The following is a 205,978-nucleotide window of genomic DNA, read 5'->3' on the forward strand; positions in this document are numbered from 1 at the left end:
GAAAAAGTAGCCAACAAGACCTTTGATCGCATTGGCACCGATCGGCAGTTGATCAGCGCTGATCTAGACCATCTGCGGGTGATTATTCGTGAAGAAATGATGCCCTATGTGGATTGGGTTTATGCCTCTAAGCGGGTGCTTGGTCGTGCTTTACAAGACACCACGCCAGAGCAGCGGCAAGAATTTTACAGTGTATTCCGCGACTATCTAATCGCTACTTACGGGCGTGCTTTCACCGCTTATGACGAGAGCAAGCATACCGTTGAATTCGGCGATCCAAACCGTTTTGATGGCAGCAGCCGCATGGTTGAAGTGAATACTCGTGTGGTTGAAGCTGGCACCGGTCGGCCGCCAATTCGCATGGATTTTAAAATGCGGTACGACAAAGATGACAATATCTGGAAGGCCTACGACCTAGTGGTTGAGGGTGTGAGCTTACTCAACAGCAAACAAGCCGAGGTCGCTCAGGTAATTCGGCAGCGTGGTATTGATGGCACGATTGAATTACTGCGTGAAAAAGCCGCAGAGCCAATTCGTCAATATCAAGAAGGTGATGATAAGCTATGAGCCTCGACTACAGCCAACAGGGTGATCGGCTGGTGCTGCAAGGTGAGTTAAGCCGCAGCACTATCCCTGCTTTGTGGCAGCAGCGTCAGCAATGGCTGCAAACAGCCATCAGCGATGCTAAGCTAAATATCGACCTGGCTGGCGTAGAACGGGTTGATTCAGCCGGTGTCGCTATGTTGTTGCGGTTAAAAGGCGAGTTGCAGCAACGCCAGTGTGAGTTAGCTATTGTCGCCGCAAACCCCCAGCTGCGGGCTATCGCAGAAGTAAGCGGTGCTACGGAAATTTTGCAGCTCCCGGCAGAGTGAGAGTAGCCACTAAATCGCCCTAATTGTTAAAGCGAGTAAAATCCCATTGATTAGCACCGAACAAATCCGCACACTGCTTGATAGCGCCCTAAGCCCCGATGATTTAGTCATTAAAGTGGATGGCAGCCATGCCAATATCACCGTGGTTAGCGCCGTTTTTGATGCCCTAAGTCGGGTTAAAAAACAACAATTAGTCTATGCGCCGCTCAAGGACTTGATCGCCAGCGGTGAGTTGCACGCGGTATCCATTAAAACCTATACACCGAGCGAGTGGCAGCGGCAGAAAAAACTTGCCAATTTGAGCTAACAGAGTAGCTATATCCTATGCAAAAACTTATCATTCAAGGGGGTCAACCGCTACACGGCGAGGTGACTATTTCCGGCGCCAAAAATGCCGCTCTGCCGATCTTGTTAGCGGCCTTGTTAGCCAGTGATGATGTCATTATTGACAATGTCCCAGCCCTGCAAGACGTGCGCACCACGCTGAAACTGTTAGCTGAACTCGGGGTCAGTAATGAGCAGTTGGCAGCCAACCAATACAAAATTTCACCGCAAGGTTTGAACCATCATGTTGCCAGTTATGATCTGGTGAAAACCATGCGCGCTTCAATTCTAGTACTTGGCCCGCTGTTAGCACGCTACGGTAAAGCCCAAGTGAGTTTACCTGGTGGTTGTGCCATCGGTGCGCGGCCAGTCAATCTGCACATTGAAGGTCTGCGGCAAATGGGTGCCACCATTACCGTTGAAAATGGCTACATCAACGCCACTAGCCCTGGTCGTTTACGCGGCGCCGATATTTTCATGGACATGGTGTCAGTCACCGGTACTGAAAACCTTATGGCTGCGGCAACCTTAGCCGAGGGTATTACCCGCATTGAAAACGCTGCCCGTGAGCCAGAGGTCGTCGATCTCGCTAACTTCTTGAACGCTCTGGGTGCGGATATTCGTGGGGCTGGTTCCGATACCATTGAAATTCATGGTGTTGCAGCACTGCATGGCGGCCACTATCGGGTCCAACCTGACCGTATTGAAACCGGTACTTTTTTAGTTGCTGCGTTAGCCACCGGTGGTGACGTAACCTGTCGTAACACCGACCCAAGTATGCTTGACGCGGTGCTGAAAAAACTGACTGAAGCCGGCGCTCGGATCACCAAAGGCAGCGATTGGATTCGCCTTGAAGCTACCGCACGGCCGAAAGCCGTCAACATTATTACCGCGCCACATCCGGCATTTCCAACAGACATGCAGGCGCAATTTTGTGCGCTCAATGCGATTGCTGATGGGGCCGGCTGGATCCGCGAAACGATCTTCGAAAACCGCTTTATGCATGTACCTGAATTGCAACGTATGGGCGCTATGATTGAATTAGAAGGCAATACCGCTATTTGCAAAGGCGTGCCAGAGTTAACCGGCGCACAGGTGATGTGCACCGACTTACGGGCTTCAGCGTCGTTGGTCATTGCCGGCTTAGTAGCGCGTGGAACCACGGTGGTAGAGCGTATCTACCATATTGACCGCGGTTATGAGGGCATTGAACGTAAGCTGGTTGGCTTAGGCGCGAAAATTGAGCGCCAAGCCTAACTTGCGGAGAGCTTCAGCGTAACTTACGGAGAGCTTCAGCGTAACTTGCGAAGAGCTTCAGCGTAACTTGCGAATAGTAACCACCGTGGTCATCAATTCCTGGCCACGGTAAAACTTCACTTCGAGCTCGGTGCCTGGCTTGGTATCAGCCACTAAGCTGAGCCCTTGTGCCGCTGAACTAATCGGCGTACCCGCTATCTCAATCACGTAATCTTCTGGTTGCAAGCCGGCTTCTTCAGCAGGGCTGGCACGGTCCACACCGCTTATAAAAATACCTGGCTGGCGATAGATCTCAAAGGTATTGGGGGTCTCGCCGACATTAACGCCTAGATAGCCACGTACCACTTCACCTTCTTCAATCAGCGCTGTCATGACCGATTTGGCCAACGGGTACGGAATGGCAAAGTAGATGCCGTCTACGCCTTGACCAGTGGGGCCGCGGAACTGAGCGTTATTGATGCCAACCAAGTAACCTTGGCTGTTGACCAAAGCACCGCCTGAGGTACCCTCGCTGATCGCCGCATCCATTTGAATCAGGTCAGCGTGCGAGTGAATCACCCCCATGCGGCCACCGGTCGCACTGATAATGCCTTGGGTGATGGTTTGGCCTAAATTCAATGGGTTGCCTATCGCCAGCACCACATCACCGACGCGTGGGCGTAAGTTGTCGTCGGTTAACATTACCGGCAGATTGTCAGCCTCAATGCGTACAACGGCTAAATCGGTGACGCGATCAAAGCCAATCACTTGGCCGGAATATTGGCGACCATCTTGCAACGCCACTTGAATTTGGTTGACGTCTGCAACCACATGATAAGCGGTGAGAATATGCCCGCGGTCATCCATGATGACCCCAGAGCCAAGGCGAAAAACACTGCCAGGCCGCCGCGAATAATATGATTCTGGTAGTTCACCAATACTATAAATATTCACCACCGCCGGTGCCGCGCGGTTTACTGCGGTGGCATAACTCGCGGGTTGGTCGCTGAGTAACGGCTGCTGTCCACCGTTGAGCCAGCGTTGTACGCCAATAACGACCGCTGCCACCACCAGGCCAAGAAATGCAAAGCGAACGATGTACCAAAGCCAGTCGCGCAGGGTCATGAGATTTCCGTAAATGATTGATGTAGCGCTAGTCTAGTGCATCAAGGCGCAGAAAAAAAGCAGACAGCCTGAGAGCTGTCTGCTTTTAAGGTGTATTTATCGCGAGGTGTTAGCCGCGCAAGACCAAATACAGCGAGGTATTGCCACGGCGAATATTCAAGGCAATCACATTACCAGCTTGATCCATAGCTTGGCGCAGTTCCGCCACACTAGTCACTGGGCGGCGGTTAACCGCCACGATCACGTCATCTTTGCGTAGGCCATAACGTGCCGCCATAGAGTTTTGCTCCAGTTCGGTTAAGGTCACACCACCATCACCGTTGGCCGCCAAGGTGGCGCCTTCAAGCGCCGGATGCAGCTCGGCCGCGCGCACTTCACGCTCTTCTGAACGTAAGGTGACATCCAGCTTGCGCTCTTTGCCCTCACGCAAGACTGTCACTTCAATCTCGTTGCCAGCACCAACCGTGCCAACCCGCGCAATCAAGTCAGCGAAGGTACGAATACGGTCGTTGTTCACGGCAATAATCACGTCGCCCGACTGAATGCCGGCTTCAGCAGCGGCACTACCTTCAACCACCTCAGATACAAACGCACCTTGGCTTACTTTCAAGTCCAGCGCTTTAGCGATCTCATGGTTCAAATCACGCCCGCGCACACCCAGCACGCCGCGGCGCACTTCGCCAAACTCAACCAACTGCGCCACCAAAGCCTGCATCATGTCAGAAGGAATAGCGAAACCAATACCGATATTGCCACCGTTAGGGCCTAAAATGGCGGTGTTAATACCGACCAATTTGCCATCTAAAGTGACCAAGGCACCACCGGAGTTACCACTGTTGATGGCGGCATCGGTTTGAATGAAGTTTTCAACTTCTTCAATGCCTAAGCCGCTGCGGTCTAACGCACTGACAATACCAGAGGTGACGGTTTGACCCAGGCCAAACGGGTTGCCAATAGCGACTACGAAATCGCCGACGCGTAATTCTCCTGATTTGCCGATAGGAATTTCAGTTAAATCATCGCCGTCTTTAATCTTTAGCAAGGCGACATCTGAGCGTTTGTCGGTACCGACCACAGTGGCATCAAATTGCCGACCATCTTTCAGTGTGACCAAAATTTCCGTTGCGCTATCAATAACGTGGTTGTTAGTCACCACGTAGCCATTGTCGGCATCAATGATCACACCAGAGCCTAAGCCTTGAAACGGCTGCTCTTGAACCTGTTCACGTGGGCCGTTGGGGCCAAAAAAGTACTGAAAAATTTCTGGTACCCGCTGACGAATTTCGCGGGTGCCTTTCACTGAAATATTCACCACTGCTGGGGTCACATCTTCCAGCATTGGCGCCAGGGTAGGGATCTCGTCTTTATTAGTATTAAAGAACGGAATGTTGGCGCTGACCGGCGTTGACATGGCAATGATGCTGGACAACGCAACAGCAGCAACTAGCTTTGCTCTCATGGGGTCGTGCTCCTCTATCGATAACTTGATTCAATTGTGTCTATCAAAGACCAATATCACCGATATAAGTTCATGACCCCTTTGTTTCAAGATGTTACCTGCTCATTCAACCAGCAGATTAATCTTTGGTTGACGAAAACAGGCCTGATTTTTGATCAGAGTAGTCGCGCGGGGCGGCGTCGGCTTCTTCTTTTTTGGCGTCTTTGCGGTCGCGGCTGACGGTGTTGGCCATACGTAGTTGGCGCATGGTGTCTTCGGCAAAGAACGGCAGGGTGGGTTGAGTTTGTTGCCGTTGTAGAATGTCGGCACTGTTGTTCAAGTAGCTTTTCAGCTTGTCTTGAGTTTCTTCCAGTTGCTCAACCAAAGCCGTAGCCGTAGCAAAGTGCTCGGCAACTTCACGTTGATAATCAGCTAATTGCTGCTTGCTTTGATTGACTTCTTCACTGAGGCGCGCCTGTTCTGAGTGCTCGTGGAACCAATAACGGGCCACGAAGAAACCGACAACGGCACCCACTGCAACTAACAAAATGCCAATGATCCAGCTCATAAATACTCCTTAAAAAAGCGCCGTAGCGTGGTAAACTCCTGTGTCATAGCATAATCCAGATTAAGGTCAAAGTGGTAGTGACGACGCACAACTTCACCCCGCTGCAAAAATATCAGCATGATCTGGCCCACCATGGGTTCAGTCATGATGCCGCGCAACAACAGGCCGTTGACGCACTGCAACGGCTGTACGATGAGCTGCTAGCGCACCGCAATAGGCGCCAACGCCGAGGCTTTTTAGGGCGCCTGCGCAAAACACCCAAGGCACCGCAAGGGCTGTATTTTTGGGGTGGCGTAGGGCGCGGCAAAACCTACCTGATGGATACTTTTTTCGATGCGCTGCCGTTTGAGCAGAAACTACGGTTGCACTTTCACCGTTTTATGCACCGCGTTCATGCCGAACTAAAATTGCTCAAGGGCCGCAGCGACCCATTGCCGGTGATTGCTGAAAAGCTGGCGCGTGAAGCGCAAGTGCTCTGTTTTGATGAGTTTTTCGTGCAAGACATCACCGATGCCATGCTGCTCGGTACACTGATGCAAGAGCTGTTTAAGCGTGGCGTGGTGCTGGTTGCTACCTCAAATATTGCCCCCGACGAGCTCTATCGTAACGGCCTGCAGCGCGCACGCTTCTTGCCCGCCATTGAGCTGATTAAGCAAAACTGTCAGGTAATTAACGTTGATAGCGGTATTGATTATCGCCTACGTACCTTGACTAAAGCGGAGATTTACCACGCCCCGCTCGATGCCGCTGCCGATCAAAATTTACAGCGTTATTTTGCCGAGCTGTCACCTGATCATTGCAGTCGTAATACCGACGGCACTATTCGTATCAATAATCGCGATATTCCGGTGCGCCTGGAGTGTGATGACGTAGTGCTATTCAGTTTTGAGGCGATTTGCGGTGGCCCGCGTTCGCAGAACGATTACATTGAGCTGGCGCAGCTCTACCATGCGGTGCTGATTAGCGATGTGCCAGCCCTTGGTGCGCACAATGACGATGTCGCGCGGCGTTTTATTGCCTTAGTCGATGAGTTCTATGAGCGCAAAGTGAAGCTCATTTTGTCCGCGGCGCTGCCGCTCGAACAGCTCTATGCCGATGGCAAACTGAATTTTGAGTTCCGCCGTTGTATCAGCCGCCTGCAAGAAATGCAGAGCCACGAATATCTGGCTTTAGCGCACAAAGCCTAAGGAGCATCGCCCATGACCCTTCTCGACGGCTTTATGGCATTGGGTGGTTTGGGTCTGTTGTTACTCGGTATGTCGTTGCTGACCGATGGCCTCAAAGCAGCTGCCGGCGATCGGCTGCAAGGGTTTCTGCAGAATGGCACCGCCACTCGCCGCCGTGCGGCGTTTTCCGGCTTTGCCATCACCGCGTTGGTGCAATCGTCGTCGGCCGTGGTCGTTGCACTGTTAGGCTTTACTAACGCCGGCATGCTGACCTTGCGCCAAGCCGCGTGGGTGGTATTTGGTAGTAACGTGGGTACCACCATGACCGCCTGGCTTGTGGCTTTCGTTGGCTTAAAATTCAATATTGGCATTGTCGCCTGGCCGATGATTGGGGTCGGCATGTTGCTGCGCATTGTGCGTCAGGGTAAGCATTTAGGTGACGTTGGCCTAGCTATTGCCGGTTTTGGCGTGCTGTTTGTGGGTATTGATACCTTATCCACCAGTTTTTCCCATTTAGTCACTGTGATCCCGGTTGAGCGCTTCACGCTTACCGGGCCCTTCGGCATTGTGCTGGCGCTGTTGATTGGTTTGCTGCTAACCGCCTTGGTGCAGTCGTCATCAGCCGCGCTGGCGATTGTGTTAACCGCCTCGGCAAGCGGTATGTTCAGCCCGTTAGCGGGCGCAGCGGTGGTGATTGGGGCCAACTTGGGTACCACGGTGACGGCGCTGTTAGCCAGTGTTGCCGCCACCGCGAATGCTAAGCGGCTAGCCGCCGTGCATGTGATGATGAACGCTGCCACTGGGTTGGTAGCGTTAGTGCTACTGGCGCCGTTGTGGTGGCTGGCCAACTGGCTGTCGGCGGTCGACGGTCTGCCTGATTTAGCTACCGGCCTAGCGGCCTTTCACACCATGTTTAATCTGTTAGGGCTGGTGCTCATGGTGTTTTTGGCGGAGCGCATTATTCAGCGTGCCAAGCGCCTATTTCCGGTGCCAGCGGTACGTTCGGGTCAACCGCGCTATCTGGACCGTACCGTCATGCAAGTTCCGGCAATGGCCATTAGCGCTATCCAGAACGAACAGCAGCGAGTGTTCGAGCAGCACTTAATGCGCTTCCGCCAGTTGTTACCGGTAGCAGGCGCGAGCGCACAACCGCAGCCTGACGTCGCAACCGGCAAGCTGCTTGAGGTAATCGCCCACTTTGCCGATCAGTTAAATCGACAAACTTTGAGTAGCGACCAAGCGTTGCTGCTAACGCGCTTACATGGCATTCGTTATCGCCTTAACGACCTGCGCAGCTTACTAGAACAACTTGAGCAGTATGCCGCCACCGACCACCTGCAGTGTTTGGGTGTGCCGATGCATGACGCCTTGCAGGCGGTGTTAACCGGCGTCAGTCAAAGCGCCACCGATCGCCAGCAACGCAATGCCCAGCTACAGCAGCTGCAACTGCAGCGTGAGCAGTTACACGATGAGATCATGCAAGGCCTCGCCAGCGGTCGCTTAACCGCGCCGCAAGCGAGTGCGCAACTGCAGCTCGCGAGTCAATGGTGGCGGGCGAGTGAACTGCTTGTAGCCTGTGCAAATCAACTCTATCCAGTGGTTGATTAAGCAACAACCTTACCGTATAATTCGCGCCCAGCCCACGTTACAGGTACAACAAACCGCTATGTGGCTGCAACCACAGCGGATGTTGTGGTTCGCGGGGAAGCCCGGAACTACTGTCGTGAACTTAAAATAAGAGTATTTTCAATGAGTACATTTGTTGCAAAACCAGAAACTGTCACACGTGACTGGTACGTTGTAGACGCCGAAGGTAAAACTTTAGGTCGTTTGGCTACTGAAATTGCTACCCGTTTACGCGGCAAGCATAAGCCAGAGTACACTCCTCACGTTGATACCGGTGATTACATCATCGTGGTAAACGCTGAGAAAGTAACCGTTACTGGCCGTAAGGCACAGGACAAGATTTACTACTCGCACACTGGGTATCCAGGTGGTATCAAGGAAATCAACTTCGAGAAGTTGATCGCCAAGGCACCAGAAATGGTCATTCAGAAAGCGGTGAAAGGTATGTTGCCTCGTGGTCCACTAGGTCGTGCCATGTTCCGTAAACTGAAAGTATATGCCGGCGCTGAGCATCAACATGCTGCTCAACAGCCGAAACAACTTGAAATTTAAGACGGAGCAATAAAACCATGGCACAGAATCAATACTACGGTACTGGTCGTCGCAAAAGCTCAACGGCACGCGTTTTCTTGCGTCCAGGTAGCGGCGCCATCGTCATCAACCAACGCAGCTTAGAAGAATACTTCGGCCGTGAAACTGCTCGCATGGTGGTTCGTCAACCACTTGAGTTAGTTGATATGCTGAACAAATTCGACCTGTACATCACCGTTGCTGGTGGTGGTTCAAGCGGTCAAGCTGGTGCGGTCCGTCACGGTATCACCCGTGCACTGATGCAGTACGACGAAACTCTACGTGGCGACTTACGTCGCGCCGGTTACGTTACCCGTGACGCACGTGAAGTTGAGCGTAAGAAAGTTGGCTTGAAGAAAGCACGTAAACGTCCACAGTTCTCGAAGCGTTAATCGCTTCGCCCTTGGGCGCTGCAATACCTACAAAAAACCCGGCCTTTGCGCCGGGTTTTTTATTACCTGCCAGCAATTGCTACTAAGTTGCGACTAAATTGTAATAAAAAAGTACTTGAGTGACATCAGTTTGTTGGTTATGGTCGCAAAAGCTGCTTAAATTCTGACCATAAGGACTATCGCATGCAACGGATCTGCCACGTCATCATGGTGCTATTGGGTTTGTCGGTATTGCCTGTGCTGGCCGACGATGCGGTGGCGCCAATGGCACTCGATTTTCGGGTCGATGAAAATGGTGCGGCCACGTTTGCGCTACCTATTAACGTGCCGACGGGGCGCGGTGAGATGCGTCCGCAGGTTGGGCTGGGTTATTCCAGCCAAAATAGCAGCGATGGCCCGCTGGGTATTGGTTGGTATTTACAAGCGGCGAGCGCCATTACCCGCTGTCGTAAAACCCCCTTTGATGATGGTGAGGTAAGCACGGTCACCTTAACCAGTAGTGACCGCTTCTGTTTAGATGGGCAGCGCTTGCATCTCGTCAGCGGCAGCTATGGCGCTGCAGGGTCAACCTATCGGTTAAACGGACAGCCGGGTACCCTTATCACCGCGCATGGCGGTAGTTTAGCCAACGGTCCTGACTATTTTGAGCGCGTCACTAAGGCCAAAGAGGTGAGTTATTTTGGCAATGCGTTCTATGCCACGGGGCTGAGCTCCGATGCTGCTGCAGTCACCAAGCCTGGCAACAATAGCGTGGTCAGTGCCTGGATGATGTCGTCGGTGGAAGATGTCGCGCGTAACTATATTCAGTATCTCTATACCACCAACAACCTTAGCGGTGAGTCGTATTTGAGCGAAATTCGCTACAGCGGCAACCACACCACCGGCGAGTTACCCTACATTCGCATTATCTTTGACCATGTTGCTAAAGCGCAGCCGCGCAATGGCTATCAAGCGGGCTATCCTATTACGCAGTCACAGCAATTACAGGCTATTCGGGTGTTGGTGGATGAGCAGTTATGGCGCAGCTATCAGCTGAGCTATCTCGAACCGCTTTATGCAAATGATAAGTTGATGTTACAGGCTATTGAGGAATGTGCACTGGACGTTCATGGTTTCACCCAATGTAAACCGGAACTGTCGTTCAGTTGGCATACGGGGTCGCCAGCCAATGGGTTGTATTTCAATCCGTACAATAATACGCAGTTATCTTTTGCAGCGAATGATTTTGCCGGTCTCAGCAAGGTATTTGATATCACCGGTGATGGTATCGATGACTTAATTTATTTATCTGATGGTGCTTGGCGCTATCGTGTGGGTCCTTATTTTGCGAGTGAGTTTTGGCTTAGTGACTTGTCGGTCGATCATCCACAAGAAGCCATGGTCATGGATGTGAATGGTGATGGCACGCGCGAGCTATTAGTGGTCAATCTTGCCGATCAATGGCTTGCTATTGGTGCAGGCAACGTCAATTTTGCCATCAATCGAGCGGCCATCGGTGCGGATGGATTGGCGCGCATCATGGATATCGACGGCGATGCCGCCGAAGATATCGTATTTATGCAGCAGAACAAAATTTATGTGTACTTTAATCAAGGCTCCAATGGTTTTTCCGCAGCGGTTGAGTTGTATGCATTCAATGACGTCCATACACAAGCAGAATTGCAGGCACAAACTCGCCATAGTGCTGGGTGGTTAAATGACAGTAGTGCGCTCGATATCGATGGTGACGGGCGAAGTGACATGGTCATTCCTACCACGACCGCAGTCACCCAATGTATTCGCAACGGCCAAATCTTGGCAGAGATTTTATCTGGTATTGAATGCAGCGATGTCGGTGGCAGTTGGCAAACGTACGACTATAAAACACTTGATGTATTTCGTTCGGAGTTGACAGCGCAAGGGCCACAACTCGCTCGGGTCCAAAGCTGGCCGATGCCCAATAAAGGTTTGCGTGTTGCTGATTTTAATGGCGATGGCTTATCTGATATCGCCTATGTCATCAATAATGAGTGGCGTTATCGTATTTCTAATGGCACGACCTTCGGCGATGAACTATCGACTGGTCTTGCAGCGAGTGATGTTGAATTAACTGCCGCCACACTATTTTTGGATGTGGATAACGATGGTCGAACCGATATTTTGCATGCCAATACCGCTACAACATGGCGAGTTTATCTAGTGCAACTTGATAGTGCGACGGGGATAGTTGGTTTTGTCGAGCGCGGCCTTCGTGGTCGTGTCGATAGCGAAATCATGATTGGCGGACTACTCACGGCGGATATGCGAGCTGATTTGCTGATTGCGAAAGACGGTACATGGCATTTGTATGCTAAAGATGCCGGTCAAATCACCGATGTCATCGACAGCTATACCACCAGCTTTGGTGTGCAAACCAACATTGAGTATGCGCCGTTAAGTGATAGCAGTGTCTATGTTGCCAGTAACCCGCTGGTGACAGCGTCCGCCGATGTGGTGGCCCTGCAAGGGCATGTGCCGGTGGTGGCTCGAGTCAGTAATGCGGTGTCGACGCTAGATAGTGTGGCGGTATCCTATCGCTATGGTGGCTTGGCGGTGCACAAACAAGGGCTGGGCGCTTTAGGCTTTGCTTGGTTAGAAACCACCGATGAGCAAACTGGGGTGGTGACCACCAGCTCGTATTATCAGAGCATTGATAGTCAGGACCATGTCCTCAATGGCATGCCGTTAGTGACTGAACAGCGTCTTGGCACTGCGCTACTGAGCCGCTCTGAAAACCAATTGGCCACGGCGGCAGCGCATCATGGTGGGCGCTTTGGGTTTATCAGTCGCAGCATTGAAGCCAATTATCAATACACCAGTGCTGGGCAAGCGGTCTTGCGGGCCACCCAAACCACCGACACCAGCTACGACAGCTATGGCAACGTGCTAAGTCTTGCCACCGTCACCGACGATGCCTACAGCGGCGCCAGCAAGCAGATGAGCACCGTCAATACCTACAGCGATGCGCGGTTTGGTCGCTTAGCGACCACCACCGTCACCCGCAGTCGAAGTGATGATGCGACCTTGTTTGTGCGGGAATCGAATTTTTCCTATCGGGCCGATGGCCTGCTGGTGGAAACGGTGGTGGCTCCCAATGACCCCAGCTATCGCTTACAAAGCAACTACGAGTACGATGCCTATGGGCAGAAAATCGCGACCCATGTCAGCGGTATCGCAGAGCCTAATAGCCCGGTGCAGACGCGCTCGAGCTGGGTCGGCTATGCCCAGCAGGGGCGTTATGTGGCCTACCAAGAAAACCACCTAGGCCATCGGGTCAGTTATCAATACAACGGCGTGTCAGCGGCGCAAGCCAGCGGCGTGGTGTATCAGCTAAGCGAAACCAATGCCAATGGTGAGTCGGGCCAGCAATGGTTTGATGCCTTTGGGCAGGTGACAAGCCAGCAAGGCAGTGATGGCGTGCTCACCACCACCTCGCGGAGCTGGTGCACAGGCTGTGAGCCTGGGTCGCTGTTCGTTGAGCAACAAAGCACCGCCGGTCAGCCCGAGCGCAAAACCTACTTTGATGCATGGGGCCGCGCGGTCGCACAAGCGCAGCAAGGGTTTGATGGCGCGTGGGTGGTTGTCTACACCCGCTATGACGCGCAGGGGCGAGCCTATGAAGTCACCGAGCCCAATAGCACCTTGACCACCACCACTGTGTACGATGCACTTGGCCGTGTGGCACAGGTCACCAATCCGCTGGGGCACACCAGTAGCATAGAGATTGGAGCGGATTATACCCGCTCCATCAACCCCAAAGGCCAAGACAGCGTTGAATACAGCAACGGCTTTGGTGAGACCGTACGCACGGTGGATCATTTAGGCGGTGAGGTTCTGTTTCACTATGATGCCGCTGGGCAACTGGTGCAAACCACTGTAGTGGCTAGTGGCGGTCAGCTGGATAGCCTCTATGTGCTGTACGACACCTGGGGCCATAAGATAGCCATGAACGACCCGGTCAAGGGTAATTGGTCGTATACCTACAATGCCTTTGGTGAGCTAATTGCACAACAATCCGCCCATGGCGCGACCCAGGTGCTGCAGTACGATGCGCTCGGTCGTAAGGTGCGCAGCTATCAGCCGGGGGTAGGGACGCGGTGCTGGTACTATGGCACCAGCTCAAGTAACCATAATCTGGGGCGCTTGCAGCGAGTCAGCATGCATCATGATGTGGCGGTAGATTGCAGTACCAGTCGCCAAAGTGAGCATGAGCAACAGCTGAGCTACGACAGTGCCGGACGCATTGCGGCGCAGTTGACCCGTATTGATGGGGTGGCCTATGTCGAGAGCTACACCTACGATGCGCATGGGCGCCTTGCCACGACCAGCTACCCAACGGGCACAGCAGCGGTGAGTGTACGCCATGAGTACAACAGCTTTGGTTATGCGGACAAGTTGGTGCGGGTCGAGACCAACGCGATTCTAAAAACTATCGAAGCGACCAATAACCAAGGCCAAGTCACCAGTATCAGCTACCAGGGCGGGCAACAGGCCTCGCGCAGCTACAACGTGCTGGGCTGGCTCACCTACACCAGTATGCGTAATAGTTATGCCGAGTGGAACGCGGTCAGCCTAAGCCATGATGTACTGGGTAATGTCACCTCGCGGTTAAGCGCGTTTGAGCGCCCCAATGGCGCCTCGAGTGAGGTGGATGAAAGCTTTAGCTACGATGGCCTCAACCGTCTGCGCAGCACCCAGCAGAGCTTCACCGACACCCACATGGGCGTGACCCATAGCACCTCGAGTACTGTGGAGCAGCGCTACGACGGCTATGGGAATATCACCTATCGCACGGGAGTGGGTGATTACAACTACGCCACCGACGGCTCCATGCGCTTACTGTCTATCAGTGCCCCGGTAGAAGATGACCCAATTATCATTGACCCACCACCGGGGCCTTGTTGCGTCAGTGGCTTTAGTTTCGAGCCGACGCCGATTGATGGGCCAATTGAAGCGCCAAGCCCGCTTTATTTGTTCAAATACGATGCCAGTGGTAATGTGAAAAGCGATGGCACCCGCAGCTTCACCTACGATGGTGCTGACCGTGCTATTGCTATGAGCATGGCTGGCAATAGCTCCACCATGCGCTATGATGCACAAGGTGGCTTGTATTATCAGCACGATGTATTCACCGAGGACAATCAAAGCGTCAGCTACACCAAGCACATGGCCGGCGGCTTTGAAAAGAAAATCCGCAGCGGTGGTGCCGGCGCACTGACCGAGTACCGGTACACGGTGGCTGATGATGTGGTCATCGTACAGCGCGATAGCGCCACCACCAGCAGCGAAGCAACGTACTTTTTGTTCAAAGACCATTTGGGCTCGATGTTTACCACGCTTGCTAGCACCGGTGCGATAGTCAGTCAGCAGGTGTTTAGCGCCTTTGGCCAAACGCGCAGCATTCACACCAGCTCGGCACTGTCACTGGGGCTGATGATGGCGCCCACCGAGCAGGGCTTTACCGGCCATCGGCAAATGGATGCGCTGGGTGTGGTGCACATGAAGGGGCGTATCTACGACCCCACCATCGGCCGCTTTTTGCAAGCCGACCCATTTATCCAGGCACCGAAGAACAGCCAGAACTATAATCGGTATAGCTATGTGCTGAACAACCCGATGAGTTATACCGACCCCAGTGGGTATTTCTTTAAGTCGGTGTTTAACTTTGTGAAGAAGTATTGGCGGCAGATTGTCTCGATAGCGATTAGTGTTTATTTCCCCGGCGCTTTTTTAGAGGGATTAGGTGTCACTAACGCCATTGCACAAGGCGCGGTCACTGGTTTTTTTGCCGGCGGGGTGGCTACTGGCTCGTTACGAGGGGCGGTGATAGGTGCTTTTACTGGGGCAATTTTTAAGTCGATAGCTGATTCGAGTTGGGACTTATCGCAACAGGCGGTTGCGAGCGGCGTGGTGGGTGGCGTGATGTCGGATCTACAAGGAGGTAACTTTGGCCATGGCTTCTGGAGCGCTGGTATCGGCACTGCGGTGGGTAGTGATTTTAGTCCCGATGCAACCACCAATGTTGTGGTATCAGCACTCGTTGGCGGTACTATCTCCGAGCTGACGGGTGGTAAGTTTGCTAATGGAGCGGCTAGCTCCGCGTTTGCTGCGGCTTTAACGGTTAAAGTCAATTCTGCCCGTACTAAAAAAACAAGCACTAACGAAAATGTGTATGAAGACAAAGATGCGAATAATGTCAACCGAACCAATATAATTCTTGACGATGGGCAAGGACGGAGGGTTTCATTGATGATAGCTGATGAGCTTAGCCTTTTAATCGATTCGCTACAATCAGATTCATCAACTTTAGCTAAATCTATTCTTGAAGGATTTGATGTAGGCGTAAAATCTATCTTTGTCGATGCAGATTACCGCATGTTGGATGCGGGTATTTTTCTCAATGGGAAAATAACTTTAAATCCTAATTCATTCAGTGGCCTTGGTAGTTATGCTCAATTAATTTTGGGTCATGAATTAATACACTTTAGGGATTCTATTTCGGGTAGTGCCGTTTGGGAACAGATGTCCAATCAAACAGAAATAAACGCTTATCAATGGGAAATTAATAATGCTGGAAAGTTTATTTCTGACCAAAAAACATTAGAATTGTATATCCGATCAGCTCGAACCCAGTGTGCAAATTATGGAGGGTGTGAATGAAACTATGGATCAGGTGCGTTGCGGTAATATTGGCGATTTTATCGTTAGATAACGCCGCGGCGAGTCGCAGGTTGGGAGTTGATGATTACTCTGTTGTCGAATATGAAAATGGCAAAATAAAGTTAATTATTACTCATGTGCTACTTGGTGCAGGTACGAGGGATGTTGTTTTCAAGTTTCAAGGGTGCGGAGTCGATTTGATTGAGATTGCTGTTCCGTACAATCCCGGAGAACCGAGAGCTTCAACAGAGTTAGAACTTACTTCTTGCACAAGAACAGAACCTGTTATTTTATATGTTTATTTTAGAGAGCCTGACGGTTCAGAGATATTATTTCAAACTAGCTCATATGACGCGAATGATGCAAAGATAAATCAACCAATAATAAACATGATTAGTTGTATGGATGATTTGTTTATAAGTGCAAATACCTCTAATAATTTTCGAGATCGGTTTATAGATATTAGCTATGAGGTTGATGGAGCGAAGTTACCTTTAGGGAGAGCAAAGATAATAATCGGACATGGTGTGGTATTACGATATCCCTTGACAGAAGGAACTTGCGATAGTCTTAGCGGCATTTATTTTGATGATGTTTATTATCCACGGAGTAAAGGTGGTGTTTGGTACCCATGATTAGGCTCTTTGGTGACATTGCCTACTTATAAATTTCATTTTCGTGAGTCTTGGACAAATATGCTACCTGCAGAAAAATATGCAGATAGTTTTGTTCTAGATAACGCGTATTTGCGAGCTTGTAGTATCGAGGTCACACGATAAGCAAATGGCCGGTGGCTTTGAGAGGAAAACTCGTAGCGGTGGTGCCGAAGCTGTCAGGTCATGGCAGCGCGATTATGAACTCTGTGATGATAGCTGTGATTAGACGTCGTCATGTCAGATCGACAAAACCGAGGCACTGACTGAATGGCAAGCCATGAAGGCGGTTCTGAACGCCCACAGATGAGCAGCTAGCCCTAAAATTCCTCACATCAAACGTGCGTTTATCCTTGTAAAAATTAGGCCATTTCTTTATCATCGGGGGGCAAATTTTTCCCTACACTGATTTCACGACCAAGACTCGTGAAACATCCAAACTGGAGAGTAAGTGGATGAGCAATGCGCCTGTAGATCAAGGCCGCCGTCGTTTCCTGACTGCCGCGACAACCGTCGTGGGAGCCGCGGGCGCGGCAGCTGTTGCTGTTCCTTTCATAACATCGTGGAACCCGAGCGAAAAAGCGAAAAACGCCGGTGCCCCTGTGGAAGTGAACATTGGAAAGGCCGAGCCAGGTCAACTGGTTCGGGTAGAGTGGCGCGGACAGCCGGTCTGGGTCGTACGTCGTACCCCAGAAATGCTGAAATCGTTAGAAGGTCTGGCAGACAAGCTGCGCGACCCTAATTCTGATGAGCCGCAACAGCCAGAGTACGCCAAGAATATTTACCGCTCACGCAAAGAAGAGTTCTTTGTCGCGGTAGGTATTTGTACCCACTTAGGCTGTTCGCCGCAGTTCTTAGATAAAACCTTTGGTGAGTATGTAGAAGGTGCTGAAACCGGCTTCTTCTGCCCATGTCACGGGTCTACCTTTGATATCGCCGGCCGTGTATTCCAAGGCGTACCAGCACCCTATAACCTGGTGGTGCCACCGCATTATTTTATCAATGATAACGTTATTCTCATTGGTGAAGATGGGGAGCAAGCATAATGAAAAAGCTGATTGCTTGGTTTGATGAGCGCATTCCACTCACGAAAACCTGGAACATTCACTTAGCGCAGTATCCAGCGCCAAAAAACTTTAACTTCTGGTACATCTTCGGCGTACTGGCAACCTTGGTTCTAGTGAACCAAATTGTCACCGGCATCTGGTTGACCATGAACTATGTTCCGACTGCGGAAGGCGCATTTGCCTCGGTCGAATATATCATGCGTGACATCGATGGCGGCTGGATCCTCCGTTATATGCACTCCACCGGCGCTTCAGCGTTCTTCGTGGTGGTGTACCTGCATATGTTCCGCGGCATGATGTATGGCTCCTATCAGAAGCCACGCGAGTTGCTGTGGACCTTCGGTATGTTGATCTTCTTGGTGCTGATGGCTGAAGCCTTTATGGGCTACTTGCTGCCATGGGGCCAGATGTCGTACTGGGGTGCACAGGTAATCATCTCGTTGTTCGGTGCGATTCCGTACATTGGTGACGATTTAACGCTGTGGATTCGTGGTGACTACGTGATCTCCGGTGCTACCTTGAACCGCTTCTTCGCCTTGCACGTGATTGCGCTGCCATTGGTGCTAGTAATTTTGGTGTTCTTACACATCATCGCGCTGCACGAAGTCGGCTCAAACAACCCAGAAGGTATTTCTATTAAGAAGCCGAAGGGTTCAGTACCAGACTCAGAAAAACCGAAATTTGAGTTCCATGAGCGCTTCACCAAGAAATACGACATTGTTGATGCGATTCCGTTCTACCCGTACTACATCGTTAAAGATTTGGTCGGTATCGGTATCTTCTTGGCGTTCTTCTGTTACGTGTTGTTTTTTGCTCCGGCTATGGGCGGCTTCTTCTTAGAGCCACCAAACTTTGAAGCAGCGAACCCGTTGAAAACTCCTGCGCACATTGCGCCAGTGTGGTATTTCACGCCGTTTTACGCGATTTTACGTGCGGTACCAGACAAGCTGATGGGCGTTATCTTGATGTTCGCCGCCATTGTGTTCTTGTTCCTGTTACCGTGGCTTGACCGCTGCAAAGTGCGTTCAATTCGCTACCGCAGCAACATCCACAAAATTAACTTAGCGGTATTTACCGTGAGCTTTGTGGTGTTGGGTTACTTGGGTGTGAAACCAGCGACTGAAGTGTATACCTTCTTCGCGCGGGTATTCACCTTCCTGTACTTTGCGTTCTTTATCTTGCTGTGGTTCTACAGTAAGCATGAGAAGACTAAGCCAGTTCCAGAGAGGATCACCAAGTGATGAACAAATTACTGAAAACCTGTCTGTTGGCGGCCGTATCTGCTTGGTCAGTAGCAACCCTTGCTGCTGGCCCAACCGTGCCGTTGGACAAAGCCAATGTGAACTTGCACGACAAAGAGTCATTGCAGCGTGGTGCCCAGTTGTTCATGAACTACTGCTTGGGCTGTCACCAAATGCAGTACCAGCGTTATAACCGTACCTTCCGTGACCTTGAGATCCCAGAAGATATTGGCGCTGCTAACTTGCAATTTACTGGTGAGAAAGTAGGTGATTTGATCACCAACACCATGTCAACCCAGCAAGCCAATGCCTGGTTTGGTACTGCAGCGCCAGATTTAACTCTGGTTGCCCGGGTACGTGGTGCTGACTGGTTGTACACCTACTTCCGTTCATTTTACGTGGATGAAACCCGTCCATTTGGCGTGAACAATACGGTGTTCGAAAATGTCGGTATGCCGCATGTATTGCAAGAGCTGCAAGGCGTGCCGCGCAAAACCTACGAATCGCGAATGATTGATGGTGAAATGCAAGACGTGTACGTGGGTATTAAAACCGACGGTAGCGGCATGCTGACCACCGAAGAGTTCGATACAGCAATGAATGACCTGACCAATTTCTTAGTCTACACCGGTGAGCCGATGCTGCTTGAGCAACGTCGTATTGGCTGGTATAGCTTTGGTTTCCTGTTGGTCTTTACGATTTTAGCGTGGTTGTTGAAGCGCGAATTCTTTAAAGACGTGAAGTAAGTATGATGGAGAAAGACATGTCGGTTGCGGCAAACAAACGTTCGGTGATGACCCTGTATGCAGGCAAGGATGACCTGCGTAGTCATCAAACACGCATTGTATTGGCGGAGAAAGGTGTAGGTGTTGAGATCTGCTTTGTTGATCCGAATGATCGACCCGAAGATCTGATGCAGCTGAATCCGTATGAAGATGCGCTCCCTACGTTAGTAGACCGTGACTTGGTACTGTATAACGCCCATATCATCATGGAATATTTGGATGAGCGTTTTCCGCACCCGCCACTGATGCCTGTGTATCCAGTGGCACGCGGTACCAGCCGACTGATGATGTACCGCATTGACCGTGATTGGTATGCCTTGGCCAACACCATCATGAAAGGTGGTAAAGCGGCCGAAGCGGCGCGCCAAGAACTGCGCGAAGGTATCTTGTCGTTAGCACCAATCTTTGCTGATTCGCCATTCTTTATGAGTGAAGAGTTTAGCTTAGTGGATTGCTACCTAGCGCCACTGTTATGGCGTTTGCCGCTATACGGCATCAGCATTGATGGTGCTGGCTCAAAAGCGGTAAAAGCCTACATGGTACGCGTATTTGAGCGTGAAGCGTTCCAACAGTCACTGACTGAAATTGAGCGCGACCTAGCTCGCTCATGAGTGAACTAGCAATGACACCGCGTCGGCCCTACATGGTCCGCGCGGTGTATGATTGGATCCTCGATAACCAACTCACCCCGTTTTTAGTGGTCGATGCTGAGATCCCCGGCTGCCAGTTGCCGTGGGAATTTGTGCAGGATGGCCAAATCGTGTTGAACATTACTCCGACTGCAGTAGCCAATTTAGTCATTGGCAACGATCAGCTGACCTTTAATGCGCGTTTCTCTGGTAAGCCCCATCAGGTGTTTGTGCCTATGGCTGCGGTGTTGGCGTTGTATGCGCGGGAAAATGGTGCCGGTAGTCTGTTTGAACACGAGCCAGGCTATGACACGGTTGAGCCGATGAGTGAGCCAGAGCCAGAAACAGAAACGGCGCCCAAACCTGCAGCGCCGCATCTTAAAGTAGTGAAGTAGTTAGTCACTACTGAATTTCGAAAGCGTCGATCACGCGGCTGACACCGTTGGTATTGCGTGCTAAATCAACCGCAACCGCGGCTTGTTGCGCGTCAATCAAGCCCATTAAAAATACTTCGCCGTTTTCGGTGACTACTTTTACTTTGCCACCTTCTACATTGTCATCGGCCAGTAGCTTGGTTTTGATGCGACTGGTCAGCCAGGTGTCGTTGGAGATCGTAGTCAGGGAAATGACTTCTTGCACGCGTATTTCGTTGTGCACGCGCACCACACCACGGCTATCACGGGCTAATTTACCGGCAAAGTCTTTCAACCCTGCTGATGGCACCTGACCAATCAACAAAATAGCACCGTTGAAACCAACCACTTTGATGCGGCTGTTATCGAGTCGTTCTTCGCCTTTTAGAGCAGCAATCACGCGTATTTCAATGGCGCTGTCATCGACTTGAGTACCGACGGTGCGAGAGTCGGTGGCCGCTGAAATGCCAATAGCGGTTGCCCCGACCATAGCGGTCACACAACCTGACAAGATAATTACTAAGGCGCTAATGAGCGCGAGTTGACTCAACCTTTTCATGTGTCTAACTCCTGTGGAAAAATTTGCTGTTCGCTCAAGCTACAGAGCATATTGACCAGCTGTAACAACAACTCACTGACACGTGCGCTGTTGCGTGAGGGAATACGGATCTCAACGTCCTCTGGGCCCATTAAGCCCGCTACTTGCTGATCGGCTTCACTGGTTAACGCCACAATCAACATACCGCGTGATACCGCGGCTTCCATAGCCCGACACACACGTGGCGCAGTGGCACTGGCGTTGAGTACAATCAATAAGTCACCGGCTTGGCCGCTGGGTAAAATCTGCTGCGCAAAGGTGTATTCATGCTCACGGGCACCGAAATCAGCATGCAGCGCAGTAACGGCAAAGGGCGGCCGTTCAAAGTCCAGCCCAGTCAGCATAATATGGGCAAAATGCCGTGCCGAAGCGTGCGCCATACGTTCACCACAGCAAAACACCTTACCGCCACTCAACAAGGTATTGACCAGCAGCTCGGCGGCCTGCATCAATGAATCTTGCAGTAAATCAGCGGCAGCGATTTGCGTTTGAATGCACTCGGTAAAAATGCTCTTAACCTGTTGCTGCATGATAACTATCCTTTACTATCTCGATTAAAAAGCGTCTTCCAGCCAGTACAATTGTTCCAAGGCGTCAACCACCGCCACCACATCAAAGCGCATGGGGGTGAGGTGTTCGTTCAGGCGCTTTTGTATCACGTACAATTGCGCCACTTGCCGAATGCGTTGACATTGCGCGGGGCGAATTTGTTCCAAAATATTGGCAAAATCATCTAAGGTGCGATACTTCACTTCTACGAACACCCAGCATCTGCGGTCTCGCATCACCAGGTCAATCTCACCGATATCGCATTTAAAGTTGGCTTCAACGAAGGTCAGCCCTTGGCGTTCTAAAAATTGCCGGGCTAAGTCTTCGCCTTCGCGGCCTTGTTGGTGTCGTAACATCCGTGTTACCTCTGTTTCAGTGAATGCCTAGCGTACCGGGACTACCGTATGGCCAGCGAATCGTGCCCACTTTAATTGCCGTTGCACTTTACCACTGGCTTGGCTGGATAACTGCCCGGTTAAGCCGCTGAGCTTGAACCCCGGTACTGCGGCTAACCAAGGACTGCGCGCACTCAGCAACATAGCATCATGACCAAAAGCGGCTAAGCGCGCCAAATTATAGCCCCAGTTACGACGCAGCTCTAACAGCTGCTGTAATTCGGTATAGCGCGGGTGATCAGGCAATAGCCACGGCGCTTCACTGAAATGCACTTGGTCTAAATCGTTCTCGCTGATGGCATCACGAGCCGAATGGCTAGCCGAGTTGGCGTACACCGGAATGGGTTGCATAAAGGGCGAAATATTAACGTCAATAAATGGCTTTAGTAAGCGCGTATGTTCAATACTGCCGGCCAGATAGATAACATCAATATCGGCGCGGCTGCGTGCTTGCGCATCGACAATAACTCGACCAGCGGCAATTTTGACTTGGTTGATTCGGGCTTCACTGGCACTGACGCCAAGTTGCTCCTGCACAATCTCTTTCATGTCATCGGCGTTGCGATACACGTCACTTGCGACCGGTCGATTGGGTTGAAAACGTTGCCATTGTTCGGTGAACAACTCAATATGGCTATGCCCACGATTGCTATCGGGGGCCAAAATCAGTGGCCGTTGATAGCCTTTGCTGGCCAAAAACTCAGCGGCTTGCTGCACTTCGGTCTCTGGGTCTAGGGCAAAAAACAAAAAGCCCGGTGGTGTGCTACTCAACAGTTGCTGTGGTTCGTTCAAACTGAGCCAGGTTAACTCCTCCGGTAGCAGGCTGGCATCCACTCGTGCAACCTCGTCACGCAGCAGCGGGCCGACTAAAACCTCCGCTTGATAACGTTGCAATACTTCTGGCAGGGTAGCGAAATCAAACTGATTACTATCTATGACTTGCAGCGTCAGACTGGTATCTGCGGCTAGGCGCATCACCATGCCGTCTAGTACCGCTTGGCCTTGTTCACGAAACTGCCCCGTCAGCGGCAACAACACCAACGCGAGCCGTTGTTCTGCATGCACTTCCACTTGGGTTAACTGGGCGACCACAGCGCTACCGGGATGGCGCGGATGCGCCTGTTGCCATTGCTGTAACAACGCGGGCATTAATGCGGGCGTTTCAAGACCCTGGTGAATACTCAGTAGTAGTTCACGCCAAGCAGCCACCTGTGGTTGATTAGACGGCGCGAGCTGTTGCGGCTGTGGCACCATGCGTAAGGTCTGCCATAGTTCCTCGCTACTCAACTCACGGCGCTCAGCTAGCTGCAAGATAGTTTGCCCGGCAACTTGCCATTGTTGCTGTGCCGTAGCGCTGCGCAGCGCTAAGCGCAGGGTGGCCTCGCTGTTATAGGGGGTAAGTTGTGGTTGTAGCAGCGGTTTTAGGAGTTCATCGACGCGTTGCCAGTAATCTTGTTGCGCGGCAAATTGGGCATTTAACAGGGCCAGCTGGTGCTGCTGTTCTTGGCTCACCAGTGTCAGTTGTTGCAGTTGGCTGAGAACGCTGGCGCTTTGTTGCCATTGTTGCTGGTACTGTAGCGCCGTGGCCGCTTGCAATAACAGTGCGGTGCGCTCATGACTATCGCTGCTGTAAGCGCGTTGCAGCAAGGCCTCAACATCCACTCGCGCTTGCTGATCGGTGAGCGCCAATTCATCGCTGGCCCGTGGTAATGGCTGACCGTTGTCCGCATTGGTGCGATCGGGATCACGCGGGCCGGCACTTTGGCAGCCCACTAAGCCACCGGTTAAGCCAATAATCAGCATGCATAGCAGCAACTTCTTTGGCACAATACCACCTATTCTGGGTCGGGTCGTTATGACCTCTACTATAAACTGTGCGCCACCCTGACACAACGCGCATGGGGCATTCTTACAAGGGGTTTACATGGCTGATGCCAGTTGCGGAACGCTCTATATTGTACCAACACCGATTGGTAATTTAGCCGATATTAGTGAGCGCGCCATTGCGGTGCTGCGCGAAGTACAAGCCATTGCCGCCGAAGATACCCGCCATAGCGGACAATTGTTGCAGCATTTAGGCGTGCGCAACGAATTGTTTGCCCTGCACGAGCATAACGAGCGGCAACGGGTTGAAGCGGTGATGGCGCGCCTGCGCAGCGGCGACAGCATTGCCTTAATCAGTGATGCTGGCACGCCGTTGATTAGCGATCCCGGTTACGTACTGGTGCAACAGTGCCGTGCCGCTGGGCTGAAAGTGGTGGCGTTACCCGGCCCGTGCGCCATTACCACGGCGCTATCTGGTGCGGGCTTACCGACTGACCGTTTTAGCTTTGAGGGTTTTTTGCCGGCCAAAGGACAGCAACGCCGCAAAGTATTGCAGGCTTTGATCAGCGAACCACGGACCATGGTGTTCTACGAATCTCCTCACCGTATTGTCGATAGCTTGGCTGACTTACTGACGGTATTTGGCGCAGAGCGTCAGCTGGTGTTAGCGCGCGAACTGACCAAACAATTTGAGACCTACCTGAGTGGCTCTATTGCCGAGGTGCAACAGCTGGTGCTGGCCGATAGCAACCAGCAGCGTGGTGAGATGGTATTGATGCTGGCGGGGGCGGTGCCAAGCAGTGACGATGACGATCCAACTGCTGCTATGGCTACCCTAAATTTACTGCGCAAAGAGCTGCCATTAAAGAAGGCGGCGGCGTTAGCGGCTGAAATCCACGGACTGCGTAAAAATACCTTATATCAACTGGCTCTAGACGCCGATAACGCGTAGAATGCGCGGCGGAAGTCAACCGAGGCAATCGCTGCTTTGCGCAAGCAAAGGGGAGGAAAGTCCGGGCTCCATAGGGCAGGGTGCCAGGTAACACCTGGGCGGCGTGAGCCGACGACTAGTGCAACAGAGAGCAAACCGCCGATGGCCTGCGCAAGCAGGATCAGGTAAGGGTGAAAGGGTGCGGTAAGAGCGCACCGCGCGACTGGCAACAGTTCGTGGCACGGTAAACTCCACCCGGAGCAAGGTCAAATAGGGGTTCATTGGCGCGGCCCGCGTTGAACCCGGGTAGACTGCTTGAACGTGCAGGTGACTGCACGGCTAGATGAATGATTGTCCACGACAGAACCCGGCTTAGCGGTTGACTTCCCTCTTTTCTGTTGTTTTTCCTTTGTTATCAATTACCCACAAACATATTGCCCAGCGCGCTCGGAGCCAAACTCCAAGCGCCGTCGGTTATTCGCTGAATTCCACTTGACAGTAGGACAAAACGCCACCTAGACTGTCACATTGTGGGGATAAGTGGATAATTGTGGATCAATCTATGTTTCGTGGCGCAGCTGCACTCAGTCTTGATGACAAAGGTCGTCTGGCGATACCGTCAAAGTATCGGCAGAGCCTGTTGCTTGACTGTGAGGGCCACATGGTGTGCACCATTGACATCAAACAGCCGTGTTTGTTGCTGTATCCGTTACCGGAATGGCAAATCATTGAGCAAAAACTCACCACACTATCCAGTATGAACCCCGCTGAGCGTCGTCTCCAGCGGTTATTGCTGGGTCATGCCGAAGACTGCCAAATGGACAAGAACGGCCGTATTTTGATTGCACCAACCCTGCGTCAACATGCGGATTTGAGCAAAAAGATCATGATTATTGGTCAGCTCAATAAGTTTGAAGTGTGGTCAGAAGAAGCATGGCAAGCGCAAATTGCGGTCGATATGGCTGCTGAGCAACAAGACGATTTGGCCCTAAGTGATCGACTACAAGACTTCTCATTATAATGGCGACTGCACCGCAACATGTCTCGGTGCTGCTGCAAGAGTCAGTTGACGCTCTTGCTATCAGTGCCGACGGAATCTACCTTGACGCTACCTTCGGTCGGGGCGGGCACACGCGCGCTATTCTTGCTCAACTCTCTGATAAAGGCCGTGTGATAGCGCTTGATCGCGACCCCACCGCGATTGCTGCAGCACAACCCTTACTCGCTGATCCGCGTTTTCAGATTATCCACACGCCGTTCTCACAACTTGGTGAGGTATTGGCTGAGCAGCAATTGCTTGGGCAACTAGACGGTATTTTGTTTGACCTTGGTGTGTCTTCCCCACAATTAGACGACGCCGAGCGTGGCTTTAGCTTTATGCGCGAAGGGCCACTGGATATGCGCATGGATACCAGTCGCGGCCCCACCGCGGCAGATTTCCTCAACAGTGCTAGTGCCGATGAAATTGCTTTTGTACTGCGCGAATACGGCGAAGAGCGCTTTGCCTGGCGCATTGCCCAAGCGGTAGTAGCGCAACGGGCTGAGCAACCGCTGCAAACCACCCGTGAACTGGCCGAGCTAATTAGTAAAGCGGTGCCGTTCAAAGACAAGCACAAGCACCCAGCCACCCGCAGTTTCCAGGGTATTCGCATTCACATCAATGGTGAGCTGGACGAAATTGAACAGGCCCTAGAAGCCGCGGTCACCGGGTTAAAGCCGGGTGGGCGCTTGGCGGTGATTAGTTTCCATAGCCTAGAAGACCGTTTGGTGAAGCGCTTTATGCGCGGCAAGAGCCAAGCCAAAGCGCTACCGAAAGGTATGCCGCTGCGCAATGACCAGATTGAGCGCAGCGAAACCCTCAAGCTGATTGGCAAGGCAATTATGCCGTCCGCTGCCGAAATTCAGGCCAATCCGCGTTGCCGCAGCTCGGTGTTGCGCATTGCTGCGAGGTTAGCTTATGAAACCTAGCCGCGTACCCGGATTGCTCAGTGTCATGTTCACTGATTTACGCCAGCACTGGATGCTGGTTTTGTTGTGTATGGCGATCGTGATTTCTGCGCTTGGGGTGATTTACATTTCGCACAGTCACCGCTTGCTGACTATGGAGCGCGATCAACTGTTATCACAGCGTGACGACCTCGACATTGAATACCGTCATTTGCAAATTGAGCAGAACACCCTGACTGAACACAACCGGGTAGAACGCATTGCTGAGCAACAACTCGATATGGTGCGTCCGGAAGGCAAGCAGGAGGTGCTAGTACCATGGCAATAACTCGCGCCAAACGCAATGGCAAGAAGCTGCAGCCGCACTTAGGTAGCGGGCGCTTCTATTTTGCCTTGGGCGTTTTGGCCTTGGTATTTAGCTCATTGGTGGCACGCGCCGCTTATATTCAGGTGATTGAGCCAGAACGGCTGATTGTTGAGGGCGACCGTCGTTCATTACGGGCCGATTCAACTATGGTGCAGCGCGGTTCAATTATGGATCGCAACGGCCGTGAGTTAGCCATCAGCGTGCCGGTGGAAACCGTATGGGCCGACCCCCAGCGGGTGCACGAAGGCAACGGCTTGCTCAATCGCGAGCGTTGGTTGGCGCTAGCCGAAGTGTTCCGCGTTGACGTGAATAGCTTACTGAGCAAAGTGGACGACCCGCAGCGGCGCTTTGTTTATTTGGAGCGCAAGGTGACACCAGCGGTGGCGGAGTTTGTGCGCCAGCTGAATATCCCCGGAGTAAATTTGAAAACTGAATCACGGCGTTTTTATCCGGCCGGTGAAATCAGTGCCCACGTGGTTGGCTTTACCGATATTGATGGGCGTGGCATTGAAGGCCTTGAGGCCATCTACGATGCCATGCTCACTGGCACACCAGGCGAGAGGGTGTATCGCAAGGATGCTAAAGGACGGGTTGTTGAAGAAATTAGCGTGACGGAAGCGCAACAACCAAAACAACTGACGCTGAGTATCGACCAGCGCCTGCAATCACTAGCTTATGCTGAACTGAAGAAAGCCGTGCGCTATCACCAAGCAACTTCGGGCTCAGCGGTGATTCTGGACATAAAAACTGGCGAAATTTTAGCGATGGTCAACAGCCCGTCCTATAACCCGAACAACCGCACCGACTTGCAAGCCCATCGGCTGCGCAACCGTGCCATTACCGACGCCTACGAGCCAGGCTCGACTATGAAGCCGTTAGCGGTGGTAGCCGGGTTAGAAGCTGGGGTGATTAAGCCTGGCGACATGATTGATACCAGCCCGGGCTGGATGCGCCTTGGTGGTCGTCGGGTCAGCGACCCGCAAAACCGTGGGCTGCTGAGTATCAGTGAAGTGTTAGAAACCTCCAGCAACATGGGTTCGGCCAAAATAGCTTTGGCTGCGGGCGTGGATAACGTGATGAAAACCTATGCAGCGCTGGGCTTAGGTAATGACACCGGCAGCGCCTTGTTAGGTGAAAGCTTCGGCGTTTTACAGGACCGCCGGCGCTGGTCTGATTTTGAAATTGCCACCTTGTCGTTCGGCTATGGCTTGTCGGTGACCACGCTGCAGTTGGCCCAAGCCTACGCCATTATTGGTAACAACGGTGTACGGGTGCCACTGACCATTCAGCGCCGAGAAGGCGAACCGGCAGGGCAACAGGTGATCAGTGCCGAAACTGCGCAAGCGGTATTGGGTATGCTGGAAAACACCGTGTTAGAAGGCGGGGCTAAGCGTGCTCGAGTACGCGGCTACCGTGTAGCTGGTAAAACCGGCACCTCGCGCAAAGCTATTGCCGGTGGGTACGGTGATGAATATGTAACCTTGTTTGCCGGCGTGGCACCGGTCAGCGACCCTCGGTTATCCATTGTGATCACCATTAACGAGCCTAGCGGCGATGATTATTACGGTGGTGACGTATCGGCACCGGTGTTTGCCGAAGTGATGGGCGACGCGCTGCGATTATTGAACGTGACTCCCGATAACCTAGAAGACACCCAGCTGCGTGTAGCTGGTTTTGGAGGCCCAAGTGATTAGTCTACGCCAGCTACTCCCTGACTATCCGCTCGAGCTACCGGCCCAACAAGTAGCGGGCTTAAAGCTCGATAGCCGGCAAGTCGCGCCAGGTGATGCCTTTGTGGCAGTGCCGGGCTATCAGACCGATGGCCGCGATTATATCGATGCCGCTATTGCTGCTGGCGCTCAGGTGGTGCTGGCCGAATCAGAAAGCGTTGGGGTATCGATGCGCGGTACCGCAACGTTAGTTGAACTGCCACAACTAAAAAATCAACTATCGTTTATTGCTGCTCGATTTTTTGGTGAGCCAGCGCGCCGCCTAGCAGTGATTGGGGTAACGGGCACCAACGGCAAAACCTCAGTGACCTATTTAATTGCCCAATTGCTAACCCAGTTGGGTTGCAAAGCCGGAGTAATTGGCACCACCGGCAGTGGTTTCCCTGGTCGGCTGTTAGCCGAGAGCCATACCACTCCCGATGCCATTGCGGTGCAACAGCGCTTGGCCCAGCTGGTGGCCGAAGGCGCGCAGGCGGTGGCCATGGAAGTGTCGTCGCACGCCTTGGTGCAGCGCCGGGTTGAAGCCATTGCCTTCAAAGTGGGCATTGCCACCAACATTAGTCGAGACCATTTGGATTATCACGGCACCATGAGCAATTACGCTGGTGCCAAACGCCGGCTGTTTACCGAGCTAGACACCGAAATCAGTATTTTGAACGTTGATGATGGCGCGTTAACCGCATGGCTGCCAGATCGCAGCGATAGCTGGCGCATTAGCTGTCAGCCGCAGCAACATAGCCAAGCAGTGTGGGCCAGCGCCATTGAATTTGCTGACCACGGTACCGCCATGCAAGTGCATGTTGGCAGCCACGCCTATGCCGTGCAGTCGCCGTTACTGGGTGGCTTCAACGTGTATAACCTGCTAGCCGCAGTGACTGCCGTGCATGCCTTGGGCTACCCGGTGGCGGATATCGTTGCCGCGGTACCACAATTACATGCCGTGCCTGGGCGCATGGAAACGTTCCATGCAGGTGCGCAACAACCGTTAGTGATTGTTGATTATGCCCACACTCCAGATGCCCTGCAGCAGGTGTTGATTGCCTTGCGCCGCCATTGTCGCGGCACCTTGTGGTGCGTGTTTGGTTGTGGCGGTGATCGTGACCGCGGCAAGCGCCCGCAAATGGGTGCCGTTGCGGCTAAATATGCCGACCGCGTGGTGGTCACCGATGATAACCCACGCGGTGAACCGGCCGAGCAAATCGTTGCCGACATTATGGCTGGCATGTTGCAACGCGAGCAGGTGATTGTGCAGCATGGCCGCGAGCAGGCGGTGATGGCGACTATTTCGCATGCCAAAGCCGGCGATATTGTGCTACTGGCCGGCAAGGGCCACGAAGATTATCAAATTATTGGTCAGCAGCGGCTGCCGTATAACGAACGCGCTGTGGTTGCCGCTTGGGTTGCAGCGGTGGCCGATGGCCAGTCATCGATTACGGAGGCACAGTCATGATCAAAACCGATCTGAACTGGGTGTGTCGCGCGGTAGATGGCCAACTGTTTGGTGATGCCATCAGCATTGATAGTGTCTGTACCGACACTCGCCAGCTCACTCCTGGCTGCCTGTTTGTGGCGCTGAAGGGGGCTAACTTTGATGCCCATACGCTATTAGATCAAGCCGTTACAGCCGGTGCTGCGGCGCTATTGGTGGAGCAACGGCAAACCAGCGCCAGTTTGGCGCAGGTGCCGCAAATTGTCGTTGAGGACAGCCGCCATGCACTAGGACAGCTCGGTGCTGCGGTTAAAGCGGCGGTACAACCGCTCACTATTGCCATTACCGGTAGCAGCGGTAAAACCACGGTGAAAGAAATGATGGCCGCGATGTTGGCCACCCAAGGTAACGTATTGGCGACCGCCGGTAATTTTAACAACGATATTGGCTGCCCACTGACCTTGCTGCGGCTCACCCCAGAACACCGTTATGCGGTGATTGAATTAGGTGCCAATCATATTGGCGAAATAGCCTATACCACGGGGTTAACCCGCCCTGATGTGGCCATTATCAATAACGTTGCTCCTGCGCACGTGGAAGGTTTTGGCAGTGTGCATGGGGTGTTTCGCGCTAAAACTGAAATTTTCCGCGGCCTCAGCGCTGATGGTTGGTGTTTCACCCCCGCAGCTTCGGAGTTTGCGCCGGCCTGGCAGCAGCAACTGGCTGGCCGCAAGCACATGATGTTTGGCCGCGACAGCAGCGACCCAGAACACCTGCGCGCTAGCGCCGTTGAGTTTGATGCGCAAGGCTGCGCGCGGTTTGTTGCCCACATTCCCGCAGCATTGGCTGATGGCCAGCCGCAAACCTTGCCGGTACAACTGAATTTGCCGGGTTTACACAACGTTGACAATGCCTTAGTGGCACTGGGCGCGGTGCTTGCGTTAGGCTGTGATGGCATTGCTGCAGCGCAGGCTTTAGCGCAGTTAAAACCGGTGCCTGGACGGATGAATGTGATCACTTTGAACGCTAATTTGCGAGTCATTGATGATAGCTACAACGCCAATGTCGGCTCGGTGAAAGCCGCTATTGATGTGCTTGCGCAAGCAGCTGGTTTACGCATTTTGGTGTTGGGCGATATGGGCGAGCTCGGTAGCGACGCGCGCCAGTATCATCAGCAGGTCGGCGAGCACGCCAAGCACTGCGGTATTGACTACCTGTATAGCTTTGGGGTGCTGAGTCAAAGTGCCAGTGATGTGCTTGGCGCACCGGCCGGACAGCATTTTTCGCAATTTGAACCCCTGCTTGAGCAGCTCATCACTACGGTGCAGCAAGCCACTGGGGCCGTGACCGTGGTTGTGAAAGGTTCGCGCAGCGCTCGTATGGAGCGGGTGGTAGTAGCTTTACAACAGCGGCAGGCCGATCTCATTCACCTTGATCGCTCACAAGGAACGCACCCATGTTAGTCTGGCTTGCTGAGTATTTGACGCAATACGCGACGTTCTTCAACGTCTTCTCCTATTTGACCATGCGCGCCATTTTGGGCGTGCTCACCGCATTGATGATTTCGTTGTTGATGGGCCCAGCGCTGATCCGCTATTTACAACACTTACAAGTTGGCCAAGCGGTACGTGACGATGGTCCACAATCGCATTTAAGTAAAGCCGGAACACCAACTATGGGCGGCTTGTTAATCATTGCTTCTATTAGTATTTCTACCTTGTTGTGGGCTGATTTGAGCAACCGTTATGTGCTGGTAGCGCTGGCGGTATTGCTGGGTTTTGGCATAGTCGGCTTTGTCGATGATTATCGCAAAGTGGTGCAAAAGAATTCGCGCGGCTTGCCGGGTAAGTGGAAGTATTTCTGGTCATCACTGGTAGCTGGTAGTGCCGCCGTGACCTTGTACGGTTTCGCCACGGTGGGCGCCGAAACACAGCTGCTGGTGCCGTTTTTCAAAGACGTGATGCCGCAGCTCGGCATGTTCTATGTGGTGCTGGCCTATTTTGTCATCGTCGGTACCAGTAACGCGGTCAATCTCACCGATGGCTTAGATGGCCTAGCTATCGTACCGACCATTATGGTGGCCGGCGCGCTGGGTATCTTTGCCTATGCTTCGGGTAACGTGAACTTCTCGGCCTATCTCAATATTCCGTATTTACCGCTATCGGGTGAACTGTTGGTGTTCTGTACCGCTATTTGCGGCGCCGGCTTGGGCTTTTTGTGGTTCAACACCTACCCAGCCCAAGTCTTTATGGGCGATGTTGGTGCCTTAGCCTTGGGCGCGGCGCTCGGCGTGGTGGCGGTGATGGTGCGGCAAGAGCTGGTGTTGTTCATCATGGGCGGGGTGTTTGTGATGGAAACGCTGTCGGTGATGTTACAGGTCGGTAGCTACAAACTACGCGGTAAGCGCATTTTCCGCATGGCACCCATTCATCATCACTATGAATTAAAAGGCTGGCCTGAACCCCGCGTGATTGTGCGGTTCTGGATTTTATCATTGGTGTTTGTGCTGATTGGTTTGGCGACACTGAAACTACGTTAACAGAGAGTGATTAAGCGCATGCGTGAGCTAGCAGATATCACACAATATGACAGCATTGCCGTAGTCGGGCTCGGCCAGACCGGTTTGTCGTGTGTGCGTTATTTGTTGGCGCAAGGGGTACGCCCCTGTGTGTTTGATAGTCGCGTTGAACCACCGGGTTTAGCTGAATTACACCAATTAGATGAGCAACTCGAGCAGCATTTTGGTGCTTTTGAGGCGGTAACGCTGCTGGGTATGGACCTGATTATTCTCAGCCCTGGTATTGATCCGCGAACCCCCGCCATTCAGCTAGCCAAGGATGCGGATATTCCAGTCATTGGTGATATCGACTTATTCGCTTACCAGGTGCAGCAACCGATCATTGGTATTACCGGTTCGAACGGTAAATCAACAGTAACCCGCTTGACCGGTGAGCTGTTAGCCGAAGCCGGCCTTAAGGTTGCTGTGGGTGGTAATATTGGTGTGCCGGTGTTGGATCTATTGGCGCAGCCTCATGATATCTACGTGCTCGAACTGTCCAGCTTTCAACTCGACTTATGCCACCAAGTGACATTACAAGCGGCGACTATCCTAAATATCAGCGACGATCACCTTGACCGTTATGGCAGCCTGTACTCGTACACTGAATCCAAGCATCAAATTTATCGCCATGCGCGCATGGCGATCTGGAATCGTGACCAGCGTAGCACTGCACCGCATGCAATAGGTATCGAGCAGCAATTAACCTTCGGCAGCGATTACAGTGATGAAACCGCGCCGGCCTTATTTGGCATTGAGCGCCATCATCAGCAGGCCTTTATTAGTTATGCCGGTAAGCCATTGCTGGCCGCTAACGAGTTACAAATTACTGGTATTCACAACCTACTCAATGTGCAAGCGGCGCTGGCCTTAGTGCATGCGGTTGGCGTGGATATCGATCGCTGCTTACCAGCGGCACGGCGTTTTCAAGCCTTACCGCACCGTTGTCAGTTAGTGGGTGAATGGCATGGCGTGCGCTGGGTGAATGACTCTAAGGCGACCAATATTGGTGCTGCCGAGGCGGCTATTCAGGGCGTGCGCGAGTTGGTGCCGGGGCAACTCATTCTGATTGCCGGTGGCGACGGCAAGGGGCAGGATTTCAGTCAGTTCCGTAGCGCGTTGCTGCAGGTGAATACGCTGATTCTGTTTGGCAAAGATGCTGATCGTATCGCGCCATTCCACCATCATGTGGTACGTGTTGCTGATTTAGCCGAAGCCGTGCAGCAAGCGCAAAAACTAGCGACTGCGGGCAGCATGGTACTGTTATCACCGGCCTGTTCAAGTTTGGATATGTTCCGTAACTATGAGCATCGTGGAGCGCAATTTGTCGCCGCTGTGGAGGCCCTTTATGGCGCGTGAACAGCAACTTGAACTGGGCATTCAAGCGCCAGAGGCGGCACAATCACCATGGCTGCGTGTGCGCGACTATTGGTGGCCACAACAAACCTTAATGTACGACCGCGTGATGCTGTGGTTAAGCTTAGGCTTACTGGCGATCAGTTTGATTATGGTGACCTCGGCGAGCTTCCCAGTGGGTGAACGGCTCACCGCGAATCCGTTTTATTTTATGATCCGCCACGGCATGTATCTGCTGCTGGGGCTGGGGCTTTTGGCGATTACCGTGCAATTACCCATGCAATGGTGGTATCGCTTGAGCGGCCCAATGTTGCTGGCGGCGCTGGCTGGGTTGGTGGTGGTGTTGTTAATTGGCCACGAAGTCAATGGTGCCAAACGCTGGATCAAACTTGGCCCACTAACCTTACAAACCGCTGAAGTCGCCAAACTGTGTTTTGTGGTGTATATCGCCAGCTACCTGACCCGGCGCTTTGACCAAGTGCAAGAAAACTTGCGTGGTTTTATCAAGCCGCTGTTTGTGTTGATGGTGTTTGCTGGGCTGCTGCTGTTACAGCCTGACTTTGGCTCCATGGTGGTGATGATTTGTATTGTCACCGGCATGCTGTTTTTGGCCGGTGCGCGGCTGTGGCAGTTCTTCGCCATTATGATTGGATTGGCCTTTTTGCTGACCTTTTTGATTATCAAAGAGCCTTATCGTATGCGCCGTGTGGTGTCATTCCTCGACCCATGGCAAGACCCCTTTGGCAGCGGTTATCAGCTCACCCAAAGCTTAATGGCGTTTGGCCGTGGTGATTGGTTTGGCGAAGGCTTAGGCAACAGCATTCAGAAGCTGCAGTACCTGCCCGAAGCGCACACCGACTTTATTATGGCGGTGGTGGGTGAAGAACTTGGCTTTACTGGCATTTTATTGGTGCTGGTGATGGTGTTCGCATTGGTATTCCGTGCCATGCAATTAGGTCGCAAAGCTCTGCACCAAGGTCAGCAATTTAGTGGTTTCATTGCGTATGGCATTGCCATTTGGTTTGCCTTCCAAGCGATGGTTAACATTGGTGCCGCAGCCGGGTTGTTACCCACCAAAGGCTTAACCTTACCGCTGGTCAGTTACGGCGGCACTAGTCTACTGATTAGCTGTATCACTATTGGCCTCTTGTTGCGGGTTGATTACGAAGTGCGGGTGGCAACCATGCGAGTGGCACCGCTGGGTCGAGGAGGGCGCGCATGAATCGTATTTTGATCGCAGCCGCCGGCACCGGTGGCCATGTTTTCCCCGCCTTGGCGGTGGCTGAGCAATTGCGCAGTTACGGCTGGCAGGTGGAGTGGTTGGGCACCGATGAAGGGCGACTCGAGTCACGGGTAGTTCCGGCTGCTGGGTTCAGCTTACATAGCATCACCATGCAGGGCGTACGTGGCCATGGCCTGCTGCGCAAGTTACTGCTGCCGTTGACCTTGTTCAAGGCGTTTTGGCAATGCCGTAAATTGTTGCGCGCTGAACGTATTCAATTGGTATTGACCTTTGGCGGCTATGTCTGCGCTCCAGCCGGGCTCGCGGCTAAATGGTGTGGCATTCCGCTGTTGGTGCATGAACAAAATGCGGTGGTCGGGCTGACCAATAAATTACTGGCGCGGCTTGCGAGCCACGTGATGCTGGGCTTTGCTGCTGCTCAACAACAATTACCGCAGGCCGAAGTCACCGGTAATCCACTGCGTGCCGACTGGTTGCAGGCCTTACCGGCGCCGGTCAATGCAGTACCAAAATTATTAATAGTGGGTGGTAGTTTGGGTGCGCAAGCACTGAACCAAGCCGTACCGCAGGCGCTGGCGCAAGTTGCCGGTAACGCCGCGGTGAAAAAACTACCGTTACAGATTCTGCATCAGTGCGGTCGTGACCGAGTGGCGGAAGTGCGCGCTGCCTATCAACAAGCTGGCATTACTGCGGTTGAGGTGGTGGAGTTTATCGATGCTATGCACCAAGCCTACAGCGAGGCCGATGTGGTGATTTGTCGGGCTGGCGCATTAACTGTGGCGGAGCTGGCACTGGTCGGCACGCCGGCGATTTTTGTGCCACTACCACACGCTGTCGACGACCATCAAACAGCCAATGCACAAGCCTTAGTGACGGTCGGGGCCGCTTATGTACTACCGCAAGCGCAATTACTACAACTGCAGCCGTTGCTGCAACTGCTGCAACCGTTGTTAGCCGATGCCGATAAACGTGCGCATATGCGCAGCAATGCCGCGCAGGTTGCGCGAGCCGATGCCACCGCTGCGGTGGTCAACCAATGTGAACGCTGGGCTAATCCAGAACTGAGTAAAACAGGCGCCAATGTATGATGAATAAGACCACCCCATTCACCGTTGTAAGCATACCGGAGATGCGTCGGGTTCGACGTATTCACTTCGTCGGTATCGGTGGTGCGGGTATGGGCGGTATTGCCGAAGTATTATTGAACCAAGGTTATCAAATTGCCGGCTCAGATATTGCTGAAAACACCAATACCCAGCGCCTGCGCGAGTTTGGTGCCGAGATTTTTATCGGCCACCAAGCCAGTAATGTGAAAGGTGCCGATGTGATTGTCGTGTCATCGGCGATTAAAGCTGACAACCCAGAACTGGTGGCAGCGGCAGAGCAATTTATTCCATTGGTGCGGCGCGCTGAAATGTTGGCCGAATTGATGCGTTTCCGACACGGTGTCGCTATTGCCGGAACCCATGGCAAAACCACCACGACTTCATTAATCGCCAGTATCTTTGCTGAGGCCGATCTTGATCCAACCTTTGTGATTGGCGGCTTGCTCAATAGCGCCGGAACCAATGCAAGGCTCGGCACCAGCAAGTATTTAATCGCTGAAGCTGATGAATCGGATGCCTCATTCTTGCATCTGCAACCCATGGTATCGGTAGTGACCAATATTGAAGCCGACCATATGGACACCTATGGTGGCGATTTTAATAAATTATTAGATACCTACATCGATTTTCTACACAACTTACCGTTCTATGGTTTGGCGGTGATGTGCGTGGATGATCCGGTCATTCGCGGCTTATTACCGCGCGTTGGCCGTCAGCTGATTAGCTACGGTTTCAGTGACGATGCCGATGTACGTGCCAGTGACTATCAGCAAAACGGTGGGCAAAGCCACTTTTTAGTGCACCGTAATGATCGGCAGCCGCTGGCCGTCACGGTCAATCTGCCGGGCCGCCACAATGTACTTAACGCATTGGCAGCCATTGCTGTAGCCAGTGATGAAGGAATTAATGATGGCGCTATTGTGCGCGCCTTGGCGAAATTTGGTGGCATTGGCCGGCGCTTCTCAGTGCTCGGGCAGTTTGCCTTGAATGCGCAAGATAGCGCTGCCGAGCAACAGGTGATGTTGATCGACGATTATGGTCATCACCCATCCGAAGTTGCCGCCACCATTGCTGCTGCTCGCGCGGGTTGGCCTGAGCGCCGCTTAGTGATGGCCTTTCAGCCGCACCGCTATTCGCGTACCCGGGATTTGTACGATGATTTTGTACAGGTACTCAGCCAAGTCGATGTGCTGTTGTTACTCGATGTCTACAGTGCCGGTGAGGCCCCCATCAGCGGTGCCGATAGCCGCGCCTTGGCCCGCTCCTTGCGCCTCAGAGGGCAGATGGAGCCGATTTATGTCGGCAGTAACGATGACTTATTCGCGGTATTGGCCGATGTCTTACAGCCCGGCGATATGCTATTTGCCCAAGGAGCCGGCAATATCGGGGCGTTAGCGAAAGAGCTGGCGCAAACCCAATTACAAGCCGACAGCTTGCGCGCGCTCGGCACTCAGCGTCAAGGAGGTCACTAATGCAGCAGTTCGGTAAAGTCGCAGTATTACTGGGTGGCCATTCCGCTGAGCGCGAGGTCTCATTGCGCTCCGGCACGGCGGTATTACAGGCGTTACAGGCCCAAGGCGTAGATGCCCATGGTTTTGATCCGGCTGAGCGTGATTTACATCAGTTGCGCGACCATGGTTTTGACCGTGCTTTTATTGTCTTACATGGCCGTGGCGGCGAGGACGGTAGCATTCAGGGCGCCCTGGAATATCTCGGTATTCCGTACACCGGTAGTGGTGTTTTGGCCTGCGCTTTGGCCATGGATAAAGTCAAAACCAAACAAATTTGGCAGGCTTGCGGTTTGCCGATTGCTGATAGCCGAGTAATCCGTCGGGGTGATGTCATCGATAGTGCTGAGCTGTTAGCCGCGCTAGGTGGCAAGGTGATGGTGAAGCCGGCGCAAGAGGGTTCCAGCATTGGCATGGGTTCAGCCAGTAGTGCTGAACAGTTGAGCGCGGCCATTGCACTGGCGCACCAATACGATGACGAAGCATTGGTGGAAGCCTGGTTAGCTGGGCCAGAATATACCGTGGCGGTGTTTGGCGATCGTGCTCTACCGTCTATTCGACTGCAAACCAGCCATGAATTTTATGATTACGCCGCCAAGTATCAGGCTAATGACACCCAATACCATTGCCCAGCAGGACTCTCACCATTGGCTGAGCAAGCCCTGCAGAAGTTGGCATTCAGTGCCTTCAAGGCGCTTGGCGCCAAAGGCTGGGGGCGTATTGACGTGATGTGTGACAGCGCCGGTCACTATCGCTTGTTAGAGGCGAATTTAGTGCCGGGTATGACGGCGAAAAGTTTAGTGCCGATGGCTGCGCGCGCAACAGGTATGGATTTTGAGCAATTGGTGCTCGGAATTTTGGCATTGAGCGACGCGTAGTATGGCAACGGTACGTTGGCAATTTTGGCTGGGCTTTGGCTTTTTTGTCAGCGTGGTGATTGGTACGGGGCTGGGTTTGTACAGTTTGTACCGAGTGGCAATGGATGCCAATCAGGTGCCGCTACGCCGCTTGCAAGTGCAAGGTGAGCTGCAATATGTCAGCAGCGACGATGTTCGCGCGGTATTGGTACAACAGCCGTTGGGCAGCTTTTTCTCAGCGGATGTGGATACCATTCGTACGCAAGTTGAGAGTTTAGCGTGGGTCAATCGCGCCTCAATTCGCAAAGAATGGCCGGATTTATTACGGGTATTTGTGGTCGAGCAACAACCGCTGGCGCATTGGAACTCCAATCGCCGTAAGCAGGCGCTGGTGAATACCGCTGCTGAGGTGTTTGAAGCTGATACCAGCGTGCTGACGCAGCCACTGCCAAGCCTCTACGGACCAGAAACCGCAGTGGCTGAAACGGTGGCGCAGTATCGCAGCGTGCAAGAACTGTTGCAGCTGAACGGGCATCAGGTCAGTGAATTGCGCTTGAGTGAGCGCTTTGCGGTGGAAGTGGTGTTGCAGTCAGGATTGCAGTTGCGGTTGGGGCGCGAAGCATTGTTAGAGCGGGTTCAGCGGTTTATCGATATGTACCCGCAGCTGAGCAGCCACCGGCAGCAGCCGATAGAGTATGTGGATTTACGTTATGACACCGGGGTAGCGGTGAGCTGGCGTGAACCGAATAAACCTAAGTAGAGAGTGAGCGCATGTCAAAAGCAGCAGAACGGAACATGGTAGTCGGCCTCGACATTGGCACCAACAAAGTGGTGGCACTGATTGGCGAAGTGATCGCCGGCGGTGAGATCAGTGTGATTGGCGTCGGCGCTGCAACCGCGCGAGGCATGGACAAAGGCGGGGTGAATGACCTCAACCTGGTGGTGCAATCGATTCAACGGGCCGTGGAAGAAGCCGAGTTGATGGCTGATTGTCGGGTGGCTTCGGTGTATTTGAACATTTCTGGCCGCCATATCGCCTGCCAGAATGAAAGCGGCATGGTGCCTATTAACGAGGCTGAAGTGACCCAAGACGACGTCGATAGCGTGATTCATGCCGCTAAGTCGGTTCCTATTGCGCAAGAGCGCCGCATTTTGCATGTGTTGCCGCAAGAGTTCGTGATTGATTCGCAAGAGAGCATAAAAAGCCCCATTGGCATGTCAGGGGTGCGCATGGAAGCCAAGGTGCACATTATTACCTGCGCTAACGACATGGCCAAAAACATTACCAAAGCCGTTGAGCGCTGTGGTCTCAGTGTTGATCGATTGATTTTTTCGGCACTAGCTTCGAGCTATGCGGTGCTAACCGATGATGAAAAAGATTTGGGCGTAGCACTGGTCGATATGGGGGCTGGCACCATTGATATCTGTATCTACACCCAAGGCGTATTGCGCCATACCGCAGTGATTCCAGCAGCGGGCAATCAGGTGACCAATGATATCGCCAAGATCTTCCGCACGCCGCTCAATCATGCTGAAGAAATTAAGACCAAATACGCCTGTGCACTGCGCGAATTAGTCAGTAAAGACGACAACATTGAAGTGCCATCGGTGGGTGGCCGGCCATCACGCATTATGCAGCGCCATATTTTGGCCGAAGTGGTGGAACCTCGCTACCAAGAATTGTTCGAAATGGTACGTGATGAGATTGTAAACAGTGGCTTTGATGAGCAAATCGCCGCCGGTATCGTGCTCACCGGTGGTTGCCCACTGATGGAAGGCGCGATTGAGTTCGCTGAAGAGATTTTCCACATGCCAGTGCGCCTCGGCGCGCCGCTGGGTATGCAGGGTTTAAGTGATTATGTGCAAGAGCCAACTTACGCCACGGCGGTGGGTTTACTGCGTTACGGGCAGGAAGATGTCCAAGCACGTCAAAAAGATGCTGATCAAGCCAACGTGATGGGTGCGTGGAAACGCATAAGCGGATGGTTTAAAGGCGAATTTTAGTTTCAGGGGTCATAACAAAAGTAGTACACTAAGCAGGTAACAAGGAGAACAACATGTCTGACGAACAAAACGTACCAAACGTGTTTCAAATCTTAGATGATTTTGATACCGATGCGGTCATAAAAGTAATCGGCGTGGGCGGTGGCGGCGGTAACGCTATCAAACACATGATTCGACAGAACATTGAAGGGGTCGAGTTCGTAGCAGCCAACACTGACGCGCAATCACTGCGTGCCTTTGACGCACACACCACCATCCAATTAGGTGCTGATGTGACCAAAGGTTTAGGTGCTGGTGCCAACCCAGAAATCGGTCGTCAAGCGGCTGAAGAAGTACGTGAAGAGATCAAGCGCAAAATCCAAGGCGCTGACATGATCTTTATTGCTGCCGGTATGGGCGGCGGTACCGGTACCGGTGCTGCGCCAGTGGTAGCTGAAGTAGCGCGCGAACTGGGCATCTTAACTGTTGCCGTGGTCACCAAGCCATTCCCGTTCGAAGGCAAAAAGCGTATGGCCTATGCCGAAGAGGGCATCAAGCAGCTGAGCCGTTATGTTGACTCACTGATCACCGTACCGAACGAGAAACTGTTGAAAGTACTCGGCAAGAGCACCTCGTTGCTAGACGCCTTTGGTGCCGCTAACGATGTGTTATTAGGCGCAGTACAAGGTATTGCTGAGCTGATCACCAAAACCGGTTTGATCAACGTCGACTTTGCTGACGTGCGTACGGTCATGCGTGAAATGGGTACTGCCATGATGGGTACCGGTATTGCGCGCGGTGAAGATCGTGCTCAAGAAGCTGCCGAAATGGCCATCAACAGCCCATTGTTGGAAGATATCGATCTATCTGGCGCGCGCGGCGTATTGGTAAACATTACTGCTGGTATGGATATGAGCATCGAAGAGTTTGAAACAGTGGGTAACATTGTCAAAGCCTTCGCCTCAGAAAATGCCACAGTTATTGTGGGTACAGTTATCGACACCGAAATGTCAGAAGAATTGCGCGTGACTGTGGTGGCCACCGGTATTGGTGCTGAGCGTAAGCCAGAGATCAGTGTGGTGAGTGGTACTTCAGCAAGCAGCGCTGGCATGCGTAGCGGCGGTTACAACCGTGGTTATGATAACGGTACGGCGGCCCGTCGTATTGTCGAAGAGCCGTTAATGGAAGAAGAACACGAGGAAGCCGAAGTGGCGCCAGCTCCGAAGAGCAAAGCCGCACCGACTGGTGGCCTAGATTACCTGGACATTCCAGCGTTCTTGCGCCGTCAAGCTGACTAGTGGTTAGACCTGTTTATTGCGGTTTAGCAGATTATTTGCTAGACTATTGCGCCTTTTGCTGGTCAAAAGACTTGTAAGAAGAGAAGCAACGATGATTAAACAACGTACGATTAAACAGCCAATTGCAACCACTGGTGTGGGCCTGCATAAAGGCAACAAGGTTCAGCTCACGCTGCGGCCGGCACCGGTGAACACCGGTCTGGTGTTTCGCCGTGTGGATTTGAACCCACCAGTCGATATCCCTGCTAGCCCTGAGCTAGTCAAGGACGTGCGCCTGTGTACGTGTCTTATCAACGACGATAACGTGCGCGTATCAACCGTTGAGCATTTGCTCGCCGCGTTGGCAGCCATGGGTATTGATAATCTCATTATTGAAGTCGACAGCCATGAAATCCCGATCATGGACGGCAGCTCGCACCCCTTTATTTACCTGCTTCAGAGCGCAGGGATTGAAGAGCAAAAGGCAGCGAAAAAGTTTATCCGCATTAAACAGCCGGTACGGGTTGAAGATGGCGACAAATGGGCTGAGTTACTGCCGCACGACGGTGGTTTCTTGATCGACTTTGCCATCGATTTTAATCACCCGGCCATTGCTGATACCAATCAGGCTATGCGCCTTGATTTCAACACCAACAGTTTTGTCAAGCTGATCAGCCGTGCTCGTACCTTCGGCTTTATGAAGGATATCGAGCAACTGCGCGCGCATAATTTAGCGCTTGGTGGAAGCTTTGATAATGCTGTGGTGTTGGATGAATTCCGTATTTTGAATAGCGAAGGTTTGCGCTACGAAGACGAATTCGTCAAACACAAGATCCTCGATGCTATTGGCGATTTGTATATGTGTGGCTATGCCCTGTTGGGTGAGCTGCGGGCATACAAATCCGGCCATGCGGTCAACAATATGTTGATTCGTGCGGTGCTAGAAAACCAAGACGCGTGGGAATTTGTCACCTTCGAACAAGCCAAAGCGAAATCGCCCATTGCCTTTGGTAACAGCATTCCAGCTAGGGCATTATAAGCCCTAGCTTTGCTCATACTTATCGGCTAAAGCCAGTAATTGCGAGCGCAATGGCTCTTCGCACAGCAGTGCTTGTTGGCGTAATTTGCTGACTGTATCGTCTTGTTTTACTTCTAGTTTCTCTACCTTTTCTGGTGAATTTGACGGTTTTGGCTGAATTCGTAGATCGAGCGCGTTAATCTCTAGCCTAGCGCCATCAGCAAAATGCGTTATAATGCGCCCTTGCACAGTCTTGATTCGCTGCGCTACAGCAGCCGATGAGACTTGAACGATAAGGGTATGCGCCCGAATATTGAGCACTTGTACCTGAGCCCGCAGTGGCGCGAGCTGAACCTCGGTTAACGCCGCGCACATTAGCTGTTGCCAGCGGGCGTGTTGCTCGGTAAAGTCAGCAAAATGTCGTAGTTGCTGACCAACCATGAGCTGTTGCGTTGTTTTCAGTCGATTACGTGCCATGGTGACGGGTCATATAGTTATCACGAAGTTTCACTACGAGAGATTACATGAGTTTATCAGTCTTCTATCGAGGCACCAAAGTTAAATTCGGCGTGCGCTTAACGCGCCGTCGGATGCTATCGCTAGCCGGTCTCACCGCGCTGGGCGTGATTGCTATGAGCAAACCATGGCAACCAGCAGTCCTTGATGTCGAGCAAGCTCGGCAGAATATAGGTGCTGAGCAAATTGCCCTTGCCGCACAAGAACAAGCAGTTCGCCAACTTCGTGACGAAACGGAAAAGAAGCTGACTGCAATGACCATTTATATGGGTGAAATGCAGGCGCAGATGCGCCGTTTAGATGCTTTAGGCCAGCGCTTAGCGGCAGTGGCTGAAGTGGATAACGGCGAATTCAATTTCAGTCAAACTTCTGGCGATGCCATGGGTGGGCCCGAAGCCTCTATTATTGACGCACCAGCCACCGATGTGGCGGCATTGATGAGTTCTATTGATGCCATGCTGGCGCAACTCTCCGACAAACAAAAACAACTGGCCATCCTTGAATCAGTGATGATGAGTCACAATATCTCTGCAGAGAGCTATGTGGCTGGGCGGCCAGTTAAGTCTGGGTGGATGTCATCACAGTACGGCGTGCGTAAGGATCCATTTAATGGCAATCCAGCCATGCACAAAGGTCTCGATTTTGCCAGCTTAGAAGAAAATGCTGGTGTTTATGCCACCGGTGCCGGGGTAGTGACCTGGTCTGGCGAGCGTTATGGTTACGGAAAGCTAGTGGAAGTTGACCACGGTGGTGGTCTCAAAACCCGCTATGCACATTGCCAGGAGCTGCTGGTAAAAGAGGGTGATGTTGTCACTCGTGGTCAGCAAATTGCGATACTCGGAAGTACAGGTCGTTCTACCGGCCCGCACGTCCATTACGAAGTATTGCGCAATAACAAGCAGATCGATCCGTATAAATATGTATACCGCGAAGCGAACTAAGCAGCGCTCGCGGTCATAACCACAGGACTTAAATTTCTCATGTTTGGTAGTCTATTCCGTAAGATTTTCGGCAGCCGTAACGATCGCATTTTAAAAGGTCTGCAACGCCACGTCATCGCCATCAATGCCCTTGAGCCTGAATACAAAGCACTCAGCGATGAGCAACTCAAAGCCAAAACCAGCGAGTTTAAGCAACGCGTTGCCGATGGTGCTAGCTTGGACAGCCTTCTGCCAGAAGCCTTCGCCACTGTGCGTGAGGCCAGTGTGCGGGTGTTCAATATGCGCCACTTTGATGTGCAGCTGATTGGCGGCATGATCTTGAACGATAATCGTATTGCCGAAATGCGCACGGGTGAAGGTAAAACCCTCACCGCTACCCTCGCCGCCTATCTCAACGCGTTGAGTGGCAAGGGTGTGCACATTGTTACCGTGAACGACTACCTGGCACGTCGCGACGCTGAAACGAACCGTCCGTTATTTGAGTTCCTCGGCTTGACCGTGGCCTTTAACATTCCAGGCCTACAACCAGCAGAAAAGCGTGCTGCTTATCAAGCGGACATTACCTACGGCACCAACAACGAATTCGGTTTTGACTATCTGCGTGACAATATGGCCTTTAGCCCGGCAGACCGGGTACAACGCAGCTTAAACTATGCCATTGTCGATGAAGTTGACTCGATTTTGATTGATGAAGCGCGCACCCCGCTGATTATTTCCGGTGCTGCTGAAGACAGCTCTGAAATGTATAAGCGAATGAACGACATCGTGCCGCTGCTGGTCAAGCAAGACCAAGAAGATACCGAAGAGCAGCGCGGTGAAGGCGACTTTACCATTGACGAAAAATCACGCTCGTTGCACCTTACTGAAAATGGTCAAGAGCACATTGAAGCGATTCTGCAAGAGCGCGGCATGTTGGGCGAAAACGACTCGCTGTATTCATCGTCTAATATCACCTTATTGCATCACGTGAATGCTGCCTTGCGCGCTCATCACCTGTTCCATCGCGACGTTGACTACATTGTCAAAGATAACCAGATCATCATCGTTGATGAGCACACTGGCCGCACCATGGAAGGCCGTCGTTGGTCTGAAGGCTTACACCAAGCCATGGAAGCCAAAGAAGGCGTGCCGATTCAAAACGAAAACCAGACCTTGGCTTCGATCACCTTCCAGAACTATTTCCGCTTGTACAACAAGCTCGCCGGTATGACTGGTACGGCTGATACTGAGGCCTTTGAGTTTCGCTCAATCTATGGCTTAGAAACGGTGGTTATTCCAACCAACCGGCCGATGATCCGTGATGACCGCCCAGACTTGATTTTTATTACCGCCGAAGAAAAATACGAAGCGATTGTGGCCGACATCGAAGAGTGTCGTAAGCTGCAGCGCCCGGTGCTGGTGGGTACCATTTCGATTGAAAGTTCTGAGCTACTGTCGGCGCAGTTGAAGAAGCGCAAGATCCCGCACAACGTACTGAACGCTAAGTTCCACGCCCAAGAAGCCGATATTGTTGCTAATGCTGGTATGCCGGGTGCGGTCACTATTGCCACCAACATGGCTGGTCGTGGTACCGATATCGTGTTGGGTGGTAACTTGCAGGTTGAGCTAGAAAAATTAGGCGCTGAGGCAAGTGCTGCTGAGCGTGAGAAAGTTAAATCAGCCTGGCAAGTTCGGCACGATGCCGTGGTCGCCGCTGGCGGCTTGCATATTGTTGGTACCGAGCGTCATGAATCACGGCGTATCGATAACCAGCTCCGTGGCCGTTCTGGTCGCCAAGGTGACCCAGGTTCATCACGCTTCTATTTATCGTTAGAAGATAGCTTAATGCGGATTTTTGCCTCCGACCGTATGGCTGGCATGATGAAGCGCTTAGGCATGAAGCGTGGCGAAGCGATTGAACACCCATGGGTAACCCGCGCGATTGAAAATGCACAACGTAAAGTTGAAGGCCGTAACTTTGATATTCGTAAGCAATTGCTGGAATATGATGATGTTGCTAACGACCAGCGTCGCGTGATCTACGAACAGCGTAACGAATTGCTCGACGAAGGCGATATTTCTGAAGCCATCACCAATATCCGTGCCGATGTGGTTGAGCGCGTCATCAACGATTACATTCCACCGCAGTCGCTCGAAGAGATGTGGGATGTCCCTGGCTTAGAAGAGCGTTTACGCGCTGATTTCGCTATCAATCTGCCGATTCAACAATGGTTGGACGACGACGATAAATTACACGAAGAAACCCTGCGTGAGCGTATCCTTGAGCAATTAGAGCTGGCTTATAAAGATAAAGAATTGCAAGTGGGTGCAGCCACCCTACGTCAGTTCGAAAAAGCCATCATGTTGCAAAGCTTAGATTCGCATTGGAAAGAGCATTTGGCCGCCATGGACCATTTGCGCCAAGGTATTCATTTACGCAGCTATGCGCAGAAGCAGCCTAAGCAAGAATATAAGCGCGAAGCCTTTGAATTGTTTACCGATATGCTGGAAGAGTTGAAAGTCGACGTGGTCAGTATTCTGTGTAAAGTGCGCGTGCGCACCGAGCAAGATGTTGAGGCCGTGGAAGAGCAGCGCCGCGCGCAAGCCGCAGCTATGCGTCAGCAACTCGAGCATGAGGCGTCTGCCACCAGCGGTGCCAATAGCCTCGGCCAAGCTGCCGCCGCTGAAGCCGTGAAGGTTGGGCGTAATGACCCGTGCCCATGTGGTTCAGGGAAAAAGTACAAACAATGCCATGGAAAAATCTAGCCGGGTGCATGTAGCGGTCGGCGTAATTGAAAACGCCGACGGTCAGTTTTATATCAGTCGTCGCCTTGATCATCTGCATCAAGGCGGTAAATGGGAATTCCCCGGTGGCAAAGTAGAGGCTGGGGAAACCGTCTATGCGGCACTTTGCCGTGAACTCCTCGAAGAATGCCAAATCACGGTGCAGGCGGCCACGCCATTTACCGTGGTGCAGCACAATTATGCCGATAAGCAGGTGGTACTGGATGTGTGGCGGGTGACAGCCTTCAGCGGTGCGATTGGTCAGGCTGAAGGGCAAGAGTGGCGCTGGGTTGCCGCGCATGAACTAGCAGCTTATGAGTTTCCGCAGGCTAATAGCGATATTGTCAGTATGCTTACGGGCACATCGCCAGATTAAAGCTCACATCACCATCGTATGAAGCGCGGCCATCGGCCGGTTCATAGCGCAAGAAACGGATATTAAAGCGTTGTTTATGGCCGCTAATAACCGGGTAGGCGGGTAAATCTTTGTCCACTTCTAAGCGCAGTAAACTCAGCGGCTCAGTGCTTTCTTGTAATAAACCACCGGGCGCAACCACCGGTTTGAAGCGCGCTTGACCACGCAATAATTCCAGTTCTAATTGCAGCCCGTTAAATAAGATCTCAAACTCGCGCCACCAGCGCTGACAATCGGCGTCACGCTGAGCTTGCGGCAAGTGCAACCAATAATGTAATTGCGGTAAATCAAAGTTGCAGGTGCCACAGGGCATGGCGAAGCGCTGACGAATCACACTCAACAAACGGTCTTGTTTGAGGCTGCTACCAACGCGGCTAATCGGTTGCATGGCTGCCCACGCCTGTTGTACCCGTTCAGCGGTTTCAGCGAGTTGCTGCTGGTTTACTTCGGGGTGACGCGACCAAGCTTTGAGCTGTACCTTACGACGGTCTAAATCTTTTTGTACATCGGTACGTACATCGCTGCGCTCGCACAAATCAAGAATGGCAAAGAGTGCATTGAAATACCGCGTGTAGCTGTCAGCAGCCACAGCAGCCTGCGGTTGTAATACACCGAGCAAATGTTCGAGGCGCAGGTAGGTACGTACCCGTTCAAGCAGCGGGTATTCATACACAATTGTGGCAGATTTGTGATCGATCATAGGCTCTATCATAGCGGTAAAACCGCAGGTTGCAATCACTGCGACGCGAGTCGCAGGTAAAGCTGATGTAATTGTTGTACTTGTGGTTGCAAATTGCCAACATCACCGCGGTTATCGATGATGTCATCGGCGTGCTCGAGTCGTTTTTCACGGCTGACTTGTGCCGCCATAACCGCTTTGACTTGTTGACTACTGACGTTATCACGGTTAGCGGTTCGGTGACACTGGGTCGCTTCATCAACATCGACCACTAACACGCGCTGACAGAACTGCTGCAGGCCATTTTCGATCAACAGCGGCGCTGACAATATGACATAAGACGATTTCGCCGCCTGTAATTGCGCCAGAATTTGCTCACGAATGAGCGGATGAGTCAGTTGATTGAGCCAGGCCTTTTCCTCGGGGTGAGCAAAAATATGCGCTCGTAACCACGCGCGATTCAGGCTGCCATCGGTGTGCAGCGCCTGGTCACCGTAGCGTTGCTGCACCGCCTGCATAGCCGGACTACCACGGTCCATAATGTGGCGAGCAATCACATCAGCATCGACCACAACCACACCAAGTTGCTCAAACAGTCGCGTGACGGTGGTTTTACCGCTGCCGATACCGCCAGTCACGCCCACCACGTACATCAGCGCAGCAGCCACTGCCAGTAACTAGCTAACAGAGCTTCGCCCCATAGCAGCGCAATCACGCCACCACAAATTAAAAACGGCCCAAATGGTATCGGTTGGCCTTGGCGCTCACGTTGCAGCCGTTGCCAGATGATTCCTAGTACCGCACCACTTACTGCCGCGGCAATCACCACGACTGGCAGCAACGTGTAGCCTAACCATGCGCCAAAGGCCGCTAGCAGCTTGAAATCACCATAGCCCATACCTTCCTTGCCGGTGAGCAGTTTAAACGCCCAGTAGACGCTCCATAGCGCTAAATAGCCGGCCATTGCACCAATCACCGCATCGGTGAGTGGCACTGCGCCACCTAACAGCGCATACAAGAGGCCGAGCCACAGCAATAGATAGGTGAGCTGATCAGGCAACAGCATGTGGTCGAGGTCGATAAAGAACAAACAGATGAGCAGCGCTGCAAATAGGCACCAGATCAGAAATTCACCGTTGATCCCAAAATTCCAGCACAGCAGCCCAAACACCACACCAGTGAGGAGTTCAATCAGCGGGTAACGCGCCGAAATTGGTGTATTGCAGTTACGACAACGGGCTTTTAATAGCAGCCAGCTGAGCACTGGAATATTGTCATACCAAGCAATCGCATGATCGCATTTTGGGCAGCGCGAATTGGGCACCGCTAAGTTGAAAGGCTGTTGCTGTGCAGTGGTTGGCGAACTATCGGTGAGCGCTGCGCATTCGGTCTGCCATTGGCGTTGCAACATCACCGGCAGGCGCCCAATCACCACGTTTAAAAAACTACCGACCACCAAACCGAAAAGCGTACCAAAAGCAGTTACCCACCAGCTATAGGCCGGATAGAGTTCGAACCAAGCCATTAACCAACCACCTTACCGAGACTAAAGATCGGCATGTACATGGCGACAATCAAACCACCAACCAAGATACCGATAACCACCATGATCATCGGTTCGAGCAGTGCGGTTAAGTTATCCACCAAATCGTCCACTTCGCGCTCATAAATATCGGCAACCTTCGCCAGCATATCGTCTAGAGCACCTGCTTCTTCGCCGATATAGACCATTTGGGTGGCCATGGTGGGGAATAAATCGGCGTTTTGCATGGCCACATTCATTTGCATACCGGAGCTGATTTCATCGCGCATTTGTAAAACCGCGTCGCGATAGAGCGCATTACCGGTTGCCCCAGCGGCAGACTCTAAAGCACTGATAAGCGGCACACCGGCGGCAAAGGTGGTAGATAGGGTGCGGGCGAAGCGCGCTACAGCGGCTTTATTTAAGATGTCACCAACCACCGGCACTTTTAGCGAGATAATGTCGACTTTATCGCGCAGTTTTAGACTTTTGGCGTAGGCACGCTTGAACAACCAGCCTGCAGCAACCAATGCCACCAGGACATAGAGAAAATATGCCTGCACTATTTCTGACAGATTCACTACAAACTGGGTGATCGCCGGAAGTTCCGCACCGAAATCTCGAAATACTGCTTCAAACTGCGGTACCACATAGATCAGCAAAATAATTGTCACTGCTAATGCAACCACAATAACCGCAGTAGGGTAGACCAAGGCTTTTTTTATCTTCGCTTTTAGTGCTTCTGATTTTTCGCGGTATGTGGCGATACGGTCATAGATATTTTCTAAGGAGCCTGACTGCTCGCCCGAATCGACCAAGTCACAATAGAGGTCATCAAAGACATCAGGATGTTTGCGCAGCGTTGCCGCGAGCGGCGAGCCAGCACCAACTTCATTGGCAATATTCAGCATCAAGGCCCGAACTTTTGGGTGATCGGTGCCTTTGGCGACCATTTCCAAGCCCTGCAACAGCGGTACACCAGCGGTCAACATGGTAGCGATTTGACGCGTAAATAGGGCAATATCGCCGCCGGTTATTTTCTTATCACCGAACAGAGATTTACCTTTTTTCTTGATTTGCTTTGGCGTAATACCTTGATCGCGCAGTCGACTTTTTATTTGTTTTTCGTTTTCGCCGCGCATCAGGCCTTTGACCTTAGCACCCTTGCGGTTTAAGCCGGTGTATTCAAACTCCAGAATGACTTTATCTTTGCTTGCGGTCGCCATTTATTATAATCCTAAGCGTTTGTGACCCGGTTGGCTTCCATTAAACTTATCACACCTGCAGCGGCTTTTCTTAGTGCTGATTGGCGTAACGAATGAATGCCTTCGCGTTGTGCCTGTTTAGCGATGTCCAGAGAACTGGCGCTCTTCATTATAAGGTCTTGGAGGGTTGGGGTAATGGGCATAACTTCGTAAATACCTGTACGCCCTTTATAACCATTGGTACACATGTCGCAGCCGACCGCTTTAAAGAGCGTCAGCTCTGGAATCTGCTCAGCAGTGAACCCTTCTTTCAATAATTCTTGTTCTGGAATGTGTTCAGGTTCTTTGCAGACATTACAGAGGCGGCGGGCCAAACGCTGCGCGATAATTAAGGTCACTGAACCGGCAATGTTATAAGCCGGAACACCCATATTCATCAAACGCGTCAGAGTTTCGGCGGCAGAGTTGGTGTGCAAGGTTGATAGCACTAAGTGACCGGTTTGGGCCGCCTTGATGGCAATCTCAGCGGTTTCTAAGTCACGAATCTCACCCACCATCACCACGTCAGGGTCTTGACGCAAGAATGAGCGCAAAGCTTCGGCAAAGGTCAAACCGGCCTTTTGGCTAATTTGTACCTGGTTAATACCCATCAAGTTAATTTCCACCGGGTCTTCAGCGGTAGAAATATTTCGCTCTGGGGTGTTCAAAATATTCAGACCAGTATAGAGCGATACAGTTTTACCCGAGCCAGTCGGGCCGGTCACTAGAATCATGCCTTGTGGTTTGCTCAGTGCTTCTTCGTAGCGTTTCTGCTGCTCCGGTTCATAACCGAGCGAGTCGATACCGAGCATCGCCGCGCTAGCATCGAGAATCCGCATTACGATTTTTTCACCGTACAGGGTGGGCAGCGTAGACACCCGAAAATCGATAGATTTATGCTTAGAAATACGCAGTTTGATACGGCCGTCTTGTGGTACGCGCTTCTCGGCGATATCAAGCTGCGACATAACTTTCAAACGTGCGGCTATACGCGTGGCCCAGCCAATTGCAGGGCGGGTGATCTCTTGCAAGATACCGTCAATACGAAAGCGCACCCGATATTCTTGTTCGTAGGGTTCAAAGTGCAAATCTGAGGCGCCGCGCTTGATGGCATCGAGCAGCAGTTTATTGATATAGATAACGATTGGTGCATCATTTTTAACGTCTGCTTCAACCGCGCCGGCATTGGTATCTGGCCGTTCGCCGGTGTCCATGTCACGTAAGCTTTGTTCGTCTGCTTCGGTAAGGCCCAGCGACGCACTCTCACTTTCCAGTACCTTATCAATCAGCTTTTGTAGCTTGTGCTCTTCAACGAGTACGGCTTCGGTTTCAAGCCGGGTGCGGAATTGAAACTCGTCGAGCGTTTCAATGCGAGTGGGGTCAGAGACCGCTACGTAGAGTTTGTTGCCGCGCTGATACAGCGGCACTGCATGGTTCTTGCGAATTAATCGTTCGTTGATTAGCTCAGTTGGAATAGCGTCAATATTGAAGGCATCCAAATCCAGCATCGGGATATTGGAGCGTTGGTAACAGTATTCAGCAAGTTCTTGCGGATTCAGTAATTTCCGTTCGAGGGCAATGGTGGTAAAGGCTTGTTTTGATTCCCATGCGTACTCGCTGCAGCTAGTCAGTGCTGCCTCGGGGACGATCTTGTCGCGCAACAGCAAGGTTGCTAGGGAATGGTGCAGCATGGCCGATGGGTGCTACCTGTTCTTTTGATGAAAAAAAGGGTATCAGAGTGAACATGATACCCTTTTTGCTTATTAGAATGCTTGAAGTTCAAGCACCAATAAAATCAAATTAGGCTGCCGGTACTGCAGTGACTAATGCTGTTTCAGTACAGCCATCAACACGAGAATTTCCTTCTGCATCATAGTCAGAGCAAGAAATTTCCCATGTCATGTTGCCACCGGTAGGGTTTGGATTCAGGTTCACAACGATAAAGTTTCCAGCAGTATCGGTTGCATCAAGCTCTGCAATAATACCTGTAACTTCGGTTGGAACAGCAGGGTCACCAACGTTGACGGTCACCGTACCGACAGTTGCTGAACGAATACCAGTAACCGAAACTTCACCACCCACTAAATCAATACGTGCAGGAATACCGTCTTGACCTGCAGTACTGCAGTTATCGGCATTGAAGAGACCTTTCTTCTGGTAGCACATAGCGATACCGGTTTTGTAAGAGGCTAATGCAGCCATACCGGTACCAGCTTTCGCACGCTGGGTGTAGTCACTGTACATAGGAATGGCAACTGCTGCCAAGATACCGATGATCGCCACAACGATCATCAATTCGATTAGGGTAAAGCCGCGTTGTAAGTTCGCTTTCATGAAAAATCTCCCGAAAAACTAAGTTATCGTTATTGTTGTACTTTAGTGTGGCATTCCTTGTCGTAATGCCACACACATTACAACAATTCACCTGCACTAGCCGAAAGAATCCGTGGTTTGCTAACGCGACATAACCAAAATAGTACAGTCGAGAAGCCACTCCATCCACCAGACCTTAGCCTGCAGCCCCGCTATCCAATGTACATAAGCATATGTTGCCATGACGTTGGACCGGAGGGTTTGCGTCACCGCCTCACGACGGTTTTGCCTTTTAAAGCACTGCCTGGCACACCGTCGCCTCATGCCACGGTAGCGCACTGCCCTTCAAACATAGCAGATTGTTGTACAAGGTCAATAGCTAAACTTTATTGACCCGTAGTGAAAGATCAATGGCTTGTATGTTTTTTGTTAGGGCGCCGGACGAAATATAATCAACCCCAGTTGCCGCCAGCTCGGTTAAACGCTCGGCGGTAATATTGCCAGAAACCTCTAATTTGCTGTGACCACGGCGGCTGGCAACGGCCTGGTGTATGTCTCTGATAGAAAAATTATCGAGCATGATGATATCTGCGCCAGCATCTAAAGCCTGTTGATATTCCTCAAGATTTTCTACTTCTACTTCAACCGGTACGGCTGGGTTGAGCTGCCGCGCTTGGCTGACAGCAGCGGCGATTCCACCACAGGCCATAATATGATTTTCTTTGATCAAATAGGCGTCATAGAGCCCAACACGATGGTTAAAACCGCCACCGCAGGTGACTGCATATTTGAGCGCAGTACGCAGCCCAGGAATTGTTTTACGGGTATCTAATAATTGCGTCTGACTGCCTTTTAAATGAGCAACATAGCTGGCAGTAGTGGTTGCCACCGCTGATAAGGTCTGTAAAAAGTTCATTGCAGTGCGTTCGGCAGTGAGGATATCGCGGGCGCAACCGTGCACATGCAGCAAGGGTGAGTTTGCTTCAATGTGGTCACCATCCTGCACCAGCCAATCGAGTTGCACCGCCGCATTGAGCTGAGCAAAGACCTCGTCCACCCAAGCACAGCCGCACACTACCATGGCTTCGCGAGTAATCAGCGTTGCCCACACCTGCTGCTCGGCGGGGATCAATTGCGCGGTCAGGTCATGCTGAGCCTGCACCCCATTGAGGTCTTCAGCCAGCGCTTGAGTCACCATGGCAACGCGGTCGCGCTGCAGCAATTCGGGAAGCACGCGAGTGGTAAGAGTTGCGGTCATTGCGGAACAATCCTTGCAGATTCGAATAGGCGGCCATTGTAAACCTCGCGCTGACTTTACCGCAAGGCATCAAACAGGCTAGGATGAGCCGCATCATTGAAGAGAGCAGAGCTATGATCAGCGACGGTTGTCTCAGTACCGCCACCCAACGGCCATCACCGCATTACGATGATCGCCCCGACCCAGAGGATATCAGCCTACTGGTGGTGCACGGTATTAGCTTACCGGCTGGCGAGTTTGGCGGACCGGCCATCGACCAGCTGTTCATGGGTACGCTCGATACCGTTCACGATGAGCGTTTCCAGTACCTGCATGGCGTGCGCGTTTCAGCGCACTGCTTGATTCGCCGCGATGGCGAGTTACTGCAGTATGTACCGTTTCATTTGCGCGCCTGGCATGCAGGTAAATCGCACTATGCTGGGCGCAATCGCTGCAATGACTATTCGATTGGTATAGAACTTGAGGGAACCGACCACGCCGCCTACACTGATAGCCAGTACCAGGTGCTAGCAGCGGTCGCCCATGAGCTATTGCAACACTATCCAAAGTTGACCGCGCAGCGTATTGTCGGCCATCAACATATTGCTCCGGTGCGTAAGACCGACCCTGGCCCAGCCTTTGATTGGGCCTATTTTCAACAATGTCTCCACCGTTTGTAGGAGTTTTGCCATGTATCTGTTAGCACTCTTGTTGACCTATTCGTTAGAGCGGACGGTGCAAATCAGCCGCAATTGGCATTGGCGAAGATTGATCTTACGCTGGCAACATTGGCAGTTTGCCAATCATAAAATTGCCGAGTTTCGTGCGCACGGCTTAGGGCATTTAGTCTGGGCTATTATTCCGGCGTTATTGATTGGCTTTGTGCTGGCGCTGTTGGGTAATAGCTTAGTGACTTTTATCGTCAGCGTGGCGGGGCTGTTGCTGGCGATTTTGCTGCCAAAAGTGCGCAACGCCTATCGCGGGTACTTGGCCGCTGGTATTGCCGATGACCGCGGTGAACCCGACCATGTTGCGATGGCTGAACACGCGCGCACGCTGCGCCACCAAATTGGCCGTGATGAATCGGCTAGCGTTGCTGAAGTGCTGACCTATATTCATTTGCGCTATTACTTTGCGGTGTTCTTCTACTTTCTGTTATTTGGCATTACCGGTGCGTTGGTGTACGCCACTATTCGCGATATGCGTCAGCCGCGCACCAGTAGTTGGCGCAGCCTGCATCAGATTATCGACTGGTTGCCAACGCGGGTGATGGGGTTTGGCTTTTTACTGGTGGGTAATTTCAGCCAAGGTTTCCCAATTTGGCTCAATTCGATTGGCAATCAGCCACAGGACAACTTTACCGTGGCAAGCCGCCTAGTGGCTGCCGCTGAACCCTATGCGGCTGCTGATGAAGCGCAGGATGCCCAGCAAACTGCTCTGACCACTGTCGCGCTATTAAAACGCAATATGCTGTTTTTCTTAGTGTTAGTGGCTATTTTGACCATTGTGCACTGGTTGCCTTAAGGATCAAGCGCACACTCAGGCAACGATCTTGCTTGGGTTTTGCGCTAAGTTCGATTACACTAATTCACACTTTGGGTAATTGGTCTTACCAAAATCAGTGAGGTAGTTTAATTCGCATGACCTTTGAGCGTATTCAGCAGACCAAATTGTCGGATGTGATCATGGCCCGTATCGAAGCCATGATTGTCGACGGTACCTTACCAGCGGGCCAGCGCTTGCCCGCTGAGCGCGATCTTGCCCAACAATTTTCAGTATCCCGCCCCAGCCTGCGCGAAGCCATTCAAAAACTTGAAGCCCGCGGTTTGCTTGACCGTCGTCAAGGCGGCGGTACCTATGTCTGCGATAACTTACAGCAACGTGTGGCTGAGCCGCTGTTACAGCTGTTGACTCAACACCCCGAATCACAATTTGATTTGCTGGAGTTTCGCCACGCGCTTGAGGGTATCTCGTCCTACTATGCGGCCATGCGCGGCACCCCAGCCGACTTAGCCGCTATTGAAGCTGCCTTTGCTAACATTGCCGATGACTGCAGTGTTGAGCTGGCACAGCAGGCGCAAGCCTTGGCCGATTTTAACCTGCGTATCTGCGAAGCGTCACACAATGTGATCCTGTTGCATTTGGTGCGCAGTATGCAGCCTATCTTGCTGAAAAACATTCAACAGAACCTGGGTGACTTGGCCCATAAGCCGGGCATCATCCAGCAACTTCATGAACATCGGCGCCACATTGTGGCTGCCATTGCCGCCGGTGAGCCGGAGCAAGCGCGTGATGCTTGCCACCAGCTGCTGGCGTTTATCGAACATGCGTTGCTCACCTCGAATCGCGAACAATCGCGTATTCAGCGGTCGCTGCGTCGAACTCAGATAGGGTAAGGAAAGAGTATGACTGATCACTTACAAAACGACATCGATCCACAAGAAACGCGGGAATGGTTAGACGCGCTTGAGGTGGTGTTAGAAGAAGATGGCGCTGAGCGTGGCCACTTCTTATTAGAAACCTTGATTGAAAAGGCCCGCCGGAGTGGCGCATTTTTACCCTACACGGCCACCACCGCCTATCTGAACACCATTCCGACTAGCCAAGAGCCAACGGTACCGGGCGACCATACCATTGAAGCACGTATTCGTGCGGCGATTCGCTGGAACGCGTTGGCGATGGTATTGCGTGGCTCGAAGAAAGACCTTGAGCTGGGCGGTCACATTTCTAGCTTTGCCTCGTCGGCGATGTTGTACGATGTCGGCTTTAACCATTTCTTCCGTGCGCCCACTGAGCAAGATGGCGGTGATTTTTTATTCGTGCAAGGTCACGTGTCACCGGGTATCTATGCGCGCGCTTTCTTAGAAGGCCGCATTAGCGAAGAACAGCTGAACAATTTCCGCCAAGAAGTGGATGGCAGCGGCGTGTCGTCATACCCACACCCACACTTAATGCCTGATTTCTGGCAGTTCCCCACGGTATCTATGGGCCTCGGCCCAATTCAAGCCATTTACCAAGCGCGTTACCTCAAGTACCTCACTGACCGTGGCATCAAAGATTGCTCCAATCAGCGCGTGTACTGCTTTATGGGTGACGGCGAGGTGGATGAGCCAGAAAGCTTGGGTGCCATTGGTTTGGCTACTCGCGAAGGCTTGGACAACCTGACTTTCGTGATCAACTGTAACCTGCAGCGTCTCGATGGCCCAGTGCGTGGTAACGGCAAAATCATTCAAGAGTTAGAAGGCACCTTCCGTGGCGCTGGCTGGGAAGTGATTAAAGTGATTTGGGGCCGCTATTGGGACCCACTGTTGTATCGCGATACCGAAGGCAAGCTGGCGCAAATCATGCAAGACAGCGTGGATGGCGAATACCAGAACTATAAAGCTAAAGGCGGCGCCTACACCCGCGAGTTCTTCTTTGGTAAAACCCCAGAAACCAAAGCCATGGTGGCGAACTTGTCTGATGAAGACATTTGGCGCTTGAACCGGGGCGGCCATGACCCAGTGAAAGTTTATGCCGCCTATCACCGTGCGGTGAATACCAAGGGCCGGCCACAGGTTATCTTAGCCAAAACCGTCAAAGGCTATGGCATGGGCGCGGCCGGTGAAGGCAAGAACATTGCCCACCAGGTCAAGAAAATGGATATGGAAGCCATCAAGCACTTCCGTGATCGCTTTAACATTCCAATTAAAGACAGCGACTTAGAAAATATCCCGTTGTACCGCTTCCCTGAGGACAGCGCTGAATACAAGTACATGGTTGAGCGCCGTCAAGCGCTAGGCGGCTTTATGCCGGTGCGGCGGCCAAAAACCGATGTGGATTTAGAGATCCCATCGTTGAAAGCCTTTGAAGCAGTGACCAAGGGCTCGGGCGACCGTGAAATCTCGACCACTATGGCCTTTGTGCGGGTACTGACCGCATTGCTGAAAGATAAGAAAATCGGTGAGCGCATTGTGCCGATTATCCCAGACGAAGCCCGTACCTTTGGTATGGAAGGCTTGTTCCGTCAGGTTGGTATCTACTCGAGCCAAGGCCAGAAGTACGAGCCGCAAGACTCGGATCAAGTGGCTTATTATCGTGAAGATAAGAAAGGCCAGGTACTGCAAGAGGGTATCAACGAGTTGGGTGCTATGGCGTCGTGGGTGGCGGCAGCAACCAGCTACAGCACCAACAACGAGCCGATGATCCCGTTCTATATTTACTACTCGATGTTCGGCTTCCAGCGCGTTGGCGACTTGGTATGGGCAGCCGGTGATAGCCAAGCCCGTGGTTTCTTAGTCGGCGGTACCGCAGGCCGTACCACATTGAATGGCGAAGGCTTACAGCACCAAGACGGCAGCAGCCATATCTTGTTCAACACCGTACCCAACTGTATTACCTACGACCCAACCTTCGGCTACGAAGTGGCAGTGATTGTGCAAGATGGCTTGCGGCGCATGTATGGTGAGCAAGAGAACGTGTTCTATTACCTCACCGTGATGAACGAAAACTACGTGCAACCAGAAATGCCAGAAGGCGTAGAAGAGGGTATTTTGAAGGGCATGTATTTGCTCGAAACCCACAAAGCCAAAGCTGCTAAGCACGAAGTGCAGTTGCTCGGTTCAGGCACCATTTTGCAGCAAGTACGCGCGGCCGGAGCTATTTTGGCCGAGCAGTTTGGCGTCACCGCCAAGGTCTACAGTGCTACCTCGTTTAACGAGTTGGCGCGCGATGGCTTAGACGTAGACCGTCACAACATGCTCAACCCGGGCAAGAAGCAGAAAACCGCTTATGTCAGTGAGCTGTTAGCAGACGCCAAAGGGCCAACCATTGCCGCCACCGACTATATGAAACTCTATGCCGACCAGATTCGTGCGTGGGTACCAACGGCTTACCGGGTATTAGGTACGGACGGTTTCGGTCGCTCAGATAGCCGCGAAAATCTGCGCCGGCATTTTGAAGTGAATCCGCAGTACATTGTGGTGGCCGCGCTCAGCGAGCTAGCCAAAGCCGGTAGCATTGATGCCAAAGTGGTGGCCAAAGCCATCAGCGATTTTGGCATTGATAGCAATAAACCGAACCCATTGTACGCCTAATCATCAGGAGCGGAGGCCATCATGGCAAATCGTAAAGAAGTGTTCGCCCCTGATGTGGGTGGAGAAGTTGAAATCATTGAAGTGTTGGTCAGCCCAGGCGATAGCTTGAATGCTGAAGACGCGCTGTTCACCGTTGAGAGCGATAAGGCCTCGATGGATATCCCGGCACCGTTTGCTGGTGTTGTGGCTGAGCTAAAAGTCAAAGTCGGCGACAAGATCAACGAAGGTGACTTGCTGGCGCTGTTTGAAGCGGCAGAGGCTGCGGCTGAGCCGAAGGCCGAAGCGAAAGCTGAGCCAAAAGCTGAGCCCAAAGTCGACGCTAAACCAGAGCCGAAAGCTGAAGCCAAGCCAGAGCCGAAGCAAGAGCCGAAAGCCGAAGCCAAGCCAGCAGCGAAAGCCGCCAGCAAAACCATTGAAGTGACGGTACCTGACATCGGTACGGACGGCGAAGTAGACGTCATTGATGTATTGGTCAGCGTCGGCGATAGCATTGATGCTGAAGCGGGCCTGATCACCGTAGAAACCGACAAAGCCACCATGGATGTGCCAAGTTCACATGCCGGCACGGTGGAATCAGTGGCGGTGAAAACCGGTGACAAGGTTAAGCAGGGCAGCTTAGTGATCACCCTGAAAGTGGCCGATGCCAGCGCTGACGCTAGCAGCGAAGCGAGCTCAGACAGCAGTGTCGACAGCAGCGCCGACAGCAGCTCCGACAGCTCTGCAGCCGAGTCAGCAGCTAGCCAGCCAGCCGCAAACGAAACCCGCAAGCAGCCACCGGTACCGGACCACCCGATGGACCGCAAAGCCCGCAGCGAAGAAAGTGTGGCGTATGCCTCACCGGCGGTACGTCGTTTGGCTCGTGAGTTTGGTGTGGACCTGCATAAGGTCAATGGTAGCGGTCGTAAGCAGCGCATCATGAAAGAAGACGTGCAAGAGTTCGTCAAATACGAATTATCACGTCCGAAAGCCACTGCCAGCACCAACACCAGCCAAGGTGGCGGTGGTTTGCAAGTGATTGCACAACCGAAGGTCGATTTCAGCAAGTTCGGTGAGATCGAGCAGGTGCCATTGACCCGCATTCAGAAGATTTCGGGCCCCAATCTGCACCGCAACTGGGTGACTATTCCACACGTCACGCAGTTTGACGAAGCCGATATCACCGAGTTAGAAGCGTTCCGTAAGCAGGAAAACGAGCTGCAAGCGAAGCAGAAAAACGGCATCAAGATCACCCCGTTGGTGTTCATTATGAAAGCTGCGGCGAAAGCCCTGCGTGCTTACCCAGTGTTCAATTCATCGCTGGCGGAAGATGGCGAAAGCCTGATCATGAAGAAATACGTGCACATTGGTATTGCCGTGGACACGCCAAATGGCTTAGTTGTGCCGGTGATCCGCGATGTTGATCAGAAGGGCATCTACCAGCTTTCCGAAGAGCTCGCTGAAATCAGTGCCAAGGCGCGTGATGGCAAGCTTAAAGCGACCGATATGCAAGGCGGCTGCTTTTCGATTTCCAGCTTAGGTGGCATTGGTGGTACTGCCTTTACGCCTATCGTCAACGCTCCTGAAGTAGCTATTTTAGGGGTTTCGAAGAGCGATATGAAGCCACAGTGGAACGGTAAAGAGTTCGTACCACGGTTGATGTTACCGCTGAGCCTGTCGTATGACCATCGGGTGATTGATGGTGCCGTGGCAGCGCGCTTTAGCGTGTATTTGAGCGCCGTTTTGGGCGATATCCGTAAATTGGTTTTATAACAGCAACTACTACAGAAGTTGTACGTTTCGAGGGTAAACAATCCACGCTGGGGCTGCTATAATGCGCCCCATCTGTGGTAACAACCCAATGCATTTATTCGAAAAGAGGTCGTCATGAGCAATCAAGTGAATACCCAAGTAGTGATTCTAGGCGGAGGCCCAGGCGGCTACTCGGCTGCCTTCCGTGCTGCTGATTTAGGCTTAGAGGCTGTTATTGTTGAGCGCTACAACGTGCTTGGCGGCGTCTGCTTAAACGTTGGCTGTATCCCGTCAAAAGCCTTGTTGCACTTGGCCAAGCATATTGAAGATGCCAAGCACATGGGTGCTGAAGGGGTTGAATTTGCTGCACCGAAAATCGACTTAGACAAAATTCGTAAACACAAAGACGAAAAAGTCATCGGCACTTTAACCGGCGGCTTAGCACAAATGGCGAAAATGCGGAAAGTGCAAGTGGTCACCGGTAACGGTGAGTTCGTCAGCGACAAGCAATTAAAAGTCACCGACAAAGACGGCAAAGAAACCTTAGTGAACTTTGAGCACGCTATTATTGCCGCCGGTTCACAGTCGATCAAATTGCCATTCGTACCACACGATGACGAGCGTATTTGGGATTCAACCGCAGCCCTTGAATTGCGCTTTATTCCTGAGCGCATGCTGATTTTAGGTGGCGGCATTATCGGTTTAGAAATGGGTACGGTATATAGCGCCTTAGGTGCTACCGTGGACGTGGTCGAAATGACCGACCAGCTGATCCCACCGGCTGACAAAGACATTATGAAAGCTTACATGAAGATGATTAAGTCGAAGTTCGACAACATCATGTTAAGCACTAAAGCGGCCAAAGTTGAAGCCAAAAAAGATGGCATTTATGTCACCTTTGAAGGCGACAAAGCGCCAACAGACCCGGTTAAATATGACGCTGTGTTGGTGGCTGTTGGCCGTGCACCAAACGGTAAGAAATTGGCTGCTGAAAAAGCTGGCGTGAAGGTCACTGACCGTGGCTTTATTGAAGTGGACAAGCAATTGCGTACCAACGTGAAGAATATCTTCGCTATTGGTGACATCATCGGTCAGCCAATGCTAGCGCACAAAGCGGTGCACGAAGGCCATGTTGCTGCTGAAGTCATTTCTGGCAAGAAACACTACTTTGACCCGAAAGTGATTCCTTCTATTGCCTACACCGACCCAGAATTAGCGTGGGCTGGCCTCACTGAGAAAGAAGCCAAAGAGCAAGGTATCGACTACGAAGTAGCGGTATTCCCATGGTCAGCCTCTGGCCGTGCCATTGCCCAAGGCGCTACCGATGGCATGACCAAGTTGTTGTTCGACAAAAACCACCGCATTATTGGTGGCGCAATGGTCGGCCCGAACGCCGGTGAGTTGCTGGGCGAAGTGTGTTTAGCCATTGAAATGGGCTGTGACGCCGAAGATATCGCCTTAACCGTGCATGCTCACCCAACCCTGCATGAGTCGATTGGCTTAGCTGCAGAAGTGTACGAAGGCTCAATTACTGACCTGCCGAACAAAAAGGCAGTGAAGAAGAAATAATCGCAGCTTGAAATAGTAAAGATGCGATAAATAAACCGGTCTGTGCGCTGCATGGGCCGGTTTTTTATTGTTCGACTGGCAGCGATCGGCTATGTTAGGGCACGTTAAAAGCGCGTGAAGAATGCGTAGAAATCATTCAGTGAATACACTACGGGGACTACTATGAAAAAAATCAACACCATCGCGTTAAGCGTGGCACTGGCCTTAGGCCTAGCTGCCTGCTCACCGCAAAGCACCGAAACACAGACGAGCCAAACTGAGCAAGTACAACAACAATTAACCTCAGGCTTAGTGCTGGAAAACTTTGATACCAATGTGCGCCCGCAAGACGACCTGTTCATGTACGTGAACGGCACCTGGTTCAACAACACCGAAATGCCGGGCGACCAATCGCGCATTGGCGCGTTCTTAGACTTACGTGATGAAAACCAAGCGCGTTTGCGTGCCATCATTGAAGAAGCTGCTGCACAGCAACAAGCTGAAGGTAGCAATGCCGCTAAAATTGGTGCGTTCTACAACAGCTACATTGATGTTGAGCGCCGCAACGGTTTGGGTATTCAGCCGATTGCTGCAGAACTGGCTAGCATTGCTGAAGTCAGCAGCCATCAAGACGTTGCCACCGAAATGGCTAAACTTGGTCAACTGGGTATCAGCTCACCATTCGGCTTCTGGGTCAATGCTGATGCCAAGAACCCAGAGATCAACGCGGTTTACATGTCACAGTCAGGTTTAGGCCTGCCTGATCGCGAGTATTACCTCAGCGAAGACGAGAAGTTCGTCGAAATTCGTAACGCTTATCAAGCCTATGTTGCTGATATTCTAGCCTTTGCTGGCCACGCTGATGCAACGGCAGCCGCTGCTGACATTATGGCGCTTGAAACCCAATTGGCTGAAATTCAGTGGACTCGGGTAGAAAGCCGTAACGCTGACAAAACCTACAACAAAAAGACTATCGCCGAAGTGCAGGCGTTATTCGGTAGCTTTGATTTCGCCAGCTATTTAGGCTCAATGGGCGTAAGTATCAACGAAGCGATTATTCGCCAACCGTCTTATTTTGAAGCTTTCGGTGCTGCTTTTGCTGATATTAGCGTAGCCAGCTGGAAGAACTATATGACGTTTAAAGCCACTGACCGTTTCGCCAGCGCACTGACTGAAGAAATGGCCACCCGTCGCTTTGAATTCTACGGCAAAGTACTGAACGGTACGCCAGAGCAAGAGCCATTGTGGAAACGTGCTGTTGACGCCACCGATGGTGTGCTCGGTGAAGCCTTAGGCGAGCTGTATGTGGCCAAACACTTCCCGCCAGCGGCTAAAGCCCGTATGGAAGAGTTGGTCGGCAACTTGATCACCGCTTACGGTGAATCCATTCAAGACCTCGAGTGGATGACTGCCGATACCAAAGCCAAAGCCCTGGAAAAATTGAGCAAATTCACACCGTACATTGGTTATCCAAGCGAGTTCCGTGATTACTCAGCATTGACAGTTGTGGCAGATGATTTGGTCGGCAACTACAAACGCGCGGCAGCGTTTGATTTTGCTGAAGAAGTGGGCAAAATTGGCCAGCCAGTGAAAGCGGAAGATTGGGGCATGACGCCGCAAACAGTGAATGCTTATTACAGCCCAGTGCGTAATGAAATCGTCTTCCCTGCCGGTATTTTGCAACCACCATTCTTTGATATGAACGCTGAAGATGCGGTCAACTACGGTGGTATCGGTGCGGTTATCGGGCATGAACTTGGCCATGGTTTTGATGACCAAGGTTCCAAGTACGATGGCGATGGCAACCTGAACAGCTGGTGGACTGACGAAGACCGCGCAGCGTTTGAATTGCGTGCTAACAAACTGGCCGAGCAATATTCAACCTACGAAGCATTACCAGGCCTGTTCATCAACGGCAACTTGGCATTGGGTGAGAACATTGGCGACTTGGCTGGTTTAACCATTTCATATCGTGCCTACATGAACTCACTGCAAGGCAAACAAGCGCCAGTGTTAGACGGCTATACCGGTCAACAGCGCGTATTCTTAGGCTGGGCGCAGGTGTGGAAAAACAAAATGCGTGATGAAGCTATGCGTACCCAAGTGGTCCGTGGCCCGCACTCACCACCAAACTTCCGCGTTAACGGTACCGTGGTGAACGTACCGGCCTTCTATGAAGCCTTTGAGGTGAAAGAAGGGGATGCCATGTACGTTGCGCCAGAAAATCGCGTGAAAATTTGGTAATTTCGCGCGTTGAGCCTATACTGCTGGCATGATTATCTTGCTACGCATGCTCATGGTAATACTGCTGCTGGGGTCGCTTGCGCCCCCGGCAGCTTTTGCTATGCCGCTGCCAAGTGAGACTGCCGAGCCGATGGCTATGGCCGAGAATATGGCTGAGAATATGGCTGAGAGTGACCATGCCTGCTGCCCATCAGAGGGCGATGCAACGGGTATACAGAGCACTGAATCGTTATCCGCAAACCACGTCGATTGCGACAACAGTTGCAACGATTGTCAGCATTTTTGTCATGCCAGTAGCGCGGGTTTACTGACCGCTAGCCGCTCTGTGCAAACCAATCCTGATAGTGTGCGTAGTCAGCTGCTGACCACTGCACCGCATTATTCAAACACTCCACTCGATCGTCCTCCACACCGCCACTAAAGCTTGTTTGTGTTCCGTTAAACAATTGCTTTGGAGTGTGTGATCATGTCTATCCGTCATTTTTTGCTGTCATTATGTTTGGCAACCTTAGTGCTAGCGCCGTTATCAGCAAGCGCAGTGGTACTGCAACAACACGACCATTCGGCGCATCAGCAACAGCCGTTGCTTGATGGTGTTGAAAACGCTGAATCGAGCCTGTATGTCTGCCCCATGCACCCGCATATTGTGCAGGGCGAGCCAGGGACCTGTCCGATTTGCGGCATGGACTTGGTCGCTCGTAAAAATAGCCCAAACCGCCAAGTCAGTATCAGCGTCGATGCCGGCATGCAGCAACAATTAGGCATTCGCACCGATAGCGTCGAGCGCCGCACTTTTTGGCGCTATTACCCCACCTTAGCCACAGTGCAATGGAACGATAACGCCCGCTACCATATCCATCCGCGTGCTTCGGGTTGGCTGGAACGGCTAGCGATTCGCAGTGAGGGGCAGGCCGTTAAGCAAGGTGAGCTGCTCTATGAGATTTATAGCCAAGAACTGGTGGTCGCCCAACAAGATTTTCTGCAAGCCAGAGATGCCGCCAGTGGCAGCCAACGTGAGCGCTTACTTCGCGACGCCCGTATGCGGCTTGAGTTACTTGGTTTCAATGCCACGCTGATTGAGCAATTACAGCGCAGCGGCGAGCTACTGTACCGCGTGCCTGTTTACGCCCCGGTTGATGGCGTGGTTACAGCGCTCAATGTGGCCCAAGGGATGTTTGTTCAGCCAGCGAGCGAACTACTGACCATTACCGGAGCCAATCAATATTGGCTGATTGCCGATGTGCCAGAACGTTATGCCGATTGGTTGCGAGTGGGTGCGCCGGCTGACATTAGTCTTGCTGCTGCCGAACTCAATGGCTATGAATCCAGCGTTGACTATATCTACCCTGAATTAGACCCAACCAGTCGTACTCAGCGCGTGCGTATTCTGCTGCCGCAACAAGCGGCTACTAACGCACTAGCAGTAGGCATGCAGGCGCAGGTTGAACTCTACGGCGGGCCAAAACGCCAAGCCTTAGCAGTGCCCTTGGAGAGCTTAATCGTAACCGGTGCCAATAACCGCGTGATTGTGCAGCAAGACAACGGTGAATTTGTGCAACGCGAGGTGCATGTTGGCCTGATCATCAACGACTATGCGGAAATCTTACATGGTCTGAGTGAAGGTGAGCGGGTGGTGAGTTCAGGGCAGTTCCTGCTCGATTCTGAAGCGAGCTTGCGCAACAACTTCTCCGGTGCCAGCAGCGGAGACGGTCATGCTCACTAATATTATTTTATGGTCGCTGCGTAATCGTTTATTGGTGCTGCTGGCGGCGCTATTAGCCGCCTGGCTGGGCTGGCGCGCGATGATCAGCACGCCAGTAGATGCCATTCCAGATTTATCCGACGTGCAGGTGATCATCAAAACGCCATACCCAGGGCAAGCACCAGAAATTGTCGAGCAGCAAGTGACCTGGCCGTTGGCCAACGTGATGCTGTCGGTGCCTGGGGCGACCGACGTACGCGGTTATTCGTTCTTTGGCGATTCCTATTTGTATGTATTGTTTGCCGATGGTACGGACCTGTATTGGGCCCGCAGCCGCGTGTTGGAATACTTGAATCAGGCCCGTGACCGGCTACCTGAGGGCGTTAACCCAAGCCTTGGCCCAGATGCCAGTGGGGTCGGTTGGATTTATCAGTACGCCTTAGTTGACCGCAGTGGCGAGCATGATCTAGGCCAACTCACCAGCTTACAAAACTGGTTCTTAAAGCAAGAACTGCAAAGCGTCAACGGGGTGGCTGAAGTAGCCACCGTGGGTGGCATGGTGCAAGCCTATCAAGTGGTGGTGGAGCCGCAGCGCTTGCAAGCCTATGGCCTCACGCTGGAGCAGATTGAACAGACTATTCGCAGCGCCAATAACGAAGTCGGTGGCGGCATTATCAGCATGGCTGAGGCGGAATACATGGTGCGCGGCACTGGGTACTTGCAGTCACTGGACGACTTGCGTCAACTGCCACTACCGGTGCTAAGCCAAGCTGGTGAAATCATTACCTTAGCCGACGTAGCGACTATTCGCCGCGGCCCTGAGAGTCGCCGTGGTATTGCCGAGCTTAATGGTGAGGGCGAAGTAGTGGGCGGTATTGTGGTGATGCGGCATGGCGAAAATGCCCGCGCCACCATAGCCGCAGTGCAGCAAAAGTTAACGCAATTGCAGCAGGGTTTGCCCGCCGGCGTCGAGCTAGTCACCACCTACGATCGTTCAGCCTTGATTGACCGCGCGGTGGATAACCTGCGGCAAAAATTACTCGAAGAAATGGCCTTTGTAGGGCTGATTACCTTATTGTTTTTACTGCATTTACGCTCCACATTGGTGGCGGTGATTACCCTACCGCTGGCGGTGTTAATGAGTTTTGCGGTAATGCGCTGGCTCGGTATCAATGCCAATATTATGAGCTTGGGCGGCATTGCTATTGCTATTGGTGCGTTAGTGGATGCGGCTATTGTGATGGTAGAAAATGCCCACAAGCAGCTCGAGCAGTATCGCCACGAGTATGGCCATGAGCCGCGCGGTGCAGCGCACTGGCAATTGATTGGCAAAGCCAGCAGCGAAGTGGGGCCGGCACTGTTTCTGTCGCTGCTGATTATTACCATCAGCTTTGTGCCAGTGTTTGCTCTCGAAGCGCAAGAAGGTCGACTATTTGCGCCTTTGGCGTACACCAAAACCTTCGCTATGGCGGCGGCGGCGCTATTGGCGATTACCTTAGTGCCGGTGTTGATGGGCTATTTTGTGCGCGGCCGCATTCCCAGTGAACAACGTAACCCGCTCACTCGCGGTATGATTGCATGCTATCGGCCGTTATTGAATACGGTCTTAAATTGGCCAAAACTAACGCTAATTTTGGCCATTGCAGTGAGTGCAAGTGCTTACTATCCATGGTCCAAACTGGGCCAAGAGTTTATGCCGAGCATGCACGAAGGTGACTTACTTTATATGCCCACCGCGCTGCCCGGCTTAAGCCCGCAAACGGCCAGCAACTTGCTACAACAAACCGATCGCTTGATCAAACAAGTACCAGAAGTTGAGCGGGTGTTTGGTAAAGCGGGTCGTGCCGAAACGGCGACCGACCCAGCGCCACTGACGATGTTTGAGACCACGATTATGCTTAAGCCTGAGCACCAGTGGCGTGAGGGTATCAGCATTGACGATATTATTGCCGAGCTAGATGCGCGGGTGCAGGTGCCGGGTTTGACCAATGCCTGGGTACAGCCGATTAAGACCCGTATTGATATGCTCTCAACTGGGCTAAAAACCCCGCTTGGGCTAAAAATTGCGGGCCCTGATCTGGCGCAAATTCAGCAGTTGGGCTTGCAGTTAGAAACCCTGCTCGCCGATGTGCCGGGCGTGCGCTCGGTGTTTGCTGAACGCGCCGCCAGTGGCCGCTACATCACCATTACACCGCGTTTGCATGAGGCGGCACGTTACGGCGTGAGCCAAGCAGAGTTGCAGCGAGTGATTCAATTTGCCATAGGTGGAGCGCAGGTGACTGAAAGCGTCGAGGGCAGCGAGCGCTATCCAATAAATCTGCGCTACCCACGCCACTACCGTGACCATGTCGAGCGGCTTAAACTGCTGCCGGTGGTGAGCCGCAGCGGCGCTTGGCTCAGCTTAGAGCAATTGGCGGATATTGCGGTAGTTGAGGGCGCCGATATGATCCGCAGTGAAAATGCTCGCATGACCGGCTGGGTATTTATTGATGTAGACAGCAATGTGGCGCTTGGTGAGGTCATTGCTGCAGCGCAAAATGTGCTTGCCGAGTTCACTCTGCCGGCGCGCTATAGCCTGAGTTGGTCTGGCCAATATGAATCGCTACAACGCGTACAAGCCAAGCTGCAGGAAGTGATCCCGGTGATGCTGGTAATTATTTTAATGCTGCTCTATGTCACCTTCCGCTCGCTCAAACAGGCGGCCTTGATCATGTTCACCCTACCGCTGGCGCTGACCGGTAGCCTCTGGCTGGTGTGGGCGCTGGGCTTTAATCTATCGGTGGCGGTATGGGTGGGTATGATTGCCTTGGCCGGGGTAGCGGCTGAATTTGGGGTGGTGATGCTGCTGTATTTGAATCAGGCCTGGCACAGCCAAACTGAGCGCAATGTAACCACGCTGAAGCAGGCGGTGATTCACGGTGCGGTGATGCGGGTGCGACCAAAAGCCATGACGGTGTTAACCATCATTGCCGGTTTATTGCCGATTATGTTGACTCATGGTACTGGCAGTGAAGTGATGCAGCGAATTGCCGCGCCAATGATTGGCGGCATGATTGCCGCGCCACTATTAAGCTTATTGGTACTGCCAGCAGCTTATTATCTCTACTGGCAGTACCGTTTAAAGGCTAATGCTGTTGCTCAATAATGCGCCCAGGTTGCAGCGGGTTGTAGATCGGTAGCTGCTGCAATTGCTGCAGCTGCTGCGCTAGTTGCCCTTGATTTGCGGCAAGTTGCTGCAGCAGCGCTTGTTGTAGCACGTTAGCATCGGCAGTTGGTGGCGTTGCTGGTGGGGCGAAATGACCCGACACGGCACTGTCACCGGCTTGCCAATAGCCCCATTCCACAGGGGGGGCGGCAGTGATTGGCGGCACCGCGCCGAAGATCAGCGCGCCGCTGTAATGCTCGCTGCCATCCCAGGCTCGCAATAATGCCATCACGCCTTGGTAGCTATCGCCAATGAAGCGCCCAGCAAACTCGCCGCTGCCATTGGCAAAAATACCGCTACCAGTCAGCGCTAACCAGTTTTGCTCAAACAAATCAGCGACGTTTCCAGAGCCACTGAGACTACCCATTTCATCGCTACCAGCGCTGTAGTTGTAGCGGCTAAAATCAATATTGAGGCCAACTGTGTTGGTTGAGAATGACACCTCGAGGTTACCGCCATTGGTGTACAAATAGCTGTTCGCTTGCGGGTTGTCAGCAATGATATTCGAGCCATATAAGGCGAAGCTGAGGCTATCCGCCATTGGGGTGGTACCGACAGCGGTCAGTTCGTTGGCCCCCACAAACCAATAGCTACTGTCATTGCTGTAGCCGGTATTGGCCGGTGTGAAGCGGTAGTTACCGCGGCCCCAATAACCCCAGCGTAGCTCGACATTGCCATCGCCACCCGACAGCGTAAAGCGGTCGAAATAGCCACTGTAACCGGCAGTGCCCTGTACGTTAAAGTCATCGCCTTTAATGCGAATCAGCCGAGCATAGTCGTAGTAGCTGTCAAAGCCATATTGGTCGCGCACCACCAGCAAGTCATCTGGATTGCTGAACAGCAACATCTCACGATTGCCGGAAATGACCCCGCCATTACTGCTGCCGAGGCCACCCCAATCAAGCTGTGATAAGGTGTCAGTGACTTGCGCATTGAAGATCACCATGCCAAATAGCTCATCGTTGGCCTCGGCATCAAACCAAGCCCGCAGCATGCCCATCACGCCCTGATGATTGTTACCAATAAAGCGCCCCCAGAAGGTGCCACCGCCTGGTTCGAAGAAACCGTCGCCGGCCAGCGCAATGGCATCACCGTTGTACAGGTTAGCAACACTGGCGCTGCCAAACAACGAGCCGAAACTAGTACCATAGCTCTCGGTTGGGGCGTTGTAGTTGTATTGCTCAAAGCCAAAGGCAACATCCACGCTATTGGCGGCAAAGTCGACCAGCAGACCACCACCGTTCATATACAGGCTGACATTTTCATCGCTGCGGTTAAGCCGATCGGAATACTGCAGGTCAAAGAACATCTGCTGTTCAAGCGGGGTAGTACCCAGCGCGGTCACGTCACTCGCTAACAACTGCAGTAACGGTCGGTCGTTGGTCACTAAACTGCTGCTCGAACCATCATCGTGCTGTAGGTAGTAACTACCGGGGTTCCACCAGTGCCATTGCACGCTGATATCGGACGGCATTTGTGCTTGTGCGTCGTCAAGCCAGATTCGCGACCCTTGATAGGCATCATAGTAATCGCCAATAGTGGCAATAATGGCACCGTTGCGGACTTGAATCGGCATAGCAAAGGTATTGTTGGCATCAGGGGCGGTGGTGTACACGCCATCACTATTGACCAGCCAACTGAGTATGCCATTCCCGCCCAACAGCTGGTCATCGCTCCAAACACCGCCGTATTGCTGTAAATTGAGCAAGGCGAGATCATCGCGGAAAGCTCCAGCGCCTTGGAATAATTGCTCGCGTTGCGCCGTGTACGCGGTGATTAATGCCATCACGGCATCAAATTCACTACCAATAAAACGCCCGCTAAGGCTGCCACCACCACCTTGCCAATAGCCATCGCCCTGCAGTGCTATGGCATCACCACGAAACAGTGATTGTAGGCTGGCACTGCCATAAAGCTTACCAATTGAGCCATCGAGTGGTTGCTCGGGAATACTGCCCGGTTCCCAGCTGTAGGTCGACAGTGCAACGGCCACGTCACCGGCGTCAAAGTTGACCAACAGGTGACCAAACCAATCAAATACACTGCCCGAGGCGCTGCCTTTAAGCCCGGTGTGCGCCACCAAATCAAAGCTCATGGCACCAGTGGGTAAGGTGGCCGACTCGGGTGTGACTAAATTACTGATAGCAAAGAAATACGGTAGATTATTCGGTAATTCCACCTGATTACTGTCGCTAATACGATAGCTGCCCGGCGCAAAGCCACCAAAGCGCACGGCAACATTATTGCCGGCTTTATCGGTAAAGCCCCAGTCGCTGGTCCAGTACGCTTCATCATCAACAGTAATGGCTGAAATCAGGTCAAAGGTGCCTTGGCTACCAATTTGTTGCGTGGGTACGAAGTCATCGTTGTCGTCAAGCAAGTTAAGTACGCGGGTGTCACTGGCACTGCTGAATAAGTTGAAGTTGTTAGTGCTACCTAACATGCCAGCACTGGCAAAGCCAAGCTCGTCAAGGCTTTCACCAAGCGCGGCATCGCGAGTAAACACCACGCTACCGCGGAATTCTTCGGTTGCAGACATGGCACGCAGTAGGCCAATCAAAGCGTCAAAATCGCCGCCAACAAATTGTCCGTACAGGCTGCCGGAGGTGAAGAAGCCCTCACCCAATAGCTCCATGGCGCTAGCCGACTGACCCAGTAGGTCGGTAATTGCGGCCAAACCAGTCAGCCGACTTTGCTCCCCACCCACTTCAAATAGCAGCATCACGGCAACTTCAGATGCGGTGAAATCGACCACGATGTTACCCGTCAGTGGGTCAATGGTGGTGCCACTGATATCACCAATTAAGCCACTGCCGCCAGCCAGCTGATAGCTAAAACTGACTTGCTCGGGCAAGCTTTCGGGAGCTTGTTGATTGGCAAAAATGAAATGATAGTTGCGACTGTTATCAAGGCTTTCGGTGCTGTAGTCGTGAGCGCTCCCTTGCAAGATCTGCAGGTCATAACTACCCCCTTGCCAATACCCCCAATAGATATGCAGTGGCCCTGATGCGGTTTCGAGCAGTAGTTGGTGATCGCCGTCAGCACCCACCAAACCAGCGCTATCTAAGGCTAAAAAGCGATAACTGCCAGCACTACTATCAACCCGCTGGCCTAGTAAGGCACCGCTGACATCGCCATTATTGGTGGCTAGCCAGCTACCTAAGGCGCCTGCTTGTAACCCCAGTTCGCCTGAACTACCGAGGCTGATGCCGTCGGACCAACCCAGTTGCTGCATAAAACGGTAATCGCTATCGATGACACGACAGGGGAAGTTCCAGCGACAATCATTCCCGAATACCAAGGTACCCCAGCCATCAAGTTGGCCGCCATTGTGGGCTATGCGCAGATAAATACCGGCCAAGAAGGCATCAATACCCCACTGCGGGGCGCCGGTAAAACTGCCAAACAGGGTGCCTTGTTGCACCAGCGGATTACTGCCGACTTCGCTCAAGCTCATACCATTGGCATAGAGTTCGGTGATGCTAGTAATGCCTTGCAGGGTGCGCACCAGCTCGGTTAGATAACTGAATTGCAAGTCCACAGCCACCGCGTTGCTGCTGAAATCGACACTCAGCAAACCGCTGGGGGCAAATTGCAACTGACTGCCGTCACTGAATACCACGCCATAGTTAGGTTGCAGTGCGAACTGCAGAACTTGATTGCTGTACAGGTCTAAACCTAATTGTTGCGCACTGTTGAAGCTGCTCAAGGTATAGTCGCTGAGCAAATAATGGAAGCTGGTACCGGCACCGGTAAATGCTGTGACGGGTGTCAGGGTATAGCTATCTGCGGCCCAATAGCCGTGACTTATGGTGGATTGCGCACCGAGGTGCCAGTCTGCTGCGGTCAAGGTTTGTGCAAAGGCTGGGCTGGCGCCTTCATTGGCGCTGAAGCTATACCAGCTGCCGGTTAATTGGCGAAGTTCACCGCTGGCACCGAGCACTTGGGTGATGTCTTCGTCACGCTGTAAATACCCCAGCGCGGTGCTGTTGAGGCCAAACGCAGGGAGCGCTGGATCGGGGTCTGGATTCAAGTCATCGATGATATCTTCGGCTTGTTGCTGACCTTGATCTTGTTGTGCCTGCTCAGGCGGTGTGAGCGGTTGCTGATTTAACAACGAGGGGGGCGGATTATTCGGGCCGGAACCACCGCTTGGGGGTGGGTTTTGTTCATCATCGTCAGAGCCTTGAATGGTGTCCTCACCAAATACGTCATCAGGGCTATTCGGGAGTGGCTGCGGCAAGCTGTCTAAATCAGGCACGTAAAAACTCTGCCCAGGCGCCACCAGCTGTTCACCCACATTGGTACGCATCGCCACCGCACCGCGCAACACTTGTAAGTAAGTACCTGCCGGTGAGTTATTAAATTGCGCTTCGTTACCACGGATCACGTGCACGATACGCAGTTCGGTACCCCGAATACCCATAGTCGCTACTGGGGTGGTGAATTCCACTGCCTGCGGTTGGGCGCTGCCAATAGCGCCGGTAATGGCGCGTAAACCGCCGCGTAATAACTCGGTTTTTTGGCTGCCAGCGGCCGGGTCGGCCGCATCGTAACTAAAGCTGGTAATTCGCAACGTCGAATCAGGACGCAGCGCGATCAAACTTTGGTCAGCAAAACGAATTTGCGCGGTAGCACCGGGTGCGGTGGTAATACTATCGCCCTCGAGCAGCGGCATATTACGTTGCCCGCTTAGCTCAGCGCTATCACGCTCGACGCGAACTTCACCAAACACAAACATCAAGCGCGCAGCTTCGCTGGCAGCTTGGGCAAAAACACTGTGGCTGGCGAGCAGCATGATGCTCAGCAGCAGCCATTGGCAAAGGCGCTTAGTACACATAGGTCACCGTCCATTGCAGTAAAGTTTGATCAAGATTGAAGAAATCGATGGATGAGCGTTGATCGCGATACAACGCCGAGGCGCCGGTACGCCAGTTGTTGCTCAGTTGATAAAGCCATTCTAGGCGAGCGGTAAACGCATGGTCATCACGATCTTCGTCGATGCCGCGGTTAAATACTGAAAAACCAGGGCTATGGTAACGCAAGTTTTGATAGCCTAATTGACCGACCCACTGTTGCTGGGCCGTCATTGAGTAGTCTGCTTGCAGCGATAATGCATTGCGCGCGGCATTGCCACCTTGGCGGAATGGATTATTTTGCACCCGCTCAATATCGTAAGTATAACGGCTACGCAAGGTTATGTTGGCGCGTAGGTTGTGTACCCATTCCAATTCAAATTGTGCGGCGCGATAATCGTTGCGGGCTTGCTCAAAGGAAAAATCACGCACCCGAGCATTAAAATTGTAGGTGTTGTCGGTATCCCATTGATGTTGCCAGCCGACTAACAGCCCCACATGACGGCGAAATTGCGCATCATCGAGCCAAATTTGTCCGACATCAATGCCATAGCGCGCGGTATTGCGCTCATCGGTTTTTAATCCATAGGTGAACGAGCCTTGTACAATGCCAGTATCAAAGGCTTGCGCGGCGCTGTCTTGGTTGAGGCGCAGTTGCCCAGCCACGGATACTTCAATAAAGCTGCTACTGTCGAGTTCGCGTTGAAATAGCCAAATGCCGCGGGCATTGGTGAAATAGGTACCATCGGCTTCGAGCACTGCTAGGCCTTCAAGGAAGGTATTTTCAAACAAATCAAAACTGCTCGGATAGTTTAAATAGTTGCTATCGTAACCACCATCAAAACTGAGCACCAACAGATGTGTGCCGGCTGCCGCTTGTGCGCGTCGCTCAGCAATGATGGCGCGATAATCTGTTATCGCTTGGCGTGCTGCTGGCGGTGGATTAAAACCATCGACAATAGCCAGTTGCTGTTCGGCGCGATCAAGCCGATTGAGAGCTAAATAAGCGGCGGCAAGTTCCAAATGCGCGCCGGCATGACTGGGGTCAGTTAATATGGCGCGCTCTAGTGCCAGAGCCGCTAAGCTTGCTTGACCGGCGCGCAAGGCAGCTACGCCATACCAGTAATCATAACGAGCGATACCGGCGTAATCGCTTTCAAGGGCTTCAAGCTGTGCGAGTGCAGCCTCATAGTCAGCGCTTTGAATGAGCTGCTGTGCAGCCTGGAGGTGACCAGTAAGAGTCGCATCATCAGCAGCTTGGCTGAGTGCTGCGGGGCTGAGCAACGCGCTCAGCAGCAGTAATATTCGAGAATTCATGGGCTAGCCTTTTGCTCAAGCGCGCAAGTCAGACAGTGTTAGATTTAAGTTAAGCTCAGTTGTGGCAATTTGCAACGTCGATTGGTTAATATTTCAACAGGTCAGCGCAGACAGACCAGTGTGGGTAAGCCATTAATTCTTCCCGAATAGCGTCCTCGTAGGTCGGCTTTAAATGTGTTAACCACACATGATTCGGTGGATATTGCATGGCATCAAGCACTTGTGCCACCAGCGCTGGCGTCAGATGCCCTGTGGCGACGGCTAAGTCCTGATAACTGTCGGAAAAAGAGCACTCCAAAATCAAATGATCGGCAGGCTCTAGTTGATTCAATTGCTCAATCAATGCTGGGGTATAGGTGGTGTCGGCGGCAAAAATAGTGTGCATGCCACGTTTTTTCAGAGAATACCCAAAACAAGGAATGGTATGGCTGGTAGCAAATGGCGTGATCAGTAGATCATCCAATTCAAGCGGCTGTAGCGGTTCAAGCACCTGATAGCGCATGGTCGGTTGCTGTTGACCCGGCGCAGCACGACTAAAGTCCGGCCAGATGACATAGTTAAATATATGCTGTTGTAAAGCCGCCAAGGTGTCGGCATGACCATAAATGGTCACCGGCTCATCGCTGTTATGGCCGATAATATTGGCCAGCAAAATGGGTAGGCAACAAATATGGTCCATGTGCGAATGGCTAATAAACACGTGCCGTATCGCCAGCATTTCGGCAATCGACAAACGCTCCAAGCCAGTGCCTGCATCAATTAATACCCGCTCTGACACTTGCAAACAGGTGCTGCCTTGTAGCTCACCGTTGCTGCTACCAATGCCGCCGTTACAGCCAAGAAAATCGATATTCATGGTTTTTTACTATCGCTTTGGAAAGAATAGCCCGGTAACGAGAGCAAATCCGGTTCATCAATTTGCTCAGCCTTGAGAAATTTTTTGGCGTAGGCGAGGTACACCTGCTTATCTACGAATAATTTAAACAGATCTGGATCAAGATGATTGCTCTCGACCATTTCACCCATGATGTTCAGGCTTTGCGAGATGCTCATGGCCTTTTTATAGGTGCGGTCAGGCGCGGTGAGCGCTTCAAATACATCGGCAATGCCCATCATCCGCGCCGGAATGGACATCTGCTCGCGGGTCAAACCACGCGGATAGCCCTTGCCATCCATGTGCTCGTGATGGCCGGCCGCATACTCCGGCACGCGCGCTAGATGCTTGGGGAAGGGCAGTTGCTCGAGCATATTAATGGTATGCACCATATGGTCTTGCATAATTTGCCGTTCATCGGCGGTCAGCGTGCCGCGGCGAATAGATAGCATAGCGACTTCTTGTTCGTTCAATAACGGCTGGTACTCGCCGTGCACATCGCAGTATGGGTATTGGGCAATCTCTTCAATGCGCGCTACCGCTTCATCGGAGAGGGTTTCACCGCCCTTATTGACCTCGTGTAAAAAGGCTAGGTCATCGAGCAGCTGTTGCTTTTGTCGTGCCCATTCGGGTTGTTTGGCGAGCGCGGCAAAGCGCGCTTCAACAGTATCCATGCGGTCACTGATGGTTTCGAGTTTGCGACTTTTCTCTACCACATGCGGTGGTGTGACAATTTTACCGCAGTCATGCATCCATGCTGCAGTTTTCAACTCATAGCGCTCATCGGCACTCATGCGGAACTGCTCAAGACCCGGATAACGAGCGCCATTGGCGGCATCGGCAATCATTAAGGTGAGCTCAGGCACGCGCCGACAATGCGCGCCGGTTTGCGGTGACTTGGCGTCGATAGCGTTGGCAATCACTTCAGTGAAACTATCAAACAAATGATGTAAATCAGCGACTAAACGCTGATTGGTTAGGGCAATAGCAGCTTGTGAGGCGAGTGATTCGGTCAATTCGATGTCTTCGGCGACAAAAGGTACGGTATGACCGTTGGTATCGAGTTTATTGATCAGCTGCAGCGCGCCAATCACCTCATTTTCATGGTTTTTAAGCGGTACCGCCAATACTGAACGAGTACGGTAGCCGGTATTTTGATCGAACGCATGGGTACCAGAAAAGTCGTAACCCACGGTGGCATAAGCATCGGCAATGGCAATGGTGCGCTCGCTAATCACGCAATTCACCGCCACCATATTGTCGTTAGGCATACCATCGGCGTTGTACATAGGTAACGGCTTAAACTTATCAGACAACGGCTCGCCGTAACCACCGTAGTGAATGCCGAGTTGTTGGTTTTGCACCAACGCAAATTCGAGTTGACGTTGTTTGACCAAATACAGCGAGCCGGCGTCGGCACCACTGAGGCGGCGTGCGCTGGTTAAGATCAACTCGAGCAGTTTAATCGCATCGCGTTCGGCAGAAAGCGCAATACCGATACGATTGAGTTCACGGATACGTTGCAGTAAATCATATGTCGCCATGCTGATTACGCCTTGGATAGATGGGTAAAGACGCCATCCCAGTCCTTGGGTGGTGGATTGTCTAAATAATAGGTGCAGCGTCTGCAAAACAGCAAGCCTAATTGTTGATTATTTATTTCTTCGTAGCAGGCTTTGGCTGCGGCAAAGTCACCGTGTTGGTAATAATCCCACGCTTTACGGGTGATATCGATGCTGTGCTGGTCGTCGTTAAGTAACAATTCTAGGAGCTGCACTGGGGCTTGGCGACCTTTCACCCGCACCAAGTCAACTGGGCGTAACGGCAGTTCAGCGGCGCGCGCACCAAGTGCTGCAACGGTATCGGCACTGAGCAGAATATGGGCGCCGTAGGTTTTGCTAAGGGCCTCAATGCGTGAGCCCAAATTAACGTTATCACCCATAACCGTGTATGCCATGCGAAAATCCGAGCCCATGTTGCCCACGCTCATCAGCCCAGTATGCACACCAATACCCATCTGCAAGGCCGGGAGGCCTTGTTGGACAAATTCACGGTTGCTGTCGGCCAGCGCGCGTTGCATCGCTAACGCACCTTGCACGGCATGCCAGGCATGCTCGCTATCGGCTAATGGCGCGCCCCAAAACGCCATCACCGCATCACCCATATATTTATCGATGGTGCCACGATGCTGATGAATTGCTCGCGTTACCGGCGACAGTAACTGGTTCATAACGCGGGTTAATTGCGCTGGCGCGAGGTTTTCGGCGAAGCTAGTGAAGCCGCGGACATCCGAGAATAACACGGTTAATTGGCGTTCTTGGCCGGTCAAATCGAGCGCCTCTGGGTTGGCGACAATGTCATTGACCAATTCTGGCGGCACGTACAGGCCAAACTGATTGGTGACTTGTTGTTTGGCTTGGCTCTCACGCCAAAAATTCAAAGCTAAATGCCACCCCATTAGCACCATAATGAGCAGTAGTCCTGACGCTAATGGCAGTAATAAGCCTTGCTGCCAGGCATACAGGTTAGCCGCCGTGTAGCTTGTCAGCAGCGCTGCACACAGCGCTACCAGCCACAGCGCCGGCAGTTTCGGTAAGCACCAGGTCAATAACGAGCCGAGCAGCAGCAAGAGGATGACCGTGATGGCAATCGCATAGCCCGGCTCGCTGAGTAGATTGAGTTGCAGTAAGCCGGCTAACACCGAGGCATGAATTTCTACCCCAGGGAATACCGCACCAACCGGCGTAGAGCGTAGATCCATCAAGCCCGGTGCTGAGGTGCCGAGCAAGACAATAGCGCCGCTCAGTTCAGGGCGCAGCAGATCGCTTGCGAGTAGCTCGGCGGCACTGATATGGGTAAAGCTGCCACGCGGCCCGTACCATGGCACTAGCACCGCTGCATGGGGGTCTGTGGGCAAGCGATAACCACCTACATCGACCGCCTCAAGTTGCCATAAGCCGCCAGCTAAATGGGTCTCTAGGGTAACTGGCGGCATCGCCAGTAAGGTTTGCAGCATCGCCAGCGGTAATGATGGGTAGAGTTGTTGCTGATAACGTTGTAACAGCGGTACACGGCGGAAGATACCGTCGTCATCAACCATGGGGTTATCAAAAAAACCGCCATGCAGGGCCTGTTGTTGCAGCATGGCAAGGTTACTGGCATAACGCTGGGCGGTGACCAGTGGTAAATCAGTCAATTGCGGACCGCTAGCGCTGTTGCTAGGTGCGGTGACCAGTGGCAGCGGGGCTGGCAGTTGACCGGTATTGGCTACTGTGAGGTTTGGCGTGACCGAGCGGTCAAAATAAAAGCCGCTAACAATAGGGTACTGCTGCATAACCGCGGCCAAGCGTTGGTCACCGCTAGTCGGTGCTGGTTGATCGGCCAATTGTGGATACTGCAGTAGAAGTTGTTGCCATTGCTGGGCGAGTAGATTTTGCTCTTGCTCGGCAAACACAATATCGAGCCCTAACAGGGCAATCTGTTGCTGTTGGAACAGCCGCTCAATCAATGCCGCGACTTGGTCGCGCGGCCACGGCCATTGACCAAACTCAGCAAGGCTGGCTTCATCAATATCAACAATCACGATATCAGCGGGGACATCGCCGGGCAGGTTCAGATTCACCCGTTGGTCGTAGCTGATCCATTCCAGCCGTTGTAGTAGTTGGCTGGGCCACAAGCCAATTTGCTCGCCCGCCAGCCATAGCACGAGAATGGCACTACCAACAGTTTGCAACCAACGGGTTCGGGTCATTTCACTCGCATCACCAAGGCATACATAACGGGCACCACAATCAAGGTCAGCAAAGTTGCGAAGCCCAAGCCAAACATAATAACCACCGCCATACTGGCGAAAAAGCCATCGAATAACAAGGGGATCATCCCGACAATGGTGGTGACCGCAGTCATGGCCACCGGTCGTACCCGGCTCACCGAGGCATCAATAAGCGCCATCAGCGTGTCCTTGCCTGCAGCTAACTCAACCCGCACTTGCTCGAGCAGCACCACGCCATTTTTAATCAGCATACCCGATAAGCTCAGGAAGCCCAGCAACGCCATAAACCCAAACGGCTGATTGGTCAGCACTAAGCCCAAGGTCACACCGATAATACTGAGCGGCACCGTGGTCCATAAAATTGCCGCTTGGCGAATCGAACTGAACAGCAGCACAGTAATGATAAACATCACCACAAAGGCTAACGGTAGCGCCTCAAATACTGCGCCAGTGGCTTTTTTCGAGGCCTCATGCTCACCGCCAAATTGCAATTCATAACCGTGCGGCAGCGCAATCTGCTCCAGCTGTGGGCGTAATTGAGCAAACACTTGGGCCGGTGTTTGTTCGCTGTTGAGTGGCGGATCAGCCATCACCGTGAGGGTGCGTTTGCGGTCACGGCGCAAAATCAAATGATCTTCGAACTCTAACTGTACGTCGGTGACCACTTGCGCCAGCGGCACATGTTGTTGCAGCGCATTGCTATACACTTGCAGCTCTTGCCAATCTTGAATGCTGGCCCGCTCGTTGGCTGGCGCGCGCACAATGATCGGTAATAGTTCGGTACCATCGCGGTAAACACCAACGGTTTGGCCACTAAAGTTACGCAGTAACACCGCATCGACATCGGCTTTGCTAATACCCAGCCGGCGCGCGGCCGCCTCGTTGAATTGCGGGCGCAACACTTTACTGCGCTGGCGCCAGTCATCACGCACATAAGTCACCAAGCCGCTGTGCTGCATGACCTGTTTGGCTTGGTCGGCTAATAACCTAAGTTGGTTCGGGTCAGGGCCAATAAACCGAGCTTCCAATTTCGCCACATTGGGCGGACCCATTTCGATGCCTTTAATCTTGTATTCAACGTCGGGTTGTTCGCGTGCAATAAGCTCGGTAAAGCTGAGCAAGGCTTGCTCTAATTGGCCGCGGTCACGGCCACGGATAATCAGCTGGGCATAGCTTTCATAAGCACGTTCAACCATATAGGTGAGGGTAAATCGCGGCGCACCTTGGCCGACTGTCGCGGCAATGAATTCAATATTTTCGGCGTCCGGATGTTGTTGCATCAACACTTCAAGTTGCTGCGAGCGCAGTGCTGTAGCGCGAATATCGGTGCCCTGCGGATACCACAGATCAATCATCGCCATGGGCAGGTTAGAAGGCGGAAAGAAGCTCTGCTTGACGGTGCTAAAGCCAGCGCCGGCCAGCACTAATAACGCCAACATCGCCACTAGGGTCAGTTTACGCCAGCGTAAAAAGCGCTCTAGGGCGCGTCGATAGCTATGAAACACCCAGTGGTCATACACTGCATCGGTGCGGTCGGCCACCTCACTGGCGGTGCGCGCGCGGGTATCGCGACGATACAGCAAGCTGCCTAAAAATGGCGTTAGCGTAATCGCGGTAAACCAGCTTAACAGCAATGAAATCAGCATCACCCAGAACAGCGCATTAGCGTATTCACCACTGGCATCTTGCGATAGCCCAATCGGCGCAAAAGCAATCACCGCAATGGCGGTGGCACCTAATAGCGGCCACATGTTCTGCTGCACCACTTGGCTGGCGGCTTGAATGCGCGATAGCCCGCGGCGCACGCCAACTAACATACCTTCTGCCACCACAATGGCGTTATCCACCAGCATACCGAGGGCAATAATCAGTGCGCCTAGTGATACCCGCTGCAATTGAATATCCATCAGGTACATAAAGATAAAGCTGCCCATCACGGTGATAAGCAGAACCCCACCAATCAACACCCCGCTGCGCAAGCCCATGGTAAGCAGTAGCGCTAACACTACAATGGCAACGGCTTCGGCGAGATTGATCAAGAAATTACTCACCGACGAGTCTACCTCGGCCGGTTGGTTATAGATCATCTCAGTGTGCATGCCGATTGGGCGCTCGCTTTCTAATTCAGCCAACCGTGCAGCGATAGCCGCACCAACGCGCACCACATTAACGTCATCGGCAAAGGAAATACCCAGCCACAAAGCCTGCTGGCCATTAAAACGCACTAAATGATTTGGGGTATCATCAAATTCCTGCGAAATAGTGGCGACATCGCGCAACAAAATACGCGCCTCGGCACCCGGGTTACTGATGAGTAAATCCGCCAGTGCATCGATACTGTCAAATTCGCCGGTGGTTTGAATGCGCAGCCGCTCATCACCGAGCATGACCCGGCCAGCGTCGCTTATGGCATTTTGGGTTTGTAGTAAGTTCAGCACCTGCTGCGGGGCAATGCCCATGTTGGCGAGTTGCTCGCGCGAGATCTCAACAATCACCTGCTGTTGCTGCTTACCGGCGACACTGACTTTGCCGACTCCAGGCAGCATCACCAGCTCACGGCGGAGGTAATCGCTGTAGGTAGCAATGTCGTGATAGCTATAACCCGCACCCGTCACCGCTAATAAAATGCCGTATACATCGGCAAAATCATCGCGCACCATCGGCACCCCTGCGCCCGGTGGCAGCTCGCGCTGCACATCACTGATTTTACGCCGCATTTCGTCCCAAACTTGCGCCATTTGATGCTCACGCAAGGTGGTTTTCATATCCACTTTAACTTGGCTCAAACCCGGTGTAGATACCGAGGTAACATGGTCTACATAAGGCAATTGCTGAATAGCATTTTCGATGCGGTAGGTCAGCTCTTCTTCAACTTGTTGCGCGGTAGCGCCCGGATAACTGGTGATCACCATGGCTTGCTTGAGGGTAAATTCAGGATCTTCCAAACGCCCAATTTTGTCTAAGGCGATAAAGCCACCGAGCAGCAAAATCAGCAATAGCAGCCAACTGGTGGTGGCTCGGGTAATGCTATAGCGAGCAATATTAATCATAAGCCGGGCTCCCGCTGCCAACTCCAGACTTTTTGCCCGGCTTGTAATTGATGCACACCGGCGCTGACGATCTGATCACCAAATTGCACGCCACTGGTGATTTGTAAGCCTTGCCCGGTGACGGCACCTACAGTGACTGGTTGTAGCGATACCGTGCTAGTTTGTGGGTCGATGAGCCAAACAAAAGAGCCGCTATCAGTGCTACGGTTAGCGGGAACAAACACCGCGCTGGCAGGCACGAGGGGGTAAGAAGATACCAAGCTGGACACTACGCTGGTGTCGACTAGCACGGTAGCGGACATGCCCGGTAGCAGGTTAAACTGACTCGGCGTGGGCATGGTAAACACCACCCGATAGGTATTGGAGGCGGGGTCGGCGACACTATCCCATTCTTTCAAGGTGGCCCGAAAGGTTTGTTCTGGTAGCGCGGCAAAGCGCACTTCAGGCTGATAACCGGTATTGCGTTGCACCCGTGCAAAGAGATTTTCTGGTACCCGAATACTGATATCAATGGCGTCGTTCAACAGCAGCGTGGCAATTGGGCGCTGCGGTTGTACGGTTTCAAAGTTTTCCACGAACACATGGGCAATGGTGCCGGCAAAGGGCGCGCGCAGTTCACTGTAGTTTAGGTTGGCACGGGCAGTGTCGCGATTGGCACGAGCAATTTCCAAATTCGCCGTGACCTCATCAAACTGCTGCGGCGACACCACACCTTGTTTGGCCAAGTTCTCACTGCGAGCGAACTGCGCCAGCGCTAAATCATAGCGCGCTTGCGCTTGGTCCAGCACCAATTGAAAATCGGTAGGGTCGAGCTTGGCAATCAATTGCCCTTGCTGCACCTCATCGCCGGCGCTGGCTGGAAAGGCGCTAATCTCACCGCCGACCCGAAAGGCCAATTGCGCAACTTGTGCCGCTTCAACTAGCGCGGGAAATTCGCGCAGGCGCTGCTGTTGATTGCCGGCCACCGTGTAAACTTTGACCGCTACGCCGCGATCGTCTGCGCTAGCGTTTTGCTGTGGCGCTGGCTGACAGCCGCCGATGCTGGCGACGGTCGCGAGCATGATTACCATGGTGCTGGCTTGGCTGATATAACGATTCATGCAAATGCCCCTTCAAGAAAAATCCAATCACTGCTGTGTGAAAAACATTCTACGTCAGCAACAAATAAAGTAATATTGAATTAGATTTTACAACATAATAAGAAATACTTATGAAGCTACAGCAGTTACAGATGCTCAATGCAGTGGCCGAAACCGGCAGTTTACAGGGCGCCGCAGACCAATTACATCGCACACAAGCGGCGGTAAGCATGGCCTTGCGCAAACTCGAAGAAAGCGCCGGCTTTGCTTTGTTTGACCGCCAAGGCTATCGGCTCGGGCTCACCTCGCGCGGTGAACAATTTTTGCGCCAAGCACGTGAGTTGCTGCGCCAGCAGGAACGCTTAAAGTCGCTCACTGAACAATTACGCGGCGGCGCTGAGCCGCAACTGCGCATAAGTTATGACCATACCTGTTCGCCACGCTTACTGTTTGCCGCCATGCAAGCGGTGCAGCAGCAGTTTCCAGCCACTGAATTACTGGTCAGTGGCGACTCGCAATTACGCTCGCTGCGCGCTATTCGTGAGGGCGAGGCTGATCTTGCATTGGTGCCCTGGCTACCAGTGTTTCGTCAACACGGTGATTTTCAGACCCAGCTGGTGCAGCCGTTTGAATTGATTATAGCCATTGCACCGGGATTAGCTGCACGTCATGGTGGCATACCGAAAAATCGCGAGCAATTATTGGAGTTGCCGATGCTGATTCCACAAGACCAAGATGTCGGCATCAATCTTGATCGATTATTGAGGATGCCCGGCCAGCAGCGCATTCGCGTGAACGATTCGGTAGCGCAGCGCGAACTGCTGTTGGCCGAGCTTGGTTGGGGCATTATCCCAGTTGGTTTAGTCCAAGATGCACTAGCGCAAGAGCGCTTAGTAGCGATTGAAATCCCGGACTTTATGAACCATGTGCACCTGGAAATCCACTTGGTACGTTCGGCCGAACGCATTGCCGGCCCCGCCAATCAGTTGCTTTGGCAGCGCGTTGTTGGCCACTAAACCAGCGCTACCTAATTGTTCGGCGCTGGCATACAGGCTTTGTTGCGCCGCCAGCATTAAATCGATGCGCGCTTGGCCGACAATTTCAGCGCTGACATTTTGCCGTTCTATGCGCATGGCTTCGGCGTTGGTCAGCGGCTGGTAATAAAAGCTATACACTGGTGTGGTCGCTGCACTAGCAACCGGCAGCGCGCTGGCCGCAATGGCGACTACTAGGCCAATCATAAAAGTCCGTGACTGTGCAATTATCTTTCTCATTGTGAAACCCTCCTTTCACTTGTCCGCTTGCTAAGTAAGATAGCGCGCAGATGTGAAAGGTTGATGTCAGACTGGTATCATTTCGCAAGCAAGTGTAACCGTTGGTAACAGAGAGGTCTGTGTAGCCAAGCTATTCATCAAATTTATATCGTCAATCGCGTTAGACAATTCAAATTGATTGCTAAAACCGCTATAATCCCGCCACTTTTTACAATCGTAACCGCATAAGGGGTACCCAGGTGCTGCAAGAATATCGTAAGCATGTTGAAGAGCGGGCCGCAGAAGGCATTCCGCCCAAGCCACTGACAGCTGAGCAAGTTGCTGCGCTGGTCGAATTATTGAAAAACCCAGCAGCCGGCGAAGCCGAGTATTTGCTCGATCTGATTGCCAACCGCGTACCACCGGGTGTGGACGAAGCCGCTTATGTGAAAGCTGGTTTCTTAGCTGCGTTGGTCAAAGGCGAAGTGAGCTCGCCGATTATCAGCAAAGCCGATGCGGTGAAGTTGCTGGGTAACATGCACGGCGGCTATAACATCGTGACCTTGGTGGAATTGCTCGATAACGCCGAGCTGGCTGAATTAGCCGGTGAAGAGCTGAAGCACACCTTATTGATGTTTGACGCCTTCCACGACGTTGAAGAAAAAATGAACAACGGCAACGCCGTTGCTAAAGCCGTGATCGAATCATGGGCTGCAGCCGAGTGGTTTACCAGCCGCCCAGAGTTGGCCAAAGAAATCACCGCTACGGTATTTAAAGTCACCGGCGAAACTAACACCGATGACCTGTCACCAGCGCCAGACGCATGGTCGCGCCCAGACATTCCATTGCATGCCAAAGCCATGTACAAAATGCCGCGCGAAGGTATCACCAACGCCGCTGAGCAAATTGAAGAACTGAAGAAAAAAGGCCATCCAGTAGCATTCGTTGGCGACGTAGTTGGTACCGGTTCATCACGTAAATCAGCCACCAACTCGGTGTTGTGGTTTATTGGTGACGATATGCCAGGCACGCCCAACAAGCGCGCTGGCGGTATCTGTATTGGCGGTAAAGTGGCACCTATCTTCTTCAACACCATGAAAGATGCCGGCGCTTTAGTGTTTGAAGCCGACGTTGATAACATCAACATGGGCGACGTCATCACCATTTATCCATACGACGGTAAAATCACCAACCAACACGGTGAGGTGTTAGCGCAGTATGAGTACTCGTCACGCGTGATCCTCGATGAAGTGCGTGCTGGTGGCCGTATCAACCTGATCGTAGGCCGCGCGTTAACCGATAAAGCACGTGAAAGCCTCGGTTTGCCGCACACCAAACTATTCTTAACCCCAGAGCAGCCAGCCGATAGCGGCAAAGGCTTTAGCTTGGCGCAGAAAATGGTCGGTAAAGCCTGTGGTATGAAAGGCGTACGCCCAGGTACCTATTGCGAGCCGAAAATGACCACCGTGGGTTCACAAGACACCACCGGCCCAATGACCCGTGATGAGCTGAAAGACCTCGCCTGTTTGGGCTTTAGCTCAGACTTAGTGATGCAGTCGTTCTGTCACACCGCGGCCTATCCAAAGCCAGTCGACATTGAAACTCAGCACACCCTGCCAGATTTCATTATGAACCGTGGCGGCGTGAGCTTACGCCCAGGTGACGGTATCATCCACAGCTGGTTGAACCGTATGTTGCTGCCAGACACTGTCGGTACCGGCGGTGACTCGCACACCCGTTTCCCACTGGGTATTTCGTTCCCAGCTGGCTCAGGCCTAGTGGCCTTTGCCGCGGCCACTGGAGTGATGCCATTGGACATGCCAGAGTCGGTGTTAGTGCGCTTTAAAGGCGAGATGCAGCCAGGTATCACCTTACGTGACCTGGTGCACGCCATTCCGTTATTCGCCATCAAAGAAGGTTTACTGACCGTTGAAAAACGCGGTAAGAAAAACATCTTCTCCGGCCGTATTTTGGAAATTGAAGGCTTAGACACCTTAACCGTTGAGCAAGCCTTTGAGTTGTCAGATGCTTCAGCCGAGCGCTCAGCAGCGGGTTGTACTATCAACCTATCAGAAGAGTCGGTAGCCGAGTACCTGCGTTCCAACATCACCATGTTGCGTTGGATGATCAACGAAGGCTACGGCGATGTGCGTACCCTTGAGCGTCGCGCCCGCAAGATGGAAGACTGGTTGGCCAACCCGCAACTGATGCGCGCTGATGCCGACGCTGAGTATGCGGCGGTGATTGAAATTGATTTGGCTGACATTAAAGAGCCAATCGTCTGCTGCCCGAACGACCCAGACGACGCCAAGTTCTTAAGCGAAGTAGCTGGCGACCCAGTACAAGAAGTGTTCATTGGTTCATGCATGACCAACATTGGCCACTTCCGTGCTGCCGGTAAATTGCTCGAGAAGAACAAAGACGCGCTGAACACCCGCCTATGGATTGCGCCACCGACCAAAATGGACGAAGCGCAGTTACGTGAAGAAGGCTACTACGACATTTACAAAAACAATGGCGTACGTACCGAAATTCCTGGCTGTTCACTGTGTATGGGTAACCAAGCACGAGTAGAAGCCGGTACCACGGTACTGTCTACCTCAACCCGTAACTTCCCGAACCGTTTAGGTGATGGCGCCAATGTGTACCTGACCTCAGCGGAATTAGCCGCAGTCGGCGCTATCTTAGGCAAGTTGCCAAGCGTTGAGGAATACATGGCCTACGCGCAAGACATCAACGCCATGGCTGGCGAAGTCTACAAATACTTGAACTTTGATCAGATGGACGCGTTCCGTAACGCCGAAGCGGCAGCGAAAGCCAACATCATTCCGAGCATTCAAGTCGCCTAATCGCAGCGGCCCTGCTAGGGTCACCGGTTGCCCAATAAAGCCTGTATCTGTGATGCAGGCTTTATTTTTTTGTTGCCGAAATGTATCGCTTAACAAGACCCTATGTTAGGGTTAGGGCATAACCGAACTATAAGGATAGCCTGATGAAAACATTGAAGTTGGTACTGGTATTACTGGTCAGTGGAGCATTCGCCAATCAAGCGTTGGCGGTTACCCTGAGCCAGCAAGATCGTCAGGCTGCGTTTGCGCAGGCTTACGCCGATTTTGAGCAAGCTCAGCAGCAACAACTGGCCAATCATCAACTAGAGAAATTGGCACAGCAAGCTTATCGTGCCAGCGCCGACTATTTCGGCGACCAGCATCTAAATACCGCTAACCTTAAAATCAGCTATCTCAACCTAGTGCCGCTGTCGACCCTCACTAATGAGGACTCGCAGCGCCTCGCTGACCAAGTATTAGAGGCTTATCGGGCTAACTATGATAAGCAGGCGGTGGAGTTAATGGATGCTCTGCAAGCGGTGCTGAGTACCCGCAGCATTTACAGCGAACTGAAACCGGTGAAGAAGCTGTACAGCGAAGTGATTGATCTCGCTGATCGCCACATGGATGCGCAGCCAGAGGCCATGACCATGGCCAAAGTGGAGGCGGGGGCGCATCTATTGCGGGTTGGTAGTCGCGATAGTCGTGACCTACTGGATTATGCCGAGGAGGCCAGTAAGCGCCTTGGGCCAAGCCATGAAATCACCCTGTTAGCGCAGTTTCAGGCCGGGCGCTATGAAGAAGCAGCCGGTGACGCAAGTGGTGCTGAACAACGTTTTCGTGCGGTGGCAGCAGTGCCCTTGGCGGATCTGTCTGAGCGCTTAGCCATACCGAAATACATGAGTCATGCGCGGCTGGTGGTATTGCTAGAAGCGCAGGGCAAAAGTGCTGAAGCTACTGAGCATTGTATCGCGGTGGCACAAATGGGCTATGGCGTGACCGATGAGCAAGACCCAACGCCGTTGTTTCGTGTCAGCCCGAAGTATCCGATCTTACTAGCGGGCCGTGGGGTAACCGGCAAGGTTATTGCTGAATACGACATTAGCGAGACAGGTACGGTCGACAATGTCCGTATTATTGAGGCTGACCATAAAGCCTTTGGTGACTCTTCGGCGGAGGCGATTAAGCAATGGCGATTTGCGCCGCGAATCGACAGCGGCGCACCGGTAAAATCAACAGGTCACAAAGTACAAATGGACTTTGCCTTAGATTAACGCGCTGCCGCCTCGGCAGCGCTTTGGCCAATCCAGCTACGAATCTCAGTGGCTAAGATATCCAGCGGGATACTGCCGTTTTTGAGCAACTGATGATGGAACTCACGCAGATCAAAATCGGCGCCCAAAGCTTGCTCTGCCTCTTTTCGTAGATCACGAATCAGCATTTCACCGAGTTTGTAGGCTAAGGCTTGGCCCGGCCACGTAATATAGCGGTCAATTTCGGTACGCACATTGTGTAGGCTGAGCGCGGTGTTTTCGGCCATGAAATCCATCGCTTGCTGACGGCTCCAGCCCATCGCATGCATGCCGGTATCCACCACTAATCGTGCGGCGCGCCACATTTCAAAGCTTAAGCGGCCAAAATCGTTGTATGGATCTTGGTAAAAGCCCATTTCTAAGCCCAAATATTCCGCATACAAACCCCAACCCTCGCCAAAGGCAGAAATATAGGTGGAACGGCGGTAATCCGGTAAATCAGCCATTTCGCGTGCTAACGCACCTTGCAAATGGTGGCCTGGCACCGCTTCATGCAAGGTCAGCGCCTCCATTTCATAAAGCGGGCGTAAATGCAGACCCCAGGTATTCACCCAGTAAAAACTGGCGCGGTCATCACGGCTCGTGCCGGCATAGCGGCCGGTGGTGTATTTCGGTGCAATTTCGGCTGGCACCGGCGCAATACCGTAGGGCTGCCGTGGCAACAATTTAAAAAACTTCGGCAATTCACCGTCGGCTTTTTTCGACAAGTAAGCGGCATATTGCAGCAGCTCTAGCTCGGTCTTCGGGTAGAATTTCGGGTCGCTGCGCAAGTACTCAACGAATTCGGCAAAACTACCTTCAAAGCCAGTGCGTGCAATCACTTGGTCCATTTCGGCGCGGATGCGCTTCACTTCGGCCAAACCTTTGGCATGAATTTCTTCTGGGCTCATGTCTAGCGTGGTGAAATGCTTGATACGATTTTGATAGTAGGCGCGGCCATCGGGTAATTCGCTGGCGCCCACGCTGTCACGCCCAGCCGGTAAATACTCACCCACCATAAATTCGAAGTAGCGTTGGTAGGCCGGTACCACAGTGCCATCGACCATGCCGGCGGCGCGTTGTTGCAAGGTTTGCCAATGCTCTTCGGTGACAAACACCGGCCGCGGTTGCTTGAACGGGTCATAAAACACGCTATCTTTCGGGTCTTGCACAATAAAGGCAGCGATACTGTCTTCAAAGCCAACCATTGACTCTTTCGGCCACATATAGCCGTCGCGCATACCTTGTTGCAACCACTTGGTTTGGTCTTCCATATAGCGTGGAATCAGCGCCAAACGTTTCAGATACATGTCATAGTCTGACGAGGTACGGAACTGGGTATTGCGGACCATAAAGCTGAGGTTACTATGAAAGCCACCTTCAGCGTTCAGCGGTAATAAATACTCTTTAAAGCGGAAGCTGTCATAACTGTTTTGCAGCCGATAACTGAGCATGCGTAAGTTAATTTGGTTGTCACGGCTCAGGCTTTGCGCATCGATAGCGGCGAGTTGTTGCAGCCATTGGCCTTGTTGCTCAGCGCGTTCAGTCATGCCGCGCAGCGACACATCGGGTAAGCGTGGATCATTACCGCTGCTGCGATTCTGTTGTTGCATAGCTTGCCAAATACTATCGGCGAGCTGGGTAAACTGGGCGTTGGCATCAACCTGCTCAACCACCACGGCAGCGCCGCTTTGAGTATCATTGCTAGGGCTTGGAGAAGTCGCCGCACAGCCGCTTAATAGCAGGCCAATGGCAACAGCAAGGGTAGTGCGCTGTATGGTGGTGGTGATGTTCATGGTTAACTCCGCTTTTTTTATCAATTTATCGGAAATTTTTTTGTTACACTGTCAACCATTGTAGGAGACCGGTGAAACGGTGCAAGTAGCTTGCGACCAAGTCGCTTAGATTAACGAGGAAACTCGACGGGGAATAGCATGGCGCGATCACAAGGTGGAATCTATGCCGAGGCAAATTTGCACGGTATCACCCTGTTACTCAACGTAATGACCGATGATACTGCGGTGATTCGGCGTAAGCTGGCGCGCCTACCGAGTATTTTCAGTGGTCTTGATGAGCGTTTCTCTGAAGCCAACTTGAACGGCTATGTCGCCATTGGCGCCGAATACTGGGATGTGCTGTACAGTCACCAACGGCCGTTACAGCTCAGCAGCTTTCCTGATCTGCGTGATGGCGACCGCCAAGCGCAACGGCAGCCGGTGGATTTATTAGTCAGTGTGCGAGCTGATCGCTTTGATGTGTGTTTCCAAACTGCGCGCACTATCCAAGAATGGCTTGGCCATGATGTTGAGTTGTTGGAGCAGCTGCATAACTTTCGCTTTATGGATGGCCGTGACTTACTCGGTTTTATTGATGCGCCAGACAACCCGCGCGGTATGCAGCGGCGCCAAGTGGCCTTGGTGAAGCAAGACGACGATCCTTATTTTGCCGGCGGCAGTTACCTCTATGTACAGAAATTCCGCCATGACTTGCGGCGTTGGGAGCATCTCAGCAGCGAAATACAGGAGCACGTGATAGGGCGTAAAAAATTAACCGGTGAGCGTATTAGCGAAGCGCTATTGAGCATGGTCACCCATACCCAAAAAACCCGCCTGCAGCGCGATGATGAACAGCCGTTACAGATTTTGCGGCAGAACATGCCGTGGGGTGATTTGCGTGAGCAGGGTTTGCTGGGGATGTATTTATCAGCCACCCCAGCAGATATTATTTATTGGCTCAAACAACGTTATATCGCTGATATTCAGGGCGATTACGACCCCTTGCTCGATTATACCGAAGCGGTCAGCAACGCGGCTTACTTTGTGCCGACGGTAGATTTTCTTGAGGCCAACCGCTAGCTTTCTCGGTACTCAGTAGCTGCTGGTAAACAGTTGCTTAATATTGGCCATAGTAAAGTCGATGTCGGTGACTTTAACCGGTGCAATAAAAATAGTGTCATCGCCGGCAATAGTCCCCAATACCCCTTCTTTTTTGCCCACTGAATCGAGTAGTCGCGCAATCAGCTGTGCCGCGCCTGGAGTGGTGCGAATAATCACCATCACATCATTGTGCTGAATATCCAATACTAGCTGCGTTAATGGCGCGCTGGTGGAGGGAATACCAAGCTCCGCTGGCAAGCAATAGACCATTTCTTGTTTGGCATTACGGGTACGCACAGCGCCATATTTCGATAGCAAACGCGACACCTTAGACTGACTAATGTTGCTGAAACCCTTGGCTTTTAGGGCATCCACGATATCGGTTTGTGAGCCATACAGCTCTTCTTTCAGTAATGCTTTGAAAGCATCAAGCAGGTCGTCAGGTTTGCTCGCAGCCATGTGCGTATCGCTTCTCGTGCAGTGAAATGGGCCATAAATTGCAGTGTACATCAATTGCATTGAAGCGCCTAGCAATGCGGCCTTTGGTTGTGTTTTACGCAAAAAAGGAGTACAGTTTGCGGCCTAAATTTCCCCACAAAACTGGATGGAGTCACTCATGAAAGTAGCCGTATTAGGTGCAGCTGGCGGTATCGGCCAAGCGCTGTCTTTACTGTTGAAAACCCAATTACCTGCAGGCAGCGACCTTGCGCTGTATGATGTTGCTCCAGTGGTGCCGGGCGTGGCGGTTGATTTAAGCCATATCCCAACAGCGGTTAAAGTCACTGGTCATGGCGTTGATAACCTCGCCGATGCGCTGCAAGGTGCTGACATTGTATTGATTCCAGCCGGCGTACCACGTAAGCCGGGTATGGACCGCTCTGACTTATTTAACATTAACGCCGGTATCGTGGCCAAGTTGATTGAAGCGATTGCCGACACCTGTCCAAAAGCCTTGATTGGTATCATCACCAACCCAGTCAACACCACGGTAGCTATTGCTAAGCAAGTACTGACCAAGAAAGGCGTGTACGACAAAAACCGCCTGTTCGGTGTGACTACGTTAGACGTGATCCGCGCGGAAACCTTTGTCGCTGAATTACACGGTTTGAACCCAGCGGATGTTAAGGTTCCAGTGATTGGCGGCCACAGTGGCACCACCATTCTGCCATTGCTGTCGCAGACCGGTTTGTCATTCACTGACGAGCAAATCAGTGCGTTGACACATCGCATCCAAAACGCCGGTACCGAAGTCGTTGAAGCGAAAGCCGGTGGCGGCTCAGCAACCCTGTCAATGGGTCAAGCTGCAGCTCGTTTCTGCTTGTCGTTAGCGAAAGGCTTGAAAGGCGAAGCAGAGGTAGTGGATTACGCCTATGTTGAGACCGACGGCGCCGATGCCTTGTTCTTTGCCCACCCAGTTAAATTGGGTAAAAACGGCATTGAAGCCATTTTGCCTTACGGCCCGTTAAGTGCCTTCGAAGCCAAAGCCAAAACCGATATGCTGCCTGGTTTACAGGGCGATATCCAATTGGGTTTGGACTTCGTTAAGTAAGCTCGCGGCACACCGCTATGTCGGTGCGAGTGCTCGGTCTCAATTTGCCGATCAACAGCCAAACTATGCTGCCAGCGTTGTGCCTCACGGCACTTCTGCTGGCATTGTTTTATCTGTTGCCGCAAAGTTTTACCCAGCTCTATTACACCCAAGCGACCATTGCCGATGGCCAATGGTGGCGCTTCGTCACCGCCCAGTGGGTGCATTACGATGCTGGCCATTTATGGCTCAACGTTGGTGGCTTGTGGTTGTGGTGGCTATTATTTATTGAGCGGCTACCGAACTGGCGCTATTGGTTACTACTGCTGCCGATTATGCTGGCATCCACCATCGCGCATATGCTCAGCCCGCAAGGGGTGATGACCTATGCCGGTTTTAGTGGCTGCTTGTATGGCTTGTTTGCTTACGCCTCGATCCTTGATATTGCCGCTGGACGACGCAGCAGCTGGCTAATTTTAGCCGCGATTATTGGCAAAAATGGCTATGATCTGGTGGTGCTCCCCAGCAATTCTGAGATTGCCATCTATTCGCACTTAGGCGGTATGGTGATGGCGCTGTTGCTAGCACTAGTGATGCTCTATCGCCAGCGCACGCAACACTTACGTGGCAGCTAAATTGATGTACAATAACCACCTTACTGACACCGCCAACAGAAGCCCATTGCCCGTCATGACCTTAACTGAAATCAATACTTTGCTGGCCAGCGATATGCATGGCGTCAACCAGCTGATTAGCGGTGAATTGCAATCTGATGTCGCCCTGATCAATCAGTTAGGCCTCTACATTGTCGGTAGTGGCGGCAAGCGTTTGCGGCCACTGTTAGCGGTCACCGCAGCTCGCGCGGTGGGCTATCAAGGGCAAGGTCATTTAACCCTAGCCACCATTATTGAATTCATTCATACCGCCACACTGCTGCACGACGATGTGGTGGATGCCTCAGAATTACGCCGTGGCAAAGAAACTGCCAATGCAGTGTTCGGCAACGAAGCCAGCGTATTAGTAGGCGACTTTTTGTACACTCGTGCGTTTCAGCTGATGGTGACGCTGGAATCCATGAAGGTGATGAAGATCCTCGCCGATGCCACCAATATTATTTCTGAAGGCGAAGTGTTGCAGTTGATGAATTGCAACGACCCAGACACCACTGAAGCCAGCTATTTTGAGGTGATTTACGGCAAAACCGGCAAGCTGTTTGAGGCCGCCACCCAACTTGGTGCCGTGTTAGCCGCGCAGCCACAAGCCGTAGAAGATGCCTTGGCCGCATATGGCCGACACTTAGGCACGGCGTTTCAGTTAGTCGATGACTTACTCGATTACACCGCCGATAGCGAAGTGATGGGCAAGCAAGCTGGCGATGATCTCGCTGAAGGTAAGCCCACCTTGCCGCTGCTATACGCCATGTGGCACGGCTCAGAGAGTGAGCAGCAACTGATCCGCAGTGCCATTGAACAGGGCAATGGGCGGGCTTTGCTGCAGCCTATTTTAGCCACCATGGAGCGCACTGGGGCGTTGCAATATACCCGCGATCGCGCCTTAGCCGAGGCCCAGTTAGCGCAACAACAGTTGCAGCACCTGCCAGCCTCCGAATACCGCGATGCGCTGCACGCTTTAGCGATGATTGCGGTTGAACGAATCGCTTGAATCGGTATGAATTTGCGGGTACAATTCGCGCCCTGATTTAAATATAAGCTGCTCGTGAGAGCAAATCGGAGAAAACTATGTACGCAGTATTCCAAAGTGGCGGTAAGCAACACCGTGTCGTTGAAGGCCAAATCGTCCGCCTGGAAAAACTGGAAGCAGCCACTGGTGCAGTGGTTGAGTTCGACCAAGTATTAATGGTGTCGAACGGCGAAACCGTAAATATCGGTGCGCCATTTGTTTCTGGTGGCTCAGTCAAGGCGGAAGTTATTAATCATGGTCGTGCAGACAAAGTGAACATCATCAAGTTCCGTCGTCGTAAGCACCACATGAAGCGCCAAGGTCATCGTCAGTGGTTCACGGAAGTGAAAATCACTGGTATTAACGGTTAATTGTAGGAGCATCGAAACATGGCACACAAGAAAGCCGCAGGTTCAACTCGTAACGGTCGTGACTCAGAAAGTAAACGTCTGGGTGTTAAGCGCTTCGGTGGCGAAGCTGTTTTAGCTGGCAGCATCATCGTGCGTCAACGTGGTACTAAGTTCCACGCTGGTGACAACGTCGGTATGGGTCGTGACCACACCTTATTCGCGTTAGCGGACGGTAAAGTTTCATTTGCGGAGAAAGGTCCTAACAGCCGCAAATACGTAAACATCGTAACTGAATAAGTTCAGTTCTCGGTCGATACGGAGCATTAGAAACCCCGTCCATAGTGGCGGGGTTTTTTCATGGTAGCAGGTAGCAAAGATGAAGTTTGTAGATGAAGTCGAAATTCGCGTAGAAGCTGGCGATGGCGGCAATGGCTGTATCGGTTTTCGGCGTGAGAAATACATTCCGTTTGGTGGCCCCAATGGCGGTGACGGCGGTGATGGCGGCGACGTTTATCTAGAAGCCGACGAAAACCTTAATACCCTCATTGATTATCGATTTGTGCGCATTCATAAAGCCATGCGCGGGCAAAACGGTATGACCAACAACTGTACCGGCAAGCGCGGTGACGACATTGTGTTGAAAGTACCGGTGGGTACCCGCGCAGTCGACGTAGAAACTGGCGAAGTGCTGGGCGATTTAACCCGCCACGGGCAGCGTCGTATGGTTGCCAAAGGCGGCTGGCACGGTTTAGGCAATACGCGGTTTAAAAGTAGTACTAACCGCGCGCCACGGCAAAAAACCGATGGTACCCCCGGCGAGATCCGCAACTTACGCTTAGAGCTGATGTTGCTGGCCGATGTGGGCTTGTTAGGTATGCCTAATGCGGGTAAATCTACGTTCATTCGCTCGGTATCGGCAGCGCGGCCTAAAGTTGCCGATTATCCATTTACCACCTTGGTACCAAACCTTGGCGTGGTGAACCCGGTGCCACACGCCAGCTTCGTGATTGCTGATATTCCCGGCTTGATTGAAGGTGCGGCTGAAGGTGCGGGGCTTGGTATTCGCTTTTTGAAGCACCTTGAGCGCTGCCGTTTGTTGTTGCATCTTGTTGATTTAGCGCCATTTGATGGTACTGATCCGGCTGAGCAAGCGGTCAAAATTGTGCATGAGCTAGAAAAATACAGCCCTGAGCTGGCGGCCAAGCCACGTTGGTTAGTTGCTAACAAGATCGACTTACTCAGTGAAGCCGAAGCGGCTGAGCGTATTGAGGCCATTAAAGCTGCCTTAGAGTGGGACGGCCCGGTCTATCAAATTGCTGGTATCAGTGGCACGAACACCGATGCGCTCTGCAAAGAGATCATGACCTACATTGAAGGGTTGCCTAAAATCACCCCAGAAGAACTGGAAGCACAAGCCAAAGTTGGCGCTGAGTTCAAGTGGGAGCAGTATCATCAGCAGCAAATGGGTCAGGCCGCTGAAGAAAACTGGGATGACGAAGACGACGATGACGATGATTGGGACGACGAAGACGGCGCTGAAGTCATTTATCAGCGCTAAGTTGTGGCATCATGGGTGAACCACTGTAAAGCAACAAGGTGATAGGGTTGAGATGAAAATTGCATTAGTAGCCGCCATGGCAGCACAGCGTGTAATTGGTAAAGACGGCAATATGCCGTGGCATTTACCGGCCGAACTGGCCTATTTCAAGCAAATCACCTTGGGGCACCCGGTGTTGATGGGGCGTACCACCTATGAATCCATTGGCCGACCCTTACCAGGCCGCACTAATATTGTCTTGAGTCATCGTTACGCTCAGCCGCATACCGATGAGCGCGGGGTGATTTGGGTCAATAGTGCAGCCGCTGCGGTTGCCGCCGCCGGCGATGTTGAGCGCTTGATGGTGATTGGCGGCGGGCGGGTCTACGCCGAGTTTTTGCCGTATGCCGATGAGCTCTATCTGACCCACATTGATTTACACACCGATGGTGACACCTATTTCCCCGATTATACCGACGGCATCGATTGGCTGCCGGTCAAGGTGCAAGAACATCCCGCCGATGAGCGCAATCCGCATGCATTTATCACTGCGGTGTACCACCGTTTGAGCGCTAAAGCAGCGCTTTAAAATGTTAAAAAGCGACAACATAGTTAACAAAATTGTCCGTTGTTTCGCCAATTTCTAAGCGCTAACATGTCCACCTATGAATTGTATGGAGCAGCCACCGTGCGCTTAATGCTTGTTGTGCTCGCGATCACTCAGTTACTGATGCCGCCCATGGCACAGGCACAGATGTTGACGCGGTCCAGCGAAATTACCTTAGCCATTTGTACCATGGCACGCGATGACGACACCCGTAAGCTGCAGCAGAAGCTGATGGAGTTGCGTCTACGTCTGCGTGACATTTATGCTGGCATTCGCTGTAACCAACAAAGTTTGATTCAATTTGCCCTCTCTTACCAAGCCACCAATATCGCGGTTTACCTTGCCAGTTACGTCAATGTCGACGATTTAGTCGAGAGCGGTGATATCGAATGGTTGCGGCAACGCAACTTGCTCGACACGCCGGTAGGTCGAATTGTGCGCGAACGCGTCTACAATTAACGAATACTTACAGTTTGATCCTTTGTAATCATCATACAACCCGCTAAACTGTGGGTCATTGTTACAATTGGATAACATCTATGTCGACTGTTAAATCTGTTCTCTTCGGCACCGCGTTGGTGAGCGCGCTGCTAGTCAGTTCGCCGAGTACCGCGCTCAATAACGATACCGAGCAAGGTACTGGGCAGAATCTCACAGCCAAGCTAGACGGCTGTTATCTGAAAAACATCTCCGAACGAGTACTTTGTGGCACGCTAACGGTGCCAGAAAACTATGACTTGCCCGATGGCCTTACCATTGACCTGAACTTTGCCGTGTTGCCAGCGGTCAGCGAAAATAAAAAGCCTGATCCGCTGCTCATTTTAGCCGGTGGTCCGGGTCAAGCAGCGACTGAGCTGGCAGCCATGATTGACCGCATTTTCAAAGATGTCCGCCGGCAACGCGATATTCTGCTGATTGATCAACGCGGCACCGGTAAATCATTCCCGCTCGGTTGTCAGTTAAACCATGTTGAAGAAATGGTCAAAACCGATGAACAAGCCGACCTGCAAGGTATCGCTGTTGAGTGCTTAGGGCAATTTGACGGCCGCGATTTAACCCAATATCACAGCGTCAACGCAATTCGTGATTTTGAGCAGGTACGTGCGTATTTAGGTTATCCGCAGGTCAATTTATATGGTGGCTCTTACGGTAGCCGTGCTGGTTTGGTCTATATGCGCGAGTATCCTCAGTCGGTGCGCGCGGCAGTACTAGACGCACTAGCGCCAGTGCAAGTAGTGGTAGGGCCGTTTGGCACCTTTGGCGCGCAATCGTTCCATCAGTTGCTCGAGCGCTGCCAGAATTCCAGTGCCTGCAATAGTACCTTTCCAGACCTTTATCAAACCTACCAAGACGCTTTATTGGGGCTTGAACAACAACCGCAATTGTTGACAGTGAACGACCCGCTTAGCAACGAACGCAGCGATGTGATGATAACCGCGGGGCGCTTTACCTCAGTGCTAAGGGTGGGCTTATACCATCCCACAACGCGGCAAATGTTACCCTACGTGATTCAACAAACTGCGCTGGGTAATTACACCCCGTTGATTGGTCTATTGGGCAGTACCTTGGGTCAGTCAGAAATGTACATGGGCCTGACTTTATCGGTGTTGTGTAGCGAAGACCTGCGCCGCGCCACCCCAGAGCTACTGGCCGCCGATGCCGATAACGACTTTATTGGTGGCCGCACCGGTGATGCCTTTGTGGAAATGTGTCGCGCGTGGCCACAAGCAGAGCGCCCGGCCGAATGGTTTGAGCCGGTCCACAGTGATATTCCAACCTTACTGCTATCGGGTGCACTTGACCCGGTCACGCCACCGGTATGGGGCGATATGGCGGCAGAAACCTTAACCAACAGTCGCCATTTGGTGGCACCGCATGGCTCGCACACCATCATTGGTCATACCTGCGCCAATCGTATTGCGGCAACCTTCATCGACAGCATAGACTTGGCTGCATTGGATGACAGCTGTTTACAACAGCAAAAGCCAGCGCCGTTTATTCTCAATAGCAACGGCAAAGGACTGTAAGCTCATGATTGAAGTGAACCAATTACGCAAACAATTTGGCAAGGTAGTGGCTTTGGATGGCTTGAGCTTTAACGCGCCAGAAGGGCAAATTACCGGTCTGCTGGGTCCCAACGGCGCTGGCAAAACCACCTGCTTACGGACCATTTATGGGCTGCTCAAGGCGGATAGTGGTCAAGCGCTGATTGATGGCTTTGATGCCAGCAAACAGCCGCTTGAGGCACGTCGTCATATCGGTATCTTCCCAGATAAGTTTGGGCTGTATGAGCGCCTCACCGCGCGTGAACAAATCGCTTATTTCGCCAGTTTGCATGGCATGCAAGGGCAGTCACGGGCCGAGGCGGTTGAACAAGCGCTGCAACGCTTAGATATGCTGGCCATTGCTGACCGTCGCGCGACCGGGTTTTCTCAAGGGCAACGCATGAAAGTGGCGTTAGCACAGGCTATTGTGCACCAGCCCAAGCATCTAATTTTAGATGAGCCTAGCCGTGGTCTCGACGTCATGAGCACCCGTATTTTGCGCGACTTACTGCGGGAATTACGTAGCCAAGGTACCAGCATCTTGTTCTCCAGCCATGTTATGCAAGAAGTGGCTGCGCTATGTGACCAAGTGGTGGTGGTTGCCGCTGGTAAAGTGGCGGCACAAGGTACTACCGAAGAGCTCTGCGCCTTAACCGGCGAGACCGCCCTGGAAGAGGCCTTCGTGAAGATTATTGGCACCGACGAGGGTATCGCCGCATGATGAAGCAAATACGGATTGTTTGGCTGAAAGAATTAAAAGATGCCTTGCGCGATAAGCGCTCGGTCATGGCGGCAATGTCTTACGCGTTTTTCGGCCCCTTATTGATGGCTGGCGCCTTCTTTATGTTAATTAGCCAGTTAACCAGCGAAAAAGACGTTGAAATTGACCTAATTGGCGCTGAGCATGCGCCGGCTCTGGTGAATCATTTGACTAGCCTCGGTATTGTTGAACGTAGCGAGCCCTGGCCGGCAGGTACCCAACCTATTGTGCTAGAGATTGATGCCAGCTGGGCTGAGCATGTTGCCACCGCGCAACCCGCTATCGTTACATTAACCGCTGATTTTTCAGCACAGAAGCAACGTGCTGAAATCAGTCGTGTGGAGCGCGCCGTGGCGGGTTATAGCCAGCAACTGGGTTATATTCGCCTGCAAATGCGCGGCATTGACCCAAATGCCATACGCGGCGTCGATTTAGTTAAACACGATACCGCTACCAAAGGCTCACGCGCCGCTATTATCATGGGTAGTGTGCTGATTTTCATGCTGCTGTCGGTATTCTTCTCGGGCATGAACGTTGCTATTGATATCAGTGCCGGAGAGCGTGAGCGTAACTCGCTGGAATTGCTGCTGGCTCAGCCCTTAAGCGCGCAGCAGTTGGTGTGGGGTAAAACCCTAGCGGCAGGGTGCTTTGCTATTTTTGGCGGTATTTTGAGTGTGGTGCTGATCCCGCTGATTTTCAAATTCATTCCGCTGCACGAAATTGGTATTAGCGTAGCCATTGCTTGGCCCATGTTACTGCTGATCATGCTGATTTTAGTGCCACTGGCATTGATGGCCACCGCCATGCAGCTATTTGTATCGTTCCGAGCCAAGAGCTTTAAAGAGGCGCAAACCTATATTTCATTTTTGCTGATGGTGCCTATGTTGGCGGTCTTTGGAGTGGAGTTTGCGCGGCTGAAAAACCAGATCTTGTATTATTTGCCGCTGACCGGGCAGCACCAAGCATTGCTCGACATCATCAAGGGTGAATCGGTGCATTGGTTAGCATTGGCTGTCAGTGGTGTCGCCACCTTGCTCATCAGTTATATCTTGATCCGCCTGATTGGGCGCATGCTCAGCAGCGAAAAAGTGGTGTTTGGGCTGTAATTATTGATGCTGCCAACGGGCCCATTGATAGTAGGCCCATTGGCCAACGCGGCGTAGTTGCGGCAACGGAAAGCGTGGCAATGGTGATTGGTAAAAGGGTAGCTCTGGCAGCTGCTCGCCCATCGCCAGTTGCGCTACCCGCGCGCCGGCTAGCTGGGTAAAGGTTACTCCAGCACCGCAGTAGCCCATGCTAGTGAAAATATTCGGTGCCGGGCTATAAATACGCGGGTAATCATCCAGCGCTACACTTACCCAGCCACTCCAAAAATACGCCGGTGACTCGCTGCATAACGCCTGCAGCTGCGGGAAAGTGCGCGCTAAGGCCGCCAGCAGGTGCTCAGCATAGTGGGGTTTATTGGCATCTTTACCGCGAATAGCGCCACGCCCACCAAATAGCAAGCGGCCATCGGGTAATAAACGAAAGTAATATTTCAGCGCCCGGGTATCCATCACTAAATGTTCACCGCTAAAGCCTATTGCCGTGCGTTCTGCCGTGCTCAATGGTCGGGTGACCAGTACGCTTGAAAGCACCGGCAAACTCCGCCCATGCACACTCGGGTGCAGATGATTAGGGGTGTAGCCATTACTGGCGAGAATCACTTTATTAGCGATAATGCGCCCCTGTGGGGTGTCGAGTTGCTGGCGTCCGTCAGCGCGGCTGTGCCATTGCTGTACCGGGCAATGACTGATTAATTGCGCACCAGCGGCCGCAGCCTGGTTGGCAACACTGCGGGCGAGTAGCACTGGGTTCAGCCCATAGCTGTGCGGAAAATGCAGCGCTGCATGGGCTTGCGGGCTGGTGATATAGGCGCTGAGGGCATCAGTATCGAGCCAGCGTGTGTGCGGCTCGTAATGTGCAAGCGCGGCAAACTGACTCCGTAACAAGCTCACCGCAGCGGCACTATGCGCAATTTTCAAATAGCCGCCCGGTTGTTGCTGCAAGCGCTGCGGGCAGGCTTGCAAGTGCCGCTCAAGGCGTTCAAAAGCGAGTGCATATTCGTGCTGAATACCGCGCGCCACCTTCTCACCACAGCGTTTGGCCCAGGCCGCATAGCCCAAGCGCCCAGTACTGGGCATGGCAAAACCGGCATTGCGGCTAGAACAGCCCCAACCGATATCGTTGGCTTCGAGTACCACCACCTGCTGTTGATAGCGTTCGGCCAGTTCCAGCGCGGCATTAAGGCCAGTATAGCCAGCACCAATCACCACTATCTCGGCCTGCGCCGGTAATGCTGCATTGCTGGTTGGCCAGTTGCTGACGGTATGTTGCTGCCAATAACTATGGGCAGCGGGGCGGTGGGGGCCGGGGCAGGCATCATGCAGAGGGTCGTACATAGCGGGCGTCGCCGTGGACAGATTCATACTAACTGCCAGCCCCTTAAGGTTAATCGAAGTTGAGTATCATCTCGCCGGCGGTGCAGTGGCAAATGCCATCACAGACTGGGCAGTGGTAGCCTTCATGCACCGAAATGTAGTGCCAGCGATCAGCGTGTTCACGAATCAGTTCACCGCCACAACGGCTAAAGTAGGAATAGGCGCTGTTGTTCGGGCTCTGCATCCAAATATGCGCTAAACCGGCTTTGCAGCCAAGTTTTTTGGCTTCGGCAATAGAGCGCTCTAACAGCAGCCGACCAAGGCCAACACCACGAATACTGGCATCGACTGCGGCACATTTAAAATACACCATGTGCTCAGCAGCAACCGGCCAGGCTGATGGCGTACAGCATTCATCAATCGGCCACTGACCGGGCGCAAAGGTCAAGCGAATGCCAGCCAGCTGGCCGTCTACATAACCTAACCAGTTGAGATTTACGCCGTTACTGAGACCGCGCTCGGCATAGTCAGCCAAGTTTTCAGGGGTTAGGTAGTTATCCCCATGAACGCGGTTGCCCAATTCAATCACGGCCGCGTGGTCGGCGGCCGTGAGAGGTTTCAGTTCAATCAATGGTGCTGTAGTAGCTGTCATAACATCCCTATCACTACGACGGGTTAGTAACGATAGTCATCCGACTTAAACGGTCCTTCCACAGCAACATGAATGTAGTCGGCTTGTTGCTTGGTCAGTTGCGTGATCACGCCACCAAAACCTTGCACCATATAACGCGCTACTTCTTCGTCGAGTTGCTTTGGTAATACCTCAACCCGTAGCTTGGCAGCTTTCTCAGCCGCTGGCAAGGTAGCGAACTGCTCAGCAAATAAGTGCATTTGCGCTAATACTTGGTTAGCAAAAGAACCGTCCATAATGCGGCTTGGGTGGCCCGTGGCGTTACCTAGGTTGACCAAGCGGCCTTCAGACAGCAATAACAAGTAATCGTCGGCAGCGTTGCTACGGAACACTTTGTGCACCTGCGGCTTCACTTGTTCCCAGCGCCACGCTTTGCGCATGAAGGCAGTATCAATTTCGTTATCAAAGTGGCCGATGTTACACACCACTGCAGTTTTCTTCAGTGCCGCCAGCATGTGCTTGTCACACACGTTCACGTTACCGGTGGTGGTGACTAATAAGTCGGTGTTGCCTAGCAAAGCGGTATCGACGCTATTGGCGGTGCCATCATTGATGCCGTTGATATACGGCGACACCACTTCGTAGCCGTCCATACAGGCTTGCATGGCACAGATTGGGTCAATCTCGGTGACCTTCACAATCATGCCTTCTTGGCTCAAGCTCTGAGCTGAGCCTTTACCTACGTCACCATAACCAATCACCAAGGCTTTTTTGCCCATCAGCAAGTGGTCAGTACCGCGTTTGATAGCGTCGCTTAACGAGTGACGGCAACCGTATTTGTTGTCGTTCTTGGACTTGGTTACGGAATCGTTGACGTTGATAGCAGGAACCTTCAGGGTGCCTTTTTTCAGCATTTCTAGCAGACGGTGAACACCGGTGGTGGTTTCTTCGGTAATGCCGTGAATTTTGTCGAGCATTTGTGGGTATTTGTCATGGATCAATAGGGTCAAATCACCACCGTCGTCGAGGATCATGTTGGCATCCCACAGACGGCCATCTTCATGACAGGTTTGCTCTAAGCACCACTCGTATTCTTCTTCGGTTTCGCCTTTCCAAGCAAATACCGGAATACCGGCCGCCGCAATTGCCGCCGCCGCATGGTCTTGGGTGGAGAAAATATTGCATGATGACCAACGAACTTCAGCGCCTAATTCCACCAAGGTTTCAATCAACACCGCCGTTTGAATGGTCATGTGAATACAACCAATAATGCGCGCGCCTTTCAGTGGCTTGCTGTCAGCGTATTTGCGGCGGATAGTCATTAATGCCGGCATTTCGCTTTCGGCAATAGAAATCTCCTGACGGCCCCACGCAGCGAGGCTAATATCGGCGACTTTGTAATCTTGAAAATGGCTCATAGCTTTCCTTATTCGTTCAACCTGATTAGGACATCTGAAATTCTGGTGCGTGTTGCAGTCGAATCAATAATTGTTGTTGGCGATCAGCACTTAAGCGTGGGCCAAATTCGCTGACTACCTCAGCGGCGGCATGGCTTGCCAACAGGCCACAAGCGGCCAATGGATAACCGCGCGTTAAACCAAACATCATGGCACCAGCAAACATATCACCGGCACCGTTGGTATCAACGGCTTGTACCGGAATACCAGGAACCTTAATTTGGCGCTCGCCATCACCCAAAATGGCACCATGCTTACCGAGCGTGATGGCGACTAATTTGGCGTGCTGTTGTAGTTTCACCAAGGCCTCTTGCACATCGTTGGTACCGGTGAGCATGGCGGCTTCTTCTTGGTTACAGAACATTACGTCGACACCGCCATCTAGGATCGCCTCAATGCCATCGGTAAAGTACTTCACCATAGCAGGGTCGGAGCAGGTCATAGCAATTTTGGTACCGTTGGCACGGGCCACTTGTTTGGCGCGGGCAATAGCTTGACGGGCAATGGGTGAGGTGACTAAATAGCCCTCAATATACAGGTACTCGGCGCGGGCAATAGCGTCTTCATCGAGTTCAGCGGTAGACAGGTCAGCGGTAATACCTAAATAGGTGCGCATGGTACGCTCGGCGTCAGGCGTCACCATTACTAAACAACGGCCGGTTTTACCTTGGTGGGCTTGGGCACCAATGCTGGTGGTAATACCCACCCGTTCAAGGTCTTCGCAGTAGAATTTACCGGCTTGATCATCGGCTACTTTGCAGCAATAAAAGGCTTTACCACCAAATTGGCTAAAACCCACCAGTGAGTTGGCTGCCGAGCCGCCACCCGACTGTTTCTTTAATTCACCACGTTTGGCGAGCTCCGTGATCAAACGTTCTTGGTCGGCATCGTCGATCAGCGTCATCATGCCTTTTTCGATCTGATGTTGCTGTAAAAACTCATCCGTGACTTCAAATTCTTGGTCGACCAAGGCGTTGCCAATACCGACAATATCGATTGTTTTCATAGGTGCTCGCGCAGGCATGTTTTAAAGTTCTATAAACAAAAAATCCGGCCGCGTAGTATACCGCAGCCGGAATTATAGGTCGACCATCTTAGTCGGCAGATTTAGCCCGTGTATTAGGCCTTGAAGCCGCCCGCAACACCTTTGGTGGTGATACTCACCGCATCGTGGGCGTGCAGTGATTCCAGGTGGTTGACGCGGATCCAGAAGTCACGGTACTGGGCGTGCTGGTTCAAGGTAAACTGTAAGCGTCGTGCGGCATCTTCACAGAACATCAGGTTTTGCCCGTTTAAGCGCGCAAACTCTTGCTCATCTTCCCGTTTTACCGCTGCTTGTACCGGTGTTTTTAAGGCGTCTTCAATAGCATCAATGAGCTGAATAATTGGCAACTCGCTGGCTGTGTCATCTAAGCCTACTTTCACTTCGGCCACTGAGCGCTGGCTGTGTGGGGTGGCGACGATACCTTGGGTGGTGCCTAACCAACGGTGCACCGCTTCGGCGTCGACATCGGCATCAGTACCGAAGTGCTTCACAAAGGCTTCTTGAATGAGCTGACGCGCCAGTGCCGCTGAACACGGACAGGTTGACGAGTAGGGCACTTCAACACCCAGTGAAATGGATAAATGACCATGGTCATAACGGCCTTCAACGGTGACTGGGTAGGCTTTCCAGCCTGGCTTTTTGCTTATCAGCGCTTTACGGCGCAGCAAGTAGTCAAAGCTGAATTTCACGTACGCTTGGTCGGCTAAGCCATCATGACTGGTAATAAAATCATTGAGGATCTTGTGTAAACTCTGCTGCGTTAATGCGCTATTATTGGATAGGTCTTCCAATAACAAGTACAAACGCGACATATGAATGCCTTTGGCTTTCGGGTCGGTTAAATTGACAAAAGCGTCAATGCGAGCACTCACCGGCCGCTCAAGTTCACTGGCAGCGCCAATGATAAGCGGCATTTCAATATTGCTCATGCCTACCCAGTCCAAGGTGCCCTCGGTTTGTGCTTGGGTTTGCTTGGCAATATCTGGCATCATTGTAGGTGTTGCTGTTGGCATGCGTTTCGACTCCGAACGTTGCAAAAGTTACATCAAGTACCCCAAAAGGGGGCGATAGTATACTAGAATTAGCTCAATTACGGTAGTTTGCCACATCAGGTTCAATGTAAGCGTAAAAGAAATTCGATTAGCAGTATCTAAAAATCCATAGCGAGTAGGCACAAGGAAACAGTCACAGGGACTCCGGCATGATAGATGAACGATTACTGACACAGTATGCAGATTTAATGGGAACCGCTGGCGTGGACGACATGATCACCACTTTTGCGGATAATGTCGGTGGCTATTTAGACCATATTTGTTGGTTGGTCAAACAACGCGATGAAAGCGGTGTGCGCAGTCAAGCCCATAAACTCAAGGGTGCTTGCCGTTCTGTTGGCTTGCGCGAGCTGGCGACGCTGATGGAACAGATTGAGCGCGAGCCATGGGTGTGGGATGCGTTAGAACAGATGCTGATGCAATGGGCAGCAGAACTACCCATGCATCAACAACAACTGCAGCGCTGGCTAAATGCCCGGCGAGTTCAGTGACGGTTGGTCGAGGTGACGAATAGTCACTTCGCCAACAAAACGGTAACCCTCACCATGAATGGTGGTGATTAAATTTTGTGAAGCTTTTTCGCCTTCAAAGTGTCGGCGAATACGACGAATAGCCACATCCACAGTACGGTCAGCAGGGCGCAGCTCACGGTCGAGCATTTTCTTCACCAGGGTTTCGCGGTCGAGAATTTTACCCGGGTTAGTGAGGAATAATTCCATGGCCCGGTATTCGCTTTTCGGTAACCGAAACATCTTCCCTTCTGGTGAGAATAAGCAGCGACTATCACTCTCTAAGTGCCAACCATTAAAGTCATAAACAATACTATCGTGGCCGATAGCTTGCTGTTGGCTCTTAATCGCTTCAATGCGGCGATACAAGTTGCGCACCCGAATGATCAACTCTTTCGGATTGTAGGGCTTGATCAGGTAATCATCAGCACCTAATTCGAGTGCTAACAAACGGTCTTCTTCAGCGTCGCGGCCGGTTAAGAAAATCAGCCCAATGTTGTCGTTTTCGCGCAGCTTTTCAGCTAACTCAATACCACTTTTGCCGGGCAGGTTAACGTCCATAATGACTAAGTCGACCTGCTGGCGCGCCATGATACGCTGCATTTGCATGCCATCGGCGGCGTCGTAAACATCGTACCCTTCTTGCTGGAACAGCCGTGTTAGGGTATTCCGGGTAACGACTTCATCTTCAACAATCAGTAATCGAGCGCTCATAACGTTTGGGTCCAAAGTGGCTGTTAACATATGTTGCATTAACGTGATAAAGCGAGTTTAGCACGTCTTGTGCTTTTTGCGCAAAATTCAAACCACAAATAGTTACAATTTAATCCTGTATTTTGCTCGTTTCATCGAATTCCTTCGCCACCGCGTTGGCGATCTCGATTTTTACGTGGGTACCGCGATTGGGCGTGCTGTCAATATCAATGCTGCCCTTCAGCGCTTGGCGCACTAAGTTGTAGACAAAATGCAGACCGAGACCCGCAGCGCCACTGCCACGTTTGCTGGTGGTGAAAGGCTCAAACACCTTACGTAACAGGTCTTCTGGCATACCTACGCCATCATCACGGTAATCAATGCACAAGCTTTGGTTGGCTTGGTCAACGCTAATATCAATACGAATATGGCCACTTTGGGCTTGCTCAAAACCATGCTGCAGAGAGTTTTGTACCAGCTGAATAAAGATTTGATTCAGCGGCCCCGGGCGGCTGTGCACCTGCAACGGCTGTGGACAGTGCCATTCCAGTTGGTAGTGTTGCAGTTGCGGAAAACGATTATGCAGCGCCGCCACCACATCGGCGCCAAAGGCAACCATATCAAAGTCACGGCTATCTTCGGCGAATTGGTCCATTGCCAATTGTTGAAAGCGGGCGACCAGGTCGGCGGTGCGTTGAATATTGCGTTCAATCAGGGTGAGGTTTTCTGTACTGGAGAGTAAAAAGCGCTCAAAGTCGCTGCTGGTCATCTTTTTCTGCTCAAACTTTTCCGCCATGGCTGCCAGCGCGTCTTGCACAATAGAGGTTGAGGTAATAACCAAGCCTACCGGGGTATTAATTTCATGGGCAATACCGGCCACCATGTCGCCCAGTGATGACATTTTTTGCGCCTCGACTAACTCTTGCTGGTACTGGTGCAGGGTTTCAAGAGTTTGAATAAGTTCGCGGTTGGCCACTTTGAGCGCCTCGGTACGCTCATTCACTTGACGCTCAAGTTCAGCGTTTAACAGGCTGGCTTGTTGCTCAGCCAGCTCTTGCCGCTGAATATGCTGCTGAATACGCCCGAGCATGATATCAAACGCCTGAGTAAGGCTATTGAGCTCAGATAAATTAGTACGCGCCAAGCGTAAGCTGTAATTTTTCTCGCTGGCGATTTTGTTGACCGAAGCCACGGCTTGATCGAGCGGCTGGGTAATATAGCCGCGTAATCGCAGCGCTAATAAATACGCGAGTAACAAACTACTGCTAATCACTAATACCGCTGCCGCAATGGCTTGAATCAGCACCTGATCAGTACCATCACGCGATACCCGCACATACACATAGCCGAGCAAGCGGTCTTCCAGATAGATGGCTTCTACCGCTTCGTAATAGCGCGGGCTGAGTCGAACACCGTTGAGGTCTTGTAGGCGCTCTATCCGACTTGGAATCGGCGCTAGGCTGCCGGCATTGAAACTGGCGAAAAAGTTAATCTCGGCGCCGTTATTGTCAACCCGATACACGTGTACGTGCTGCACGTATTCAGGCTGCCCCAGCTTGACCAGCTCGCGATCGAGCTGGTCGCGGGTATTAAACACTAAATGTTCAGTCGCCAGTGACGCGGTGATCTGGGTAAAGTCAGCGGTTTCTTGGCTGACGCGTTGCACCGCCTGCTGATACTGCATATACACCATCACCATGCAAGCCAGCCCAACGAATACCCCGGTAGTGGTTACCAGTAGCACGGTAATGGTGCGGCTAATGGAACCAAACCCACGCATCTTAACGGCGGCCTTTGCGGGTAGTACGGGCAGTTTGCTTGCGCACCGCTTTATAAACCGCAAAGCGGTTATCTTGCACCACCCGTTCGCAGTGACCAAAGCTAGCGCTAATCAATTCTGGCCACGGCAAGAAGCGGTTGGCGACCAGCCATAATTCACCACTACTGGTGAGGTGCATGGCCGCTTGTTTTAAAAACGCCGCGCCGATTTTGTAATCGGTGGCTAGGCCGGTATGAAAGGGTGGATGACTGACGATGTAGTCATAGCGTGGCAAGTCGCTTTGTAAGCCATCGCTGGCAATCAGCGTACCGGTCAAGTTGTTGCTGTTAAGGGTGGCCTCGGCGGCCGCTAGCGCCATAGCGCTGACATCCAGGTAACTGACTTTCAGCGCTGGGCTGGCGCGATTCAGCCAAGCACCAAGCACACCATGACCACAGGCAAAATCGAGCACGCTGCCATGCTTCCAGTGCGGTAAATGCTGCAACAGCATGGCGCTGCCATCGTCAATGCTGGGGTAGGCAAATACACCCGGCAAACTATGCAGTCGCAACGGCTGGTCAAAGCCGGGCTGAGGCAGTTGTTGTTCAAGCAAATAAGCGCTCATGGCAAACGCCGGTGCTGGCGCCTGAATGCTGGTGCTGAGCAATAACGAATGGTTGCCAATGGCGACTTTTTGCGTGGCCGCATAGTAATCGCCGAGCAGCTTATCAATGCTCTTGATACCACCGCGGTTTTCGCCCACTAACCATACCTCGCTGCCCTGCGGCAAGCTACTGGCAATGGCATGCAGTAAATAATCGGCTAGCGGCTTTTCTTTTGGTAACCACAGCAGGGCCGCTGTGGCGCCGTTGAGATCAGCCGGCAGACTGGCGCCGAAATGCTGCGCCGCGGCATGACCTTGCCATTGCTTTGCAGCGCCGGCGTGTAAATGCCACAGCGCGGCGATGTCGAGCTCGGTCGCGACTGCCGCATCGGGCGCATTAACCAGCAGCCAGTGGCGCTGTTGCAAGCGCTCGGCTTGGCGAATAATCAGTTGTGAAGGCGGTGATAAATGGCTCATGGCTTAAATCGGTTTCCGTTCATAATTTTCGGCGAATACGTCAATGGTTTCTGACGCCTCCACAATAATATCGTCATCAAATTGCGCCACGTTAAACAGCGCTTCGCCTTCGTTCGCCACCGGAATTTTGCTAATGCCAATGACAATGCCATTCAGCGGGCTTTTGATCGGGTGCAGCTCTTCGCCGTGCGGGTTAACAATATGGGCAATGATTTGGCCTTTACTGATGGTATTGCCAAGTTCAATTTTGGGGATCACCAAGCCATCAAACTCGTTGCGGATCCAGGCGCTGCGCTTAGCCACCACCGATTTCACGTTTTTACGCGAGCGCCGGCCTTTGAGCATTTTCAGCGCTTTCATGACGTTGAGAACGCCAATCACCCCGGCTTTGATGGCGGTATAGTCAAACCGCAAGGCTTCACCAGCTTCGTACAGAATCAGCGGAATACCCAACTCTGAGGCCAGCCCGCGCAGTGAGCCATCACGTTCTTTAGAGTGCAAAATAACCGGCGAGCCAAAGGCTTCGGCCATAGCCAGCGCCTCGGCGTTGGTGGTGTCGACGCGCACCTGCGGCAAGTTATCACGGTGAATAGCGCCGGTGTGCAAGTCAATAATATGGGTGGCGTTTTGCACCAGCGTTTCGTTGAACAACCAAGCTAAACGCGAACCCAAGGCACCGCGTTCCGAGCCCGGAAAGCAGCGGTTTAAATCACGGCGGTCGGGCAAATAACGGGATTGCTGAATAAAGCCAAACACGTTCACCACCGGCACAATAATCACCGTACCGCTGAGCTTGAGCGGGTCGACCTCACTCATCAGCCGTCGGCATACTTCCACGCCATTCAGTTCATCGCCGTGAATGGCGGCGCAGACCAGTAGCGTGGGCCCTGGCTTGACGCCATGTAGCACTTCAGCGTGCAAATCCATGGGGGTATCGTTGTAGAGCCGAGCGGCCGGGATCTTGACGCTATGACGTGAGCCGGGCGCAATTTTGCGCCCGCCCAACTGATAAAAACTATGTTTTTTCATAACCAATTAGCCGCGCCCCTTAGTGCGGGTACGCTGATGTTTGGCATTCTTTTCGATAAAGGCAATGATTTCGCTGGCGACATCTTTGCCGGTAGCGCCTTCAATGCCTTCAAGCCCCGGCGAGCTGTTCACTTCCATCACCAGAGGGCCATGGTTAGAGCGCAGAATATCTACACCGGCTACGTTCAAGCCCATGGTTTTAGCCGCCTTCACCGCTGTAGCGCGCTCAGCAGCAGTCAATTTGACCAGGCTTGCGGTACCACCACGGTGCAAGTTAGAACGGAACTCACCGGCTTTAGCTTGGCGCTTCATGGCGGCAATCACTTTATCGCCAATCACGAAACAACGGATATCCGCACCGCCAGCTTCTTTGATGTATTCCTGCACCATAATGTGCGATTCCAGCCCCATAAAGGCTTCAATAACCGACTCGGCAGCCTGCCGGGTTTCGGCTAATACCACCCCGATACCTTGGGTACCCTCAAGCAATTTAATCACCAACGGCGCACCGCCGACCATGTCAATCAGATCGGGAATATCTTGCGGTTGGCTGGCAAAGCCGGTGGTCGGCAAGCCAATGTTTTTGCGGCTCAGCAACTGCAGCGAGCGCAACTTATCGCGGCTGCGTGAAATGGCTACCGACTCGTTCACCGGGTAACTACCAATCATCTCAAATTGCCGCAATACGGCGGTACCGAAGAAGGTGATAGAGGCACCAATACGCGGGATCACGGCATCAAAGTAAGGCAGATCTTTACCCTTCATGTGCATCGATGATTCGCGCGCATTGATGTTCATGTAGCAGCGCAACGGGTCAATCACATCCACGGTGTGACCGCGTGCTTCAGCGGCTTCGACTAAGCGCCGGGTGGAATATAGTTTGGCGTTACGTGACAGTATCGCAATTCTCATACGGTCGCTCCTGGTTGACCCAATAAATAGGAAGCATTTGGATTAACAATAAAACTGCCGCGCATAGCTTGGCGGCCCAATAACATGCGAAATTTCATGGTATCTCGATTGGTGAGGGTTAACTCGATAGCACGATCGAACTGGCCTAATTGTAGCCGACTTTTGATCACATAGCGTAGTTCTGTATGTCCACCCGAGTCGGTTACTTCACGTTGGTCATAAATTTTCGCTTCGCAAACATGCTCGCGATCGCTGTGCTGCTCAGGGTGCAGCCAGATACGCAGCCAGGCTTCACCGTCTTTGTCGAAGGGTTCAAGCCGAAAGGCGTGTAGGCACGAAGTTTTCGCGCCGGTGTCTACTTTCATTTTCAGCGCTGGAATAGCCAGCTCTGGAAGGGCGCCCCATTCGCGCCAGCCTAGCGTTTGCATGCGGTGGTCCAGGTGATGACAGTCAGTGGCTAGAATAACGCTGCGCAGCGGCAATGGCTAGTTATTCAGCGTCAGCACCAGCAAACACCCGCCGCAGCAATGCGCGGGTAAATTCCTTGCGCAGATAGAAGCCACGCGGCAGGGTTTGAATCAGTTGACCATGACGGCCAATAGCCGGTGTCAGCACCCGGCTGTTAGCGGCTTTCGGGCGTAACTGCAGCACTTCACCCTGCTGCGCCTGAATGTCCTCCACTTCGCCCAGGGCAATGCGGTCCATGTGTTCCTGCCAATCAGCTTTGAGCTGGGCTTCTTCGCTGGCACTGGGTTGCCAAAAAAACGCCGTACCAATGCTGCGTTCCGGCAACGGGATCTCACGGCGGCCATCAATCGGCACCCACAGCACCAACTGCAGCTTGTTGCGCACGTTGCTGTGCTGCCAACTCAGATTGGCAATGTCGGTCAGTGGCGCGGTGCAGACAAAGGTGGTTTCCAGCGGTTCACCGCGAGCATCCAGCGGAATAGTTTTCAGCTCAACGCCAAGCTCGGGAAAATCTTGCAGCTGTTGTGAGCCCGCTTCAGCGCCTAGCGCGGCTTCCAGCAATTGTCCCACCCAGCCTTTATTGCGGCGCAAATCGGCCGGTACTTTGAGGCCCTGAGCGGCGGCTACATCAGCAAAACGCTGACCAGCAAGTGCGCTAGCGCGGGCGAATAATTCAGCGAGTGTCATGTTGTCGGTGCCTGCTCTGATTTAACCCTTTCAATATGCGCCTGATTATGGAAAAATCGAAGCCAGAAGTCGAATTTATGAGGATGCCCGCGTGATAGACGCAGAAGGATTCCGAGCCAACGTCGGAATCATCATCTGTAACGAGCAGGGACAAGTCTTTTGGGCGCGTCGAATAGGGCAACATAGCTGGCAGTTTCCACAAGGTGGCATTGATGACGGCGAAACCGCTGAACAGGCAATGTACCGGGAACTCTACGAAGAAGTCGGATTAAAACCGGATCAAGTCGAAATTGTGTACACCAGTCGCAACTGGTTCCGTTATCGCTTACCGAAGCGGCTTGTTCGTCGCGAACAACGACCGACCTGTATTGGTCAGAAACAAAAATGGTTTTTGCTGCGACTCACATGCAAGGAGCAGGATGTGAACGTGCTCAACTCAAAGCACCCGGAGTTTGATGACTGGCGGTGGGTCAGTTATTGGTATCCGGTGCGGCAAGTTGTGGCGTTCAAACGGGATGTCTACCGCCGCGTGATGAAAGAGTTTGCGCCGTTAGTGATGCCCCCCTACAGCGCCCCAAGCGCGCCAAAACAGGTGAAAAAGCAGCGCCCGCAACGACGGAGACGCTGACATGCTGCGAGTACTGCAACGCATTGTCGAAGCCGTGAATCAAGCGCCAGATTTTGAGCTGGCGCTGCAGACCATGGTGCGCCAAGTAAAAAGCGCCTTAGCAACCGACTGTTGCAGTGTTTACCTCGCCGACCACAGCCAGCAACGCTTTGAATTAGCTGCCACCGACGGCCTTGAAATTACCAATGAAAACCCGGTGCATATTCGCTTTGGCGAAGGTGTGGTTGGCCTCGCCGCCCAGCGCGAAGAACCGCTGAACTTTGCCAACGCGGTAGAACACCCTAATTTTATTCACTTACCCAACGTCAAAGAAGATGGCTTTATTGCCATGCTCGCCGCTCCGGTGATTCATCGCCGCCGGGTGATGGGGGTGTTGACGGTGCAGCAAGCGCAAGCGCGCGCCTTTACCCGCGATGAAGAAGCTTTTGTGGTGACCTTAGCGGCACAGCTAGCGGTGGTGATTGCCCATGCAGAAAGCCGCGGCTTGCTAAAACGCCAAGCGCAAACCCCGTGGCTACGCAACATTCGCGGCATTCCCGCCTCGCCCGGGGTGGCTATTGGTGCTGCCTATGTGATGAAACCGCGCGCGCGGTTGAGTGATATCAGCCCGAAACGTAGCGACATGCCCGAGCATGAAATTCGTGCCTTTCGCGCGGCCGTAGCCCGCACACGGCAAGAATTGCACGACCTCAGCGCACGCATGAAAGGGCAGGTAGCGGATGAAAGCTTAGCAATTTTTGATGTGTACCACGCCATGCTCGACTCCAACAGTTTGGGGCAGCAGGTTGAGGCCACTATCAACGAGGGCTGGCGGGCACAAACCGCGGTGAAAAAAGTGGTCGAAAGCCTCGTCGATCAGTTTGAAAACCTCGACGATGACTATATTCGCGAGCGCGCTTCCGATGTGCGCGACCTTGGCCAACGCATATTATCGCACCTGCAAGAGCGCGAACGCCGTCATCATCAAACCCCCGAACAATGTGTACTGGTGGCCGAAGAAGTCACCGCGGCCATGCTCGCAGAGCTACCGGTCGCCGATATCGTGGCGATGATATCGCTGCGTGGCTCAGCCAGTTCCCACGCCGCCATTATGGCGCGCAGCATGGGCATTCCGGCGGTGTTGGGGCTCGATGACCTCGATCTCGATGACATTGCTGGGCAAAACCTGATTGTTGATGGCTACAACGGCGATGTGTTTATTAACCCGCCGCTGCAGGTCGAGCAAGAATATCGCACCTTGGCCGAAGAAGAAGCGGAGTTACAAAGCAAAGTGCGTTCGGCACGCGGGCTGCCGATTGAAACCCAAGACGGCGTTAAAGTTAGTTTGCAGCTCAACGTGGGCTTACAAACCGAGCGTGATTGGTTGGCCGAGCTAAAAGTAGATGGCGTGGGCCTGTACCGTACTGAAATTCCCTTCATGATGCGCGAGCGGCTGCCCACTGAAATTGAGCAAGTGGAATTGTACAGCCAGGTGCTGGAGCAGTTTAAAGACGGCACAGTGGTGATGCGCACCCTAGATGTTGGCGGTGATAAACCGCTACCGTACCTGCCGATGCAAGAAGAAAACCCATTTTTGGGCTGGCGCGGCATTCGTATGACCCTCGATCACCCAGAAATTTTCTTAGTGCAAATTCGCGCCATGCTGCGGGCCTCGGTCAAGCACAATAATTTACGTATTTTACTACCGATGATCACCAGCGCCGAAGAAGTGGACGAGTCAGTACGCTTGATTCGTCAGGCCTATCATGAAGTGGCCGAAGAGTTTGCCTGCGCTGCCGATGAGCACCTTTATGAGCCGCAAATCGGCGTGATGATTGAAGTGCCGGCGATGATTTATCAGCTCCATACAGTGGCCGATAAAGTCGATTTCTTCTCGGTCGGAAGTAACGATTTAACCCAGTATATGCTGGCGGTTGACCGTAACAACCAGCGCGTGGCGAGCCTTTACGATGCTTTTCACCCAGCGGTATTGCATGCCTTGCAGCAAATTGCCCTGCGCTGCCAAGAGTTGAACAAGCCGGTGTCGGTGTGTGGCGAACTGGCGGGCGAGCCGGGCGGGGCGTTATTGCTGATCGCTATGGGCTATCGCGTGCTGAGTATGAATAGCTATAGTATTGACCGCATTCGCTGGATCATTCGTCACAGTCGCGCTGATTTACTCGATGAGCTGCTGCGCCAAGCCCTGGCTGCGCGTTCACCGCAAGAGGTGCGGCAGGTGGTGACCTTGGCGCTGGAAACAGCAGGCTTGGGCGGCTTTGTCCGCGCCGGAGGTTAAGTGGCATTACTCGGCTGGTTACTGTGTGTACTCGGAGGCGCCATAGCTGGCACCCTAGCCGGTATGCTGGGGATTGGTGGTGGCCTAATCATTGTGCCATTGCTGATTTTCCTGTTGCCATTGTTGGGTGTAGCGCCTGATTTAGTGATTAAAATGGCGGTTGCCACGAGCTTAGCTACTATCGTCATGACCACCTTTAGTTCGGCGCGCTCGCACTATAATCATGGCCAGGTCAGTTGGTTTTGGGTACGCCGTATTGCCCCCGGGCTGATGCTTGGCGCGGCACTTGGCGCCTGGCTCGCAACCCTAATCAGCGCCGCTTGGCTGCAACGTATTTTTGCTGTGGTGCTGTTGATACTGTCAGTGCGTATGTTAGTTCCACAACGCAGCGGCGAACCCATTACGGATGTGTCTAAGCGGCTGATGTTTGCCATTACCACCGCCATGGGTTCGCTATCTGGTATGGTCGGCATTGGTGGCGGCTCTATGACGGTGCCGTTGTTACAACGTTTACGCGTGCCGATTCGCCAAGCTATCGCGGTATCGGCGGTGGGCAGCTTGAGTATTGGCATCAGTGCGGTATTAGCCTTTATGGTGTTGGGCCAGCAATTAGAGGATAACGCCGGCTTGACCGGCTACGTGCATTTGCAGGCGTGGCTGATTATTTCTCTCACCTCCATGGCCTGCGCGCCACTGGGGGTGCGGCTCACGCAAAAAATTCCAGTGCGGCGCTTACAGCAAGGCTTTGCGGTATTCTTAGCGCTGGTATCATTGAATATTTTTATAGGATAACCCATGCAAGCAAGCTATCTGAGCTTTCCTGATATCAACCCTATTATTGTGCAACTCGGGCCTGTGGCACTGCGTTGGTATGGCCTGATGTACCTGTTGGGCTTTTTGTTCGCCTGGTGGTGGGGCAATCGGCAATGCGAAAAATTGCAGTACAGTGCTGTGGGCTGGAGCAAAGAGCGCTTCAGCGATGTACTGTTTTATAGCTTTGTTGGGGTGATCATTGGTGGCCGCTTGGGCTACGTGTTGTTTTATCAGTTTGACCGCTTCCTGGTCGATCCCGGCTATCTGTTTAGCATCAGCCAAGGCGGCATGTCGTTTCACGGCGGTTTTTTAGGGGTGGTCACAGTACTGGCAATTTTTGCCCGTAAAATGCAGCTCTCGCTGTTACAAGTCGGCGATTTTATTGCACCATTAGCACCCATTGGCCTCGGTTTGGGGCGTATTGGTAACTTTATTAACGGCGAACTGTGGGGCCGACAAACCGACGTTCCGTGGGCGATGATTTTTCCAACCGGCGGCGATGTAGCGCGGCATCCGTCACAGTTGTATCAAGCCGGCCTTGAAGGTTTGGCGCTGTTTCTGTTGTTAGCTTGGTATAGCCGCAAACCGCGGGCAACCGGGCGTATCGGTGCGTTGTTCTTGATTGGCTATGGCTGCGCCCGGTTTGTGGTGGAATTCTTCCGTGAACCTGATCGCCAACTCGGCTATTTGACCTTTGGCATGACCATGGGGCAGTGGCTGAGTGCACCAATGATCCTCGCCGGTATTGCCTTGTGGCTGTATGCCCCGAGGTTGGCGATTAATAACGTTGCTGTGAAATAAAGGAGTGCGCTGATGAAACCTTATTTAGCCTTGTGCCAACGCATTATTGATGAAGGCGTATGGGTGGCCAATGAGCGCACCGGCAAGCGTTGTTTGACGGTGATCAATGCCGATTTAGAGTATCGTGTTGATCGCAACGAATTTCCGCTCATCACCACCCGCAAAAGCTACTGGAAAGCCGCCATTGCCGAGCTGTTGGGCTATATTCGTGGCTACTCCAATGCCGCCGATTTCCGCGCCTTAGGCACCCCCACCTGGGATGCCAACGCCAACCTCAATGAAGCTTGGCTGGCTAATCCTGCGCGCCGTGGTGACGATGACATGGGCCGCGTTTACGGCGTGCAAGGGCGCAGCTGGCAACGACCCGATGGTAGCCATCTGGATCAATTCCGCAAAGTGGTGGATAACCTTAGTCGAGGGCTGGATGATCGCGGTGAAATCGTCACCTTTTATAACCCCGGCGAGTTTCATCTGGGCTGCTTGCGGCCGTGCATGCACACCCATAATTTCTCGCTGCTGGGCGATACCCTGTATCTGACCAGCTATCAGCGTTCGTGCGATGTGCCACTGGGGCTTAACTTCAACCAAATTCAGGTGTTTACCTTGCTCGCGCTGATGGCGCAAATCACCGGTCATAAGCCCGGCGTGGCCTATCACAAAATCGTCAACGCCCATATCTACGAAGATCAACTTGAACTGATGCGTGACGTCCAGCTAAAGCGCGAGCCATTCCCATCACCCACGCTTGAGATCAACCCCGACATCAAGTCGCTGGAGGATCTAGAAACCTGGGTGACTATGGCGGATTTCAAAGTACATGGCTATCAGCATCACGATGCCATTGCGTATCCGTTTAGTGTTTAAAGACTAGTGTTTACTTTATTGAGTCTACTTAAAAGTAGACTCTTTTTATTTTATGGTCTATATATATAAAGACTTTATATGTTTAATTGTCTTTGTATATATGGATTAATTGTATTATGCCCATCAAAAACACCATCCAACATCAGTTGCGGCGCCAAGTAAATGAGGCGGTCGCCAGCGTTTCTCGCCATCCAGTGCCGCCATTAGGTTGGTTGGCGACGGTGCGCAAGGCCTTAGGTATTTCCGGCCAAGTTGCAATGAAGCGCGCGAATATTAGCAAAGCCGAGCTATACCGAATTGAGAAGGCGGAACGCGAAGGTAGTCTCACTCTAAAAACATTACGGTCAATAGCTCACGCTCTCGGCTGCGAGCTGCATTACGCTGTACTCCCGCAGCATGGTGTGACTGTTGAACAAGCGTTATATCAGCAGGCACGGCAGCAAGCGCAAGCAATTCTTGCTATAACCGATACTCACATGAAACTCGAAAATCAGGCGACCTCGGTGCAAGAAATTGAACGGCAAGTGGAAGAATTGACGCAACAACTTATGGCTGAGTTACCAGCTTGGCTGTGGGAACCTGTTCGTGATCATTCATGAACTTGAAGGTGCGACCCCGTTAGACCCGAATGAGCTGGCAGGGCTTAAACTCAAGCATGTGGGTACGCGCCGAGAACTTGATGAAGTTGAGCAGGCTAATATCATTGCTGGGCTGCTTTGGTTGCGTGCTCAGCGCGTAAAAGCCATAGCAGACATGACCTTTGTGTTGTTATTACATAAGAAACTGTTCGGTGAGGTGTGGAATTGGGCGGGAAGCTTTCGCAAAACAGAGAAAAATATCGGTGTTGACCCGCTGCAGATTTCTCAGCAATTGCGCAATTTGTTAGATGACGCCGTTGCCTGGCACCGCTATGAAACCTATCCACCACGTCAAGCTTTATTGCGGCTTCATCACGGTATTGTCAAAATTCACCCTTTCGCTAACGGCAACGGCCGGTTTGCCCGTATCTATACCGACTTAGTTGCTGATAAACTATATGACATTGCGCCCATTCAATGGGGAAATGCTGATTTGCAGCGTACCTCAATAATTCGTAGCGCTTATATTGCGGCGCTCCGAGCTGCCGATGGCAACGACTTTTCACCTTTATTTGAGTTATTCGACGCATGACAAAAGCACGGTTTGGCGGCATTCAGCGGGTTTACGGCGATAAAGCAGCGGCGGCTTATGCTGGCGCCCATGTGGCGGTGGTGGGCCTTGGCGGGGTGGGTTCGTGGGCGGTGGAAGCGCTGGCGCGCAGTGGCGTGGGCGGCATAACCTTGATTGACCTTGACGATATCTGTGTGACCAATATCAACCGTCAGTTGCCGGCCGTGACCAGCACGGTGGGGCGGTTGAAAACCGAAGTGTTAGCCGAGCGGGTGCGTGATATTAACCCGGATTGTCAGGTGCGGGTGATTGATGACTTTTTGAGTGCTGACAACTTAGCCGAGTATTTGGCGGCGCCGGTGACGGCGGTGTTTGATGCTATAGATAGCGTGACGGTAAAAGCCGCGACCATTGCTTGGTGTAAGCGCGCGAAGATTCCCTTTGTCACCTGCGGCGGCGCTGGTGGGCAGGTTGATCCAAGCTTGGTAACCCGTGGCGATTTAGCCAAAGCCACGCAAGACCCGTTACTGGCAAAAGTGCGCTCATTACTGCGCCGCGACTACAACTTCAGCAAGAACCCGGCGCGCAATTTTGCCGTGGCGGCGGTGTATTCCACCGAACAGTTGCGCTACCCCAGTGGCGATGGCGGCTGGAGTCATGCCAAACCGGGCAACAACACTCGGTTGAATTGTGATACCGGTTTTGGCGCGAGCATGCCGGTGACCTGCACCTTTGCCATGCATGCGGTAGCGATTTTGCTGGACAAGATAGCGGCTAAGGCGGCTTAAGTGCCTGCCCCTTAGCTATTTGGGCTTAAGTGCCTGCCCCTTAGCTATTTGCCGCGTCACTATTTGCCGATAGGGCGGTAGCCGGCCCAGTCGGGTTCGAGCGGCTGCTGCACGCCATCTCGGATTAAGTGCACGTGCCAGCCGCCGAGCATGTCTACCGCTAGGCAATTGTCGACGTCGTGCAGGTCATCTTTGTGCTGCTCTAGGGCGTCGGTCAGCACGCGGCCCAAACCAATTCGCTTGGCGTCATCGGCACTGTTGGCCACCACCAAGGTGAAATCGTGATATTCGGCAATGCGGCCTTTATAGTAGCCGCCAACATTGACGAACCACAGCTTCTCTTTTTGCCTGCTAGGCTGTTCGCTCAGCTCAATACGCCAGCCATCTACATGGTGCACATGCACATAGCTATCCAGGTGCAAACTGCTGGGAATACCCCACCAATGCTGCTTCAGGGTTGGAATACAGGCGTCCACGTCCGCGGCCACCACAAAGCGCACATCGTGCAACTCAATGTTTGAGCCCGGCGCATCGCCGCCAATGTAAAACATAAATAACTTCATACGCTGTTTCCTTGAATGCGAGCGACCACCGCGCGTAAGCCATTGCGCCGTGATACGGTGAGATAATTCTGTAAGTTTAACGCGGCAAAGTGGCTATCAAGATCATACTGTGCCACTTGCTCGCGGTTAGCGCCATGCAGCGCTTGGTGAATGAGTGTTAGTAAGCCCTTCACCACGCGCGCTTCGCTGTCGACTTGTAGCTGCAATACGCCATGCGGCCAGTGGCAGCTCACCCATACCCGCGCTTCACAGCCGAATACCTCGTTAGCGGGGTCATGTGCGGCACAGTCGGCGGCTGCTAATTGGCTGGCTTGCTGCACCACAAAGCGCAGTTGCTGCTCGCGTTGCTTAAGTGCCTGCCCCTTAAGCAGGAGATCGGAATGCTGGCAAACGCCGTACACAGAAGATGACACTAGAAGCTCCCGCAGATTCGAATGAATTGGCAAATATCCGCGGCCAAGAGTACCATTTTCACCCGAAAAAATGGTAATCTTGCACCGTTTTGTCATTAAAAAAACAGGAACCCCAACATGAAAGTATTAGTGGCGGTCAAACGCGTCATTGATTACAACGTCAAAGTGCGCGTGAAAGCGGACCAAAGCGACGTTGATCTGGCCAACGTAAAAATGGCATTGAACCCATTCTGTGAAATTGCCGTGGAAGAAGCGGTGCGCTTAAAAGAAGCTGGCGTGGCCAGTGAAGTGGTGGTGGTGAGCATTGGCCCCAAAGCCGTGCAAGAGCAACTGCGTACTGCCTTAGCCTTAGGTGGCGACCGCGCTATTCACATTGACACCGAAGAACTGCCAGACTCACTGGCGGTAGCCAAGTTACTTAAAGCTGTGGTGGCGCAAGAGCAGCCGCAACTGGTGATTTTAGGCAAGCAAGCGATCGATTCTGACAACAACCAAACCGGCCAAATGCTTGGTGCGCTAACCGGTATGCCACAAGGCACGTTCGCCTCGAAAGTAGCGGTCGATGGCAGCAGCGTCAACGTTACCCGTGAAGTCGACGGCGGTTTACAAACCGTGAAGCTGCAATTGCCAGCGATTGTCACCACCGATTTGCGTTTGAACGAGCCGCGTTATGCGTCGTTGCCGAATATCATGAAAGCTAAGAAAAAGCCGCTTGATGTCACCACCCCAGCTGACTTGGGTGTGAGCGTAGCGCGTACGGTCAAGGTGTTAAAGGTTGAAGCACCTGCCGAGCGCAGTGCTGGCGTGAAAGTTGCCAGCGTGGCGGAATTGGTCGACAAGTTAAAGAATGAGGCAAAAGTAATATGAGCATTCTAGTTATTGCCGAACATAACAACAGCGAACTCAACGGCGCTACCTTAAAAACCTTAGCCGCAGCGCAAAAAATTGGCGGCGATGTGGTGGTGCTGGTAGCCGGTCACGGTTGTCAAGCAGTGGCCGATGCCGCAGCTAAAATTGCTGGCGTGAGCAAAGTATTGCTGGCTGATGACGCCGCTTACAGCCATTTTTTAGCGGAAAACCTCGGTGACTTGGTGGCTAAACTAGGCGCTGATTACAGTCACATTTTGGCTGCTGCCACCACCACCGGTAAGAATTTCTTGCCACGGGTAGCGGCACTGTTAGATGTGGCACAGATCTCCGACATCATCAGCGTAGAAAGCGCCGATACCTTTAAGCGCCCAATCTATGCCGGTAACGCCATTGCCACCGTGCAATCAAGCGATGCCATTAAAGTGATTAGCGTACGTACCACTGCTTTTGATGCGGTTGCTGCTGAAGGCGGCAGTGCTGGCGTTGAAGCAGTGAGCGGTAACGGCGATAGCGGCACATCAAGCTTTGTTGGCGAAGAGCTGGCTAAGTCTGAGCGCCCAGAACTGACCGCAGCGCGGGTGATCATCTCCGGTGGTCGCGGCATGCAAAACGGCGATAACTTCCAATTATTGGAAAAAGTCGCCGATAAGCTCGGCGCCGCAGTAGGTGCTTCACGCGCGGCAGTAGACGCCGGCTTTGTACCGAACGACTACCAAGTGGGTCAAACCGGTAAAATCGTTGCCCCAGAACTGTATATCGCGGTAGGTATCAGCGGTGCTATTCAGCATTTGGCCGGTATGAAAGACTCTAAAGTCATTGTTGCTATCAACAAAGACGAAGAAGCGCCGATTTTCCAAATCGCTGATTACGGCTTAGTGGCTGACTTGTTCAGTGTGCTGCCAGAGCTTGAGCAAGCCCTGTAAGCCTGTTTTGTTGAGCTAAAAACGCGCCTCGAGCGCGTTTTTTTATGCCCGCGTAACGGCTATCACCACAACGTATGCACATGTGGGTAGTGCTGTAGTTTGCTATCAGCGGTTATAAGCAGTGCATTGAGCTGTCGGGCCAGCGCCACAATCAGCCGATCAGCCGGGTCTTTGTGGAACGGGTCGGGGAGTTGGGTAGACGCTACAGCTAAATGGTTATCGACCGGAATAAAACGTACGCCCTCAATGCGCGCTACGGTCTCTAACCAATCATCAACCGCCATCGTTAATGTCAGCCGACCATGAGCCACTAACATGGCAATTTCCCACGCACTGATACTGCTGATGGCAAGCAAACCATCGCCCTGCAACTCCTGCTCAATACGTTGCTGGGCGGCGGCTGACAGCTTCGCATCACCACTAGCCCACCACAGCAGCGCATGGGTATCGAGCACAATCATCGCGCCACCTCCCAGTCATTATCGGCAATGGGCTCGCACGGCGCATCATACTGTTTCACGCTTTCACGCAATAATTCTAATGGCGAGCGGTTATCACCGCGGTAACGCCGCACCTCAATAGTTGGCTGACCGTGGTCAGTCACCACCAATTGCTCACCGGATTGTTCAACCTGGCGCAGATATTCCAGCGCTTTGGCCTTAAATTCAGTTTTATTAATGCGCATTGCGTTGCTCCAAAAGACCCGTTACAGTAAGCGTAGTCGATAAAATGACCATGTCAACTAGTCAGTTATAATTCAGCAATTGAAACGAAATGAAACAACCAAAGGCAACGTTTTTTTCACCAGGTCTTGCATATTTCCAACTCATCGGACATGATTGAGGGCATAACAACCTCCGGGATTAGGTGGCTAACATGAAAAGAAGAACAACTATGCATAAAAAACTTCCATTAGCATCAGCTATCGCGCTGGTGATTGCAGGAACCACTGGGGCTCAAGCAGCTGAATTTGATGTCGGTGATTTCAAAGTTAAATTCGACTCGGTCATCTCGTATGGCGCAGCATGGCGGATGGAAGATCAAAATCTTCGTCTCATCCATCCAGGCAACCGCCCAGGTGGTATGGGTCAGTCAGGCGTAGCCGACGACGGTAACTTGAACTTTGATAAAGGCGACATGGTTTCGTCGGTTATCAAAGGCGTGCACGACCTCAGCATTGATGGTGGTGACTACGGTGCCTTTGTACGCTTCAAGTATTGGTACGATGACGTGATCAAAAACGAAAACGTCTATCACGGCCACACCGCCACCAACTACACGCCAAATACCAAATTAAATAACGATGGTCTCGATGACTTCTCGAAAGGCTCAGGCTTTGAGTTGCTCGACGCCTTTGTGTATGGCTATTTCGACATCGGCGAGATGCCAGTCAACGTGCGGTTAGGCCGTCAGGTACTAAGCTGGGGTGAATCAACTTTCATCTTCAACGGTATCAACGCCATCAACCCAATCGACGTGAACGCCGTGCGTCGCCCAGGGGTAGAAATTAAAGAAGCGTTATTGCCAGTAGGTATGTTGAGCGCCAACATTGGTTTGACCGACAACACCTCATTAGACGCGTTCTATCAGTACGAGTGGGAACACTATCAACTTGACGGTTGCGGTACCTTCTTCTCTACCGTTGACATTATAGGTGGCCCAGGCTGTAACAAAATAACCTTAAACCCAGCCCTAGGCCCGGGTGTGGTGCTGAGCGATGCACAGTCGGTACAGTTCGGTACTTATGTAGACCGTCGCCCAGACGTTGAGCCAGACGATGGCGGCCAATACGGTTTTGCCTTGCGTCACTACTCGAATGACTTAGGTACCGAGTTTGGTGTGTTCTACATGAACATTCATACCCAAACGCCAATCATTTCTGCCTATAACTGGCAGCAGCAGCCAACGCCTACCTTTGGTCACCCAGATGGTATTCCAATTGCAGGCCCTGACTATGTGCTGGAATATCCAGAAGATCAGAAAATCTTCGGCTTAAGCTTTGCCACCAACATTGGCCTGTGGTCAGTGGGTGGTGAGTATAGCTTCCGTCCAGAAATGCCAGTGCAGATCAACACCACTGAGATCCTGACCGCTGGTTTACGTGCGGGTGTGCCCAGCACGGTGTCACAATACATTCTGCGTGACTCACAAGGTCAAATCACCAACTTAGGTGAGTTGATTAGCGGCTACGATGAGCATGACGTGAGTCAGTTCCAGTTAACCGGTATTCGCTTCGTGGATAACGTATTCGGTGCCAGCCGCTTAACCTTTATCGGTGAAGTTGCGGTCAGCAAAGTGCACTCACTGCCAGGCATTCAAGTACAGCGTTATGGCCGTAACCCAGTGTATGGTAAGTGTTTAACTGTGGCTGATTACGCCCAGTTGAATGTCACCGTGCCAGGCGACGTGAACTGTGAAGGCTTCGTGACCTCAAACTCATGGGGCTATCGTACCCGTACGCAACTTGAGTACAACAACGTGATTGCCGGCTGGAACATCATCCCAGCATTCACCTTTAACCATGATGTGAAGGGTTACTCAGCCAACTCGAACTTCATTGAAGGCCGTATCAATATGGGCTTCTCAGTAGAAGGTAACTTGCAGAACCGTTACAAAGTGGGCTTGAGCTATAACGTGGCTCAAGGCGCTGATTATGACGCTGCCGTTGACCGTGATTTCGCGGCAATCAGCTTCAGCTACGCGTTCTAAGCATCCGTTAATCGCGATTCGACCGAGTTTGGTCGTAAATTACAGAAACCCGCCTCGTGCGGGTTTCTTTTTTGGGCTAGTCTGAATTCACAACCTGTGTTTTGACGATTTGGAGCTACCCATGAAATCTGCTCGCTTACTTGTGACTGTTGCCTGCTTGTTCGGCGCTCACGGCCTAGCCCAGGCCAGCACTGCCGATACCTTGACCTACAATGATGTGTTTGCGCTGGAATTTGCCAGTAGCCCAGCACCACACCCCGATGATAACTATGCCGTATTTGTACGCAATTACATGGACATCATGGCCGACCGTCGCTACGGCAACTTGTGGCGTGTGGATTTCGATGGTGAACTGCGGCCACTGACTGGCGGCGAACATCAGGATCATTCGCCAACTTGGTCACCTGATGGCAAGCGCTTAGCATTTGTTTCGAATCGCAGTGGTAGCAATCAAATTCATATGTACTGGAGCGATACCCGCGAGCATGGGCAGATCACGCGCTTGACTGGATCGCCAGCGAATCTGAGCTGGTCACCCGATGGCAGCATGATCGCCTTTACCATGTTTACCCCAGCACCACAAAAACCGCCAGTCAGCTTGCCAACGCCACCGCGCGGCGCCAAGTGGGCCGACGCGCCGAAGTATATTGATAAAGCCCAGTACCGCTCTGATGGCGCCGGCTACCTGCCCGATGGGCATGTGCAGATTTACGTGATGCCAGCAGCTGGTGGCACCCCGCGGCAACTGACCGAGGGCGACAACCGCATTAGCGGCGGGGTGAGCTGGAGTGCCGATGGCCAGCAGCTGTATTTTTCTGCCAATCGTCACGCCGATGCCTTTGAAAACCCACTCAATAGCGAAGTGTACAGTGTACGGTTAAGCGATGGCGTAGTGAGCCAATTGACCGACCGCTTTGGCCCTGATAACAGCCCAATGGTTAGCCCTGACGGCAAGCGTATTGCTTGGCTGGGCTTTGATGACCAGCGCAAGAGTTATCAGCTGACGCGTTTGTACGTGATGGAATTAGATAAAGCCGATGCCAAGCCGCAGCTGCTGACTGCTGACCTCGATTATGCCGCCGGCAACATTCAGTGGAGTGATAACAGCAAAGGCATCTACTTCAGCTACACCAAGCACGGTAAAGATATTATCGCGCTGCAGCAACTTAACGGTAAGCGTGAGGTGATCACCGACAAAATGGGCGGCATGAGCTACTCACGCCCCTACAGTGGTGGTGATTACGCCGTCAATGACGATGGCGTGGTGCTGTATACCTTAGCCAGCCCGCAGCGTCCGGCTGATTTAGCAATCGTTGGCAAAGGCCGCGAGCGCGCGCTGACCGACTTAAACAGTGACTTGCTCGGTCACAAAGAGCTAGCAGCTATTGAGGAGATTTGGTATCGCTCCAGCCATGACGACAAGCAAATTCAAGGCTGGATTGCGTATCCGCCAGGTTTTGATGCTAGCAAAAAGTATCCGTTGATTCTGGAGATCCACGGTGGCCCGCATACCGCTTATGCCGGCTCATTTGCTGCCGAAATTCAGTTGATGGCAGCGGCGGGTTATGTGGTGTTGTATACCAACCCGCGCGGCAGCACCAGCTACGGTGAAGCCTTTGCCCAAGAAATTCATCACAATTACCCCAGCCATGACCATACGGATTTAATGGATGGTGTAGACGCGCTGATTGCCAAGGGCTTTATTGACCCCGACAAGCTGTTTATCACCGGTGGGAGTGGTGGTGGGGTGCTGACTGCCTGGGCGATTGGCCATACCGATCGGTTTGCGGCGGCGGTAGTAGCGAAGCCGGTGATCAACTGGTACAGCTTTGTGTTGACCGCTGATGCCTATAGCTACTTCGCGCGCTATTGGTTCCCAGGCATGCCGTGGGACAACCTTGAGCACTATATGAAGTTTTCACCTATCAGCTATGTGGGCAAGGTAAAAACGCCGACTATGTTGCTGACCGGCGAGGCCGATTATCGTACGCCTATTTCAGAATCTGAGCAGTATTATCAGGCGCTGAAGTTACAAGGTGTGGATAGCGCCATGGTACGGGTACCTGATGCCCCGCATGGTATTTATTCGCGGCCATCGAACTTAATTGGTAAGGTTGCCTATATCTTGCATTGGTTCGACAAGTACAATAAATAAGTCGTGTAGCGAGCGTTGGCCTTGGCTTATGCCTTGGCCTTCGCTTTAGCTTCGGCTTCGGCCTTCGCTTCGGCTTTCGCGCGGTAAGCCATCTCGTACAACTTGGCTTCGGTTAAGAAGAAATGAAAGGCATCAATGTTGGCCTTAATAAAGCCACGCCAGCCGGACCAAATCATTTGCCGGCCTAAGTAAAACTTCAAAAACATCAGCGGAAAAATCAGCAACAACCGTGGCAAACTACAATGCCGCCCTTGCTGCTGGCGCTGTTGTGCTTTTAAGAGTGAATACTTATTGAGCTTATCCATGTAGCCGTGGGCGCTGTCGTAGCCATAATGCTTAAGGTAAATGGGCAAGTACGCGGTGGGCTCCTGCACCTCAATATGCTCATGCACTAGCACGCTGGTATCCATGTGGCAGCGGTCTTTGCGGTACACCCGGCGATACTTATGATGGCGCGCTTTAACCAAGCTCTCGCCCATAAAAATATCATCGTGATGCAGCCAAATACCGTTAATATCACCCTTAGCAATGCGCTCACGAATCATCTGCAAGCCACCGGCGGGCATGACTTCATCACCGTCGAGGTTGATGATCCAATTATGGCTGCACTGGGTGATGCCAAAGGCCTTTTGCTGCGGATAGCCAGGCCAATCGTTATGCACAATACGGGCGCCATGCTTGGCCGCAATAGCCAAGGTATCGTCGGTGGAGCCAGAGTCAATCACCACAATTTCTTCCACGCCCTCTACGCTGCTGAGCACCTCATCAAGGTGCGCGGCTTCATTCAGGGTGATGACAAAAACACTGATGGGCGGATAGCTGGTTTGGCTCATGTGGGTCGCTCATAACGTGGAACATGCTAGAATAATACACCATTTAGCAACCGAGATAACCCGCAGCGAGACGGCTATGAGTGAACTGAATTGGAGCGATGTTTTGGGCGCGGAAAAGCAGCAGCCGTACTTTACCGATTTGCTGGCGCGGGTAGCGGCAGAGCGTGCTGCTGGCGTGACTATTTATCCGGCCGCTGCCGATGTGTTTAATGCCTTTCGCTATTGTGCGTTGGCTGATTTACGCGTGGTGATCATTGGCCAAGACCCCTATCACGGCGCGGTGAATGGCATTGCGCAAGCGCACGGGTTAAGTTTTTCGGTGCCAGCAGGCGTGCCACCACCGCCGTCACTGAAAAATATGTTTAAGGCGTTGCAGCATGATTACCCAGGTTATCAACCGCGCCATGGCGGTAACTTGCAGCATTGGGCCGAGCAGGGCGTATTGTTGTTGAATACCGTATTGACGGTGCAGCAGGGTTTAGCGCATTCGCATGCTGGTTGGGGTTGGGAGCGCTTTACCGATGCGGTGATAAGCGCGGTTAATCAGCACTGTGAGGGGGTAGTATTTTTGCTTTGGGGCAGTCATGCGCAGAAGAAGGCGGCCTTGATTGATAGCCGCCGCCATCATGTGTTGCAGACAGTGCACCCGTCGCCGTTATCAGCGCATCGGGGATTCCTCACCGCCGGCCATTTTCGCCGCTGTAATGAGCTGCTGGCAGAGCGAGCGATTGACTGGTAAATCGGGCTTAGAAGTCGAGCTCGTCGAGCTCAAAGTCTTCGTCAATTTCCATCAATTCGCGCTGCAACCGGCGCCGTTCATTGAGCGCTTCTATTTCACGCCACTTGCGCGGCGCAGCACGTTTACCTGATTTAGACTCAACATCGTGTAGCTCTTCTGAATGGTCCATGGGACACTCCTGGCTCTATATGTAGTAGTTGTTCTAATGTTTTAGCGCAACATGTAGATAACATAGGTTTAAAAATCGTGCAAGTCCTTGGCTGCAATTGGCTGAATTTTGCTCGTTTCGGTGCGTAGATAAATGCCAACAGCTGGGGTATAATAGCGCCAGTTTATTAACGTTCTTTTACAGCACAGGTAATTTGAAATGCATCCCATGTTAAACATTGCGGTGCGCGCTGCGCGTGCAGCGGGCAAAATCTTAGTCAAAAACTTTGGTGTTCAGGCCGACTATAACGTCCAACAGAAAAGCCAAAATGACTTCGTCACCGAAATCGATAAAGCCGCCGAGCAAGCCATTGTTCGTGCCATCTTAAAAGTCTACCCAGACCACAGCATCCAAGCTGAAGAAGGTGGCGATATTGTTGGTAAAGATGCTGATCACCTGTGGATCATCGACCCCCTCGATGGCACCACCAATTACCTGCGCGGTATCCCTCACTTCGCTATCTCTATTGCTTACGCTGTTAAAGGCGTGGTGCAGTGTGGCTTGGTCTATGACCCGCTGCGCGAAGAACTGTTCACCGCCACCCGTGGTGCTGGCGCCGCACTCAATGACAAACGCTTACGGGTGACCGGCCAACGCGACCTCAACGGCGCCTTGCTGGCCACCGGTTTCCCGTTTAAACGCAAAGACCTGAGTGCCAACTATCTGGCGATATTCGGCGAATTATTCACTGATGTGGCGGATATGCGTCGCAACGGCGCCGCAGCACTAGATTTAGCCTACGTGGCCTGTGGCCGCATGGATGGTTTCTGGGAATTTGGCCTACAGCCATGGGACATTGCTGCGGGCGCGCTCTTAGTGCGTGAAGCCGGTGGCTTAGTGACTGAATTCAGCGGCGGCCACAACTTTATGCAAAGCGGCAACGTGGTGGCTGGCAACCCGAAAGTGGTGCAGGGCATTCTGAGCAAAGCACGTACGCATTTGCCAGCGAGCATGAAATAAGAGGTGGCGGCGGCCATGCTTGAGAATATTCGGATTGTTTTGGTGAATACCTCGCACACCGGCAACATTGGTTCGGTGGCGCGCGCCATGAAAACCATGGGGCTTAGCCAGCTGGTGTTAGTTGATCCGGTTAGCAAGCCTGACAGCCAAGCCTCAGCGCTGGCTGCCGGTGCTACCGACGTGCTGCATGGCGCGCGTATTGTCGACACCCTCGCCGAAGCCATCGCCGATTGCGGCTTGGTGATTGGCACCAGTGCGCGCAACCGCACGCTGGATTGGCCGCTACTGGAACCGCGCGGTGCCGCAGCGAAATTACTGTCGGAAAGCCCGCGTTACCCGGTGGCGCTGGTATTTGGTCGCGAAAGCAGCGGCCTCACCAACGACGAGCTGCAGCAGTGCAACTTCCACGTGCACATCCCCGCCAACCCCGACTACAGCTCGCTCAACCTCGCCATGGCCGTACAAGCCCTCAGCTACGAAATCCGCATGCAATGGCTCGAAAATGCTAAGGGGCAGGCACCTAACGATTCAACGGCTAAGGGGCAGGCACTTAACGCTTCAACGGCTAAGGGGCAGGCACTTAACGATGCCGCCGCCGAATCTCCGATTGAGCTAATCGATTACCCACGGGCAGACGACCTTGAGCGTTTTTTCGTACACTTAGAGCAGACCTTAGGTGAGACGGGTTTCATTATTAAGCAGCACCCTGGGCAAGTGATGGCCAAGCTACGACGCATGTTCGCGCGGGCACGGCCAGAAGAAGCAGAGCTGAATATTTTGCGCGGTATTTTAACGTCGATTGACAAGAAAATTCGTTAAGTGCCTGCCCCTTAGCGTTAAGTGCCTGCCCCTTAGCACTAACTGCCAGCCCCTTAAGGAATACTTGACTAAAATAGTCGGGAATGGGAAAATGGCGGCGTTACTGAGAGGAACAAACCCATGCGCTTAACATCGAAAGGCCGTTACGCCGTTACCGCTATGTTAGATGTCGCCCTGCACACTGCACGCGGGCCGGTATCGCTGGCGGATATTTCAGAGCGGCAGGGCATCTCATTAAGTTATTTAGAACAATTATTCGCGCGCTTACGTAAGCATGGCTTGGTCAGTAGCGTGCGTGGCCCAGGTGGCGGTTATCGCTTGGGGCTAGAAGCACATGCGATATCAGTCAGCGCGGTGATCCAGGCAGTCGATGAAAGCATCGACGCCACCCGTTGCGGCGGCAAAGGCGACTGCCACGGCGGTACGCAATGTCTGACCCATTCATTGTGGGAAGGCTTAAGCGACCGCATCGAAGATTTCTTAGCCAACATCAGTCTGGCCGAATTAGTCGGCAAGCACGATGTCAGCAGCATCGCTCAGCGGCAAAGCCAATTAGCCGCCGAAAAACGCGCACGCGAACAACGTATTGAATTGAATTGCCAGTAACGCAGTCTGGCGAGCAGAGGAGAAGTACGGCATGAAATTACCGATTTATTTTGATTACGCGGCCACCACCCCAGCTGACCCGCGGGTTGCAGAAAAAATGATGCAATTCCTGACCTTAGATGGCCAGTTTGGTAACGCAGCGTCGCGTTCACACCGCTTTGGCTGGCAAGCTGAAGAAGCGGTGGATATTGCCCGTAGCCAAATCGCCGAGTTAGTCAACGCAGACCCACGCGAAATCGTCTTCACCTCGGGCGCTACCGAGTCAGATAACCTCGCTATTCGTGGCGCGGCTGAGTTCTATCAGAAGAAAGGCAAGCACATCATCACCTTGAAAACCGAGCACAAAGCGGTGCTCGACACCTGCCGTCAAATGGAGCGTCAGGGTTTTGAAGTGAGCTACCTAGAAGTGCAAGAAAACGGCCTGCTTGACCTCGAATTATTCAAGCAAACCCTGCGCCCAGACACGGTGTTGGTGAGCATCATGCACGTCAACAACGAAACCGGTGTGATCCAAGACATCACTACTATCGGCAATTTGTGTCGCGCTAACGGCACCATTTTCCATGTCGACGCCGCCCAGTCAGCTGGCAAAGTGGACATCGATTTAGACCAACTGCCAGTTGATTTGATGTCGTTTTCAGCGCACAAAATGTATGGTCCGAAAGGCATTGGCGCACTCTATGTACGCCGTAAGCCACGGGTACGCCTAAATGCTCAAATGCACGGTGGCGGACACGAGCGCGGCATGCGTTCAGGTACTTTGCCAACCCACCAAATCGTTGGCTTCGGTGAAGCAGCACGCATTGCTAAAGCAGAAATGGCGGCCGAAAACGTGCGCTTCCAAGCCCTACGTGAGCGGCTGTGGAACGGCGTAAAAGATATCGAAGAAGTGTACATCAACGGTGACCAAGCCCATGCGGTGCCGCACATTTTCAACGTCAGCTTTAACTTTGTTGAAGGTGAGTCATTGATTATGGCGCTGAAAGACTTAGCGGTCAGTTCAGGCTCAGCCTGTACCTCGGCCAGCTTAGAGCCGTCGTATGTACTGCGCGCCTTGGGCCGCAGCGACGAATTAGCACATAGCTCCATTCGTTTCAGCTTTGGCCGTTTCACTACCGAAGAAGAAGTGGACTACGCCATTCAACAAATTCAGCACGCTATTGTGCGTTTACGCGACATGTCGCCGTTATGGGACATGCACAAAGAAGGCATCGACCTGACTTCGGTCGAATGGGTTGCGCACTAATAGATAACAGAGGTAAGTAGTCATGGCATACAGTCAAAAAGTTATTGATCATTACGAGAACCCACGCAACGTTGGTTCGTTTGATAAGAATGACCCAAGCATCGCCACCGGTATGGTCGGTGCACCCGCTTGTGGCGACGTGATGAAGCTACAAATCAAGGTTAACGAGCAAGGCATCATTGAAGATGCGCGCTTTAAAACCTATGGCTGTGGCTCGGCCATCGCGTCAAGCTCGCTGGTAACTGAGTGGGTTAAAGGCAAGTCGCTAGATGAAGCAGCGCAGCTAAAAAACACCCAAATCGCCGAAGAGTTGGCACTGCCACCGGTGAAAATTCACTGCTCAATTTTGGCTGAAGACGCCATCAAAGCAGCGATTGAAGATTACAAAAAGAAACACGCAGGATAATCCATGGCAATCACCATGACCGCAGCGGCTTCGCAACGTGCCAAGTCGTTTCTGCAACAGCGCGGCAAAGGCGCGGGCATTCGCTTGGGGGTGAAAACCACCGGCTGCTCGGGCCTGGCCTATGTAATGGAATTTGTCGATCAGGTTGAAGAGACCGATACCGTGTTTGACGCCGACGGCGTGCGCATCATCATTGACGGTAAGAGTTTGGCTTACCTGGATGGCACCGAAGTGGACTTCGTCAAGCAAGGCCTCAACGAAGGCTTCGAATTCAAGAATCCGAATGCAAAAGGCGAGTGCGGTTGCGGCGAAAGCTTCAACGTATAACGTTGGTGGGCCGTATGAATCATTTCGAGATGTTCAATCTGCCGGTGCAGTTCGCGCTTGATAGCGCGGACTTGCAAAAGCGTTATCGGCAACTGCAGCAAACCTTGCACCCAGACCGCTTTGCCAATGCCAGTGAGCGCGACCGCTTGCTGGCTGTGCAACGCAGCTCCCAGCTCAACGATGCTTACAGCACCCTGCGTGAACCACTGGCGCGGGCTGAGTATTTGCTGCATTTGCAGGGCATTGACCTAGCTCACGAACAAACCACCCTGCGCGACCCTGAGTTCCTGATGGCGCAAATGGAGTGGCGCGAGCGCCTAGAAGAGCTTGAGCAACTGCTAAGGGGCAGGCACTTAAGCCCCGATGGCTTAAGTGCCTGCCCCTTAGCAGTTCCCTTAGCATTAGAGCGGGCGGAGAAGGACCTCGAGGCCGAGGCACAGCAGCTGTTCCAGCAGCTCGAGCAGGCGCTGGCGGAGCAGCAGTACGAGGCGGCGGCAATACTGATCCGCAAGCTCAAGTTTATGGCAAAATTACGCATCGAATTAGAAGGGTTAGAAGACCAACTCTAGCCGTTAAGCGAAAAGGAATACGATAGTCATGGCACTTCTGCAAATTGCTGAACCTGGGCAGAGCACCGCCCCGCACCAACATCGCCTGGCCGCAGGTATTGACCTCGGCACCACCAATTCGTTGGTGGCCAGCGTACGCAGTGGTAGCGCCACAGTATTGCGTGATGAAGCCGATCGCGCACTGACACCATCGGTGGTCTCGTACGCTGCAAACGGCCACAAGGTCGGCTATGACGCGCTGGCACAGCATGATGATATGAATATTGCCACTGAAGACACCATTGTCTCGGTGAAGCGCTTTATGGGTCGCACCGTGGCTGACGTGGCGCGCAATTTCCCCAATCTGCCTTATCGCTTGAGCGAGACCACCGGCGGCGTGCCGGTATTTCACACCAGCGGCGGCGATAAAACCGCGGTGGAAGTGTCCGCTGATATTCTGCAGGCGCTTGCTGCTCGCGCCGAAGCCAGCCTTGGCGGCGAGCTGACTGGGGTGGTGATCACCGTGCCGGCCTATTTTGATGATGCGCAACGACAAAGTACCAAAGACGCCGCGCAATTAGCCGGCCTGAAAGTACTGCGTTTACTGAACGAACCAACTGCTGCGGCGGTTGCTTATGGTCTCGATCAAGCCTACGCCGATGCCAACGAACGGGTGATTGCGGTGTACGATTTAGGCGGTGGTACCTTCGACATTTCGGTATTGCGCTTAACCGGCGGGGTGTTTGAAGTGCTGGCAACGGGCGGCGATTCGGCCCTTGGCGGCGACGATTTTGACCAGGCTATTGTGCAATTGCTGAAGCAAGAATGGCAGCTGGCAGACGCTGTTGATGCGCGCACCGAGCGTGCTTTGATCAATGCCGCCAAAGCTGCCAAAGAAGCCTTGACGAGCGCTGGGTCAAGCCTAATAAAGCTTGAAATTCAAGGTCAGCAGCAAGAGTATGTACTCACTACTGAAACCTTCAATGCGCTCATTGCACCGTTAGTCAAACGCACCTTAAATGCGTGCCGTCGCGCTCTCAAAGACGCCAAAGTCGAAGCCCAAGAAATCGCCGATGTGGTGATGGTGGGTGGCTCGACTCGGGTACCACAAGTGCGCAGCGATGTCGGCGAGTTCTTTGGCCGTAAGCCATTGACCAGTATTGACCCCGACCAAGTAGTGGCTATTGGCGCCGCTATTCAAGCCGACGTGTTGGCCGGCAACAAGCCCGATTCAGATATGCTGCTGCTGGACGTGATCCCGCTATCGCTCGGTCTCGAAACCATGGGCGGACTGGTGGAAAAAGTCATTGGCCGCAACACCACCATTCCAGTCGCCAAAGCGCAAGAGTTCACCACCTTCAAAGATGGCCAAACCGCCATGATGATTCACGTGCTGCAAGGCGAGCGCGAGTTAGTCGATGACTGCCGCTCGTTGGCGCGTTTCGAGCTCAAAGGCATTCCGCCGATGGCCGCCGGCGCTGCGCATATTCGCGTGACCTTCCAGGTCGATGCTGACGGCTTGCTGAGCGTGACCGCGATGGAAAAATCCAGCGGCGTCAGCGCATCGATTCAAGTGAAGCCATCGTACGGCTTAAACGACGACGACATTATTGGCATGATCCGCGGCTCAATGGCGCACGCTCGTGACGATATGGACGCGCGCATGCTGCGTGAACAGCAGGTTGAAGCCGACCGCGTGCTCGAAGCGCTCACCAGTGCGCTCAACGCCGACGGCGATTTACTTGAGAGCAGCGAACGTGAGCAGCTCGACCAAGCCATGCAGGCGCTGCGCGATGCCCGCCAAGGCAGCGACAAAGCCGCCATTGAACAAGCTATTAAGACTGTTGATGCCGCCAGTGACGGCTTTGCCGCACGGCGCATGGATGCCTCAATTCGACGCGCCCTTGCGGGTCATCGCGTTGATGAGCTATAACCGAATTTATTAAGGAGCCAGCATGCCAAAGATTATCTTTTTACCTCATGCCGAATTATGCCCAGACGGCGCCGCCATTGACGCTGAAAACGGCGAGACCGTGCTCGACGTCGCACTGCGCAGTGGCATCGGCATTGAGCACGCCTGTGAGAAAGTGTGCGCTTGCACCACCTGCCACGTATATGTGCGTGAAGGCTACAACTCACTGCCAGAAATTGAAGAAAACGAAGACGACATGCTCGACAAAGCCTGGGGTCTAGACCCAGACTCGCGCCTAAGCTGCCAGTCCATCGTCAGCGGCACCGACTTAGTGGTTGAGATCCCCAAATACAGCATCAACCACGCCAAAGAAAACCACTAAAACCTTAAGGGGCAGGCACTTAACGCGGCAACGCTTAAGTGCCTGCCCCTTAGCATTAAACCAACTAAGGGGCAGGCAGATAACATGACGCAACAAATTACATTAGGTGGTGGCTGCTTTTGGTGTATCGAAGGCGCCTTTAAGATGTTACGCGGGGTGCTGAAGGCACAGTCGGGCTATGCCGGCGGCCATCAGGCCGAGCCAACCTACGAGCAAGTGTGCAGTGGCAACACCGGCCACGCCGAAGTGGTGCAGGTGACCTTTGAGCCAACGGCGATTAGCGTGCGCGAAATCCTCGAGATCTTCTTCGCGCTGCATGATCCCACCCAAGTGAATCGCCAGGGCAACGATATTGGTACGCAATATCGCACCTCGATTTTTTACCAAACCGATGAGCAAAAGCGCCTAGCCGAAGAGATCATCGCGGAAATGGCCCAAGAAAATACCTGGGATGCGCCAATTGTGACTACCTTGGAGCCACTCACAAAATTCTGGCCAGCTGAGGAATACCACGATAATTACGTCGAGCGGAATCCGCAAAACGCCTATTGCCAAGCTGTGGTTCACCCGAAACTCGCTAAGTTCAAGCGCACCTTCGTTGAGAAACTCGACGGCTAGCGCTACCAGCGCTATTCGCGTATAATCCGCGCGACTCAAATTTACTCGATTCACTGGAGAAATCACATGGCTTTAGAACGTACGTTATCGATCATCAAACCAGACGCCGTAGCAAAGAACAAAATCGGTGCTATCTACAACCGTTTTGAGACTGCTGGTTTTCGCATCGTAGCGGCCAAAATGATGCATTTAAGCCAAGCGCAAGCTGAAGGCTTCTACGCAGAACACAAAGAGCGTCCATTCTTCGGTGCCTTAGTATCGTTCATGACCTCTGGCCCAATCATGGTGCAAGTGTTAGAAGGCGAGAACGCCGTATTGCGTCACCGCGAAATCATGGGCGCCACCAACCCAGCGCAAGCAGCTGCCGGTACTATCCGCGCTGACTACGCTGTGTCTATCGACGAAAACGCCGTTCACGGTTCAGACGCGGTTGAATCAGCTGCGCGCGAAATCGCTTACTTCTTCACTGCTGAAGAACTCTGCGCTCGTACTCGTTAATGCAAAAAACCAACCTGCTTGACCTGAATCACCAAGGCCTCCGCCAGTTCTTCACCGAACTGGGGGAGAAGCCGTTCCGTGCCGATCAGGTCATGAAATGGTTGTATCACTACTGCATTGATGACTTCGATGCGATGACCAACATCAATAAGGCGCTGCGCGAGAAGCTTAAGCAAGTTGCAGAAATTCGCGCGCCTGAAGTCAAAATGCAACAGCAGTCGGCCGATGGCACCATTAAGTTCGTGATGACCTTGTTTGATGGTCAAGACGTTGAAACGGTATGGATCCCCGAGGACGACCGCGCCACTCTGTGCGTCAGCTCGCAAGTGGGCTGCGCACTGGAGTGCACCTTCTGCTCAACCGCCCAACAAGGCTTCAACCGCAACCTCAAAGTGGCGGAAATTATTGGCCAAGTATGGCGAGTGAACAAAATTTTAGGCGCCTTTGGCGACACTGGCGTGAAGGCCGTCACCAACGTGGTGATGATGGGCATGGGCGAACCGCTGCTCAACCTCAGCAACGTGGTGCCTGCCATGGAGCTGATGCTCGACGACCTGGCCTTTGGTCTGAGCAAACGCCGCGTAACCTTGAGTACCTCAGGGGTGGTGCCGGCGCTGTATAAGCTCAAAGAAGAAATTGACGTGGCCCTGGCCATTTCGCTGCATGCGCCGAATAACGCCTTGCGTGACGTGCTGGTGCCGGTTAACAAGAAGTACCCGATTGCCGAGTTCTTGAAAGCTGCCGAACATTACATTGATGGCTCCAAAGCCAACAAAGCTATCACCGTGGAATACGTGATGCTGGACCATATCAATGATTCTACCGAGCAGGCGCAGGAACTAGCGCAGGTGCTGCAAGACACCCCGTGCAAGATCAACCTCATTCCATTTAATCCATTTCCCGGCTCAGATTACGGCCGTTCAAGCAATTCCCGCATTGACCGTTTCGCCAAAGTTCTGGTAGAAAAAGGCTTTATTGTCACCACCCGTAAAACCCGCGGCGATGATATTGATGCAGCCTGTGGCCAGCTGGTCGGTGAGGTGATCGACCGCACCAAGCGCCTGCTGAAAAAGCAACAAGCCCAACGTGGCGGCAGCAGCATCGAGATTAAATCAGCGTAAAGGCTTAGCCAGACTCAACGCGATGGTTCCACCGCACCGCTGGCTGGGGTAGTATAGGTGGTTCTGAGCGAGTTGAGAGGGTTCCGATGCGTATCATCATGGTTATCAGTGTACTATTTTTGCTGGGCGGCTGTGTCAGCCAGACCACCATTGATGGCAAGCAACAACCCGATAGTACCTTCGACCCGGTGCAAGCGGCGAAAACCCGGCTAGCGTTGGGCCTGCAATACCTGCAGAGCGGCAACTTTGAACAAGCCAAAGCCAACCTCGAGCGCGCCCGCGAATACACCCCAAACGACCCAGCCATTCACAACGGTTTGGCCTATTATTACCAGCAAGTGCAAGATTTCAGCCAAGCTGAACAGTTTTATCGTAGCGCGCTGAAACTGGAACCGCGCAACGGTGACACCATCAATAACTTAGCGGTGTTGCTGTGTACCCAGAATCGGTACACCGAAGCCGACCCGCTATTTCGCCAAGCGGCCGAATCACCGGGCTACGTAAAAGTTGCCAGCACCTATCAGAATGCGGCGCGCTGCGCCGAGCAAAGGGGTGATTTCAAAGCGGCCGATAGCTACTATCAACTGGCCATGAACTACGGCGCCAACGCCACCATGCTGGAAACTTACGCCGATTCGCTGTTGCGGCAAAGTCGCTATACCGATGCCCGTAGCGTGCTAGAACGGCGCGCGCGTATGCCGCAATTTACCGCGCAATATTTATGGCTTGAAGTACAACTGGCGCGCGCCCTGAATGATAAGACGCGTGAGGCACAATACGGTGCGCTGCTGATGAACCGCTTTGGGCAAAGCAGCCAAGCCAACGATTATCGCCGGCTGAAACAAACTAACTAATTGCGTAGCGCCGCGTTCGGCGCTACCTACCACGGAATAAAGTATGAGCAACGAACAGAACGATCTGAACAGCCCAGCCGTTGAGGCAGAGGCAGTGCCGTACAGCGGCGTTACCCCGGGGCAAATGCTGCGCGAAGTGCGTGAAGCGCGCGGGCAGACGGTGGCTGAAGTGGCCGCGGCCCTGCGCTTGCGGGTGAGCGTGGTGGATGCCATTGAAGCCGATGACTATGAGCCGTTAAAAGGCAGTACTTTCGTGCGCGGATACTTTCGTTCGCTGGCGAAATTGTACGATATCGACCCGAAACCGTTAGCCGATGCCTATGAAGCCATGGGCTTTGGTGGGCCGTCGGTCAGTACGCTGAAAATGCAGAGCTTTTCGCGGCGTAAGATCCGCGAGAAGAATGATGGCCGGCTAATGCTGGTGAGCTATGTGATCATCGCTGCAGTCATTGGCGCGGCCGCATGGTGGTGGTGGCAGCAGTCGTCGTTTGAGCCAGCACCGACCACTGAGATGCCGCAGCGCAGCAGCATTGAAGCGCAGCCCCGCGATCAGCTGACTGAAGCGGAAGTCGCGGCGCAACGCGAGGCCGAGCGGCTGCAACAAGCTGAACAGCTGCAAGACCAGCAGGGCACGGCAGAGCAGTTGGGCGCTGAGCGCTTAACTGGGGAGCAACAGGCTGGGGAGCAACTGACTGGAGAACGGCAGGGCGGAGACCAGCAGACTGGAGACCAAGCGACCGGAGACCAGCAGACCGGAGACCAGCAGGCTAACCAGCAACAGACTGGGCAAGCGCAGACTGCCGCGCAACAACAAGCCGCCGAGCGCCTAGCCGCGCAACAGCAAACCGCCGCCGGCGACCGTCTGACCATGGTGTTCAGCCAAGAATGCTGGGTCAAAGTCACCGATGCCAGCGGCGCAGAAATTGCCATTGGCGTGAAGCAAGCCGGCTATGAAATGCCGCTGACCGGCAGCGCGCCATTTGATATTATTCTGTGTAAGCCAGAAGCCGTCGCCATAACCTTTAATGACGCCACGGTTGACCTCAGCCAGTATCGCCGCAACCGGTCAGTGACCTTGCGGCTGGAATAATTCGAAAGTTGTAGGAAGTCAGCATGTCTGCTCATGAAAGCCCAATTGTTCGTCGCCCATCACGCCGCATTTACGTTGGCAACGTGCCGATTGGTGATGGCGCACCAATAGCGGTGCAGTCGATGACCAACACCGAAACCACAGACGTTGCCGCCACCGTGCAGCAAATCAAAGATATCGCCGCTGCCGGTGCGGATATCGTGCGAGTGAGTGTGCCGACCATGGACGCCGCTGAAGCCTTTAAACTCATCAAGCAGCAAAGCCCAGTGCCATTGGTGGCGGATATTCATTTCGACTATCGCATTGCGCTCAAAGTGGCCGAATATGGCGTTGATTGCCTACGCATCAACCCGGGTAACATTGGTAACGAACAGCGTATTCGTAGCGTGGTGGATGCCGCGCGCGACAAAAATATCCCCATTCGCATTGGCGTCAACGGTGGCTCGCTAGAAAAAGACCTGCAAGAAAAATACGGTGAACCCACCGGTGCAGCGTTGGTGGAATCGGCCATGCGCCATGTCGATATTCTGGACCGGCTAGATTTCCAAAACTTTAAAGTCAGCGTGAAAGCCTCAGACGTATTCTTAGCCGTAGATGCCTACCGCTTACTCGCCAAGCAAATCAGCCAGCCGCTGCATTTGGGCATTACCGAAGCCGGCGGCCTGCGCAGTGGCTCGGTAAAAAGTGCCATTGGCCTTGGCATGTTGCTGAGCGAGGGCATTGGCGACACCATTCGTATTAGCTTGGCTGCCAATCCAGTGGAAGAAGTCAAAGTCGGCTTTGATATTCTCAAAGCGCTGAAGATCCGCAGTCGCGGCATCAACTTTATTGCCTGCCCGAGTTGCTCCCGGCAAGAATTTGACGTGATTGCCACGGTGAACGCGCTAGAACAGCGGCTGGAAGACGTCACCACCGCATTGGATGTATCGATTATTGGTTGTGTGGTGAACGGCCCCGGTGAAGCGCTGATCTCCCACGTTGGCCTGGCTGGCGCGGCGAAAATGAGTGGCTTTTACCTCGACGGGCAACGGCAGAAATTGCGCATTGATAACGGCGATATCGTTAATCAGCTCGAAGCGCAAATTCGCGCCAAGATAAAACGCCTCGAAGCCGAACAGATTCCAGTGAAGACAAGCTAAAGCTGCGCTATACTAGGCGCCATTTTTTGCGACCGCGGTCGTTAACTTATCAGCAAAGACAGACATTATCGTGGCGAAAACCATTCAAGCAATTCGGGGCATGAACGACATTCTGCCCAACCAAACGCCAGCGTGGCAGTACGTTGAAGGCATTCTGCGCCAATTAGCAGCGGCCTACACCTACCAAGAGATCCGCATGCCGGTGGTGGAAAGCACCGAGCTGTTCAAGCGTTCTATTGGCGAAGTCACGGATATCGTTGAAAAAGAAATGTACACCTTCGATGACCGCAACGGCGACAGCCTGACCTTGCGCCCCGAAGGTACTGCAGTATGCGTGCGCGCCGGTAACGAACATGGCTTGCTCTACAACCAAACCCAGCGCTTGTGGTACATGGGCCCAATGTTCCGCCACGAGCGCCCGCAAAAAGGTCGCTATCGCCAGTTCCACCAATTTGGCCTAGAAGCCTTTGGTATGGAAGGGCCAGATATTGATGCTGAAGTGATTCTGTTCTCAGCGCGCTTGTTGAACGAGCTCGGATTGGGCCAGCATGTTGAGCTGCAATTGAACTCGTTGGCGTCGAATGAAGCGCGTGCTGCTTATCGTGCCGCCTTGCGTGAGTTTTTGCGCAGCCACGAAGAGGCGCTCGATGAAGACTCCAAGCGTCGCCTCGACACCAACGTACTAAGAGTACTGGATTCAAAATCGCCGCAAACCCAAGCCTTGCTGGTCAATGCGCCAAAATTGAGCGATTACTGGGATGACGCCTCGCGCGCGCATTTCAGCGGTTTAACCCAGCGTTTAGATCATGCTGGCGTGCGCTATGTGCTCAATGAGCGCTTGGTGCGTGGCTTGGATTACTACAACCGCACGGTATTTGAGTGGGTGACCACTGATTTAGGCGCGCAGGGCACAGTATTGGCCGGTGGCCGCTACGATGGCTTGGTGGAGCAGTTAGGCGGCAAGCCGACCGCCGCTGTGGGCTTTGCCATGGGCATGGAGCGCATCGTACTATTGTTAGAAGCGTTAGAGCAGTTGCCAGCCGCCGCCAGCCTAGATTTGTATGTGTTGGGCGCCGATGAACAGGCGGAACTTATGGCTCTAAGCGTTGCCGAACAAATTCGAGATATGGCACCTTGGCTGAGCGTGCAAAATCATAGCGGCAGCCAAGCCTTGAAGAAAAAATTACAAAAAGCCGATAAATCAGGCGCCGAGCGCGCACTGGTGATTTTTGCCGATGAGCAAGGGCTACGCTTTGAATTGAAACACTTACGCGAGCGTGAGCTGGCGGCGGTCGAATTTAACGATATCAACCAATTAACAAGCTATTTATAAGAGGAACGGGCGTGGAAACCGAAGATCAACAAGTCGAACGGATCAAAGAGTTTTGGAATGAACACGGCAAAGGCATTATTGCTGGTTTAGTCATTGGTTTCGCTATTTTCTATGGCTGGCGCTACTACGACGCCAAAGTCATGGCGGAAAAAGAAGCGCTGTCGGAGCAGTTTGAAACGGTGATGACGGCTATGGCCAGTGATGCCGAAACTGCCACCACCGATGCGCAGGCGTTTTTGCAAGCCAATAGCAAGAACACCTATGCCCATTTAGCGGCTTTAGAACTGGCGCGCAAAGCGGTTGAAGCAGGCGATTTAGCCACGGCGGTGAGTGCGTTGCAGAGTGTGCGCGATAACGCTAAAGGGGCGTTGAAAGCGGTAGCCGATGTGCGTCAAGCGCGGGTGCTCAATGCTCAAGGCCAATACGATTCAGCCTTAGCGGCTATCAGTACCACCGATGCCACGGCTGGCTTTAAAGCCGCGGTACTTGAGTTGCGTGGTGACATCTTGTTAGCCAAAGGCGATAGCGCCGGCGCCCGTGCAGCCTACCAGGCAGCAATTGATGCCAACGAGCAAGGTGGCGGCGTGGCTGAAATTAAGCTGAAAAGCATCCCGGCGGAATCATGAGTTATTTCACTGTACCGCAACAACTGCGCGCCTCGGCGCTTGGTTTAGCTGCACTGCTGCTGACCGGCTGCTCGCTGTTTGATAGCGATGACGCGGTGGTGGTTAAAGAGCTCAAAGAGTTCACCGCCACTATAAGCCCTCAGGTAGTTTGGGAAGCCGACGTTGGTAATGGCATTGACCGCCACTTTTCACGTTTGCGGCCAACGGTTAGTGGCGATTTAGTGATTGCCGCCGACCGCGATGGCCTCGTCAAAGCATTTAATCGCGCTACTGGTGCGCCGGTGTGGCAAGTGGATATGCGTGACCAATTGGGTCGCAGTAGCGGTTGGTTTGCCTCCGCTGCCGATAGCTTGCGCATCAGCGGTGGCCTAACCAGCAACAGTAAGCACGTAGTGTTTGGCACTGAGCGTGGCTTTCTGGTCATGCTCAAGGTAGCCGACGGCAGCTTAGTGTGGTCCACCAGCGTACGCGGTGAGATTTTAGCCAGACCCGCCATAGGCGATGGCAAAGTGGTGATTAAAACCACGGCCGGCGACGTGATTGGCTTTAACGAAAGTGACGGCGAGCAGCTGTGGGTAGTGGCGACCGAAGTGCCAGCACTGAGCCTACGTGGCACCTCAGCACCAACCATCGCTAACGGCGGTGCGTTATTTGGTACGGGTAACGGCAAATTGACCGTGGCGGTGCTAGATAACGGCTTACAAGCGTGGGAAGCGCGCTTAGCTGCACCGACTGGCGCGACTGAATTAGAGCGCTTGAGTGATTCGGATTCAACTCCTATTGTGCTCGGTAACTTGGTGTACAGCATCGCCTTCAATGGCCAGCTGTCAGCGGTAGAATTAAGCAGTGGCCGAGTGGTTTGGGCGCGTGAATATTCATCCTACCAAGATATCGCCATTGCCAGTGGGCGCATTTTCGTGGCAGATGCCAGCGATAGCGTATTTGGCCTTGAGCTGAACGGCGGTATCGAGCAATGGTCGAACAACGATTTAACCGGTCGCCGTATTAGCGCACCAGCGGTGTTCGGTGGCCATGTGGTGGTCGGCGATGAATTCGGTTACCTGCATTTTATGAATATCGCCAATGGCACCATGAGCGGGCGCCTTGATGTTGACGATGATGTCTACGCCGCGCCTGTCGTGGCCGGCGATACCATGTATGTACAAACACGCGACGGCACGTTACTCGCGGTAAGGATGTAATTTAGTATGTTACCTGTTGTGGCCTTGGTTGGCCGCCCGAATGTGGGCAAATCTACCCTGTTTAATCGGCTTACCCGTACTCGGGACGCACTGGTAGCAGACTTTCCTGGTTTAACTCGCGACCGTAAATACGGTCGCGCCAACTACGATGGCTACCAATTCATCGTCATCGACACCGCTGGTGTGCATGGCGACGAAGAGGGCATCGATGCCTCCATGGCTTCGCAATCGCTGCGCGCAATTGATGAAGCTGATGTGGTGCTGTTTATGGTCGATGGCCGCGCTGGCTTAACCGCCGCCGACTTAGGCATAGCCGCACACTTACGTCGCAATGGCAAAAAAGCTTACGTGGTGGCCAATAAGCTCGACGGCATCGACGGCAACGCCGCGCGCGCTGACTTTTTTGAGTTGGGCTTAGGCGATGTGCATGGCATTTCGGCCTCGCAAGGCCGCGGCGTAGAGCAATTACTGCAAAACTGCTTTGACCCGTTAGTGGCTGATTACCCTGAAATTCGCGTATCAGCTGCCGCTGCTGAGGGCATTCCGGTGCTCGATGAAGACGGCAACCAAGTACTCGATATCGATGGCGAGCCGGTGTTTGAAGTGCCGTTGGCGCGGGAGTTATCGCCCGACTTAAAGCACGACGAAATCGACTATTCATCGCTGCCGCTGAAATTGGCTATTGTCGGTCGCCCTAACGTGGGTAAATCCACGCTGATCAACCGCATTCTTGGTGAAGAGCGGGTGGTGGTGTACGACATGCCCGGCACCACGCGTGACTCGGTGTACATTCCGATGGAGCGCGATGAGCGCGCTTATGTGCTGATCGACACCGCCGGTGTACGTCGCCGCGGCCGTATTGATGACACCGTCGAGAAATTCTCGGTGATCAAAACCCTGCAAGCCATTGAAGATGCCAACGTGGTGATTGCGGTGGTGGATGCCCGTGAGACTATTTCTGACCAAGATTTGAACCTAATCGGCTTTGCTCTGAATGCCGGCCGCTCCATTGTCATTGCGGTGAATAAGTGGGATGGCTTGACCACATCACAGCGCGATGAAATCAAACGCGAGCTAGACCGCCGCTTAGGCTTTGTTGATTTTTGCCGCTTGCACTTTATTTCGGCGCTGCATGGCACCGGCGTAGGGCACTTGTTTGAGTCGGTGCAAGAGGCGTATGAGTCGGCCACCCAGCGCGTCAATACCTCTAAGCTCACCCGTATTTTAGAGAGCGCCGCCGAAGAGCACCAGCCGCCGTTAGTGCAAGGGCGCCGGGTGAAACTCAAGTACGCGCACGCCGGTGGTTATAATCCGCCGCGCATCATCATCCACGGTAACCAAGTGGAATCGCTGCCAGGCTCGTACGCGCGCTATCTGGAAAACTATTTCCGCCGCTCGCTGGGGGTCATGGGTACGCCAATTAAAATTGAGTACCGTGAAGCCGAAAACCCGTTCGCCGGCCGCAAAAACAAGCTGTCTGATTCGCAGCTGCGCAAGCGTAAGCGCTTGATGAAGTTTGTGAAGAAGAAGGGCCGCTAGCTTGGGTTGAGGCTGGCTTTTCTCGGTGTCAGCGATAACTGTAATTGATAGCCTAATGTTTCTAGGGCTGCGGCAACGGTATCGATCTTGGTCGCATGGCGAAGGTCGATCATCCGCTGCACCTCTTGTGGCTTTTTCCCCAATCGTCGCGCCAGTTCCGCATAGCTAACTTGGCTCTCCGCCAAGGTATTCAGTAGCATCACTTTTGCCGTTAGCGCTGGTGGTAATTCCACATAGTTTCCTGTCGTTGAGCTTGTTGGGCTTGGGATGCGTTTGTAGTCCTCGAAGTAAAACTCTAACGCGCTGATGAGTGCGTCGTAGGCCATTTCATGCGCGTCACGCATGTGTTCTGCGCTGCTGAGTGCTTCAGGCAAATCTGGAAAGCTGATGAGAATGCCGTCGTCTTGCTGCTGGTAGATGACTGGAAATTGCATGGTGTTACCTAATGTTCGGTGATGCCTAGTTGCTTCAAAATGGCTTTGCGAAGGCCTTCATGGATTTCTTTACCTGGATGTCTTGGCATAGTTGAGCGCCGGTCTCCGTAGTACAAGCGGTAATGCCTGCTACCCTGTTTGACGATGACGTCGTGGGCGATGAGCCACTTCAAAAACTCGCTGTTCTTCACAATTCCTCCATGAATTGCTTGAGCTGATTATAAACAAAAATGTTTATAATTCAAGTTAGCTGTTTTTGAACTTTAGCAGATCGCGGCGCTGTTTTTTGTCGGGCTTAGTGTCGGGGTGGGGGTTGTAGAGGGCGTTGAGTTTTCTGAGTTCCGCTTGGGCCTCGCGCTTGGTCTGTGATTCTGTAGTTTCCTGGAATAGTTTGGCGGCTTCTTGTGCGCTTCTGCGTTGTTCGCTGAGGGCTAAGATCTCGATCTCATAGACGTCATAGCCGCGTGGGCATTTCACTAGATCGCCTACTTGTACGGTTTTCGCCGGTTTTACTTTTTGGCCATTCACCGTCACTTTACCTGATTGCACCAGATCACGAGCCACACTTCGCGTTTTCGCGAAGCGTGCCGCCCACAGAAACTTATCTAAACGAATACTTTCGGTCATAGTTGTTTAAGGGGCTGTTTAAGGGGCAGGCACTTAAGCGCACCGAGCTTAAGTGCCTGCCCCTTAGCCTTTGGTTCGGTGCTGGCGACGCCCACGGCTTCTGCCCCAGCCACATTGTTACGATAAATCATCTCAACCATCCTTAAGTGCCTGCCCCTTAGCAGTTTCGATGCCCGCAAAAGCTTAAGTGCCTGCCCCTTAGCTTTGGAGGTCGGTGGCGGTGAAGGTGTATTCGGTGCGGCAGTAGTCGCAGGTCATGCGGATCTCGCCGTCGCTGGCGAGGATCTCGCGCAGCTCGGCGGCGGGCACGGTGGACAGCGCGTCGAGGGTGCGCTCGCGCGAGCAGCCGCAGTGAAAGCTGACGCTTTGCGGCGGATACACTTCCACCTGTTCATCGTGATACAGCCAGGTCAAAATTTCTTCGCTACCGAGGCTGAACAATTCCGCCGCAGTAATGGTCTGAGTTAGTAGTTCAACGTGTTCAAAGTAGCTACGGTCGTGGCCAGCAGCCGGCATCACCTGTAACAGCATGCCAGCGGCGTGTTCGGCATCGGCGTGCAACCACACGCGGGTGTGCAATTGCTCAGACTGACTGAAGTAGCCTTCAATGATTTCAGCAATGCTGTCGCCGTTACCGCTGACCATGCCCTGATAACGCTCGCCTTGCAGCGGCGTCAGGGTGATAATCAGGTGGGCATGGCCCATCAGCGTACGCAAATCGTTGCAGTCGTCGGCAATGGCTGATCGCACCCGGGCGATACCGCGTAACTGCTGATGATGGCTACCGTTCACCGCAAGAAAATTGACCGGACCGTCGCCTTGCAGTTGAATAGCAATGTGGCCTTCAAATTTCAGCGTGGCGGTGAGCAACGAGGTGGCCGCCATCAGTTCGCCGAGTAACCGTTGAACCGGTTTTGGATAATCATGGCCTTGCAACATGCGCTGGTAACTTGTTGATAATTGTACAAGTTCACCACGAACGTCTTGGTCAACAAAAGTAAAGCGGGTGAGTTGGTCAGTTGGGTACATCATGCTGTGTCATCTTACCGTCATAGAAAGCGTGTAAAAGTTGCGGGCATTATATCAGATTCCCCCAATTTGATCTGTTCACCTGCAGATAGAGTCGCTAGAATGGGTCCATCATGCACTGTCACAAAATTATAACGAAACGACCATGCAGCAATTCATGACACGGTTTAATCCAATCCAGCAGCCACGCTTATGGCAGGCTGCCTTGTGGGCGTTAACGGCGGTACTGGCGTTGGCCGCCGCCCTGTTGGCAGCGCAATTGACTTGGCAACTATTCAGCCCGGCGCCTCAACTCGCCAGTGGGCCGTTAAAAGTCGATAGCAGTGGCACCAGCGTGGTGGACTTAAGTGCGCTCAAAGCGCGCAATATTTTTGGTAATGCCGCCGCAAAGCCGGTGGAGCAAAGCCGCCAGCAACAAGCGCCGCTAACACGGCTGAATCTGCGCTTATTAGGAGTTTCCGCTAGCTCAGTTCCCGAGCGCAGCGCCGCCATCATTGAACAAGCTGGTCAGCAAAGCGTATACAGCCCCGGCGATTTGCTCACCAACACCCAAGTAAAAGTGCTAGAAATCTACGCCGACCGGGTGATTTTAGAAAACCAAGGGCGCCGTGAAACCCTCGAACTAGAGGGTATTGGCGAACTCAGCCCAGGTTTATCGTTGACCATGGAAGCACAGCGCGGCAGCAGCCCAGCGCCACAGCAACAGCAACAGCAACAGCAACAGCAGACGCCGCCGGTATTGACCCGTGGCGAAGCGATGGCGCAGAGCGTGCTCGATTACGTCAGTATTAGCCCCGTACGCCAGGGCGCCAGTATGCAAGGCTACCGCCTGCAAGCGAAAAATAATCCAGAAATATTTACCGCCGCCGGCTTTCAAAACGGTGACTTAGCCATTGCCATTAATGGCCAAAGTCTGACCGATATGAATACCGCTATGGCGCTCACCCGCAGCCTCGGAACCATGACGAACATTACCGTTACCGTGTTGCGGCAAGGCAAAACAATCGACCTGGAGCTCGCTATCCCAGCGACGCTACCGGGCAACTAGCCATCAAGGAATCACCATGCGCTCAACTTTAATCGTCACTAGCATTGCCATGAGCCTGGCGTTAACCATCGCCGCTTCGAGCAGTGCCATGGCGCAAAACCAGCAGGCCGATAAGCCAGTAGAATACGCCGCCAGCTTCAAAAATACCGACATCACCGAGTTTATTCAGGTGGTGGGGCGTAACCTTGGCAAAACCATGATCATCGACCCAGACGTACGCGGTCGCATTGACGTGCGCAGCTACGATGTCATGAACGAAGCGCAATATTGGCAGTTTTTCTTGAACGTGCTTGAAGTGTATGGCTTTGCCACGGTGACCATGGAGTCGGGCGTGATCAAAGTAATGCGCGACAAAGATGCCCGCAACGGCGCCATTCCAGTGGTTGATAGCAACGCGCTGGGCGGCGATACCTTAGTCACTCGGGTGGTCACCGTTGAGAACGTCAGTGTGCGTGAACTCGCGCCATTGCTGCGCTTGTTGAACGACCAAAGCGGCGGCGGCAACGTGGTGTCGTACGACCCGTCCAACGTGATCATGCTGACCGGGCGCAGCGAAACGGTGCAGCGCTTGGTAGAAATTATCGAGCGAGTTGACCGCGCCGGTAACCAAGATGTCGAAGTAGTGAAGCTGGAGTATGCCTCGGCCTCAGAAGTGGTGCGCATTGCCACCTCACTGTACGAGAAAACCACCGATGGTACACCGCCGTTATTGATCCCGCGCATTGTGCCTGATGAGCGCACCAATAGTGTGGTGATTAGCGGCGAACCGCGCGCCCGTGAGCGGGTGCGCAAGTTAATTGTGCAGCTCGACCAAGACTTAAAAACTGAAGGTAATACTCGGGTGATTTACTTAAAGTACGCCAAAGCCAAAGAGCTGGTGGATGTACTGAAAGGTGTGAGCGATAGCATTGCCGCCGAAACCCAAGGCGCGCAGGGTGGTGTGCCAGGGCAAGCGCAGCAACGCCGGCGCAGCAATAATGAAATTAGCATCACCGCACACGAGCCAAGTAACTCGCTGGTGATAACCGCCCAGCCAGATTTATTGGCCAACCTCGAAAACGTCATTCGGCAACTGGATATTCGCCGCGCGCAGGTGCATGTAGAAGCCATTATCGTGGAAATTTTTGAAGGCGATGGCATTGATTTAGGCTTGCAGTGGATCTCTGAAGACGGCGGCTTAGTGCAATACAGCAATGGTCGCCAAGTGCCGGTGGGCCAGTTAGCCGCCGCGGCCTATCTGGCTCGTGAGCAAGAAGGCACCACCACCACGCAAATTGATAACGCCGGTAACCCGTTGGTGACCTCTCAGCCGGCCCAGCAAGGCAACGTCGATTTACTGGCGCAGTTACTGGGTAGCGTCAACGGCATGATGGTTGGCGTGATCAAAAACGACTGGGGCGCTATTTTGCAAGCGGTAGCCAGCACCACCAACTCGAACATCCTGGCCACGCCAAGCATCATGACACTGGATAACGAAGAAGCCGAGTTCTTGGTCGGTCAGTCGGTGCCAACTATTACTGGCTCGACCGTGGGTAGCAATAACCAAAACCCATTCCAGACCGTACAGCGCGAAGATATCGGTATTAAGCTTAAAGTCACCCCGCAAATCAACGAAGGCAACGCCGTACAGTTGATTATCGAGCAAGAAGTATCGAGCTTAAGTGGCGCTACCTCGGTAGACATCATCGTCAACAAACGTGAGCTAAAAACCGTGGTCATAGCCGAAGATGGCGAGACCATTGTGCTCGGCGGTTTGATTGATGAAGACGTGCAAGAAAGCGTCCAAAAAGTGCCGTTGTTGGGCGATATTCCGTTCTTAGGTAAGCTGTTCAGCAGCACCTCAACCACCACCCAAAAGCGTAATTTGATGGTATTTATCAAGCCAACTATTGTGCGCGATTCCGCCACAGCGTCGGCGCTGAGTAGCCGCAAATACAACTTTATTCGTGGTGAGCAGTTACAGCGCCAAGAAGAAGGCGTGAGCTTGATGCCAAACACCAAAACACCGTTGATCCCAGAGTGGGACGGCCCATTGACGTTACCGCCAGGCTTTGACGAGTATCTTGAGAAGAAAGGCGCGGTAGACGACGGCAAGAAGAAGGACGGCGGCAATGACTGAGATCGCTGAGGTAGCGGCCAGCGTCGCACCGCGGCGGCTGCCATTTGCCTTTGCCAAGCGCTTTGGCGTGGTGGTGGCAACCTCTAACGATGGCGCTTACACCGTGCATGCCCGCGCTGATGCGGGTGTACAGGCATTGCAAGAAGTGCGGCGAGTACTTGGCACGGCGTTTAGTGTGGTGCGCCACGGCAGCGCTGACTTTGAGGCCATTTTAACCCAGGCTTATCAGCGCGATTCCTCCGAAGCCAAACAGCTAATGGAAGACATAGGCAACGAAAGTAACTTATTTTCGCTGGCCGATGAGCTGCCGCAAACCGAAGACTTGCTAGAAAGCGAAGACGACGCGCCCATTATCAAACTGATCAATGCCATGCTGTCGGAGGCCATCAAAGAAGGCGCCTCGGATATTCACATTGAAACCTTTGAAAAAGAGCTGGTGGTGCGCTTTCGTATTGACGGTGTGCTGCGGGAGATTATACGCCCGAACCGTAAGCTATCGTCGCTACTGGTATCGCGCATTAAGGTTATGGCGCAGCTCGACATTGCTGAAAAGCGAGTGCCACAAGATGGCCGTATTAGCCTGCTGATTGCTGGCCGCGCGGTGGACGTGCGGGTATCGACTATGCCATCGAACCACGGCGAGCGGGTGGTGCTGCGGTTATTAGACAAAAACAATGCGCGGCTGAACCTCGAGCAGCTGGGTATGACCTTGTCGAATCGCGAGGTGTTTTCTGAGCTAATCAAAAAGCCGCACGGCATTATCTTGGTGACCGGGCCGACGGGTTCGGGTAAATCCACCACCTTGTACGCTGGGTTGATGCAGATCAACTCGCGTGATCGCAATATTCTCACCGTAGAAGACCCCATTGAATACAACATTGAGGGCATTGGCCAAACCCAGGTCAACCCGAAAGTGCAGATGACCTTTGCCCGTGGCCTGCGGGCTATTTTGCGGCAAGACCCTGACGTGGTGATGGTGGGTGAAATTCGTGACGTCGAGACCGCGCAAATAGCGGTGCAGGCGTCGTTGACTGGCCACTTGGTGATGTCCACCTTGCACACCAATACCGCTTCGGGCGCCATTACCCGCCTCGAAGATATGGGCATTGAACCGTTCTTGTTAAGCTCATCGCTACTGGCGGTGTTGTCGCAACGCTTAGTGCGTACCTTGTGCGAAGAATGTAAGACCGAGTATAAGCCGTCCGACGATGAAAAAGCGTTTTTTGATAGCAAGGTCAAGCAGTTATACCGCGCCGTTGGCTGCGATAAGTGTAATCACACCGGCTATCGTGGCCGTACCGGTATTCATGAATTGCTGCTGGTCGACGAGAAAGTGCGCGAGCTGGTGCATAACGGTCACGGCGAGCAATCGATTGAAAAATATGCGCGCAAACAAGCGCCGAGCATTCGTCAAGACGGCTTAGCCAAAGTGGCTGCCGGTATCACCACCTTGGAAGAAGTGCTACGCGTGACGCGTGAGGAGTAAGCCGTGGCCGCCTATGCCTATCAAGCACTAGACACCAACGGCCGCAAGCGCAATGGCGTGGTTGAGGCCGATACCGAACGCCAGGTACGGCAGCAACTGCGTGAGCAGGGTTTGATCCCGGTGGCGGTTGAGCTGGCTGAGGATTCCTCCGTGGCTGGCGGGGCCGCGCGGTCTTCGGCGGCAGCTTCTGCTGGTGGCTCATCGGGCTTGGTGGAATGGTTAACGCGACCACGGGTACGGCGGGTCAAAGCCGCTGATTTGGCCTTAGTGACGCGGCAATTGGCCACCCTTGTGGCGGCTGCCATGCCGATTGAGCAAGCGCTGTACGCGGTGGCCGAGCAGACCGACAAAGCGCGGCTGCAAAATCTGATTATGGCGGTGCGCTCCAAAGTAGTGGAGGGCTATTCGCTGGCCGAATCCATGGCCGAATACCCGCATGTGTTCGACAAACTCTTTACCGCCATGGTGGCTGCCGGCGAACGCTCTGGGCATTTGGATAAGGTACTGGAGCGGCTGGCCGATTATACCGAGCAGCGCAACAAGTTGCGCGGCCAGCTAATTCAAGCGCTGGTGTACCCAACGGTGCTGACCTTGGTGGCGTTGGGGGTGATTATCTTCTTGCTGGTGTCGGTGGTGCCGCAAATTGTGTCGCAGCTGGCCACCTTGGACCAAGAGCTGCCGCCTATTACCGCGGCCTTGATCATGGTGTCGGAGTTTTTGCAGAGCTTTGGGCCGTATATTTTATTGGGGCTGTTGCTGGGGCTGGTATTTTTAAAGCAATGGCTGCGGCTACCAGCGCGACGTGATCGTTTTGATGGCTGGGTACTGCGGGTGCCATTGTTTGGCACGGTGATTCGTGGCGTCAATACCGCGCGCTTTGCCCGCACTTTAAGCATATTGGCGGCCTCAGCGGTGCCGTTGTTAGAAGGTTTACGCATTACCGGCCGCGTGCTCACCAACCGCGCCATGCAAATTGCCGTGGGTGAAGCCGCCGACCGCGTGCGCGAAGGCTCATCACTGCGCGCGGCGTTGGCGCAAACCAAATTATTCCCGCCAATGATGCTGCATATGATCGCCGCTGGCGAAAAGTCCGGCGAACTGGAGCAAATGCTTGGCCGCGCCGCGGACAACCAAGACCGCGACTTTGAAACCACCATGAACGTGGCGTTAAAAATATTTGAGCCAATGTTGATTGTGGTGATGGCCGGCATTGTCTTACTGATAGTTATGGCGATTATTCAGCCGATATTGGCCTTGAACCAAGCGGTATTTTGATGGTTCGGGTTGACGATTTTAGAACTGGGAGTGTTGTGATGAAAAAATCTGTTTCTATGGGCCGTTCTGCTGGTTTCTCATTGCTTGAAATCATGGTGGTCATTGCCATCATTGGTTTGATTGCCAGCTTGATTTTGCCCAACGTGATTGGCGCCGGCGAGCAAGCGGACCGTCAGAAAGCACGTACTGATATCGTCTCGTTAGAAAATGCGCTGTCGCAGTACCGCCTCGATAACGGTTCGTACCCAACCACCGAGCAAGGCCTCGATGCGCTGATTAACGAGCCGCAAGTAGACCCACGGCCGCGCAATTATCGTCGCAACGGTTACATTAACCGTCTGCCGCTAGACCCGTGGAACCAAGAATATCTGCTGTTGAGCCCGGGTGAATTTGGTGATGTGGATGTGTTTTCGGCTGGCCCGGATACCACTCCAGGCACCGATGACGACATTGGTAACTGGAACTTAGAGAGCCGTGGCGACTAAGAGTGTGGTGGGTGTTGCGGGATTGCCTGGTTCGCGTTTTGCGGGCTTGCCGCGGGATTCGCGTGGTTCGCGAGTTGGTGGCTTTTCGCGTGGCTTTTCGCTGATTGAGATTATGGTGGTGATGGCGATTATCGCCTTAATTGCCGCCTCGATTAGCTTTGTCGTACCCGATAATCGTGACCGCGTGACCGAGCGCGCTGCCTTTGAACTACATAGCAAGATAGAGCTAGCGCGAGAGTATGCACTCACTCGCCATGCAATTTTGGCGTTAGAAGTATGGCAAGATGCCTACCGTTTTGTGCAATGGGATGGCGCCTCGTGGACCGAAATGTCGTCGGCGCCTGGGGTATCGCGAGCGCTGTCGCCGGTTGAGTTGTCGGACGGCATGACCCTGTCGCTGGAGGTAGATAGCCTCGATTTACTGGCGCAAGACATTGAGCGCGACGGCCTATTTGAAGACGCCGAAGAGCGCCAACGCGAACGCGAAACCGGCGAACGCCGCCGCGGCGACCTGCTATTCATTTTCGGTAGCGGCGGTTTGCCGATCTTCACCATTTTGGTGGAGGGCGACCCGCTACTCGACATCCGCCCCTGGGCCGTCAGCAGCAGCGACGGCTTCACCCTCACGCTGGCCCGCCCCAATGACGAACCTTAAGGGGCAGGCACTTAGTGCTAAGGGGCAGGCACTTAAGCTTTTCACGGCTAAGGGGCAGGCACTTAAGCCGGCGCGTGGTTTCACCCTGATTGAGGTGATGGTGGCGCTGTCGATCTTCGCGCTAGCCGCATTAGCCGCAGTATTCGCCACCAGCAACCATCTAGCCAGCTTGGCGCACATGCAAGATAAAACCATGGCGCGCTACGTTGCCGCCAATGTGATGGCCGAAGTCACCATCGATTACCCGCCAGAAGATGGTAGCAGCGGCAGCGAAACCTTCGCCGAAGTGGATTGGCAATGGCGCCTCGAAGTGCTCGAGACCGCCACCACCGACGTATTTATGGTCACCGTAGATGTGCGCCGCGAAGAAGACGGCCCGATCATGCACAGCCTCACCAGCTTCGTAGGGCCCAATCTATGATAACGGCTAAGGGGCTAACGGCTAAGGGGCAGGCACTTAACGTGGTAGAGAATGCTAAGGGGCAGGCACTTAAGGTGGCGGAGCTTAAGTGCCTGCCCCTTAGGGGTTTTACTTTGGTGGAGGTGCTGGTGACTATGGTCATTCTGGCACTGCTTGGCCTCGGCGCCGCCAGCGTGGTGCAGACCATGACTACCAGCAAGGAGCAGAGCGAGCAGAGCATCGCCCGGCTCGCACAATTACAATATTTTATGCTGACGTTGGAGCAGGATATCCGCTCCATCACGGCTCGGCCCAACGCCACTGGGCAATTGCTGTATTTCAACCGCGGTCAGCTGGCGTTCGTGCGCAGTGGCTGGTTCAATCCGGCCGGAATGCTACCACGCAGCACGCTACAGCCGGTGGCTTACGTGGTGCGAGAAGAGCAACTGGTGCGCGAGTTTTTCCCGTACGTAGATGTCAGCCCCGGTGAAGAGCCGGTCGAGCAAGTCGTGCTGGATGGCGTGACCGAGATGGCGGCGCGATTTTACCTTGTGCCTGAACCGCGTCGGGCGGCCGATGGCAGTTCCGTGCCATCGAAAGGGCGATGGTCAAGCGACTGGTCGAGTGCCGATGAACTGCCACATGCTATAGAAATCACCCTGACCACTGAGCGCTGGGGCGAACTACACCGAGTGTTTTTGTTGACCGGCGGCAACTTTACCGAGCAAACGCCGGTGCAACGCGATAACGCTGGCGACAACGCCAGCCCAACGCCACCGGTGAAAGGTGACTCAAATGGTTAAGGGGCAGGCACTTAACACGCGGCGGCTTAAGTGCCTGCCCCTTAGCACTAAGTGCCTGCCCCTTAGCAGGGAGCGTGGCGCGGCGCTGATTATCGTGATGCTGGTGGTGGCGTTGGTGGCGGTGCTGGCGGTGACCATGAGCGGGCGCTTGCAGATGAGCGTGCTGCGCACCAGCAACTTCCAGCAGGCCGAGCAAGCCTATTGGTATTGGCTGAGCGCTGAAGAGGTGGTGAAAGACTTGCTGCAGCAAGAAATGAGCGAGAACGACAATATCGCTACTCGCGAGCAACAGTGGTTTGTGACCGGCGACAGCGGCGCACGCTTTCCGGTGCAGGACGGCATGATCGCCGGGCGCATTCGCGACCTCCACAGCTGCTTCAACTTGAACGCGCTGCGGGTTAGCGGCGAAGGTCAGCAAGATCTGTTAACTCGGCGTCGGGCGCAGTTCCGATTACTGCTGGCAGCGGTGAATCCGGATATCGATGCCTACACGGTAGACGTGATCACCGACAGTTTAGTGGATTGGTTGGACGCTGACGGCAATATCATTAGTAGTTACGGCGCCGAGGATTCCGATTATCAGTCGCTAAGCGTGCCCTATAAAGCCGCCAATACCTTGCTGGCCCATGTCAGCGAATTGCGACTGATACGCGGCGTTACCGCTGATATTTATAATAACTTGCTACCGCACGTGTGCGTGATTCCACGTAGTAGTATTTTAAGTATCAATATCAATACATTAGCAGAAGATGCTGGGCCGCTTTTACATGCGGTTACAGTGGGTGCAGTGGATGTTGGCGGCGCCCAGTCGGCGCTCGATAATCGCGACCTAGAAGGCTTTGAAAGCTTCGAAGAAGCGCGTAATAGCAACGTGTTGAGCGGTATCGCCACGGCGCAGTTGCAGCCCAACTTAGGCGGCGGCCCGGTGACTGCCGGCGCACCTAAATTGGGCACATCCCTTGACGACATCGGCGTAAGCAGTGAGTATTTTGAACTAAAGACCGAAGTAACTTACGGTGACTTAATTTTCCGCGGCAGCTCGCAATTGCGAGTGACCTCAGAGCAGGTACGCGTATTGTATCGCGGTATCGGCGACTAACCCGCTTGCACAGCGAGTTTACTGAACGAGAGAGAAGGTATGGAGCAGCTTTTTATACGGCTAGGTACGCAACAGATTGACTGGTTGGTGTGGCAGCCGCAACAGCGCGAAGTGATTGCCAGTGGTGTGCTGCGCGGTGCCGACGAACTTGGCGAGCTGCAAGAGCGGGCGCGCAGTCGCGACACCTTGGTGTTGGTGCCGGGACAGGACGTGCTAATGACCGAAGTGGCGCTGCCAGCTGGCTCGCAACGGTTGCTGCCAGCGCTGGTGCCGAACAGTTTAGAAGACGAACTGGCCAGTGACATTGACGATTTGCACTTTGCTTGGCCTGCCGGCGCTAAACCCGCCGGTATGGAGCAGCCGTTTGCGGTGGCCGTAGTGGCGCATAGTGCCATGCAGCAGTGGCAGCAGTGGTTGACGAGCGCTGATATCGATGCCGACATTTGGTGTCGTGATACCTATGCAGTGCCGATGCCCAGCTCAGAGCTGCATTGGAACGTGCTGCAATTGGGCGATGACATTATTGTCCGTAGCGGCGCGCACAGCGGCTTCACCGTTGACGCGACACTATTTGCCGAACTAGCTATGGGTGCGTTACCTGAACAAGGCAGCGTGACCTTGCATTGTTATGGTGCGGTGCCAGCGGCTGAGGCCTTAGTGGCGTTGGAGCCGCGCTTTGTCATCAGTCATGCCGATATTGAATTGCCATTGAGTAGTGTGGCCGAGGCGCTGAGTGTGCGTAGTGGGCCGAATGCGCCGATTAATTTGCGCCAAAACACGTATAAACCGACGAAAAAGCGTCGTGCCGGTGCACGCATTAACTGGCGTCCAGCAGCGTTAGCAGCGGGTATTTTGCTGGCGATGGCGTACATCAGTGAAGTGATCGAGTACGTGCGGCTGGGCCAGCAGCAAAGTGCCATGCAACAAGCCATTGAAGATACCTACCGCGCGGCATTTCCAGACGAAACCCGAATTGTTAACGTGCGCAGTCAGTTACAGCAGCGTCTCGATAGCGTAGGTGGTAGTGTGGGCGCCGATGCATTAGCCATATTGAGTGCCTTGGAACCAGGTTTTCGAGCCTCGAACGACATTAAAGTGGAATTGCTACGGTTCGATAGCGGCATCTTACGCCTTACTGCACGAGCGAGCAATTTCAATAGCTTAGAACAGTTTCGTGCGGCGGCAACGGCGTCTGGCGCGCTAGTGGTAGAGCAAGGCCCAGTCAATAATCAAAGCAGCGGCGTGACCGGCAGCTTTGTGATTCGCATGAATTAATGGCGGAGAAGGAAATTATGAGCTTAATCAATACGATAAAAGCAGCCATTGAGCCACGTTGGCAGGCCATGAATAGCCGCGAAAAACGCTTAGTCAGTAGCGCACTTGGCGTATTGGCGGTGGTGGTGATCTATTACGGCCTGTGGACACCGTTGCAAGCCGGCATCGCGCAGCGCCAAGCGGCAATAGATGCGCAGCAAAGCCTGCTGGATTGGACTCGCCAAGCCACCGGCACCTATTTGGCCCGCGCCGAAACTGCTAAGGGGCAGGCACTTAGTGGCGCTGGCACCGGCAGCATCACCCAGCGCATCACTGATTACGCTGGCCGCAACAATATCACCGTCACCCGCATGCAGCCGCAAAGCAATGGCCTGTTGGTGGTGATTGACGAAGTGGGTTTTAATGATTTGCTAACCATGTTGGATACCTTGCAGTCCAGCGGTGGCCTGCGGGTTGAGAGCCTCGACATCGCCGAGGGCCCGTCGGCGGGCGTGGTGCGAGTACGCAAGCTGCAAGTCGCGGAACGCTAAGCTAAGGGGCAGGCAGTTATGAAGTTAAAGTGGTTTTTGTGGCTCATTCCGGTGTATGTGCTGGCATTTTTTGCGCTGGCGCCGGCGAGTCTCATAAGTTGGGGCGTCAGTCATTTCGGCGGCGTTAATGCGCCCAAGTTGCTGCAGATGGAAGGGCGCTTGTGGCATGGTCGCATCGGTGTGTTGCAGGTGGTGACCAATTTTGGCACGCAGTTAGAGCTGCAGCAGATCGATTACAAAATCAACCCATGGGCGCTGCTCACCGGGCGCTTAGATATGCAGTTTTCGATTGCGCAATTGCCAAGTAATCTGCTGGATGGCGGGATGGCAATAGAAGCGCGCAGCGGTGGTATCGATAACCTACGCGGGGTGCTGCAGGGCGATGTTGGTCGCGCGATTGTGGAGCTTAATTTACCGGTGCCGGTGCCGGTTCAGGGGCAATTTCGCCTTGAGCTTGAGCAATATGCTTACAACGATTTCAGCAAACGCTACTGGTGTGATGCGCTGGCGGCAACGCTCTATGTCAGCCAAGCACAGGTGCTATTGAATAGCGTATGGAGCCAGTTGGGCGATTATAATTTGCCGCTGAGTTGCAACCCGCGCAACGGCATCGCCTTTAGCATGGATGGCCAGAATGTCATGGGGCTGGCGCTGAACGGCAACGTTGATGGCATGCCGCCGCAGGTCAGCTTTGACGGCTACTTGCAACCAACCCTCGAGGCGCCGCGCAGCATCACCGACTTGCTGCAATTTATTGGCCAGCCCGACGCCAACGGTCGCTATCAGATCCGCTGGTAAAACTGCTAAGGGGCAGGCACTTAAGGATTCGGAACTGCTAAGGGGCAGGCACTTAAGCTTAAGTGCCTGCCCCTTAGCGTTAAGTGCCTGCCCCTTAGCGTTAGGTGCCTGCCCCTTAGCGTTAGGTGCCTGCCCCTTAGCGTTAGGTGCCTGCCCCTTAGCGTTAGGTGCCTGCCCCTTAGCTCTTGATGCGGAACCAGAGGGCGTAGAGGGCCGGCACGAACAGCAGGGTAATGGCGGTGCCGACACCGACGCCGCCAATCAGCACATAGGCCAGCGGGCCCCAGAAGCTATCTTGGGTCAGCGGCACAAACGCCAGCATTGCCGCCAAAGCGGTCAGAATCACCGGACGCGCGCGCTGTACCGCGGCCTCAACCACCGCATCAAAAGCCGCCATGCCGGCGCTAAAGTTGTCCGCGACTTGCTGGGTCAAAATCAGCGTATTGCGCATCAAGATACCGGCCAGCCCAGTCAAACCCAGCAGCGCCACGAAGCCAAACGGCTGGGCGAAAATCAACAGCGCCAATACCGCACCAATCAGCCCCAGTGGCGCCGTGGCGAACACCATAAAGGTGCCGCTGAAACTGCGCATTTGCAGCATGATGAAAATAAGCATCAACGCCACCATCACTGGTTGCAGCTTCTGCAACGAACCTTCACCTTTGCTCGACTGCTCCACCGAACCACCCACTTGTAGCGAATAGCCTACAGGTAAATCCGTCGGCATCTGTGCCAGCAATTCGGCAGTGACGGTATTGGGTTGGGCACCACGAATATCGGCCAACACGTTGACATAATTCTCGCGGTTATAGCGCCGTACTACCGGCTCTTCAAAGGTTACTTGCAGGATCCCCACTTGTTTTAATGGCACTTTTTCGCCGCTGGCGTTGAGTAATTCCAAGTTGGCAAACTGCTGCGGGTCGAGCGCCTGGCCGCCACTGCGCGAACGCACCATAATGCTCACGTTGCGGCGGTCTTCGTAGAGCTGGCTAATTGGCGTGCCTTCTAATAGCAATTGCAACTGTTGCGCCACGGCAGCTGGTGTCAGGCCTTGTAGCATCAGTGCCGACGGGTCTAACTGCAGTTGCAGCACCGGCGTACGCTCATCCCACTCCAAATGCGTGTTATGGGTATTCGGGTGGGCCGACATAATTTGTCGCACTTGATGGCCAATCACCCGCAGTTGATCGGGATCTGGGCCAAGCACGCGGAAGGTAATAGGCCAATTCACCGGCGGACCATACAAAAGACGATATACGCGTATACGTGCTTGCGAAAACTTACCGCTGTCAGTCAGCTGCTCGAGCATCTGCATCAGTTCATCGCGACTGTTTTGGTCGCGCATCACCGCTACAATTTTGGCAAAGGCGGGGTCGAATGGCTCTGGAGTGGCACTTATAAAGAAGCGCGGCGGGCCACCGCCGACATAACTGGCCAATGATTCAACATTGGGCTGAGCATTGATCACGGCCTCGAGCTCGCGCACCACCTCGTCGGTTTCGCTGATGGCGGTGCCCTGCGGCATATACACGCTGACAATCACCTCGGTACGGTCGGAGCTGGGGAAAAACTGCTTCTGCACCAGCGTAGCCATGGCGATCACACTCAGCACTAGTAGCAGCACGGTGCCGCCGACGACTTTTTTGCGATGCTGCACACACCAGCTGACGGCTGTTCGCAGGCGGGGGTAGTTCGCAGCGGCGGTATGTGTCGCGCTGGGGGCGGCCGAGCCTGCAGCGGCGGCACCGGGCCCCGAAGAGCCGTCCGCACCCGCAGAGCCATCCGCACCCGCAGAGCCATCCGGCCCCGAAGAGCCGTCCGCACCCGCAGAGCCATCCGCACCCGCAGAGCCATCCGGCCCCTTCAACAGCCGCACACCCAAATACGGCACAAAAATCACCGCCACCAACCACGACACAATCAGCGCAATGCCGGTCACCCAGAAGATATTGCCGGCATACTCGCCCACGCCCGACTTCGCAAAGCCGATGGGGAAGAAACCCGCCACCGTCACCAACGTACCAAATAGCATTGGCGCCGCGGTGACTGTCCAGGCGTGCGCGGCAGCATGTGTCTTGCTCCAACCTTCGTCGATCTTAACCAGCATCATTTCCACAGCGATGATGGCGTCATCTACCAGTAGCCCAAGCGCCAAAATAAGTGCGCCAAGAGTGATACGGTCTAAGTTTATGCCCATTAATGACATCACTAAAAAGGTGATACCGAGCGTTAACGGCACCGCCAAACCGACGATAACCCCAGCGCGCAAGCCGATGGCCAGCACACTGACCAACATCACTACCGCAACCGCCACCAAGAATTTCACCTGGAATAAGCCGACCGCCTTGTTGATAGCTTGGCTTTGGTCAGTGAGCACCTCAACCTGTAAGCCAAGGGGTAACTCGGTACGTAACTTCTGCTGAAAGTCAGCAAGGTTTTCGCCTAGAGTTTGGCCGTTAAAGCCTTTTTGCATGACTACGCCCAGAAGCAAGGCGTCTTGCCCGCGCGAGCGAATCAGATATTGCGCCGGGTCTTCATAGCCACGGCGCACCGAGGCCAAGCGCCCCAACGGCACCACGCCATTGGCGGTGGGCACCGGTACTTGTGCCAGTTGCTCGGGGTCATCTAACACACTATCAACGCGAATATACAGGCGCGGGCCATTGCTCTCGATACGGCCGGCCGGCACCAGCTGGTTGTGCGCCTGAATGGCGGCGAAGATATCCTGCGGGTTGAGGCCCAGATTAACTAGGCCAGCGGGGTCAAATTCTACGAACACGCGCTCGGCGCGCTCGCCCAAAATCAGTGCTTTGTGCACGCCCGGCACACGCTGCAATTGGTCGCGGATGCGCTCGGTCTCGCGGGTCAATTCGCGCAGCGGTAACGGCGCACCTGAATCAGGTGCCGAGGTGACCGCCAGTAAACTAAAGTACACATCATTGAAGTCGTCGAGCACCAGCGGGCCGACCACCCCGGCGGGCAGCGAGCGCTGCTCATCGAGCATGCGCTTGCGCACTTCATAGAACAGCTCGCCGATCATATCGGCTGGCGAATATTCTTGAAATTCAATCAGTAACGACGCGAATCCGGGCCGCACCGTGGTATCAATGCGGTACACATACTGTACCTCTTGAATGCGCTTTTCGAGCCGGTCCACCACCTGCGACTGCAATTGCGCGGCGTCGGCGCCGGGCCAGGCCACCTGCACGGTCATGGCGCGTACGGTGAAGGCCGGATCTTCGGCGCGGCCCATGGAGCTAAAAGCGTACAACCCAGCGAGTACGGATAAAATCAGGAAAAACAGCGTGATAGAGCGCTCACGCACGGCCAGCGCGGATAAATTTGGGAAACTCATTGCGGCAATACTCGCACCGCCGCGCCGCGGGTGAGCCGATGGGTGCCGGCGCCGATGATTTGCTCGCCGGGTTGCAGCGCCGCTTCTATATAGGCGTATTCGCCGTCAACGCGCAGCACCCGCGCGGGCAGGGGTTGCGCCGTGCCATTGACTGCGCGCCACAGCTGCCCTCCGCTTAAGGGGCAGGCACTTAAGGCGCTTTGCTCGTCGCAGCGCCCATCCAACGCCGACAATGGTACTACCCATATCGGCGCGGTTTCGGCGTTGAAGCTGACTTGCACCACCGAATTGAGCGGCAGTGGTAACGGGAGCGCCCCTTGTACGCTATAACGCACGGCGAGGGTGCGGCCCGACTCGGATACTGCCGCCGCAGTTTCGCGCAGCGTTAGTGGCAGTATTAACTCACCCAATTGTAGTTGTGCTTGCGGCGCTGGTTGCTGCAATGGCGGCAATAACACCTCGACATCACGGGCGCCGTTGTGCGCAAAAAGCGCCACCGCTTGTCCGCGATTAACCACTTGGCCTTGGTCGGCGCTGAAGCTTAGCACCACACCATCAGCAGGGGCTGTTAAGGTGCCATAAGCAACTGCCTGCGTAGCGATTTGCAACGACGCCTGCCGAGCTTTGACGGACTTCTGCGCCTGAGTGAGCGCTAACTGCGCTTGGTCAAGCAGCTGCTCGCTGACTAACTGCTGGGCACGTAATTGTTGCACTCGTTGTAGCTCAGCGGCGGCTAATTGTTGCTGGGCTTGGGCGGCTTCGACCGCGGCTTGCTCAACCTGCAGTTGCTGCTCAAGGTCGCGTGGGTCGAGCCGCATAAGTGCCTGCCCCTTAACCACACCGGTGCCGGCATTGACCAAGCGCTGCTGCACCAGGCCACCGACCTGAAAGGCCAGCGCCGATTCCACCTCAGCGCGCACCACACCACTCAGTTGCAACTGCTCACTGCTGCTCTGCGTAGGCGTCACTAACCGCACCGGAAAACTCTCACTTGCCGCTGCGCTATCTGGCCCCGGCCCACACCCCACCAGTAAGGGGCAGGCACTTAATAATATCCATGTTATCAATCGCATACAGCTATTCCTTGGTTCAGATTCTGGTTAAGGGGCAGGCACTTAGTGCTAAGGGGCAGGCACTTAAGCAAAAACACATCAACTATAACAGCGAATAGTGCCGCCCGCGCCGGAAAGATCATCAAAATGCTAAGGGGCAGGCACTTAAGCCATGCCGCGTTAAGTGCCTGCCCCTTAGCATTTTTGCGGTGCCGGGCCAAAACCGCTAAACTAGCCACCAGAACATAAGCAAACAAGCATCAACAAAAACAACGGAGTACCAAGATGGACCAAATCATCAACTGGCTGACCGAGAATCAGACCATGTTATTGGGCTACGCCATGAAGCTCGCGATAGCGCTGGCCATTTTCATCATCGGCCGCATGATTGCCAACAGCATCAGCAAAGTCATGGCCAAAGGCATGCACGCCAAGGGCATGGACAACGCGGTGATCAGCTTCCTGACCGCCATCGTGAAAGTGGTGATTATCATCGCCGCGCTGTTGATGGCGTTGTCGCAACTGGGAGTACAAACCACGTCGTTTATTGCCATATTGGGCGCCGCCGGTTTGGCCATCGGTTTGTCGCTGCAAAGCTCGCTGTCGAACATTGCCTCGGGCGTGCTGATCATTATGTTCCGGCCATTCCGCGCCGGCGAATTCGTCGATGCCGGTGGCGTTTCTGGCACCGTAGAAGAGGTCAATATCTTCCAGACCATCATGAAAACGCCGGACAATAAAGTGGTGTTCGTGCCGAACTCGCAGATTACCAACTCGCCGATTACCAATTACAACCGCGAGGAATTGCGCCGCATCGATCTGCTCATCGGCGTGTCATACAGTGCCGACTTGCACAAAACCAAGGAAGTGTTCGAACAAGTGCTGGCCGCTGACCCGCGCATCCTCAAAGACCCCGCCTGGAACGTGCAAGTACATGCGTTGAACAGCAGCTCGGTGGATTTCATCGTGCGCCCATGGGTAAAAGGCACCGACTATTGGGGCACCTACTGGGACCTGATGCGCGAAATCAAAATCGCCCTCGACAAAAACGGCATCGGCATTCCATTCCCGCAAATGGACGTTCACATCCAGAAATAGTGCTAAGGGGCAGGCACTTAGTGCTAAGGGGCAGGCACTTAAGCCCGGAAAGCTTAAGTGCCTGCCCCTTAACGATCCAGCCAGCTTGCAAATTATATTATATTTTATATAATACTCAAGTCGTCACCAATGCAGGCAGCAAACATATGAGCCTTAAATTTCATCCCAGCCCATTTCATGCCACGCACGCACCCGAAATCGCGAACAAAATCGCCATGAAAATGGACTTATCGATCATGATTGCAAAGCTAATTAGGCAAAACTCTTGGACTCAGGGGCAGGCAGCTAAGTTTCTTGGAATCACGCAATCTCGGGTTTCCGACCTGATGAACGCCAAAATTGAGAAATTCACCATCGATACAATGATGGATATGCTCGAAAAATTTGGTTTTAAAATAGAATTTTCGATGCCGACGGATAATCACGCCGCTATTTCTATCGACCGTACGGTTAATGCTTGATCGCTCGCATGAGATCCTGGTACCGACTAGCTGCCGTGCGCAGCGCCTGCTGGTCGACTCCATTCGTGGTCTTAACGAAGGAATGTAGGACGACCACAGTTTTTAGATACTTAGTTATATAGACACATCGAAAAGCTGGCCTACCATTTATCTTCAACTCAATCACCCCCGCAGCAACACTATCGCTGAGGTGGGTAGTCGCGAGACTGGGTAGTTCCCCAAACTGAATCTGTCGTAAGCTTTTTCCGAATTCATCTTGAACCCACTCAGGTAGCGCGCGATATTCACGCTCTGCAGCATCACTCACAAACGCGAACTTCAACATCACTCAAACCCACGCACCAGCCCCAGCAGCATGCGCATGGCATGGAGCAAGTGCTCGGGCGTTGGGGTTACCTCCGGAGCCGCTGCATCAACCGCATCCGCATCCAATGCCATACCCGCATCCATATCCGCATCCGCACCCACGCCAGCATCAACCTTAAGTGCCTGCCCCTTAGCACTAAGTGCCTGCCCCTTAAGCGGAGGCCCCTTAAGCGGCCGCCGCCGCTCGCGCCGCCCAGCCACCACCGGCTCCCCCTCAGCATCCAAGATCACCGCACCCGAAGCATCCTTAAGTGCCTGCCCCTTAGCAGAAGCTAGGGCCAAACGCAGCTCATCGTAGCCGGCCAAGCCGTCCAGCAGATCAGGGTAGAGGCCAAACGCCACCTGTAGCGCCGACTCATAGTTCTGCTGATCGCGCACAATCGCCTGCGCCAAAAACGTCGAGTCACCGAGCACCGCCAAGCGCTCCTGCGCCTGCTCAATCAACACGCAACTAGCCTCATACAGCGACTTCTGCTGGCCGCCGGCCTCCGCCACAAAGCGTCGATATTTCGCCTGCCGGTCAGCCGCCGAAGAGCCCAGCAGCGAATACACCGGATGCGGCGTCAGCACCAAGCCCTCCTGCTCAACCCCACGCGCATTGAACAAAATACTCGACCACGGCCATAAAGATGGCCGCACAACCAGCCCGCCGCGCACCGGATTCAGCTCAATATATCGATACAAAACCAGCGCATAGCGAACCGAGTCCACCAGCACCGCATTGAAGCGCGTTTCCCACAGCGTGCCGGTGCGCTTCTTACGCCGATTAAACCACTGCGAATAGCCGCCCTTGAGCGCGCGCATGAAAATGCTCACACAATAATGCGAGGTCGCCGTGACAAAAAAGTGAAAATGGTTGGGCATCAGCGCGTAGGCATGAATCAAAACGTGATGCTTTTCCGCCGCCACAAAGGCCTTTTCCAGAAACACCTTGTAGTCGACGGTGTTGAAAAATATCCGCTGCTTATTGTTGCCGCGATCGTACACGTGATAGGACTGGCCGGCCCGAACCTTGCGAAGTTTCCGTGGCATAACATCTCCTTGTTGCGCCTGCTTGGCCTCATAGTATAGCCCACCGCTAAGGGGCAGGCATTTAGTGCTAAGGGGCAGGCACTTAACGCGCCCAGCGCTTAAGTGCCTGCCCCTTAACTTGCGTACCAGCCGAATAGCGACTAAACCTATAACAAGCCCATACGCAGGAGCGTAACTATGAGTAAGTTATCGACGATTATCGCGGCAGTGATTGCCGCATCGCTAAGTTGCATGGCAGCAGCCGAGCCCCCGAAGCAAAAGCCCCAGCCGGAGGCCAAGCAGGAAAAAATCGAAATTGCGGTGGAAAAGATTGAGCGGGCGGGCAAGCGCCAACAGCAAAATCCGACCGATGACGCCGACGGTGATGGCTACGGCGATGCGACCAAGCGCGCGGGTGACCCGATTCCCGGCATCGACATCACCGTGAATCAGGGCACAACGCCAAAGCCGCCACCGCCACCGCCGGCCAACGGCACCATCCCACCGCCCACCAAGGCCAAGGCCACCCAGCCCGAAAAATGCAAGGATTGTTGAGTAAGGGGCAGGCACTTAAGCGCCAAGCGCTTAAGTGCCTGCCCCTTAGCCCTTGGTGCGGTGCCGGCGACACCCGCGGTATCTGCCACATCCACCCAACCACCCCAAAGCGCGCAATGCCGGAAAAATCTTAAGTGCCTGCCCCTTAGCAGTTCCCGCCTTAAGTGCCTGCCCCTTAGCAGTTCCCGCCTTAAGTGCCTGCCCCTTAGCACTTGCGCGAAAAAGGTGTTAACATCTGCGCAACAGAAACGGAGAACTGGGAACTGGGCCGCACAGCTATGCAATTAATCGAAACGCCGCACCTGAATCTTGATTACAGCTTCCAAGGCCTCACTGATGAGCAGCTGGAAGCGTACGCAAAAAAACGACTGCCGAAAAACTTCGACCAACTCAAGCAGCAGCTCATCAAAGGCGAGTTCAAGAACGCCAGCGAGCAACGCCCAGTCACCCACACCCTGTGTCGCAGCATCCACAGCGTCATAAGAGCCGGCAACGGCAAGAACCGCTTCACCGAAATAGTGCGAACGCTCAGAAGCGGCAAGTGGCTCGGCGCCACCGGCAAACCCATTAAAGACGTGGTCAACATTGGCGTCGGCGGCAGCGACCTCGGTCCGATGATGGGCTCGTTCGCGCTCAAAGAATTCGCCGACGACGCCAGCCTGCACAACCTCAAAGTGCACTTCGTCAGCAGCATGGACGGCGGCCAACTGTACGCCGTACTGCCCATCGTCGACCCCGAAACCACGCTGTTTATCATCGCCAGCAAGAGCTTCGGCACCCCCGACACGCTGGCCAACGTCGACACCGTGATGGAGTGGGCGCAGCTCACTATCCCGCACGAACAATGGCTGCAACACCACGTCATTGGCGTATCCGCCAACAACCAAGCCATGACCGACTTCGGCATTCCGGCCAAGAACCAGCTCAGCTTTGCCGACTCGGTAGGCGGCCGTTACAGCTTGTGGAGCGCCATTGGCCTGCCGATTGCGCTGACCATCGGCAGCCACCAGTTCGGGCGCATGCTCGACGGCGCCCAGCAAATGGACGAACACTTTAACCGCCAGCCCCTTAAGCAGAATATTCCGCTGATGATGGCGCTCATTGGCGTGTACAACCGCGAAGAACGCAACATCAACAACCTGGCGATATTGCCGTACGATGGGCGCTTAAGAAACCTGCCCAACTATCTGCAGCAGCTCGACATGGAAAGCAACGGCAAGCAAAGCAGCTACGACAACAAGGCCATCAGCTACGCCACCGCGCCCATTATCTGGGGCGGCTTCGGGCCGAACGGGCAGCACGCGTTCTTTCAGCATCTGCACCAGGGCTATGACATGTTCACCGCCGATTTCATCGCCATATTGCACCGCGACGCGCCGGGCTTCGACTTCTCGGTGCAGCAATCGCTACGTGAGCAGCAGCGCCTAGCGGTAGCCAACTGCCTCGCGCACCGCCGCCTGATGTGGCAAGGCAGCCAAAAGAGCCAAGACCCGCGCAACAATTATCCGGGCGCTAAGCCGAGCAACCTGATTTTTCTCGACGAGCTCAACCCCAGCAGCCTCGGCGCGCTAATTGCCGCCTACGAGCACAAAGTATTCACCCAAGGCGTGATTTGGGGCCTGAACAGCTTTGACCAACCCGGCGTTGAGCTGGGTAAAAAGGTTGCGGCTGAGATCCATGAGGCGATTGACCACATGGACACAGCGCAACAGCCGTCGCAGAGCTTCGACCCCAGCACCGACCACATTATCAAGCGCATGTAATGACTAAACTGCCTGCCCCTGAAAAGGCCGCCGCACCGGCCGCGAAACAAACCGCCGCCAAAGCCGCCGAAGCCACAACCTACCAGCCGCCACAAAGCAAATGGTACGTAGTGCGCGCCAAACCACGGCAAGAACTGCGCGCACTGGCAAACCTGCAAAACCAGCAGATCGAAGCCTTTATGCCGCAAATCAAGGTGACCAAGCTGCGCCGCGGCAAACGCACGCAAACCGTGGAGCCGATGTTCCCGGGCTACCTGTTTATCGAGTTAGACCACTATCAAACCGCGTATTACAAAGTTCGCAGCACCTACGGGGTGGCGAAAATCCTCACTTTTGGTGAGCAACCCGCCATCGTGCCGCCGGCGCTCATAGAAGAGCTACAAAACATTAGTGCGGAAACCACCCAAGGCGTCAGCGAAAACTTACCGACTATTGGGCAGCGCATGGAGATCACCGAGGGGCCGTTTAAGGGCATGCTTGGCAAGATCATCGAACTCGACGGCGATAGCCGCTGCGTGGTGTTATTGGAGTGGCTGCAAAGCGAAGTCAAAGGCCACTTCAGCTATAGCGAATTACGCAAAGCAGACCAGCCGTAAGTTTGTAAGGTTTTGTTAAAATTGCGTTGTGACAGATCCCCCAATGTGCTTTAATAGCAAGGTTTTCAGGGCTATTTACCGCCAAAGAAAAACGCACAAAAATTACACAAAAACCAGCATCTAGGGGCTGCATCCTAGGGGCGGTAGCGTGCCAAACGCAGCAAACCTTTACACAAACACGGTCAATTTTTACACAAGCCTCACTTGCAAAGTGGCCAAGAAATGCTACTCTTATAAGCGTCTTTTGGCCAAAAGATACGGAAATTTTCCAAGGAGTTTTTATGAACAAAATTATTGCATTAGTTGCTGCGGCAGCTTTAGTTGCGTCGCCAATGAGCTTCGCACAAGAACCAGTAGGTGGCGCGGGCGGCGCTGGTGTTAGCGCTGCTCAGGTTGCTGCCGGTGGTACTTTTGCCTTCAGCCAAGCAGTCCTTGCGATAGCAATTGGATTGGGTGTGGCTTACACGGTCACGATTAAAGATGATGTAGCTGTCATCATCGTGCCACCACCGCCACCACCACCAACAACTACCACAACGACCACGAACTAATCAGTGGTCCTGTGTTGAAAAGCCGCCATTGAGCGGCTTTTTTATTTTCTAGAGAGTAGAACCAATAATAATTAAGATTATGCTCCTATACCTACCCCCATACCCAATGCTTGGTAAACCCCTCAAATTCGCTGCGGCGGCGCTGACCGCGTTGACCTTAGCCAGTTGTGCGCAGGTGGCGGAGATTGAGCGCGCTGACGTAAAACAGCTGTTATTACTCGATGTGGGTAACGTGCCGCAAAATACCGTCGACCCAGTGTGGTATGCCGCTGTATCGGCAGGCTTAATGCTGTGGCCAGACAACCAACAAACAGTGCAAGAGCCGCAAGACATTGTCTTAAGCCCAGAGCAAATACGCGAAATACCCTTTGCTGCGAATTACTTCCGGTTAGAAAACCAGGTACAGATTTTAGCTATTTTGGCGTTCCCTAACCGCATTGGTGATGACCCCAGTTCGGTACGCTTGCAATGGGCCACGCAATATAACGACGCCGCCGAAACGGATGCCGTAGGTCGTTTACTGTCCCTAGAACTATTATTCGCCCAGCCGTCGGCCAGCCATTTTGCCGGTGATAACAGCGCGTTGCTTTGCTATGGCAAAGCCGCCCAAGGCTTGTTAGACGCCGCCAGCTGCCCACAGCAAGGGCAGTGGGCCTACGATATGACCCTGCAGATTGATGCCACTGACCAAACCGCGCAAGCGCTCAGCTACGATACCCGTGAAAGCGCCACAGTCAGCTACCAAGTGGTCAGCACCACCGCGCAGTTGACAATGCCCAATGGCGAGTCAGTACGCGCTTGGCATGTGCGCGAGCAGGCCAATGACGGCCGCTTTAGCAACGACTTTTACTTAGACCCGCGCAACGGCAAATCACTAAAGGCCAAGCAATGGCTGGGCTCAATGCTGGGCTATTTAGAGTCGGAGCAGGTGGTGCTGTGGGCAACCCCAGCAACAGCCGCTGCGCCGCCGCTGCCCAATTTGCAACAGGTGAATACCTCGGTGGGCCCGGTGCAGGTGCTACCCGGTGCTCGCATGGCCGCGCTGTACGATGCGCTGAATCAGGCCAGCAGCAGCGCCAACTATTTCTCGCCGCTGCTGCGGGTACATAGCTGCGAACTCGAGCAGCAGTTGCAGGCGCGTAAAGCCGGTATGCTGGTGCGACTGCGCTTGTTACAACAAAGCTACCGCGCCGATGGCAACCAGCAAGGCCTGCAAGCCGCCGAAGCGCTCGAACAGCAATTTAACAGCTGGCCGCTTAAAGCCACCTACCTCCATGGCTTTAGCGCCGCGAAAAGCCGTTTCGATTTAGCTCTAAACCCCAAGTTGCCGCAGTCAGAGCAAGCCAATTGCCCGGTGAGTTTGGCCTTTGGTCAGCCGCAGCCAGCGCAAAGTGTGGGTTTGGTGGAGCAGGGTAGCGATAGCGCGTGGGTGATCCGCGCCAATGGTGAGATCCGCAACCTCAACCTCGCCAACGAGGACGCGCGAAAACAGCACAGCAGCCTGCTGCAACAACCGAACAGTATTGTGTTTTACGGCATTGATGAGGCGGATTTGCCGCCCGGCTTCAAAGATTTGAACCAGCAGATGAGCTTGTTCTTGCAGCATTGGGATTTCGCGCATGGCGAGTAACATGAAGTTCAAAAAAGCTTATCTGCCTGCCCCTTTAGCCGCAGCCCCTTTAGCCGTGGCAATGGCGACAATGCTTTATCTGCCTGCCCCTTTAGCGGCGGCACAACAGCAGCATCAGCTGCCCTACGCAGCCGGTGACTACGGCGGGGTGGGGCTGCTACAAACGCCAACGGCGCGCATGAACAAAGAAGGCGAGTTCTCGCTGCATTACAGCGATACCCAAGAGTATCGCCGTATGGCGGCAACCTTGCAGCTGTTCCCGTGGTTAGAGACATCGGCGCGCTACACCGATATCAGATACCGCCTATACAGCCAAAGCCCCGGCTTCTCGAATAATCAAACCCTCAAAGACAAAGGCTTCGATGCCAAAATACTGCTGTGGCAAGAAAGCGATTGGCTGCCGCAAGTAGCAGTCGGTTTTCGTGACCTAGCCGGCACCGGTATTTTCGCCGGCGAGTATGTGGTAGCGAACAAACGCTTTGGCGATTTTGATTTCAGCTTGGGTATGGGCTGGGGCTATTTAGGCCGCCGCGACAACATCAAAAACCCATTTTGTGAAGTGGCAGATCGCTTCTGCGACCGCACCGGCGGTTTCACCGGCAGCGGCGGTAAATTCGAAATTGATAAATGGTTTCGTGGCCCAGCCGCGCTATTCGGTGGGGTGAATTATTACACGCCATTAGAAGGCTTAACCCTGCAAGCGGAATACGACCCCAACGATTATCAACAAGATAATGCCGGCCGAGCCATTGTGGTGGACTCACCATGGAACCTTGGCGCGCATTATGCCTACAGTGACAACCTGAGTTTTAATCTGGGTTATCAGCGCGGCAACACCCTGAGTTTTGGTTTTACCCTGCAAACCAACTTCGATACCTTGTGGACGCCAAAAGTGGATCGTCCGCCACGCAAAGCGCAACTAGAGCAATCGCCAGCGGCCAGCCTCAGCGACGTGGATATGCAGAAGCTCAGCGCCGATATTTTGTTGGAATCAGGCTTTGTAGTGACCGATGTAGCCGAGCAACACAGTACCGTGACCTTGTATGGCTACCATAGCCGCTTCCGTGACCACGAAAGTGCCGTAGATCGCGCCGCACGAGTTCTGGCCGACAGCTTACCCGAGAGCGCACAACGTTATGAATTTGCCGAAGTGAGCAATGGCTTTGCGCTCATGCAGCACAATGTAAATGCCGAGCAGTTCAAAAAAGCCTATCGCGGCGAGAGCATGCTGCCGCTAGAAACTACCGATGCCATCAGTACCAGCAACGTGCGCCGTGGCTCCAATCGTATGTATAGCAGCGCAGAGCAAACCGATAGCGAAGTAACCAACTTCACCTATCAGTTTAAGCCCTTTGTCAGCCAGTCCTTCGGTGGCCCAGAAACCTTTGTGTTCTATCAAGTTGGCGTAATGGCCAACCTGAGCTATCAGCTTGACGATCATTTTGATATATCGGGTAAAATTGGCCTCAACATTCACAACAACTACGATGAGTTTAACTTCCTGGTTGATGCCTACGCAGAAACGCTGCCACGCGTACGAACCCGCATACGGGAATACAACGTAGGCACCGACCTGTGGATTGAAGAGCTACAAGCCAACTACAATCATCAATTCAGCGATAACCATTACGCCACAGTTTACGCCGGTTACTTTGAACGGATGTTTGCCGGCGTAGGCGCCGAGTACTTGTATCGGCCGCTGAATAGCGATATCGCGCTGGGCTTAGATCTGAACTACGTGAAACAACGCGACCCATACAGTGAATTTGGCCTAGAAGATTACAGCGTACTCACCGGTCACGCGTCATTGTATTGGGACTTACCCTATGTAGATGACAGCAAGCTGATTGTGCGCGCCGGCCGCTTCTTGGCCAAAGACATAGGCACCCATATTGAATTTACCCATACCTTTAATACCGGCATTACCGCCGGTGCCTACGCCGCTTTTACCAACGTGAGTGCCGAAGAGTACGGCGAGGGTAGCTTTACCAAAGGCTTTTATTTAACCATTCCGTTTGATGTATTATTCAATGAATCTTCTAAAGGGGTCGGCGGTTTTGCTTGGTCACCGCTGTTCCGTGACGGTGGGCAAATGTTGTACCGTAGCCGTCAACTCTATTACATGACTGAATCACGAGACTAATTCTATGACGAGCTTAAAACATGTCACGCTTATGGCCGCTGCGTTAACCCTCAGCGGCTGCGCCTTCGCCCCAGGTGGACACATTCCAGATGCGGGTAGCAACAGTCTGTTTTCAGATACCCCCAACAACAGCAACGTTGAATTTAGCGACGCCGAGCTGAGCAAGTTGGTCAACACCTACAGCATCAGCCCGATGTTACTGGCTGAGCTGAACGCTAAAACCAGCCAACCCGCGCTGAGCGATGCCCTTGAGCAAGCCCGTAACGGCTATGATTACCGTGTTGGCCGTGGCGATATCTTAAATATCACCGTGTATAACCACCCTGAATTGACCATTCCAGCTGGCTCGATGCGCAGTTCCATTGAATCAGGTAACTGGGTGCACAACGACGGTACTATTTTCTACCCCTACATTGGTACCGTGCATGTAGAAGGCAAGCGGGTGACTGAAATTCGTGATGAGGTGGCCAAACGCCTCGCCAAGTACATTGAAAGCCCACAAGTAGATGTCACCGTAGCCGGTTTTCGTAGCCAACGCATTTACGTAACCGGCGAAGTGCAACAGCCGGGGGTATTGCCGGTGACCAACGTGGCCATGACGTTGATTGAGGCGGTGAGCGCTTCGGGTGGCTTAACCCCAGAAGCGGATTGGACCAGCGTGACCTTAACCCGCAACGGCACTGAGCAAAAATTCAGTTTGCGTGAGCTTTACCAGCACGGCAACACCGCGCAGAATATCTTGCTGCAACCTAACGACGTAGTGCACGTAGACCGCAACGACCAAAACAAAGTATTTGTGCTCGGCGAAGTACGCGCACCGAAAAGCTACATGATGGGCCGCAGCGGTATGACTTTGGCTGAAGCTTTAGCCGATGCTGGTGGCTTTTTTGAAGCAACCGCTAACGCCAGCGGTATTTTCGTGATCCGCCAGGCTGACCCAAGTACTGGCCGTATTGCCGATGTGTACCAACTGAATGCTAAAAATACCACAGCACTCGTAATGGCCGAGCAGTTCCAGTTACAACAACGCGATATTGTTTACGTAACCGCAGCCCCTGTAGCGCGTTGGAACCGTGTGATTAGCCAAATCCTGCCGAGCTTAACCGGCTTGTACTCAATTGGCCGTTTCCAAGACGACATTAGAAACTAAGGCTCAATAAGCGAATCATGTTCGATAAAATTTTAGTAGTATGCCTTGGCAATATCTGCCGCAGCCCAACAGGTGAGTTTGCGCTGAAACGGCTATTACCCGACAAACACATAGCCTCGGCCGGGCTGCAAGCCATGAAGCACAGCGATGGTAATGGCTGGGATATGGATAAAGCAGCTCGCGCCGTGGCCGAAAGAAATGGTTTAGTTTGCCCAACCCACCAGGCGCAGCAGCTTAGCCGTGAACTGATTGGTCAGTATGACTTAATTTTAGTGATGGAACATCAACAGCGCAGTCATATTAGCCAGCGCTACCCCGAAGCCACAGCTAAAACCATGCTTTTAGGGCATTGGCTTCAGGCAAACGGCAAAGAAATACCCGACCCATACAAAAAGAGCGATGACGTGTATCAGCACGTTTTCGAACTCATAGACCAAGCTTGTAGCGCTTGGGCTAAAAAGCTTTCATAAATAAAGGTAACAGCAACATGCAGCAAAACCAGTCACCTGCACCGGTAGTCAACAACAAGCGTGATGACGACGAAATTGATTTAGGCCGTCTGTTTGGCCTACTCATTGACCATAAATGGTTGATTGCCGTGATCACCCTCAGCTTTATGGTGGTAGGCGTAGTGTATGCCATGCTGGCGACACCCATTTATCAAGCCGATGCACTATTGCAGGTTGAAAAGAAATCATCAGGCATTCCCGCGTTAGGTGAAATGGCCGATATGTTTGCCACCGAAAGCGAAGCTTCTACTGAAATTGAGATCATGAAGTCGCGCATGGTCATTGGTACGGTGGTGGATCAGTTGAAGCTGACTAACAGCGTCACACCAAATTATATGCCACTGATTGGTGAGTTCTTAGCGCGCCGTTCTGAGGTGCGTGACCAAGTGGTGATTGAGAGCTTTAATGTACCAAATAGCCAGTTGGGGCAGGCGTTAACTCTTGAGTTTGATGGTACTGGTTTTACCCTGTTTGATAGTGAAGGGGAGCAAGCTCTCAGTGGTCAAATAGGTACTTTGGCAGCCAGCGGCGAATGGGAGCTGCACATTAGTGACGCAGTTACTGAAAATACTAGCGATTTCACTTTGGTAAAAAGGACTCGCCTTAGCGCAATTAGTGATATTCAAAAGTTGCTTTCGGTAGCAGAACGTGGCCGGCAAACCGGCATTTTAACCGCCAGCATTCAGCACCCAAACCGTGATTTTTCACGCAATGTATTAAACGCGGTAGCACAAGAATACATGCTCCAGAACATTCGCCGTAATGCAGCAGAAGCAGAGAACAGCCTAGACTTTCTACAACGTCAAATTCCAACCATTCGCGATAACCTCAACGCGGCAGAAGAAAAACTCAACGCTTACCGCTTACAAAGCCAGTCGGTAGACTTAACCCTTGAAACCCAAGGCTTGTTAGAGCAAGTGGTGGAAATTGAAAAACGCATCAATGATTTAACTCTCAAAGAGGCAGAAATCAGCCGCTTATACACCCGTGAGCACCCAACCTACCAAGCGCTGATTGAGCAAAAAGCCAACTTACTGGCAGATCAAAAACGCTTAGCTGATCAAGTACAAAATTTGCCTGAAACTCAACAGCAGGTATTACGTTTTGCTCGCGATGTAGAAGTAAATCAAGAAATTTACTTGCAGTTGCTCAACCGCGTGCAAGAGCTCAATGTCTTGAAAGCAGGCACAGTCGGTAACGTGCGAATCGTCGATACCGCAGAAACCAACCCCGTACCGGTAGCACCGAAAAAAGCGCTGATTGTGGTACTAGCGACTATGCTAGGTGGTATTACTGCTGTAGGCCTAGTATTTGTAAAAGCAGCCTTTAACCGAGGCATTGAGCGCTCAGAGCAACTAGAAGACGAGGGTGTAACGGTATACGCGACCATTCCCAAGTCCGACATACAAGAAAGCATGGATGCGCGCTTAATGAAGCGTACCAAGCGTAAAGATTCAGCACAGATTGACCTACTAGCTAAAGTCGACCCAACCGACTTAGCCATTGAAGCACTGCGCGGCCTGCGTACCAGCTTGCATTTTGCTATGCTAGAGGCGCGTAACAACGTAATCATGATTTCAGGCCCAAGCCCAGGGGTTGGCAAGAGCTTCGTAACCGCAAACCTTGCAGCAGTACTGGCACAATCAGGTAAGCGAGTGCTATTGATAGACGGTGATATTCGCCGTGGTTATCTACATAGTATTTTGCATACCGAAAATAACTTTGGTTTGGCCGATATACTCGCCAGTGAATCAAAGAATGATGATAGTCACGTTGAATATAAATCAAATATTGAAAGCGGCTATGTGAAAAATCTAGACTTTATTTCACGTGGAACCTCAGCACCAAACCCAGCTGAACTATTAATGCACCCACGTATGGCGCAGTTAATGCAGGATGTGCAGAAAGACTACGACTACGTATTGATTGATACACCACCTATTTTAGCTGTTACTGATGCCGCTATTGTCGGTGGATATGCAGGAACCTCATTACTTGTCGCTCGTTTCGGTCAAACTCCTTCCCGTGAAATTGTTCATACAATTCGTCGCTTCGCTCAAAATGGGGTAGAAATTCGTGGTGCCATACTCAATGGCGTTGAGCGTAAAGCAAGCGGCTACTATGGTTACGGTTATAACTATCAGTATGGATATACATATAAATCTTAATATTTGGGATGTTTGGATAAGTCTATGATGGATTTAAAAGCAGTAAAAATAGCAGTAATTGGGCTTGGTTATGTTGGCCTACCTTTGGCTGTTGAATTTGGTAAAATATACGCAACCATCGGCTTCGATATCAACCATAAGCGTGTTGATGAACTAAAACGTGGCCACGACCATACGCTTGAGGTTGAACCGGAAGAACTGGCACAAGCCGGCAAGCTCATCTATAGTGCAGATATTCAGGTACTAGAAGCGGCCAACATCTATATTGTCACCGTGCCTACGCCTATAAATAAATTCAAACAGCCCGACCTAACGCCACTGATAAAAGCCTCAGAAACTATTGGAAAAACGTTAAAGAAGGGTGACATCGTCATTTATGAATCAACGGTCTACCCAGGTGCCACTGAAGAAGACTGTATTCCAGTACTTGAACACGTTTCCGGCTTAACGTTCAATAGAGATTTCTTCGCTGGGTATAGCCCAGAGCGTATTAACCCAGGTGATAAAGAGCACCGCGTTACTACCATCTTGAAAGTTACTTCAGGTTCAACCCCTGAAGTTGCTGATTTTGTCGATAGCTTATACGGCTCCATTATTTCCGCCGGAACCCATAAAGCCGAAAGCATTAAAGTAGCTGAAGCCGCCAAAGTAATCGAAAACACTCAACGCGACGTGAACATTGCTCTAATTAACGAGTTGGCGATGATCTTTAACCGCATGGGCATTGATACCGAGGCGGTATTGAAAGCCGCGGGAACCAAATGGAACTTCTTACCGTTCCGCCCAGGTCTTGTCGGTGGGCATTGCATTGGTGTGGACCCGTACTACCTGACTCACAAGGCAGAGTCGATTGGATATCATCCTGAAATGATTCTTGCAGGCCGACGCATTAACGACAATATGAGCCGTTATGTGGTGTCCGAGTTCATCAAAGCCTTACTAAAGAAAGGCATTGCTGTAAAGGGCGCACATGTGCTCATTATGGGGCTTACTTTTAAAGAAAACTGCCCAGATATTCGTAACACCAAAGTCGTCGATATTATTGATGAGTTGAAACAATACGGTGTCAACGTCGATATTTATGACCCTTGGGTTGATGCCGAAGAAGCGCAGCATGAATATCGGGTCACACCATTAGCAGAATTATCGAGCGCAACCTATGACGGCATTGTTGTTGCCGTAGCACACCATCAGTTCAAGCAAATGGGCATAGATGGTATGAAAGCACTCGCAAAAAGTGAACATGTCATATATGACCTAAAATACATTGTTGATGCAGATGTTGCGGATATTCGTCTCTAGAAATAGTTAGGTAAAACACATTAGCTCGACACAAAAAGTCAATTAACCTTAAAATAAGCTCACATGACCAAATACGAAGAAATTCAAAGTCAATTGAAGTCATCTCCAAAAGTATGGCTGGTAACAGGTGTTGCAGGCTTTATTGGGTCGAATTTACTAGAAACCTTGTTAAAACTCGACCAACATGTAGTGGGATTAGATAACTTCTCCACCGGTTTTCAGCGCAACCTTGATGAGGTTCAAGGCATCGTTTCAGAAACCCAATGGCAGCGGTTTCAGTTTGTTGAAGGTGATATTTGCGACCTAGATACCTGCACGTCGGTGATGAAACATGCCACAGCGGGTGATGTTGATTATGTATTGCACCAAGCTGCGCTAGGTTCAGTACCTCGCTCCATCGATGACCCCATTAATACCAATAAAAGCAATATCGACGGCTTTTTGAATATACTAGTGGCAGCGAAAGATGCCGGAGTGGATAGCTTCACCTATGCCGCGAGTAGTTCGACCTATGGTGACCACCCAGCACTACCTAAAGTTGAAGAGAACATTGGTAATCCATTGTCACCTTACGCCGTGACCAAATACGTGAATGAGCTCTATGCCAGTGTATTTGCTCGTGTCTACGGCTTTAAAACCATTGGTTTACGTTACTTCAATGTGTTTGGTCCGCGTCAGAACCCTGATGGTGCATACGCAGCGGTTATTCCTAAATGGACTGCGGCCATGATCAAAGGTGAGCAAGTGTTTATTAATGGTGATGGCGAGACCAGCCGTGACTTTTCTTTTGTGGCGAATGCTGTGCAATTGAACATCCTTGCTGCGACAGCAGGTGACGCAGCTAAAGACGAAATCTACAACATGGCATTGGGTGACCGTACTACGCTGAATGAACTGTTTGAAGGTATTAAAGACGCACTCAAAGAAAATGGTGTTCAGTATAGCGACGAACCTGTCTATCGAGATTTTCGACCAGGTGATGTTCGTCATTCGCAGGCTGATATTTCTAAAGCAAAAGACAAGCTAGGTTTCGCACCTACACATCGTATTGTTCAAGGTATTTATGAAGCTATGCCTTGGTATGTCGAAAATATAGTTCCATCAAGTAAGAAGTAACGGATAACTATGAAAATTTTAATTACGGGCGGAGCAGGATTTATTGGCTCTGCGGTTGTACGTCATATTATTGATGAAACAAATGATTCAGTCGTTAACGTCGACAAACTCACCTACGCAGGCAATCTTGAAAGCCTAAAGGCTGTTGCGATTTCTGAACGATACGCATTTAAACAAGTCGATATTTGCGATACTGCTGCACTCGAGCGTGTGTTTAACGAGCGCCAACCTGATGCAGTGATGCACTTGGCAGCAGAAAGCCACGTCGATCGCTCAATTGACGGACCTGCTGCGTTCATCGAAACGAATATCATCGGTACCTACACATTGCTAGAGGTCGCTCGCAAATATTGGGCGCAGCTCGACGAACAACGTAAAGCTAATTTCCGTTTTCACCATATTTCGACCGATGAAGTCTACGGTGATCTCGATGATACCGATGCCCTGTTTACCGAAACCACAGCCTACGCCCCAAGTTCTCCTTACTCAGCGAGCAAAGCGAGCTCTGATCACTTGGTGAGAGCTTGGCAACGTACGTACGGGCTGCCTACGCTTGTGACGAACTGCTCAAACAATTATGGGCCGTATCATTTCCCCGAGAAATTGATCCCGTTAATGATACTCAACGCGCTTGATGGCAAACCCTTGCCAGTTTACGGCAAGGGCAATCAAGTGCGCGATTGGCTTTTCGTCGAAGACCATGCGCGAGCACTTTACAAGGTTATTACCGAGGGTAAGGTTGGCGAAACTTATAATATTGGCGGCCATAACGAGAAGCAGAACATCGAGGTTGTACGCACCATTTGTAGCCTACTCGAAGAATTGGTGCCCAATAAGCCAACGGGCGTTAGCGCCTATGAAGAGCTTATTACCTACGTAACAGACCGCCCAGGACATGATCTGCGTTATGCCATTGATGCGTCGAAGATCCAAAACGAATTGAATTGGACGCCAGAAGAAACGTTTGAATCCGGTATTCGAAAAACCGTTGAATGGTATCTTGCAAATCAAGAATGGTGTCAGCATGTACAAGACGGCAGTTATCAACGCGAACGCTTAGGTGCCTTATCTGGAGAAAGAGTATGAAAGGAATCGTCTTAGCGGGTGGCTCAGGTACACGCCTTTATCCGATTACCATGGGCGTGTCGAAGCAGCTACTCCCGATCTACGATAAACCGATGATCTATTACCCGTTATCGGTGCTTATGCTTGCGGGCATTCATGAAATATTGATTATTTCGACGCCTGAAGATTTACCTAATTTTAAGAAGCTTCTTGGTGATGGTTCGCAATTTGGCATTCAGCTTTCTTACGCAGAACAACCAAGCCCTGATGGTTTAGCGCAAGCGTTCATTATTGGCGAAGAATTCATTGGGGATGATAGCGTTTGTTTGGTTTTGGGTGACAATATTTTCTATGGGCAAGGGTTTAGTCCAAAGCTAAAGCATGCGGCACAGCAAGTTAGCGGTGCGAGAGTGTTTGGCTATCAAGTAAAAGATCCGAAACGATTCGGTGTGGTTGAGTTCGATGAAAATTATCGCGCGATCTCAATTGAGGAGAAGCCGGAGAATCCTAAATCGAATTACGCTGTCACGGGGCTTTACTTTTACGATAATGATGTCGTTGAAATCGCTAAAAATGTAAAACCATCGGATAGAGGTGAGCTAGAAATAACCTGTGTTAACCAAGCTTACTTAGATCGTGGTGACTTAAATGTCGAAGTTTTAGGACGCGGGTTTGCTTGGTTGGATACCGGCACACATGAGAGCTTACTTGAAGCTGCTCAGTTCGTAGAAACAATTGAGAAGCGTCAAGGTTACAAGGTCGCATGTTTAGAAGAAATAGGCTATTTGCAGGGGTGGCTTAGCTGGGAAGAATTGCAGCAAGCAGGTCAAAGCCTTGCGAAGAATGGTTATGGTCAATACATCTTGAGCCTAAAGCAGCGCTCATAAGGCCAATAAATAATGATACCTGTAACAAAACCTTATTTACCTAGTCGTGAAAAGCTCGATAAATACATTGATGGCATTTATGAGCGTCAATGGCTTACGAATAATGGACCGCTAGTTCAAGAATTGACAAAGCGGCTGGAAGAATATCTTGGTGTTGAAAACTTATTGTTGGTTTCGAATGGAACATTAGCGTTACAAATTGCTTATCGAGCGCTTGGTATTAATGAACCAGTCAACGGGAAACCAGCCGAAGCGATCACCACACCTTTTACCTTTGTGGCTACCTCGAGCTCACTTAAGTGGGAAGGCATCGAACCAGTATTTGCCGATATTGACCCTGATACTTGGTGTTTGGCGCCCAAGAATATTGAAGCAGCGATTACACCGCAGACAAGGGCAATCGTCCCAGTGCATGTGTTCGGGAATGCCTGTGAAGTTGAAGCGATAGATGAAATTGCTAGTGAGCACAACCTAAAAGTTATTTACGATGCCGCGCATGCGTTTGGGGTTAATTACAAGAGTAAAAGCCTATTAAAGTGGGGGGATGCTGCTACGCTAAGCTTTCACGCCACTAAGGTCTTTCACACAATAGAAGGTGGTGCTATTGTGTTCAAGCGCAAAGAAGATCTAGAAAAAGCTAAGAAGCTAATTAGTTTTGGTATTTCAGGTCCTGAGATGATACAAGAGCTTGGTATCAACGCCAAGTTCAATGAGTTCCAAGCGGCAATGGGTCTTTGTGTGCTGGATGAAATTAATATTAACATGTCAAAAAGACGAGTTGTTAAGGAACATTACTTAGAAAAACTAAATAGAAGTTTCGCATTTCAGACGCGAAATAACAATTTGACAGATAATTACGCCTATGCACCAATTCTATTTGATTCAAACGACCAGCTAACACTAATAGTCGATGCGCTGAATGAACATAATATTATTCCAAGGCGGTATTTCTATCCATCTTTAGATTCGTTAAAGCTCCTTTTCTGTGCTGATTATGGTTTACCAACCTCCAATGACATTGCGGAACGGATACTGTGTTTACCAATTTATGATAATGTTCCTCCTCGGGTATTGGCACAAATCACCAATATTATCTTGAAAAAAATGTAGGTTCTTTATGCCATTTTTAACCTCAATCAAATTAAAAAAGATGGGTTTTGCTTCAATTGGCCAAAATGTGTTGATATCTGACAAGGCATCGATACATAACGCAGGGAAAGTATTCATAGGTAATGATGTAAGAATAGACGACTTTTGCGTCGTTTCAGCGGGTGACGGGGGGGTATACATTGGGAATAATATTCATATCGCGGTCTTTAGTTCACTGATTGGAGCCGGTAAAATACAGCTGTCTGACTTTTGTAATATATCTTCTAGAGTAAGTATCTATAGTAGCAATGATGATTATTCCGGTGAGTATATGACTAATCCTACAGTTCCTGATGCTTATAAAAACGTGACAGTAGCTGATGTTTATATTGGCAGGCACGTAATCGTTGGTTCTGGAGCAGTGATATTGCCTGGAGTAACTATCGCGGAGGGCGCAGCTATTGGTGCTTTAAGTCTTGTAAATCAGGATTGTGGAGAGTTTAAGATATACTCAGGAATTCCTATTAGGCTGATAAAGGAAAGGAAAAAGAACATTTTGAATCTTGAACATGATTACAGAACAACCAACTAGACAATCAAATATACAATGCTTGAAGAAAAAATACTATTGTCACATATCACAATAGTATTGATGACATATTAATGCTTAAAGCTCTTGCAAGTATTATGGGTGCGAGCGTGGTCGCCCAAATTATATCTATCCTAGTAATGCCCTGGATTACTCGGGCATATACACCGGAAATTTTAGGTGAATATCAAATTTTTGCAACCATTTGTTTATTATTAATTCCTATAGTAAGCGGTTCAATGCATGTTGCTATAAGAAACTCGGCAACTCAATATCAATTAATCAAGCGTCTGATTTTTGGCATTCAGTATTCTTTGTTTATTTCGATATTGCTTCTTATGACTCTTCCGATAGCAATAACAATTTTTAAAAATATTGGTGGCAACTGGGTGATTAAATTCCTCCCTCTAATAATATTATTCACTGCGTTTTCTTCTATATTCCAAATGGGCCTGTCTTTTCTTATCAACTCTAAACGTTATGCTGAAGCATCAAGTTATACTCTTAGTAAGTCGCTGGTATCAAATTTTTTAAAAGTGCTGTTTAGCGTTTTTTACGTGAATGCTTATAGCCTTATTTTTGCTCTATTAGTAACAGAGTCAATTCAGATTAACCGATTGCTCAAGAACAAAAAGAGAAAGATAGTCAGTGTTTTTTTGATATTAAATCTAAAACGTTTTTTTCGAAATACTCGTGCACTAAGAGTTTTCCCCACGTATGTTTCAATGGGGGCAGTTGTCGAGATATTAATGAACTGGTTTCCCATACTAATAACAGGCTTTGCTTACGGAGCAGAATACGCCGGACTTTTGGGGTTATCATTTATGGTAATAAATGGCCCTGTCTATCCATTTATTGGCGCAATGAAAAGTGTGTGTTTCGGTGAGCTGGCGCGAGATTTAAGTGAGAAAAACCTGAGGCGTGTATATTATCGCAGCATTTCGCTAGGTTTACTTATAAGTCTCTTTATTTTAATTATACTCAGTACGTTTGGCGAAAGAATATTCGAATTAGTATTCGGTAGCGAATGGGCTATATCAGGACGGTACGCACTAATTTCTTTTTTTCCGATAAGTCTCTCGCTGATTTTCTCACCAATGTACTCTACCTTGAACAACCTTTTTGGCAAACAAAAAGGATTCTTTTTTTTGCAAATCATATTTTTGGTTATCGGCATGGGTTCGACAATTGTTGTCGTCATTCTAGGCTTTGATTTTGAAGCATTTCTCATAACATTTTCTATATCTATGTCTATCAACCAACTATTTTTAACCTTATCAACACTCTACTTAAGTCCTTCCTTTTTCAAGCAAGCTAAAAGCTAATAAGCGGAAATTTTTTACGACTTATTAATATATATAAAAGGTGCCCATGGAATCTAATCAAACACTAAATATCCCTGTTATGCTGGATGTTTTTTGTAGACCCGAAAAACTCGAAATCGTCTTTGAGGTCTTAAAGCGAGTAAAGCCTTCAATCTTATTTTTGGTAAGTGATGGACCTCGGGTTGGAAATCAAGAAGATGTGAAGCTCATATCAAAAAGTAGGCAAATTGTAAGTGACATAGATTGGGATTGTGATGTTCATCGGCTTTATTTTGATACAAATATGGGACTCTATCGTAAGAATGAAGTAGCGCTTGATTACATTTTCGATCGGGTTGACCGATTGATTTTTCTTGAAGATGACATAGTTGCTGATGCTTCGTTCTTCTACCTATGCGAAGACCTATTGGAAAGATATAAGTCAGATTTAAGGATCAATATGATCTGCGGTCACAATCCATTGGGCTCCTACGATAAATGCCCATATGACTATTTCTTTAGTGAAGCTGCGTCGATTTGGGGAGTAGCCTTTTGGCGTAGAACTTATGAACTTTTCAAAATGGGCTTTAGCTATCAAAGTAATCTCTACGAACGAGATCTTTTGAGAGACATTTCGAGAGACTATAAAAGATTTTCTGCTCAGTTAAGTGCGTTACCGAAATTCGGCTTCTACAAAGGGCATCCTGCAGGTTTAGAATTCTGGTTAAGGTTAAATAATGTCGGTCATTCTCAGCTAAATATCATAGTCTCGAGGAATATGATCTCCAATATAGGGTTTGGCCACAACGCAAGTCACGCATCACCGCTGATTCTAATGCCTCGAAAGATACAAAGGCTATTTAACATGGACACTTTTAATGTAAGGCTTCCACTAAAACATCCTCCCTATATAATAAACGATAAGGTATATCGTAATAAAATTTGGAAGCTTATTTATGGTGGTCGCTTCGAGAGTAAACTCTTACGTCCGACGGAATCTGTTTTAAGATACCTCGCTTTTGGAAGTAAAAAAATTATGTTTAGCAAGATACTTAATCGAATAAGGCCGAAACAGGAAAAGTAAATCAATTTATGAAAAGTGTAGGTTCGTCTAAAGAAAATAGCAACAGGACTTTGACATTAGCAGTAATGTTTATTGTCGTCGGAGTAATGTCTCCAGTAGATGTGCGTACCTTATTGATGTTTACAGGTTTTTTTCTCATTTTAGTGTCGGGTACACGGTTTATCTTTCACAAAGAGGAGCTAAGATTGAAGCTCTTTTTCATATTAATGAGCCTGCCTGGCTTGTTCATATCCTTGTATTCATTTGAAGTTGAAACCTTGATTCGTTATATGCTCATCTTCCTGCTCATTTCGCTTACGTCCTTGCGTTCCACGCTCGATGTCGATGAGAAGTCAATTGGTAACTTATGTCTAGTTGTTATTGTTCTTTTGGTGTTTTTTCAAATAAGCTTAGCCGTTGGATATTTTCTAGAATTTAGGGAGGCTTTTTACTTAAACTCTGAAGAAAATAATAATCATGATTACGGATTTACTCAAAGTTTGTTTAGCGGCTTTCGTGGGTTCCGTGCAGGCGGCCTTTTTTGGAACCCGAATGTGATGGCAAGTAACATTTTTATGCTATTTCTTATCTATACCGTTTCCACCACTAATGAGTCTATTCATAATAAATACACATCCACTAAGAAATATATTAGTGTGTCGATGGTCGTTTTTTTTTCTATAATGCTATCAGGTTCTAGAACATATTTATTAGCGTTTCTATCTTTTATCGTGCTGCTAATATATCAATCCCAAGGTATAAAGAAAACATTCTTGTTATTGTCGTCATGCGCTACAATTTTATATGCAGCAATGTATGAATCGATAAATAGTATCTTTGAGGAAGTTCTTCGTGGAGTTACTGAGGATAGCTTGAATACGAAATTAAATATACTGATTGACTACATTATGGCCTTGTCGGATGAAAATGATTTTTTACCTATGCTCTTTGGTGGGCGAAATAATGTACACTTTGATTTTGATTATGGATATTTAATAGGAATGCTTGGTTTTATAGGGATTTTGTTTTTTTACCTAAATCTTATCATTTTTAGTTTGAGGAGTAAGTTATTCTTTCTATACCTTACACCTATTATGGTTGCATCTGTTGGTAATTCGATGTTTTACAATATTAACACAGTATTTCTCATTCTTAGTTTGATTGTCGTTTTTGTTTCTAATTATCGAAAGAATAATCCGGTAAGGAGCGAGGGGGAGTGAACATATTATACTTGGGCTATCTATCTCCAGATTTAAGCAAAGGAAAAAATGGAACATCTATAGCCGGAAATTATGTGCAACGACGAATTATTAGTGCTTTAAAATGTTTAGGGTCAAGCGTACAAGGTTTTGTGTGTTACTCGGGAAGGAAGTCTGGGCGTCTTTTCGAATATAAAAAGGCATTGCAAGAAAAAGATATTTTATTTGCGCCAACTTTACAGGTTCCTCTTTTAAGAGACCTTTTTTATGGCCTTCTGTGTACTTTTCGAATAATCAAAAAAAGACCAAATCTAATCGTTTTGTATAATTTGTATTTTTTTTCAAATGTACTAGTCCTAATATTGAGTAAGTTTTTTAGAATAAAAACTATATTGATCGTTCAAGATTTTTCTGTTGGTAATTCTTTTAAAATTCAAAAAAGACTACATGATCACCTTGCTGCATTCAATGTAAAATATTTTTCTTGTGTGATTTCTGTGTCACAGCACATGGCAAGATATTTTAATGTCCCCGGTAATAAAAGTCTTGTTTTTCAAGGGGAGCTCGAGCCGCTAAAGCAAGTAAAGAAAACTGAGCAGGCACGCAAATCAGCAGTGAAAATTATCCTAGCCGGAGCGCTTGAAAAACACAATGGTGTTGACGTTTTTATTGATAATCTTCAAAGAATAAAGTTCAATTTTCAAGCGGAGATCTATGGTGATGGTAATCTTCGTGATTATGTAGTTGAAAAATGTAGTAGAGATTCTCGGATCAACTATATGGGGACGGTTTCAAAAAAGGAATTAGATTATCTACAGCGTGAAGCTGATTTTAACTGTTGTTTTAGATTCTCAATTGGATTGGCAGAGCGTTTCTTTTTTCCTTCTAAATTTTTTTCTGTTAATTCGTTTCCAGGATTTGTTTTGGTTAATGGCTTCGCGGGTTTGCCAAAGGAGTACTTAGATATTGGGTTTATCGTTGAGAACGACTTTTCTAATTTATCATGGCTCATTTCTAATGCCCATTCGCTTAGTTGGGTTACAACAAAGAGGCAGAGCGCATTAAAGGCATATACATGGGAATCTATTCTAAGGGAAGCGCTCGATATCTGCGAAACGTTGGATTGAAGTTAGCGGGATAAGTCTAATCATGTTTATTTTTATTTTTTCAGTCTGTTATTTGCCATCATTTAAGACTGGTGTTTCTGTTAAGACTTTAAAAACTTTATGTGAATCTATAACGCGTGAAGAGATCAAATTGGTAAGGTTGAGATTTTCCGACCTTTTCATTAGAATTTCGGTTGTTTTCTAAATTCAGGATTAGCATTATATGCGTATACTAACCTTCACAGGCCACTACCTTCCAAGCTACAAAGGTGGTGGACCGATAAAAACGATAAAAAATCTTTTTGATACTACCGGAAGTGGAGACATTGCGTATCGTTTAATTACAGCCGATCGAGATCTTGGCGACGCTGAGCCTTTTAGAAGTGTAAAAATAGGAGCTTGGAACCGAGTCGGAAATGCTGATGTATATTACGTGTCAGCAGGAAGTGTCGGTAGAGAACAAATAAAGGGAATTATCACAAAGGAATACTACGACTTTATCTATGTCAATAGTTTCTTTTCTTTTCGGTTTTCAATTTATCCCCAGTTCTTGGCAAGAAACACCAAGCGAATAATTATTGTAGGTCCTCGTGGTGAATTTTCTGAAGGTGCGCTAAAGTTAAAATCTTTCAAGAAGAAATTGTTTATAGCGATATATAGAGCTTTCGGTTTCCATCGCAGAGCTATATTTCAAGCGTCTTCTGATTATGAAGCTCGAGATATCAAGCGAGAACTAGGTAACAGCGTTGATATAAGAATTGCAGAAAATCTTGGCGCTCAAGAGTTTGCGTTAGATATTCCACAAAAGAATAGTGATATCAACCGCATCATAGTTGTATCTCGTATTTCTCTAATGAAAAATTTACTCCAAGCCATACAGATACTCAAGCATGTTAGTAGTCCTGTTGTTTACGATATCTATGGCCCCATTGAAGACAAGGAGTACTGGACAAAATGTGAAGCGGAGATTAAACAGCTTCCGGCGCATGTTGAAGTTCGATACCAGGGTGTGCTAACACCTGATCAAGTTGTTAATACTATGGCGACCTACGATATGTTTTTCATGCCAACGCTTGGTGAAAATTATGGGCATGTCATTGCAGAAGCCTTTTGCGCTGGACTTCCTGTCTTGATTGCGGATACCACGCCTTGGCGCCAGCTTGAAGAAAAAGGTATTGGTTGGGATATTCCATTGAGTAAGCCTGACAAATTCGCTCGGGCTATTGATGAATTTGCAGCATTAACAGATAAAGAGTATCAGGCCAAGCGGCAAAAGGTTTTGCGGTGGGCGAAACATAAGTTTTCACAACGTGATGCCATCGAAGCGAATATTGCCATGTTCAAGTACGCATATGAAAAAAGTAGGAAGCAATAATGCTATTTAAAGGAAAAAAACTCCTCATCACTGGGGGGACAGGCTCTTTCGGCAACGCTGTTCTCCGCCGTTTTCTCGATACAGACATCGCTGAAATTAGAATTTTCAGCCGTGATGAAAAAAAACAAGACGACATGCGCAAAGCGTACAATCACCCCAAACTAAAGTTTTATATTGGTGATGTGCGTGATTATCAAAGCGTGTTAAATGCAACTCGTGGTGTTGACTTTATCTATCATGCCGCAGCATTAAAGCAAGTGCCTTCGTGTGAATTTCACCCAATGGAAGCGGTGAAAACGAACGTACTAGGTACAGAAAACGTTTTAGAAGCCGCCATTCAAAACGAAGTAAAACGCGTGGTTTGTTTAAGTACCGATAAAGCCGTGTATCCGATTAACGCCATGGGTATCTCTAAAGCCATGATGGAAAAAGTCATGGTTGCGAAATCACGTAACGTGGATGCAAACAAGACCGTGATTTGTGGTACCCGCTACGGTAATGTCATGGCCTCGCGTGGCTCGGTTATCCCGCTATTTGTTGATCAAATACGCGCTGGTAAACCAATTACCATTACTGATCCCGGCATGACTCGCTTCATGATGACTCTGGATGACGCAGTTGATTTGGTTCTCTATGCATTTGAGCACGGTCAAAATGGCGATATCTTTGTGCAGAAAGCCCCTGCAGCCACCATTGAAGTCCTAGCCAAAGCCATTTTAGAACTCATCAATAAAGAAGAACACCCCATTCAAATTATGGGCACCCGCCATGGTGAAAAGCTCTATGAAGCTTTGTTATCACGTGAAGAAATGGTCTGTGCTGACGACATGGGCGAGTACTATCGGGTGCCGCCAGATTTGCGCGACTTAAACTATGCCAAATTTGTTGAAGAGGGCGATAGTAAAATTACCGAAGTAGAAGACTACAACTCACACAATACCGAACGGCTAGATGTCGCTGGAATGAAACAATTGTTGCTTAAACTTGATTTCATGCGTGCTTTTGCCGCAGGCGATTATATCAACCCAGAAGGTTAATCTAGGTTACAAGGACCCAACCATGAAGTTATTGGTCACCGGTGCAAACGGCTTTGTTGGTAAAAACTTTATTGTGCACCTTAATGAGATGCCTGATGTCGAAGTAGTTACCTTTACCCGTGATAACTCTATCAACGAGTTACCTAGTTTGGTGAAAGATGTCGATGGTGTTATCCATCTAGCCGGTATTAACCGACCTCAACATGAACAAGAGTTTCAACAAGGTAATGCAGATCTGACCCAGGCTTTAGCTGAAGCCGTGTCGGATGTTGTTCAATCGCAACAGCGTTTTATCCCTATTGTTTACAGCTCTTCAATTCAAGCAGAACGAGATAATCCCTACGGCCAGAGCAAAAAGGCCGCTGAGGATATACTGCTGAAGCTAAGCGATACTACAGATAATCCAGTTTATATTTATCGCCTAGCCAATGTTTTTGGCAAATGGTGCAAACCGAATTACAACTCAATGGTGGCGACATTCTGCCACAACATTATCCGTGATATCCCCATACAGATTCATAACGAAGCAGCCGAAGTGCAACTGATTTATGTGGATGATGTTGTCAACGCATTGTTGACACGTGTGCGTGAAGCCATTGATGCAGTTAAAACGAATCAACGAGCGCCCACTTCAGGGCTTGCTGCGGCAAGCCCAGTATATATTGAAACGGTAGGGCAGATAGCTCAACAGCTTCATGCTTTTAAAGAGAGCCGTGAGACCTTGATCTCAGAGCGCGTCGGTAGTGGCTTCACGCGCAAGCTTTATTCCACCTACGTGAGCTATCTGCCAACAGATAAGTTCACCTATTCAGTGCCAAAATACGGTGATGAGCGTGGTGTTTTTGTTGAAATGCTCAAAACCCCCGATGCCGGTCAGTTTTCTTTTTTCACCGCGCACCCAGGTATTACCCGAGGTGGACATTACCACCACACCAAAACAGAAAAGTTTTTAGTGATTAAAGGTAAAGCTAGTTTCAAGTTTCGACATATGGTGACCGGTGAGTTTTATGAGCTATTCACCGATGGTAGTCAGCCAGAAATAGTAGAGACGGTTCCTGGTTGGAGCCATGACATTACTAACGTCGGTGATGAAGAGATGGTGGTGATGCTATGGGCCAACGAAATCTTTGACCGTGAAAACCCAGATACTTATGCTTGCCCACTTATGCTTGCCCAATAATAGAGCCAGTTGAATGAAAAAACTAAAAGTAATGACCATACTCGGCACGCGCCCTGAAATTATCAGATTGTCGCGTGTCATGGCCGCATTAGACCAAGTTGTCGATCATAAAATAGTCCACACTGGGCAAAATTATGATTACGAGCTCAACGATGTTTTTTTTGAGGAACTTGGCGTACGCCAGCCGGATCACTTTCTCAATGTCGATACTTCAAGTTTAGGGCGCAGTTTAGGTGAAATTCTTATCAAAACTGAGCAGGTAATTTTAGAAGAAAAACCTGATGCCGTTCTTGTGTTGGGTGATACCAATAGTGCCTCCGCTACCATCATGGCCAAACGCATGAAAGTGCCGACTTACCATATGGAAGCAGGCAACCGAAGCTTTGATGCAAATGTACCGGAAGAAATTAATCGTAAGCTGGTTGATCATCTAGCCGATTTTAACTTGGTGTATACCGAGCATGCTCGTCGTCATTTAATTAGCGAAGGTCTTTCGCATCGCTTTATCTATCTGACTGGCTCGCCAATGCGCGAAGTATTAGAACACTCGCTGGAATTAATTCAAAACTCTAAGGTACTCGATGAGCTTAAATTAGAAGCTGGTAAATTCTTTATTGTGAGTGTGCACCGTGAAGAGAATGTTGATAGCAAAGCTAACCTAGCGAAAGTGGTTGAGGCTTTGAATGCGCTGTACGAAGAATACGGGTACCCAATAGTTGTTTCTACCCACCCACGCACGCGTAATCGTTTAGAAAAGTTAGGCTTAGACAAAGTCATTGGCGATATCCGTTTCTTAAAGCCCTTTGGCTTCTTCGACTACAACAAGCTACAAATGGAAGCCTACTGCGCCATTTCAGATAGCGGCACTATTAGTGAAGAATCATCGATTTTGGACTTTCCAGCGGTAACCATGCGCCGCTCAATTGAGCGCCCTGAAGCTCTAGATACCGGCGCTATTGCACTGACCGGCTTGGACAAAGATACCTTGATTGAAGGTATTCGGATAGCGACTGCAAGCCGCGATGTATTCTCGGGCACTAAGCGTGAAATACCCGAAGAATACAAAATCAGAAATACATCAGAGCGCGTTGTACGTTTGATCACGGGTACAGCCAAGCTTACGATACACTGGAAGAATATGGATTCGTTTAGTCGGTATGATTGGTAATGCTTGAGAAGAAGTGCGATCTAGCGATAATTAATCGCTCGTTTTGGCCTGAAAGTGAAATATTAGGCGAAGCCAAGTTTCAAATGGCTGAGCAAGTGATTGCTAATAATGGTAAAGCATGTGTAATAGCCCAAGCAAAGACTGATATTGCCGCTGAAGCGGCAAAGCAGAACCGTGGCCACGGCGTTAAGTTTTATGTTGCCAAAAGTCGTTCTAACTCAGCGAGTAGTTTAGTAAGACGTATTTTTGATGCACTCCTGTTTAGCCCCTTTGTCTTTTGGTCATTATGCCGCGCTCGACCGAAGCATGTTTATGTGTCGACCAACCCACCCGTTGTTGTCCCATTTCTAGTGTTTATTTATTGCGCGCTTTTTCGGGCTAAATACACTTATCATTTGCAAGATATTCATCCAGAAATTACAAACCTTGTTATTCCGATGAACAAATGGGTGTTTAAGCTACTTCGAGGGCTCGATAATATTACTCTGAGACATGCCACACATTTGGTTACTTTGTCAGACGACATGGCGCAATACATACGTAAGGTATCGAGAACTAAGGCGCCGGTTCATTTAGTCGCTAATCCCTCATTTGAGATGCCTGAAGAGATTCGCAACACGCCAAAAACTAAAGATTTTGTGTTTTGCGGAAATGCAGGGCGAGTCCAACAAATTCCAGTGCTTTTGGATGCGATTGAAAGTTATATTAATGGGGGCGGCACACTTAACTTCAGTTTCGCGGGTGGTGGTGTATACGGCCCTAAAATTGAAGAGCTTGCTGGGAAACACTCTCAAGTTACCTACCATGGCTATGTCAAACCTTCTTCAGCCAATAAACTCGTTGCTGAACACCGATGGGCAATTTTGCCAATAGATGATGAAGTGACGAAGTATGCATTCCCAAGTAAGTCGTCCTCTTATCTGGCTTCAGGTTGCAGTATACTTGCGATTTGTGGGAAGGATACAGCAGTAGCGCGTTGGGTTTATGAACATAGAGCTGGTGAAGCAGTTAAAGCAGATGTTTTTTCAGTTGTGCAAATGTTCAAAGAAATTCAGCAAGGCTTTCACGACACTAATTCGGTAGAGAAAAATCATATACTGACCCCATTGCAATTTGCGTCGGAAATGAACGCAATCATAGTTTTGTAACAACCAGAGGTCATTTTGTGTTGATAAAAAGATTCTTCGATATCATTGTCTCGTTAATTGCACTGGTTATGCTATTGCCGGTTTTATTGATTGTGATATTACTGGTTAGAATAAAACTAGGCAGTCCGATATTTTTTCGGCAAGTGCGCCCAGGAAGAAATGGTAAGCCGTTTGAAATGATCAAGTTTCGGACCATGTTGGATGCTCATGACGAAAATGGAGATCCACTTCCAGACCCCGAACGCTTAACTCGATTTGGAAAGCTTTTACGTTCGACTAGTCTTGATGAGCTTCCGGAACTTTGGAATGTGCTCAAGGGGGATATGAGTCTAGTTGGGCCGCGTCCATTATCCATATTGTACATTCCGTTTTATACACCCGAGGAATTCCGTCGACATGAAGTATGTCCCGGAATTACTGGTTTGGCTCAGGTTAAGGGGCGTAATTCTCTTAGTTGGGAAGATAAGTTTAAATTTGATATCGAGTATGTTGACAATTACTCGTTGTGGCTTGATATCAAGATACTATTTTTGACGGTATACAAAGTTATTCGATCAGATGGAATTGGGCAAGCGGAAGCGCGACCGATTAGTTTTCACGAACTCCGTTCAAAGAAGTATCGTTAAGCATTAATGTATCCATGACTTCAAAAAAACAGGAATTTGGTTCGTTCTATGAAGAAACGGTACTAGTTTTTTCAGACTCAACTTGGACAGATGAGGATAGTGTTTTCCTTGGAAGTGGCCGTGATGCACTCTATGCGGTCATTCGCAGTATTACCTCGATAAACGAGGCGGAACAGCGGGAATTTACGATATGGATGCCAAGCTATTATTGTCACCCGATCACTAGTGCTCTGGCACGTGAATACAATGTTAAAATTTACCCTAGCACCCCATACAAACCAGTTGTCACGACCAATGCATTTAAAGCAACAGACATCGTTGTTGTTCCTGAGTACTTTGGTAACCCGAGTAGACTGGAGTTAAATGGCAACCCCATCGTCGTCCTCGATAAAACCCATAACCCCGCTAGCGATTTTCGTTATTCTTTCGATGTGGATTATGAATTCGGCTCACTGAGGAAAATACTGCCTATTGCTGACGGTGGGTATCTGAAACTCTTATCTATTCACTCACAGTCCCCTTTACACACTCCTTCGGCGACAGATAATCATTTAAATAATTTTCAACGTGTTAGCTTGGCGATGTCGACAAAGTCACTTTACTTGCAGAACAAGGTTGCCGAGAAGAATGGCTTTCTTAACACCTTTTCCGAATGCGAATCAGCATTTGGGGATGTAAGAAATCCAAGCGGTTCTGTAATGCCTGACAAACAACTAAGCCACTTGGATATGACCTATTACCTGGGCGCTCGTCGGCAAAATAATAAGTTATTGGCAAGCATTCTAAGTGACTCCTTTTGCTATGTTGAACTTATTGATGATGATGTATTTTTTATTATTGGTTTTAAGGACAATAACGCACGCGAACAGGTTAAGAAATCGCTTATAGAAAAAGATGTCTACCCGGCCGTTTTGTGGCCAGTCGACGATCAATACATGACAGAAGCAGACAAAGTTTTTAGCCAAAGAATGTTGGTTATACCAACAGATTTCCGCTATGGCGAACACGAAATTTTTCTGCTCGCTAAGATACTGAAACAAGCTTTAGAAGGAATAGATGTTGTCAATTGAATGGATATCGCTAAATGACAGTGAGCGCTGGCAAGCTGTCGTTGAATCGTTCGAACAATCCGATATTTACTATCATCATGGTTACGCCGAGTCGTTTGCTTTGGTAAGTGAAGGTGAACCTTTTCTTGTCTATTATACGGGAAATAGCTTTAGGGCTTGTAATGTGGTTCAGCTTCGATCCATTCTTGGCACCGCCCTTTTTGATTTGACATCACCTTATGGCTACGGAGGCTGGATTGTGCAAGGAAATAGTAGCCCTGAAGGAATTCTCCAGTTTCTAGAAGACTATCAGCGCAGCTGCCAAGAACGAGAGATTGTATCTGAAGTTATACGCACTCATCCAAATAGCTGTGATATTGCATTGCTTAATCCATGGTACCAGCAACAAGATGTTGGACCAATTGTGAATATCGATCTTAGCCAAGAGGACTTATGGGCAAATGTTCCATCAAAAAGTAAAAACGTGATTCGCAAGGCTGAAAAGCTTGGTGTCGAGATAATCTGGGGTGGTAGTGAGGTGCTATCTCCCAAAGATTTTAAACAAATTTACGATGAAACAATGGGTAGAGCGCAGGCAGGAGACTTTTATTTTTTCCCTCTGTCATTTCACGATATGTTCGATGAGCGGCTTAAGGGGGCGTTTAGTTACTTTAAGGCTGAACTTGATGGCGAGTTACTCTGCGCTGCTTTAATCACACATAATAATAGCACTATGAACTATCATCTTTCTGGTTCAAGTAGCTCTGCTCGCGGTATTCCAGCGATGAACTTACTAATCTACAAAGCGATGGAGTGGGGCGCTGCGAATGGATTCAAGACCTTCAATCTTGGTGGAGGTGTCGGTACCAAGGAAGATAGCCTTTTTAAATTTAAAAAGTCTTTTACCAAGGCTGATCCAGTTACTTTTTCGCTTTTAACCAAAGTTTTCGATGAACAAGTTTATGCTGAGCTAGTTAATAGCAGAATTGAGAACGCTAACCTCGATACTGAGAGTAATTACTTTCCTAAGTATAGAGCACCACTTATTTAGCTAAAGGAATTTTCACTATGATTAAGTCAAAGAACATCGGGCTGCGTGCGATTGAAGAACACGATATCGGAGTATTAACTGAACTAGCGAATGACACCTTTGTTAGTACTATGGTCGTTGGGTGGAGCAACCCTGTGTCTGGCATTCAGCAAATTGATTGGATGAAGAATCAACATAAAGATCCTAGCACAGTTCGACTCATGGTTATTGATTTGGCCACGAATGAGGCGATTGGTGTCACGGGGTTATGGGATATTGACTGGCACAATCAAAGTGCATTAACCGCTACTAAGCTATTACCAAGCAAAGTGAAAAAAGGGTATGGAACGGAGTCAATCATGCTGACGATGGCCTGGGCCTTTTATAACGTGGGATTGCGCCGTTTATATAGTGCCATTTTAGATTTCAATGGACCTTCAATGGCTGCTTATGTGAAGAAGTGCGGTTGGCGTGTTGAAGGCTGTGCTAGAGAGGCCGTGTTCAGAAAAGGGCGTTGGTGTGATCTTTATCAAGTCGCAATCTTGAAATCTGATTTCGATGCGCTGCCTGAAACATCTTTCTATATCGACGGAGTTTATCCCGGCGATGTCAATGATTTGCTTGATATATCAGCGTTCTCTAAGGATTGAATCAAATTTATGCTAAACACCCCATTCTCCCCTTGGCCGGCATTCTCAGAAGAAGAAGCCAAGGCTGTTCATGATGTAGTTTTATCCAATCGCGTCAACTACTGGACGGGTACTGAATGTCGCGAGTTCGAAAAAGAATTCGCCACATGGGCTGGTACGAACCACGCTATAGCACTCTCGAATGGCACGTTAGCACTAGACGTAGCACTAGTTGCGTTAGGCATTGGTGCGGGCGATGAAGTGGTCGTCACACCACGCACCTTCATTGCGTCTATCTCGACCGTAGTCAACGCGGGTGCAATCCCTATTTTTGCCGACGTAGACCGTAATTCACAGAATATTGAAGCGCATACTATAGCGCCAGTCATAACGCCCAAGACTAAGGCTATTATTGTGGTGCACTTGGCCGGCCGCGCCGCTGATATGGACCCAATCATGGCACTGGCTGCTAAATATGGCCTGTATGTTATTGAAGACTGCGCCCAGGCACACGGCACGCGGTACAAAGGTCGTTCTGTAGGCAGTATTGGCCACGTTGGCGCTTGGTCGTTCTGCCAAGACAAGATCATGACCACAGGTGGTGAAGGCGGTATGGTTACCACTAATGATGAAGCGTTGTGGCGAAAAATGTGGTCGTTCAAAGACCACGGTAAAAGCTATGAAGCGGTTTACGAGCGTGAACATCCGCCCGGCTTTCGCTGGTTACACGAAAGTTTTGGTACCAACTGGCGTATGCTTGAAGTACAAGCTGCTATCGGCCGCATTCAACTAAAACGTATGGCTGAGTGGACACGCGTTCGCCAGCGAAATGCCGAAGCCTTATGGTCAGTCGGCCGCGAATTCGATTTGATCCGTGTACCTGATTCAGCACTAGGCACTTGCCCGAAAACTTGCGCAAGCTGCGTTGCCGGCAATGCCCCCTCAGTCGCTAGTTGTGCACATGGTGCTTACAAGTGCTACATGTTCATCAACCCTGAGCGCTTAGCTAATGGTTGGACACGCGACCGTATCATTGAAGAAATCTATGCGCGCGGTGTGCCGTGCTATCAAGGTTCATGCTCAGAAGTGTATTTAGAGAAGGCATTCGACAATACCGGTTGGCGCCCAGCAGTGCCATTACCCGTTGCCCGAGAGCTTGGTGAGACATCGCTGATGTTCTTGGTGCATCCAACGCTGACTGATGTAGAAATAGCCCAGACTCAGGCTGTAATGCGGGACGTGTTTGCTTCAGCGCAAGGCTAAATTACTTTGTAATATCTCGTAAAAGAGCGCCTACGGGCGCTTTTTTCGTTGTTGTAACACATCCTTAACATCGCTATACTCTCACGCAATCTCTTTTGGAAGATATTGCCGTGCAGCTGTTGATTAAAATCCTCCAATTGCCCCGCGCTATCAAGCGCGTGGTCAGCTTGGCCGCCGACGCGGCCGCCATGTTTGTTGCCCTCATTGTTGCCTATTGCCTCAACGTTTCTCTGAACCCACCGGGTTTAGCCCTGCATTGGGTTGCGCTTTATGCGTTACTCACCATAGGCTCTATCGCCGTATTCATTAAACTTGGCTTGTACCGCGCCGTGGTGCGTTACGTCAGCATTCGTGCTTTAGGCGTGGTGTTTGTTGGCGTTGTGGTATCTACCTTGTGGCTGTATACCTTGGTGCAAGTACTCAGTGTCACCTTACCTCTAGATGCCATTGTCAATTATGGCTTAATGTCATTACTGATGATTGGCGGTAGCCGTTTGGCCATGCGTGAAATCTATCAGCGTATGATTAGCCGTCGCAAAACCCGCGTAATGATTTATGGTGCCGGTTCAGCCGGCCGCCAGCTTGCCCAAGCGCTATTAAATGGCGAGCAATTTCACCCCGTGGTGTTTGTTGACGACGACGTTACCTTGCAGCGCTCCACTATTTTGGGCATCCCTGTTATTGCCCCCGATAAAGTGGCCGCTACCGTTAAAGCCCAGCACATAGAACGCATCTTGCTGGCGCTACCCTCCAGCACCCGCGCTGCCCGTAAACAAATCCTTGAATCGTTAGAACCACTCAATATACGCGTGCAAACCGTGCCTGGTATGGCCGATATGGTTAATGGCGATCTCAGCATTGATGCCCTGCAAGACGTGCACATTGAAGATCTGCTCGGTCGCGATGCCGTCGCACCCGATGCCGCACTCATGGCCAAGCACATTCGCGGTAAAGTGGTGCTTGTCACTGGGGCGGGGGGCTCTATTGGTGGTGAGCTATGCCGACAAATTATTCAGCAGCAACCTGCCGCCTTGGTGTTGTACGAATTAAGCGAGTACGGGCTGTATAGCATTGAAGGCGAATTGCTGGCTATGGCCAAGCGCTTGGGCATCACAGTACCGATTTACCCGATTATCGGTACCGTGCAGCGCCGCAACCGCGTTGAAGCGGTCATGAAAGCCTTTAAAGTGCAGACGGTATATCACGCCGCCGCTTATAAGCATGTGCCGCTGGTTGAATTCAACATGGTTGAGGGTGTGCGCAATAACGTGTTCGGTACCTGGCATACCGCCGAAGCAGCTATCAGCGCCGGTGTTGAGCAGTTTGTGTTGATTTCGACCGACAAAGCGGTGCGGCCCACTAACGTGATGGGTACTACTAAGCGCTTGTCAGAGCTGGTGTTGCAGGCATTGGCTTCTCGCGAAGGGGTATCTACCCGTTTTGCCATGGTGCGCTTTGGTAACGTACTGGGTTCATCAGGCTCTGTGGTGCCGTTATTCAAGCGCCAAATTGAAATAGGTGGCCCGGTCACCGTGACCCACCCCGACATAACCCGCTACTTTATGACCATTCCGGAGGCCGCGCAGCTGGTGATCCAAGCCGGCACCATGGGTAGCTCCGGTGACGTGTTCGTGCTGGATATGGGTGAGCCCGTGCGCATTGTTGATCTAGCCAAGAAAATGATTCACTTGTCGGGGCTAGAAGTGAAGGACAACGATAACCCCCACGGCGATATCGCTATCGTGTTCAGCGGCCTGCGCCCTGGTGAGAAGCTCTACGAAGAGCTGCTGATTGGCGACAACGTGGTCGACTGCTCGCACCCGCGTATTATGCGTGCCATTGAAGAGTACTGGGAGTGGCCGCGCATGGCGGCCTTGCTCGATGATCTCGACGATGCCTGCCAGAACTTCCGCATTGAGCGGCTACGCGAGCTGCTGCTCGCCGCCCCAACTGGCTATACCCCCACCGAACCCGAGGTCAACGACCTGCTTTGGCGCCAGCTCCATCGCTAAGGCGCAGGCACTTAAGCATAGGCACTTAAGGTTAAGGGGCAGGCACTTAAGCATCGCGGTCGCTTAAGGGGCAGGCAGTTAACGCGGCATCGCAAAAGATGGGGTTTGGCTGCTGCGCAACCAAACCCCGGCGGCGTTGCCGCCTCCGGCCAATCAAATTTGGCCAAATTTCGCTCAGATACTATCATTACAACCCGTTCACACAATAAGAATTAAAGGAGCTATTCCGCATGTCGGATGCTAAGGGAAACAACTCATCCAACTACTCGTTTGACT

The 205,978-nt window shown here is 51.9% G+C and carries 187 protein-coding genes, 1 other RNA gene, 1 pseudogene and 1 riboswitch (1 of these 190 running past the window's edge); of the genes and pseudogenes, 138 read left to right on the plus strand and 51 right to left on the minus strand.

What is annotated here, in order from left to right:
- The 4 genes in view from EFO84_RS08365 to murA are tightly spaced (at most 46 nt apart) and all read left to right on the plus strand, a layout consistent with a single transcriptional unit that may run on beyond the window.
- Positions 1–567: the 3' portion of an MlaC/ttg2D family ABC transporter substrate-binding protein gene (locus EFO84_RS08365; protein ID WP_127347609.1), read on the plus strand. The gene continues 117 nt to the left of window position 1, outside the view; 567 of the gene's 684 nt are visible here — the last part of the coding sequence; the start codon falls outside the window, past its left edge; the stop codon is at positions 565–567.
- Positions 564–872: an STAS domain-containing protein gene (locus EFO84_RS08370; RefSeq protein WP_127347610.1), complete on the plus strand. Its 309-nt coding sequence runs from the start codon at positions 564–566 to the stop codon at positions 870–872. Before EFO84_RS08365 ends, EFO84_RS08370 begins: the two co-directional genes overlap by 4 nt.
- A gap of 46 nt (positions 873–918) precedes the next feature.
- A complete protein-coding gene (locus tag EFO84_RS08375) occupies positions 919–1,179 on the plus strand; it encodes a BolA family protein (RefSeq protein ID WP_348534534.1) in 261 nt (86 codons plus the stop codon).
- A gap of 17 nt (positions 1,180–1,196) precedes the next feature.
- A complete protein-coding gene (gene murA, locus EFO84_RS08380; RefSeq protein WP_127347611.1) occupies positions 1,197–2,453 on the plus strand; it encodes a UDP-N-acetylglucosamine 1-carboxyvinyltransferase in 1,257 nt (418 codons plus the stop codon).
- 57 nt (positions 2,454–2,510) lie between these two features.
- Here the strand turns inward: murA and EFO84_RS08385 are convergent, their stop codons facing one another.
- The 3 genes from EFO84_RS08385 to EFO84_RS08395 all read right to left on the minus strand — a co-directional run bounded on the left by EFO84_RS08385 (position 2,511) and on the right by EFO84_RS08395 (position 5,563).
- Entirely contained in the window at positions 2,511–3,557 is a 1,047-nt protein-coding gene (locus EFO84_RS08385; RefSeq protein ID WP_127347612.1) for a trypsin-like peptidase domain-containing protein, read from the minus strand.
- A 109-nt stretch (positions 3,558–3,666) separates the two neighbouring features.
- Complete coding sequence (locus EFO84_RS08390; RefSeq protein ID WP_127347613.1) at positions 3,667–5,016, minus strand: Do family serine endopeptidase; 1,350 nt, start codon at positions 5,014–5,016, stop codon at positions 3,667–3,669.
- Positions 5,017–5,134: 118 nt separating this feature from the next.
- Positions 5,135–5,563: a Z-ring associated ZapG family protein gene (locus tag EFO84_RS08395; protein ID WP_127347614.1), complete on the minus strand. Its 429-nt coding sequence runs from the start codon at positions 5,561–5,563 to the stop codon at positions 5,135–5,137.
- Positions 5,564–5,640: 77 nt separating this feature from the next.
- Between EFO84_RS08395 and zapE the strand changes: the two genes are divergently transcribed.
- From zapE to EFO84_RS08450, 11 genes are all read left to right on the plus strand, one after another.
- On the plus strand, positions 5,641–6,750 hold the full coding sequence (zapE, locus tag EFO84_RS08400; protein WP_164742412.1) for a cell division protein ZapE: 1,110 nt from the start codon (positions 5,641–5,643) through the stop codon (positions 6,748–6,750).
- 12 nt (positions 6,751–6,762) lie between these two features.
- On the plus strand, positions 6,763–8,337 hold the full coding sequence (locus EFO84_RS08405; protein ID WP_127347616.1) for a Na/Pi cotransporter family protein: 1,575 nt from the start codon (positions 6,763–6,765) through the stop codon (positions 8,335–8,337).
- 141 nt (positions 8,338–8,478) lie between these two features.
- A complete protein-coding gene (rplM, locus tag EFO84_RS08410) occupies positions 8,479–8,907 on the plus strand; it encodes a 50S ribosomal protein L13 (protein ID WP_127347617.1) in 429 nt (142 codons plus the stop codon).
- A gap of 17 nt (positions 8,908–8,924) precedes the next feature.
- Entirely contained in the window at positions 8,925–9,317 is a 393-nt protein-coding gene (gene rpsI, locus EFO84_RS08415; RefSeq protein ID WP_127347618.1) for a 30S ribosomal protein S9, read from the plus strand.
- Positions 9,318–9,500: 183 nt separating this feature from the next.
- Positions 9,501–15,995 carry an RHS repeat-associated core domain-containing protein gene (locus EFO84_RS08420; protein WP_127347619.1) on the plus strand — a complete coding sequence of 2,165 codons (6,495 nt, stop codon included), beginning with the start codon at positions 9,501–9,503 and terminating at the stop codon, positions 15,993–15,995.
- The gene (locus tag EFO84_RS08425) at positions 15,992–16,630 is read left to right on the plus strand and encodes a hypothetical protein (RefSeq protein ID WP_127347620.1); all 639 of its coding nucleotides are present in this window, start codon (positions 15,992–15,994) and stop codon (positions 16,628–16,630) included. The genes EFO84_RS08420 and EFO84_RS08425 overlap by 4 nt, the downstream gene beginning before the upstream one ends.
- A 473-nt stretch (positions 16,631–17,103) precedes the next feature.
- A complete protein-coding gene (gene petA, locus EFO84_RS08430) occupies positions 17,104–17,694 on the plus strand; it encodes a ubiquinol-cytochrome c reductase iron-sulfur subunit (RefSeq protein ID WP_127347621.1) in 591 nt (196 codons plus the stop codon).
- Positions 17,694–18,956, plus strand: coding sequence for a cytochrome b (locus EFO84_RS08435; RefSeq protein WP_127347622.1), 1,263 nt, complete (start codon positions 17,694–17,696; stop codon positions 18,954–18,956). Before petA ends, EFO84_RS08435 begins: the two co-directional genes overlap by 1 nt.
- Positions 18,956–19,702 (plus strand): cytochrome c1, encoded by a 747-nt coding sequence (locus EFO84_RS08440; protein ID WP_127347623.1) that lies wholly within the window; start codon positions 18,956–18,958, stop codon positions 19,700–19,702. The genes EFO84_RS08435 and EFO84_RS08440 overlap by 1 nt, the downstream gene beginning before the upstream one ends.
- A 17-nt stretch (positions 19,703–19,719) precedes the next feature.
- Positions 19,720–20,352, plus strand: coding sequence for a stringent starvation protein SspA (gene sspA, locus EFO84_RS08445; RefSeq protein ID WP_127347624.1), 633 nt, complete (start codon positions 19,720–19,722; stop codon positions 20,350–20,352).
- Entirely contained in the window at positions 20,349–20,765 is a 417-nt protein-coding gene (locus EFO84_RS08450; protein WP_127347625.1) for a ClpXP protease specificity-enhancing factor, read from the plus strand. Before sspA ends, EFO84_RS08450 begins: the two co-directional genes overlap by 4 nt.
- Positions 20,766–20,772: 7 nt before the next feature.
- Here EFO84_RS08450 and dolP read toward each other — a convergent pair whose 3' ends face one another.
- Genes dolP through EFO84_RS08470 form a run of 4 tightly spaced genes read right to left on the minus strand, consistent with a single transcriptional unit; the run spans position 20,773 to position 24,152 of the window.
- On the minus strand, positions 20,773–21,342 hold the full coding sequence (gene dolP, locus EFO84_RS08455) for a division/outer membrane stress-associated lipid-binding lipoprotein (RefSeq protein ID WP_127347626.1): 570 nt from the start codon (positions 21,340–21,342) through the stop codon (positions 20,773–20,775).
- The gene (locus tag EFO84_RS08460) at positions 21,339–21,911 is read right to left on the minus strand and encodes an SIS domain-containing protein (RefSeq protein ID WP_127347627.1); all 573 of its coding nucleotides are present in this window, start codon (positions 21,909–21,911) and stop codon (positions 21,339–21,341) included. The genes dolP and EFO84_RS08460 overlap by 4 nt, the downstream gene beginning before the upstream one ends.
- A 24-nt stretch (positions 21,912–21,935) precedes the next feature.
- Positions 21,936–22,286: a YraN family protein gene (locus tag EFO84_RS08465; RefSeq protein ID WP_127347628.1), complete on the minus strand. Its 351-nt coding sequence runs from the start codon at positions 22,284–22,286 to the stop codon at positions 21,936–21,938.
- A gap of 27 nt (positions 22,287–22,313) precedes the next feature.
- Positions 22,314–24,152 (minus strand): penicillin-binding protein activator, encoded by a 1,839-nt coding sequence (locus tag EFO84_RS08470; protein ID WP_127347629.1) that lies wholly within the window; start codon positions 24,150–24,152, stop codon positions 22,314–22,316.
- Positions 24,153–24,249: 97 nt separating this feature from the next.
- On the opposite strand from EFO84_RS08470, the gene rsmI reads away from it, so the two are divergent.
- From rsmI to lpxC, 18 genes are all read left to right on the plus strand, one after another.
- Entirely contained in the window at positions 24,250–25,101 is an 852-nt protein-coding gene (gene rsmI / locus EFO84_RS08475; protein WP_127347630.1) for a 16S rRNA (cytidine(1402)-2'-O)-methyltransferase, read from the plus strand.
- 11 nt (positions 25,102–25,112) lie between these two features.
- Positions 25,113–25,471, plus strand: an RNA gene (gene rnpB, locus EFO84_RS08480) — RNase P RNA component class A.
- 171 nt (positions 25,472–25,642) lie between these two features.
- Positions 25,643–26,101, plus strand: coding sequence for a division/cell wall cluster transcriptional repressor MraZ (mraZ, locus tag EFO84_RS08485; protein ID WP_127347631.1), 459 nt, complete (start codon positions 25,643–25,645; stop codon positions 26,099–26,101).
- A complete protein-coding gene (gene rsmH / locus EFO84_RS08490; protein WP_205701969.1) occupies positions 26,098–27,048 on the plus strand; it encodes a 16S rRNA (cytosine(1402)-N(4))-methyltransferase RsmH in 951 nt (316 codons plus the stop codon). The genes mraZ and rsmH overlap by 4 nt, the downstream gene beginning before the upstream one ends.
- Positions 27,038–27,355 (plus strand): cell division protein FtsL, encoded by a 318-nt coding sequence (gene ftsL, locus EFO84_RS08495; protein WP_127347633.1) that lies wholly within the window; start codon positions 27,038–27,040, stop codon positions 27,353–27,355. Before rsmH ends, ftsL begins: the two co-directional genes overlap by 11 nt.
- Entirely contained in the window at positions 27,346–29,088 is a 1,743-nt protein-coding gene (locus EFO84_RS08500) for a peptidoglycan D,D-transpeptidase FtsI family protein (RefSeq protein ID WP_127347634.1), read from the plus strand. Before ftsL ends, EFO84_RS08500 begins: the two co-directional genes overlap by 10 nt.
- Entirely contained in the window at positions 29,081–30,574 is a 1,494-nt protein-coding gene (gene murE / locus EFO84_RS08505) for a UDP-N-acetylmuramoyl-L-alanyl-D-glutamate--2,6-diaminopimelate ligase (protein ID WP_240642676.1), read from the plus strand. Before EFO84_RS08500 ends, murE begins: the two co-directional genes overlap by 8 nt.
- Positions 30,571–32,016 (plus strand): UDP-N-acetylmuramoyl-tripeptide--D-alanyl-D-alanine ligase, encoded by a 1,446-nt coding sequence (locus EFO84_RS08510; protein ID WP_127347635.1) that lies wholly within the window; start codon positions 30,571–30,573, stop codon positions 32,014–32,016. The genes murE and EFO84_RS08510 overlap by 4 nt, the downstream gene beginning before the upstream one ends.
- Positions 32,010–33,092, plus strand: coding sequence for a phospho-N-acetylmuramoyl-pentapeptide-transferase (gene mraY, locus EFO84_RS08515; protein ID WP_127347636.1), 1,083 nt, complete (start codon positions 32,010–32,012; stop codon positions 33,090–33,092). The genes EFO84_RS08510 and mraY overlap by 7 nt, the downstream gene beginning before the upstream one ends.
- Before the next feature lie 18 nt (positions 33,093–33,110).
- Positions 33,111–34,469, plus strand: coding sequence for a UDP-N-acetylmuramoyl-L-alanine--D-glutamate ligase (gene murD / locus EFO84_RS08520; RefSeq protein ID WP_127347637.1), 1,359 nt, complete (start codon positions 33,111–33,113; stop codon positions 34,467–34,469).
- Positions 34,459–35,688 (plus strand): cell division protein FtsW, encoded by a 1,230-nt coding sequence (ftsW, locus tag EFO84_RS08525; protein WP_127347638.1) that lies wholly within the window; start codon positions 34,459–34,461, stop codon positions 35,686–35,688. Before murD ends, ftsW begins: the two co-directional genes overlap by 11 nt.
- Positions 35,685–36,797 carry an undecaprenyldiphospho-muramoylpentapeptide beta-N-acetylglucosaminyltransferase gene (gene murG, locus EFO84_RS08530; RefSeq protein ID WP_127347639.1) on the plus strand — a complete coding sequence of 371 codons (1,113 nt, stop codon included), beginning with the start codon at positions 35,685–35,687 and terminating at the stop codon, positions 36,795–36,797. Before ftsW ends, murG begins: the two co-directional genes overlap by 4 nt.
- Entirely contained in the window at positions 36,797–38,287 is a 1,491-nt protein-coding gene (gene murC, locus EFO84_RS08535; RefSeq protein WP_127347787.1) for a UDP-N-acetylmuramate--L-alanine ligase, read from the plus strand. The genes murG and murC overlap by 1 nt, the downstream gene beginning before the upstream one ends.
- Positions 38,287–39,201 carry a D-alanine--D-alanine ligase gene (locus EFO84_RS08540; protein WP_127347640.1) on the plus strand — a complete coding sequence of 305 codons (915 nt, stop codon included), beginning with the start codon at positions 38,287–38,289 and terminating at the stop codon, positions 39,199–39,201. Before murC ends, EFO84_RS08540 begins: the two co-directional genes overlap by 1 nt.
- A 1-nt stretch (position 39,202) precedes the next feature.
- The gene (locus EFO84_RS08545; protein ID WP_127347641.1) at positions 39,203–39,940 is read left to right on the plus strand and encodes a cell division protein FtsQ/DivIB; all 738 of its coding nucleotides are present in this window, start codon (positions 39,203–39,205) and stop codon (positions 39,938–39,940) included.
- Between the two features lie 11 nt (positions 39,941–39,951).
- Positions 39,952–41,184, plus strand: coding sequence for a cell division protein FtsA (gene ftsA, locus EFO84_RS08550; RefSeq protein ID WP_127347642.1), 1,233 nt, complete (start codon positions 39,952–39,954; stop codon positions 41,182–41,184).
- 53 nt (positions 41,185–41,237) lie between these two features.
- A complete protein-coding gene (gene ftsZ, locus EFO84_RS08555) occupies positions 41,238–42,461 on the plus strand; it encodes a cell division protein FtsZ (RefSeq protein ID WP_431355326.1) in 1,224 nt (407 codons plus the stop codon).
- 91 nt (positions 42,462–42,552) lie between these two features.
- A complete protein-coding gene (gene lpxC, locus EFO84_RS08560) occupies positions 42,553–43,479 on the plus strand; it encodes a UDP-3-O-acyl-N-acetylglucosamine deacetylase (protein WP_127347643.1) in 927 nt (308 codons plus the stop codon).
- Between the two features lie 3 nt (positions 43,480–43,482).
- Here the strand turns inward: lpxC and EFO84_RS08565 are convergent, their stop codons facing one another.
- Positions 43,483–43,935 (minus strand): DciA family protein, encoded by a 453-nt coding sequence (locus EFO84_RS08565; protein ID WP_127347644.1) that lies wholly within the window; start codon positions 43,933–43,935, stop codon positions 43,483–43,485.
- Between the two features lie 47 nt (positions 43,936–43,982).
- Here EFO84_RS08565 and EFO84_RS08570 point away from each other — a divergent pair, with 47 nt between their 5' ends.
- Genes EFO84_RS08570 through mutT form a run of 3 tightly spaced genes read left to right on the plus strand, consistent with a single transcriptional unit; the run spans position 43,983 to position 48,054 of the window.
- The gene (locus tag EFO84_RS08570) at positions 43,983–44,915 is read left to right on the plus strand and encodes a M23 family metallopeptidase (RefSeq protein WP_127347645.1); all 933 of its coding nucleotides are present in this window, start codon (positions 43,983–43,985) and stop codon (positions 44,913–44,915) included.
- 39 nt (positions 44,916–44,954) lie between these two features.
- A complete protein-coding gene (secA, locus tag EFO84_RS08575) occupies positions 44,955–47,660 on the plus strand; it encodes a preprotein translocase subunit SecA (RefSeq protein ID WP_127347646.1) in 2,706 nt (901 codons plus the stop codon).
- On the plus strand, positions 47,647–48,054 hold the full coding sequence (gene mutT, locus EFO84_RS08580; RefSeq protein ID WP_127347647.1) for an 8-oxo-dGTP diphosphatase MutT: 408 nt from the start codon (positions 47,647–47,649) through the stop codon (positions 48,052–48,054). Before secA ends, mutT begins: the two co-directional genes overlap by 14 nt.
- Here mutT and zapD read toward each other — a convergent pair.
- The 7 genes and pseudogenes from zapD to nadC all read right to left on the minus strand — a co-directional run bounded on the left by zapD (position 48,032) and on the right by nadC (position 55,049).
- Positions 48,032–48,793 carry a cell division protein ZapD gene (gene zapD / locus EFO84_RS08585; RefSeq protein ID WP_164742413.1) on the minus strand — a complete coding sequence of 254 codons (762 nt, stop codon included), beginning with the start codon at positions 48,791–48,793 and terminating at the stop codon, positions 48,032–48,034. The two genes, mutT and zapD, sit on opposite strands and share 23 nt — an antisense overlap.
- A gap of 35 nt (positions 48,794–48,828) precedes the next feature.
- Entirely contained in the window at positions 48,829–49,428 is a 600-nt protein-coding gene (gene coaE, locus EFO84_RS08590) for a dephospho-CoA kinase (protein WP_127347789.1), read from the minus strand.
- Entirely contained in the window at positions 49,425–50,297 is an 873-nt protein-coding gene (locus EFO84_RS08595; protein WP_127347649.1) for a prepilin peptidase, read from the minus strand. Before EFO84_RS08595 ends, coaE begins: the two co-directional genes overlap by 4 nt.
- Positions 50,297–51,520, minus strand: a complete 1,224-nt coding sequence (locus tag EFO84_RS08600; protein WP_127347650.1) for a type II secretion system F family protein — start codon at positions 51,518–51,520, stop codon at positions 50,297–50,299. The genes EFO84_RS08595 and EFO84_RS08600 overlap by 1 nt, the downstream gene beginning before the upstream one ends.
- Positions 51,521–51,531: 11 nt before the next feature.
- Entirely contained in the window at positions 51,532–53,229 is a 1,698-nt protein-coding gene (pilB, locus tag EFO84_RS08605; protein ID WP_127347651.1) for a type IV-A pilus assembly ATPase PilB, read from the minus strand.
- Positions 53,230–53,772: 543 nt separating this feature from the next.
- Positions 53,773–53,872 (minus strand): annotated as a pseudogene (locus EFO84_RS11950) (pilin); the annotation flags it as partial.
- A 178-nt stretch (positions 53,873–54,050) separates the two neighbouring features.
- A riboswitch (cyclic di-GMP riboswitch) is annotated at positions 54,051–54,151 on the minus strand.
- Positions 54,152–54,230: 79 nt separating this feature from the next.
- Positions 54,231–55,049: a carboxylating nicotinate-nucleotide diphosphorylase gene (nadC, locus tag EFO84_RS08615; protein ID WP_240642680.1), complete on the minus strand. Its 819-nt coding sequence runs from the start codon at positions 55,047–55,049 to the stop codon at positions 54,231–54,233.
- Positions 55,050–55,192: 143 nt separating this feature from the next.
- Between nadC and ampD the strand changes: the two genes are divergently transcribed.
- The 10 genes from ampD (at position 55,193) to EFO84_RS08665 (ending at position 70,530) form a co-directional block, all read left to right on the plus strand.
- The gene (ampD, locus tag EFO84_RS08620; protein WP_431355327.1) at positions 55,193–55,768 is read left to right on the plus strand and encodes a 1,6-anhydro-N-acetylmuramyl-L-alanine amidase AmpD; all 576 of its coding nucleotides are present in this window, start codon (positions 55,193–55,195) and stop codon (positions 55,766–55,768) included.
- 10 nt (positions 55,769–55,778) lie between these two features.
- The gene (gene ampE / locus EFO84_RS08625; RefSeq protein WP_127347654.1) at positions 55,779–56,612 is read left to right on the plus strand and encodes a regulatory signaling modulator protein AmpE; all 834 of its coding nucleotides are present in this window, start codon (positions 55,779–55,781) and stop codon (positions 56,610–56,612) included.
- A gap of 116 nt (positions 56,613–56,728) precedes the next feature.
- Entirely contained in the window at positions 56,729–57,484 is a 756-nt protein-coding gene (gene pdhR / locus EFO84_RS08630; protein WP_127347655.1) for a pyruvate dehydrogenase complex transcriptional repressor PdhR, read from the plus strand.
- 9 nt (positions 57,485–57,493) lie between these two features.
- Positions 57,494–60,163: a pyruvate dehydrogenase (acetyl-transferring), homodimeric type gene (gene aceE, locus EFO84_RS08635; protein ID WP_127347656.1), complete on the plus strand. Its 2,670-nt coding sequence runs from the start codon at positions 57,494–57,496 to the stop codon at positions 60,161–60,163.
- Between the two features lie 21 nt (positions 60,164–60,184).
- The gene (gene aceF, locus EFO84_RS08640) at positions 60,185–61,912 is read left to right on the plus strand and encodes a dihydrolipoyllysine-residue acetyltransferase (RefSeq protein ID WP_127347657.1); all 1,728 of its coding nucleotides are present in this window, start codon (positions 60,185–60,187) and stop codon (positions 61,910–61,912) included.
- Positions 61,913–62,026: 114 nt separating this feature from the next.
- A complete protein-coding gene (gene lpdA, locus EFO84_RS08645) occupies positions 62,027–63,460 on the plus strand; it encodes a dihydrolipoyl dehydrogenase (RefSeq protein WP_127347658.1) in 1,434 nt (477 codons plus the stop codon).
- A 162-nt stretch (positions 63,461–63,622) separates the two neighbouring features.
- Entirely contained in the window at positions 63,623–65,683 is a 2,061-nt protein-coding gene (locus EFO84_RS08650) for a M13 family metallopeptidase (RefSeq protein ID WP_127347659.1), read from the plus strand.
- A 100-nt stretch (positions 65,684–65,783) separates the two neighbouring features.
- Positions 65,784–66,104 carry a hypothetical protein gene (locus EFO84_RS08655; RefSeq protein WP_127347660.1) on the plus strand — a complete coding sequence of 107 codons (321 nt, stop codon included), beginning with the start codon at positions 65,784–65,786 and terminating at the stop codon, positions 66,102–66,104.
- Between the two features lie 45 nt (positions 66,105–66,149).
- Entirely contained in the window at positions 66,150–67,406 is a 1,257-nt protein-coding gene (locus tag EFO84_RS08660) for an efflux RND transporter periplasmic adaptor subunit (protein WP_127347661.1), read from the plus strand.
- Entirely contained in the window at positions 67,396–70,530 is a 3,135-nt protein-coding gene (locus EFO84_RS08665; RefSeq protein ID WP_127347662.1) for an efflux RND transporter permease subunit, read from the plus strand. The genes EFO84_RS08660 and EFO84_RS08665 overlap by 11 nt, the downstream gene beginning before the upstream one ends.
- Here EFO84_RS08665 and EFO84_RS08670 read toward each other — a convergent pair.
- The 7 genes from EFO84_RS08670 to EFO84_RS08700 form a co-directional block, all read right to left on the minus strand.
- Positions 70,511–75,430, minus strand: coding sequence for a FecR family protein (locus tag EFO84_RS08670; protein WP_127347663.1), 4,920 nt, complete (start codon positions 75,428–75,430; stop codon positions 70,511–70,513). The two genes, EFO84_RS08665 and EFO84_RS08670, sit on opposite strands and share 20 nt — an antisense overlap.
- Positions 75,420–76,763 (minus strand): tetratricopeptide repeat protein, encoded by a 1,344-nt coding sequence (locus EFO84_RS08675; RefSeq protein ID WP_127347664.1) that lies wholly within the window; start codon positions 76,761–76,763, stop codon positions 75,420–75,422. Before EFO84_RS08675 ends, EFO84_RS08670 begins: the two co-directional genes overlap by 11 nt.
- 85 nt (positions 76,764–76,848) lie before the next feature.
- Positions 76,849–77,619: a 3',5'-cyclic-nucleotide phosphodiesterase gene (locus tag EFO84_RS08680; RefSeq protein ID WP_127347665.1), complete on the minus strand. Its 771-nt coding sequence runs from the start codon at positions 77,617–77,619 to the stop codon at positions 76,849–76,851.
- Complete coding sequence (locus tag EFO84_RS08685; protein ID WP_127347666.1) at positions 77,616–79,181, minus strand: GAF and HD-GYP domain-containing protein; 1,566 nt, start codon at positions 79,179–79,181, stop codon at positions 77,616–77,618. Before EFO84_RS08685 ends, EFO84_RS08680 begins: the two co-directional genes overlap by 4 nt.
- A 5-nt stretch (positions 79,182–79,186) precedes the next feature.
- Positions 79,187–81,388 carry a CHASE2 domain-containing protein gene (locus EFO84_RS08690; RefSeq protein WP_127347667.1) on the minus strand — a complete coding sequence of 734 codons (2,202 nt, stop codon included), beginning with the start codon at positions 81,386–81,388 and terminating at the stop codon, positions 79,187–79,189.
- Positions 81,385–84,459, minus strand: coding sequence for an efflux RND transporter permease subunit (locus EFO84_RS08695; RefSeq protein WP_348534535.1), 3,075 nt, complete (start codon positions 84,457–84,459; stop codon positions 81,385–81,387). Before EFO84_RS08695 ends, EFO84_RS08690 begins: the two co-directional genes overlap by 4 nt.
- Positions 84,456–85,559 (minus strand): efflux RND transporter periplasmic adaptor subunit, encoded by a 1,104-nt coding sequence (locus tag EFO84_RS08700; protein ID WP_127347668.1) that lies wholly within the window; start codon positions 85,557–85,559, stop codon positions 84,456–84,458. The genes EFO84_RS08695 and EFO84_RS08700 overlap by 4 nt, the downstream gene beginning before the upstream one ends.
- Positions 85,560–85,669: 110 nt before the next feature.
- Between EFO84_RS08700 and EFO84_RS08705 the strand changes: the two genes are divergently transcribed.
- From EFO84_RS08705 to EFO84_RS08715, 3 genes are all read left to right on the plus strand, one after another.
- Entirely contained in the window at positions 85,670–86,554 is an 885-nt protein-coding gene (locus EFO84_RS08705) for a LysR family transcriptional regulator (protein WP_127347669.1), read from the plus strand.
- A gap of 497 nt (positions 86,555–87,051) precedes the next feature.
- Positions 87,052–89,640 carry a bifunctional aconitate hydratase 2/2-methylisocitrate dehydratase gene (gene acnB, locus EFO84_RS08710; RefSeq protein WP_127347670.1) on the plus strand — a complete coding sequence of 863 codons (2,589 nt, stop codon included), beginning with the start codon at positions 87,052–87,054 and terminating at the stop codon, positions 89,638–89,640.
- A gap of 143 nt (positions 89,641–89,783) precedes the next feature.
- The gene (locus tag EFO84_RS08715) at positions 89,784–90,893 is read left to right on the plus strand and encodes an energy transducer TonB (RefSeq protein ID WP_127347671.1); all 1,110 of its coding nucleotides are present in this window, start codon (positions 89,784–89,786) and stop codon (positions 90,891–90,893) included.
- On the opposite strand, the gene EFO84_RS08720 is transcribed toward EFO84_RS08715, so the two are convergent.
- Positions 90,890–92,707: a DUF885 domain-containing protein gene (locus EFO84_RS08720; RefSeq protein ID WP_127347672.1), complete on the minus strand. Its 1,818-nt coding sequence runs from the start codon at positions 92,705–92,707 to the stop codon at positions 90,890–90,892. The two genes, EFO84_RS08715 and EFO84_RS08720, sit on opposite strands and share 4 nt — an antisense overlap.
- 138 nt (positions 92,708–92,845) lie before the next feature.
- On the opposite strand from EFO84_RS08720, the gene EFO84_RS08725 reads away from it, so the two are divergent.
- Positions 92,846–93,766, plus strand: coding sequence for a Dyp-type peroxidase (locus EFO84_RS08725; RefSeq protein WP_127347673.1), 921 nt, complete (start codon positions 92,846–92,848; stop codon positions 93,764–93,766).
- A gap of 12 nt (positions 93,767–93,778) precedes the next feature.
- Here the strand turns inward: EFO84_RS08725 and argR are convergent, their stop codons facing one another.
- Positions 93,779–94,246: a transcriptional regulator ArgR gene (gene argR / locus EFO84_RS08730; protein WP_127347674.1), complete on the minus strand. Its 468-nt coding sequence runs from the start codon at positions 94,244–94,246 to the stop codon at positions 93,779–93,781.
- 157 nt (positions 94,247–94,403) lie between these two features.
- On the opposite strand from argR, the gene mdh reads away from it, so the two are divergent.
- The 11 genes from mdh to EFO84_RS08785 all read left to right on the plus strand — a co-directional run bounded on the left by mdh (position 94,404) and on the right by EFO84_RS08785 (position 103,400).
- Complete coding sequence (gene mdh / locus EFO84_RS08735) at positions 94,404–95,336, plus strand: malate dehydrogenase (RefSeq protein ID WP_127347675.1); 933 nt, start codon at positions 94,404–94,406, stop codon at positions 95,334–95,336.
- A 17-nt stretch (positions 95,337–95,353) separates the two neighbouring features.
- On the plus strand, positions 95,354–95,950 hold the full coding sequence (gene rrtA / locus EFO84_RS08740; protein ID WP_127347676.1) for a rhombosortase: 597 nt from the start codon (positions 95,354–95,356) through the stop codon (positions 95,948–95,950).
- A gap of 55 nt (positions 95,951–96,005) precedes the next feature.
- Positions 96,006–96,977, plus strand: a complete 972-nt coding sequence (ispB, locus tag EFO84_RS08745; RefSeq protein WP_127347677.1) for an octaprenyl diphosphate synthase — start codon at positions 96,006–96,008, stop codon at positions 96,975–96,977.
- Positions 96,978–97,054: 77 nt separating this feature from the next.
- The gene (gene rplU / locus EFO84_RS08750) at positions 97,055–97,366 is read left to right on the plus strand and encodes a 50S ribosomal protein L21 (protein WP_127347678.1); all 312 of its coding nucleotides are present in this window, start codon (positions 97,055–97,057) and stop codon (positions 97,364–97,366) included.
- Positions 97,367–97,384: 18 nt separating this feature from the next.
- Complete coding sequence (gene rpmA / locus EFO84_RS08755; protein WP_127347679.1) at positions 97,385–97,642, plus strand: 50S ribosomal protein L27; 258 nt, start codon at positions 97,385–97,387, stop codon at positions 97,640–97,642.
- A 79-nt stretch (positions 97,643–97,721) separates the two neighbouring features.
- Entirely contained in the window at positions 97,722–98,903 is a 1,182-nt protein-coding gene (gene cgtA, locus EFO84_RS08760; RefSeq protein WP_127347680.1) for an Obg family GTPase CgtA, read from the plus strand.
- A 52-nt stretch (positions 98,904–98,955) separates the two neighbouring features.
- Positions 98,956–99,471 carry a type 3 dihydrofolate reductase gene (gene folA, locus EFO84_RS08765; RefSeq protein ID WP_127347681.1) on the plus strand — a complete coding sequence of 172 codons (516 nt, stop codon included), beginning with the start codon at positions 98,956–98,958 and terminating at the stop codon, positions 99,469–99,471.
- Positions 99,472–99,537: 66 nt separating this feature from the next.
- On the plus strand, positions 99,538–99,948 hold the full coding sequence (locus tag EFO84_RS08770; RefSeq protein ID WP_127347682.1) for a DUF3718 domain-containing protein: 411 nt from the start codon (positions 99,538–99,540) through the stop codon (positions 99,946–99,948).
- An 80-nt stretch (positions 99,949–100,028) separates the two neighbouring features.
- The gene (locus tag EFO84_RS08775) at positions 100,029–101,516 is read left to right on the plus strand and encodes an alpha/beta hydrolase (protein ID WP_127347683.1); all 1,488 of its coding nucleotides are present in this window, start codon (positions 100,029–100,031) and stop codon (positions 101,514–101,516) included.
- Between the two features lie 4 nt (positions 101,517–101,520).
- Entirely contained in the window at positions 101,521–102,255 is a 735-nt protein-coding gene (locus EFO84_RS08780) for an ABC transporter ATP-binding protein (protein WP_127347684.1), read from the plus strand.
- The gene (locus EFO84_RS08785) at positions 102,252–103,400 is read left to right on the plus strand and encodes an ABC transporter permease (protein ID WP_240642677.1); all 1,149 of its coding nucleotides are present in this window, start codon (positions 102,252–102,254) and stop codon (positions 103,398–103,400) included. Before EFO84_RS08780 ends, EFO84_RS08785 begins: the two co-directional genes overlap by 4 nt.
- Here EFO84_RS08785 and EFO84_RS08790 read toward each other — a convergent pair whose 3' ends face one another.
- The 5 genes from EFO84_RS08790 to folE2 all read right to left on the minus strand — a co-directional run bounded on the left by EFO84_RS08790 (position 103,401) and on the right by folE2 (position 108,860).
- Positions 103,401–104,762 (minus strand): NAD(P)/FAD-dependent oxidoreductase, encoded by a 1,362-nt coding sequence (locus EFO84_RS08790; protein ID WP_240642678.1) that lies wholly within the window; start codon positions 104,760–104,762, stop codon positions 103,401–103,403.
- 22 nt (positions 104,763–104,784) lie between these two features.
- Complete coding sequence (locus tag EFO84_RS08795; protein ID WP_127347685.1) at positions 104,785–105,366, minus strand: GNAT family N-acetyltransferase; 582 nt, start codon at positions 105,364–105,366, stop codon at positions 104,785–104,787.
- Positions 105,367–105,389: 23 nt separating this feature from the next.
- Positions 105,390–106,763 (minus strand): adenosylhomocysteinase, encoded by a 1,374-nt coding sequence (ahcY, locus tag EFO84_RS08800; RefSeq protein ID WP_127347686.1) that lies wholly within the window; start codon positions 106,761–106,763, stop codon positions 105,390–105,392.
- A 25-nt stretch (positions 106,764–106,788) separates the two neighbouring features.
- A complete protein-coding gene (locus EFO84_RS08805; RefSeq protein ID WP_127347687.1) occupies positions 106,789–107,808 on the minus strand; it encodes an adenosine kinase in 1,020 nt (339 codons plus the stop codon).
- Between the two features lie 113 nt (positions 107,809–107,921).
- A complete protein-coding gene (gene folE2, locus EFO84_RS08810; protein ID WP_240642679.1) occupies positions 107,922–108,860 on the minus strand; it encodes a GTP cyclohydrolase FolE2 in 939 nt (312 codons plus the stop codon).
- 188 nt (positions 108,861–109,048) lie between these two features.
- Between folE2 and EFO84_RS08815 the strand changes: the two genes are divergently transcribed.
- On the plus strand, positions 109,049–109,390 hold the full coding sequence (locus EFO84_RS08815) for an Hpt domain-containing protein (RefSeq protein ID WP_127347688.1): 342 nt from the start codon (positions 109,049–109,051) through the stop codon (positions 109,388–109,390).
- On the opposite strand, the gene EFO84_RS08820 is transcribed toward EFO84_RS08815, so the two are convergent.
- The 7 genes from EFO84_RS08820 to mutH all read right to left on the minus strand — a co-directional run bounded on the left by EFO84_RS08820 (position 109,367) and on the right by mutH (position 116,037).
- Entirely contained in the window at positions 109,367–110,122 is a 756-nt protein-coding gene (locus EFO84_RS08820) for a response regulator (RefSeq protein ID WP_127347689.1), read from the minus strand. The two genes, EFO84_RS08815 and EFO84_RS08820, sit on opposite strands and share 24 nt — an antisense overlap.
- Positions 110,123–110,231: 109 nt before the next feature.
- Positions 110,232–111,881 (minus strand): sensor histidine kinase, encoded by a 1,650-nt coding sequence (locus EFO84_RS08825; protein WP_127347690.1) that lies wholly within the window; start codon positions 111,879–111,881, stop codon positions 110,232–110,234.
- 1 nt (position 111,882) lies between these two features.
- The gene (locus EFO84_RS08830) at positions 111,883–112,941 is read right to left on the minus strand and encodes a methyltransferase (RefSeq protein ID WP_127347691.1); all 1,059 of its coding nucleotides are present in this window, start codon (positions 112,939–112,941) and stop codon (positions 111,883–111,885) included.
- Positions 112,942–112,944: 3 nt separating this feature from the next.
- Positions 112,945–113,970 (minus strand): succinylglutamate desuccinylase/aspartoacylase family protein, encoded by a 1,026-nt coding sequence (locus tag EFO84_RS08835; protein WP_127347692.1) that lies wholly within the window; start codon positions 113,968–113,970, stop codon positions 112,945–112,947.
- Positions 113,971–113,976: 6 nt separating this feature from the next.
- Entirely contained in the window at positions 113,977–114,882 is a 906-nt protein-coding gene (gene rimK / locus EFO84_RS08840) for a 30S ribosomal protein S6--L-glutamate ligase (protein WP_127347693.1), read from the minus strand.
- Positions 114,879–115,310, minus strand: a complete 432-nt coding sequence (locus tag EFO84_RS08845) for an ATP-dependent zinc protease family protein (protein ID WP_127347694.1) — start codon at positions 115,308–115,310, stop codon at positions 114,879–114,881. The genes rimK and EFO84_RS08845 overlap by 4 nt, the downstream gene beginning before the upstream one ends.
- Before the next feature lie 61 nt (positions 115,311–115,371).
- Entirely contained in the window at positions 115,372–116,037 is a 666-nt protein-coding gene (mutH, locus tag EFO84_RS08850) for a DNA mismatch repair endonuclease MutH (RefSeq protein ID WP_127347695.1), read from the minus strand.
- A gap of 91 nt (positions 116,038–116,128) precedes the next feature.
- Here mutH and rppH point away from each other — a divergent pair, with 91 nt between their 5' ends.
- The 8 genes from rppH to tcdA all read left to right on the plus strand — a co-directional run bounded on the left by rppH (position 116,129) and on the right by tcdA (position 123,355).
- Positions 116,129–116,665 (plus strand): RNA pyrophosphohydrolase, encoded by a 537-nt coding sequence (gene rppH / locus EFO84_RS08855; protein ID WP_127347696.1) that lies wholly within the window; start codon positions 116,129–116,131, stop codon positions 116,663–116,665.
- Between the two features lies 1 nt (position 116,666).
- Complete coding sequence (gene ptsP / locus EFO84_RS08860; RefSeq protein ID WP_127347697.1) at positions 116,667–118,940, plus strand: phosphoenolpyruvate--protein phosphotransferase; 2,274 nt, start codon at positions 116,667–116,669, stop codon at positions 118,938–118,940.
- Positions 118,941–119,732, plus strand: coding sequence for a sulfite exporter TauE/SafE family protein (locus EFO84_RS08865; RefSeq protein WP_127347698.1), 792 nt, complete (start codon positions 118,941–118,943; stop codon positions 119,730–119,732). It begins immediately after the preceding gene.
- A 3-nt stretch (positions 119,733–119,735) separates the two neighbouring features.
- The gene (gene lgt, locus EFO84_RS08870; RefSeq protein ID WP_127347699.1) at positions 119,736–120,554 is read left to right on the plus strand and encodes a prolipoprotein diacylglyceryl transferase; all 819 of its coding nucleotides are present in this window, start codon (positions 119,736–119,738) and stop codon (positions 120,552–120,554) included.
- A 12-nt stretch (positions 120,555–120,566) separates the two neighbouring features.
- Positions 120,567–121,418 (plus strand): thymidylate synthase, encoded by an 852-nt coding sequence (locus tag EFO84_RS08875; RefSeq protein WP_127347700.1) that lies wholly within the window; start codon positions 120,567–120,569, stop codon positions 121,416–121,418.
- Between the two features lie 116 nt (positions 121,419–121,534).
- The gene (locus EFO84_RS08880) at positions 121,535–122,017 is read left to right on the plus strand and encodes a helix-turn-helix domain-containing protein (protein WP_127347701.1); all 483 of its coding nucleotides are present in this window, start codon (positions 121,535–121,537) and stop codon (positions 122,015–122,017) included.
- The gene (locus EFO84_RS08885) at positions 122,004–122,588 is read left to right on the plus strand and encodes a mobile mystery protein B (RefSeq protein ID WP_127347702.1); all 585 of its coding nucleotides are present in this window, start codon (positions 122,004–122,006) and stop codon (positions 122,586–122,588) included. Before EFO84_RS08880 ends, EFO84_RS08885 begins: the two co-directional genes overlap by 14 nt.
- Entirely contained in the window at positions 122,585–123,355 is a 771-nt protein-coding gene (tcdA, locus tag EFO84_RS08890; protein ID WP_127347703.1) for a tRNA cyclic N6-threonylcarbamoyladenosine(37) synthase TcdA, read from the plus strand. The genes EFO84_RS08885 and tcdA overlap by 4 nt, the downstream gene beginning before the upstream one ends.
- A gap of 59 nt (positions 123,356–123,414) precedes the next feature.
- Here tcdA and EFO84_RS08895 read toward each other — a convergent pair whose 3' ends face one another.
- The gene (locus EFO84_RS08895) at positions 123,415–123,918 is read right to left on the minus strand and encodes a DUF1543 domain-containing protein (RefSeq protein ID WP_127347704.1); all 504 of its coding nucleotides are present in this window, start codon (positions 123,916–123,918) and stop codon (positions 123,415–123,417) included.
- The gene (locus EFO84_RS08900) at positions 123,915–124,331 is read right to left on the minus strand and encodes a SufE family protein (RefSeq protein ID WP_164742414.1); all 417 of its coding nucleotides are present in this window, start codon (positions 124,329–124,331) and stop codon (positions 123,915–123,917) included. Before EFO84_RS08900 ends, EFO84_RS08895 begins: the two co-directional genes overlap by 4 nt.
- A gap of 117 nt (positions 124,332–124,448) precedes the next feature.
- Between EFO84_RS08900 and EFO84_RS08905 the strand changes: the two genes are divergently transcribed.
- Both EFO84_RS08905 and EFO84_RS08910 read left to right on the plus strand, forming a co-directional pair.
- Positions 124,449–125,198, plus strand: coding sequence for an electron transfer flavoprotein subunit beta/FixA family protein (locus EFO84_RS08905; protein ID WP_127347706.1), 750 nt, complete (start codon positions 124,449–124,451; stop codon positions 125,196–125,198).
- The gene (locus EFO84_RS08910) at positions 125,195–126,124 is read left to right on the plus strand and encodes an electron transfer flavoprotein subunit alpha/FixB family protein (RefSeq protein ID WP_127347707.1); all 930 of its coding nucleotides are present in this window, start codon (positions 125,195–125,197) and stop codon (positions 126,122–126,124) included. The genes EFO84_RS08905 and EFO84_RS08910 overlap by 4 nt, the downstream gene beginning before the upstream one ends.
- A gap of 62 nt (positions 126,125–126,186) precedes the next feature.
- Here the strand turns inward: EFO84_RS08910 and EFO84_RS08915 are convergent, their stop codons facing one another.
- Together EFO84_RS08915 and EFO84_RS08920 are read right to left on the minus strand one after the other, a co-directional pair.
- Positions 126,187–126,585: a type II toxin-antitoxin system VapC family toxin gene (locus tag EFO84_RS08915; RefSeq protein WP_127347708.1), complete on the minus strand. Its 399-nt coding sequence runs from the start codon at positions 126,583–126,585 to the stop codon at positions 126,187–126,189.
- A complete protein-coding gene (locus EFO84_RS08920) occupies positions 126,582–126,809 on the minus strand; it encodes a type II toxin-antitoxin system Phd/YefM family antitoxin (RefSeq protein ID WP_127347709.1) in 228 nt (75 codons plus the stop codon). Before EFO84_RS08920 ends, EFO84_RS08915 begins: the two co-directional genes overlap by 4 nt.
- Positions 126,810–127,018: 209 nt before the next feature.
- Here EFO84_RS08920 and EFO84_RS08925 point away from each other — a divergent pair, with 209 nt between their 5' ends.
- Together EFO84_RS08925 and EFO84_RS08930 are read left to right on the plus strand one after the other, a co-directional pair.
- Positions 127,019–128,833 (plus strand): DUF1302 domain-containing protein, encoded by a 1,815-nt coding sequence (locus tag EFO84_RS08925; RefSeq protein WP_127347710.1) that lies wholly within the window; start codon positions 127,019–127,021, stop codon positions 128,831–128,833.
- A 121-nt stretch (positions 128,834–128,954) separates the two neighbouring features.
- A complete protein-coding gene (locus EFO84_RS08930; RefSeq protein ID WP_127347711.1) occupies positions 128,955–130,988 on the plus strand; it encodes a S9 family peptidase in 2,034 nt (677 codons plus the stop codon).
- A 26-nt stretch (positions 130,989–131,014) separates the two neighbouring features.
- Here EFO84_RS08930 and EFO84_RS08935 read toward each other — a convergent pair whose 3' ends face one another.
- On the minus strand, positions 131,015–131,821 hold the full coding sequence (locus EFO84_RS08935) for a glycosyltransferase family 2 protein (protein ID WP_127347712.1): 807 nt from the start codon (positions 131,819–131,821) through the stop codon (positions 131,015–131,017).
- Between the two features lie 76 nt (positions 131,822–131,897).
- On the opposite strand from EFO84_RS08935, the gene ung reads away from it, so the two are divergent.
- Positions 131,898–132,560 (plus strand): uracil-DNA glycosylase, encoded by a 663-nt coding sequence (gene ung / locus EFO84_RS08940; protein ID WP_127347713.1) that lies wholly within the window; start codon positions 131,898–131,900, stop codon positions 132,558–132,560.
- 7 nt (positions 132,561–132,567) lie between these two features.
- On the opposite strand, the gene EFO84_RS08945 is transcribed toward ung, so the two are convergent.
- On the minus strand, positions 132,568–132,729 hold the full coding sequence (locus EFO84_RS08945; RefSeq protein WP_127347714.1) for a DUF3545 family protein: 162 nt from the start codon (positions 132,727–132,729) through the stop codon (positions 132,568–132,570).
- A gap of 198 nt (positions 132,730–132,927) precedes the next feature.
- On the opposite strand from EFO84_RS08945, the gene suhB reads away from it, so the two are divergent.
- From suhB to der, 19 genes are all read left to right on the plus strand, one after another.
- Positions 132,928–133,728: an inositol-1-monophosphatase gene (gene suhB / locus EFO84_RS08950; protein ID WP_127347715.1), complete on the plus strand. Its 801-nt coding sequence runs from the start codon at positions 132,928–132,930 to the stop codon at positions 133,726–133,728.
- A gap of 15 nt (positions 133,729–133,743) precedes the next feature.
- The gene (locus EFO84_RS08955) at positions 133,744–134,547 is read left to right on the plus strand and encodes a TrmJ/YjtD family RNA methyltransferase (protein ID WP_127347716.1); all 804 of its coding nucleotides are present in this window, start codon (positions 133,744–133,746) and stop codon (positions 134,545–134,547) included.
- Positions 134,548–134,667: 120 nt separating this feature from the next.
- Positions 134,668–135,153, plus strand: coding sequence for a Fe-S cluster assembly transcriptional regulator IscR (gene iscR, locus EFO84_RS08960; protein WP_127347717.1), 486 nt, complete (start codon positions 134,668–134,670; stop codon positions 135,151–135,153).
- 31 nt (positions 135,154–135,184) lie between these two features.
- Entirely contained in the window at positions 135,185–136,399 is a 1,215-nt protein-coding gene (locus EFO84_RS08965) for an IscS subfamily cysteine desulfurase (RefSeq protein ID WP_127347718.1), read from the plus strand.
- Positions 136,400–136,421: 22 nt separating this feature from the next.
- Positions 136,422–136,805 carry a Fe-S cluster assembly scaffold IscU gene (gene iscU, locus EFO84_RS08970; protein WP_127347719.1) on the plus strand — a complete coding sequence of 128 codons (384 nt, stop codon included), beginning with the start codon at positions 136,422–136,424 and terminating at the stop codon, positions 136,803–136,805.
- Between the two features lie 3 nt (positions 136,806–136,808).
- Positions 136,809–137,132 (plus strand): iron-sulfur cluster assembly protein IscA, encoded by a 324-nt coding sequence (gene iscA, locus EFO84_RS08975; RefSeq protein WP_127347720.1) that lies wholly within the window; start codon positions 136,809–136,811, stop codon positions 137,130–137,132.
- A 14-nt stretch (positions 137,133–137,146) separates the two neighbouring features.
- Complete coding sequence (gene hscB, locus EFO84_RS08980) at positions 137,147–137,701, plus strand: Fe-S protein assembly co-chaperone HscB (RefSeq protein WP_127347721.1); 555 nt, start codon at positions 137,147–137,149, stop codon at positions 137,699–137,701.
- A 28-nt stretch (positions 137,702–137,729) separates the two neighbouring features.
- The gene (gene hscA, locus EFO84_RS08985; RefSeq protein WP_127347722.1) at positions 137,730–139,613 is read left to right on the plus strand and encodes a Fe-S protein assembly chaperone HscA; all 1,884 of its coding nucleotides are present in this window, start codon (positions 137,730–137,732) and stop codon (positions 139,611–139,613) included.
- Positions 139,614–139,635: 22 nt separating this feature from the next.
- The gene (gene fdx, locus EFO84_RS08990; RefSeq protein WP_127347723.1) at positions 139,636–139,974 is read left to right on the plus strand and encodes an ISC system 2Fe-2S type ferredoxin; all 339 of its coding nucleotides are present in this window, start codon (positions 139,636–139,638) and stop codon (positions 139,972–139,974) included.
- 84 nt (positions 139,975–140,058) lie between these two features.
- Positions 140,059–140,592 (plus strand): peptide-methionine (S)-S-oxide reductase MsrA, encoded by a 534-nt coding sequence (gene msrA / locus EFO84_RS08995; protein WP_127347724.1) that lies wholly within the window; start codon positions 140,059–140,061, stop codon positions 140,590–140,592.
- 66 nt (positions 140,593–140,658) lie between these two features.
- Positions 140,659–141,090 (plus strand): nucleoside-diphosphate kinase, encoded by a 432-nt coding sequence (ndk, locus tag EFO84_RS09000; protein WP_127347725.1) that lies wholly within the window; start codon positions 140,659–140,661, stop codon positions 141,088–141,090.
- A complete protein-coding gene (rlmN, locus tag EFO84_RS09005) occupies positions 141,090–142,211 on the plus strand; it encodes a dual-specificity RNA methyltransferase RlmN (RefSeq protein WP_127347726.1) in 1,122 nt (373 codons plus the stop codon). The genes ndk and rlmN overlap by 1 nt, the downstream gene beginning before the upstream one ends.
- 86 nt (positions 142,212–142,297) lie before the next feature.
- Positions 142,298–143,065 carry a type IV pilus biogenesis/stability protein PilW gene (gene pilW, locus EFO84_RS09010; RefSeq protein WP_127347727.1) on the plus strand — a complete coding sequence of 256 codons (768 nt, stop codon included), beginning with the start codon at positions 142,298–142,300 and terminating at the stop codon, positions 143,063–143,065.
- A 43-nt stretch (positions 143,066–143,108) separates the two neighbouring features.
- A complete protein-coding gene (locus EFO84_RS09015; RefSeq protein ID WP_127347728.1) occupies positions 143,109–144,155 on the plus strand; it encodes a RodZ domain-containing protein in 1,047 nt (348 codons plus the stop codon).
- 23 nt (positions 144,156–144,178) lie between these two features.
- On the plus strand, positions 144,179–145,294 hold the full coding sequence (gene ispG / locus EFO84_RS09020; protein ID WP_127347729.1) for a flavodoxin-dependent (E)-4-hydroxy-3-methylbut-2-enyl-diphosphate synthase: 1,116 nt from the start codon (positions 144,179–144,181) through the stop codon (positions 145,292–145,294).
- Between the two features lie 70 nt (positions 145,295–145,364).
- Positions 145,365–146,627: a histidine--tRNA ligase gene (gene hisS, locus EFO84_RS09025; protein WP_127347730.1), complete on the plus strand. Its 1,263-nt coding sequence runs from the start codon at positions 145,365–145,367 to the stop codon at positions 146,625–146,627.
- Between the two features lie 11 nt (positions 146,628–146,638).
- Positions 146,639–147,253 carry a YfgM family protein gene (locus tag EFO84_RS09030; RefSeq protein WP_127347731.1) on the plus strand — a complete coding sequence of 205 codons (615 nt, stop codon included), beginning with the start codon at positions 146,639–146,641 and terminating at the stop codon, positions 147,251–147,253.
- Entirely contained in the window at positions 147,250–148,455 is a 1,206-nt protein-coding gene (bamB, locus tag EFO84_RS09035; protein ID WP_127347732.1) for an outer membrane protein assembly factor BamB, read from the plus strand. Before EFO84_RS09030 ends, bamB begins: the two co-directional genes overlap by 4 nt.
- 6 nt (positions 148,456–148,461) lie before the next feature.
- Positions 148,462–149,994, plus strand: coding sequence for a ribosome biogenesis GTPase Der (gene der / locus EFO84_RS09040; RefSeq protein WP_127347733.1), 1,533 nt, complete (start codon positions 148,462–148,464; stop codon positions 149,992–149,994).
- Here der and EFO84_RS09045 read toward each other — a convergent pair.
- From EFO84_RS09045 to hslO, 5 genes are all read right to left on the minus strand, one after another.
- Entirely contained in the window at positions 149,991–150,428 is a 438-nt protein-coding gene (locus EFO84_RS09045) for a type II toxin-antitoxin system HicB family antitoxin (protein WP_127347734.1), read from the minus strand. The genes der and EFO84_RS09045 overlap by 4 nt on opposite strands.
- Positions 150,429–150,436: 8 nt before the next feature.
- The gene (locus EFO84_RS11955) at positions 150,437–150,619 is read right to left on the minus strand and encodes a type II toxin-antitoxin system HicA family toxin (RefSeq protein ID WP_127347735.1); all 183 of its coding nucleotides are present in this window, start codon (positions 150,617–150,619) and stop codon (positions 150,437–150,439) included.
- 55 nt (positions 150,620–150,674) lie between these two features.
- The gene (locus EFO84_RS09055; protein WP_127347736.1) at positions 150,675–151,055 is read right to left on the minus strand and encodes an RNA-binding S4 domain-containing protein; all 381 of its coding nucleotides are present in this window, start codon (positions 151,053–151,055) and stop codon (positions 150,675–150,677) included.
- On the minus strand, positions 151,052–151,186 hold the full coding sequence (locus tag EFO84_RS11895) for a hypothetical protein (protein ID WP_276317317.1): 135 nt from the start codon (positions 151,184–151,186) through the stop codon (positions 151,052–151,054). The genes EFO84_RS09055 and EFO84_RS11895 overlap by 4 nt, the downstream gene beginning before the upstream one ends.
- Positions 151,187–151,253: 67 nt before the next feature.
- A complete protein-coding gene (gene hslO, locus EFO84_RS09060; RefSeq protein ID WP_127347737.1) occupies positions 151,254–152,087 on the minus strand; it encodes an Hsp33 family molecular chaperone HslO in 834 nt (277 codons plus the stop codon).
- Between the two features lie 142 nt (positions 152,088–152,229).
- On the opposite strand from hslO, the gene gspC reads away from it, so the two are divergent.
- From gspC to EFO84_RS09120, 12 genes are read left to right on the plus strand one after another with little or no spacing between them, the layout of a single operon-like run.
- Positions 152,230–153,132: a type II secretion system protein GspC gene (gspC, locus tag EFO84_RS09065; RefSeq protein ID WP_127347738.1), complete on the plus strand. Its 903-nt coding sequence runs from the start codon at positions 152,230–152,232 to the stop codon at positions 153,130–153,132.
- Positions 153,133–153,148: 16 nt separating this feature from the next.
- Positions 153,149–155,251: a type II secretion system secretin GspD gene (gene gspD / locus EFO84_RS09070; protein ID WP_431355328.1), complete on the plus strand. Its 2,103-nt coding sequence runs from the start codon at positions 153,149–153,151 to the stop codon at positions 155,249–155,251.
- Positions 155,244–156,737 (plus strand): type II secretion system ATPase GspE, encoded by a 1,494-nt coding sequence (gene gspE / locus EFO84_RS09075; RefSeq protein ID WP_127347739.1) that lies wholly within the window; start codon positions 155,244–155,246, stop codon positions 156,735–156,737. Before gspD ends, gspE begins: the two co-directional genes overlap by 8 nt.
- 3 nt (positions 156,738–156,740) lie before the next feature.
- A complete protein-coding gene (gene gspF / locus EFO84_RS09080; RefSeq protein WP_127347740.1) occupies positions 156,741–158,012 on the plus strand; it encodes a type II secretion system inner membrane protein GspF in 1,272 nt (423 codons plus the stop codon).
- Between the two features lie 38 nt (positions 158,013–158,050).
- Positions 158,051–158,497, plus strand: a complete 447-nt coding sequence (gene gspG, locus EFO84_RS09085) for a type II secretion system major pseudopilin GspG (RefSeq protein ID WP_276317318.1) — start codon at positions 158,051–158,053, stop codon at positions 158,495–158,497.
- On the plus strand, positions 158,487–159,152 hold the full coding sequence (locus tag EFO84_RS09090) for a prepilin-type N-terminal cleavage/methylation domain-containing protein (protein WP_127347741.1): 666 nt from the start codon (positions 158,487–158,489) through the stop codon (positions 159,150–159,152). The genes gspG and EFO84_RS09090 overlap by 11 nt, the downstream gene beginning before the upstream one ends.
- A complete protein-coding gene (gene gspI, locus EFO84_RS09095) occupies positions 159,139–159,573 on the plus strand; it encodes a type II secretion system minor pseudopilin GspI (RefSeq protein WP_127347742.1) in 435 nt (144 codons plus the stop codon). Before EFO84_RS09090 ends, gspI begins: the two co-directional genes overlap by 14 nt.
- Complete coding sequence (gspJ, locus tag EFO84_RS09100) at positions 159,570–160,355, plus strand: type II secretion system minor pseudopilin GspJ (protein WP_164742415.1); 786 nt, start codon at positions 159,570–159,572, stop codon at positions 160,353–160,355. The genes gspI and gspJ overlap by 4 nt, the downstream gene beginning before the upstream one ends.
- Positions 160,348–161,454, plus strand: a complete 1,107-nt coding sequence (gene gspK, locus EFO84_RS09105) for a type II secretion system minor pseudopilin GspK (protein WP_127347744.1) — start codon at positions 160,348–160,350, stop codon at positions 161,452–161,454. The genes gspJ and gspK overlap by 8 nt, the downstream gene beginning before the upstream one ends.
- Positions 161,455–161,493: 39 nt before the next feature.
- Positions 161,494–162,729, plus strand: coding sequence for a type II secretion system protein GspL (gene gspL, locus EFO84_RS09110; RefSeq protein WP_127347745.1), 1,236 nt, complete (start codon positions 161,494–161,496; stop codon positions 162,727–162,729).
- Between the two features lie 17 nt (positions 162,730–162,746).
- Positions 162,747–163,259: a type II secretion system protein M gene (locus EFO84_RS09115; protein WP_164742416.1), complete on the plus strand. Its 513-nt coding sequence runs from the start codon at positions 162,747–162,749 to the stop codon at positions 163,257–163,259.
- 18 nt (positions 163,260–163,277) lie between these two features.
- On the plus strand, positions 163,278–164,057 hold the full coding sequence (locus tag EFO84_RS09120; RefSeq protein WP_127347747.1) for a type II secretion system protein N: 780 nt from the start codon (positions 163,278–163,280) through the stop codon (positions 164,055–164,057).
- Positions 164,058–164,235: 178 nt separating this feature from the next.
- Here EFO84_RS09120 and EFO84_RS09130 read toward each other — a convergent pair whose 3' ends face one another.
- Positions 164,236–167,412, minus strand: coding sequence for an efflux RND transporter permease subunit (locus EFO84_RS09130; protein ID WP_127347748.1), 3,177 nt, complete (start codon positions 167,410–167,412; stop codon positions 164,236–164,238).
- Positions 167,409–168,485 (minus strand): efflux RND transporter periplasmic adaptor subunit, encoded by a 1,077-nt coding sequence (locus EFO84_RS09135; protein WP_127347749.1) that lies wholly within the window; start codon positions 168,483–168,485, stop codon positions 167,409–167,411. Before EFO84_RS09135 ends, EFO84_RS09130 begins: the two co-directional genes overlap by 4 nt.
- A 264-nt stretch (positions 168,486–168,749) precedes the next feature.
- Between EFO84_RS09135 and EFO84_RS09140 the strand changes: the two genes are divergently transcribed.
- Both EFO84_RS09140 and EFO84_RS09145 read left to right on the plus strand, forming a co-directional pair.
- Positions 168,750–169,562 (plus strand): mechanosensitive ion channel domain-containing protein, encoded by an 813-nt coding sequence (locus EFO84_RS09140; protein WP_127347750.1) that lies wholly within the window; start codon positions 168,750–168,752, stop codon positions 169,560–169,562.
- A gap of 146 nt (positions 169,563–169,708) precedes the next feature.
- Positions 169,709–170,023, plus strand: coding sequence for a helix-turn-helix domain-containing protein (locus EFO84_RS09145; protein WP_127347751.1), 315 nt, complete (start codon positions 169,709–169,711; stop codon positions 170,021–170,023).
- On the opposite strand, the gene EFO84_RS11960 is transcribed toward EFO84_RS09145, so the two are convergent.
- Positions 170,013–170,348 carry a type II toxin-antitoxin system RelE/ParE family toxin gene (locus EFO84_RS11960; RefSeq protein ID WP_127347752.1) on the minus strand — a complete coding sequence of 112 codons (336 nt, stop codon included), beginning with the start codon at positions 170,346–170,348 and terminating at the stop codon, positions 170,013–170,015. The two genes, EFO84_RS09145 and EFO84_RS11960, sit on opposite strands and share 11 nt — an antisense overlap.
- A complete protein-coding gene (locus EFO84_RS09155) occupies positions 170,348–171,421 on the minus strand; it encodes a transposase (RefSeq protein WP_127347753.1) in 1,074 nt (357 codons plus the stop codon). The genes EFO84_RS11960 and EFO84_RS09155 overlap by 1 nt, the downstream gene beginning before the upstream one ends.
- A 177-nt stretch (positions 171,422–171,598) precedes the next feature.
- Here EFO84_RS09155 and EFO84_RS09160 point away from each other — a divergent pair, with 177 nt between their 5' ends.
- From EFO84_RS09160 to EFO84_RS09305, 30 genes are all read left to right on the plus strand, one after another.
- Positions 171,599–171,955, plus strand: coding sequence for a hypothetical protein (locus EFO84_RS09160; protein ID WP_127347754.1), 357 nt, complete (start codon positions 171,599–171,601; stop codon positions 171,953–171,955).
- Positions 171,956–172,233: 278 nt separating this feature from the next.
- The gene (gene pgi, locus EFO84_RS09165) at positions 172,234–173,718 is read left to right on the plus strand and encodes a glucose-6-phosphate isomerase (RefSeq protein ID WP_127347755.1); all 1,485 of its coding nucleotides are present in this window, start codon (positions 172,234–172,236) and stop codon (positions 173,716–173,718) included.
- Positions 173,718–174,314 (plus strand): transcription/translation regulatory transformer protein RfaH, encoded by a 597-nt coding sequence (gene rfaH, locus EFO84_RS09170; protein WP_127347756.1) that lies wholly within the window; start codon positions 173,718–173,720, stop codon positions 174,312–174,314. The genes pgi and rfaH overlap by 1 nt, the downstream gene beginning before the upstream one ends.
- Positions 174,315–174,595: 281 nt before the next feature.
- Entirely contained in the window at positions 174,596–174,865 is a 270-nt protein-coding gene (locus EFO84_RS09175) for a hypothetical protein (protein ID WP_127347757.1), read from the plus strand.
- 106 nt (positions 174,866–174,971) lie between these two features.
- Positions 174,972–176,495, plus strand: coding sequence for a YjbF family lipoprotein (locus EFO84_RS09180; protein ID WP_164742417.1), 1,524 nt, complete (start codon positions 174,972–174,974; stop codon positions 176,493–176,495).
- 1 nt (position 176,496) lies between these two features.
- Positions 176,497–178,638 (plus strand): YjbH domain-containing protein, encoded by a 2,142-nt coding sequence (locus EFO84_RS09185; RefSeq protein WP_164742418.1) that lies wholly within the window; start codon positions 176,497–176,499, stop codon positions 178,636–178,638.
- A gap of 4 nt (positions 178,639–178,642) precedes the next feature.
- The gene (locus EFO84_RS09190; RefSeq protein ID WP_127347760.1) at positions 178,643–179,788 is read left to right on the plus strand and encodes a polysaccharide export protein; all 1,146 of its coding nucleotides are present in this window, start codon (positions 178,643–178,645) and stop codon (positions 179,786–179,788) included.
- 17 nt (positions 179,789–179,805) lie between these two features.
- Positions 179,806–180,258 carry a low molecular weight protein-tyrosine-phosphatase gene (locus EFO84_RS09195; RefSeq protein WP_127347761.1) on the plus strand — a complete coding sequence of 151 codons (453 nt, stop codon included), beginning with the start codon at positions 179,806–179,808 and terminating at the stop codon, positions 180,256–180,258.
- A 17-nt stretch (positions 180,259–180,275) separates the two neighbouring features.
- Positions 180,276–182,465 (plus strand): polysaccharide biosynthesis tyrosine autokinase, encoded by a 2,190-nt coding sequence (locus EFO84_RS09200; protein ID WP_127347762.1) that lies wholly within the window; start codon positions 180,276–180,278, stop codon positions 182,463–182,465.
- Between the two features lie 27 nt (positions 182,466–182,492).
- The gene (gene tviB / locus EFO84_RS09205; protein ID WP_431355329.1) at positions 182,493–183,767 is read left to right on the plus strand and encodes a Vi polysaccharide biosynthesis UDP-N-acetylglucosamine C-6 dehydrogenase TviB; all 1,275 of its coding nucleotides are present in this window, start codon (positions 182,493–182,495) and stop codon (positions 183,765–183,767) included.
- A gap of 63 nt (positions 183,768–183,830) precedes the next feature.
- Complete coding sequence (locus EFO84_RS09210; protein ID WP_127347764.1) at positions 183,831–184,883, plus strand: SDR family oxidoreductase; 1,053 nt, start codon at positions 183,831–183,833, stop codon at positions 184,881–184,883.
- A 9-nt stretch (positions 184,884–184,892) separates the two neighbouring features.
- The gene (gene rfbB / locus EFO84_RS09215) at positions 184,893–185,969 is read left to right on the plus strand and encodes a dTDP-glucose 4,6-dehydratase (protein WP_127347765.1); all 1,077 of its coding nucleotides are present in this window, start codon (positions 184,893–184,895) and stop codon (positions 185,967–185,969) included.
- Positions 185,966–186,835 (plus strand): glucose-1-phosphate thymidylyltransferase RfbA, encoded by an 870-nt coding sequence (rfbA, locus tag EFO84_RS09220; RefSeq protein WP_127347766.1) that lies wholly within the window; start codon positions 185,966–185,968, stop codon positions 186,833–186,835. The genes rfbB and rfbA overlap by 4 nt, the downstream gene beginning before the upstream one ends.
- 12 nt (positions 186,836–186,847) lie before the next feature.
- The gene (locus tag EFO84_RS09225) at positions 186,848–187,945 is read left to right on the plus strand and encodes a DegT/DnrJ/EryC1/StrS family aminotransferase (protein WP_127347767.1); all 1,098 of its coding nucleotides are present in this window, start codon (positions 186,848–186,850) and stop codon (positions 187,943–187,945) included.
- A 7-nt stretch (positions 187,946–187,952) separates the two neighbouring features.
- Positions 187,953–188,516 (plus strand): acyltransferase, encoded by a 564-nt coding sequence (locus tag EFO84_RS09230; protein ID WP_127347768.1) that lies wholly within the window; start codon positions 187,953–187,955, stop codon positions 188,514–188,516.
- Positions 188,517–188,587: 71 nt separating this feature from the next.
- Positions 188,588–189,838 (plus strand): oligosaccharide flippase family protein, encoded by a 1,251-nt coding sequence (locus EFO84_RS09235; RefSeq protein ID WP_127347769.1) that lies wholly within the window; start codon positions 188,588–188,590, stop codon positions 189,836–189,838.
- 46 nt (positions 189,839–189,884) lie between these two features.
- Complete coding sequence (locus EFO84_RS09240; RefSeq protein ID WP_127347770.1) at positions 189,885–190,901, plus strand: hypothetical protein; 1,017 nt, start codon at positions 189,885–189,887, stop codon at positions 190,899–190,901.
- Between the two features lie 8 nt (positions 190,902–190,909).
- Complete coding sequence (locus tag EFO84_RS09245) at positions 190,910–192,100, plus strand: hypothetical protein (RefSeq protein ID WP_127347771.1); 1,191 nt, start codon at positions 190,910–190,912, stop codon at positions 192,098–192,100.
- Positions 192,097–193,206: a glycosyltransferase family protein gene (locus tag EFO84_RS09250; protein ID WP_127347772.1), complete on the plus strand. Its 1,110-nt coding sequence runs from the start codon at positions 192,097–192,099 to the stop codon at positions 193,204–193,206. The genes EFO84_RS09245 and EFO84_RS09250 overlap by 4 nt, the downstream gene beginning before the upstream one ends.
- Before the next feature lie 202 nt (positions 193,207–193,408).
- Positions 193,409–194,560 carry a glycosyltransferase family 4 protein gene (locus EFO84_RS09255; RefSeq protein ID WP_127347773.1) on the plus strand — a complete coding sequence of 384 codons (1,152 nt, stop codon included), beginning with the start codon at positions 193,409–193,411 and terminating at the stop codon, positions 194,558–194,560.
- Entirely contained in the window at positions 194,560–195,597 is a 1,038-nt protein-coding gene (locus EFO84_RS09260; protein WP_127347774.1) for a polysaccharide biosynthesis protein, read from the plus strand. Before EFO84_RS09255 ends, EFO84_RS09260 begins: the two co-directional genes overlap by 1 nt.
- Positions 195,598–195,619: 22 nt before the next feature.
- A complete protein-coding gene (wbjC, locus tag EFO84_RS09265; protein ID WP_127347775.1) occupies positions 195,620–196,777 on the plus strand; it encodes a UDP-2-acetamido-2,6-beta-L-arabino-hexul-4-ose reductase in 1,158 nt (385 codons plus the stop codon).
- A 13-nt stretch (positions 196,778–196,790) separates the two neighbouring features.
- Positions 196,791–197,945: a non-hydrolyzing UDP-N-acetylglucosamine 2-epimerase gene (gene wecB, locus EFO84_RS09270; protein ID WP_127347776.1), complete on the plus strand. Its 1,155-nt coding sequence runs from the start codon at positions 196,791–196,793 to the stop codon at positions 197,943–197,945.
- The gene (locus tag EFO84_RS09275; protein ID WP_127347777.1) at positions 197,945–199,093 is read left to right on the plus strand and encodes a glycosyltransferase family protein; all 1,149 of its coding nucleotides are present in this window, start codon (positions 197,945–197,947) and stop codon (positions 199,091–199,093) included. The genes wecB and EFO84_RS09275 overlap by 1 nt, the downstream gene beginning before the upstream one ends.
- 23 nt (positions 199,094–199,116) lie before the next feature.
- Positions 199,117–199,719 carry a sugar transferase gene (locus EFO84_RS09280; protein WP_276317320.1) on the plus strand — a complete coding sequence of 201 codons (603 nt, stop codon included), beginning with the start codon at positions 199,117–199,119 and terminating at the stop codon, positions 199,717–199,719.
- Between the two features lie 14 nt (positions 199,720–199,733).
- The gene (locus EFO84_RS11715; RefSeq protein ID WP_164742419.1) at positions 199,734–200,789 is read left to right on the plus strand and encodes a hypothetical protein; all 1,056 of its coding nucleotides are present in this window, start codon (positions 199,734–199,736) and stop codon (positions 200,787–200,789) included.
- The gene (locus EFO84_RS09290) at positions 200,776–201,819 is read left to right on the plus strand and encodes a lipid II:glycine glycyltransferase FemX (protein WP_127347779.1); all 1,044 of its coding nucleotides are present in this window, start codon (positions 200,776–200,778) and stop codon (positions 201,817–201,819) included. The genes EFO84_RS11715 and EFO84_RS09290 overlap by 14 nt, the downstream gene beginning before the upstream one ends.
- Positions 201,820–201,836: 17 nt before the next feature.
- Positions 201,837–202,448 carry a GNAT family N-acetyltransferase gene (locus EFO84_RS09295; protein ID WP_127347780.1) on the plus strand — a complete coding sequence of 204 codons (612 nt, stop codon included), beginning with the start codon at positions 201,837–201,839 and terminating at the stop codon, positions 202,446–202,448.
- A gap of 9 nt (positions 202,449–202,457) precedes the next feature.
- Positions 202,458–203,690, plus strand: a complete 1,233-nt coding sequence (locus tag EFO84_RS09300) for a DegT/DnrJ/EryC1/StrS family aminotransferase (protein ID WP_127347781.1) — start codon at positions 202,458–202,460, stop codon at positions 203,688–203,690.
- Positions 203,691–203,800: 110 nt separating this feature from the next.
- Positions 203,801–205,702, plus strand: coding sequence for a polysaccharide biosynthesis protein (locus EFO84_RS09305; RefSeq protein WP_348534536.1), 1,902 nt, complete (start codon positions 203,801–203,803; stop codon positions 205,700–205,702).
- Positions 205,703–205,978: the final 276 nt, after the last annotated feature.

The sequence above is a fragment of the Pseudidiomarina mangrovi genome (genome assembly GCF_003999375.1).
In the GTDB taxonomy this organism is placed as follows: Bacteria; Pseudomonadota; Gammaproteobacteria; order Enterobacterales; family Alteromonadaceae; genus Pseudidiomarina; species Pseudidiomarina mangrovi.

Excerpts from the sequence above, each read along its gene's own strand:
- EFO84_RS08370 (WP_127347610.1), top strand. The coding sequence starts at position 564 with ATGAGCCTCGACTACAGCCAACAGGGTGATCGGCTGGTGCTGCAAGGT.
- murA (WP_127347611.1), top strand. The coding sequence starts at position 1,197 with ATGCAAAAACTTATCATTCAAGGGGGTCAACCGCTACACGGCGAGGTG.
- EFO84_RS08385 (WP_127347612.1), bottom strand. The coding sequence starts at position 3,557 with ATGACCCTGCGCGACTGGCTTTGGTACATCGTTCGCTTTGCATTTCTT.
- EFO84_RS08390 (WP_127347613.1), bottom strand. The coding sequence starts at position 5,016 with ATGAGAGCAAAGCTAGTTGCTGCTGTTGCGTTGTCCAGCATCATTGCC.
- EFO84_RS08395 (WP_127347614.1), bottom strand. The coding sequence starts at position 5,563 with ATGAGCTGGATCATTGGCATTTTGTTAGTTGCAGTGGGTGCCGTTGTC.
- EFO84_RS08405 (WP_127347616.1), top strand. The coding sequence starts at position 6,763 with ATGACCCTTCTCGACGGCTTTATGGCATTGGGTGGTTTGGGTCTGTTG.
- rplM (WP_127347617.1), top strand. The coding sequence starts at position 8,479 with ATGAGTACATTTGTTGCAAAACCAGAAACTGTCACACGTGACTGGTAC.
- rpsI (WP_127347618.1), top strand. The coding sequence starts at position 8,925 with ATGGCACAGAATCAATACTACGGTACTGGTCGTCGCAAAAGCTCAACG.
- EFO84_RS08420 (WP_127347619.1), top strand. The coding sequence starts at position 9,501 with ATGCAACGGATCTGCCACGTCATCATGGTGCTATTGGGTTTGTCGGTA.
- EFO84_RS08425 (WP_127347620.1), top strand. The coding sequence starts at position 15,992 with ATGAAACTATGGATCAGGTGCGTTGCGGTAATATTGGCGATTTTATCG.
- petA (WP_127347621.1), top strand. The coding sequence starts at position 17,104 with ATGAGCAATGCGCCTGTAGATCAAGGCCGCCGTCGTTTCCTGACTGCC.
- EFO84_RS08435 (WP_127347622.1), top strand. The coding sequence starts at position 17,694 with ATGAAAAAGCTGATTGCTTGGTTTGATGAGCGCATTCCACTCACGAAA.
- EFO84_RS08440 (WP_127347623.1), top strand. The coding sequence starts at position 18,956 with ATGAACAAATTACTGAAAACCTGTCTGTTGGCGGCCGTATCTGCTTGG.
- sspA (WP_127347624.1), top strand. The coding sequence starts at position 19,720 with ATGTCGGTTGCGGCAAACAAACGTTCGGTGATGACCCTGTATGCAGGC.
- EFO84_RS08450 (WP_127347625.1), top strand. The coding sequence starts at position 20,349 with ATGAGTGAACTAGCAATGACACCGCGTCGGCCCTACATGGTCCGCGCG.
- dolP (WP_127347626.1), bottom strand. The coding sequence starts at position 21,342 with ATGAAAAGGTTGAGTCAACTCGCGCTCATTAGCGCCTTAGTAATTATC.
- EFO84_RS08460 (WP_127347627.1), bottom strand. The coding sequence starts at position 21,911 with ATGCAGCAACAGGTTAAGAGCATTTTTACCGAGTGCATTCAAACGCAA.
- EFO84_RS08465 (WP_127347628.1), bottom strand. The coding sequence starts at position 22,286 with ATGTTACGACACCAACAAGGCCGCGAAGGCGAAGACTTAGCCCGGCAA.
- rsmI (WP_127347630.1), top strand. The coding sequence starts at position 24,250 with ATGGCTGATGCCAGTTGCGGAACGCTCTATATTGTACCAACACCGATT.
- mraZ (WP_127347631.1), top strand. The coding sequence starts at position 25,643 with ATGTTTCGTGGCGCAGCTGCACTCAGTCTTGATGACAAAGGTCGTCTG.
- ftsL (WP_127347633.1), top strand. The coding sequence starts at position 27,038 with ATGAAACCTAGCCGCGTACCCGGATTGCTCAGTGTCATGTTCACTGAT.
- EFO84_RS08500 (WP_127347634.1), top strand. The coding sequence starts at position 27,346 with ATGGCAATAACTCGCGCCAAACGCAATGGCAAGAAGCTGCAGCCGCAC.
- EFO84_RS08510 (WP_127347635.1), top strand. The coding sequence starts at position 30,571 with ATGATCAAAACCGATCTGAACTGGGTGTGTCGCGCGGTAGATGGCCAA.
- mraY (WP_127347636.1), top strand. The coding sequence starts at position 32,010 with ATGTTAGTCTGGCTTGCTGAGTATTTGACGCAATACGCGACGTTCTTC.
- murD (WP_127347637.1), top strand. The coding sequence starts at position 33,111 with ATGCGTGAGCTAGCAGATATCACACAATATGACAGCATTGCCGTAGTC.
- ftsW (WP_127347638.1), top strand. The coding sequence starts at position 34,459 with ATGGCGCGTGAACAGCAACTTGAACTGGGCATTCAAGCGCCAGAGGCG.
- murG (WP_127347639.1), top strand. The coding sequence starts at position 35,685 with ATGAATCGTATTTTGATCGCAGCCGCCGGCACCGGTGGCCATGTTTTC.
- murC (WP_127347787.1), top strand. The coding sequence starts at position 36,797 with ATGAATAAGACCACCCCATTCACCGTTGTAAGCATACCGGAGATGCGT.
- EFO84_RS08540 (WP_127347640.1), top strand. The coding sequence starts at position 38,287 with ATGCAGCAGTTCGGTAAAGTCGCAGTATTACTGGGTGGCCATTCCGCT.
- EFO84_RS08545 (WP_127347641.1), top strand. The coding sequence starts at position 39,203 with ATGGCAACGGTACGTTGGCAATTTTGGCTGGGCTTTGGCTTTTTTGTC.
- ftsA (WP_127347642.1), top strand. The coding sequence starts at position 39,952 with ATGTCAAAAGCAGCAGAACGGAACATGGTAGTCGGCCTCGACATTGGC.
- ftsZ (WP_431355326.1), top strand. The coding sequence starts at position 41,238 with ATGTCTGACGAACAAAACGTACCAAACGTGTTTCAAATCTTAGATGAT.
- lpxC (WP_127347643.1), top strand. The coding sequence starts at position 42,553 with ATGATTAAACAACGTACGATTAAACAGCCAATTGCAACCACTGGTGTG.
- EFO84_RS08565 (WP_127347644.1), bottom strand. The coding sequence starts at position 43,935 with ATGGCACGTAATCGACTGAAAACAACGCAACAGCTCATGGTTGGTCAG.
- EFO84_RS08570 (WP_127347645.1), top strand. The coding sequence starts at position 43,983 with ATGAGTTTATCAGTCTTCTATCGAGGCACCAAAGTTAAATTCGGCGTG.
- secA (WP_127347646.1), top strand. The coding sequence starts at position 44,955 with ATGTTTGGTAGTCTATTCCGTAAGATTTTCGGCAGCCGTAACGATCGC.
- mutT (WP_127347647.1), top strand. The coding sequence starts at position 47,647 with ATGGAAAAATCTAGCCGGGTGCATGTAGCGGTCGGCGTAATTGAAAAC.
- zapD (WP_164742413.1), bottom strand. The coding sequence starts at position 48,793 with ATGATCGATCACAAATCTGCCACAATTGTGTATGAATACCCGCTGCTT.
- EFO84_RS08595 (WP_127347649.1), bottom strand. The coding sequence starts at position 50,297 with ATGGCTTGGTTCGAACTCTATCCGGCCTATAGCTGGTGGGTAACTGCT.
- EFO84_RS08600 (WP_127347650.1), bottom strand. The coding sequence starts at position 51,520 with ATGGCGACCGCAAGCAAAGATAAAGTCATTCTGGAGTTTGAATACACC.
- pilB (WP_127347651.1), bottom strand. The coding sequence starts at position 53,229 with ATGCTGCACCATTCCCTAGCAACCTTGCTGTTGCGCGACAAGATCGTC.
- nadC (WP_240642680.1), bottom strand. The coding sequence starts at position 55,049 with ATGGTGACTCAAGCGCTGGCTGAAGACCTCAATGGGGTGCAGGCTCAG.
- ampD (WP_431355327.1), top strand. The coding sequence starts at position 55,193 with ATGAGCCGCATCATTGAAGAGAGCAGAGCTATGATCAGCGACGGTTGT.
- ampE (WP_127347654.1), top strand. The coding sequence starts at position 55,779 with ATGTATCTGTTAGCACTCTTGTTGACCTATTCGTTAGAGCGGACGGTG.
- pdhR (WP_127347655.1), top strand. The coding sequence starts at position 56,729 with ATGACCTTTGAGCGTATTCAGCAGACCAAATTGTCGGATGTGATCATG.
- aceE (WP_127347656.1), top strand. The coding sequence starts at position 57,494 with ATGACTGATCACTTACAAAACGACATCGATCCACAAGAAACGCGGGAA.
- aceF (WP_127347657.1), top strand. The coding sequence starts at position 60,185 with ATGGCAAATCGTAAAGAAGTGTTCGCCCCTGATGTGGGTGGAGAAGTT.
- lpdA (WP_127347658.1), top strand. The coding sequence starts at position 62,027 with ATGAGCAATCAAGTGAATACCCAAGTAGTGATTCTAGGCGGAGGCCCA.
- EFO84_RS08650 (WP_127347659.1), top strand. The coding sequence starts at position 63,623 with ATGAAAAAAATCAACACCATCGCGTTAAGCGTGGCACTGGCCTTAGGC.
- EFO84_RS08655 (WP_127347660.1), top strand. The coding sequence starts at position 65,784 with ATGCCGCTGCCAAGTGAGACTGCCGAGCCGATGGCTATGGCCGAGAAT.
- EFO84_RS08660 (WP_127347661.1), top strand. The coding sequence starts at position 66,150 with ATGTCTATCCGTCATTTTTTGCTGTCATTATGTTTGGCAACCTTAGTG.
- EFO84_RS08665 (WP_127347662.1), top strand. The coding sequence starts at position 67,396 with ATGCTCACTAATATTATTTTATGGTCGCTGCGTAATCGTTTATTGGTG.
- EFO84_RS08670 (WP_127347663.1), bottom strand. The coding sequence starts at position 75,430 with ATGTGTACTAAGCGCCTTTGCCAATGGCTGCTGCTGAGCATCATGCTG.
- EFO84_RS08675 (WP_127347664.1), bottom strand. The coding sequence starts at position 76,763 with ATGAATTCTCGAATATTACTGCTGCTGAGCGCGTTGCTCAGCCCCGCA.
- EFO84_RS08680 (WP_127347665.1), bottom strand. The coding sequence starts at position 77,619 with ATGAATATCGATTTTCTTGGCTGTAACGGCGGCATTGGTAGCAGCAAC.
- EFO84_RS08685 (WP_127347666.1), bottom strand. The coding sequence starts at position 79,181 with ATGGCGACATATGATTTACTGCAACGTATCCGTGAACTCAATCGTATC.
- EFO84_RS08690 (WP_127347667.1), bottom strand. The coding sequence starts at position 81,388 with ATGACCCGAACCCGTTGGTTGCAAACTGTTGGTAGTGCCATTCTCGTG.
- EFO84_RS08695 (WP_348534535.1), bottom strand. The coding sequence starts at position 84,459 with ATGATTAATATTGCTCGCTATAGCATTACCCGAGCCACCACCAGTTGG.
- EFO84_RS08700 (WP_127347668.1), bottom strand. The coding sequence starts at position 85,559 with ATGAATCGTTATATCAGCCAAGCCAGCACCATGGTAATCATGCTCGCG.
- EFO84_RS08705 (WP_127347669.1), top strand. The coding sequence starts at position 85,670 with ATGAAGCTACAGCAGTTACAGATGCTCAATGCAGTGGCCGAAACCGGC.
- EFO84_RS08715 (WP_127347671.1), top strand. The coding sequence starts at position 89,784 with ATGAAAACATTGAAGTTGGTACTGGTATTACTGGTCAGTGGAGCATTC.
- EFO84_RS08720 (WP_127347672.1), bottom strand. The coding sequence starts at position 92,707 with ATGAACATCACCACCACCATACAGCGCACTACCCTTGCTGTTGCCATT.
- EFO84_RS08725 (WP_127347673.1), top strand. The coding sequence starts at position 92,846 with ATGGCGCGATCACAAGGTGGAATCTATGCCGAGGCAAATTTGCACGGT.
- argR (WP_127347674.1), bottom strand. The coding sequence starts at position 94,246 with ATGGCTGCGAGCAAACCTGACGACCTGCTTGATGCTTTCAAAGCATTA.
- mdh (WP_127347675.1), top strand. The coding sequence starts at position 94,404 with ATGAAAGTAGCCGTATTAGGTGCAGCTGGCGGTATCGGCCAAGCGCTG.
- rrtA (WP_127347676.1), top strand. The coding sequence starts at position 95,354 with ATGTCGGTGCGAGTGCTCGGTCTCAATTTGCCGATCAACAGCCAAACT.
- ispB (WP_127347677.1), top strand. The coding sequence starts at position 96,006 with ATGACCTTAACTGAAATCAATACTTTGCTGGCCAGCGATATGCATGGC.
- rplU (WP_127347678.1), top strand. The coding sequence starts at position 97,055 with ATGTACGCAGTATTCCAAAGTGGCGGTAAGCAACACCGTGTCGTTGAA.
- rpmA (WP_127347679.1), top strand. The coding sequence starts at position 97,385 with ATGGCACACAAGAAAGCCGCAGGTTCAACTCGTAACGGTCGTGACTCA.
- cgtA (WP_127347680.1), top strand. The coding sequence starts at position 97,722 with ATGAAGTTTGTAGATGAAGTCGAAATTCGCGTAGAAGCTGGCGATGGC.
- folA (WP_127347681.1), top strand. The coding sequence starts at position 98,956 with ATGAAAATTGCATTAGTAGCCGCCATGGCAGCACAGCGTGTAATTGGT.
- EFO84_RS08770 (WP_127347682.1), top strand. The coding sequence starts at position 99,538 with ATGTCCACCTATGAATTGTATGGAGCAGCCACCGTGCGCTTAATGCTT.
- EFO84_RS08775 (WP_127347683.1), top strand. The coding sequence starts at position 100,029 with ATGTCGACTGTTAAATCTGTTCTCTTCGGCACCGCGTTGGTGAGCGCG.
- EFO84_RS08780 (WP_127347684.1), top strand. The coding sequence starts at position 101,521 with ATGATTGAAGTGAACCAATTACGCAAACAATTTGGCAAGGTAGTGGCT.
- EFO84_RS08785 (WP_240642677.1), top strand. The coding sequence starts at position 102,252 with ATGATGAAGCAAATACGGATTGTTTGGCTGAAAGAATTAAAAGATGCC.
- EFO84_RS08790 (WP_240642678.1), bottom strand. The coding sequence starts at position 104,762 with ATGAATCTGTCCACGGCGACGCCCGCTATGTACGACCCTCTGCATGAT.
- EFO84_RS08795 (WP_127347685.1), bottom strand. The coding sequence starts at position 105,366 with ATGACAGCTACTACAGCACCATTGATTGAACTGAAACCTCTCACGGCC.
- ahcY (WP_127347686.1), bottom strand. The coding sequence starts at position 106,763 with ATGAGCCATTTTCAAGATTACAAAGTCGCCGATATTAGCCTCGCTGCG.
- EFO84_RS08805 (WP_127347687.1), bottom strand. The coding sequence starts at position 107,808 with ATGAAAACAATCGATATTGTCGGTATTGGCAACGCCTTGGTCGACCAA.
- folE2 (WP_240642679.1), bottom strand. The coding sequence starts at position 108,860 with ATGCCAACAGCAACACCTACAATGATGCCAGATATTGCCAAGCAAACC.
- EFO84_RS08815 (WP_127347688.1), top strand. The coding sequence starts at position 109,049 with ATGATAGATGAACGATTACTGACACAGTATGCAGATTTAATGGGAACC.
- EFO84_RS08820 (WP_127347689.1), bottom strand. The coding sequence starts at position 110,122 with ATGAGCGCTCGATTACTGATTGTTGAAGATGAAGTCGTTACCCGGAAT.
- EFO84_RS08825 (WP_127347690.1), bottom strand. The coding sequence starts at position 111,881 with ATGCGTGGGTTTGGTTCCATTAGCCGCACCATTACCGTGCTACTGGTA.
- EFO84_RS08830 (WP_127347691.1), bottom strand. The coding sequence starts at position 112,941 with ATGAGCCATTTATCACCGCCTTCACAACTGATTATTCGCCAAGCCGAG.
- EFO84_RS08835 (WP_127347692.1), bottom strand. The coding sequence starts at position 113,970 with ATGAAAAAACATAGTTTTTATCAGTTGGGCGGGCGCAAAATTGCGCCC.
- rimK (WP_127347693.1), bottom strand. The coding sequence starts at position 114,882 with ATGAGAATTGCGATACTGTCACGTAACGCCAAACTATATTCCACCCGG.
- EFO84_RS08845 (WP_127347694.1), bottom strand. The coding sequence starts at position 115,310 with ATGCAAACGCTAGGCTGGCGCGAATGGGGCGCCCTTCCAGAGCTGGCT.
- mutH (WP_127347695.1), bottom strand. The coding sequence starts at position 116,037 with ATGACACTCGCTGAATTATTCGCCCGCGCTAGCGCACTTGCTGGTCAG.
- ptsP (WP_127347697.1), top strand. The coding sequence starts at position 116,667 with ATGCTGCGAGTACTGCAACGCATTGTCGAAGCCGTGAATCAAGCGCCA.
- lgt (WP_127347699.1), top strand. The coding sequence starts at position 119,736 with ATGCAAGCAAGCTATCTGAGCTTTCCTGATATCAACCCTATTATTGTG.
- EFO84_RS08875 (WP_127347700.1), top strand. The coding sequence starts at position 120,567 with ATGAAACCTTATTTAGCCTTGTGCCAACGCATTATTGATGAAGGCGTA.
- EFO84_RS08880 (WP_127347701.1), top strand. The coding sequence starts at position 121,535 with ATGCCCATCAAAAACACCATCCAACATCAGTTGCGGCGCCAAGTAAAT.
- tcdA (WP_127347703.1), top strand. The coding sequence starts at position 122,585 with ATGACAAAAGCACGGTTTGGCGGCATTCAGCGGGTTTACGGCGATAAA.
- EFO84_RS08895 (WP_127347704.1), bottom strand. The coding sequence starts at position 123,918 with ATGAAGTTATTTATGTTTTACATTGGCGGCGATGCGCCGGGCTCAAAC.
- EFO84_RS08905 (WP_127347706.1), top strand. The coding sequence starts at position 124,449 with ATGAAAGTATTAGTGGCGGTCAAACGCGTCATTGATTACAACGTCAAA.
- EFO84_RS08910 (WP_127347707.1), top strand. The coding sequence starts at position 125,195 with ATGAGCATTCTAGTTATTGCCGAACATAACAACAGCGAACTCAACGGC.
- EFO84_RS08915 (WP_127347708.1), bottom strand. The coding sequence starts at position 126,585 with ATGATTGTGCTCGATACCCATGCGCTGCTGTGGTGGGCTAGTGGTGAT.
- EFO84_RS08920 (WP_127347709.1), bottom strand. The coding sequence starts at position 126,809 with ATGCGCATTAATAAAACTGAATTTAAGGCCAAAGCGCTGGAATATCTG.
- EFO84_RS08925 (WP_127347710.1), top strand. The coding sequence starts at position 127,019 with ATGCATAAAAAACTTCCATTAGCATCAGCTATCGCGCTGGTGATTGCA.
- EFO84_RS08930 (WP_127347711.1), top strand. The coding sequence starts at position 128,955 with ATGAAATCTGCTCGCTTACTTGTGACTGTTGCCTGCTTGTTCGGCGCT.
- EFO84_RS08935 (WP_127347712.1), bottom strand. The coding sequence starts at position 131,821 with ATGAGCCAAACCAGCTATCCGCCCATCAGTGTTTTTGTCATCACCCTG.
- ung (WP_127347713.1), top strand. The coding sequence starts at position 131,898 with ATGAGTGAACTGAATTGGAGCGATGTTTTGGGCGCGGAAAAGCAGCAG.
- EFO84_RS08945 (WP_127347714.1), bottom strand. The coding sequence starts at position 132,729 with ATGGACCATTCAGAAGAGCTACACGATGTTGAGTCTAAATCAGGTAAA.
- suhB (WP_127347715.1), top strand. The coding sequence starts at position 132,928 with ATGCATCCCATGTTAAACATTGCGGTGCGCGCTGCGCGTGCAGCGGGC.
- EFO84_RS08955 (WP_127347716.1), top strand. The coding sequence starts at position 133,744 with ATGCTTGAGAATATTCGGATTGTTTTGGTGAATACCTCGCACACCGGC.
- iscR (WP_127347717.1), top strand. The coding sequence starts at position 134,668 with ATGCGCTTAACATCGAAAGGCCGTTACGCCGTTACCGCTATGTTAGAT.
- EFO84_RS08965 (WP_127347718.1), top strand. The coding sequence starts at position 135,185 with ATGAAATTACCGATTTATTTTGATTACGCGGCCACCACCCCAGCTGAC.
- iscU (WP_127347719.1), top strand. The coding sequence starts at position 136,422 with ATGGCATACAGTCAAAAAGTTATTGATCATTACGAGAACCCACGCAAC.
- iscA (WP_127347720.1), top strand. The coding sequence starts at position 136,809 with ATGGCAATCACCATGACCGCAGCGGCTTCGCAACGTGCCAAGTCGTTT.
- hscB (WP_127347721.1), top strand. The coding sequence starts at position 137,147 with ATGAATCATTTCGAGATGTTCAATCTGCCGGTGCAGTTCGCGCTTGAT.
- hscA (WP_127347722.1), top strand. The coding sequence starts at position 137,730 with ATGGCACTTCTGCAAATTGCTGAACCTGGGCAGAGCACCGCCCCGCAC.
- fdx (WP_127347723.1), top strand. The coding sequence starts at position 139,636 with ATGCCAAAGATTATCTTTTTACCTCATGCCGAATTATGCCCAGACGGC.
- msrA (WP_127347724.1), top strand. The coding sequence starts at position 140,059 with ATGACGCAACAAATTACATTAGGTGGTGGCTGCTTTTGGTGTATCGAA.
- ndk (WP_127347725.1), top strand. The coding sequence starts at position 140,659 with ATGGCTTTAGAACGTACGTTATCGATCATCAAACCAGACGCCGTAGCA.
- rlmN (WP_127347726.1), top strand. The coding sequence starts at position 141,090 with ATGCAAAAAACCAACCTGCTTGACCTGAATCACCAAGGCCTCCGCCAG.
- pilW (WP_127347727.1), top strand. The coding sequence starts at position 142,298 with ATGCGTATCATCATGGTTATCAGTGTACTATTTTTGCTGGGCGGCTGT.
- EFO84_RS09015 (WP_127347728.1), top strand. The coding sequence starts at position 143,109 with ATGAGCAACGAACAGAACGATCTGAACAGCCCAGCCGTTGAGGCAGAG.
- ispG (WP_127347729.1), top strand. The coding sequence starts at position 144,179 with ATGTCTGCTCATGAAAGCCCAATTGTTCGTCGCCCATCACGCCGCATT.
- bamB (WP_127347732.1), top strand. The coding sequence starts at position 147,250 with ATGAGTTATTTCACTGTACCGCAACAACTGCGCGCCTCGGCGCTTGGT.
- der (WP_127347733.1), top strand. The coding sequence starts at position 148,462 with ATGTTACCTGTTGTGGCCTTGGTTGGCCGCCCGAATGTGGGCAAATCT.
- EFO84_RS09045 (WP_127347734.1), bottom strand. The coding sequence starts at position 150,428 with ATGCAATTTCCAGTCATCTACCAGCAGCAAGACGACGGCATTCTCATC.
- EFO84_RS09055 (WP_127347736.1), bottom strand. The coding sequence starts at position 151,055 with ATGACCGAAAGTATTCGTTTAGATAAGTTTCTGTGGGCGGCACGCTTC.
- EFO84_RS11895 (WP_276317317.1), bottom strand. The coding sequence starts at position 151,186 with ATGATTTATCGTAACAATGTGGCTGGGGCAGAAGCCGTGGGCGTCGCC.
- hslO (WP_127347737.1), bottom strand. The coding sequence starts at position 152,087 with ATGATGTACCCAACTGACCAACTCACCCGCTTTACTTTTGTTGACCAA.
- gspC (WP_127347738.1), top strand. The coding sequence starts at position 152,230 with ATGCAGCAATTCATGACACGGTTTAATCCAATCCAGCAGCCACGCTTA.
- gspD (WP_431355328.1), top strand. The coding sequence starts at position 153,149 with ATGCGCTCAACTTTAATCGTCACTAGCATTGCCATGAGCCTGGCGTTA.
- gspE (WP_127347739.1), top strand. The coding sequence starts at position 155,244 with ATGACTGAGATCGCTGAGGTAGCGGCCAGCGTCGCACCGCGGCGGCTG.
- gspG (WP_276317318.1), top strand. The coding sequence starts at position 158,051 with ATGAAAAAATCTGTTTCTATGGGCCGTTCTGCTGGTTTCTCATTGCTT.
- gspI (WP_127347742.1), top strand. The coding sequence starts at position 159,139 with ATGACGAACCTTAAGGGGCAGGCACTTAGTGCTAAGGGGCAGGCACTT.
- gspJ (WP_164742415.1), top strand. The coding sequence starts at position 159,570 with ATGATAACGGCTAAGGGGCTAACGGCTAAGGGGCAGGCACTTAACGTG.
- gspK (WP_127347744.1), top strand. The coding sequence starts at position 160,348 with ATGGTTAAGGGGCAGGCACTTAACACGCGGCGGCTTAAGTGCCTGCCC.
- gspL (WP_127347745.1), top strand. The coding sequence starts at position 161,494 with ATGGAGCAGCTTTTTATACGGCTAGGTACGCAACAGATTGACTGGTTG.
- EFO84_RS09115 (WP_164742416.1), top strand. The coding sequence starts at position 162,747 with ATGAGCTTAATCAATACGATAAAAGCAGCCATTGAGCCACGTTGGCAG.
- EFO84_RS09120 (WP_127347747.1), top strand. The coding sequence starts at position 163,278 with ATGAAGTTAAAGTGGTTTTTGTGGCTCATTCCGGTGTATGTGCTGGCA.
- EFO84_RS09130 (WP_127347748.1), bottom strand. The coding sequence starts at position 167,412 with ATGAGTTTCCCAAATTTATCCGCGCTGGCCGTGCGTGAGCGCTCTATC.
- EFO84_RS09135 (WP_127347749.1), bottom strand. The coding sequence starts at position 168,485 with ATGCGATTGATAACATGGATATTATTAAGTGCCTGCCCCTTACTGGTG.
- EFO84_RS09140 (WP_127347750.1), top strand. The coding sequence starts at position 168,750 with ATGGACCAAATCATCAACTGGCTGACCGAGAATCAGACCATGTTATTG.
- EFO84_RS09145 (WP_127347751.1), top strand. The coding sequence starts at position 169,709 with ATGAGCCTTAAATTTCATCCCAGCCCATTTCATGCCACGCACGCACCC.
- EFO84_RS11960 (WP_127347752.1), bottom strand. The coding sequence starts at position 170,348 with ATGTTGAAGTTCGCGTTTGTGAGTGATGCTGCAGAGCGTGAATATCGC.
- EFO84_RS09155 (WP_127347753.1), bottom strand. The coding sequence starts at position 171,421 with ATGCCACGGAAACTTCGCAAGGTTCGGGCCGGCCAGTCCTATCACGTG.
- EFO84_RS09160 (WP_127347754.1), top strand. The coding sequence starts at position 171,599 with ATGAGTAAGTTATCGACGATTATCGCGGCAGTGATTGCCGCATCGCTA.
- pgi (WP_127347755.1), top strand. The coding sequence starts at position 172,234 with ATGCAATTAATCGAAACGCCGCACCTGAATCTTGATTACAGCTTCCAA.
- rfaH (WP_127347756.1), top strand. The coding sequence starts at position 173,718 with ATGACTAAACTGCCTGCCCCTGAAAAGGCCGCCGCACCGGCCGCGAAA.
- EFO84_RS09175 (WP_127347757.1), top strand. The coding sequence starts at position 174,596 with ATGAACAAAATTATTGCATTAGTTGCTGCGGCAGCTTTAGTTGCGTCG.
- EFO84_RS09180 (WP_164742417.1), top strand. The coding sequence starts at position 174,972 with ATGCTTGGTAAACCCCTCAAATTCGCTGCGGCGGCGCTGACCGCGTTG.
- EFO84_RS09185 (WP_164742418.1), top strand. The coding sequence starts at position 176,497 with ATGAAGTTCAAAAAAGCTTATCTGCCTGCCCCTTTAGCCGCAGCCCCT.
- EFO84_RS09190 (WP_127347760.1), top strand. The coding sequence starts at position 178,643 with ATGACGAGCTTAAAACATGTCACGCTTATGGCCGCTGCGTTAACCCTC.
- EFO84_RS09195 (WP_127347761.1), top strand. The coding sequence starts at position 179,806 with ATGTTCGATAAAATTTTAGTAGTATGCCTTGGCAATATCTGCCGCAGC.
- EFO84_RS09200 (WP_127347762.1), top strand. The coding sequence starts at position 180,276 with ATGCAGCAAAACCAGTCACCTGCACCGGTAGTCAACAACAAGCGTGAT.
- tviB (WP_431355329.1), top strand. The coding sequence starts at position 182,493 with ATGGATTTAAAAGCAGTAAAAATAGCAGTAATTGGGCTTGGTTATGTT.
- EFO84_RS09210 (WP_127347764.1), top strand. The coding sequence starts at position 183,831 with ATGACCAAATACGAAGAAATTCAAAGTCAATTGAAGTCATCTCCAAAA.
- rfbB (WP_127347765.1), top strand. The coding sequence starts at position 184,893 with ATGAAAATTTTAATTACGGGCGGAGCAGGATTTATTGGCTCTGCGGTT.
- rfbA (WP_127347766.1), top strand. The coding sequence starts at position 185,966 with ATGAAAGGAATCGTCTTAGCGGGTGGCTCAGGTACACGCCTTTATCCG.
- EFO84_RS09225 (WP_127347767.1), top strand. The coding sequence starts at position 186,848 with ATGATACCTGTAACAAAACCTTATTTACCTAGTCGTGAAAAGCTCGAT.
- EFO84_RS09230 (WP_127347768.1), top strand. The coding sequence starts at position 187,953 with ATGCCATTTTTAACCTCAATCAAATTAAAAAAGATGGGTTTTGCTTCA.
- EFO84_RS09235 (WP_127347769.1), top strand. The coding sequence starts at position 188,588 with ATGCTTAAAGCTCTTGCAAGTATTATGGGTGCGAGCGTGGTCGCCCAA.
- EFO84_RS09240 (WP_127347770.1), top strand. The coding sequence starts at position 189,885 with ATGGAATCTAATCAAACACTAAATATCCCTGTTATGCTGGATGTTTTT.
- EFO84_RS09245 (WP_127347771.1), top strand. The coding sequence starts at position 190,910 with ATGAAAAGTGTAGGTTCGTCTAAAGAAAATAGCAACAGGACTTTGACA.
- EFO84_RS09255 (WP_127347773.1), top strand. The coding sequence starts at position 193,409 with ATGCGTATACTAACCTTCACAGGCCACTACCTTCCAAGCTACAAAGGT.
- EFO84_RS09260 (WP_127347774.1), top strand. The coding sequence starts at position 194,560 with ATGCTATTTAAAGGAAAAAAACTCCTCATCACTGGGGGGACAGGCTCT.
- wbjC (WP_127347775.1), top strand. The coding sequence starts at position 195,620 with ATGAAGTTATTGGTCACCGGTGCAAACGGCTTTGTTGGTAAAAACTTT.
- wecB (WP_127347776.1), top strand. The coding sequence starts at position 196,791 with ATGAAAAAACTAAAAGTAATGACCATACTCGGCACGCGCCCTGAAATT.
- EFO84_RS09275 (WP_127347777.1), top strand. The coding sequence starts at position 197,945 with ATGCTTGAGAAGAAGTGCGATCTAGCGATAATTAATCGCTCGTTTTGG.
- EFO84_RS11715 (WP_164742419.1), top strand. The coding sequence starts at position 199,734 with ATGACTTCAAAAAAACAGGAATTTGGTTCGTTCTATGAAGAAACGGTA.
- EFO84_RS09290 (WP_127347779.1), top strand. The coding sequence starts at position 200,776 with ATGTTGTCAATTGAATGGATATCGCTAAATGACAGTGAGCGCTGGCAA.
- EFO84_RS09295 (WP_127347780.1), top strand. The coding sequence starts at position 201,837 with ATGATTAAGTCAAAGAACATCGGGCTGCGTGCGATTGAAGAACACGAT.
- EFO84_RS09300 (WP_127347781.1), top strand. The coding sequence starts at position 202,458 with ATGCTAAACACCCCATTCTCCCCTTGGCCGGCATTCTCAGAAGAAGAA.